154 protein-coding genes, 5 tRNA genes, 3 pseudogenes and 1 riboswitch are annotated in these 170224 nt (G+C 39.3%); of the genes and pseudogenes, 40 read left to right on the top strand and 122 right to left on the bottom strand.

What is annotated here, in order from left to right; translation table 11 throughout:
• The 25 genes from NFR27_RS08145 to hcp form a co-directional block, all read right to left on the bottom strand.
• Nucleotides 1-185 (bottom strand): GTP-binding protein (locus NFR27_RS08145; protein WP_251454974.1); only part of this gene is annotated, 185 nt, incomplete at its 3' end.
• Nucleotides 186-242: 57 nt separating this feature from the next.
• Nucleotides 243-2318 (bottom strand): elongation factor G, encoded by a 2076-nt coding sequence (gene fusA, locus NFR27_RS08140; RefSeq protein WP_251443003.1) that lies wholly within the window; start codon nt 2316-2318, stop codon nt 243-245.
• Nucleotides 2319-2341: 23 nt separating this feature from the next.
• On the bottom strand, nt 2342-2812 hold the full coding sequence (gene rpsG / locus NFR27_RS08135) for a 30S ribosomal protein S7 (RefSeq protein ID WP_006555649.1): 471 nt from the start codon (nt 2810-2812) through the stop codon (nt 2342-2344).
• 42 nt (nt 2813-2854) lie between these two features.
• Entirely contained in the window at nt 2855-3229 is a 375-nt protein-coding gene (gene rpsL, locus NFR27_RS08130) for a 30S ribosomal protein S12 (protein ID WP_115310803.1), read from the bottom strand.
• Between the two features lie 77 nt (nt 3230-3306).
• Nucleotides 3307-3552, bottom strand: coding sequence for a L7Ae/L30e/S12e/Gadd45 family ribosomal protein (locus NFR27_RS08125; RefSeq protein ID WP_251443006.1), 246 nt, complete (start codon nt 3550-3552; stop codon nt 3307-3309).
• Between the two features lie 409 nt (nt 3553-3961).
• Nucleotides 3962-8173, bottom strand: a complete 4212-nt coding sequence (rpoC, locus tag NFR27_RS08120) for a DNA-directed RNA polymerase subunit beta' (RefSeq protein WP_277612549.1) — start codon at nt 8171-8173, stop codon at nt 3962-3964.
• Nucleotides 8174-8206: 33 nt separating this feature from the next.
• Nucleotides 8207-12358: a DNA-directed RNA polymerase subunit beta gene (gene rpoB / locus NFR27_RS08115; protein ID WP_251443009.1), complete on the bottom strand. Its 4152-nt coding sequence runs from the start codon at nt 12356-12358 to the stop codon at nt 8207-8209.
• Nucleotides 12359-12789: 431 nt separating this feature from the next.
• Complete coding sequence (locus tag NFR27_RS08110) at nt 12790-14205, bottom strand: aspartate ammonia-lyase (protein ID WP_251443011.1); 1416 nt, start codon at nt 14203-14205, stop codon at nt 12790-12792.
• Between the two features lie 464 nt (nt 14206-14669).
• Nucleotides 14670-15041, bottom strand: a complete 372-nt coding sequence (rplL, locus tag NFR27_RS08105) for a 50S ribosomal protein L7/L12 (RefSeq protein ID WP_115310798.1) — start codon at nt 15039-15041, stop codon at nt 14670-14672.
• 52 nt (nt 15042-15093) lie between these two features.
• A complete protein-coding gene (gene rplJ, locus NFR27_RS08100; RefSeq protein ID WP_115310797.1) occupies nt 15094-15597 on the bottom strand; it encodes a 50S ribosomal protein L10 in 504 nt (167 codons plus the stop codon).
• A 179-nt stretch (nt 15598-15776) separates the two neighbouring features.
• Nucleotides 15777-16487, bottom strand: coding sequence for a 50S ribosomal protein L1 (gene rplA / locus NFR27_RS08095; RefSeq protein WP_251443012.1), 711 nt, complete (start codon nt 16485-16487; stop codon nt 15777-15779).
• 78 nt (nt 16488-16565) lie between these two features.
• Nucleotides 16566-16991, bottom strand: coding sequence for a 50S ribosomal protein L11 (rplK, locus tag NFR27_RS08090; RefSeq protein WP_006555621.1), 426 nt, complete (start codon nt 16989-16991; stop codon nt 16566-16568).
• Nucleotides 16992-17095: 104 nt separating this feature from the next.
• Nucleotides 17096-17632, bottom strand: a complete 537-nt coding sequence (gene nusG, locus NFR27_RS08085) for a transcription termination/antitermination protein NusG (protein WP_251443014.1) — start codon at nt 17630-17632, stop codon at nt 17096-17098.
• Nucleotides 17633-17643: 11 nt separating this feature from the next.
• On the bottom strand, nt 17644-17868 hold the full coding sequence (gene secE / locus NFR27_RS08080) for a preprotein translocase subunit SecE (protein WP_251443025.1): 225 nt from the start codon (nt 17866-17868) through the stop codon (nt 17644-17646).
• A 42-nt stretch (nt 17869-17910) separates the two neighbouring features.
• Complete coding sequence (rpmG, locus tag NFR27_RS08075; protein ID WP_115310793.1) at nt 17911-18060, bottom strand: 50S ribosomal protein L33; 150 nt, start codon at nt 18058-18060, stop codon at nt 17911-17913.
• Between the two features lie 292 nt (nt 18061-18352).
• A complete protein-coding gene (gene brxF, locus NFR27_RS08070; protein WP_251443031.1) occupies nt 18353-18817 on the bottom strand; it encodes a BREX-3 system P-loop-containing protein BrxF in 465 nt (154 codons plus the stop codon).
• A gap of 24 nt (nt 18818-18841) precedes the next feature.
• Entirely contained in the window at nt 18842-20134 is a 1293-nt protein-coding gene (locus NFR27_RS08065; RefSeq protein WP_251443042.1) for a hypothetical protein, read from the bottom strand.
• A 2-nt stretch (nt 20135-20136) separates the two neighbouring features.
• On the bottom strand, nt 20137-20796 hold the full coding sequence (gene hypB / locus NFR27_RS08060; RefSeq protein ID WP_251443045.1) for a hydrogenase nickel incorporation protein HypB: 660 nt from the start codon (nt 20794-20796) through the stop codon (nt 20137-20139).
• A gap of 12 nt (nt 20797-20808) precedes the next feature.
• Nucleotides 20809-21150, bottom strand: coding sequence for a hydrogenase maturation nickel metallochaperone HypA (gene hypA, locus NFR27_RS08055; protein ID WP_251443048.1), 342 nt, complete (start codon nt 21148-21150; stop codon nt 20809-20811).
• Nucleotides 21128-21976: a bifunctional 5,10-methylenetetrahydrofolate dehydrogenase/5,10-methenyltetrahydrofolate cyclohydrolase gene (locus NFR27_RS08050; RefSeq protein WP_251443054.1), complete on the bottom strand. Its 849-nt coding sequence runs from the start codon at nt 21974-21976 to the stop codon at nt 21128-21130. The genes hypA and NFR27_RS08050 overlap by 23 nt, the downstream gene beginning before the upstream one ends.
• 12 nt (nt 21977-21988) lie before the next feature.
• Nucleotides 21989-23902, bottom strand: a complete 1914-nt coding sequence (locus NFR27_RS08045) for a penicillin-binding protein (RefSeq protein ID WP_251443282.1) — start codon at nt 23900-23902, stop codon at nt 21989-21991.
• Nucleotides 23903-23959: 57 nt separating this feature from the next.
• Nucleotides 23960-25432 carry a CCA tRNA nucleotidyltransferase gene (locus NFR27_RS08040; protein WP_251443285.1) on the bottom strand — a complete coding sequence of 491 codons (1473 nt, stop codon included), beginning with the start codon at nt 25430-25432 and terminating at the stop codon, nt 23960-23962.
• Between the two features lie 158 nt (nt 25433-25590).
• Entirely contained in the window at nt 25591-26463 is an 873-nt protein-coding gene (gene sdaAA, locus NFR27_RS08035; RefSeq protein WP_251443057.1) for an L-serine ammonia-lyase, iron-sulfur-dependent, subunit alpha, read from the bottom strand.
• On the bottom strand, nt 26460-27140 hold the full coding sequence (sdaAB, locus tag NFR27_RS08030; RefSeq protein ID WP_251443060.1) for an L-serine ammonia-lyase, iron-sulfur-dependent subunit beta: 681 nt from the start codon (nt 27138-27140) through the stop codon (nt 26460-26462). Before sdaAB ends, sdaAA begins: the two co-directional genes overlap by 4 nt.
• Nucleotides 27141-27497: 357 nt before the next feature.
• Nucleotides 27498-29069, bottom strand: a complete 1572-nt coding sequence (hcp, locus tag NFR27_RS08025) for a hydroxylamine reductase (protein ID WP_251443063.1) — start codon at nt 29067-29069, stop codon at nt 27498-27500.
• A gap of 214 nt (nt 29070-29283) precedes the next feature.
• Between hcp and NFR27_RS08020 the strand changes: the two genes are divergently transcribed.
• On the top strand, nt 29284-30000 hold the full coding sequence (locus NFR27_RS08020; protein WP_251443066.1) for a Crp/Fnr family transcriptional regulator: 717 nt from the start codon (nt 29284-29286) through the stop codon (nt 29998-30000).
• Between the two features lie 74 nt (nt 30001-30074).
• On the opposite strand, the gene NFR27_RS08015 is transcribed toward NFR27_RS08020, so the two are convergent.
• From NFR27_RS08015 to NFR27_RS07940, 16 genes are all read right to left on the bottom strand, one after another.
• Nucleotides 30075-31634 carry an LPO_1073/Vpar_1526 family protein gene (locus NFR27_RS08015; protein WP_251443069.1) on the bottom strand — a complete coding sequence of 520 codons (1560 nt, stop codon included), beginning with the start codon at nt 31632-31634 and terminating at the stop codon, nt 30075-30077.
• Between the two features lie 141 nt (nt 31635-31775).
• A tRNA-Val gene (locus NFR27_RS08010) sits at nt 31776-31851 on the bottom strand.
• Nucleotides 31852-31855: 4 nt separating this feature from the next.
• A tRNA-Glu gene (locus NFR27_RS08005) sits at nt 31856-31930 on the bottom strand.
• 2 nt (nt 31931-31932) lie between these two features.
• Nucleotides 31933-32008: transfer RNA gene (locus NFR27_RS08000), tRNA-Asn, on the bottom strand.
• A gap of 260 nt (nt 32009-32268) precedes the next feature.
• Complete coding sequence (locus tag NFR27_RS07995) at nt 32269-33525, bottom strand: Glu/Leu/Phe/Val family dehydrogenase (protein WP_251443072.1); 1257 nt, start codon at nt 33523-33525, stop codon at nt 32269-32271.
• Between the two features lie 314 nt (nt 33526-33839).
• Entirely contained in the window at nt 33840-34595 is a 756-nt protein-coding gene (locus NFR27_RS07990; protein ID WP_251443094.1) for an exodeoxyribonuclease III, read from the bottom strand.
• A 62-nt stretch (nt 34596-34657) separates the two neighbouring features.
• Entirely contained in the window at nt 34658-34972 is a 315-nt protein-coding gene (locus tag NFR27_RS07985; RefSeq protein WP_251443097.1) for a hypothetical protein, read from the bottom strand.
• 32 nt (nt 34973-35004) lie between these two features.
• The gene (locus tag NFR27_RS07980; RefSeq protein WP_251454972.1) at nt 35005-35649 is read right to left on the bottom strand and encodes a DUF421 domain-containing protein; all 645 of its coding nucleotides are present in this window, start codon (nt 35647-35649) and stop codon (nt 35005-35007) included.
• A gap of 7 nt (nt 35650-35656) precedes the next feature.
• Nucleotides 35657-36112, bottom strand: coding sequence for a DUF3290 family protein (locus tag NFR27_RS07975; RefSeq protein ID WP_251443103.1), 456 nt, complete (start codon nt 36110-36112; stop codon nt 35657-35659).
• 16 nt (nt 36113-36128) lie between these two features.
• Nucleotides 36129-36698, bottom strand: coding sequence for a TIGR01440 family protein (locus tag NFR27_RS07970; protein WP_251443107.1), 570 nt, complete (start codon nt 36696-36698; stop codon nt 36129-36131).
• On the bottom strand, nt 36698-37648 hold the full coding sequence (locus NFR27_RS07965; RefSeq protein ID WP_251443136.1) for a cation diffusion facilitator family transporter: 951 nt from the start codon (nt 37646-37648) through the stop codon (nt 36698-36700). Before NFR27_RS07965 ends, NFR27_RS07970 begins: the two co-directional genes overlap by 1 nt.
• 24 nt (nt 37649-37672) lie before the next feature.
• Entirely contained in the window at nt 37673-39877 is a 2205-nt protein-coding gene (gene speC / locus NFR27_RS07960; protein ID WP_251443139.1) for an ornithine decarboxylase, read from the bottom strand.
• Between the two features lie 402 nt (nt 39878-40279).
• Complete coding sequence (locus tag NFR27_RS07955; RefSeq protein ID WP_251443142.1) at nt 40280-41083, bottom strand: MetQ/NlpA family ABC transporter substrate-binding protein; 804 nt, start codon at nt 41081-41083, stop codon at nt 40280-40282.
• Between the two features lie 207 nt (nt 41084-41290).
• Nucleotides 41291-42718 carry an amino acid permease gene (locus NFR27_RS07950; protein ID WP_251443159.1) on the bottom strand — a complete coding sequence of 476 codons (1428 nt, stop codon included), beginning with the start codon at nt 42716-42718 and terminating at the stop codon, nt 41291-41293.
• Between the two features lie 144 nt (nt 42719-42862).
• Nucleotides 42863-44083, bottom strand: a complete 1221-nt coding sequence (ilvA, locus tag NFR27_RS07945) for a threonine ammonia-lyase (RefSeq protein WP_251443161.1) — start codon at nt 44081-44083, stop codon at nt 42863-42865.
• 1 nt (nt 44084) lies between these two features.
• On the bottom strand, nt 44085-44900 hold the full coding sequence (locus NFR27_RS07940) for a nitroreductase family protein (RefSeq protein WP_251443163.1): 816 nt from the start codon (nt 44898-44900) through the stop codon (nt 44085-44087).
• A 203-nt stretch (nt 44901-45103) separates the two neighbouring features.
• Between NFR27_RS07940 and NFR27_RS07935 the strand changes: the two genes are divergently transcribed.
• Together NFR27_RS07935 and NFR27_RS07930 are read left to right on the top strand one after the other, a co-directional pair.
• Nucleotides 45104-45772: an ABC transporter ATP-binding protein gene (locus NFR27_RS07935; RefSeq protein ID WP_251443166.1), complete on the top strand. Its 669-nt coding sequence runs from the start codon at nt 45104-45106 to the stop codon at nt 45770-45772.
• 13 nt (nt 45773-45785) lie between these two features.
• Entirely contained in the window at nt 45786-46553 is a 768-nt protein-coding gene (locus NFR27_RS07930) for an ABC transporter permease (protein ID WP_251443169.1), read from the top strand.
• 172 nt (nt 46554-46725) lie between these two features.
• Here the strand turns inward: NFR27_RS07930 and NFR27_RS07925 are convergent, their stop codons facing one another.
• Nucleotides 46726-47376: a hypothetical protein gene (locus tag NFR27_RS07925; RefSeq protein WP_251443173.1), complete on the bottom strand. Its 651-nt coding sequence runs from the start codon at nt 47374-47376 to the stop codon at nt 46726-46728.
• 13 nt (nt 47377-47389) lie between these two features.
• A complete protein-coding gene (locus NFR27_RS07920; protein ID WP_251443175.1) occupies nt 47390-48037 on the bottom strand; it encodes a hypothetical protein in 648 nt (215 codons plus the stop codon).
• A gap of 228 nt (nt 48038-48265) precedes the next feature.
• On the opposite strand from NFR27_RS07920, the gene NFR27_RS07915 reads away from it, so the two are divergent.
• Nucleotides 48266-49003 carry an arginase family protein gene (locus tag NFR27_RS07915; protein ID WP_251443178.1) on the top strand — a complete coding sequence of 246 codons (738 nt, stop codon included), beginning with the start codon at nt 48266-48268 and terminating at the stop codon, nt 49001-49003.
• Between the two features lie 90 nt (nt 49004-49093).
• Here NFR27_RS07915 and NFR27_RS07910 read toward each other — a convergent pair whose 3' ends face one another.
• The 4 genes from NFR27_RS07910 to NFR27_RS07895 form a co-directional block, all read right to left on the bottom strand.
• Nucleotides 49094-50503 (bottom strand): cation:dicarboxylate symporter family transporter, encoded by a 1410-nt coding sequence (locus tag NFR27_RS07910; RefSeq protein WP_251443181.1) that lies wholly within the window; start codon nt 50501-50503, stop codon nt 49094-49096.
• Between the two features lie 163 nt (nt 50504-50666).
• Nucleotides 50667-51377, bottom strand: coding sequence for a LutC/YkgG family protein (locus NFR27_RS07905; protein ID WP_251443186.1), 711 nt, complete (start codon nt 51375-51377; stop codon nt 50667-50669).
• 12 nt (nt 51378-51389) lie between these two features.
• Nucleotides 51390-52829 (bottom strand): LutB/LldF family L-lactate oxidation iron-sulfur protein, encoded by a 1440-nt coding sequence (locus NFR27_RS07900; protein ID WP_251443205.1) that lies wholly within the window; start codon nt 52827-52829, stop codon nt 51390-51392.
• A 19-nt stretch (nt 52830-52848) separates the two neighbouring features.
• Nucleotides 52849-53586 carry a (Fe-S)-binding protein gene (locus tag NFR27_RS07895; RefSeq protein ID WP_251443209.1) on the bottom strand — a complete coding sequence of 246 codons (738 nt, stop codon included), beginning with the start codon at nt 53584-53586 and terminating at the stop codon, nt 52849-52851.
• Between the two features lie 408 nt (nt 53587-53994).
• Between NFR27_RS07895 and NFR27_RS07890 the strand changes: the two genes are divergently transcribed.
• From NFR27_RS07890 to NFR27_RS07880, 3 genes are all read left to right on the top strand, one after another.
• A complete protein-coding gene (locus NFR27_RS07890; protein WP_251443212.1) occupies nt 53995-55455 on the top strand; it encodes an S-layer homology domain-containing protein in 1461 nt (486 codons plus the stop codon).
• A 17-nt stretch (nt 55456-55472) separates the two neighbouring features.
• Nucleotides 55473-57170, top strand: coding sequence for an ArnT family glycosyltransferase (locus tag NFR27_RS07885; protein ID WP_251443226.1), 1698 nt, complete (start codon nt 55473-55475; stop codon nt 57168-57170).
• Between the two features lie 78 nt (nt 57171-57248).
• Nucleotides 57249-58700 (top strand): S-layer homology domain-containing protein, encoded by a 1452-nt coding sequence (locus tag NFR27_RS07880; protein ID WP_251443229.1) that lies wholly within the window; start codon nt 57249-57251, stop codon nt 58698-58700.
• 220 nt (nt 58701-58920) lie between these two features.
• Here the strand turns inward: NFR27_RS07880 and NFR27_RS10110 are convergent, their stop codons facing one another.
• The 14 genes from NFR27_RS10110 to NFR27_RS07815 all read right to left on the bottom strand — a co-directional run bounded on the left by NFR27_RS10110 (nt 58921) and on the right by NFR27_RS07815 (nt 71300).
• Nucleotides 58921-59055 carry a hypothetical protein gene (locus tag NFR27_RS10110; RefSeq protein WP_277612548.1) on the bottom strand — a complete coding sequence of 45 codons (135 nt, stop codon included), beginning with the start codon at nt 59053-59055 and terminating at the stop codon, nt 58921-58923.
• 285 nt (nt 59056-59340) lie between these two features.
• Nucleotides 59341-60522, bottom strand: coding sequence for an NAD(P)-dependent malic enzyme (locus NFR27_RS07875; RefSeq protein WP_251443232.1), 1182 nt, complete (start codon nt 60520-60522; stop codon nt 59341-59343).
• Between the two features lie 11 nt (nt 60523-60533).
• On the bottom strand, nt 60534-61316 hold the full coding sequence (gene speD / locus NFR27_RS07870; RefSeq protein WP_251443287.1) for an adenosylmethionine decarboxylase: 783 nt from the start codon (nt 61314-61316) through the stop codon (nt 60534-60536).
• Between the two features lie 108 nt (nt 61317-61424).
• Nucleotides 61425-61937, bottom strand: a complete 513-nt coding sequence (locus NFR27_RS07865) for a metallophosphoesterase family protein (RefSeq protein ID WP_308795446.1) — start codon at nt 61935-61937, stop codon at nt 61425-61427.
• Nucleotides 61938-61996: 59 nt separating this feature from the next.
• On the bottom strand, nt 61997-62584 hold the full coding sequence (locus NFR27_RS07860) for an XTP/dITP diphosphatase (protein WP_251443238.1): 588 nt from the start codon (nt 62582-62584) through the stop codon (nt 61997-61999).
• On the bottom strand, nt 62556-63317 hold the full coding sequence (rph, locus tag NFR27_RS07855; protein WP_251443241.1) for a ribonuclease PH: 762 nt from the start codon (nt 63315-63317) through the stop codon (nt 62556-62558). The genes NFR27_RS07860 and rph overlap by 29 nt, the downstream gene beginning before the upstream one ends.
• A gap of 154 nt (nt 63318-63471) precedes the next feature.
• A complete protein-coding gene (locus NFR27_RS07850; RefSeq protein WP_251443244.1) occupies nt 63472-64812 on the bottom strand; it encodes a histone deacetylase family protein in 1341 nt (446 codons plus the stop codon).
• Entirely contained in the window at nt 64802-66484 is a 1683-nt protein-coding gene (locus NFR27_RS07845) for a hydantoinase/oxoprolinase family protein (protein WP_251443246.1), read from the bottom strand. The genes NFR27_RS07850 and NFR27_RS07845 overlap by 11 nt, the downstream gene beginning before the upstream one ends.
• A gap of 102 nt (nt 66485-66586) precedes the next feature.
• A complete protein-coding gene (locus NFR27_RS07840; protein ID WP_251443248.1) occupies nt 66587-67240 on the bottom strand; it encodes a coenzyme F420-0:L-glutamate ligase in 654 nt (217 codons plus the stop codon).
• Between the two features lie 12 nt (nt 67241-67252).
• The gene (locus NFR27_RS07835) at nt 67253-67792 is read right to left on the bottom strand and encodes a hypothetical protein (RefSeq protein ID WP_251443250.1); all 540 of its coding nucleotides are present in this window, start codon (nt 67790-67792) and stop codon (nt 67253-67255) included.
• 17 nt (nt 67793-67809) lie between these two features.
• Nucleotides 67810-68628 carry a glutamate racemase gene (gene murI, locus NFR27_RS07830; protein WP_251443252.1) on the bottom strand — a complete coding sequence of 273 codons (819 nt, stop codon included), beginning with the start codon at nt 68626-68628 and terminating at the stop codon, nt 67810-67812.
• Complete coding sequence (locus NFR27_RS07825) at nt 68625-69044, bottom strand: acyl-CoA thioesterase (protein WP_251443254.1); 420 nt, start codon at nt 69042-69044, stop codon at nt 68625-68627. The genes murI and NFR27_RS07825 overlap by 4 nt, the downstream gene beginning before the upstream one ends.
• 194 nt (nt 69045-69238) lie before the next feature.
• Nucleotides 69239-70228, bottom strand: coding sequence for a molybdopterin-binding protein (locus NFR27_RS07820; protein WP_251454970.1), 990 nt, complete (start codon nt 70226-70228; stop codon nt 69239-69241).
• A gap of 376 nt (nt 70229-70604) precedes the next feature.
• A complete protein-coding gene (locus tag NFR27_RS07815) occupies nt 70605-71300 on the bottom strand; it encodes a GntR family transcriptional regulator (protein WP_251443259.1) in 696 nt (231 codons plus the stop codon).
• Nucleotides 71301-71585: 285 nt separating this feature from the next.
• Here NFR27_RS07815 and NFR27_RS07810 point away from each other — a divergent pair, with 285 nt between their 5' ends.
• Nucleotides 71586-72488, top strand: coding sequence for a diacylglycerol/lipid kinase family protein (locus NFR27_RS07810; RefSeq protein WP_251443262.1), 903 nt, complete (start codon nt 71586-71588; stop codon nt 72486-72488).
• Between the two features lie 186 nt (nt 72489-72674).
• Here NFR27_RS07810 and NFR27_RS07805 read toward each other — a convergent pair whose 3' ends face one another.
• From NFR27_RS07805 to NFR27_RS07795, 3 genes are all read right to left on the bottom strand, one after another.
• Nucleotides 72675-73097: a GNAT family N-acetyltransferase gene (locus NFR27_RS07805; RefSeq protein ID WP_251443264.1), complete on the bottom strand. Its 423-nt coding sequence runs from the start codon at nt 73095-73097 to the stop codon at nt 72675-72677.
• 130 nt (nt 73098-73227) lie between these two features.
• The gene (locus tag NFR27_RS07800) at nt 73228-74589 is read right to left on the bottom strand and encodes an MFS transporter (protein WP_251454968.1); all 1362 of its coding nucleotides are present in this window, start codon (nt 74587-74589) and stop codon (nt 73228-73230) included.
• A 196-nt stretch (nt 74590-74785) separates the two neighbouring features.
• Nucleotides 74786-75391 carry a beta-class carbonic anhydrase gene (locus NFR27_RS07795; RefSeq protein WP_251442433.1) on the bottom strand — a complete coding sequence of 202 codons (606 nt, stop codon included), beginning with the start codon at nt 75389-75391 and terminating at the stop codon, nt 74786-74788.
• A 266-nt stretch (nt 75392-75657) separates the two neighbouring features.
• Here NFR27_RS07795 and NFR27_RS07790 point away from each other — a divergent pair, with 266 nt between their 5' ends.
• Together NFR27_RS07790 and NFR27_RS07785 are read left to right on the top strand one after the other, a co-directional pair.
• Entirely contained in the window at nt 75658-76299 is a 642-nt protein-coding gene (locus NFR27_RS07790) for a DUF4163 domain-containing protein (protein ID WP_251442431.1), read from the top strand.
• A gap of 57 nt (nt 76300-76356) precedes the next feature.
• Nucleotides 76357-76430, top strand: a tRNA-Gly gene (locus NFR27_RS07785).
• A gap of 59 nt (nt 76431-76489) precedes the next feature.
• On the opposite strand, the gene NFR27_RS07780 is transcribed toward NFR27_RS07785, so the two are convergent.
• The 4 genes from NFR27_RS07780 to NFR27_RS07765 form a co-directional block, all read right to left on the bottom strand.
• Nucleotides 76490-77401 carry a DMT family transporter gene (locus NFR27_RS07780; protein ID WP_251442429.1) on the bottom strand — a complete coding sequence of 304 codons (912 nt, stop codon included), beginning with the start codon at nt 77399-77401 and terminating at the stop codon, nt 76490-76492.
• Between the two features lie 301 nt (nt 77402-77702).
• The gene (locus tag NFR27_RS07775) at nt 77703-78977 is read right to left on the bottom strand and encodes an MFS transporter (RefSeq protein ID WP_251442427.1); all 1275 of its coding nucleotides are present in this window, start codon (nt 78975-78977) and stop codon (nt 77703-77705) included.
• Nucleotides 78978-79255: 278 nt separating this feature from the next.
• Nucleotides 79256-80407, bottom strand: a complete 1152-nt coding sequence (gene fucO / locus NFR27_RS07770; RefSeq protein ID WP_251442425.1) for a lactaldehyde reductase — start codon at nt 80405-80407, stop codon at nt 79256-79258.
• Nucleotides 80408-80533: 126 nt separating this feature from the next.
• Entirely contained in the window at nt 80534-81436 is a 903-nt protein-coding gene (locus NFR27_RS07765) for a dihydrodipicolinate synthase family protein (protein WP_251442423.1), read from the bottom strand.
• A gap of 246 nt (nt 81437-81682) precedes the next feature.
• Here NFR27_RS07765 and NFR27_RS07760 point away from each other — a divergent pair, with 246 nt between their 5' ends.
• Nucleotides 81683-82471: an IclR family transcriptional regulator gene (locus NFR27_RS07760; RefSeq protein ID WP_277612547.1), complete on the top strand. Its 789-nt coding sequence runs from the start codon at nt 81683-81685 to the stop codon at nt 82469-82471.
• 230 nt (nt 82472-82701) lie between these two features.
• Here NFR27_RS07760 and alr read toward each other — a convergent pair whose 3' ends face one another.
• A complete protein-coding gene (alr, locus tag NFR27_RS07755; RefSeq protein ID WP_251442419.1) occupies nt 82702-83811 on the bottom strand; it encodes an alanine racemase in 1110 nt (369 codons plus the stop codon).
• 313 nt (nt 83812-84124) lie between these two features.
• On the opposite strand from alr, the gene NFR27_RS07750 reads away from it, so the two are divergent.
• The 7 genes from NFR27_RS07750 (at nt 84125) to mobA (ending at nt 91017) form a co-directional block, all read left to right on the top strand.
• On the top strand, nt 84125-85009 hold the full coding sequence (locus NFR27_RS07750; protein WP_251442418.1) for a phosphate ABC transporter substrate-binding protein: 885 nt from the start codon (nt 84125-84127) through the stop codon (nt 85007-85009).
• A gap of 3 nt (nt 85010-85012) precedes the next feature.
• Entirely contained in the window at nt 85013-85921 is a 909-nt protein-coding gene (pstC, locus tag NFR27_RS07745; RefSeq protein ID WP_251442415.1) for a phosphate ABC transporter permease subunit PstC, read from the top strand.
• Nucleotides 85908-86810, top strand: coding sequence for a phosphate ABC transporter permease PstA (gene pstA / locus NFR27_RS07740; RefSeq protein WP_251442412.1), 903 nt, complete (start codon nt 85908-85910; stop codon nt 86808-86810). The genes pstC and pstA overlap by 14 nt, the downstream gene beginning before the upstream one ends.
• Nucleotides 86810-87640: a phosphate ABC transporter ATP-binding protein PstB gene (gene pstB, locus NFR27_RS07735; protein WP_251442409.1), complete on the top strand. Its 831-nt coding sequence runs from the start codon at nt 86810-86812 to the stop codon at nt 87638-87640. Before pstA ends, pstB begins: the two co-directional genes overlap by 1 nt.
• 66 nt (nt 87641-87706) lie before the next feature.
• The gene (locus NFR27_RS07730) at nt 87707-88405 is read left to right on the top strand and encodes a response regulator (RefSeq protein ID WP_251442392.1); all 699 of its coding nucleotides are present in this window, start codon (nt 87707-87709) and stop codon (nt 88403-88405) included.
• Nucleotides 88402-90102 (top strand): sensor histidine kinase, encoded by a 1701-nt coding sequence (locus NFR27_RS07725; protein WP_251442389.1) that lies wholly within the window; start codon nt 88402-88404, stop codon nt 90100-90102. Before NFR27_RS07730 ends, NFR27_RS07725 begins: the two co-directional genes overlap by 4 nt.
• Before the next feature lie 261 nt (nt 90103-90363).
• On the top strand, nt 90364-91017 hold the full coding sequence (gene mobA, locus NFR27_RS07720) for a molybdenum cofactor guanylyltransferase (RefSeq protein ID WP_251442386.1): 654 nt from the start codon (nt 90364-90366) through the stop codon (nt 91015-91017).
• A gap of 175 nt (nt 91018-91192) precedes the next feature.
• Here mobA and NFR27_RS07715 read toward each other — a convergent pair whose 3' ends face one another.
• From NFR27_RS07715 to NFR27_RS07620, 20 genes are all read right to left on the bottom strand, one after another.
• Nucleotides 91193-91678: a hypothetical protein gene (locus tag NFR27_RS07715; protein WP_251442383.1), complete on the bottom strand. Its 486-nt coding sequence runs from the start codon at nt 91676-91678 to the stop codon at nt 91193-91195.
• Nucleotides 91679-91790: 112 nt separating this feature from the next.
• Nucleotides 91791-92237 (bottom strand): EutP/PduV family microcompartment system protein, encoded by a 447-nt coding sequence (locus NFR27_RS07710; RefSeq protein WP_251442381.1) that lies wholly within the window; start codon nt 92235-92237, stop codon nt 91791-91793.
• 228 nt (nt 92238-92465) lie between these two features.
• Nucleotides 92466-92828 (bottom strand): ethanolamine utilization microcompartment protein EutS, encoded by a 363-nt coding sequence (eutS, locus tag NFR27_RS07705; RefSeq protein ID WP_115310717.1) that lies wholly within the window; start codon nt 92826-92828, stop codon nt 92466-92468.
• Nucleotides 92829-93017: 189 nt separating this feature from the next.
• On the bottom strand, nt 93018-93743 hold the full coding sequence (locus NFR27_RS07700) for an MIP/aquaporin family protein (protein ID WP_251442378.1): 726 nt from the start codon (nt 93741-93743) through the stop codon (nt 93018-93020).
• Between the two features lie 10 nt (nt 93744-93753).
• Complete coding sequence (locus NFR27_RS07695) at nt 93754-94875, bottom strand: 1-propanol dehydrogenase PduQ (protein WP_251442376.1); 1122 nt, start codon at nt 94873-94875, stop codon at nt 93754-93756.
• 11 nt (nt 94876-94886) lie between these two features.
• A complete protein-coding gene (locus NFR27_RS07690; protein ID WP_251442373.1) occupies nt 94887-96302 on the bottom strand; it encodes an aldehyde dehydrogenase family protein in 1416 nt (471 codons plus the stop codon).
• Nucleotides 96292-97389 carry a cob(I)yrinic acid a,c-diamide adenosyltransferase gene (locus NFR27_RS07685; protein ID WP_251442357.1) on the bottom strand — a complete coding sequence of 366 codons (1098 nt, stop codon included), beginning with the start codon at nt 97387-97389 and terminating at the stop codon, nt 96292-96294. The genes NFR27_RS07690 and NFR27_RS07685 overlap by 11 nt, the downstream gene beginning before the upstream one ends.
• An 11-nt stretch (nt 97390-97400) precedes the next feature.
• Entirely contained in the window at nt 97401-97673 is a 273-nt protein-coding gene (locus NFR27_RS07680) for a EutN/CcmL family microcompartment protein (RefSeq protein WP_251442343.1), read from the bottom strand.
• Nucleotides 97660-98151, bottom strand: coding sequence for a PduM family microcompartment protein (gene pduM, locus NFR27_RS07675; protein WP_251442330.1), 492 nt, complete (start codon nt 98149-98151; stop codon nt 97660-97662). Before pduM ends, NFR27_RS07680 begins: the two co-directional genes overlap by 14 nt.
• A gap of 22 nt (nt 98152-98173) precedes the next feature.
• Nucleotides 98174-99016: an ethanolamine utilization protein EutJ gene (gene eutJ, locus NFR27_RS07670; protein WP_251442327.1), complete on the bottom strand. Its 843-nt coding sequence runs from the start codon at nt 99014-99016 to the stop codon at nt 98174-98176.
• 9 nt (nt 99017-99025) lie between these two features.
• The gene (pduL, locus tag NFR27_RS07665; RefSeq protein WP_251442324.1) at nt 99026-99646 is read right to left on the bottom strand and encodes a phosphate propanoyltransferase; all 621 of its coding nucleotides are present in this window, start codon (nt 99644-99646) and stop codon (nt 99026-99028) included.
• 21 nt (nt 99647-99667) lie between these two features.
• Nucleotides 99668-99937: a propanediol utilization microcompartment protein PduA gene (pduA, locus tag NFR27_RS07660; protein ID WP_251442310.1), complete on the bottom strand. Its 270-nt coding sequence runs from the start codon at nt 99935-99937 to the stop codon at nt 99668-99670.
• A gap of 48 nt (nt 99938-99985) precedes the next feature.
• Nucleotides 99986-100705 (bottom strand): BMC domain-containing protein, encoded by a 720-nt coding sequence (locus NFR27_RS10120; protein ID WP_338146968.1) that lies wholly within the window; start codon nt 100703-100705, stop codon nt 99986-99988.
• Nucleotides 100702-101079, bottom strand: coding sequence for a glycerol dehydratase reactivase beta/small subunit family protein (locus tag NFR27_RS07650; protein WP_251442308.1), 378 nt, complete (start codon nt 101077-101079; stop codon nt 100702-100704). The genes NFR27_RS10120 and NFR27_RS07650 overlap by 4 nt, the downstream gene beginning before the upstream one ends.
• A 2-nt stretch (nt 101080-101081) precedes the next feature.
• Nucleotides 101082-102908 carry a diol dehydratase reactivase subunit alpha gene (locus NFR27_RS07645; RefSeq protein ID WP_251442306.1) on the bottom strand — a complete coding sequence of 609 codons (1827 nt, stop codon included), beginning with the start codon at nt 102906-102908 and terminating at the stop codon, nt 101082-101084.
• A gap of 18 nt (nt 102909-102926) precedes the next feature.
• Nucleotides 102927-103445 (bottom strand): diol dehydratase small subunit, encoded by a 519-nt coding sequence (locus NFR27_RS07640; protein ID WP_251442304.1) that lies wholly within the window; start codon nt 103443-103445, stop codon nt 102927-102929.
• A gap of 10 nt (nt 103446-103455) precedes the next feature.
• Entirely contained in the window at nt 103456-104136 is a 681-nt protein-coding gene (locus NFR27_RS07635) for a propanediol/glycerol family dehydratase medium subunit (protein WP_162099465.1), read from the bottom strand.
• Nucleotides 104137-104148: 12 nt separating this feature from the next.
• Nucleotides 104149-105810, bottom strand: a complete 1662-nt coding sequence (locus NFR27_RS07630; RefSeq protein WP_251442302.1) for a propanediol/glycerol family dehydratase large subunit — start codon at nt 105808-105810, stop codon at nt 104149-104151.
• Nucleotides 105811-105837: 27 nt separating this feature from the next.
• Nucleotides 105838-106653: a propanediol utilization microcompartment protein PduB gene (gene pduB, locus NFR27_RS07625; protein ID WP_162099467.1), complete on the bottom strand. Its 816-nt coding sequence runs from the start codon at nt 106651-106653 to the stop codon at nt 105838-105840.
• Complete coding sequence (locus tag NFR27_RS07620) at nt 106653-106940, bottom strand: BMC domain-containing protein (RefSeq protein WP_251442299.1); 288 nt, start codon at nt 106938-106940, stop codon at nt 106653-106655. Before NFR27_RS07620 ends, pduB begins: the two co-directional genes overlap by 1 nt.
• Nucleotides 106941-107235: 295 nt before the next feature.
• Here NFR27_RS07620 and NFR27_RS07615 point away from each other — a divergent pair, with 295 nt between their 5' ends.
• The 3 genes from NFR27_RS07615 (at nt 107236) to NFR27_RS07605 (ending at nt 111222) form a co-directional block, all read left to right on the top strand.
• The gene (locus tag NFR27_RS07615) at nt 107236-108120 is read left to right on the top strand and encodes a PocR ligand-binding domain-containing protein (protein WP_251442296.1); all 885 of its coding nucleotides are present in this window, start codon (nt 107236-107238) and stop codon (nt 108118-108120) included.
• Between the two features lie 53 nt (nt 108121-108173).
• Nucleotides 108174-109409, top strand: a complete 1236-nt coding sequence (locus NFR27_RS07610) for a M20 family metallo-hydrolase (protein WP_251442287.1) — start codon at nt 108174-108176, stop codon at nt 109407-109409.
• Between the two features lie 571 nt (nt 109410-109980).
• On the top strand, nt 109981-111222 hold the full coding sequence (locus NFR27_RS07605) for a sodium/glutamate symporter (protein ID WP_251442285.1): 1242 nt from the start codon (nt 109981-109983) through the stop codon (nt 111220-111222).
• A 282-nt stretch (nt 111223-111504) separates the two neighbouring features.
• Here the strand turns inward: NFR27_RS07605 and NFR27_RS07600 are convergent, their stop codons facing one another.
• The 5 genes from NFR27_RS07600 to bioD form a co-directional block, all read right to left on the bottom strand.
• On the bottom strand, nt 111505-112443 hold the full coding sequence (locus NFR27_RS07600) for an AEC family transporter (protein ID WP_251454965.1): 939 nt from the start codon (nt 112441-112443) through the stop codon (nt 111505-111507).
• Between the two features lie 25 nt (nt 112444-112468).
• The gene (locus NFR27_RS07595; protein ID WP_251442267.1) at nt 112469-112858 is read right to left on the bottom strand and encodes a hypothetical protein; all 390 of its coding nucleotides are present in this window, start codon (nt 112856-112858) and stop codon (nt 112469-112471) included.
• Between the two features lie 265 nt (nt 112859-113123).
• Nucleotides 113124-113948 (bottom strand): class I SAM-dependent methyltransferase, encoded by an 825-nt coding sequence (locus NFR27_RS07590; protein WP_251442265.1) that lies wholly within the window; start codon nt 113946-113948, stop codon nt 113124-113126.
• Between the two features lie 230 nt (nt 113949-114178).
• Nucleotides 114179-115528: an adenosylmethionine--8-amino-7-oxononanoate transaminase gene (gene bioA, locus NFR27_RS07585; RefSeq protein WP_251442263.1), complete on the bottom strand. Its 1350-nt coding sequence runs from the start codon at nt 115526-115528 to the stop codon at nt 114179-114181.
• A gap of 178 nt (nt 115529-115706) precedes the next feature.
• Nucleotides 115707-116396, bottom strand: a complete 690-nt coding sequence (bioD, locus tag NFR27_RS07580) for a dethiobiotin synthase (RefSeq protein WP_251442251.1) — start codon at nt 116394-116396, stop codon at nt 115707-115709.
• 442 nt (nt 116397-116838) lie between these two features.
• Between bioD and NFR27_RS10105 the strand changes: the two are divergent.
• The 4 genes and pseudogenes from NFR27_RS10105 to NFR27_RS07560 all read left to right on the top strand — a co-directional run.
• Nucleotides 116839-117006 (top strand): annotated as a pseudogene (locus NFR27_RS10105) (DeoR family transcriptional regulator); the annotation flags it as partial.
• On the top strand, nt 116992-117585 hold the full coding sequence (locus NFR27_RS07570; protein ID WP_251454976.1) for a DeoR/GlpR family DNA-binding transcription regulator: 594 nt from the start codon (nt 116992-116994) through the stop codon (nt 117583-117585). The pseudogene NFR27_RS10105 and the gene NFR27_RS07570, both read left to right, overlap by 15 nt.
• The gene (pfkB, locus tag NFR27_RS07565; RefSeq protein ID WP_251442240.1) at nt 117582-118478 is read left to right on the top strand and encodes a 1-phosphofructokinase; all 897 of its coding nucleotides are present in this window, start codon (nt 117582-117584) and stop codon (nt 118476-118478) included. Before NFR27_RS07570 ends, pfkB begins: the two co-directional genes overlap by 4 nt.
• A 9-nt stretch (nt 118479-118487) precedes the next feature.
• On the top strand, nt 118488-120488 hold the full coding sequence (locus NFR27_RS07560) for a PTS fructose transporter subunit IIABC (protein WP_251442237.1): 2001 nt from the start codon (nt 118488-118490) through the stop codon (nt 120486-120488).
• Nucleotides 120489-120711: 223 nt separating this feature from the next.
• Here the strand turns inward: NFR27_RS07560 and NFR27_RS07555 are convergent, their stop codons facing one another.
• Nucleotides 120712-121260, bottom strand: a complete 549-nt coding sequence (locus NFR27_RS07555; RefSeq protein WP_251442234.1) for a GNAT family N-acetyltransferase — start codon at nt 121258-121260, stop codon at nt 120712-120714.
• 256 nt (nt 121261-121516) lie between these two features.
• Nucleotides 121517-121625: riboswitch (TPP riboswitch) on the top strand.
• A gap of 163 nt (nt 121626-121788) precedes the next feature.
• Here NFR27_RS07555 and thiW point away from each other — a divergent pair.
• The 3 genes from thiW (at nt 121789) to mscL (ending at nt 124340) form a co-directional block, all read left to right on the top strand.
• Nucleotides 121789-122310, top strand: coding sequence for an energy coupling factor transporter S component ThiW (gene thiW, locus NFR27_RS07550; RefSeq protein ID WP_251442230.1), 522 nt, complete (start codon nt 121789-121791; stop codon nt 122308-122310).
• A 66-nt stretch (nt 122311-122376) separates the two neighbouring features.
• A complete protein-coding gene (gene cytX, locus NFR27_RS07545) occupies nt 122377-123573 on the top strand; it encodes a putative hydroxymethylpyrimidine transporter CytX (RefSeq protein ID WP_251442218.1) in 1197 nt (398 codons plus the stop codon).
• A 308-nt stretch (nt 123574-123881) separates the two neighbouring features.
• Nucleotides 123882-124340, top strand: coding sequence for a large-conductance mechanosensitive channel protein MscL (mscL, locus tag NFR27_RS07540; protein ID WP_251442216.1), 459 nt, complete (start codon nt 123882-123884; stop codon nt 124338-124340).
• Nucleotides 124341-124628: 288 nt separating this feature from the next.
• On the opposite strand, the gene NFR27_RS07535 is transcribed toward mscL, so the two are convergent.
• From NFR27_RS07535 to NFR27_RS07470, 14 genes are all read right to left on the bottom strand, one after another.
• Nucleotides 124629-125954 carry an amidohydrolase gene (locus NFR27_RS07535; RefSeq protein WP_251442187.1) on the bottom strand — a complete coding sequence of 442 codons (1326 nt, stop codon included), beginning with the start codon at nt 125952-125954 and terminating at the stop codon, nt 124629-124631.
• Nucleotides 125955-126434 (bottom strand): hypothetical protein, encoded by a 480-nt coding sequence (locus NFR27_RS07530; protein WP_251442184.1) that lies wholly within the window; start codon nt 126432-126434, stop codon nt 125955-125957.
• Nucleotides 126434-127222 carry a DUF3100 domain-containing protein gene (locus NFR27_RS07525; RefSeq protein ID WP_251442181.1) on the bottom strand — a complete coding sequence of 263 codons (789 nt, stop codon included), beginning with the start codon at nt 127220-127222 and terminating at the stop codon, nt 126434-126436. The genes NFR27_RS07530 and NFR27_RS07525 overlap by 1 nt, the downstream gene beginning before the upstream one ends.
• Before the next feature lie 254 nt (nt 127223-127476).
• Entirely contained in the window at nt 127477-128595 is a 1119-nt protein-coding gene (hydE, locus tag NFR27_RS07520; protein ID WP_251442178.1) for a [FeFe] hydrogenase H-cluster radical SAM maturase HydE, read from the bottom strand.
• 92 nt (nt 128596-128687) lie between these two features.
• Nucleotides 128688-129440, bottom strand: a complete 753-nt coding sequence (locus NFR27_RS07515; protein WP_251442175.1) for a YaaA family protein — start codon at nt 129438-129440, stop codon at nt 128688-128690.
• Nucleotides 129418-130020 carry a hypothetical protein gene (locus NFR27_RS07510; RefSeq protein WP_251442172.1) on the bottom strand — a complete coding sequence of 201 codons (603 nt, stop codon included), beginning with the start codon at nt 130018-130020 and terminating at the stop codon, nt 129418-129420. The genes NFR27_RS07515 and NFR27_RS07510 overlap by 23 nt, the downstream gene beginning before the upstream one ends.
• Before the next feature lie 291 nt (nt 130021-130311).
• Entirely contained in the window at nt 130312-131583 is a 1272-nt protein-coding gene (locus tag NFR27_RS07505) for an Nramp family divalent metal transporter (RefSeq protein WP_251454959.1), read from the bottom strand.
• A 96-nt stretch (nt 131584-131679) separates the two neighbouring features.
• Entirely contained in the window at nt 131680-132534 is an 855-nt protein-coding gene (locus NFR27_RS07500; RefSeq protein ID WP_251442170.1) for a hypothetical protein, read from the bottom strand.
• 256 nt (nt 132535-132790) lie between these two features.
• Nucleotides 132791-133591 (bottom strand): tryptophan synthase subunit alpha, encoded by an 801-nt coding sequence (gene trpA / locus NFR27_RS07495; protein ID WP_251442167.1) that lies wholly within the window; start codon nt 133589-133591, stop codon nt 132791-132793.
• Nucleotides 133584-134780 (bottom strand): tryptophan synthase subunit beta, encoded by a 1197-nt coding sequence (trpB, locus tag NFR27_RS07490; RefSeq protein WP_251442155.1) that lies wholly within the window; start codon nt 134778-134780, stop codon nt 133584-133586. Before trpB ends, trpA begins: the two co-directional genes overlap by 8 nt.
• Nucleotides 134781-134873: 93 nt before the next feature.
• Nucleotides 134874-136307 (bottom strand): bifunctional indole-3-glycerol-phosphate synthase TrpC/phosphoribosylanthranilate isomerase TrpF, encoded by a 1434-nt coding sequence (gene trpCF / locus NFR27_RS07485; protein ID WP_251442152.1) that lies wholly within the window; start codon nt 136305-136307, stop codon nt 134874-134876.
• A gap of 12 nt (nt 136308-136319) precedes the next feature.
• The gene (gene trpD, locus NFR27_RS07480; RefSeq protein WP_251442466.1) at nt 136320-137336 is read right to left on the bottom strand and encodes an anthranilate phosphoribosyltransferase; all 1017 of its coding nucleotides are present in this window, start codon (nt 137334-137336) and stop codon (nt 136320-136322) included.
• A gap of 55 nt (nt 137337-137391) precedes the next feature.
• Nucleotides 137392-137958, bottom strand: coding sequence for an anthranilate synthase component II (locus tag NFR27_RS07475; protein ID WP_251442137.1), 567 nt, complete (start codon nt 137956-137958; stop codon nt 137392-137394).
• The gene (locus NFR27_RS07470) at nt 137939-139459 is read right to left on the bottom strand and encodes an anthranilate synthase component I family protein (RefSeq protein WP_251442134.1); all 1521 of its coding nucleotides are present in this window, start codon (nt 139457-139459) and stop codon (nt 137939-137941) included. Before NFR27_RS07470 ends, NFR27_RS07475 begins: the two co-directional genes overlap by 20 nt.
• Before the next feature lie 693 nt (nt 139460-140152).
• Between NFR27_RS07470 and NFR27_RS07465 the strand changes: the two are divergent.
• Nucleotides 140153-140829: pseudogene (locus NFR27_RS07465) on the top strand (lactate utilization protein).
• Between the two features lie 197 nt (nt 140830-141026).
• Here NFR27_RS07465 and NFR27_RS07460 read toward each other — a convergent pair.
• The 3 genes from NFR27_RS07460 to NFR27_RS07450 are packed head-to-tail and all read right to left on the bottom strand — an operon-like array spanning nt 141027 to nt 144581.
• Entirely contained in the window at nt 141027-141905 is an 879-nt protein-coding gene (locus NFR27_RS07460; protein ID WP_251442130.1) for a CoB--CoM heterodisulfide reductase iron-sulfur subunit B family protein, read from the bottom strand.
• Nucleotides 141905-142861: a succinate dehydrogenase/fumarate reductase iron-sulfur subunit gene (locus tag NFR27_RS07455; RefSeq protein WP_251442128.1), complete on the bottom strand. Its 957-nt coding sequence runs from the start codon at nt 142859-142861 to the stop codon at nt 141905-141907. Before NFR27_RS07455 ends, NFR27_RS07460 begins: the two co-directional genes overlap by 1 nt.
• Nucleotide 142862: 1 nt before the next feature.
• Entirely contained in the window at nt 142863-144581 is a 1719-nt protein-coding gene (locus NFR27_RS07450) for an FAD-binding protein (protein ID WP_251442126.1), read from the bottom strand.
• A gap of 603 nt (nt 144582-145184) precedes the next feature.
• On the opposite strand from NFR27_RS07450, the gene NFR27_RS07445 reads away from it, so the two are divergent.
• The 6 genes from NFR27_RS07445 to NFR27_RS07420 all read left to right on the top strand — a co-directional run bounded on the left by NFR27_RS07445 (nt 145185) and on the right by NFR27_RS07420 (nt 150806).
• Nucleotides 145185-145859, top strand: a complete 675-nt coding sequence (locus NFR27_RS07445; protein WP_115310675.1) for a response regulator transcription factor — start codon at nt 145185-145187, stop codon at nt 145857-145859.
• Nucleotides 145837-147288: a sensor histidine kinase gene (locus NFR27_RS07440; RefSeq protein ID WP_251454954.1), complete on the top strand. Its 1452-nt coding sequence runs from the start codon at nt 145837-145839 to the stop codon at nt 147286-147288. Before NFR27_RS07445 ends, NFR27_RS07440 begins: the two co-directional genes overlap by 23 nt.
• Nucleotides 147285-148010 (top strand): hypothetical protein, encoded by a 726-nt coding sequence (locus NFR27_RS07435; RefSeq protein ID WP_251454951.1) that lies wholly within the window; start codon nt 147285-147287, stop codon nt 148008-148010. Before NFR27_RS07440 ends, NFR27_RS07435 begins: the two co-directional genes overlap by 4 nt.
• Nucleotides 148011-148560: 550 nt before the next feature.
• Nucleotides 148561-149790, top strand: coding sequence for an LL-diaminopimelate aminotransferase (locus NFR27_RS07430; RefSeq protein ID WP_251442119.1), 1230 nt, complete (start codon nt 148561-148563; stop codon nt 149788-149790).
• Between the two features lie 31 nt (nt 149791-149821).
• Nucleotides 149822-150160, top strand: coding sequence for a 6-carboxytetrahydropterin synthase QueD (gene queD, locus NFR27_RS07425; protein ID WP_115310671.1), 339 nt, complete (start codon nt 149822-149824; stop codon nt 150158-150160).
• A complete protein-coding gene (locus tag NFR27_RS07420) occupies nt 150147-150806 on the top strand; it encodes a radical SAM protein (RefSeq protein WP_251442107.1) in 660 nt (219 codons plus the stop codon). The genes queD and NFR27_RS07420 overlap by 14 nt, the downstream gene beginning before the upstream one ends.
• Before the next feature lie 141 nt (nt 150807-150947).
• On the opposite strand, the gene NFR27_RS07415 is transcribed toward NFR27_RS07420, so the two are convergent.
• From NFR27_RS07415 to NFR27_RS07395, 5 genes and pseudogenes are all read right to left on the bottom strand, one after another.
• Nucleotides 150948-152438: an aldehyde dehydrogenase family protein gene (locus tag NFR27_RS07415; protein WP_251442105.1), complete on the bottom strand. Its 1491-nt coding sequence runs from the start codon at nt 152436-152438 to the stop codon at nt 150948-150950.
• A 523-nt stretch (nt 152439-152961) separates the two neighbouring features.
• Nucleotides 152962-153951 (bottom strand): peptide-methionine (S)-S-oxide reductase MsrA, encoded by a 990-nt coding sequence (msrA, locus tag NFR27_RS07410; RefSeq protein WP_251442102.1) that lies wholly within the window; start codon nt 153949-153951, stop codon nt 152962-152964.
• 164 nt (nt 153952-154115) lie between these two features.
• Complete coding sequence (locus NFR27_RS07405) at nt 154116-155318, bottom strand: MFS transporter (RefSeq protein WP_251442096.1); 1203 nt, start codon at nt 155316-155318, stop codon at nt 154116-154118.
• An 85-nt stretch (nt 155319-155403) separates the two neighbouring features.
• Complete coding sequence (locus NFR27_RS07400) at nt 155404-155859, bottom strand: MarR family winged helix-turn-helix transcriptional regulator (RefSeq protein ID WP_251442091.1); 456 nt, start codon at nt 155857-155859, stop codon at nt 155404-155406.
• Between the two features lie 269 nt (nt 155860-156128).
• Nucleotides 156129-156551 (bottom strand): annotated as a pseudogene (locus tag NFR27_RS07395) (RrF2 family transcriptional regulator); the annotation flags it as partial.
• 294 nt (nt 156552-156845) lie between these two features.
• Here NFR27_RS07395 and NFR27_RS07390 point away from each other — a divergent pair.
• Nucleotides 156846-158213, top strand: a complete 1368-nt coding sequence (locus tag NFR27_RS07390) for an NCS2 family permease (protein WP_251442085.1) — start codon at nt 156846-156848, stop codon at nt 158211-158213.
• Nucleotides 158214-158453: 240 nt separating this feature from the next.
• Here the strand turns inward: NFR27_RS07390 and NFR27_RS07385 are convergent, their stop codons facing one another.
• From NFR27_RS07385 to NFR27_RS07365, 5 genes are all read right to left on the bottom strand, one after another.
• The gene (locus tag NFR27_RS07385) at nt 158454-159626 is read right to left on the bottom strand and encodes a PTS transporter subunit EIIC (RefSeq protein ID WP_251442082.1); all 1173 of its coding nucleotides are present in this window, start codon (nt 159624-159626) and stop codon (nt 158454-158456) included.
• A 112-nt stretch (nt 159627-159738) separates the two neighbouring features.
• Nucleotides 159739-160989, bottom strand: coding sequence for a DNA (cytosine-5-)-methyltransferase (gene dcm, locus NFR27_RS07380; protein ID WP_251442079.1), 1251 nt, complete (start codon nt 160987-160989; stop codon nt 159739-159741).
• A gap of 49 nt (nt 160990-161038) precedes the next feature.
• A complete protein-coding gene (locus NFR27_RS07375) occupies nt 161039-162532 on the bottom strand; it encodes a Sau3AI family type II restriction endonuclease (protein WP_251442076.1) in 1494 nt (497 codons plus the stop codon).
• Between the two features lie 56 nt (nt 162533-162588).
• Nucleotides 162589-162768, bottom strand: coding sequence for a hypothetical protein (locus NFR27_RS07370; protein WP_251442073.1), 180 nt, complete (start codon nt 162766-162768; stop codon nt 162589-162591).
• 409 nt (nt 162769-163177) lie between these two features.
• Nucleotides 163178-163266: transfer RNA gene (locus tag NFR27_RS07365), tRNA-Ser, on the bottom strand.
• A gap of 190 nt (nt 163267-163456) precedes the next feature.
• Between NFR27_RS07365 and NFR27_RS07360 the strand changes: the two genes are divergently transcribed.
• From NFR27_RS07360 to NFR27_RS07345, 4 genes are all read left to right on the top strand, one after another.
• Nucleotides 163457-163738 (top strand): helix-turn-helix domain-containing protein, encoded by a 282-nt coding sequence (locus tag NFR27_RS07360; RefSeq protein WP_251442070.1) that lies wholly within the window; start codon nt 163457-163459, stop codon nt 163736-163738.
• Nucleotides 163739-163851: 113 nt separating this feature from the next.
• Entirely contained in the window at nt 163852-165198 is a 1347-nt protein-coding gene (locus tag NFR27_RS07355; RefSeq protein ID WP_251442066.1) for a hypothetical protein, read from the top strand.
• 172 nt (nt 165199-165370) lie between these two features.
• Nucleotides 165371-167158, top strand: coding sequence for an ABC transporter ATP-binding protein (locus NFR27_RS07350; RefSeq protein ID WP_251442063.1), 1788 nt, complete (start codon nt 165371-165373; stop codon nt 167156-167158).
• The gene (locus NFR27_RS07345; protein ID WP_251442060.1) at nt 167155-168924 is read left to right on the top strand and encodes an ABC transporter ATP-binding protein; all 1770 of its coding nucleotides are present in this window, start codon (nt 167155-167157) and stop codon (nt 168922-168924) included. The genes NFR27_RS07350 and NFR27_RS07345 overlap by 4 nt, the downstream gene beginning before the upstream one ends.
• The last annotated feature ends 1300 nt before the right edge of the window (nt 168925-170224 follow it).

Here is a 170224-nt window from a genome sequence, read left to right as displayed (position 1 = left end):
GTAATACCACGTTCACGTTCTTCTGGAGCTTTGTCGATCATGCTGTAATCTTGGAAATCTGCTTTCCCTTCTTCAGCTAATACTTTAGTGATTGCTGCAGTAAGAGTAGTTTTACCATGGTCAACGTGACCAATTGTACCGATGTTAACATGCGGTTTAGTACGTTCAAATTTTGCTTTTGCCATTTTGAATTGTCCTCCCGGATAATTAAAATTTAACTTATTGAGTTAACCCTCAAGGGATTAGCCATTTTTCTTTGCTTGAATTTCTTCAGCAATTTTCTTAGGTACTTCTTCGTAATGGTCTACTGTCATAGAGTAGTTACCACGACCTTGTGTTTTGGAACGAAGGTCAGTTGCATAACCAAACATTTCGCTCAATGGAACGAATGCTTTAATATGCTGGCTACCGTTACGAGCTTCCATACCTTCCATACGACCACGACGAGAGTTCAAGTCGCCGATTACGTCGCCCATGTATTCCTCTGGAACGTCTACTTCTACAGCCATGTATGGTTCAAGAAGTACTGGATCTGCTTTACGAGCACCTTCTTTGAAGCCCATAGAGCCAGCGATTTTAAACGCCATTTCAGAGGAGTCAACATCATGGTAAGAGCCGTCAAATACGACTACTTTGATGTCAACCATTGGATATCCAGCAATAACACCAGATTCCATAGCTTCTTTTACACCGTTTTCAACTGGTCCGATGTATTCACGAGGAATAGCACCACCAACGATTTTATTCTCGAATTCGAAGCCAGCACCTGGTTCTTGAGGAATTAATTCCAACCAGCAATCGCCATATTGACCACGACCACCGGACTGACGTACGAATTTACCTTGAGATTTAACGGATTTACGGATTGTTTCACGGTAAGCAACCTGAGGTTTACCAACATTACATTCAACTTTGAACTCACGGTTCATACGGTCAACGATAATGTCTAAGTGAAGTTCACCCATACCGGAAATGATTGTCTGGCCAGTTTCTTCATCCGTACGAACTTTGAAAGTTGGATCTTCTTCAGCCAAACGAGCTAAAGCAATACCCATTTTTTCTTGGTCAGCTTTTGTTTTTGGTTCAACTGCAACGGAGATAACTGGTTCAGGGAATTCCATAGATTCAAGAATTACCGGAGCTTTATCATCGCAAAGAGTATCACCAGTAGTTGTATCTTTCAAACCAACAGCAGCTGCGATATCACCAGAGTATACGCGTTCAATTTCTTGACGGCTGTTAGCATGCATCTGAAGGATACGACCAATACGTTCTTTCTTACCTTTTGTGGAGTTAAATACGTAAGAACCAGATTCTAAAGAACCGGAGTATACGCGGAAGAACGCTAATTTACCAACATAAGGGTCAGCCATAATTTTGAAGGCCAATGCGGAGAATGGTTCTTCATCAGATGCTGGGCGAGTTTCCTCTGCACCAGTGTCTGGGTTAACACCTTTAATTGCTGGAATATCTAGTGGAGATGGCATGTAGTCTACAACTGCATCTAGCAACATCTGCACACCTTTATTTTTGTAAGAAGAACCGCAAAGCACTGGGAACAATTTGTTATCACAAACTGCTTTACGAAGACCAGCTTTTAATTCTTCAATGCTGATTTCTTCGCCTTCCAAGTATTTCATCATGATTTCGTCATCAGTTTCAGCAATTGCATCAACTAACATTTCACGACGTTCTTTAGCAATTTCTTCATAGTCAGCAGGAATATCAGTGATTTCGAATTCTTTACCATCATCGCTGATGTAAATTTCCGCTTTCATAGTCATTAAATCGATAATGCCTTTGAAAGTATCTTCAGCACCAATTGGAACCTGAAGAGCCACACTGTTTGCACCTAAACGGTCCTTCATCATGTTTACTACATTGAAGAAGTCAGCGCCTACTGTATCCATCTTATTTACATAAGCGATACGAGGTACGCCATAAGTAGAAGCTTGACGCCATACAGTTTCAGATTGTGGTTCAACGCCACCTTTAGCACTGAATACTGCAACAGAACCATCAAGTACACGCAACGAACGTTCAACTTCTACAGTAAAGTCAACGTGACCAGGAGTATCAATGATATTAACGCGGTGATCTTTCCAGTGGCAAGTAGTTGCAGCAGACGTGATTGTAATACCACGTTCCTGTTCCTGTGCCATCCAGTCCATTGTCGCAGCGCCTTCATGAACTTCCCCAATCTTGTGAACTCGGCCTGTATAGTAAAGAATACGTTCCGTTGTGGTTGTTTTACCAGCATCGATGTGAGCCATGATACCGATATTACGAGTCTTCTCTAAAGAAAATTCTCTTGCCACGAATGTCAACTCCTCTTAACTAATTACCAACGATAATGAGCAAATGCTTTATTAGCTTCTGCCATTTTATGAGTATCATCTTTCTTTTTAATAGCTGCGCCAGTGTTATTGAACGCATCCATTAATTCACCAGCTAAACGTTCTTTCATGGTACGTTCGCCACGAAGACGAGCATAGTTTACCATCCAACGAATGCCTAATGTCTGACGACGATCAGCACGAACTTCAACTGGTACTTGGTAGTTAGCACCACCGATACGGCGAGCACGAACTTCCAATACAGGCATTACATTTTTTAAAGCCTGATCAAAAACTTCCATTGGGTCCTGACCCATTTTGGAACGAATAATTTCAAATGCATCATATACGATAGTTTCAGCAATACCTTTTTTACCATCGTACATCACTTTGTTAATGAAGCGTGTAACCAATTTGCTGTTGTACACCGGATCTGGAAGTACATCACGCTTCAACACAGGGCCTTTTCTTGGCATGTTATTTCCTCCTCTACGATGTGTGATTTCAATTGTTAGCTATTATTTTTTAGCTTTTTTAGCGCCGTATTTGGAACGACTCTGCATACGGTTCTGTACGCCAGCTGTATCCAATGCACCGCGAACAATGTGATAACGCACACCTGGTAAGTCTTTAACACGACCACCTCGAATAAGTACTACACTGTGTTCCTGTAAATTGTGACCAATGCCTGGGATGTAAGCAGTTACTTCAATAGCGTTTGTTAAACGAACACGGGCAACTTTACGAAGCGCGGAGTTCGGTTTCTTTGGAGTAGCTGTGTACACACGAGTACATACACCACGTTTCTGCGGACAGTTTTTCAACGCAGGAGCCGTAGATTTAGTAGTCACGGTTTCGCGACCTTTACGTACTAGCTGATTAATAGTTGGCATTAGGGCACCTCCTTTCCAAACAATTAGATTTATAATTGATCTGCTGCAACAAATTGTTACTACAGATATTACCAAGTTTAACGAAGCACACCGACAGCAGCGGCCTTCACTTTTATTTTACCAGCCTTACCAAGTTCCTCCATGGAGTGCTCCTGATTTACTGGCACTGCATATTTTTCACAAAGTTCAAGGATTGGTAACACCACACGGTCATCGCTGTTATTAGCAACAAACACCATCTGAACTTCGCCGCGCATAATCGCTTTCGACGTTTGCTTAGCTCCGATTGTCTTTTTCGCCGATGTCAAAACTTCGATTTCCATACCTTTACTCCTCATGATTTTCTCGCACTCGGGCACACTGTCCCCTGAGCACTATATCAGTTTAGCATTACACCCCCGCCTCTGTCAACATGTTTTATAGCGAATTTGCCGCATATTATCTAGCTTTTATATGTACACTCATCCGTGTGTTTCAAAATATTCTTATGTTGTATATTTTTATTAATTTTATGCAATATTCAGTCATTTTTCCTATATTTTATACATTCTTATACAATGATTGCAAAATATGCATGATTAACTTTCTCAAGAAATATAAAAGAGTGTCTCTCACAAAACTGAGAGACACTCTTTCTAAACATAACACTGAAACGCTTTAGCAATTCTGCCTGCGTCACGTTTTTATTCTTATATACACACCTTACACTGTATTAATAAGTTAACATCAAACTTATTCTTCCACAGTTGTAGTTGCTTCAACAGGTACTACGTCTTCCACTTGAGGTTCTTTTTTAATAACTTTAATTTTACGGTAACGACTCATACCAGTACCAGCAGGAATCAATTTACCAATAATAACGTTTTCTTTAAGACCTAACAATGGATCAATTTTACCTTTAATAGCAGCATCAGTAAGTACGCGAGTTGTTTCCTGGAAGGATGCAGCTGACAAGAAGCTATCAGTAGCTAACGCAGCCTTAGTAATACCGAGAAGAATTCGTTTACCTGTAGCTGGTTGTTTGCCATTTAAAACTAAACGACGGTTTTCTTCTTCGAAGGTATTAACATCAATAGGATCCCCTGGTAACAAGTCAGCATCGCCTACTTCTTCTACTTTTACTTTATGAAGCATTTGACGCACAATAACCTCAATATGTTTATCGTTAATTTCTACACCTTGAGATTTATATACTTTTTGTACTTCATATACAAGGTAGCGCTGTGTAGCTTCAGTTCCCATAACACGCATAATATCGTGAGGGTTGATAGAACCTTCCGTTAAACGGGCGCCTAATTTTACAAAATCGCCATCACGCACAATAATACGAGCGCCATATGGAATCAAGTAATCAAATTCTACCCCATCTTTATCAGTAACAAAGATAGTATTAGTACCTTTTTTATTATCATTAGGCACTACACGAACTGTACCTTCTACTTCGCTAATAATAGCATGACGTTTAGGACGACGTGCTTCAAATAATTCTTCAACACGTGGCAAACCTTGCGTAATATCGTCACCAGCGACACCACCCGTATGGAATGTACGCATTGTTAACTGTGTACCTGGTTCACCGATAGACTGTGCTGCAATAATACCAACAGCTTCCCCTACCTGTACTTGGTTACCAGTACCTAAGTCACGGCCATAACATTTCATACATACGCCATATGGAGAATGACAAGTCAATACAGAGCGAATCTTAACTGTTTCATAGTGTTTTACTACTTCATCAGCCAATTCTTCTGTAATTTCCCCATTAAGAGGCACAATAACTTCGCCAGTTTCTTTATTAACTAATTCTTCCGCTGCCGTACGACCAATAATACGATCCTTCAATGGTTCAATAATACCTTGACCTTCTACGATAGCTTCTACTTCGATACCATGAATATCATTGTTACGTACTTGCACTTCTTTTACATCACTATCAAGGATTGCTTCAATACCTTCTTCAGTAAGCGCACTGTGTGCAGGGAATACTTCACGACCTTCGCTATCTACAACAGCATTAACGGTATCTTTACCAAGCATATTTTGTACCATTGTTTCACGCAAGGTTTGACGAATGCCTTCATCCGTTTCACCAAGGCTAATTTTCTGTACAAGATTTGTGTGGTTAATATCGCTATCGCTACCTAAATGAGCGCCACGAAGATCAATGCCAGTAATTTTATGTTCTGCTAATACATCTAAGTCAGCTTGAGTCAATACAGTTTCAGCAGTTAACACAACTTCACCAGTCGCTGCATCCACTACATCCTTATCAAGGACGCGGCCAATTAATTTATCTTTCAATAAGGCAAGAGCCTGACGAGTCGAGCTTGCTAAACGTGCACGTTCACGCACTAAATCAATGCCCACTACATCACAGTCTTCCTCACGAACAATAACGTCTTGGGATACGTCAACAAGACGACGTGTTAAATACCCAGAGTCAGCTGTACGAAGAGCCGTATCGGCCAAACCTTTACGAGCACCATGGCTAGAAGTAAAGTAATCCAATACAGTAAGACCTTCTTTAAAGTTTGCCTTAATCGGTAAGTCAATGATTCGACCTGATGGGTCAGCCATTAAACCACGCATACCAGCTAACTGACGAATCTGCTGTTTATTACCACGGGCACCAGAAATCGCCATCATATAAACAGGGTTAAAGCCTTCTTGGTCTCGCATCATAGTATCCATCATGGCATCAGTTACATCTTCGGTAGCCTGTGTCCAAAGCTGGATAGTTTTACGATAACGTTCATCTTCAGACATATAACCACGACGATAGTTGCGTGATACTTTTTCTACATCTTCATCCGCTTTTTGTAAAATTTCAGCCTTTTCAGTTGGCACTTTAATGTCTGCAATAGCAATTGTCATACCAGCACGACGAGCGTAAGAGTAACCTAAGGATTTAACGCGGTCAAGAAGTTCTGCCGTTTTTTCATTACCAAATAATTGGAAACATTGGTCAACTAATTTACCTACCATCTTCTTGTCCATTACGCGACCTAAGGTGTAATGACCATCTTCTTGCAATTCATATTGACGAAGCTCAGGATAGAGCGCATTGTTAAAGATCAAACGGCCTGCTGTCGTTTCAACACGGCCATAGCCTTCTTGGCGGATATAAAGAATATCCTGCAAACCAATAATACCCGCATCATACGCTAACATAACTTCATCATAGTTAGCAAAGTATTTAGCTTTTTCTTTGGTATGTTGACGAACTACAGTTAAGTAGTAAGTCCCCAAAATCATATCCTGTGATGGAACCGCTACTGGCTTGCCATCTTTAGTAGACAAGATATTATGGGAAGATAACATGAGTGTACGAGCTTCAGACTGAGCTTCTACAGATAATGGCAAATGACACGCCATCTGGTCACCGTCAAAGTCAGCATTGAAAGCTGTACATACTAATGGATGCAACTTAATAGCGCGACCTTCCCAAAGGATTGGTTCAAACGCTTGAATCCCCAAACGGTGAAGTGTTGGCGCACGGTTCAAGAGCACTGGATGTTCTTTAATAACTTCTTCCAACGCTTCCCAAACGCCAGGACCAATACGTTCTACTTGACGTTTAGCTGCTTTAATATTGCTTGCTTGTTGACGTTCTACCAAACGTTTCATAACGAAAGGTTTGAACAATTCAAGCGCCATTTCTTTAGGCAAACCGCATTGGTGCATTTTAAGTTCTGGACCAACTACGATTACAGAACGGCCAGAGTAGTCAACACGTTTACCTAACAAGTTCTGACGGAAACGACCTTGTTTACCTTTAAGCATATCGGATAAAGATTTCAAAGGACGATTACCAGGACCAGTTACCGGACGACCACGACGACCATTGTCGATAAGAGCATCAACCGCTTCTTGTAACATACGTTTTTCATTGCGCACGATAATATCAGGCGCTCCTAAATCTAATAAACGTTTTAAACGATTATTACGGTTGATTACACGGCGATATAAATCATTCAAGTCAGATGTAGCAAAACGGCCACCATCAAGTTGAACCATAGGGCGTAATTCAGGTGGAATTACTGGCACTACATCCATAATCATCCATTCTGGTTTATTCCCAGATTGGCGGAATGCTTCAACAACTTCCAAACGACGCACGGCACGAACCTTACGTTGACCTGTGGAAGTTTCTAATTCACTGCGAAGTTCTACATTAAGACTTTCTAAGTCCAATTCACTTAGTAACGCTTTAATCGCTTCAGCACCCATATCAACGCATACAAATTCTACGTCTTCTAGAGCACCTAATTCATAACGTTCTTCACGAGTTAATTCTTCATATTCCTTTTCTTCTTCTGGAATTTCTGTATTAGCTTCTAATGCTTCGTTAGCTGCTAACTTACGTTTTGCTTCCGCAATAATAGCCAAACGTTCACGACGTTGTCCTACTGTTTCAATTTCAACTTGTTTACCATTGATTTTATAATCAGCTTCATTAAATTGAGCTTCATATTCACGGAACTCAGTTTCGGAAAGCAATTGACGTTTCATAAGAGGCGTGCTACCTGGATCTACAACGATATAGGCAGCAAAATAAAGTACGCGCTCTAAAGAACGTGGCGATACATCAAGGATGAGACCCATACGAGATGGGATCCCCTTGAAGTACCAAATATGAGACACTGGTGTAGCCAGTACGATATGGCCCATGCGTTCACGACGAACTTTAGAACGAGTCACTTCTACACCACATTTATCGCAGACTACGCCTTTATGGCGAATGCGTTTATATTTACCACAATGACATTCCCAGTCCTTGGTTGGTCCAAAAATACGCTCGCAAAACAAGCCATCACGTTCTGGCTTAAGCGTACGATAGTTAATAGTTTCTGGCTTCTTAACTTCTCCATAAGACCATTCTAAAATCTGGTCTGGCGAAGCTAAGCCAATTCGCATAGAGTCGAATTCATTAACGTCTAGCACAAGTATCGCTCCCTTCTTTTGGATACTCAAATATTAGTCTTCGTCTGTGTCGGACTCATCACCATAAGCAGCCATAGCGCTTAATACATCATCATCTTCTCCACTAGTTACTGGTTCGGATTCTTCAGTTGCTGGCAATTCCCCTTCCGTAGAGGTTGTATCTGAGCCTTCCATTACTTCTTTGATTTCATCTTCATTTGTATCTACATCATCATCGTCATCGAGTTCTTTAATTACTACTTCTTCTTGATCTTCATTCAAGATTTTCACATCAAGACCGATACTTTGAAGTTCTTTAAGCAATACTTTAAACGATTCTGGTACGCCTGGTTCAGGAATGTTTTCACCTTTAACGATTTTTTCGTATGCTTTAACACGACCAACAACATCGTCAGACTTAACGGTTAATAATTCCTGCAAGGTATACGCGGCGCCATAAGCTTCTAGTGCCCATACTTCCATTTCCCCGAAACGCTGACCACCAAATTGAGCTTTACCACCCAATGGCTGTTGTGTTACTAAGGAGTACGGACCTGTAGAACGAGCATGAATCTTATCATCTACAAGATGGTGAAGTTTCAACATGTACACATAACCAACGGTAACTTTATTATCCATTGGCTCGCCAGTACGGCCATCGTACAATACGGTTTTACCATCATCATCTTTACCAGCAATATGAAGCGTATTAAATACATCAGTTTCGTGTGCCCCATCAAATACTGGCGTAGCAATGTGAATACCTGCTACATCAGGTTTTGGCATGCCATATGTTTCATAGTCATAGCCATAAGCTTCTAAGCTTTTACGGATTTCTTCACGTTTTACACGAGACGTTTCGATAGCTTCGATAATATTAACGACTACAGAAAGTTCCTTCAATTCAGCTTGTAAAGCTTCTTCCATTTCTGGTGCTTCTTCTTCCTCATCGAAGTATTCAATTTCTGCATCACTATAACTCTTTTCAAGAGCACGCAATTCATCGTAACGCGCACGGCCACCCAATGAATTTAACTGTTTTTGTGCTTCTTCATGGATTAAGTCCAAAGCCTCTTCGCGACGAGCATCAATTTCACTGTCCACATCTAGATGGGAAACAGTTACATTTTCAGCTACTTTAGACTGCAAGGATTCCATTTCAGCATATAATTCTTTAATGCGATCAATATTATCCCAGTAGCGGCTATCTGCTTTTGCTTGATTCAATACATTTTGAATTTTAAGGTCAGTAGCCTTAATTTGCATACCAAGGCCTTGTACCGCCCAACCAAGATGAGTTTCTAATACCTGACCAATGTTCATACGAGATGGTACGCCCAATGGGTTTAATACAATTTGAACTGGTGTGCCATCTGGTAAGAACGGCATATCTTCTTGACGCATAACACGTGAAACGACACCCTTATTACCATGACGACCAGCCATTTTATCGCCTTCGTGGATTTTACGTTTTTGTGCAATATATACACGCACTAATTTATTAACACCTGGTTGTAATTCATCGCCATTTTCACGAGTAAATACTTTAACGTCGACGATTTTACCAGATTCACCATGAGGCACGCGCAAAGAAGTATCGCGTACTTCACGTTCTTTATCACCAAAGATAGCACGCAATAAGCGTTCTTCTGGAGTTAATTCAGTTTCACCTTTTGGTGTTACTTTACCAACAAGGATATCCCCTGGGTGAACTTCAGCACCAATACAAATAATGCCGTCTTCATCAAGATTGCGAAGATTGTCATCCCCTGTATTTGGCAATTCACGAGTAATTTCTTCAGCCCCTAATTTAGTATCACGAGCATCACATTCGTATTCTTCAATGTGGATAGATGTATAAATATCTTCTTTGCAAAGTTCCTCACTAAGCAAGATAGCATCTTCGTAGTTGTAACCTTCCCAAGGCATGAAGGCAACAAGTACGTTAAAGCCAAGCGCCAATTCGCCACCATCAGTTGCTGGACCATCAGCTAATACCTGACCTTTTACAACACGATCACCACGGAATACGATTGGTTTTTGGTTAAAGCAAGTGGATTGATTGGAACGTAAGAATTTGTTTAATTTATAAACATCTACACGACCATTATCACGCATAACGTGAATTTCATTACCCCAACAACGAGTAACAACACCTTCTTCTTTAGCCAATACACAAACGCCAGAGTCACAAGCGGCTTTATATTCCATACCAGTACCAACAAGTGGTGCCTGTGCACGAAGTAATGGCACGGCCTGACGCTGCATGTTCGCACCCATCAAAGCACGGTTCGCATCGTCATTTTCAAGGAATGGAATCATAGCTGTACCAATGGATACAACTTCTTTAGGGCTAACGTCCATGTAGTCAACTTTTTCAGGCGCTACTTCTAAGACTTCATGACCACGACGGCAAGCGATATGCGTATCTACGAAACAGCCTTCAGCATCAAGGATGGAGTTAGCCTGTGCAATCGTCATACCTTCTTCTTCGTCAGCTGTCATATATACAACTTGTTCAGAAACTTGCACTTTAATAATTTTGTTAGCCTCTTCGCCTGTACCATAGATTTTTTCTACACGGCGATATGGCGCTTCAATAAAGCCAAATTCATTTACTTTTGCATAGTTAGAAAGTGAAGAAATCAAACCGATATTTGGACCTTCTGGGGTTTCAATTGGACACATACGACCATAGTGGGAATGATGCACGTCACGCACTTCGAAACCAGCACGTTCACGAGACAAACCACCAGGCCCTAAGGCAGATAAACGACGTTTATGAGTCAATTCACCAAGTGGATTTGTTTGGTCCATAAACTGAGATAACTGCGAAGAACCAAAGAATTCTTTAATCGCTGCTACTACTGGACGAATATTAATCAATGCTTGTGGCGTAATCATAGCATTATCTTGAATTGTCATACGTTCACGCACAACCCGTTCCATACGAGTTAAACCAATGCGGAACTGATTCTGCAATAATTCACCAACGCAACGTAAACGACGATTGCCTAAGTGGTCAATATCATCTACGTGACCTACACCGTCCATAAGGTTTAACAAGTAGCTAATATTAGCAATCATGTCTTCACGAGTTACAGTACGATGTTCAAATGGTAAATTACAGTTGTTACAAATTACTTTGAAAGATGTGCCATCTGCATTTTTTACATAGAATTCAGCAAAACCTTCACCATTAAATACACCACTATCAGCGACGATATCTAGCTGTTCTTCGTTCATTACAGTGCCAGCATCAACGATAACTTCGCCCGTTTCCATATTTACAATTGGCTGTGCTAACGTCTGGCCAAGCATACGTTGGCGCCAACCTAATTTTTTATTTAATTTATAGCGACCTACACGAGCCAAGTCGTAACGACGAGGATCGAAGAATAAATTGTCAAATAAGTTGCGAGCACTTTCTACAGTAGGCGGTTCGCCTGGACGTAATTTTTTGTAGATTTCTACTAACGCTTCTTCAGCGGATTCAGTCGTATCTTTTTCTAACGTACGAACCAAACGTTCATCATACAAGCGATTACCATCTTCATCAACTTCACCATTCCAGAATAATTCTAAAATGGATTCATCTGTACTCCAACCAAGGGCACGGATTAAAACAGTTGCTGGTAATTTACGGTTACGGTCAATACGAACCGCCACCATTTCATTAGCATCTGTTTCAAGCTCAATCCAAGCACCACGGTTAGGAATTACTGTAGAACCATATAAACGGTTACCCATGGTATCAATTTCACGAGTGTAATATACCCCTGGGGAACGTACTAACTGAGATACGATAACACGTTCAGCACCATTAATAATAAATGTGCCTGTTTCCGTCATCAATGGGAAATCACCCATGAATACTTCTTGTTCTTTAATATCCTGATTTTCTGGATCATTATTAATCAAACGAACATTAACACGCAATGGTGCTGCATATGTAGCATCACGGTTTTTACATTCGTTAATATCATATTTTGGCTCTCCAAGGCTAAAACCTTCAAAAGAAAGCACTAAATTACCTGAATTGTCTTTAATCGGAGAAATATCGTCAAAAATATTTTGTAAACCGCTCTCCAAAAACCACTCGTAAGACTTGCGTTGCACGTCCAACAAATGTGGCATTTCTAGAACTTCGTCAATTTTAGCATACGTATAACGCGTTCTTTTACCTACCTGCTCAGGTTTGAACATACCAGCTTTCACCCCTCATTTCAATTGGCTTACCTTCTATTCTATAACGGTATGACACAAGACAAACATCCAGGTCTCAGTTTTCCTGTCAACACAATGACAAAATAAGCAAGGCTCTCAATTTTTTCTTTTGAACCTTGCTTCGCCATCGGCTGACACAACCTTGGAAGATTTACCCTTTATCAGTAACAATGTTATAGTCTTATTTATTCATACTCAGCAGTTCATTCTATGCGATGCACAGAACGAATGTGATATAAGCATCACTCTCTAATTGAGTACATTTGCAATTTAGTATTATAGCATTAATAGTTATCTTTGTCAAAATCTAATTTAAAAAAACAACAATTAAGCAAAACGTTTTATAGAGCAAAAAAGACCAAGGCTAGATAAAAATCTAACCTCAGTCTTTCATAAGGGGGCTATTTTAATTAGTTACCTTTTACTTTTAAAATATCAGCACCAGCAATACCTGGCTTAGTCATTTCTGCAGGTGATAAAATATGTTCCATTTCTTCTTTAGTTAACAAGCCTTTTTCAAGAATAATTTCTTTAATAGCTCGGCCCGTAGTGTATGCTTCTTTTGCTAAAGCGGAGGCATTTTCATAACCTACGTGAGGAAGTAATGCTGTTACGATACCAACACTACGTTCTAACCAATATTGACAACGTTCACGATCAGCTTCTAAATCGATTAATAATTTGTCAACAAATGTATTTACACCATTTTTCAAATAGCACATAGCATTGAACAAGTTGTACGCAATAACTGGTTCCATTACGTTTAACTCAAATTGACCATTTTCAACACCTAAAGTTACCGCTAAGTCGTTAGCAACTACTTGGTAACATACCTGGTTAAGTACTTCCGCAATAACTGGATTTACTTTACCTGGCATGATAGAAGAACCTGGTTGGCGAGGTGGTAATTTTAATTCCCCAATACCACAACGAGGACCTGATGCCATCAAACGGAAGTCGTTCGCCATTTTAATCAATACTAACGCAGTAACTTTCATACCACTGGAAATATCAGCAAACACGTCTGTATTATTAGTAGCATCAATTAGATTCTCTGCCGTATAGAATTCTTCACCTACTACAGTAGATAATTCATCAGCCACATCTTTAATGTAAGAAGGCTCTGCATTAAGACCGGTACCAACTGCAGTAGCTCCCATATTTACAATATGAGCACCTAACATGGAAGATTCAATACGTTTGATGCCTCGACGAATACCCGATGCATAAGAACCCATTTCTTGGCCTAAAGTAATTGGCACTGCATCTTGTAAATGAGTACGGCCCATTTTTAATACTTCTTTGTATTCTTCAGCTTTCTTTTCAAGTTCATCTACTAAACGTTGTAAGGCAGCCAATAATGGTTTGCTCTTCAAAATTGCGCACACTTTAATCGCTGTCGGGAACGCGTCATTAGTAGACTGCGCCATATTACAATGATTATTTGGAGAAATAATGTCATAGCTTCCTTTTGGATGACCTAAAATTTCAAGTGCACGGTTAGCCAATACTTCATTCATGTTCATGTTGAAAGAAGTACCTGCCCCACCTTGAATAGGATCTACTGGGAACTGATCAATAAAGCCACCAGCAATAATTTCATCAGCTGCTTTCACAATGGCATTACCAATAGTTGGATCCATACGTCCAGTTTTCATATTAGCCAATGCACATGCTTTTTTAACCATCGCTAAGGAACGAATAAAGTCATGGTCAATATTTTTCCCCGTAATGTTAAAGTTTTCTAGAGCACGCAAAGTTTGCACACCATAATACAATTCATCAGCAACTTCTAATTCACCTAAAAAATCATGTTCTTTACGCATACTGTACCTCATCCTTCATCTTAATCCAATACTATGATTCCTTTATAGCTACTCACAGTAATTGTGAGTAATTTCTGATTACCTGTTTATGATAGTCTCTATAAGATGTCCAGGATGGGCTAAGATCACTCCATCCATATCTATTGGACACGTTCATTATAACATGTATACAATGTACAACTAAAGTAAAAAGAGCTATAAGGCTATATCAAATAAGGATATGTAAGGTTTAGAACATGTCTTTTTCTATAGAACAACTTGAAAACGTACTAAACTTCAAGGGTTTTCTCGTATGACTTTAAGGAATAAATAAAGTTATCTAAAATAGTTTTATAGAATATCGAAAATAGTGTTCTCTAATATATTTCCATATCTTTTTAAAAATAACAATACAAAAAACCGCCCTCCTAAGAGAGCGGTTTCTATTAGCTTATTGTCTTAATAATTACGCCACAGGGCTTAAATTATTTAAGTTCAACAGTTGCGCCAGCTTCTTCCAATTTAGCTTTAAGAGCTTCAGCGTCAGCTTTAGGCATACCTTCTTTAACAGGTGCAGGAGCGCCGTCAACAACAGCTTTAGCTTCTTTCAAGCCAAGACCAGTTGCTTCACGAACAACTTTAATTACGTTGATTTTACCAGCGCCAGCATCTTTCAAGATTACGTCGAAGTCAGATTTTTCTTCGCCTGCGCCAGCAGCACCGCCAGCAGCAGCAACAGCTACAGGAGCAGCTGCAGTTACGTTAAATTTTTCTTCGATAGCTTTTACAAGATCATTTAATTCAAGGATAGTTGCTTGTTCTAATTCAGCAACGATGTTTTCAATGTTAAGTGCCATGATTTAGTTCCTCCACTAATTATATTTTGTAGTAATATGTAAAAATTACTGATTATGCTACAGTTTCGTCTTTTGCTTCCGAAACAGCTTTTACAGCGTAAGCCACGTTGCGGATTGGAGCCTGAAGTACGGAAAGAAGCATGGAAAGCATACCTTCGCGGTTAGGCAATTTAGCAAGCGCTTTAACTTCGTCAGCAGAAAGAAGTTTACCTTCTGCAAGACCAACTTTAACGTCGATTGCTTCCGTTTTAGTGTCTTTAATGAAGTCTTCGATGATACGAGCTGGTGCAACTGCATCAGTTTTGGAAATTGCCAACGCAGTTGGACCTTCCAAATGTTCAGCGAAACCTTCAATACCTAATTCATTAACAGCGATGCGAGTTAAAGTATTTTTGATTACTTTATATTCTACATCTTCCGCTAAGAATTTACGGCGTAAATCAGTTACCTGAGCTACTGTCAAGCCATGGTAACCAACGAGTACGGCCCCCTTTGCTTCAGAAAGATTTTCTTTCATCTGTGCAACGATTGCCTGTTTCTGTGTAGTGACAGCCATTAGAATACCTCCTTATAGATTTTGGTGATGCTCTATGTACTATCTTAGCGTAAAAACGACCTCATTACCAACGCAATGAGGTCGTAACCGTTCCATAATAGAATTCGGTGTCAGCCTCTGCGGGCGGATTTACATCCATTATACATACCTGCGGTCTACAGCTAAGAGAACATATATAATTATTGTTCCTTCGTAACAGTAGTCAATTTGAATACGTTAAGAGGAACACCAGGTCCCATTGTGGAACTCAAGGTTACAGATTTAATGTACTGACCTTTTGCTGCAGCTGGTTTTGCCTTGATAATAGTATCAACGATTGTGCGGTAATTGTCAAGCAATTTTGCATCATCGAAAGAAGCTTTACCGATTGCACAAGCAATAATACCTGCTTTATCAGTACGATACTCAATTTTACCAGCTTTAATTTCGTTAACAGCACGAGCTACGTCCATAGTTACAGTACCAACTTTAGGGTTTGGCATTAATCCTTTAGGACCTAAAATTTTACCTAAACGACCAACTTGGCCCATCATGTCAGGAGTTGCTACAGCAACGTCGAAGTCGCTCCAACCACCCTGAATTTTAGCTACTAACTCTTCGGAGCCAACGAAATCTGCGCCAGCTTCCTCAGCTTCTTTAATTTTATCGCCTTTCGCAAATACGAGTACGCGTTTAGTTTTACCAGTACCATGAGGTAAAACAACGGCACCACGAACTTGTTGATCAGCGTATTTAGGATCGACATTCAAGTTGAAAGAGATTTCAACAGTTTCGTCGAATTTAGCAGTCGCAGTTTTCTTAACAAGCTCAACAGCTTCTACTGGTTCGTAGAATTTGCCTGCTTCGATAAGTTTAGCTGCTTCAGCGTATTTCTTACCTACTTTTGCCATCTTAAAATCCTCCTTATGTGGTTTAACGGGAATTCCCTCCCACCGATATGTGCTCCATCAGCACATGTCGTACGCTAATTAATCAACGATTACAATGCCCATGCTGCGTGCAGTACCTTCTACCATACGCATACCTTGTTCTACAGTATTTGCATTCAAGTCAGGCATTTTAAGTTCTGCGATTTCACGAACTTTATCGCGACTAACCTTTGCTACTTTGTCACGATTAGGAACCCCAGATCCTTTTGGGATGCCAGCTGCTTTTAATAAAAGAACAGCTGCTGGTGGAGTTTTCGTAACAAACGTGAAGCTTCTATCTTCAAATACAGTAATAACAACTGGAATTGTTAAGCCAGCTTGTTGTGCTGTGCGTTCGTTAAATTCTTTAACGAATGCCATAATGTTAACACCTGCCTGACCAAGAGCTGGACCGATAGGTGGCGCTGGACTTGCCTTTCCTGCTTCACACTGAAGTTTTACAATTTTTGTAACTTTTTTAGCCATGGTGATTACACCTCCTTGCGCTCAAAATGTGGTGGTAACGGAATGACTTCCTCCCACTGGCGACCACCAAGCCGCCTAAAAAGTTTAGAGTTATATTGTATATATTAAAGATCTTTCTCTACTTGAGAAAAATCTACCTCTACCGATGTATCACGATTAAACACTTCCACATCAAGTTTTAATGTTTGTTTTTCGTGATTGATTTCAGTAATTGTACCTAATCTATCTTCAAAGGCACCAGAAGTAATGCGCACTGTTTCGCCTACTACGACATCGATTGTATGCTTTGGCGCTTGATCCAGCCCCTGTGATTTGAGGATATATTCAACCTCGGAATCAGACAACGGTACCGGTTTTGTAGCAGACCCAACAAAGCCTGTTACCCCCGGTGTGTTACGCACTACGTACCAGGAACGATCATTAACTTCCATCTCTACTAAAACGTAGCCAGGGAAGATTTTGCGCTTAACAACTTTCTTTACGCCATCCTTCTCGTCCACTTCATCTTCTACCGGCACAAGAATACGACCAATAGTCTCTTCAAGCCCCATAGATTGAACTTTCAGTTCCAGATTAGTTTTTACTTTATTTTCGTAGCCTGAGTAAGTATGAATAACATACCATTTCTTTTCTGCTTCCACGGAAAGGCCTCCTATCCGACAACACGCATCAACAACTGGAATAATTCGCCAAAGATAGCATCAACGATACCGATTAAGGCAGCGACGAATACTACAGTGAGAAATACTACAATTGTGTAATTGATGAGCTCTTTTCTTGTCGGCCAGACTACTTTTTTGAGTTCCGCTTTCATTTCACGGGCCATACGGCCTACGCCGCCACGACGTTGCGGTGTTGTAGAATTGGATCCTGCCATCATTTCACATCCTTAAATCATCGGGTAATTGGATGAAACGAATTATTTCGTTTCGCGATGTAACGTATGTTTACCGCAGAATTTGCAGTATTTCATCATTTCAATACGATCAGGATTATTTTTCTTATTCTTGTTCGTCTGATAGTTACGTTGTTTGCAATCAGTACATGCCATAGTCACTGCATTACGCATCCGGATACACCTCACTTCAAAATAAACTTGCCGTTAAAACATCATATGCTAATATAGCCTATCACAGTAGGCCAAGCCTGTCAAGTTTTAGGCAACTTAAAAAAGCCAGGCGACTACCTGACGATTCATTATACCAAACTATATCCACTATGTCTATACCTAAAAAATAAAATAAAAACAAAGGAACCATAGGCAATGAAATATTTCATACCTATAGTCCCTTATCGCCTTTGTATCTATAATTACAAGAAATCACAAATACCTAAGAACAATTACCAACCTATAGTCAGTTTTAATCAATAGTTATAATTCGTTCTGGTTTTTCTACTTTAAAAGAAAAATAAGTTGGATTATTATTATGCTCTAAAAATAGAGTTTCACCATCAAATTTACCACGCCATCCAACTACTAGAGGATACATCCGACTAATTGTCTTTAATAACTCAATAGGCTCTAAGTTTAAAATTGGGGCAAACAAAACATTTACACCATCTAACAAAATCACGTCTGACCCACAGGCCTTTAGCGCTTTACACATAACATCCTTCGCTAAATCAGGTCGTAAATCACGGGCCACTTCCAAAAACTCTTCTTCAATAAGTTCTTTTGCTTCGATGTACTTCCAACCATCTTGTTCAGCTAATTCACGAATTAACTTACTCTTCCCAGAGCCCGGACCGCCCACTACAAATAGAATGCGTTCTTCATCACTCTGTAGTGATTTCCATCGTTCTTTAATGTCCTGTGTTGTTACCATGTGTCATCCTCCTTTACCGAAAGCCTATTTACTCAATTCTTTGTTAGGTCTGTCTGACAGCATTACACTTTTTATAAAATTGTCGGTTTCACCTACCGTAAACAATAAATAGCTATATGCTGAATCTGGATTCTTATATGTATATACCATAAGTGGCTCACCATTAGCCCCTTTATCCGCTTCTATAGCACTAGGCATGCCATATAAATACAATAATAAATATTTACTATCCCCGATAGATATGCCTCGTCTTGTCAAAGCCGTACTTTTAGTTATCATAGCACGGGCTACAGTCTGCCGCTTATCAAAACCAATTAGCATATCATCATAGGCAATAAATTCATCGCCATATAAAAAGCCACGCTGTTGCCACTGTTCATTTTGATCAGCTACAAATGGTGCATTTACACGATACCCCATGAGGACAAAGTCATCATCTTTTAAATGATTGGCTTTATAATATTGTACTGTTACTGGGGGTAAATGAAGCTGTGTCCATACTTGCCCATCAATCATATCGATAGCTTTTACCTTATTGTCTTTTAAAGTAAATACCAAATATCGAGTAGCAGGAGCCCCCTGCATCACAGGATCCAACATTGCTGTGCTTACCTTGTTATCATTCGCCACAGCCTCAGCAAACTCCTGCTTGCTTTTTACAATATTTTTACTTTCATCATAAAAATATATCAACGAAACGGTGCCTTTTTTTAAATCACGCCACATAGCTTGTGGCGCCCCATAGGCAAACAACACGGAGCCACGACTTTTACCGATAGAAATTCCCCGTCCAGTCTCTAAATTTTCACCAGTAATATGTATGTTAGTTATCGTTCTTGGCTCATATTGATAGGTTAATCCTTCTTGACGAAGAAGACTCTCCCGTGCCCCTTCAGACCACGAAGGGCCAGTATACACTGTATAGCTTCCTGCTTCCCCTTCATAGGTAGTAAAATCTCCTGTTACATGGCCTACTGTTTTACCGCCTAAGGTTATGCCTAACGACTCCTTCGTCAATACAGGTTCCACCGCTCCCAAAGTTAAATCTTTAATACTAAAATCCTTTGCTGCCATAGGTTCTAACGTATCCGCCGTATAGCTTTTCCCCACAGCTGTTAAATCTACACCAGCCTCAACACTCTTTTGTTCTTCTAAACTTTCCGCTAAACGTACGGCCATCTTATTAACCGCCGCCCGCTCTGGCGCCCATGTATCACTAGGGTCCATACGCAACTCACTATCAGCAGCCCCTACAGACGTTGTTAACAAAAAAGCTCCCAGTGCTAGGGCCAATTGTTTTCGCTGTAACTTCATCATATTTAACCCTTTCGTGCCGCATCAATTTGCGCCCGCAACCAATTCAGCCAATCTGCAAGACCTGTTTTAGCCGTGCAACTAACTTCAAAAACATCAGCTATTGGATTTAGATTATGTATATCTGTTAATGCCTTTTCTTTGTCGAATGGAATATAGGGCAATAAATCCACTTTGTTCAATAAAACGGCTTTAGATTCTTTAAAAATGAGTGGATATTTTAAAGGTTTATCTTCCCCTTCGGTAACAGACAAGACTGTCACCTTCATAGCTTCACCAATAGCAAATTCCGCAGGACATACTAAATTACCAACGTTTTCAATAATAATCATATCCAAAGCATCTAAATCAAGATCACCTAGTGCATCTTCAATCATCTTCGCATCTAAATGACAACCACCAACTGTATTAATCTGCAATACGGGAATACCTAATTTGTGAATTCGCTCCGCATCTTTTGCAGTGTATAAATCCCCCTCTATGACAGCCAGAGAATACTCCTGCGATAACTCTTTTAAGGTTGCCTCTAATAGAGATGTTTTACCCGCGCCTGGGGAACCTAATAAATTAAATACAAATATATTTTTTTCTTTAAATATACGTTGCAAATCGGCTGCAATAGCATCGTTTTTTGCAAGCACATCGGTCATTACTGTAACTTCCATAATTCCCTTTCTTCAATCCATATCAATGGACGCAACCTGTAATTCACGGCCTGTTATCGTTTGAATGGCTAAACTTTCACAGTGCGGACATTTAAACACATAATCGGCTACACTAAATTCATAATCGCAGTCTAAGCATTTGCCGCGTAGCGGTATCATTTCAATCTGCAAAACTGCCTCAGCCGCAGCTGTATGTTTAGTTACTGCCGCAAAGCAAAATTGCAAAGCCTCTGGTTCCACCCCAGACATGACACCTAAACGTAATTGAATCGCATGAATAATCGTGCCATTATTAGCCGCCAAGGTCTGCAGTGCAATGTCTACAATTCCTTCAGCAATCGACATTTCGTGCATGGTATGCCTCATAAATATTTTCTAACAACATAGTCGTGGTCACCGAGCCAACCCCACCAGGAACTGGTGTAATAGCACTAACTACAGGCAAGGCTGATTCATAATCCACATCGCCCACCGTTTTACCATCTAAATCATTGATACCTACATCAATCACTACGGCTCCTTCTTTTAACATATCACCAGTAATGACATGAGCTCGTCCAACAGCAGCAATAACAATATCCGCTCGCTTCAAATGTGCTTCTAAATCAGCCGTCTTAGAATGGCAAAGTGTCACCGTTGCGTGTTTTTCTAATAGCAACAGCGCCACTGGTTTCCCCACCACTTGACTACGCCCTACCACCACAACTTCTTTACCGGCTAGGGGAATATTATAATGTTCTAAAATTGCCATACAAGCTCTTGGTGTGCAAGGCCAAAAACCACCTTTACCAGCGCTGGCTAAGCCGATATTTTTAGATGTTAAACCATCAATATCTTTTTCAGGCGATAAACGTTCAATTAAGGCGTCTCTATCTATTTGTGGAGGCATAGGCATAAGTGGCAATACACCATAAACAGCATCAGACTGATTCCAGCGGTCAATAACAGCGACTACTTCTTCAAAACTAGCCGTTGCTGGCAAGTGAGCTAAATCAACACCAAAGCCTGCATTTTTAGCTGTTTTTTCCATAAAATGAGCATACATTTGCGCTGCTTTATCATCACCTACTAATAAAATTCCCAAGGTCAATACTACGCCCTTAGCTTCTAAAGCAACTAAGCGCTCATTTAATACAGCCTTATGAGCATCCGCTACAGCCTTACCACGTAATTCCATCATGCCATTTCCTCCTTAACGTTTAAAATATACAGTTACTGCCTCACCTATAGGAACTTCAGCACCAGCTGGTTCATCTTGGCTAATCGCATAGCCAGTCCCATCAGGTACAAATTGCAAGCCTGCTTCATGGAGCCAATCCCTTACTTCACCAGTTGTCCAACCTGTAAAATCAGTCATTATAACCGTGCCATCATCTGTTTTGGATACCACTGGTTTTGTAGGTCTTTCCCCTGCAGCCACACCTTGTAAATCCTTTTCCTTCGTCACCGATGGAGACAATTGGAAGTATCGTACTAACTGGCTCATAATGTCTTTAAAAACAGGGGCTGCAATTTGCCCACCATAATACACTCCATTTGGGTCATCAATAACAATGAGCGCCACAAATCGAGGATCTTCGACAGGACCTACACCAATAAACGATGCAATATAACGGCCATCCAAATAGCCCCCATGTTCAGCATCAAGTTTCTGTGCAGTACCTGTTTTCCCCGCAAAATGGTAGCCATCTACCGATGCTTTATTACCGCCGCCTTCTGATACTTCTTTTTCAAGCATATCTAAAATTGTTTTCGCCACTGTTTCAGGAATAGGTTGTCCTACTTCTTTAATCTGTTCCGTTTCTACAGGGCTACCATCTGGATTGTTAATACTCTTAATAATATGAGGCATCATCATTTTACCACCATTGGCAATGGCACCAAAGGCTTGTACCATCTGTAATGGCGTTACTGCCACACTTTGTCCAAAGGCCATAGTCGCTAAATCTAATTGCGAAATATCTTTTTCAGGAATCAACTGACCTTCTGCTTCACCAGGCAATTCAATGCCCGTTCTTTTGCCAAAGCCATAACCCTTCAAGTATTCCATCATGACTTCTTTGCCCGTATTAATCCCCAATTGCGCCATGCCTGTATTAATGGAGTATTTCAAAATCTCTAGTAATTTTACATTGCCATACCCTTCGCCATTCCAGTTTTGAATGGTATGCCCACTTACATTAATACTACCAGTGTCATTGTATACCGTATCAACAGTCCATTTACCAGAAGCTAAAGCAGCCGAAGCCGTCAACGGCTTAAAAGTTGAACCTGGTTCATACATATCAATAACCGCCCGATTTTTGAAAGAGTTTTCATTGCCTTTTTCATAATGATTCGGATCATAAGTTGGTCGATTAGCCATAGCTAAAATCTCACCCGTTTTCGGGTCCATAATAATAATGCTAGCACCATTCGGCTTAGACTCTGCCATTACTTTATCAAGAGCTCGTTCTGCAATAAACTGCACCGTTATATCAATGGTTAAGGTAATACTCCGTTCTTTTTCTGGTAAAAACTTAGATAATACAGAACCAAAAATAGCATTACCATGCTGGTCAGTGGCAACTAATTCTTTAGTAATCCCACCACGGATAATATCATCTTTAGCCATTTCAAGACCATCAAGGCCTTTATCATCAGTTCCTACAAAGCCTAATACTTGCGCTAACAAATTACCATTAGGATAAAAGCGACGACTTTCCTCTACAAAGTTGAGCCCCTCTAACTCATTCTCCTTCATAACCTTAGCCAAGGCTTTCGATTTATCAGGGTCCATCATACGATCCAACCAAATAAAGGCTGTATCCTCTTTCAAACGTTTTACAATTTCCTCTTCCTTAATGCGCGTATATGGCACGATAAGAGCGGCAATCTCCTCAGGAGACTTTTTAATCATTTTAGGGTCCGCATATAATGAACGAGTGACCATACTCATAGCTAGGGGACTCCCATTGCGATCATAAATTGTCCCTCGTGGGGATTGTAATTTGCGACTTGTTTCTACTTGATCTAAATTCTTAGTGTCCAAGGTTGTCTTGTCAATAACTTGTAGCCAAATCAAACGGCCCACTAATACGATGATGGCCAAAAACACAAAGGCCATAAGTTTAGATATATTATCACGAAAGGCTATTTTTTCTTCACCTTTAATCATAAATCGTTATAACTCCTTATGTGCTTTCCGTGCCAATTTACGTTCAGCTGCTGCCAATAAAGCAGCTGGCTCATTCGCCACTTGACCACTGCGCACTTGAACTAATAATTCTTGCAAAATTGTACCTGTTTGATTACCTAACAAAGCAGGTAACTCAGGACCATACGCTAAATCACGAGTATGAATAGGCATGGATTCTGTAATATGAGCTAAACAGTCACCAAAAGCCAGTGTTCCCGCCGTACTACTATTAGGTCGACCACAGCCAATAACATCAGCAGCACAAACTTCGGCCATTTGAAGCACCGCTTCTTTTAGCTCACTACTTTTACGAAACGAGCCACTCTGCGCTTCTTTACGCATCCATTTCCAAGGATCCGCTTCTTCGTTATTCACAAAATAATGGAACCGCATATGGCTACTTACAAGCCACGCCACGCGATTAACTAAGGCTTTAGGATACTGCAAACGGCTTAAAATTATTTCTGCCATAGCCGCCCCAGCCTTGTCATGACCGCGATCAGTAATTCGCCCTTTATTAAAGCCCCGAATGCCCTCTTCGCCTTTAGCTACATCATGAAGCAAGGCCGCCCACCGCAAGGTTAAATCAGCCCTAGTGGCCTGCACCACCGCCAGCGTATGCACCCAACCGTCATAGGCATGAAATTCAGGCTGTTGCGGTAAGCCTACTAAATGGCGCAACTCAGGTAAAACAGGGACTTCTCGATAAACGCCTTCTTCTAACACGCGGCAAGTACAATCAGCTAATCCAGACTGGACCAAAACATCCAAACCTTTTGCCACCGCCGGCGTCACGAGTAAAGCATCTAATTCCTGTCTCACTCGTTCTAAAGACAAACCCTTTACCCGTTCAAAACTAGGCGCCATGCCCTCCAACAGTGAACGATGAGGTAAAAAATCTAATTTCCCTACAAAGCGACAAGCCCTAAATAAACGAAGAGCATCTTCCTGAAAACGTTCTTTAGCATCGCCAATGGTTCGCAACGTGCGTTTCTTTAAATCTTTTAAACCACCTACTAAGTCAATCACTTCTCCAGTGCGACTCATAGCTAACCCATTGACCGTGAAATCACGCCGTTTTACATCTTCAGCCAAAGAGTCTGCATAACTAACTTCTTCTGGTCTATGACTATCTGCCCCATATCGTTCAGTCCGATAGGTAGCTACCTCATAAGAACCTTCCGGCACCGTGACCACTACAACCCCAAAAGATTTACCGATAAGGCCCGTGGTGGTATAGCCGGCTTGTTTCATAATAGCCATAATCTCATCAGGCTTAGCCTGTGTAACAATATCATAATCATGAGGATCTTGATGAAGCAATAAATCACGAACAGCCCCGCCTATGACATAGGCCTCAAAGCCAGCGCTTGTCAAAGTATCTAAAATTTTTTCAGCACCAATCCAAATAGGCCCTGACGGTTTTAATATAGTCTTTGACCGTGTAAACCATTTCATCATTACTCACCTCTCTCATATCATTTTATTATAGCATAGACCCTTGCTAAATTCACCCTTTTCAATCTAGTAATTAAACACAAATTACCCTCATATCAATACCAATTCCTCATATAAAAAATGCATCTTCACAAGTTTCCTTGCAAAGATGCATTGATTTACATATCTTGTAACTGAGCAGCAATACGACGACCAGTCTCAGTAGTAGCTAAACCACCTTCACTAGTTTCACGAAGTGAACTTGGTAAGGCACGACCAATTCGATTCATCGCTTCAATAACCTCATCTACTGGAATCTGACTAATCAAACCAGCCATAGCCATTTCAGCAGCACTGAAGGCATGCACCGCATATACGCCATTTCGTTTTACACAAGGCACTTCTACGAGACCCGCCACCGGATCACATACAAGACCGAGTACATTTTTTAGGCATAAAGCAACAGCATTCATTACCTGCTTAGTAGTCCCTTCAAGCATAGCTACAATAGCACCAGCTGCCATTGCTGCCGCTGAACCAACTTCTGCCTGACAACCACCAACTGCACCAGCTACACAAGCTTGATTCGTAATAACATTGCCAATACCAGCGCCGGTAAAGAAACCACGCAAGAAGGCCGCATCGTCCATTTCAAATTCTTCACCTACTGCGCACATACAACCTGGCATAACACCACAAGAACCAGCTGTAGGACAAGCTACTACCCGGAACATTTTAGCATTCGCTTCATTAACCGCGATGGCATAGGTTAACGCTTTATAAGCAACAGGACTTAATAAGCGAGGTGTATGCTCTAATAAAACATGAGCTTGACCACCAGACATACCACTCATAGTACGTTTGCGGTCTTCTACACCATTCACTACTGAATCTTTAAAAATTTGTACACGACGAAGTGCTTCCCCTTCGATGGCTTCACGAGTTTCACCAGTCGATTCCATTTCAGCACGAATTACAATTTCCCAAACAGGCAACTCATGAGTTTCACTAAGGTGCATCAAATCTGCCAAGGTATCATATAAGTAACTCATTCTGTCACCGCCTTCTCTAATGGTTCAAAATACATAACCGAAGAAATATCTTTATTCTTCTGAATTTCATTCATTACACTTGCCTCTACTGGCGAGTCTGTATTGATCAACATAACCGCTTCACAGTGCTTACGTTTACGGAATACTTTCATAGTCGAAATATTAACATCAGCGCGACCTAATAAGCTAGTTACGGCAGCAATAACCCCAGGACAATCATGATGGAATGTCAAAATTGTGTAATCTTCACCTGAAATTTCTACGTCTAACGCGTTTACATTAGTCACTAAAATACGGCCGCCCCCTAAAGAACGCCCTACAATTGACATATGATAATCATTTTTACCATATAAATCAAAACGAACTTCGTTAGGATGGCCCCCTTCTTCGGAGGATTCAATAAATTGATATTGTAAATTCCCCTTAGCCGCTGCTTTGAAGGCATCACGAATACGTTCATCTTCCGCATCAAAGCCCAATAAACCACCAACCAAAGCACGATCTGTGCCATGCCCTTTATAAGTTTTAGCAAAGGATCCAAATAATGTTAAATCTACGCGCTCAATATGTTCCTTAAAAATATAACGCGCCATTTTGCCCAATCGCGCAGCTCCGGCGGTGTGCGAACTGGATGGACCAATCATCACTGGTCCGATAATCTCAAAAACACTGCTCATTATGTCCTCCTACAGGAAACGTTTTCACGCCGTCACAAGGCTTCTTCTTCTATAGTATATATCACAAAGCCACGGCTTACCTTGCTTTACATTATACCACAGATTGTTTTTATAGGATAGACATTTCTATACTTTTTATGCATATACAATTCATCAGTTTCTCAATTTCTTTTAAATTGCTTTATTATTAGCCACTCTAAGATGTTTATTATTGACATATAAGTTGATTTTTTCTATACAAAATACAAAAATAACCCCCTCTAACGAGGGAGTTACTTTGTTTATATTTGTTTTTGTTATCCTTTAGTAAACTAACGGACTACAATATCATGTATCGTATTGTAACAAAACCAATAATTAATTATTACCTAAAATAGCTTTCATATCAGCTTCTGGTGTAGTAATTGGATGTAATTGGAATTTTTCAACCAAAATACCCAATACATTGCTGGATAAGAATTTAGGTAAAGTAGGTCCAATATAGATGTTGCGGATACCTAAAGCTAATAAGGTTAACAAGATACATACCGCTTTTTGTTCGTACCAAGACAATACTAAAGTCAATGGAAGATCATTTACATCACATTCAAAAGCACCAGCTAAAGCTACGGCTACTTGGATAGCAGAGTAAGCATCATTACATTGGCCCATATCTAACATACGAGGAATGCCGCCGATTTCACCAATTTCAAGGTCGTTGAAACGATATTTACCACAAGCTAATGTAAGAACTACGGTATCTTTTGGTGTTTGTTTTACAAATTCAGTATAGTAGTTACGACCTACTTTAGCACCATCACAACCACCTACTAAGAAGAAGTGTTTAATAGCGCCCGCTTTAACAGCATCAATCACTTTATCAGCGATGCTAAGAACTGTACCATGACCGAAACCAGTTGTTACTTCATGACCACCATTAATACCAGTAAACTCTTGTGCTTCTGTATAACCGCCAAGTTCTAATGCTTTTTCAATAACAGCTGTGAAGTCTTTAGTGCCATCTTCATTAGCATCTACATGTTTAAGACCTGGGAAACCAACCATGTCTGTAGTGAAAATATTGTCTTCATACGTTTTACGAGGTGGCATTAAGCAGTTAGTAGTGAATAAGAACGCACCTGGTACGCCATCAAATTCGTTCTGTTGGTTTTGCCAAGCTGTACCAAAGTTACCTTTTAAGTGTGCATATTTTTTAAGTTCAGGATATGCATGGCAAGGTAACATTTCACCATGAGTATAAATATTAACGCCTTTACCTTCAGATTGTTCTAATAGCATTTTAAGATCATGTAAGTCATGACCAGTTACTACGATGAAAGGACCTGGTTCTACTGTCAAAGGCACTTTTGTAGGTACTGGTGTACCATAGCTTTCTGTATTAGCAGAATCAAGAAGGGCCATACATTTCAAGTTCACATGACCAAATTCCATCAATAATGCTAACCATTCATCAGCACTGTGATCTTTAGCAAATTCTACAAGACCTTTTACGAACCAAGCATCTACTTCAGCATCATCATAACCTAATACAGATGCATGCCAAGCATAAGCTGCCATACCGCGCATACCAAGGAGTAACGTAGAACGTAAGGAAATGATATCTTCTTCGCCCACCCAAAGAGCTTCCCAATCAAAATCTTGAGCACTTGCATCAATAGCAGTACGAGCGGCTTCTACACGATTAATGAACTCTTGTACACGTTCTTCGTCAAAGTTAACGTTTGTTACACACATGAACAAGCCTTGTTTTAATAATTGATATTCTTTAGCAGATGCGCCTTTTGCATCACAAGCACGTGCTAAACCAATCAAAGCGGATGTTAATTCATCCTGTTTGTTCGCTACTGGCGCTGTTTTACCACATACGCCTTGTACTGTACAACCACCTGGATTTGCAGACTGTTCACACTGGAAACAAAACATACTCATATTAGCCTCCTTCTTCGGGACTCACCCGATACGACACTTTCTTAGCACTCGTAAGAAAGTAAAAAAAATATAAATCACTTGCTATATCATCAAACCAAATGTCACCTGAAGCAAGTTGTTTATTTGTGACTATGTGTAAATTATAGTATACTGAAAAAGAAAAAACTGTAGCTATGGCAACATTTACAAAAATTTTATCTTAAAGGAGGCTTCTATGAGTATCGGATTATCTAATAACACCATTTCCCTATATTTAAACACCCTAAGTAGTAGCGCCTTATTTCGCAATATTGGAGAAGATCAATTACGTTTATTTCTAAGCTCGCCCGATCTGACTATTAAATCTTTTAAAAAAAATAGTTTTATCGCCATTGCTGGTGAACCTATGGAAGGCATGGGCCTATTACTATCAGGGCGCGCTCATTTAACTCGCGAAAATGTTCTCGGCCAACGCACCATTATGACAGAACTGACCCCTTCGGCTATGTTTGGCGAAGCTTTACTCTTCACCGATATGCCCAATTGGCCCGCTACTATCCAAACTACTAAAGATAGTGAAGTTTTATTTTTACCAAAATCAGCCTTTACTAATTCTTTCAACCATTGCGATACCTGTCAAAAACAAATACTAACAAATTTACTTCACGATATGTCGGAAAAAGCATTGGCCCTTACCCGCAAAGTTCACTACTTATCCTTAAAAGGTATGCGGGAGCGCATTTACGCCTACTTCGATGATTTATATCGTCGTCAAAAGCAAAACCCTATTACTTTGCCGCACAATCGCCAAGAAATGGCTGATGTACTCAATGTATCCCGTACTTCACTAAGCCGAGAATTAGGTCGTTTACAAGATGAAAGTATCATAGAATTTGAGGGCAAAAAAGTAAAACTCTTAGATTTAACAGCTATTAGCGAATATAGCTTTTAACCCTAATCCAATCTAAACTGAGCCACAAAAAAAGAGGACTTCTTTCTAACAGAAGTCCTCTTTTACATTAATATCTAAAACCAAGGTGATAAGTCAAACTCCTCACCAATTGTCACTTTTACATGTGCACGACCTAAGTAAAGCCCCAACAAGGTAAGGCTTGTATGGCTCAATGGCATAGCATCATAAATGTCTGCCACTTTAGGTAATACAGGCGAAATATTTTCCAATACTAGCTTACGATCCGCTTGTGTAAAGTTAACAGGCTTGCTCATAGCTAAGCCTAATACATGTTGTTGAATTTCAGGATTATCAATATGTGCCATTTTGAAATAACGTGGTGCCAAGCCTTCATCAACAACGGCTAATTTTAATAATGGAGAATTTATACTCTTCACTACATAACGACCATCTAATGCATGGCCTCGTAAAGCTCGTGATAATTCATCCTTATCAAAACCGGCATAAGCAAACACTAAAGGATAGGAGTGTACCATTATATCCCAGAACGTATTGCGCTCTGACTCTTGCGTTGAGCAACGCAAGTAATCCAACTGACGATACATAGATTCTTCGCGTGGCAATTCAGACAAAAATGGCTCAATATATTTATCTACATAATGCTGTAAATGCTCTAAGCTGTAGTTATTTGAATTACGAGAATATTGCAACAACAAGGCTAGCGCCATAATCTGGAAATGACCTAACTGTAAATGTGGCAAAATACGCAATGCATCAAACGCCACCAAATACGGCGTGCTAGATTTAGGTTCTTGCACTACATCAATAAACGCTTCAATAGCCGTTTCTTTCATCCAGCTAGTAGGGGTGGTAGCATATGCTTTTTGCATACAAAGCAATGCTTCTTGCACTACGATATTTTCCAATAAAGCCTGCAACTCACCACTTTCAGTAATGCCTAACCGTTCCAAAGCAGTCGTTGTAATATCTAATACTTGTTCTTTAGTACTTATATTAATCGCACCAAAGGAACTCATAAAATGACTCGTCCCTAAAGCAATTAAATCTGTTAAGCCTGGCTCCTTCATATCCTGGGCAGTCTCTAAATTAGTCGTTTCTTCTTTTGTCAAAGGTTCACGTACTATCGGAATAATACGAGTAGCATCATTAGCTGCTTCCGCCCCTTCAACACTGGCAGGCATAATCCGTTGAATACGCCGTGTTAACTCTAAATCCGCTTCACTGCTCGCACTTGGTTCTGTAGGGATTTTAAGCATAGGCTTAGTCATGTCTAAATCAGATACAATGTCATCCCCTAGACGACTATCCCCTTCAGTGATGCCAAAATCATTACTAAGGCTGGCAGCAGGAGTGTTCTCCATAGCCGTTTCAAATTCACTACCTACATGTTCTTTAGATAAAGGTACAAATGTAGTCGCCATATCTTGCTCGCCAGTTTGCGCTAGCGAATCATTCGCCTTCTGTTCTTCTCGATAATACTCCGCTCCATGATCGCGCCGTTTCCGCGCATAATAATCGGTATTTACAACCGAATCTGAACTTGTATCAAGCGTAGCTTCCGATGTATCACCATCACGAAATACTAAATAGCATACTAAAAAGAATACTAAAATCACACCTAATACAACTAAGTACGGTATATATGCAGACATCTTATTCCTCCTGCCAATCTATTTTACTTATCCATAATAGCTATATATTTATTCTTTTATGTTACCACATCTTAGCTCATTAGCCAATGAAGTTACATAATAAAATAAAAAAGCGAGCTCGCTATTGCGAACTCGCCAATGTGGTGGACGATGACAGGATCGAACTGCCGACATCCTGCTTGTAAGGCAGGCGCTCTCCCAGCTGAGCTAATCGTCCATATTGGTGACCCGTGGGGGAATCGAACCCCCGATACCGCCGTGAAAGGGCGGTGTCTTAACCGCTTGACCAACGGGCCACTGGCTCCCCGAGTAGGACTCGAACCTACGACCGATCGGTTAACAGCCGATTGCTCTACCGACTGAGCTATCGAGGAATGGTACAAGAGATATTCTATACTAAAATCAAATTAAATGCAAGTACTTTTTTATATATTTTTCACTTTTTCTCAAAAGAATCTCAATCTATAGAAAAATACACATAAAAAGCGGCTAGGCATCACTTTCCTAGCCGCTGTCGCGCACAGTATACTTCTAATTTTATTTCATTATAAGAGCCTCTATTCATTAGGCTGAAGATAGACAGTTATACTTAGCGTTATCATGTATGTACTGAGCTGTACATAATAAACAATTATTAACCGTTGAACCCACGAAGTTTGCTAGCATCAACTAAACGTTTTAAAGCTACCATGTAAGCTGCTAAACGAGGATATACTTTATATTCTTGTTGCATAGCCCACACTTCTTCAAAGCTCATTTTCATATTCTTTTCAAGACGAGTATTTACTTCTTCTTCGTCCCAATAGAAACCAGCTTTATTTTGAACCCATTCGTAATAGGAAGTAACTACGCCACCACCATTAGCTAATACGTCAGGGATAATATCAATGCCTTTTTCAAAGAAGTATAAGTCAGCTTCATTAGTTGTAGGGCCATTAGCACCTTCTAAGATAGCTTTAGCTTTAACTTCTTTCATGTTGCTGCCATTAATTTGGTTTTCTAAGGCAGCAAGATATAAAACATCTACTTCTAATAATAATAACTCTGGATTTGGAATGCGTTTCATGCCTGGTTCTTCATAACCTTCTAAGGAACGGCCATGGGCATTAGCATATTCGTAAGCTTTTTCAACGTCAATACCATTTTCATTGTAAATGGAACCATGAACGTCACCAATAGCTACTACTTTAGCCCCTTCACGATGCATCAATAAAGCACCAACACTACCTACGTTACCAAAACCTTGAACAGCAATTGTCACATCGGACATTTTTTTGCCATTCTTTTCAAGATAGCTCTTCAAAGTAAACATACAACCACGACCAGTTGCTTCATTACGGCCTAAGGAACCACCAACAGCTAATGGTTTACCAGTTACAACACCTGGAGACCATACGCCTTTAAGTGTGGAGAATTCATCAACAATCCAAGCCATAATTTGTGGGTTAGTATTTACGTCTGGAGCTGGCACGTCAGTATCTACACCAATAATTGGAGCGATTTTACGTACAAAGCCACGAGTTAAGCGTTCTAATTCACGTTGACTTAATTTCTTAGGATCAACTTTAATACCGCCTTTACCACCGCCATAAGGAAGGTGAGCAATGGAGTTTTTAATTGTCATCCAAGCAGCCAAAGCGCGAACTTCATTTTCATCAGAATCAGGATGGAAACGAATACCACCTTTAGCAGCACCCATAATCGTGCTGTGTTGAGTACGATAGCCACTAAATACTTCAACATGACCATCATCCATTTGAACTGGAATCGCTACTTGCAATTCACGTTCTGGATGACGAATTACTTCATAATCGTTGCGCTCTAAACCAAGTTTTTGAGCCGCTTCGTCAAGTGTGTTAAGCATGTTTTCGTAGGGATTATAATTTGCCATAATCGTTTCTCCTTATTGCGTATACACAATAAAATTAATAGTTTAAAACTAAACTAAATCTTTGTCCTGTTTACACTATAACACAGGCAAGGCTTATGCACCATTCATTTTTCATATTCTTCATTTTCTCCATTACTTATACGCATAACCTGACAATAGTAGCAAAATAAAAGAGTCTAGCTCATTTAATTGAGTTAGACTCTCTATATTGTCTGTTCATATGACAATTAAATATAGATATTTCTCTATAAAGTATCCCTATTTTACTTATTCTATAGAGTATAAGGCACTCTTTGTATCTTCACATCTTTTTATTACAGATTAATATCCAACTCTACAGGACAGTGATCGCTACCAAAGATGTCAGGATGAATACGAGCTTCAACTATTTTATCATCTAAACGAGCCGAGGTAATAAAATAATCAATTCTCCACCCCACATTTCGCTCACGGGCTTTCCCCATATAGGACCACCAGCTATAAGCATCAGTTACTTCAGGATACAATTTACGGAATGTATCTGTAAATCCAGCGCCTAATAATTCTGTCATTTTAGCTCGTTCTTCATCAGTAAACCCAGCATTTTTACGATTTGTCTTAGGATTTTTCAAATCGATTTCTTGATGTGCCACATTAAGATCACCACAAAGAATCACTGGTTTTTTAGCATCTAATTCCAATAAATACTGACGAAACGCATCTTCCCAAGTCATGCGATACCCTAAGCGCGCAAGTTCTCGCTGACTATTTGGCGTATAACAAGTAACCAAATAAAAATTTTCAAATTCTGCAGTAATCACACGACCTTCTTGGTCATGTTCTTCAATACCAATCCCATTAGTCACTTGAATTGGCTTATGGCGAGTGAAAATAGCGGTGCCACTATAGCCTTTTTTAACGGCACTATTCCAATACTGTTCATAACCTGGCAATTCTAATTCAATTTGATGAGGCTGTAATTTTGTTTCTTGTAAGCAAAACATATCCGCATCTAATGTTTCAAAGCTTTCCATAAAGCCTTTTGTCACCGCTGCACGCAAACCATTAACATTCCACGATATTAATTTCATGTAAAACTCCTTTTTAAATAGACTAATTACTTAGTAATAAGCGAACTTATTTACTATTGTGCTTACTTTTTATTTATACTTACTTTTACACTCTCCTGAGATTTTGTTGCATCATCAGAACCTGCTTTAGCTCCGTCACTAGTTTTAGCAATTTTAGCTGCTTCAGCCGCCGCTTCCTGCTCAGCTACCTCCGCTTCTTTGCGAGCAAAATAAGCTTCTAATTTAGCGCGTCTCGATTTACGCGTAAGCTCTAATATAAAGGATACTACTAATAGTACCATTGCAATCATATTAGTAGTGGTCAAGCCGTAAGAATAAATATGATAAAAAATATACAAAAATGCAATCACTAACAACGCACGCTGTAAACTTGCCATAAATAGCTCCTTTCAGCATCGCCCCTTACTTATTACCGTCCTTCTTTTGCATAAGGAGTAATGACTAACTCATCTTTAACTAATTCAGTCATGTATACATCAGATATAGCATAGCCTTGTGCCAATACTGTTTCGTCCAACCAAGAACGGTCCTTTTCTACTAAGGATAACACGTTTTCGTCCACTTGCCCATCAGCAATTAAGGGATAATGTACAGTATCTTCACCATATTTAACAACAGTTACTTGTCCATTTTGTTCTAATACGGCCCGTCGCACTTCACTGACATGGCGTATACCGGCACTGCGCAATTTCAAATGTAATTCCCCTGCACTCACACCATGTCGCATACAATCTTCTACTTGCACCTCACCACGTTCAACCACAATAACGGGATTACCATCAACGATTCGTTTCACATGATGATTATAAGCTGCTAAATAGCGCAAAGCCATAACTACGATAGTCCAACCAATAAGAACTAACAGGAATTGCAAAACACCAATGGCATCATTATAAATAACCCCACCAATAATGCCACCAAGTACATAGTTCTGCACTTGATCAATCGCTGAATTCGGTGCTAAATTGCCTTTCCCCATCAAATTAATTTGAAAAACTAAACACAAAATACCCAAAATTAATTTAATCATAATGAGGGTGTAACCAGTTATCATAATCATCTTACTCCTTCGCTATATCCACTACTTTTATTTGCGAGTCAATCATATGGACTTGCGTTAGTGAATAGGCCTCAAAATTCTTAGTAAATTGAGCTCGGTAAAAACGATTACCTACATTGATAATTACATCCTCATTCAAATGTAAGGTATTAACACGTATATCGTCTTTTGAAACGCCTAGCCGCTCTGAAACGGTAACTACAAAATTAGCCATACGGCTACTCTCTTCTGAGTTTCGTAGCGATGAATCATATTCGCTCCAGCGAATCCCTAAGACGAAAACTATAATTAAAGACAATAAAATTGTCAAATCACGATATCGACTATTCAAACGATGTCGAATAAATTGAATACTCACTAATAACAGTGCTACTAATAGTAAAAAAGACAATCCATATTGCATAAGTGCATTAAACTGCCCTTGTTGTGCAATATAGGCATAACTATAAAAATTCAAACGTTCTTCACCTCTACTACATTAAAGCCTCATCATATGCAGCCCGACTACCGCCAATATATTTTGGTCGAATGCGAGCTGCCGTTACATGGGCTCCCCCAATTTGTTTTACCCCCAAACGGACAGGCACTACTACGGGTTTTAAATGCATACCAATAAATGTATCCCCAATATCAAGGCCTGCATCGGCTTCAATCGCTTCAACAACAACAGGTGCTTCAAACTGATTATAAGCTGCCATGGATGCCGCCCCACCAGCATGTAATTGTGGGACTGCATTACAAATAGCCCAGCCACGATTTCTTGCTACAGACTTTTCAATCACTAACGCACGATTCAAATGCTCACAGCACTGTACGGCTAAGGCAATCTGTTTTGGCTCTAATACAGCAAGCAGAGCCGCTATAATTGTCGCCCCCACCTCTTCAGCCGAATCAGTGCCAATGCGCGAACCCCGCACCTCACTAGTAGAGCAGCCAACGACAACTACATCACCAGCTGTCAAATGACTAACTACAATTAATTCAGTTATTGCTGCCGTTACAGCCTCTTTAATGACTACTAACTCTTTATTTGGTATTTCCATTATACCCCTTCTTCCTCGTCATCATCTAATAAATAATCTTTTGCCATCCACCGCTTAGTAGTCGTAAAAGTAATCGTTACCCATTTTTCATCAGAGCGACCACCAATAGCATCGTCAATCTCATTACGAATCTCATCTAACGCTTCAATCCGCTGACAACTATAATTTTTTGGCAACAAAATATCAATTTCGATAATATTGTATTTGCCATAGGCTTGTACACTAGTTACATAGTCTTTGAAATGATACCGTGCCATAAAGTCGTCCATAATAACTTGTACGCGATTATGAATTTCTGTAGGTGCCACGCCCATAATCTGCTTTGTCGCAGGCACAAGAATTTTTATAGCACTTGGCATCATCTGGATAGATAAAGCAATTAAAACTAGAGGATCCACATAGCGAGCATAATAAGCCCACTCTGTCTGCTGTAAGGCCCAGGCAATAGCAAAACTAACTAAAATACCCGCTGCCAACACTGCATCAATAGACCAACTAATATTATCAAATTTCACTAAATTTGATTGCAAGCGTTTATTAATACGCTGTACATAAAAATAATAGGCCCCATCCACGATGGTAAAAAAAGCGGCATACAATACGATAGGCCCTGCTTCTACGGCATGACCTTCACTTAACAAACTCGTAACCCCAGTCATAAAGGCGTATAACACGAATAGTAAGGTAAAGCCCCCTTCTACCATAAGCACCAACGGTTCAAATTGCCAATAGCCAAATTGAAATCGCTTACTCGTTTCTCGAGAAACTAATTTTGACGTCATAATCATCATGATTTTTATAATGACTGCCATAAACGATACAATGCCATCTAATAAAACCGCTGCCGAACCTGTGATTACCCCCATAATCGTACCACTAACAGCCACAACAAACATAAGCCACGCGGATTGCCAAAGGAGTCGTTGCTCCACATCTTTCATTGTTAGCATACATAACTCCTTTCATAACTATTACTAAACACGATTACCCTCGCGTAAAACATAGGCATACGCTCTACGATAACCTGTTTCATCACGTTCAATATATACCCCTTGTAATTCAGGGGCAAATCCCGGCAATTCATTAATCCCTTCTTCTAGCGCCACAAAATAATCTCGCGCAGTTTGAGACCACATTTCCCCAGGCTGTACACAAATAACACCTGGTGGATATGGCAACGCCCCTTCTAAAGCAATACGCCCTACACAATCGGCAATCGGTACTAACTCACCCTCTCCTTTTACAAAGTCTATATTCGCCGCTTGTGGCGTTTTTATATAAGTAGGGAAGTATTCTTTTTCAAATAAGCGTTGCTGTAATTGACTAACATTGCGTTGTTTGTAAAAATCATGCATCTCTTGACACAATTGACGAATTGTATACCCCCGATATTTTTCTATATTCATTGCATATACCGTAGGCAATACGTCCTGCATAGGTGCATCCGCTTCAATCAATTGTTCAAAGCGCAATAATTTAGCAATCAGCGCATCCATCTTAGTATATGATTCCGCTGGGGTTAATAAAAATAAAATGGTATTTAAATCACATTTTTCAGGAACAACCTGATGTTCTCGCAAATAATTTGCCAAAATAGTGGCGGGAATACCAAACTCTTCATATTCACCCGTTTCCATATTAATGCCAGGCGTAATCAATTGGAATTTACAAGGATCAATAAAATATTGGCCTTCCCCATAGCCCCTAAAGGAATGCCATTTGGCCTCTGGTTCAAAGGCAAAGTAAGCTATATCATCTACCATAGCTGCCGTTTTGCCATCTTCCCAAGGCTGGCCATGTACAATAGGCGGTACTAAAGGACGTAAATATCGACAATTTCGTAATACTGTTTTACGTGCTTCAATCCCTACGGCCACACAATCATGCCATAATGCACGGCCTCCGTCACCACTATGAATCTTAGCATTTACATCTAATGCTGCAAATAAAGGATAAAATGGTGAGGTCGATGCATGCATCATAAAGGCATTATTAAAACGCTTCTGATTCACATAACGAGCCTGTCCACGAATATGAGCATCTTTTTTATGAATTTGTGATGTTTGTGAAAAACCAGCCAACTGCTTATGAACAGATTGGGTCACAATAATTCCTGGATCGTCTGGCCCTAATTCCAATAATAACGGTGAACAATCCTTCATCATAGGAATAAATTGTTCATAACCTACCCAAGCTGAATCAAATAAAATATAATCACACAAATGGCCAATCTTATCTACCACTTGTCGCGCATTATATATAGTCCCATCATACGTACCTAATTGAATGACAGCTAAGCGAATAGGTCGTTCTGCTTGCGCTTTCTGTGGATCACGTTCAGCAATACGCTCTCGTAATAATGCTTCCTCAAAACAAGCCTCAGGAATACCGCCAATAGAACCGAACGGATTGCGCGCAGTTTCTAAATATACAGGAACAGCACCAGCCTGCACTAAGGCTCCATGAGAAATAGATTTATGATTATTTCGATCATATAAAACAATGTCTCCCGGCGCCAACAACGCATTCAACACCACTTTATTAGAAGTAGAAGTGCCATTTAATACAAAATACGTTTTGTCCGCATTAAATACTTGCGCAGCATGTTCTTGCGCATCTAAGGCATATCCTTCATGAATTAATAAATCACCTAATTGCACATCGGCATTACACAAATCACTGCGGAAAATATTTTCCCCATAAAAATCATAAAACGCACGCCCCGCCGGATGTTTACGGAAAAATTGCCCCCCTTGATGACCTGGACAATTAAACTGTGAATTGCCTGTTTCCACATAACGGCGTAATGTTCTAAAAAATGGCGGTAATGACCGATGTTCATAATTTAAAACAGCTGTTTCCACACGCCGTGCATAAAACTCTCGCTCTGATGGCTCACTGTCTAAAATACCATAAGCATCACGCAGCACCGTATCTTCAGCTTGTGCCACTTGCTCCGGCGTTAAACCTTCCATACCAGTCCCTGTGCGAACCACAAATACAGGTATATCAAAGGCTTTGACAGGTGTATTAACTAATGTATCAATTTCACAATCGCCAATAAGTACGGCGCCCACATCCGTGAAATCTGTCTCAGCTGGTCTAATAACAGGGCGTTTAGTCAATACGCCCACAATAGCTTCTGCTTGTTCTGAAATTGCAACTTTTAAAAGGGACATATAAAACCTCCTTTATGAGTTTTATACCTGATAGTAAACGAAAATGCCTCATATATAGGGACATTACTTACAAATTTTAACTAGCTATCAATAAAACAACTCCCAAATACTTACTTTTTATTATACCGTATTTACTATTTAAGGGCTAATTCTAAAGAATAATTCTAAATTACATATTTATCATGACCTCTTATCCATCTTTACAACTATAGTGACTTGAAGAGATAGCAACTAAAATTTATAAGCCCCCTAAACCAGCTACCAATAAAGATAACTAACGCAAAACAAATATAAATTCAAATAAAAAAAAGAGCTGTAAGTCCCATTGTATCGAGTAAACTTACAACTCCTTATTATATTTAGACAAGTTTCTATTCCTAGAAAGCTCACAAATAACTAGAACTATTCAGCCGGAATAATTGTACCTTTAAATTTCTCATCAATAAATTGCTTAACAGCTGGGGAATGATAAATTTCAGCAATTTTCTTATACGTTGCATTATCTTTATCCGCTTCACGCGCCGCTAAATTCATAACCGCCAAAGGCTCATCTTTTGGTTCTAAGAATACACCTTGTTTAGCCACATCAATACCAGCACTCATAACATAGTTCATAGGAATGGCTGCCAATGTTACATCATCTAAACTACGTGGCAACTGAGCGGCTTCCAATTCTTTAATAACTAAATTCTTAGGATTAGAAGTAACATCTGCTAACGTCGCTTTAAAGCCTACGCCTTCCTTCAACGTAATAAGCCCTGCCTTAGCTAATAGGGCCAAGCCACGCCCCCCGTTAGTAGGATCATTAGGAATTGCTACTACTGCGCCATTTGGTACATCATTAGCATCTTTAATCGTATTACTATATAAACCCATCCGCATCAAAATTGTTTTGCCAATGGATACTAAATGCGTGTTATTCTGCTTATTGAAGTTTTCCATAAAAGGTACATGCTGATAACTATTCAGCTCTAAATCGCCATCAGCTAAAGCTTTGTTCGGTGTTACATAATCAGAAAATTCAACTAATTTAATATTAATGCCTTCTTTAGCTGCTTCCTTAGCCACCGCTTCTACGACTTCTGCATGTGGCCCCGCCGTCGCACCAATACGAATTTCTTTTGACCCACTATCACTACCACAACCAGCAATGCCTAAGGCCAATACGCCCACTAATACAGGGGCTAACAGTTTTTTTAATTTCATGTGTAATACCTCTCTCTCCTTATGACTACACAATACAAATACGGATTAGACACCTACCATAAGCTAAGTGACTAAGCCTTAAAATTTCGCTGATTCTAAAAATCCCCAAATGAAATCAACTTATGTATTATCCTACCATATAAAGAGGACATAAAACAACCTCATGAGCAAAAATTTATAGACTTCTGTCTCATGAGGTTACTATACTTATTTTCTATCCGCCAAAGCCCCTTCAGACCCTAAGCCATCTTCGTGAATAAATTCTTCGTGAACAACCGGCCGTTTATTCATCCCTAAACCATAATAAAATACAGTAATAATCGCAATAAATAGCCAACCTACTAACAACGATATCCGTGTATCTTCATTCCAAACCATCCCAATTGTTACTAATACTAAAAAGGCTAAGCAAAAATAATTGGAATATGGATATAACGGTGATTTAAAAGGATGTTGGGCTATAATTTCAGCCCCCCAACGCTGTCTAAATTTACGCTGTGCCCCCGCCAATACAAACCAAGACACCATAGCAGGAAATACACTCGCACTGTAAATATATAAGAATAATTTGGAGTCAGGAATTAAATAATTTAACACGACACCAAATAATAAAGATATCATAGATAAATAAATCCCATTACGAGGTACACCTGTATCCGATAATTTAGCAAAAATTTTAGGGGCTTGGCCATTTTTAGCCAATGTATATAACATACGACCGCAGCTATAAATGCCACTATTACAGCCAGACAACGCTGCTGTTAACACCACAAAATTGATAATACCAGCGGCACTAGCAATGCCTACCCGTTGAAAGGTCTGCACAAATGGACTTCCCACAAAACCTAATTCATTCCAAGGATAAATACAAAGAATAACGAAAATAGCGCCTACATAAAAAATTAGAATACGCCATACGATACTCTTTACAGCTTTTACTAGTGTATGTCTTGGATTTTGTGCCTCTCCAGCGGTAATACCAACTAATTCAACACCTTGAAAAGCTGCTGCCACTACACACATAGCCGCTAACATACCACCCCAACCATTAGGCATAAAGCCTCCATGCGCCCATAAATTGGAAAAACCAAGGGCCACACCATCATTACCAAAGCCAAATAAAATCATCATCATACCCACTACAAGCATGAAAACGATGGTGGCTACTTTAATCAGCGCGAACCAAAATTCAAACTCACCATAATACTTAACGGAGGCTATATTAGCAGCTACAATAATAGCCATGCCTACAAAGGCAGAAATCCAATGTGGCAGCTCAGGGAACCAATAACTCATATAAATCCCCACAGCAGTCACTTCAGCTAACCCTACAGAAATCCACATAAACCAATAACACCAAGCAGTAATAAATCCAACATAAGGTGAAATATAGCGATATCCATACGCCGCAAAGGATCCTGGCACCGGCTCCAAATATAGCATTTCCCCCATAATCCGCATGATTAAAAACATAACCACACCACTTAGGGCATAACATAATAAAACCGAAGGACCCGCTGTTTGAATCGTACTAGCCGATCCCATAAATAAACCAACCCCTATAGTACCTCCAAGGGCTATCATCTCAACATGACGGGGCTTCAAATTACGCTCTAAACTTTTTCCCGATTCCATAATTTACTCCTACTCTATTCAGTTAATACTCCTCAATATGTCATCTCCCTGTACACTATCCACTACTATGACTCATAATACACAGCCTAAGCCATTCTTACACTCATATTATAAATAGCTTCCACCTTAAACAAGCATTACCACTTACCGCAATACAGCCGGGAAGCCATGTTCTGCTAAGGTCGCTAACAAGTCATGTACATGTTTTTCATTCATAGTTTCAATCTCTAAGGCCACATGTACATAGCCCACCTCTATATCACGTTGACTACGGTCATGATAAATACTCAAAATATTGGCATTACTATCCGATACTAAGCCAGTAATAGTAGATAACACATGCGGTTTATCCTGTACTACAATATCAAAATACGCTCGGCGCCAAGATTTAACTAAGCCATTGTTAATAATGCGATCTATCATGTTTACGTCAATATTACCACCACTAACTAAAGCTACAACTTTTTTGCCTTCTAAATGACTAATTTTATTATTCACTAACGCCGCCACAGGACAAGCGCCAGCCCCTTCAACGGCTGTTTTAACACGTTCTAATAAAAATAAAATTGATTCTGCAATTTCCGCTTCACTAACAGTCACTACTTCATCTACATATTTTGAAACGATGTCAAAGGTTACTGTCCCTGGTGTACCTACAGCAATACCATCAGCTAAACTTTTTAAAGCCGGTACAGTCGTCACTTTTCCCTCAGCCACGGACTGTTTCATGGATGGCATATTTTGTGTCTGTACACCAACAATCCGAATATCTGGTTTAATCGCTTTAGCCGCCACGGCAATACCTGAAATCAAACCGCCGCCACCAATAGGTACTACAATAACATCCGTATCTGGTAATTCATCTAAAATTTCAAGACCAATTGTTCCTTGTCCAGCAATTACAACGGGGTCATCAAAAGGATGACAAAAAGTAAATCCTTTTTCTTTTTCTAAAGAGCATGCTTTTTCATATGCATCGGCATAAAAATCACCAGCTAATACAATATCAGCGCCATAACTATGAGTCGCTTCAATTTTCGCAATTGGTGCATTAGAAGGCATACAAATCGTTGCTCTGCAACCATATTCTTTAGCCGCCAAGGCCACGCCTTGAGCATGATTCCCTGCAGACGAAGCCACTATGCCCCGCGCCCGTTCAGCCTCTGTCAAAGAAGCCACTTTATTATAGGCCCCACGCAATTTAAAAGAACCAGTTCGCTGAAAATTCTCCATTTTCAAATGAACTTCACAACCACAACGCTCACTCAATGATGTCGACTGCATGATAGCCGTTCGTTGTGCCACTCCCCGTAAGCGCTGCTGCGCTTCTTTAACCATGTCCAGAGTAACTAATGGTGTTGACATGTTAATCCTCCTCATCAAAATAAACCGTCAATGGAGCTCTCTCTGGCATATAGCGATATTTATATTTAGAATACCCAACCATAATCGCCCCTGCTACCCTATACCCTTCAGGTAATCCTAATAATTCTAATAATGGTTCATATCCCGTTTGTGCACAAAATTCTACAAAACCAGACCAGCAACTTCCTAAACCCAATGAAGGTGCCATTAATTCTGCATAAGTAAGAGCAAAATGACCATTATCACGGCCCCGTTCTACTAATTCGTCCTTAGCTATGGCTAATACTAAAGCGGGTGCTTTATGTAAGATAAAGTCACGCCCTGTACGATTATAGCGTTTTGCATTATATGCATAAATTCGCATACGACTATTTTCTTTTCCCAGCTCGCTCATCCAGTTCATTACAGCCTCGCTAATCGCTTGCAAAGTAGCTTTATTTTGAATTACTCGATACGAAATTCCCTGACTATTAGAGCCTGTTGGTGCCATACGGGCTACATCAAGCAACTTCGTAAGTAATTCCTTAGGAACTGGTTTATCACTAAATGTACGAATGGAACGACGATACCGCAAAAAATGCGCAGCTTCCTCTGCACTAGGCACGGTATACGCACCCACTGATAACTGCTCCGAGCGAGGTGTAATTGAATAATCAATCGCCTCTGTAGGACAAACGGCTACACAATGGCCACAAGAAATACAACTACCACGACCTGCTGCAGGTCCTTCTTCCTTCATTACTAACAATCCAGTTGGACACTCGGTCACACACATATTACACTGTATACAGACATCTGTACGTACAGAAAAACTCATTATACCTGCCTCCATTCGTATTACTACGCCTAAATTATACTCCTAAAATACAATTTTGTATACCCTATACGAACACTCTTCTCGTCTTATAGAATATATAATCTATAAGCATTTCATACATTACTTTATAAAATACACTGTATAAATTTTCTCAAATCAATTACAATAAAGATAATGATATTATACCGTAAAGGAGCTTATGCATGGATATCCTAACTACTAAGCAATTAGCTTTTCAAAATACTATTTTCTATCCTGATTTGACCATCCCTCAAGGGAAAATGACCTTTTTGCAAGGTCCTAGTGGCTGCGGTAAAAGTACATTATTTCATTTATTTAATAGTACTGTCAACCCGTCCCAAGGTTCTATTTACTTCAAAGGCGACAATATCGATACTTTACATCCGTTGACACTGCGTCAACATATAGTATTAGTAAATCAAGAGGTGTTCTTATTCGACGGTACCATACAAGATAATTTTGAAACCTTTCATACCTACCGTAAGTCAACTTGTCCAACCAAGGCTGTTATGGATGAATATTTGCATATTGCAGTCGCCCCTTTTACTATTGAACAAAATGTAACTAATTTATCTGGTGGCGAACGCCAGCGTGTATTTAATGCAATTATGCTCTCCTTAGATGCGGAAATTTATATGTGGGACGAGCCTAGTTCTGCTCTAGATTCAGCGACAGCGGTAACCTTCTTTGAACGGCTTAAAGAACACATGATTACTCATACGAAAACCTGTTTAGTAATCTCCCACGATGATGGTTTATATCCCAAATTCAGTGATCATTTGATCGTTTTAAAAGATAAAGAAACGGCTAAAGAACTCGCCATAAAGAATCATACCCATCAAATACAATAGAAAGAGGTATATTATGTCAGAAGCAATTACTATGCAATTAAGTGGTTTTCTATCCATTTATTTACTCCTACTCATAGTTGTTGGCGTCTTCAAATACTGCCATATAGATCAAACTAAATTTCTCCTCTTAGGGACTATTCAAATGACAGTACAGCTGATTATTGCCGGCTATGTACTCTTATATATTTTTCAAAATCCATCGCCCCTATACATTCTTGCTTACTTATCTTTAATGATTGGTTTTGCTGTCTTTAGGACATTACGCAAAAATCCTTGGCTCAATCGGCGCTTCCAATATATAACAGCCGCCTCGATTATCATCACATGTCTAACAATTGTACTATTTATGTTAGTCGTAGTTATTCAAAAAAATATTCTCATTCCTCAATATATCATTCCTATTAGCGGTATGCTTGTGAGCGCCACTATGAATGGTGCTACTTTAGCCCTAAAAGCCTTTAAAGAAGCCTTAGATAGCAATAGACATCAAATTGAAGTGCTCCTCAACATAGGTGCTCACCCTGCTAAAATCTTACGTCCCTTTATTAATCAAGCCCTTGAAACTGCCTTTCTGCCAACAATTAACTCCATGGTCGGCATGGGAATTATCGCCTTGCCGGGTATGATGACAGGGCAAATTCTAGCTGGTGCTATGCCAAATGAAGCGGTACTATACCAAATTACTATTATGGTGGCTAATTGCACTACCGTTTGTTTATCTGCCTTCTTATTGCTCTACTTTGGAGCGCGTACTTTGTGGAATAAAAAATATCAGCTTTAAGTTAAGAGGTCTCACATACTTCATACATGGAAAAAGGATAGTGTGCCAGATACACCTGCGTTCTTACGAACAAGGGCGCTTACTGACACACTATCCTTTTATTTTATTACTACATTTATGCTGTATTTACTATACTGAAAAACGAATTGAGAAAAAAGAAAATTTATATTGCTTATTTACTATCATCTCTATCTGTAAAGATAATATTAGGAATCTCACGTTTCTTAGTATCTACATAGGCTTTTTGATAATAATCTTTAATATGTTGTTGTACTTCTTCTTTTAACGTAGAAATATCGCCATCTTTAATTCGATGTAACACAGTTTTCCCGCTTACTAAGGTATCATTATCTTTATTATAATTATACTCTAATCCATTTTCATCAACATATAACACTCCATCACGTTCTGTAAAAGTAGTATCTCTCATATCATGGGCTACATGTCTAAACTCATATGATGGCTCAACTTTAGGCAATAAACCTTGTCTATTCGGCCCATCAGGCGTGAAAAAAGTTATCCACCGATCACCGCGTTCATACTCATCTCTATTTAAGAACTTACTCCCTTTATAGTCATATTTATATTCTCTAAAATTAGATGTATACGTATGATCACTAGTCTTTTCAAACGTCACTACATAAATTCTATCCTGATTGTACTCATAATTAATCCCATCATTATTTGTTGTAACTGGGGTCTGAATATATCCCCATGAACCAGAAAAGTCTTGTGAGCTTCCTAAATTTCCACCACAGCCACTAAGAAGGAACATAATTACCAATCCTATAGCCATCATCATATAGGTAATATATCGTTTCATCTTAAATCCCCCCTTACGCTGCTTGTCGACGACGGAAAATAACATAACCAACACCAGCTAGTATAGCAATCACTACAATACCGCCAATAATTCCACCAAAACTACTTTCCTTTTTAAATTGGAATTTGATAGTATCACCAGCTGCATAGATTACCGTGTCATCATCTTTCAAAAGCCCCTTGCCAACACTTTCCTTGATGATAGTGCCTTCGACTTCAATAGTAGTTGCTCCAGACGCTTTACCCAAATTGAACGTATATACATCGGGATCATCACCATACGGATAAATAACATTAATCTTCGAATCCGAATCTCTACCAAACACTGCAGCACTCATTTGTGCTAATTCATCTTTATTAGCAAATTTAGCTTCTAATTTCCAAGTCTGCGCTTGTACCCCTGGTTTATCAGCATCTAATTCTTTACCATCAGGGCCAATCGCTTCTAATTTAATTTTGTTTATATCAATTTGTGGTTTATTTTTTGAATTTTGAGTCACAGCACTTAACAAATCACCTTTGCTAATAGGCATTGGCGCTTGAATCGTAGCATCCCATTCACCACTAAAATCTGAATCCACCTTAATTTCAGATGTCACTTGCGCACACCCTGCTGCCACAAAGGCAAATAAGGCTAAACAAAGTAACAATAATCGTTTCATACATTTCACTCCTTACTTAAAATAACCCCATTAAAACGAACAGAAAAATTCATTCTTTCTTCATTTGACCCTATTGTATCATTAATAAGAATTAGAAATCAATACGTAAAACGAGTACTCCTATATATGCCCCTTCTTTCAAACAAAGGGCTAATTCATAGAAATACTCGTTTTGCTTATACAGCCTTACTGCAAAGATATCACGTTGTGTATCATCTGAAGCAGATTATGAACGAAGCTCAAACTAAAGCAAGTTACGACCAACAGCCTTCAAAAGATATTTATGGCAAAAACCTTCTTTTAAAACAACAGCAAGCTGCTGAAGCTATTTTACATATAAAACAGCCCAGCCGAATTATTACCTTAGGCGGCGACTGCTCTATTTCACAAGTCCCTTTTGATTATCTACATGGGCAATATCCCCAAAACACGGCTATCTTATGGTTAGATGCACACCCAGATATTATGACCCCCAAAGAATTTGACCATGAACACGCCATGGTGCTTGGCAACTTATTGGGGCATGGTGCACCTGAATTCGCCCAAATGATACGGCATCCATTTACAGCCAATCAAATCCTCTATGTTGGCCTTGTTGAACACAGTTTATTAGACTTCGAAAAAGAGTTTTTACAACATCATCAATTATCCTATCTCACACCACAACAATTAACCTCTAGTGAACCCCTAGTCCACTGGCTCACCAAACATAATATAAAACAATTACTGGTTCATTTAGACTTAGATGTGTTAAGCCCAACAGATTTCCGTAGTCTCCTTTGCAATCAGCCCCATCAAGGCCCCGTCGATTATGCAGTCGGTGAAATGACCTTAGCACACATTGTGCACCTACTAATAAATGCTTCAAAAGTCGCCGACCTAGTAGGTCTCTCCATTGCAGAATATCTACCTTGGGACATAATTAACTTAAGAAACGAACTAAGTAAATTACCTATTTTTAAATAAAAATACTCCTCCACAAACAAAAAATACTCCATAACTCAAGCGACTTGTTCGTAAGAACTCGGAACTTGAGTATGGAGTATTTTTTAAACCTTATTTATTGGATACAGGGCGATCAACCGTACTTTCATCATTGAAAGCATCTTTATCAAAAGTCCCCATAAGTTTATCTACCACAATTGCATTTGTCATAGAACCACTTACATTAAGCATTGTACGGCCCATATCTACGATAGGGTCAATAGCTAATACTGGTGAAATCATGCCATAGAAAGCACCAAGACCAGTACCAGACAAGGATACCGATGCCGCCATAGTAGCCGTACCTGGAATCCCTGCAATACCTAAAGAACCAAGAGCAATAACAATTACGCTCATTACATACATAGTAATATCAGGCTGCACACCTGCTACATTAGCAATGTATACGATACAGAGTGCTGGGAAAATACCGGCACAGCCTTGCATACCAGCAGTAGTACCAAAGCTACCTACCGTATTAGCAGTAGTAGCATTAACACCTAAACGTTTAGTCAACGTATCAACCGTTAATGGTAATACGCCCATACTAGAACGAGATGTAAAGGCTAAGAACAATGGTGCTCTAGCTTTACGGAAATACATAATTGGGCTTACACCAAAGATTGTTAACAAAATAGCTTGTACAATCAACATGATGACAACGCCTACGTAAATTAAAACAATAAATAGGCCCATGTCAGCAATAGCTTGGAACCCTTTAGTTGCTAATGTGCTAGCTAATAAGGCCATCACACCGTAAGGCATTAAGCCGATAACAAAATCAGCGACCCAAGAGATAATCAAATGTAATTCATTAAAGAATTTAGTAAATAATTCTAAATCACTAGTACCAGTTTGTTTAATCAAGCGTGCAATACCACCGATGATAACGCCAAATACAACGACTGCAATTACACTTGTATTGGCCATAGCCGCCACTGGATTTTTAGGAATTAAAGCACGAATTGTATCTACTACAGGCTTAACTTCTTTCATCTTAGCAGGCCCATCATTAATAGCTGTCATACCTTCACCTAAGTGAGCTACAGAACCTAACACTAAGCCCACAATAGCAGCAATGGCAACCATAATAAGAGCAACACCGGCTGTGGAAGTAACTAATTTCTTTAAATCAGCACCTTGATTCATGTTTAAAATAATATGAATAATAGAAATAAATACCAATGGAACAACAAGCATTAAAATGAGATCAATGAAGCCCCCACCAATTAAGGAAAACCACTTTGTACTTTCCTTAATGTATACAACCTTCATAGGATCATCAGGGAACTGTGCAATAAACTGTACGGCAAAGCCCAATACAGCCCCTAATACAGTACCAATAATAACAAGCGTCCCAAAAGCAGTTTGACGACGTTGTAAGAAATAAATATAACCTAACAAAATCGCAAACAAGATGAGAATTCCCACGGTTACAGGGGAGCTAATCATCAAAAACTGTTGGAAAAATGGAATATCCACTTCATATCCTCCTATCTTATTCAATTGTGAATGTGACTTTGATATTATAGCATAAGTTATGCGAATTTCCTACTCGTTCAGTAGAAAATCTCAAAAAAATCCGACGACAAATACACTATTAGTGAGCTTGTCGCCGGATATAATTAACACTTAGACACTGCTATTAGTCAACCAAAATAAAGGTTACATTAATAGGTCCATGAACCCCTACAACACGAACTAATTCAATATCAGCTGTATTGGAAGGCCCTGAAATGTGCACGACATTAGAAGGGAATCCTTCAGGATTATCACGATATACTTTTGTTAATGCTGCCATAGATTGTGTCATACGAGGCACAATAGCGTCTGTGCGAATAACAGCAATATGACAAAGTGGTAATAAACCTACAGAACGACCACTTGTTTGATCGCTTGGTTGAATAACTGTTGCCGTTTCAGCAATACCAAGAATTGGGAAGGTAATACCAATTTCAGCTACTTTAGCTTCATCAATATTTGCTTCTCTACCTTTAGCACCATCCCATTCGAAGAAAGTCGCTTTACTGCTATCTACCTTAGCAAACGCTTCTTCTAATTGGTAATGTTTGGATTCTTCACAAGATGGGTAAATAACTTTACCGCCACCACGTTCTTCAATTTCTTTTAAAATTGTTTCCACCACATGTGCTTCATCAGTAGTTACATATTTAGTCCCTACTTTTTCACATTCGGCTTTGAACATATCTACCACTTGCTCATGGGAAAGGTCAGAATACATTGTTTCCTGAGGTCCTTTTTCATAAGGGTAAGGAGCTACAAATGTAGGAATCTCTTTACGACCCAACGCATGAGAAACACGGCTTAAAAATGTTTTACGATTTACATCATCCATTGTCCTATCTCCTTACTTACGTTTTTTGCTAGCTTCATATTCAGCATATACATCGCGGAACTTTTTGAGTTTCAATGTATTCATATCTTTCGCTTTTACCCAGCCACCAACAACTGGTAAGAGCTTAGTCCAATCTGCCATTTGACCATTTTTACTCATCAACTTCATGCCAATAGCACCAAGTTTTGTACCATAGTCAAATAAGAAGGAATTACTAAATACGGTTGCCACAGTTTTGAAAATCGCTTCTTCTGCTGCAGGACGAAGATGTGCCTTATCAGCAATATTCACACGATGTTTCAACAATAATTCATGGAGTGGAATTTTAACTGGACAATGTTCCCAACATTCACCACAAAGTGTAGATGCATATGGTAAATCGCCCGCTTTTTCATAGCCTACCAATAATGGAGTCAATACAGCCCCCATTGGACCTGGATAGATAGAGCCATAGGCATGACCTGTAATGTGACGATATACTGGGCAAATATTCATGCACGCACCACAACGGATACAACGAAGCATGGAGTTAAATTCGCCACCTAAAATATTGGAACGACCATTGTCAATAATTACAATATGTAATTCTTCAGGACCGTCTGCTTCACCGGCTTTAGCTGGGCCAGTAATCATGGAGAAATAGTTGGAAATTTTGGCCCCTACAGAGGAACGAATTAACAATTCCATCATAATATCTAAGCCAGCAAAGTCAGGCACGATACGTTCCATCCCCATAAGACAAATCATAGTCTTAGGCATAGAACTACTCATACGACCATTACCTTCGTTAGATACGATAGTAATTGAGCCTGTTTCAGCTACTGCAAAGTTACAGCCAGTAAAACCAATATCAGCTTTAAGGAAACGATCACGAATACGTTTACGTACGAAACGGGTCATTTCTTCTGGATCTTCTGTTCCTTCATAGCCTAATTTTTCGTGGAATGTTTCACGAATACGTTCACGAGCAAAGTGCAATGCTGGAACTACGATATGAGATGGTGGGTTCCAATCAGCTGTTTGTAAGATAAATTCAGCCAAGTCTGTTTCATTAACTTCTACACCAGCATTCATCAACGCTTCGTTTAAGCTAATTTCTTCAGACACCATGGTTTTACCTTTTACAACCATCTTAGCGTCTTTTTCACGAACCACTTGAAGCACATAATCATTAGCTTCTTTCGCATCGCGAGCAAAATGTACTTTTGCTCCTGCTTTTGTTGCATTTTCAGCAAATTGGTTCAAATAGTAATCTAAGTTGCTTAGCACATGGTCACGAAGTTCTGCCGCTTCATCACGGAATTCTTCCCATTCAGGCACTTGGTCAACCAAGGCTTTACGTTTCGCATAAAAAACATCCTGCGCTTTTTGGATGGCCTTTACCTTAAAGTCATTGGCAAGAACATCGGCAACGCGAGTTTTAAATGGACGTTGATCATATAAAATAGCCATTTTCAGTTCCTCCTAACGACTAGCGAGAATTCAATAATTCTGCAATGTGCATTACTTTAATACGGCGGTCAATTTCACCATCTTTGTAAAGGCGATCAAGCATACCTTCAATATTCATGAGGCAAGCTTGGTCACTACCAGCTACAACATTAGCACCAGAATTATAAATATTCATTGCTTTCTCGCGTGTCATAACAGCAGAAATTTCTGGCTGTTTTACTGTAAAGGTACCGCCGAAACCACAGCACCCTTCTGCACGATTCATTGGTAAGTATTCAAGCCCTTTGATATTTTCTAATAACTTCATAGGTTGCTCTTTAACACCCATCAAACGAGTTACGTGGCAGGATTTATGATACGTTACTTTATCATTAAAGGTAGCCCCTACATCAGTAACGCCTAATACACCTACAATAAATTCAGTGAACTCATAAATACGTTCACTTACTTTAGCCGCCCGTGCTAACCACTCTGGCTCATCAGCCAAAATGTGGCGATATTCATCACGAATCGCAAAGGCACAAGAACCGGACATGCTTACGATATACTCTGCATCTTCAAAGACTTCAATTGTATTCTTGATAGCCCCTTTCGCTGCATCATTATACCCAGAGTTAACAAACATTTGCCCGCAGCATACTTGCTTCTTAGGCACTGTTAAGTCACAGCCTAACCGTTCTAATACCTGTACGCCGGCCATCCCCACATGGGGATAAAACATGTCAATCAAACATTGTGAAAATAAATGAATTTTCATTTCCTCACATCCTCAACTTTCCTACGTACTTACACTTACTTTGATTACCCACACTTGCGCATACTTACTTTCAAAAATTCTTCATGCCAAAGAGATTTAAAACTGTATATTCGCACGGAAATCATCACTAATATTATATAGAATAAAAAAACTTATGTCCAAAGAATTGCGATATTAGCAACTACCTTAACCCATATGCACTACGCGCATACTTGACATATATATAAGTAAAATAAATTTATTACAACTTATTAAAAACAACAGTTTGATAAATACCCTTGAATATTAGGCTTATCTTTACCTTTAACGGCCTGCTACTTCGTGATATAATCAAAGTATTCAAACTGAATTTTTTCGATTACCTATGAAACAAAAAACAATCAAGAAGACTTAGAAAGGAGTTTCATAATGAAAACAAAATCTTTACGATTAGCGGTATTAGCTGCTACTTTATTAACAACTACTTCCTTCGTTAGTCTAGCCGCTGATGAAACAGCGACCGACAACACAACTACAACAGCAGTTACTACAACTACAACAAACACTACGGTAACAACTAAAGAACTCACTGAGGCGGATAAAGAAAAAGCCACCTTAGTTAACGAACTAAATAAAAAGGCAGCCGCTTATGAAGCCGAACAAGAAGCCAAAGGCTTTAAAGATGTAAAAAAACATTGGGCCGCTGTACAAATTAATACATTCTTAGAAGAAGGTATTCTTTCTGGGAATGGTGAAGGCTCCTTCCATCCTGATGAAGCCCTAAAAACTGCAGATGCAGCTTCCCTTTATAACAAATTAATTGCTACGCATCAAACAAAAGAAACGGCTACCACTAAAGAAGATTCCAAAAAATCTAAAAAAACGGAAACACCAGTAGTTAAAGAAATTACAGGAAACGAATTATTAGCACCATTTAGCAAAGCTGAAACGTTAACCCGTGAAGAATTTGCTCAAACAGCGGCTGAATACTTAGCCTACAAAGATGACTTGGCTAAAGCTGCTATCAAGAGCAAAACTAAGGCTAAAGAATATGCTCCTCATATCGTAGTAAAACCAGAAGATGTAACATTCCCAGACGAAAACAAAATCGATAGTGATTATAAGGATGCCGTTATTACCTTAGCTAGCCGTGGTATGATTGCTTCCGGCGGTGAAACAAATTACTTCCGCCCAACTGACGAAATCACACGTGCCGAAGCAGTTGCTATTTTATTCCGCATTGATAAGAATTTACCAATTACTGTAGCGCCAGCTAAAGCAAATACGGCTACAGAAGAAAAGAAAGCTGATAAACAAACCGTAAAGGAAACAAAAGGGGAATCAACCACTAAAAGTACAAGCCAAGCAAATCAATCAATTACGGCTAAACCAACTACGGAATTAGAAGATCAATCAGATCTAGAAAATAAAGTATTCAAAAAACTAAATTCCTTATATAAAACACCTGGTAATTTCCAGAACTTTGGCGTTATGTACTGGAAAAACAATGTTCTACATGTAGCATTCAAAAGTGATGAAGACCTTGCAAAATTTGAAGAAATACTCGCCAAAGATGAAAAAGATAACAGTGATGACAAGCTTGTATTAGCAAAACGCATTCATCTAGAGTCTACGGAATATAGCCAAGCAGAATACGATCGCATTGAAGCAAATTTCCGTACCTTCTATGCGAAAAAACAACCTGCTGGCACAATCCTAGCCGCTTATCCAAGTGTAGCTCACAATCAATTAGTTGTACGAATTGATAAAGGCTTTGATTACATGAATGACTCCATTCGCAATGCCTTTGGTAACAAAGTTCATGTTTTCTTAGTAACAACTGACACAACTAATACTACTAACGCAACAGCTGACTCAGCTACCCGTTAATATAAGGAGTTCTTTTCATGCTTGCAACACGATTACAGCGGCAAGACTTTCTCTACTTGGGAGCCATTGGACTATGGCTCCTATTAGCCTATGGTCTCTTTGTATGGAATTTCCCTATAACAGATACAGTGGAGTCTAATTATGCCTTAAGTGCCGTCAATATGCTGCAACATCACAGCTACTTATCTCCTATGATTTATGACCAATATTGGTATGATAAACCAATTTGGACCTATTGGATGCTCATGGCATCCTTCAGTACTTTTGGCGTGTCAGATTTCTCGGCACGCCTTCCCTTTGTTATATGTGCTGTATTAAATGGCCTAATGATGTACTATGGTGTGTATATCATTACCAAACAGCGCATTGTAGCCCTTTGGAGTGCTATAATACTTGGCACGTCTTTAGAGTTTTGGTACATTAGTCATGCGATTCTAACAGACGGATATTTATTTCTATTCACCCAAGGAATTGTTTATTTTGCCTATCTAGCCTTTGCAGCTATTGAAGACACACAACCTAACAATCAACAACAAAAAGAGGCTCAACATTTCATTATGTTAGCTTATGCCTTTGCTGGCTTAGCAGTCCTAACCAAAGGACCTGTAGGTATCGTTCTACCAGGCCTAATCCTGTTGGCCTATGTATTCTTATTTCAACGAACCAAGTTGGCCTTTAAATTATTAATCAATCCCTATGGTTGGCTTATTTTTGCCATAGTAGCACTACCTTGGTATCTACTCATGTATGCTTACCATGGCATGAGCTTTATTGAAGGTTTTCTTGGGCTTCACAATGTAGTTCGTGCCACTGTACCTGAACATCCAGAGCAAAATTGGTGGTTCCTCTATTTCGTCTTGTGGCCTGTATCCTTACTGCCTTGGACGGGACTTACTATCTATGAATTACGCTATGGCGAACGCACTCGCTGGCACAACTATCTGCTGGTATGGGGCCTTGGTGTCTTTATCTTTTATAATCTAATGGCAACTAAATATCTGACATATACCTTTCTTTGTCTCATTCCATTTATTATATTAACGGCCCAAGGATATCTAACAGCAAAACAGCGTAAAGCACATGCACTGACTTATCGAGCCTTCTGGTTATTATTATTCCCAGTGAGCTTCTTATTTCTAGCGGTCATAATTGCTTTATGGCTTTTAGGGTTACCACAAGCGCAAAATCCACTGAACCCAGCCAATGTAAACATAACTCAATTTATTACCACCCTCACTTTAGGGGGCATCTTAGCACTCCTTCCCTTAGGCTATGCATATTTCAAGGGAAGGCTACCAATTTCCATGAAAAGCACGGCCCTTAGTGCCAGTGTTCTCTATTTATTATTATTATGTTTACTACCACCCATTGTGGATGATGCCTCTACCTCTCACTTAGCGACTAAATTACCATTAACTAAGGAAACTAAAGTTTATTATTATCGCGATTATCGCACATCTTTAGTCTACTATAGCCAACATCCAGTAACACAAATTTTAAATCCTCATGAGGCAGAGTCTATCTGGAGCGAAGGGAAAAATGTAATGCCCGTTGCTACTGTTAACGAAACAACAATAGCAATCCAAGGTCTAACAGATTTTATCATTTGCGTACCACGTAAATATAAGGCAGATTTTTTACAAACAACCTTAGCTCACTATGTCACGGAATGGGGCCAAGTAGAAAACGTAGTTATTTTTAAACCAAAATTCTAATGCTATACATTAATTTAGACCTAAAAAGGCCTAAATCTTTACAATTTCATATTTTGTTTCATCATTTGGGAGGCTTTTATGTCCAAATTTTTCCAAGCAAAACCAGCCGCACTCCTTTGTGCACTTATGCTTACAAATACCACTGTTTGGGCCAACATTGTAACAGATACTGATATTGATGCTACAGAGGCCAGCTATGGTCCTGTACGCGTCGTTAAAGAGGCAAGTAACGAAACAACATTTAGCCCTTTAACCCTCGATTACTATACCAAGAGCAACACAGTACAAGCCCTTGGCAAAGCAACTAAGGCACAACAAGAATCAGCAGTTGAAACAACTGACATCAACAATACCAATAACACCAATAACACCAATAACAAAGATACAAAAAATAAAGTAACCGCCAAGGAAACAGGTTCCATCCAATTGCTACAAGATTTTACTCCGTCCACGGTTACCCCTAATACAGATAGTCCTATTTTTACTGGTACAGCTCAACCATCTGTATTTCAAGAAGCTCGAAAATATACCTTTGTCGATGTACCAGCTGACTATTGGGCGGCCACATCCATTGCCGTGATGACAAATCAACAGCTTATTTCAGGCTACAGTGACAACACCTTTCGTCCAGATAAACCAATCACACGTGAAGAAGTAGCCTCTTTATTTAGTAATCTAATCTCTGATGAATCCCCTGTTATGTTGGCAAGCTCTTTCAACGATATTACCTCTGACCGCTGGTCTGCTAATGCAATCGAACGAGTAGCACAGCTTAATATCATCAGTGGTTATGGTGATAAAACCTATCGGCCTGAACGTTTCATGTCACGCCAAGAATTTGCTGTAGTAGCGGATAATTACATTCATTATTTAGGTTATACTACAGAGGATCCTACAGCCCTTGATTCAATTCACTATAGCGATCAAAAATTCATTGCGCCTTGGGCTCAAGATGCTGTACGAGAACTAGCAAGCCTAGGCTTTTTACACTATCAATCTCGCCTTCTCTTCGGACCTGAAAAATACATTACTCGCGCCGAAGCGACAGAGATTATGTACCGTGTTACAAACAGTAGCTCCGCCGTTGCCTTACGTGAAAAAATCTTACATCAACAGATTGAAAATAAGATGCTGACTTTAGTGGAACGCACCTTTGGCAAAGAATATGTGTTCCGTACTCATGGGGCTATGTTCTGGCAGAACAATAAATTAATAGCCACTTTAAAATCTGAAAATGATGCTAAAAAATTAGGGGCGGCCCTCGCCTTTACTAAAGATAAAACATTAGTTAATAATGTCCAAGTCACTGTAGGGAGCTTAACAGAAATAGAACTTGGAAAATTACAAACTGAAGTAGCTTACTTCTATAATCAACAAGAACCAACTGGCTCTATTATTACCATTACACCAAACAAAAATGCATCAGGCTTAGTCTTAACAGTGGATGAATTAAAAGCAGATACTATCAAAGCCTTTGCTAAAAAATTTGGAAATAAAGTGGAAATTAGCTTGCCTGCTAACAATGGCTAAGAAAAATAAAATAATGACTACACCTATAATTAAATAAACAAAGAGCGCTTTCAGTTCATTCGCGACCAGGCTAGGAAAGATAGCAATGGCCGCTCCATAAACTGTAAGCGCTCTTTTTATACTCCTATAATTAATAAGTCATTATTTTATTTTTCTCCCCTCTATTGCTTAATACATACTAGCTAATTTTCTCCGTAAAGTAGTGATGAAGATAGCATAATTATTGTGGTTCTATTACGTGTTTCAAATCAAATTCGTTTACAAGTGTTTTATAGTAACCCTGTTTCAAAACGGATAACATATAGCGATTGATATCTTCAAAGGTTAATTCTGAATCACCGGCCCTCTTCCTCATAAAGAAGCTGTTGCCGCTACGGCTTCTATTCTAGTAATACACAGTCGCAAAGAAATACGCCACCTTAACAAAATTCTCCCTACTCTATAAACAATATAGTCACCTGCCCCTTGACCATAACTAAACTGGCACAAGCCTCGTATAACAATCCCCCCGCTTAAAAACTGGCGTAGTACCGCTAAACCACATCTATAGTATGAAAAAAATTCCGTTATCTTATTATAGCGACCATTGTTGCAAAGCAACTCTGTGAGCGAATAAGATAACGGAACTTTCTATTTAACACTATTTAATTGGTTTGCGGGCTACACCAGTTTTTACAGCCACTTCTGCTACTGCTTTTGCCACTGCCAATGGAACGCGTTCATCAAACGTATTAGCCACTACATAATCTTCACGAAGATCTTCATCAGCCACCAATTCAGCTAATGCATCAGCGGCTGCCAATTTCATTTCGTCGTTAATTTTAGATGCCTGAACATCAATAGCACCACGGAATAAACCAGGGAATACATTTACGTTATTAATCTGGTTTGGTGCATCACTACGGCCAGTACCCATTACACGTACGCCACAAGCTTTAGCATCATCATACATAGCTTCTGGGTTTGGATTTGCCATAGCAAATACGATAGCATCTTCAGCTAAGTTTTTCAAAATATCTTCTGTAAACACACCGGCTGCAGATACACCAAGTAATACATCAGCACCTTTAGCCACTTCAGCTAATGTACCAGTCTTTTCTTCTTGACCAAGTAATTTAATTAATTCAGCTTGTAAAGAATCAAGACGTTTATAGTTTTTATTAAGTACGCCAGAGCTTACCATTAAAGTAATGTTACGAGCACCAGCTAAATAAAGTAAACGAGCAATGTTTGCCCCAGCAGCGCCAGCACCATTAACAACGATTTTAACTTTACTCAAGTCTTTTTTCACAAAGCGAAGGGCTGCTTTAACCCCAGCTAAACAAGCAATTGCTGTACCATGTTGATCATCATGGAATACAGGAATTTCTAATTCTTCTTTTAAGCGATTTTCAATTTCATAGCATTTAGGAGAAGAAATATCTTCCAAGTTAATGCCTGCAAAGTTTTTCTGCAATAATTTAACAGTATGAACTAACTCATCGGCATCTTTTGTATCTACTACGATAGGCACACAGTCTACATTACCAAAACGTTTGAAAAGTAGTGATTTACCTTCCATTACAGGCATAGCTGCTGCTGCGCCAATATCACCAAGACCAAGTACACGAGTACCGTCAGACACAACGGCTACCATGTTACCACGACAAGTTAAATCAAAAGATAATTCTTCCTTTTCTTTAATGCGTAAGCATGGTTCAGCTACCCCTGGGGTATACGCAACCGATAAATCATGCGCATCCTTTAAAGGATATTTTGTACCAGTAGTTAAAAAGCCACCTAATTCCAATTTCTTTTGCACTGCTTCTTCGCGTACGTCCATGTTTCTGCCTCCTATTGTTTCAAGGTTGGTAGATTTCTACCATAAAAAATTTCAGCCATTTCCTGCTTCAACAACTGATTAATGTGTTTCCGTTCCTTTGGCGTTAAATCTTCCTCCGTAATGCCGAAAAGATAATTATTAATATCATATTCTTTCAGCATCATCTTCGTGTGGAAAATATTTTCCTGATATACGTTAACATCAATCATGTTGTACAGGTTCTTAGTTTTAGCATCAATATAATTTTGAATGGAGTTAATGCGATGATCAATATAGAGCTTTTTCCCTTGCATGTCACGTGTAAAACCACGCACACGGTAATCAAGGCTAATAATATCGGAATCAAAACTACTAATTAAATAGTTTAATGCTTTAAGCGGTGAAATTTGCCCACAAGTAGATACATCAATATCAGCCCGGAATGTACTAATCCCACGATATGGATGACTTTCAGGATATGTATGAACTGTCAAATGGCTTTTATCTAAATGACAAACTACATCTTCTTTCTGAACTTCTTCTTCTGAGATTAAAATCGTAACACTCGCCCCTTGAGGATCATAATCTTGCTTTGCAATGTTAAGGACATTGGCCCCAATAATATGAGACACTTCAGTCAAAATATCCGTTAGCCGTTGTGCATTATACACTTCATCAATGTATTCGATATACTGTCGCTTCTCAGCGTCTGTACGAGTATAACAAATATCATAAATGTTAAAACTCAAGGTTTTTGTTAAGTTATTAAAACCGTATAATTTCATTTTTTTAATCGGTTTTACGGATGTCTCCATAATGTTCTTTACACCTTCCTCATTCAAAATTCGCATAAATACATTATATCGAAAGCATACGTCATATTCAACACTTTCGATATTTTATTTTCGCATACATGACCCTATTTAGTACGGTTTTAACCAAGGTTTTTCCTTTAAGTAATAGAACTGCCCTTGAAAATGACCATTTTCATAAGTCGCTACGGCAAAGGTTCCTCCTGATTTATCCCTAGGTAAGGCTGGACTACCAGGATTAATAAATAAACAACCTTGATGTTCATACATAGCATGGTGATGACTATGACCAGCCACACAGAGCGTAGCGCCCATACTAATCCCTAAAGATACTACTTCTTGAATTCGATTATAAGGCAAAAACTGATCCCCATGTGTCATATACACATAACTATCTTGAAATGGGATCAACTGCTCTCTAGGCTCCAAAGGTTGTTGTCGATCATTATTTCCTCGCACCGCTAATACGGGAACTGTTGTCTGCGTTGCCATATATCGGGCATCATCCCCATAATCACCAGCATGAAGCCATAAATCCAATCCCCAGTCAGCAGTATCTGCTAATATGCTATCAATCACCTCTAAGTACCCATGGGTATCGCTTATAATTCCTATACGATGCACTGTACTCATATACGCTCTCTTACTATTAAATTACTTCTATTAATCACTATACTCTTTTACTAATCTATTTTTAATCTATGTAATAGCTCTTTTAAAGCCAAGCCACGATGACTTATAGCATTCTTCTCCTCCATACTTATCTGGGCCATAGTTTTTTGAAACTGCGGCACATAAAAGTAAGGATCATAGCCAAAACCACCGTCGCCTAACGGCGTATCTTGAATCAAACCTTCACAATAGCCAGTAGCGGTTATTTCCTGCCCATCAGGATACGCTAATACTAATTCACACACATATCGAGCCGTTCGCTTTTCAAAAGGCACTGCTTGCAATTCTTCAATCAGTTTAGCATTATTTGCTTCATCATCACAAGCTTCACCAGCATAACGAGCCGAATATACACCGGGTGCACCAGCTAGGGCATCAACTGCTAACCCACTATCATCAGCCAAACAAGGAAGATTGGTAGCCTTCATATAATACTGTGCTTTGATGCGTGCATTTTCTAAAAATGTCGTTCCTGTTTCTTCTGGCTCTGGCACGGTAACTATATCAGCAAGGCTAACTGCCTCAATCCCTAAAGGTTCTAGTGCTGCTTTAAACTCTCTTATTTTTCCTTTATTGTGCGTCGCTACTACTATTTTCATACGTCGCTCCTATATACTTAGCCGCTTCACCAAGGGCTTCTTTTTGTGCTTTCATCAAGTCATCCGTAGCTTGTTCTGCTAAATCTAATAATTCATTTAGTTCATCACGACTAAATGTGCCATGCTCACCAGTACCCTGCACTTCAATAAGCGCGCCCGAACCGGTACGAACTACATTCATATCTACAACAGCTTTACTATCTTCTTCATAACATAAATCTGTAATAGGCCCTTCAATTCCAATGCCAACGGAAATAGCAGCACAATAATCACGCACTGGATATACACCTTCACCAGTAAATAGTGTATTTACAGCATCTACCAAGGCTACGAACGAACCAGTAATAGCAGCGGTACGAGTCCCTCCATCAGCTTGTAATACATCACAATCCAAAGTAATGGTATTTTCACCTAATGCATCTAAATCTACTACCGCCCGCAAAGCACGACCAATAAGACGTTGAATCTCAACAGTTCGACCTGTCTGCTTACCTTTTGCGGCTTCTCGACTATTACGAGTTTGTGTAGCCCGTGGTAGCAAAGAGTATTCAGCAGTTACCCAACCACGACCTTCACCTTTCATAAAGCGTGGTACCTTAGGCTCTACTGATGCATTACACAACACTTTAGTGTTGCCACATTCAATTAATACCGACCCTTCTGCATAAGCGGTAAAATGACGTGTAATTTTTATAGGCCGTACTGCCTGCGGATTTCTTCCATCAATTCTCATAGTTGTCACTCCTAAAATCTATCTTCCCTCCTATTATATCATATAGATACCTAGTTTTCTCAATATGGAAACCAGTTTTCCACCCCACCAGTATGAGCTTATATATTTCAATTCTAAATACTTAATCAGAAACACGATTATTAGCATTTCACGTTTATAACTCTTCCTGTATATCTTTCATAGAATCAACTACTACATAACGCTGTGCCGTTCCTGTTTTTTTGGCAGCCCAAGTTGCTTCATAAGCATCACGTCGACAAGCTTCATCAGCTTGCCAAGGAATAAATGTAGCAAAAACATGTTGCGAACCAAATGGACCACCATCACTACGAGAGTCAATACTATGCCACCCAACTTTATCAGGATAAAGTCGTATTGTTTCTTTGCGATATTCAGAAATTCCTGTTTCATCATAATAAATTTGATGTTGGTCATGCCAATAATCGCCAAGACCTAATAAAGCATCTACTTGCATTTCATGACGACACTGCCATTGTTGCTGCCACTGTTTAATAATGCCATCAATACGCTGAGTCACATCACCACGCTGACGATTACTATAAGCATCAAAAGCCGGCTCAATCACCTGGCTATAATCAAGACCCGCCATCGATAGTACAATGCCCGTATTTACATATGGCAAGGCTTCTTGTACAGAATAGCCACCTTCTAGTACGGCAATATCAGCTTGTAATAAATCGGTCAATCTTGCATACCCTTTCGCCGTTACTAACATATTGGCCAAAGGGTCACTAAAATGATTATCCTGTCCGGCTGAATTAATAATAATATCAGGCTGAAAATCCGCTAGCATAGGCAATACAAGCTCTTGCAATACTTTGAGCATTCCTTCATCGCCCGTACCAGGTGGCAATGGAATATTGACAGTACTGCCTACCGCTTGTGGGCCACCATATTCATACATAAACCCCGTACCAGGGTATAAAGTCCGTCCATCTTGGTGAAAGGATATAAATAGGGTATCTGGGTCATGATAAAAAACATCTTGCGTCCCATCACCATGATGCACATCCGTATCTACTATAGCTACTCGTTTCACCTCATAATGACGACGTAAATAGGCAATCATAATAGCTTCTACATTGACAGTACAAAAACCACGAATCCCATGCACCATTGTCATTGCATGATGTCCTGGTGGCCGCACTAATGAAAAAGCCCGCTTTACTTCGCCCCGCATAACAGCTTCCGCCGCAGCAATGGCGCCACCTACTGATACTCTATGTGCTTCCGTTACCCACTTCTGCAAAGAAGGCGCTCCCACATGAACTCGTTCAATATCTTGCCAAGAAGCTAATAATGGATTGTATTCACGAATGGCGGGATGTTCAAGTAAACCTTCTTCTAATAATTGATCGCGCGTATATAATAAACGCTCTTGTCGCTCTGGATGGGTTGCTGAAATTTTCCAATCAAAGGCAGGAAAAAAGACTAATCCTAAATTAGCCTCTGTTGGCTTATTCTTATTTAACATACAAGCTCACCCCCGGTTCTAACTGTGCTTTTACAGTAATTAAACGATGCATGGATTGCCAACCTTCAATAATAGGCACGTCTTCAACGGCTACAATATGGCCTTCAGCAGCATTACTAAGGCCTAAACGCGCCCCTGCTTCAGCCAAGTAACGTAAAGCTAACTGTTCAACTTCCTCCGCAGTGTGAATGGTGCTATTCGTTTCATGAATGCCTAGTTCTGGCACTACTAACACACGCTTAGCCGTGTCCAAATGAACGGTTACCATTAAAGTTTCTTTCGCTACAGCAGCGCCTACCGCATTGGCAACAGGTGCATTCGTAGGAATTTCAAGCGGTAACTTTAACCTCTCAGCCACAAAAGGCGCCAATGAAGCAGCCGTACCTCCTACTGCCACTAATTGTGTCTCCTTAAATAATGACGGTTCCACAATATCACGGACTACATAAATAGGCAGTTTATTTTCTCGACTAACCGCTAAATCAATACCGGCAACAATAATCGCAACCGCTTTTTCCACTATGGCCTGTGCCAAGGCTATAACAAGAGCCTCTTCCGACACATGTGATGCTTCACTTTCAGCCCACTCTGTAGCTAAATCACTAAGGCCAGATTCAGCCTTTGCTACATCACCATATGTTGCTTTACCTAATACAATTAAAGCATCGCCTAACGTAGGAACGGTACCACCAAGAGCCATAGAAGGCCCTACTCGCTCTGGTCCTACTTGTAACTGCCCCTTCTCATCAAGTGTTACTGCTGATTCACCGCCAATTCCTACTGAACTAACAGCAAAGGAGCGTACTGCACTAGGGTATGACTGAATCATAGCACCACCTCGTGCCATTAAAGGCTTACCGTCCTGCCATAGAGATATGTCCGTTGTTGTACCACCCATATCTAACGCAATAGTCATTGCTTTAGGCATCGCTTGTAAAGCAGCCATCCCTAACACACTAGCAGCGGGCCCTGTAAACGCTGTTTCCACTGGACAGTCCTGCATATGTGCTAAAGGCAATGACCCTCCATCAGCTTTTAAAATATATATAGGCGCTGTCAACCCATATCGTTGTAAAGCTCCACGAACAGCTTCTGCAAAATTCTGAAAGGTTCCCTGTACAGCACTATTAAAATACGCACTAATTGTACGTCTTGGAAAATTTAAAGATCCACTCAACTGAGCCCCAGCGGATACACTTTCATAGCCCGTTTCATGTAAAGCAGCTGCTAATTTTTGTTCTAAACTCGGATTGCGAACTGCAAACTTAGCTGATACAGCAGCCCGTTTATATCGCTTTGCACCGCTTACTGTTTCTAACTCTTTCGACTTCAAAGGCGCTACTAAAGAACCTCTATGATCGGTATAACCATCAAGTACAATCGGTTCAACAGGAAGGAGCGAACGAATATCCATGCCTGGTCCTGGTACAATATATAAATCTACAGGCTCCACCTGATTCATAACTAGCGCATTCGTCACAATCGTAGTTGATAAGGTAATTCTCGTTACTCTACTTGGTTCAATTGCCTGTGCCACACCAGCTAGAGCCGCTTCAATCCCCTCTAGCAGATTGGGTTTTGTTGTACGACACTTATGACTTTGCACAATATGGCCTTTATCAATGACAACAGCATCTGTAAAAGTACCACCCACATCAAGTCCTAATAACATAGTCTGCTCCTTTCATATCTTAATCGTAGTTTAGTCATAGAGTATTAAATACTCTTGCCTAAACGTTCCCCAAAAACAAAAGAGGCCCTTAGGCCTCCTTGATTATTGCCGTTCCGAAATGGAGGCAAAGTTCTTAATAATAACGATTGGCGTCATTTGGTCATCATTGCCAAATGGATTGTCAATCAATATACGGGCAATGCGTTTTGGATCCATACCACGACTATGCCCCAACACAGCAGCTCGTTTTAAATCATTTACATCAGCTACAACTGCACCATAACTACCAGTGCGCTGTACAATACGCTCTGCCACTTTATCCGCATCTTTTGGTCCATATACAATATGTTTATCAAACGGCGGCATAGTTCCCGTTACATCATCTGTTAACGCAGCAGCTCGTGAAATCTGATAGAATACACCATCTTTGCGGAAAGCTTTAGCAATAGCCCCTAAAATAAAGGCCCCAAACACCTTCCATTTGCCATCGAGTTCCATAGCTGACTGCATACCATAAACAGAACTCATGGACCCTTCGGCTGGTACAAAACGACATAATAAACGGGCCTGCCAAGTAGGACGCAATTCTTCTGGTCGAGTAATACGGCCTTGAGTAATAGCCACTACAGACTCCGCTACACACACAATATCCTCTGGTCCTATATTATCACCAGCATAGTGCATAATTGCTTCTACAATATCATCTCGATGGGTCAGTATACGAGTATGAACCGGTACTAATTCTAAATTTGCCATGGTTACCTCCTCCTACTGCCGCATAGCTTGCTGTAATTCTTCAGCCGTTAAAATTAAACGATTTTTTGAAATGTGCCAATCACTACGGCCCACCACCTGATATACAATATCAATGTTCATATCTGGGAAGCCCACTAAATCTTTGCGAATATTTCCAGTTTTAGCTGTTAAAATTAAACGCAAACGAACCGTGCCACCCTTACGAGGCTCAATAATAACCGATTTCCAATATCCATCATGACGCTCGTCTGCTAAATCTGTCGTCCAAGAATGAATTTGTACTGCATCAAATTGCTCTTGTGGCAATAAATGGCGCGGATATAAATCCATAATAGTCCCATTTTGACGACCTTTATTTACAAACGGAATGTCAGATACTAAAGTTACCTGATTAAAGCTGATATCTTCCACTTCAAACGGAGTCCGTTTCTTAGGTAGCATAACAATATGCTCGTCTCCTTGCTTCCAGGCAAAAATGCGAAATGCTACAAATAGCACCGCCACAATAAATATAATCGTTACGATTATGTTAACAAATGTGTAAAAATACATCTCTGTGTGCCACTCCCTTATAAAGTAATATGCCGAAGATTAAACTCTTCTGGCGGAATTAACAATGAAATCATTCGCTTCGCTAATGGCAAATCCTTAGTAAAACAAATATCTAGCGTACCTACGCGTTCCTGCGAATTCGCTAATTGCTGTGCCAACAATACATCTTTTACTTCTTGAGCCGTTTCATAGGACGGATCAATAAACTTCATATCCGGTCCAGCTAAGCCTTGCATAAGCTCTGTTAAAAATGGGAAATGCGTACAGCCTAACACCACCGTATCAGCGCCACTCGCCATAATCGGTGTCAAATAAGCATTCGTCGACGCATGAATCACTTCATCTCGTAAATGCCCCTGCTCAATTAAATGGGCCAAATCTGGACAAGGTTGCTCCCAAACAGCAACCGAAGAATCTAGTTCATTAGCTTCTTCTTTATGTTTATGACTATCTATGGTTGCTTTAGTCGCCATAATCGCAATAGAATGAGCCTGACTCATATCAATAGCGGTTCGTACACCTTTACTAACCCCAATTACTGGAAAATCAAATGTCCCTTGTAGCTCTTCCAACGCAACAACGGAAAAGGTATTACAAGCAACCACTGCCATTTTCACAGGAACTGTTGCCAAAAAGTGACCGATATTCATAGCAATCTGACTTATTTCATTTTTAGGCCGATTACCTACCGGATTATTAGCGCTATCACCTACATAAATAAAATCTTCCTGGGGAAACATCTTTCGTAAAACAGATAATACAGTCAAACCACCTACACCAGAATCAAATACACCAATTGGTAATTTTGCTTTCGCAACTGAATCTAGTCTATTCATACGCTCTGTCTCTCCTTCATGGTACGCATCATAGGCTCATAGTAAGTATCGCTTAAACGAACGACCTTACCTGTAATTTTATCAGTAAATACATTCTGCGTTTCACCAGTAGCAATCAAAGCCCCATCAGAATCACGTACAATGCGATAAGTAAATACACATTGTGCCCGTGAAATCTTCGCTACTGTAACTTCTACTGTTAATATGTCATCAAAACGAGCTGGCTCCTTGTATTCACAAGCTACCTTTGTAATGGGAAATACAATGCCATCATTCATCATATCCCACAAAGTAATTCCACAAGCTCTAAAAAATTCCACACGGCCTAACTCAAACCATCGTAAATGATTGGTGTGATGTGCTACTGACATCATATCAGTTTCGTAAAATCGTACCTGCAACGATGTGGTAAACATTCTTCGCTCTCACCTCTCATTTCTATAAAATAATTCACCCTTCATTGTACGCTACCTATGAAACACTGTCAAACACAGAACCCTGTAAGATATAAATTCTTGACTAGCTATCAATACTGCATAGCTAGTCATTTAATCAGTCCCTATGCTAATGCTTATTCATAGTATAACGCTATTATAATACGCTAAAAAAACTACTGTAAACCACCATGCCCTAAAGCAATACAATCAGCCTTTGTAATCGGCTCATCAGCTGCTAAACGTGGCAATAATACATCAAATGCAGTAGGTTTACTAAAAAGAACACCCCCTGGCAAACCGATTAACGGTATCCCGTCAGCCATATATGCAATGCAAACCATGGAACCCGGCAATACTGGAAGCCCATAAGTTACCACTTGAGCCGCACTGCGTGCAATAGCACCTGGTGTCAAATCATCTGGATCAACACTCATGCCACCAGTACAAAAAACAATATCCGCCCCCACTGCTTTAACCTTAGCAATGGCCGCTACAATTTGTTCCGTATCATCCGTTACAATTTCATGCGCCACAATAGACATACCAAAAGGAGCAGTCCGCTCTTCTATAATAGGACGAAACGCATCTTGTATGCGCCCACTCGCTACTTCAGAGCCAGTTGTTACAAGTCCTATACGCTTACGTACAAAGGGTTTTATTTTCATAAGTGGTAGCCCTTGCCAAATAGCCTGTGCTTGTTCTAATTGTACCGACTCTAACCAGAGAGGAATACAACGCATACCGGCCACCTTATCGCCTTTTTTTACAGCTTGATGTGTTAACTTAGTAACAATTGTAAGTTCACCAATACTATTAATCGCATTTAAACGGTTCACATCAATGCTTAGCATGCCATCCCATGCAGCTATAGCTTCAATTTTCCCTTCACGAATCTCTGAAGCATATAAACTGTCATTAGCACACAATTCATATAAGCCTAAGGCTACATCTTCTTCATGGAGCTTATGAGCTAAGGCTACCTCATCACCTGGTTCAGCTACAAAAATATGCTCTTTACCTAATTTAAGCAAAGCCTCTATATCTTCAGCAGCGATTACATGACCACGGCGGAAGGGCGTATCTTTCACTTCACCAATAACAATTCGTGCAATATCATGACATAGTACATGACCCACTGCTTCTGTTACAGGAACTTTTTTCATGTAGTCCTCCTACTTATTTTAGTTACACAAATTCGCCTACTGGGAATAGACATCTCACTGTGCCCTAACAACTTAACACTATTTTATATTAAAACGCACAAAAGCCTCGGCATATGCCGAGGCTTTTGTGCTTGAGAAAAAAGAGAGAGAGAACATTTGAATCACATTCAAATGTTTAGGGGCTTTGGGGGGTGCCCCGAGATATGACTCTGTGGTCACATCCTGAAATGATTATAGCAAACTGTAAGGAAAATGTAAACAGTTCTTATGCAAAATTTGCATTTTTTAATGCAAATTTTCTCCATTATGTCTTTTCAGCACACACTTTACATATAATCACTTCATTACGCCTTCTATCTCTTGTCACATCAGCCTCTTATACACCAAATTTCTTAGCGCGTAAATCAGCATGCGCTTTCTTAAAGACAAATGCATTACGAATATGATTACGCATCGCCTGTTCAGCAGCTTCACCATCATGATTACGAATAGCCGCCATAATTTCATCATGCTCTTGATTACAAGAATCCGTACGTGCCTGATCCATAGTACTAATATACATATCGCGATTTACCATTTCACGGAACTCGCCTAAATAATCCATAACCCGTTCATTCTGGGAGAAGAAGGAAATCAATGTATGGAAGCGACTATTAATTTGAACGCGCTCTTCTGCATCTGTGGTAGCTGCACCAGCATCACACAAACTCTGAAGCTCTTCAATCTGTTCATCAGTACAAACTTCTGCACATAGTCTGGCCCCTAAACCTTCCATTACTTCACGGCATTGGTACATCCCGATAATCTCTTCTGGCGTATAGCCTTTAACAGTAACACCTTTCCAAGGTTTAATAACAACTAAATTATCCTTAGCTAACTTGCGAAATGCTTCACGCACTGGCGTAGCACTTACATTCAACTGCTCAGCAATTTTAACTTCATTCAATTTAACTTGTGGTTTCAAAGCACCTGTCAAAATGGCTTGCTTTAATGTTACATACACTTGCTCACTCAATGGTAAACGACCAATAGAGTCAATTGCATTAAGATGATATTCTTCTTGCTTACCCATAGTGGACCTCAACTTTCACTGATAGAAGGATACTAACCCTAAAATAGGAATAATACTAATTTTAGGTATAAAATAAAAGTATGCATATCTTACATGTCACTCTTTCTAATGACAGCTAATTTTTAGTATACTATAATATATATGGTATTATATACTATAATTTACACAAGTGTATTAGAAAGCAAACCTTACGTAAACTTATAAAATTCTACAGACTATTTTACCTTAATTATATAAATAATTGATAGAATCAGTCAACTAAAATACAAACGGGAGAATATATACATGAGTCGCTGTTTAATTATAATCAATCCCGTCTCGGGCGGAGGTCGTGCAACCCAATATGCCATGGAATTACAATGGCAATTAAGCACACTCTTTGAACATATGGAAGTTAAATTCACCACTAAAGCTGGTGACGCTACCCGCTTTGCGAAAGAAGCCACCCAAAATCACTATGATTCGGTATTTTGTATGGGCGGTGATGGTACCATCAATGAAACAGTTAATGGCATTGCCCAGGGTGGAGGCACCGCCAAATTCGGTTTTGTCCCTGTAGGCACTGTTAATGACATGTCTAGGGCCTTGGGCATTCCTTTAGAGCCGTTAGCAGCCATACGGGCCTTAAAACACAGCAAAATACGCCATGTGGATATAGGGCGTTGCAACGATCAATATTTTTGCAATAATATTGCTGCTGGCGTTATTCCCAAGGTAGTGGAAGAAGTTACACCAAAAGAAAAACAATTATTAGGTCCCTTAGCGTATTTTGTAAAAGGTGGCCAAGCGCTTTTCACAACCAAAGACTATAGTTTTCATATCAAAACAGAAGATCACGATATCAAAACACGATCCCCATTAGTGATTGCCCTGTTAACAAATGTTGTGTCCAGCTTTGAAAAATTTATGCCATTAGCTTCGGTAGATGACGGTTACATGCGAGTTATTATCTTTAAAGAATATTTTATTATGGATGTCCTTCGCATTTTGCCGCTTATCTTACGCGGTTCTATTTACACCTCTAAATATGTAACCATTCTAAAAGTTCGTAAAGCAAAAATCACTTTATTAGATGATATTGCCTTGCCTACTAACATGGACGGCAATAAGGGGCCTCTTATGCCTGTTGACTTAGAAGTCTTACCAGGCTTCTTACAAGTATATGTACCTGACAAAAAGAAAAAATAAACAGCTACAAATAGCAGCTCCTTGTTTATTACTAAATAAAAAGACTATAACTTACAGCCATAGGCTGTAAGTTATAGTCTTTTTTTCGTAAGCATTTAACTATATATAATTAATACTATTATATAGTTATAGCTCAACACTCTATGCAATAAGACCATTGGCCTTATTAATTCCAATTTTTTAATTTTATTCTTTTACCATCCACACATGAGGACAGCCTTCTTCGTCAAACACATCTCCTTCAGCTACATAGCCTAAAGACTCATAAAATCCTTTAGCTCGAACTTGCGCCGCTAATTTCTTACGCTCACCACCCATAACGCGAATAAAATCCTCAGCTGCTAATAATATGTTAGCCCCTAATTGTTTCCCTCGCTGTGACTTAAGCACCGCCACACGGCCAATAATAAATACGGAGGATCCTTCTGTTTCACGGAAAAAACGGCAAGTACAAACTGGTTCCCCTGCTACAAAGCCAACTAAATGTGCAGCCTCCGCATCAATGGCATCAAACTCTTCTTCAAACCCCTGTTCCTCTACAAACACGACCTGACGGATAGTACGCGCTTCCTCAGGTAATTCTGAATATATCTTTACAGACCAATCCATGTGTCTCTACTCCTTACTCCAACAACCTAAACAAACTTATCAATTTAACATTTATTATACCATGCTAACTCCAAAGACTGCACTACATTTCATTACAATTACCAATGTATAGTCTCCTTAACGGAATAGCTTATTTATTCCGTATCATAGACGGAATAACGCCAACCAAACAGAAAAACATAAACACAAGCAATGCATATTGAATATTTTGCAATAAAAGATCGGCACCTAAAATTTCAGTAGTCCCTTCTGCTGGACGTGACAAGATGGATGCCACAACAGCCATACTCAATACCTGTCCTAATAAACGAACTGTACTAATCACCGAACTAGCCATGCCAAAATAGGCAGGTGGCACGGAGCTCATAATCGCATTATTATTTGGCGCCGAAAACATAGCAAAGCCGATGCCAATAACAATTAAACCTAAGATGACAACATATATGGAAGCCAGATTCATAGCTTGCCACAATATGAGAAGCCCTACCGCAATAGCACCCATACCACCAGATGCTAACATTGCTGATCCATATCGATCAGACAATTCACCCATCTTAGGCGATAACAAAGCCATAATAATTGACTGGACTAGTAAAAACCACCCCGCCATTTCAGAATCATAGCCCAATACCATCTGTAAGTACAACGACATTAAAAACGCAATAGCAAAGGTAGCACTATAATTTAGCATCGATGCTAGATTAGAAAAAGCAAAGGTTTTATTTTCTAAAAATATTCGCACTGGCAATAAGGGCTTTGCTACCTTAGCCTCATGAATTACAAATAAAATAGAACTTATTAACCCTATTGCAAATACATATTTCCCCCATGAAGTATTTACAATCTCTGACAAGCCATATAAACCCGTAATCAATGAAAAGGCATATAAAAGAACACTTACAACGCCAAGATGTCCTTGTTCAGGATTTACCCAATCCTCTTTTAAAAACAATATAGTCATAATAGCCGCTATCATGCCAAGGATTGCTAAAAAATAAAAAATACTTTGCCAGCCAAAACGATAATTCAAAAAGCCCCCTATAACCGGCCCAATGGCTAACCCTACATAAACAACAGAAACATTCATGCCCATCGCCCAACCACGTCGTTCAGGTGGAAATACAAGGGCAATAATAGCAGTCCCTGTTGAAAAGAGCATCGCCGCCGCTATCCCCTGTACAGCTCGCAATATCAATAGCCATTGAATCGTATTAGCAAAATGAATTAAAAAAGATGCAATCGTAAAAAAGACAATCCCCCACAAAAACACCGTTTTCTTGCCTAACCGATTTCCTAGTTGCCCCATAGGGACTGTAAAAATGGCACAAGTCATAAGAAACACTTCTACAATCCAACTCAACTCTGAAGTGCCTACCTGAAATTCACGGCCAATATCTGGCATAGATAAATTAAGCGAACTTCCACAAAAAGGTGTTAAAAATGATGCGATCATAACGGTAATTAATATTTTATTTTCTTTTGATATAGACAAAATCAAACCTCCATTTTATACACTTTATAAACTTTCATACAACGTATGATAATGTACAATCCATATACATCTCCTCATCAAAAGTTTTCTTCCTTTTTAGTATACTCTGTATAACAACTATATGACAAAATACTTTTTACACACCCTTACAAAAAAGAGTAGTAGCTAATTAGCTACTACTCTATAAAACTCTCACTTAACAGCAAGTACAAACGGGCATAGAATCGAGTTCTTCATTTGGCTTATTCCCATCAACCACAACGGTCAATTTACTTGTATAGGGATTTAACATTAACCCATGAACTTTAACATCATTAGGAATTAAAGGGTTCTGACGAAGCTGAGCAACAGCCTTTACCACATTCTGCTCGGAATGGCAAAAATGATTAGCCCAGCGCTCCATTTCACAACGAATCATAGTAATGGCTTCGGGAGAAATACCACGCTCAATCATGCGTTTAGATAATTCATCAGGGCAAGTTTTTTCCATCCCACAATCTTCATGACCGACAATAAAAATTTCCTTAGCACCTAGTTCATAAATACTAACAACTAAGCTACGAACCACATCACTAAATACATCAGTAATACAATTGCCAGCTACGCGAATTACATTTGCATCGCCCCGGTCAATCCCCATAGTCCGTTCAAGCAAGTCGACTAATCTAGTATCCATACAGGTCAATATAGCAATGTGTCGCTGCGGCGCTTTATTAGCGGGCATCCCTTCAGCACCATACGTTTTAGTAATGTCAGCCACATATTCTTCATTCGCTTTTAAAATTTCTTCCAACAGAGTCATAAAGAGCCTCCTCATACTGCATCTAAAAATTAATTATCTTTAAACATTTATCAATTTTTTATATAAAAACATCTACCTATACACACTATGTTAAATAATATTTATTGCAACCCTATCATAATTACTAATCACTGCTTTTATTTTACAAACTCTATTATAGTACAACAGCGAAATAATTGACAATTTATATTTTTAGATAAACGAGTTACAATATACATATATTTACAGTTGTAAATACTATTGCATTTAATAGGAGGAGGCCCCTTATGAAAAAACTTCTTGCCATTGCCTTTGCCCTTTGTTGCTTCACCACTACCCAAGGGCAAGTTATTGAAAAAACACAAACAGACACAAACTTAAAACTAAGTTATCCTCTAATTTATGTAGAGAACCAAAAAGCGCAAGAAACTATGAATCAATTAATTGCCACCTATGTAGGTCGCATGCAAAATATGTATTATAATGAAAAAATGTATCAAGTAGTCATGAGCTACAAAGTTACTTACGAAGATGAACAGCTTCTGTCCCTTATCATCGAGCAAGGCTGGTACAATGGGCAAGCCGCCCATGGATATTACACCCACCAGGGATTGGTGTTCAATAAAGAAACTGGTGAACGCATTCCAGCCTATAATTATGTAAAGCTAAAAAGTAATCAGCAATTAAAAAATTTTGTAGGATCTAGCTTGTTGCCAGTCTACCGTCAGGATATGAAAGAACAACTCTACCCACAACAATTATTTGGCTTATCAGACATCGAAGTACATAATGATAATTATGTCTTACTCGGTAATGGTACCATTGGCATGTTATACCAACCTTATGAATTATCAGCCTACGCCTACGGTGTTACTACTGTTCTTTTCACACCTGAAAAAATAGAATATATCAACCGTTTAAATTCATAAAGCTTCACCTATTTACAAATAGTCCTAAACTTGATAAAATGAACGAGTACTAATATTGCGGCCGTAGTTCATCGGTAGAACGACGGCTTCCCAAGCCGTAGAGGTGGGTTCGACTCCCATCGGCCGCTCCATACAATATAAATTAAAGCGAGTAGAAATTATCTACTCGCTTTTTTGTATTCTTTTAATTCTATTGTCTTACCACATGATGACGAATCCAATGTTTACGTTTACGCTGTAACAAAGCATATTTACTACGATATACAATATTTTTAAATACAATAGCAATCATAATAAAAATAGCGCCAATATATTCTTGCGGACCTAATACTTCTTGTAAGAAAATATAAGCTAAAACAGCCGCAAAAACTGGTTCCATTGAATAAATAAGCCCAATTTTAGAAGGAGCGATATAGCGTTGTGCAATCATTTGCATTAAGAAACAAAATGCACTACACACAATAGCTAAAATTAACACAGCCCCCCATTGCTCTTTAGTTTGTGGCAACCGTGGGGTTTCAACCAGAAATGAACTAACCGTACTCAACACAGCAATAGCGCCAAACTGAATAATACTGATTAATATACCATCTTTACCTTTTGCTAAATGCCCTAAAATAATAATATAACTAGCATAACCCAATGTGCCCCACAAGCAATATAAGGCACCCACATCTAAAGCAAAGCCTGCTTTAACAGTAAATAGAATTAGACCAAAAAAAGCTAAAGCAATACTTAGCATAGTCAACTTAGGCGGCCATTTCTTATGCCATAGCCCTTCAATAATAGGTACTAAAACAACTGTCGTTGTACCTAAAAAGGCCGCTGCAGAAGCAGTAGTCAACTTAACGCCAGTTACCGTACCAAATAATGAAATCCAAACAAGCGCCCCTAGCCCTACACCTTTATAAAAAGTCGACCAAGTACACGTCTTAAATAATTTAAAAAATACAATTCCCACACATACAAATGCAATGCCACAGCGCAATGCAATTAAATTAAATGGTTCTACACCGCCAAGCGCAATCTTCATTAACAAATACGACGAACTCCACGCAAATGTTACAAATAACATTAACCCTTCAGCCTGTTTAACCGACATGGTAAGCCTTTCCTCCCACACATCAAGAATAATATACTCGAACTAGTATATACCCCTTAAATCATAAAGTAAATAGGGAAATGGACAACTTTTTAAGAATTTACAAAAAGCCAAAAACAGCCGATATAGAACATTCAATTAGAATGTGGATCGGCTGCTTTTTCACTATTCTCTCTATAGGAATTTACACTAAAAACTATAGGAATTTAAACTTAATATTATTATAGTTAAATCACATTAAGTTTAAATCATATTAAGTTAAATTATATTAAATTATATTAAATTAATAATACTAAACTAATTAATGGGCTGATGCTACATTGTCAGCTGGTACAAATTTGCCTTTTTCATTGCGAATTTCCATTTCTTCCTTCTGTGCTTTTAAGGCTGGATCATTAGGAGTTCCTATTAATCGACCATATAAGAAATGGTAACAAAGAAATGCCACAAGAGCAATGCCAGCCGTTAACAAGAACATGTTAGTAAAACCAATGAACTCTTTAATACCACCTAGTACATAAGGTCCAAAGCCTAACCCAATATCTAAAGCAATAAAATATGTAGACGTAGCAATCCCAATGCGATGAAATGGCACCATTTTAACAACAACAGCTTGTCCATTAGACATATAGGTACCATATCCCAGGCCAACAAAAAGTGCTGAAACTAGAATCATCCAACTAGCACTAGCAAAAGCTAACAACAAAATGCCAATAGCTAATGAAATAAAGCAAGGATACAATACATAATTTTCCCCCTTGCGATCAAATATAAGACCCAAAGACGGACGAGTCAATGTAATAATAACCGCATATACTACAAAGAACCACGTACCAGCTTGTACCATATCAATTTCTCGTGTATACGAAGCCATAAAGCCTAAGATGCCAGAATAAGCAAACCCAACTAATATAGAAATTAAAGTTATCGAATTAACACGAGGTTCTAAATAATCTGAAATACGACGTCCTGATTCTTCTTTAATTAATGCTTCACTAAGTGTAGGCTCTTCATATTTCATTAAAAAAGCCCCAATTACACAAAGAATTACTAAAAATACACAAAGTGCAATAATCGTATCAAAACTAGTTACCGATAACAAGAAAATACCTAAAAATGGACCAATTGCCGCTGCTAAACTGGTGCTCAAACCATAATAATTAATACCCTCACCACGTCGAGCTTTAGGAATAACATTAGCTACAATCGTACTCGTAGCTGTAGATGTAATCCCATAAGCGAAGCCATTAATAAAACGAATCGTGTCCAAAACAATTAAATTGGGAATATAAAAATATAATGCTGTAGAAATCAAATAAATGCCCAATCCGACATATAATACTTTACGACCACCTAAGGTACTTACAAACCGGCCTGCAAATATGCGAGCCACCACCGTACCAATAATATAAATCCCCACAGCTAAACCTGCTTGACTGGATGTTGCATGTAACGTATCTTTCGCCACTACAGCAATGATTACGATTAATAAATAATAAATCAAAAATACCAATAAATTAATGACTGTGTCTAACACAAACGGCAACGTCCACAGCTTTTCATTTCTAGCCTCCATAACACTTAACATCTCCTTATATAAATTATTAATATCTTGGCTACAGTGGCTAATTATATAACTACAACCTCTTTCTGTAAAATTGCAAAAGATGAACTTAATTATTAATTTTTATGATATACATTTACATATCTATATCATTCATCACATTAATCTATAATAGGCCAACCATTTATAAAAAATAGCTGTAACAAATATGTGAAAGTTACTCCATCATTTAAGTTACAGCTATTAGTCTAAATATATAATTATTTTGCTTTTAAAAGTGACCTATTATTCTATAAAATAGAGCGATAGATTTCTTCGATCTCAGCTTGTGACACATCTCTAGGATTGCCTGGTGTACATACATCAGCAAATGCTGATTCTGCTAAAAATTGTAAATCTTTTTCCAATACCCCTGCTTCTTTCAAGCTCTTAGGTATTTCTACATCATCCGCTAACTTTTGAACTGCATCAATTGCAGCCGCGCGATATTCATCTTGACTCATAGACTCTACACCAGTTACTCCCATCGCTTTTGCTAGATCACGATATTTTTCACCAGTCGCTGGTGCATTAAATTTTAATACCGCAGTCAACATCATCGCACAGGCTTTACCATGAGGAATATCATATAACGCACTCAATGGATGAGCCATAGAATGAACAATACCAAGACCTACATTCGAAAATCCCATGCCTGCAATATACTGACCAAGGGCCATCTCTTCTCGAGCTTTTGGATCACCAGCTACAGCACTTCGTAATGAACGTCCAATAATTTCTATCGCTTTCAAATGAAGCATATCAGTCATTTCCCATGCACCACGAGTCAAAAAGCCTTCTACAGCATGAACCAATGCATCCATCCCCGTAGCGGCACATAAACCTTTAGGCATACCTAATGACATATCTGGATCTACAATAGCTACAATTGGAATATCGTGAGGATCAGCACATACAAATTTACGTCGTTTTTCTTCATCAGTAATAACATAATTAATCGTTACTTCAGCTGCAGTACCTGAAGTAGTAGTTACAGCAATAATTGGCAAACATTTATTTTTAGTATCTGCTACACCTTCCAAACTACGCACATCAGCAAACTCTGGATTAGTCATAATAATAGCAATCGCTTTACTTGTATCAATCGTACTGCCACCGCCAATAGCAACAATACAATCCGCTTCTGCCTTTTTACAAGCTTCTACACCATCTTGAACATTTTTAATAGTCGGATTTGCTTTTAATTCATCAAAAATCTCATATGGTACACCCGCTTCATCAAGCAATGCAGTTACTTTGGTAGCTACACCGAATTTGATTAAATCTTTATCAGTTGTGACTAACACTTTTTTCAAATTATTAGCTTTTAATTCGTCCACAATCTTTTGGATAGCACCAAAACCAAAATAAGATGTTTCATTTAGAATCATACGATTAACCATGTTGTACTGCCTCCAATTCATTAAATATTTCTTACCGCTAATGTAAAATTGACTATATATTAAGCCAATTACTCTTACTAAATAAATTCCACAAGGCTATATTTTTATCCTGCCATACCCAGCAATTTATTTAATTTTATGACGCCATAAAGCCTCAGCAATTGGAGATAATGCTTCTTTTTCAACATCAGTTAGAGGTTTAATTGGTACTCGACAAGTTTCCTTCATTGGACCGCCTAATTCATTAATAGCCCATTTCATAACAGGATTAAATGGAACATGCACTTCATAGAAAGCAAAATAGGCATCAATTTGACGCTGCAACTCTTTTAAAGCGTTTAAATCTTCTGTATCTAAAGCCTTAATTACATTCACACACATCTCTGGATCAATATTCGATAATGCACCGATGCAACCATCACCACCAGAAATCACCGATGGTATACAATTATTATCATAACCTGTATAAATTTTAAAATCAGGATATTTCGGCTTTAAAAATTGAATATATCGTTGTGTATGACGAAGTACAGAATGAGTATCTTTAACACCCACTAGATTATCATGCTTTTCACGCAACCGAAGCAAAGTTTCTGCAGACACATCATAGCCAGTACGATCACCATAATTATATAAGTATACAGGGCCATTAATTGCTCCTAACACTTCATCGTAATAGGCAAATACATCCTCATTATTACAAGCACTATAATAAGGGCCTACAATAATAACCGCATCAGCCCCTGCCTTCAACACCTCATTTGACAACTGGATTGTTTCTGCCTTCACCATGCGTCCCGTGCCGGCAATCACTTCCCAACGCCCTTTACCATATTCAATAGCATCTAAAATAAGTTCTTTAACTTCTTCATAAGAAAATGCATAAAATTCACCCGCACTACCACCAGCTAATACACCATTAATGCCAGCAGCAATTAATTTATCATAAAATGCATGCATATCCTCATAATTCACAGACTCATCAGAATTTAAAGATGTTAAAATAGGCGAAATATACTTAGCTTTCATGAAAAACACCTCCTAAAATAATCTAAAATATTGAATGCAATCACTTTAATAATTTATATCTTTATCTTATGTTTACAATTCGTAAAAGTCAATATATTACGTATATACGTAATGCCAATTCAGCATATTAATGGATAAATGCAAACACCAATTGCGAAAATTAGATTATAGTACGTATATACAAACTCAATATGTTAAAATACAGTTACAATATATCCCCAAACGAAAGGAGTTATTATAATTTAAATGGATAATTCAATTCCCCAAATAATATCTACCCCTCAACATAAACCAACCTTACGAGTAATCAAAATATTAGAAGTTATAGCTGGCAGTAATAGCCTTACTATGTCACAAATAGCTACGCAATTAGGTTACCCTAAAAGTACACTAACACCTATTTTAAAAACTTTAGTAGATAATAACTATTTACAATGCAATGAAGACTCACTCATCTATACCATTGGCAAAGAAATCTTTGTCATTGGCAGCACCTATCAACACAGTGGCGATATTTTAACGCTTATTAAAGACCAGATGGAAACCATGTCTTCTCTCTGTAAAGAAACTATTCACCTAGGCATTTTAGAAGGTAACCAAATAATGTATTTACAAAAAGTAACTAGCCCTAAACCAATTCAACTAATTTCATCCATAGGTAAACGTCTTCCTGCCTATGCAACGGCGCTAGGAAAAGCACTCTTATTCGACCATAGTCGCAAAGATTTGAATGAACTATTTGTAGATCCACTGCCACTATTAACCGAACGGACTCTGCCTACATTGGATGCTTTATATGAAGACATTCACAAAGATGAACATGGTGAATTCACCTATGAAGAAGAGGAAATCACAAAATATGCCCGTTGTATTGCCATACCTCTACGCATGAATCATAAAATTGTAGCAGCCTTAAGCATTAGCTTCCTCATTTTCGATGCTACCCCAGAGCATATAGAAAATATCAAAAATATCCTTCGTCGATTCGGTACTATTATAGAAAAATTAATGGATACTAAAAATTTTCAATATTAACTTTATGTTTTAACATTTACTAAATGAAGTCCATATATTTTTTATATTGTTCAACTTTTCAAATACACTTAGAATAACGCTACACCCAATTAAATGCTAGAATTTTACCATCAACAATAAACTATCTTGCCCAAGAATTCAAAATTTTCGCATAACTTAAAAAGCCGATACATCCATTTCTAACTGGATGTATCGGCTTTTATATCAATATATTTCTCTTCAATTACCAACTACACATAAATTCTTGGCACTCGTTCTGAAAAATCACAGAATATTTCATATGGAATAGTACCCACCAAAGTGGCAATCTCCAATACAGTTATACTTTCGTCCCCCTGTGTACCAATCAATACCACTGCATCACCAGGATGTACTGGCACCCCTTCAGGCATGGCTACCATCAACTGATCCATGCAAACACGCCCTACAATTGGACAACGATGTCCATGAATTAAGACAGCACCCCGATTGGATAAACTCCTTGGATAACCATCAGCATAGCCTACAGGAATTGTAGCAATCGTAGTTAAACGGTCTGTCGTATAAGTACCACCATAGCCAATCCGTTCACCGGCTTTTAAATGTTGCACATGAACAACTTTACTATGTAAACTAAGCGCCGGACGTAGACCTAAACGATTTGGCACATCTAAGGATGGCATAATCCCATATTGAATAATACCAGGGCGAGCATCTGTAAACAGACTATCTTTCACAGCCAATAAGCCAGCACTATTGGCCATAGAAAAGCGGAAAGGATCTGAACGATGAGCACGAATCATTTCTACCATATGCCGGAATAACTCGGTCTGTTTATGGGCACTGGTTTTATCTGCCGCATCAGCACTCGCCATATGTGAAAAGAAACCATCTACTCGAAGATGAGGATACGACTCTACTTCCTGCATAAAATCAAGCGCTCTATCTGGATGCACACCTATACGGTGCATCCCTGTATCAACGGCAATACAACATTCAATAATCGTTTCATGACGAGCTGCACAAGCTTCTAAAGCCTCCAAATCAGTAGATTCACAAATAGCAGGCCGTGAATTGCCTTCTATAATTAAATCAAAAGACTGTGGCAGCGTAATCCCTAATAAATAAATAGGAACCGTAATCCCTGCTGCCCGTAATGGCAAAGCTTCTTCTGGAAATGCTACCGCTAATGATTCGTAACCTTCTTCTACCGCAATTCGGCCAACCATAACACTGCCATGACCATATCCATTGGCTTTAATAACAGCCGTACTAGTACTCCATTCTGGCAAACTATCTTTAATACGACGTAAATTTTCACGGATAATCGCCGTATCAATTTCTAAGTGAGTAGGTCTCATAAGTCACCTCAATAAAAATTACTACCACTTATTGTATACCTCACCGTAATTCTTTTCAAGCATGGGCCTAAATAATCAAACTAGATCCCTCATATAATACACTGTATTATCAAGACAATCGGCTCTTGTTATTAATATAATAAAACCTATTTATATAGGCCTTAATTAGGCCTTAATTTGAGAGTATTCCCACTAATTATTAAATTTACAAAACTTTTACAAAGCTTCCGACATAAACTTTACAAACCTTATGTATACTGTGTATACAAACTAAATTTGTAAATACGTCCATCGATTAGGAGGCAATTCAATCATGAAATTCAAAAGTAAAGCTCTTACAGCAATGGTTATGGCAAGTGTGTTAGCTTTAGGTTTAGCAGGTTGCGGTAACAGCGGTTCGGCTCCAGCTGATTCACAACAAGCTTTAAAAGGTACAATCACTTCTTCTGGTTCTTCAGCCTTACTCCCTCTTGCTAAAGATGCAGCGGCTGAATTTAAAAAGAAACATCCTGATGTATCCATCGTATTAAATGGTGGTGGTTCTGGCACAGGTCTTAAACAAGTATCTGATGGCACTGTAAACATTGGTAACTCCGACGTGCCAGCAGAAAGCAAATTACCAAAAGAAAAAGCAGCTGAACTTGTAGACCACAAAGTAGCTATCGTAACTGTAGCTGCTGTAGCAAACAAAGATGTTGCTAAAGCAGTGCCAAACTTATCTAAAGAACAATTAATCGATATCTTCACTGGCAAAGTAACTAACTGGAAAGATGTAGGCGGTCCTGATCAAAACGTAGTTCTTGTAACTCGTCCATCTACTTCTGGTACACGCGCACTCTTCTCTGAATTTGCCCTTGATAAAAACCAAGAAGCATCTAACAAATCCTTAGAAACAGATGATTCTGGTGCACTTATCCAAAGCATTTCCAACACACCAGGTGCTATCGGTTATGTAGCCTTACCTTATCTATTAAATAACTCAAGCGTAGCTGCTATCTCCATCGATGGTGTAGCACCAACTCTTGAAAATAGTTACAACGGTTCTTACAAAGTATGGGGCTTTGAACACATGTACACTAAAGGGGAACCTAATGCATTACAAAAAGCATACTTAGATTTCATCATGTCTGATGAATACGGTAAAGTGTTAGAATCCAAAGGTTACGGTGTAGCCTCTAAAGTGAAAACGGAGAAATAATAGATGAACATTGAAAGCACGCTTCGCGCCGATCGAATTTGGCGTTACGTAATCAAAGGTACAGGTCTCTTCTTGTTAGTCGTAACCGCAGCTATCGGGATCTTCTTGCTCTATCGCGGTACCGGGACCTTTACGATCTACGGGCACAGTCTTTCAGAATTCCTATTTTCTACGCAGTGGCAACCCGCCGACACGCTCGACGGGGGTGGCCACGTTGGAGCCGGCATTTACATTGTCGGCTCTCTTATTACCTGTGCCCTTGCATTATTGATGGCAACTCCAATCAGTATTGCACTCGCCATTTATATGGCAGAAATCACACCTAGCCTAGGCCGTAAATTCTGGCAACCAGTGATTGAAATTTTTGTAGGAATTCCTTCAATCATCTATGGTTGGTTAGGCCTTACTATTCTTGTTCCTTTCATTCAAAAATACACCGATGCGCATAGTGGTTTTTCTGTATTAGCTGCTTCCATCGTTTTAGCACTCATGATTTTTCCAACGATTACATCTGTAACGATGAATGCTATTAACAGTGTTCCCAAAACCTACCGCCAAGGGGCCTATGGCCTAGGCGCTACGCGTTGGGAAGTAATTTACAAAATCGTTTTGCCAGTAGCTAAGCATGGTATCTTAGCAGGCGTTGTCTTAGGCCTAGCACGTGCCTTTGGTGAAGCTTTAGCGGTTGCTATGGTTATTGGTAAGATGAAAGCCTTTCCAACCTCACTCCTTGACCCTACGGTTAACTTAACGAGTGCTATTGCTGCTGATATGGGCGGTACTATGGAAGGCAGTGAATATAATATGGCCTTATGGACTATGGCCCTTTTACTCTTTATTATTTCCTTACTCTTTATTCTTCTAATCCGTTACATTACATCTAAAGGAGGCGCCCTCAGTGAGAGCAAGTAAAGCCATCCCCGCTCCTCGTCAGCGGGCCTTATCCACCGATAGACTTATCACCCTAGTCCTCCACGGCTTAGCCGGTGCTGTCTTACTCTTATTACTCGCCTTTGTAGGTCACATTGCGTGGAACGCCCTAAGCGATTTCAAACTGGAACTGTTAGCCTTTTCGCCAACGGGGATCGGCAATCAATTGTTCAACACAGTCTACCTAGTATTTTTAGCCCTTCTTATCAGCGTACCACTCGGTATCGGTGGTGGCATCTATATGGCAGAATATGCTACTGAAGGTAAAGCACAACGGATTATGCGTATATCCATTGAAACCTTATCCTCCTTACCTTCCATCGTACTTGGTTTGTTTGGTTACCTCGTATTTATCATCATGACCAACTCACAATGGAATCTATTTGCTGGTGCTTTAACAGTATCTATCTTAACCTTACCGCTTATCGCTACCATTACAGAAGACGCCTTGCGTGCCTTACCACCATCTTATGCAAAAGGTAGTTATGGCTTAGGCGCTACCAAATGGCAAACGATTAGTCGTGTATTACTACCAGCCGCTTTCCCAGCCATTATTACAGGGATTATCTTAGCCGCTGGTCGTGTATTCGGTGAAGCTGCGGCACTTATGTTTACAGCAGGTATGAGTACTGATATTAATTGGGCAAGTACAGATATTACCTCACCTACCAACGCTTTTAACCCATTCCGTTCTGGTGAAACCTTAGCCTTACAAATTTGGGCCTCCCGTAGTGAATCGCTTGCATCTAATGCCGAAGCTATGGCCAACTTGAGCGCCCTCTTATTATTAGCCCTTGTATTCACATTTAGTATCGGTGCTCGTGCCTTAAGCCGTCACCTTAATCGTAAAAACTTAGGAGAGAATAAATAATGGAAATTTCTGAAGTTGTAATGCCTAACCCACAAGTACTTGTTAATACACAAGCAAAAGCTATCGCTAACGAAGCTCGTGGCAACGCTTTCACTGTAGAAAATTTAGACTTTTTCTATGGTTCCTTCCATGCCTTAAAAAATATCAACATGGATATTAAAAAGAATGAAATTACAGCCTTAATCGGTCCTTCCGGTTGCGGTAAATCTACATTCTTACGTATTTTAAACCGCATGAATGACTTAGAAGGGAATGTAACAGTAAAAGGTAAAATCTTACTCGAAGGAGAAGATATTTACGCCGATATGGAACCTATCGTGCTACGCCACCGTGTAGGCATGGTATTCCAACAACCAAATCCATTCCCTCAAAGCTTATATGACAATGTAGCTTTTGGCCCTCGTTTGCAAGGTATCACTAAAGCTAGTGAACTCGATGAAATCGTGGAAAAAAGCTTGACCCAAGCCTCCTTATGGAATGAAGTAAAAGACCGTTTGCACAAAAGTGCCCTTAGCCTATCTGGCGGTCAGCAACAACGTCTTTGTATTGCCCGCACGTTGGCTACTCGCCCTGACGTTATCCTCATGGACGAACCAACTAGTGCCCTAGATCCTATCTCTACAGCTAAGATTGAAGAACTAGCTTTAGAGCTCAAAGAAGACTATACTATCGTTATTGTAACGCATAATATGCAACAAGCAGCCCGTATTTCTGATAAAACTGCTTTCTTCTTGATGGGAGATTTGATAGAATATAATAAAACGAAGACAATATTTACCGAACCAACTCAGCCAAAAACGGCAGACTACATTAATGGTCGCTTCGGTTAATGACTCGCCCCGGAACGAACTCAATGCAGTTCGTTCCTTTTTTTCTACATCAATAAGGAGATTACTATGAAACAAACCCAGCCTTTAATCTATTGTGTAGAAGATGAAGATAGCATCCGCGGTCTTATCTCCTATGTACTAAGTGGGCAGGGCTTTGAGGTCGGCACCTTCGAGTCGAGCAGTCCTTTCTGGGCAGCCTTAGAAGAACGCCGACCTCAACTTGTCTTACTGGATATTATGCTAGAAGGAGAAGATGGGCTCTCTATCTTGCATAAACTTCGCGAACGCCCTGATACAACAGACTTACCTATTATTATGATTACTGCCAAAACATCAGAAATTGATGTGGTTCAAGGCCTTGATGGTGGTGCCGATGATTATATTTCAAAACCCTTCGGTGTTGTTGAATTAGTATCTCGAATTAAAGCTTTACTACGGCGCACTCGCCCTACAGCCCCACCAAAAAAATCAATTCTCACCTGTGGCAACTTAGTCCTCGACAAAGATAGCCGCATTGTCACCTATGAAGATCAACCGATTACTTTAACCCTAAAAGAATATGAACTTCTTTTATACTTTATGGAAAATACAGGGATTGCCCTTTCTCGTGAACGCATAATGGAAGTGGTGTGGGGCTTCTCCTATGAAGGGGAATCTCGAACCGTAGATATGCACGTCGTTACCCTACGCCAACATTTGGGTACCGCAGGTCGTCACCTTAAAACAGTGCGCGGTATTGGCTACCGCTGGGAGGCCACCATATGAGACAGAAATTTTTCCGGGCTCTCTTTGGTTTAGGTATGTTAAGTCTAGTCGTAAGTACCGTTATTTTAAGCTACCTATTCTATAATAACTGGAAAGATGATTTTCGTACTGTCCTTTACACAGAAGGCAAAATTATCGCCTCTACCGGTACTTTGACGCCAGAGAGATTAGCTGCCATTACTAAATCCACCAATAATACTTTGCGCATTACTTGGATTTCCTATGAAGGCAAAGTCCTCTATGATTCTTCTCACGATGCAGAAACCATGGATAATCATCTCCAGCGCCCTGAAATAGCACAGGCTATTCTCAAAGGCGAAGGTAGTGATATTCGTGATTCTGCAACATTACATTCCATTAGCTACTATGAAGCCTTACGTTTACCAGACAACTCCATTCTACGAGTATCACGTAATGGCTCTACTGTATATAAAGTAATTATCGATGCGGCCCCTGGCCTCTTAGCTCTCTTCGTGCTCATGTCGGGTGGCTGTTATCTATTAGCACGTCGTTGGACGGCAGATGCCATCTATCCAATTGAAGAAATTGTAAAAGCTTGGACTTCACATAGTGATACCAAACTAGTTATCGATGAAGCCTATACTGAAATTACACCGCTACTCTCTCGTCTATCCTTCCAAAAGAATGAGCTAGAGGCCATGATCGTTCGTTTACAAGCAGAGAAAAACACCCTTCGTTCCATCATGGAAGAAATGGCGGAAGGCTTATTACTAGCAGAACTTGATGGTACCATTATTACTTATAACGAACATTTAAAAGAATTTTTAAATTATAAAACGGAATTACATGGTGAATCCTTATTGCTCCTGACGGATGACGTAGACTGGCGTAAACATGTAATCAATGCGATGCGCAAACATCAAGGCGGTGAATACTTACTTCACAAGGATAACCAACATTTCCGTATCGTCTTCCATATCACAGAAGATGATCGTTACAAAGGCCGTCTCTTAATCATCATTTCAGATATTACCCAAAGCTACTTAGAGCAACAACGACGTCATGAATTCACGTCTAATGTATCTCATGAATTAAAAACGCCACTAACTACTATTAGTGGTTACTCTGAAATTTTAGCCAAGGGTATGTATCCAAATAAAGACGATGCTACCGTTCTAGGAGGCCACATTCATACGGCAGCCCTTCATATGCAAGAGTTAATTGATACTATCTTAAAACTCTCCCGTATTGAAGATGGAGGCTCCGAAGTTTTATTTGAAAAAACGTCCCTTCGTTCAGTTATCAATTCAGCTTGGCAACAACTAGCTACAAAGCGCCAAGGGAAGAATATTACCTTAGCTATGACTGGGGAAAGCCCCGCTTTTCTCATGTCTCCTAAATTAGTAGAAGAGGTTTTCATTAATCTCTTTGACAACGCTATCAAATTTAGCAAAACTATAGATAATCACATAGTTGTTGATATGGAATTAAAAGAAGGGTTTACTATCGTCACTATTACAGATGAAGGCATTGGTATCCCTAAGGATAAACAAAGCCGTATATTCGAACGCTTCTACCAAGCTGATCCAAGTCGTAATAGCAAGCGCGAAGGCAGTGGTTTAGGTCTTGCTTTAGTAAAACATATCATGGAAATTCATAGTGGCTCTGTCGCTGTAAAAAGTGAACCTGGTCAAGGCACAACCTTTACACTACGTTTTAAAACATCCGACAAGTAATTACCAACTTAGCCACCAATCTGAGAGATACAGCCTCCACTAAGCAACATAATGACTAATAGTTCCTTATGGGCTTACTATTAAAAGTGATTTTCAACTTTATATTTCGAGTATACCTTATTCTCATATAACCCCCTTACCTGTGTACTATTATGCAAAATTTATACCATAACTCATAATTTCATCATGATTTTTCTTTATTTTAATTATGCGTTTATGGTATCATTAAATTAGACACACAATATAAAGGGGGTTATTATTATGTATGAAAAATTATCAAGTTTACAACCGGTTATCTTAGCAGGCCACAACAGTTCTCGCATGGGGTACAATAAAGTATTTGCCAAATTTGGCGATCAAACTCTAATCGAAACTATCTACACAATGCTTGCTTTTTCCTTTGAAAAGGATCCCATTATTGTTACCGATAATAAGACCCTCTTCGATCGCTTCGAACCTTTAAAAGACGCTAATGTAGTGGAAGATAACTATCCTGGTCACAATACCCTAGGCGCTGTAGCTACCGCCTTTGAGCACTGTAATGCAGAAAATATCTTTGTTATTGGCGTAGATATGCCATTCTTGTCTTTAGTGGTGTTAGATCGCATGGTAGAAAGCCAAGGAGTAGCACAAGTAGTTGTGCCAATGCTTAATGGTAAGGATATTTGCTTACACGCTATTTATAATCGCCAGCTCTTACCAATCATGAAAGAAAAAATCGAAGCTGGTGAAAAACTTCTACACTCTTTCTACAAAGAAGTGCCGCTACTTCAATTACCATTAAAAGAAAACACCTTAGAAGCGGATATCTTCATCGACATTAATACGCCTGAAGATTTAGAATATGCACAAGAATATTTCCACAAGATTCCTCATATCGATACAGAAAAAGTTCTTGTCCATAAACCAGAATAGGTATATAGCAATATAGTAATATACTAGATATACAACAATATAACAAATATAACAAAGCCCTTCTCAAAGATTAATTCGCACGAATCAAATCCACGAGAAGGGCGTTTTATGTATCAAAAAAGGCACTCGCCTATACGGCCAGTGCCTGAATATACAAAGTTAAATAGTAAGGTGATTATTTAGCATCATCCATTACATCGTAGAGCATTTTAAAAATCTCAGGGTCACAAGGATATTCTTCACCATTTACCCCTCGAATTACCCAATCACCAGGGTTTGTTTTTACAACACCATTCAAGGTTAATAAATAACGTTCCCCCGTTTCACAAATAGCGGTCAATTCATTTGGCTTATGTCGAATAGCCATAGCCTTTTGTGCGTATAAGGTTTCATCATAATAAATTTCATGCGCTTCTGCCGCACAATGAGCTTCTAAAATTGTATTAATCAAAATTGGTTCACTAATAGAACCAACAGTCTCTTTACAAAGAGCAATCACCTGCTGATTAAAGCTAGGATCAAAATGTAAAGCTAGCGGTGTTTCACCTGTATCGTTTACATCTTTATAAATAAAAATTTCATCATCTTTAATGTGGAGCCAACGATAATCTAACTTGTAGGCACCAGCTAATACACTTGCTAAGTTTTGCTTAAAATTCATTCGTTACCACCATCATATCCACTACTAATAGTTACGCTTAATAAAAATATAGGTCTTATCTATCCATCCCATACAAACTACAATAAATAATACAGCTCATTCTATACTTTTCTTACGCTTCTTTATCCTGCGCAATATAGTCACGTAAACGCTGTACTGATTCAGTATCATGTACGGAAATCTCAAAAATTGTTTTTACGCCAGCAGCTTCCAAATTCTTGCGAGCTCTAGTTACGTCGCCCCCTAAATCTACTTTCGTTACAACTCCAATAACCTCACGATTAAAAGAGGCTGCAAAATTAGGAGGAAAGATGCTTTCCGATTCGTTAGCTTCATTCAAAAACAATACTATATCCGCATCATAGGCACTTAATAAAATAGCCCGATAATAGATTGGATTTTCAATAAACTCGCCTGGCGTATCAATAATCGACCCAATTCGACCAATCGATTGTGTTTTTAAGGCTTCAGGACTACCATACATCAATGTATTAGCTAGTGTTGTTTTACCAACCTCCGTACGTCCTACCATAATTACAGTCTTTAGCGCCTGTTCCATATAATCACCTCACAATCTAAGTCGATATGGTATCACTTAAATCACCTATTTATTATACTACAGAATTACTATGAATACCTATTGCAAAGTACACATAATACAACATTTATAAGCATTACACTAATAATCAGTCGATATAATCCACACTAAATTATACGTATCTATACAGATTTATACTATCCATATTAGATTATATTATCCATACTACACCATACAATCAACATTAAACTAGGTACGCGTAATTTTTGTAGGGAAAAAACCTAAAATTTTATCTAACCCATCAATAACACCCTTCATAGCAGACTCTACGCTCGATACATCCCCAGTAATTAACAAGGCGCCTGAAAAGCGATCCACAAATCCCAATTCAATGCCTGCTGCTTTAGTAGCAATATCTGCAGCAATGATAGTCCCTTCACCAGGAGTAATTGTTAAAATACCAATAGCACTACGCTGCTTTTCTTCCAATCCCATTTTACGGAATAATTCAGGTTTTGGATTGGCAATGATATGTGCAATCGTAACCTGTTTACCAGGTACAAACTCTTGGATAATACGTTGTTTGTTTTCAACTGCTTCTAAAAAATCCATACATATATCCTTTCTACCAATATGTGTCCCTATTAATATCTCATTATGATGACTTGTAATTATCTTAAATGATGGCCTGTAATATAAATTAGCAAACGCTACTTTTGGGAGGTTTTATATTACAGACCCATCACAAATATATAGTCTTAGACTTAGATTAATTTAGCAAATTATCTAGTCTATTACTAACTATTTAGGTGCAATCGCTAAGAATAAACCTACAGCTGCACTAGCACCGATAATTGGCCCAATGATTGGCACCCACGCATACGCCCAATTTGTCGCACCACGATTTGGTACTGGCAAAATAGTATAGGCTAAACGAGGCCCGAAATCACGAGCTGGATTTAACGCAAACCCTGTAGTTGAACCGAACGATAAACCAATAGAAGCTACTAAAACACCTACGATAAACGGGAATAAACCATCCCCCATTTTGCCTAAGCATAAAATAGCGAGCATAAACATAAAGGTTGCAATAATTTCAGAAATTACGTTTAGCACACGATTATCACTAGTTGGTGCTGTAGCAAAAATCCCTACCACATTACCTTCGTCCTCTTTCGTCTGTTTAAAATGAGGATAATAATGTAGCATAACCAAAGCCGAACCCATAAAGGCACCTGCAATTTGAGCTAAACTAACTGGTAATACATGGTCCCATGGGAACATGCCACCAGCAGCTAATGCTATTGTCAAAGCAGGATTCAAATGAGCAGGGCCACCTAGGGCAATCCCAATATACACCGCAAAGGCAACCCCAAAGGCCCAACCAAACATAATCGTCATCCAATTCGGGTTAAAAGCCTTTGCCAATGTATTTTTCAGTAAAACAGAAGCATTTGTACCACTGCCAAATGCCATTAATACAGCCGTACCAATAAATTCACTAATCAGGATTTGTGTTGTGTCCATACGCGGCTCCTTACATAATCATCAATAATAGATTTTCCAAATCATCTTGCGAAGCGGCATATGGATTCGTTTGATAGGTCATATCTTGTAATGCTTTAGCCGCCATAGCTGATACTTTCTGTCTTGCTTCTTGGGCCGAAACTGAAGCAGCTGCCGTAATATTGAGCGGGCACTCCAAAGAACGGGCCAAATTTAAAATTGCTTTTACTAATGCCACTAAAGCATCCCGCGAATCTTCATCAGCCTCTGCAAAGCCGAGCTTCTTTGCTAGCTGGACATATTTTTTATACGCAGTTTCATCGTGAAAAGCATTAAACATAACCACGCGTGCTACTAACATTGTATTTGCTAATCCATGAGGAATATGGAATTGACCACCTAATTGATGCGCCAAAGCGTGAGTAATCCCTAACCCCGCTTGATTAAAAGCTAGCCCAGCCATGCAAGAGGCTTCATGCATAGCCATCCGATTGGCTTCTGTAGCAGCTGGTGCAAAGCACTTAGGCAAGTATGTAAATACTAATGCCAATGCTTTTTCTGCTAACGCATCGGTAAAATGATTGGCTCCTTTAGCCACGAGGGCTTCAATGGCATGAACTAATACATCCATACCACTATAGGCCGTTACCTTTGGTGGTGCTGTTTTCACAAATAAAGGTGTTAGAATTGCTTCTTGTGGCAATAAACTATCATCTACAATGGGATACTTTGTCTGTGATTGCGGGTCTGTAATCACTGCAAAGGAGGTCACTTCAGAGCCAGTACCACTGGTTGTAGGTACTACTGTAAAATGACGAACCCCTTGATAGCCCATTTTGCGAACAAAATATAATATCGCTTTCGTTAAATCAATAGCGGAACCACCACCAATGGCCACTACCACGGATGGTTGCTGCTGTTGTACTAACTCTACCCCTTTTACCACATGCCCAATAGGCGGGTCAGGAACTACGTCAGTATATACACTTACCGCATTATGAGGACGCATCAAATTTAATACTTCTTCTAAATTAGCCGTCCCTTCTAAAAACGGATCACATACAACTAGAATTTTTTCTTGCTTAAAATGACTTAAACGCAATAAGGCATCTTCACCTGCATAGATTTGCGTAGGAAAGGTCCATTTATTCATGAGACTACCTCCTAGCGGATTTGGAAGCCTGTAGTTAAGCAGCAACGACGGCGACGCGCAAAATGACGAGCCGAAGTAGTCGCTTCCCCAGTTGGTGTAGCAATCGTAAAGGTTGTAGTGCCTTCTCCGTTATAGCCAAGACCAGCATAAGATGGGCCATTCTTAACAAAAATAGATGTTTTCATAGCCCGTGCCATTTTATTAAGGCGCTCCATATTTAAGGAATGCATAGTAGCTGTATGATGCAAGCCTGCTTCTAAGAATAACGCTGTAGCTAACCCTTCTTCAAAGCTATCTACTGTTATGATTGGTAAAATTGGCATAAGCATTTCAATCGTAGCGAATGGATGATGTTTATCCGTTTTCATAATAATCAAACGAGGATCACCATCTACTTCAATACCAGCATCACGTAAGATAACACCTGCATTACGACCTACATATTTACGGCTTGGTGTCTCATTTTTTTGTAGTGTAATATCAAGTAACTTCTGAATCTCTTCTTCCTTCTCAATGAGGATCGCTCCTGCCAGTTTCATTTCACTAATTAACTGATCAACGATAGAACGAATAGCTACTACACTTTTTTCAGCAATGCAGAGAATATTATTATCAAAGCTAGCCCCCATTACAATATCTTGAGCTGCTTTACGAATATCTGCTGTTTCATCAACAAAAGCTGGTGGATTACCAGCACCAGCGCCAATAACCTTCTTGCCACTGCATAAAGCTTGATGTACTACCCCAGGGCCACCTGTTACTACTAATAACGGAATATCTGGATGTACCATCATTTCTTGAGCTGCTTCAATAGAAGGTTCTGCAATGGTAACAATTAAGTTATTAATACCAATAGCATCGGCTACAATACGATTCAATTGGCTTACCAACCAACGGGATAATTGCTTAGCCCCAGGATGTACACTAAAGAAAATAGCATTGCCCGCTGCCAACATACCAATAGCATTACAAATCAAAGTTTCACTTGGGTTGGTACTTGGTGTAACAGCGCCAATAACGCCATAAGGAGATAATTCATATAAAGTCATACCATTATCGCCTGTTTCACATTCTGTCTTTAAATCCTCTACACCTGGCGTTTTATCAATTGTTAAGTTTAATTTAATAATTTTATCGGCCACCCGTCCCATGCCAGTTTCTTCATAGGTCATTTGAGCCAATTTATTCACTAGCGGACGCATCCCTTGGCGAATTGCTTCAATCGCTTTGCTACGCGTTGCTAAGGTACATTCTTCAAATTGAATTTGCGCTTGTTTAGCAGCTGCTACAGCTGCATTTACAGTTGTAAAAACACCTGGTTCGTCAGGTAACGCCCCTTCACTAACAGCAGCGCCTGTATCGGTGCCGTTCATCATGCTCATTACCATTGAGCGAATCATGCGTTCTAATTCTTGTCTATTTTCCATAATTAGCCTCCATGTAATCCATGGCATACTTTCCAATAGCAATATCTTCAGCCACTGTCCCGCCACTAATGCCGAGACCGCCTATAATTCGCCCTGCCACTGTCAAGGGAAACCCGCCACCAAATGTTACTAAGGGGCGTGTAACCATAGATTCTATTTGATATAACTCAGCACCTGGCTGAGTTACTTCATTTAGTTGTTCAGTCTTACATTTAAGTGCTACTGCTGTATACGCTTTGCCTTCGGCAATATCAGTACTTACTAACAAAGCATCTACCATGCGATACGTCAACACGGGATTACCATGACGATCCACAATGGCAATCACTACAGGTACGCCTATAGCTTCACTTTTTGCAGTGGCACCTTCCAATAATTGTTGTGCCATACGCCGCAGCACTTGTGCTTCCTCATTACTATCTAACGCACTAGCCTGCCCAAAGGTCGCTGGCACTACATCTGTCTTACCTATCTCTGTTGAGCTAAGTTGTATTGAATCACCTTTACTGACATCTTCAGCCGGTAATTGTTCTATTTTTGCTACTACTTTTGTTACAATTTCATCTACGTGAAAGATAAAGTCTTCCATACGAGCTAAGGTATAAATACAATCAGATAGGCGATTTACAAAAGCCAACGCTGTTGGTCTTACTGGTTCACCTTGTCGCATCCCATTGAGCATGCGCTCTGCTCTACGACATACTGTACGAGCTACATGCAATTCTGCAGCAGCTAAATTATTACCTTGATATATAAAACTTCTAAGCGGTGGCAAGGCTTGCGTATAGCGATCAATGATTGCTTCTAGCTCTTTTATATCCGCCTCGCTAACGAGGGTGCTATATTGTTGTAATTTAGCTTGATCCACTGTCGCTACTTCTGCACAAAGCTGAAAAAGCAAGCCTTGTAACCGATGTAAGATAGTTTTCGTTTCTGGATACCGAACCAGCTTTTCACACACACTTAAGTGCGCATTTAACTCGTCAAGCGTACCATATGTATTCACTCGTTCTGAGTTCTTTGCTACACGAGTGCCGTCAAAGAGTCCTGTCGTACCTTTGTCGCCAGTTTTTGTGTAAATTGCCATGGCTGGCCTCCTCACTTATCAAAACTATCAATAATACCAACAATAGCGCAATCTACAGCACTATTATTATTTTGTCCATCGCCAAACACATGACGTGCTGACGAACCACGTGTTAATAACACATATTCACCAATCCCCGCGCTCACCGTGTCGGCCGCCACTTCATAGGAAGGTAACGGTTCTTGGTTGCCATCTACGTATTGTACAATCATAAGCTTTAAGCCTACTAAGGAATCATGCTTTTGTGTTGATACAATACTACCTATTACTCTACCAGTCTGCATATCGTTTCGTCCCTTCTACACATTCCAGCTGGCGGGACCGCAATTCGTCAAACCCTAAGGCGGTGAATCGTTGTCCACAAAATTTAAGAATAACGGACTTCGTCTTGCAGGTACGAATCGCTGACGCACTAATTATCCGCTCCTTAAAACTATATACTGTCCGTCCTTGTTTATCCATAAAACGAAGTGGCCAAGCTAACACCATATGTGGATTCCATTGTTGATTTACAGCCATAGTCGTGACTAATGTAATTTCACAACCATAGGCAATCGCTTGATCTAACCAAGTTAACCAAGGACCTGGCTGGCGTTGTACTAATGCCTCCAAATGGGCCTGGGTTACACCTGTCACTTCGATACGCTGATGACGAAGCAGAATAGTTTCAACAAGCTGGCTTTCGTCAGCCAAGTCTACTGTGCCTTGGCTTTCCATTCGCGCCTGCAAGCGTTTGAGTACTACTGCAATAAGTTCGTCCATAATTACCTCTGTTTCAGAGCCTCTACGAACTGCCTAAGGCAATTCCTAAAGGTGTTACAAATTCCGGATATAGAGGCTTAATCACCTCACGTCCCAGCACCTTTTTAAAAGTATCGGCAAATTCAGTGAAGTTCGTAGCACCACCGACTACATGTACAGGACCATTCTTACGATATTTACCAGTTACCAAAGCATTGGCGGAAATAATAGCCATTTTTTCAACCACTGGCCGTACCAAGGGATACACTTCTCGTTCTCGTGAAGCATCACGCTTTAATACCTCTGCTTCATCTTGAGAAAGTCCATAACTCCCACTTAACACCAATGTCATATGAGAGCCCCCAGTTGGTTCATCAACGGTATAGCTAACTTTACTCCGTTTAATGATGGTAATACCAGTCGTGCCACCACCTACATCAACCACAGCCCCATTAACTAAGCCAAGCACATTAGCTGCAGCCGTTGGTTCATCGTATATAGCGGATACTTCAAAATCAGCACCTTCTAATACATGGCCTACTACATCTTTATTTTTACCTAATGTGCCTGGTGGTACGGCTGCCGCTGCTCTAGTCAAAGTACAACCTAGTGCCTCTTCCGCTTTAGCTTTTAACTGTCTTGTAATCGTAACAGCCCCTATATAATCTACTACTAATCCATCACGTACTGCTTTTGCATATTCCAAAGCGCCATATACAGGCAGCCCCTGTGCATCTACTACGGCAATTACGATAGAAGATGTTCCAAGATCAATACCTACACGTAATGTATGGGCTTCTTTTTCTGAAATTGTCCGTGTAGCGCCTTCTAACACACATTGGTTAAACGCTGCCAATAATTCATTCACTTCGTCTATGCTTCGCATACTTGCCACCTACCTTATAATTGTTGCTGTCGTGTCATTTCCTACTTGAGCTGCATTCGCCTCATCTGTATCCAAGTGCATTTCAGTCACATAGTTAGGGGATACGCGAATAATCACATCTTCAAACACCGTTGTTCGTTGATCAGTTCGCACCCGCACAGCTACTGATTCACCATTGGTAACGCCTAATTTAGGCGCATCCTCTGCATTCACATGAATATGTCGTTTCGCCACAATACAGCAAGGTAAGGTCAATTGCGCATGCTCTGTTTTAAGCGTAATCGGCACTGCTGTTTCCAAATGTCCCGATAATACGATTGGTGGATTCACACCTAAGGTACGAGCATCGGTCATAGAAATTTCAACTTGTGACTCTTTGCGCAAAGGCCCTAAGAGGCGAACCTTAGTGATTTCATTCTTAGGTCCCACTAAGGTTACTACCTGCTCTGAGGCAAACTCGCCAGGCTGTTTCAAATCCTTTTTTCGCTCCAATGTTACATGAGGAAATAAATGATCATAATCAGCTTGACTCAAATGGATATGTCGATTAGATATACCAATAGGAATCACTGGCGTTTGTGCTTCTTGGATAACTTGACGAATGAGCGCTTTTAAAGCATCTCTATCCATAATTACATCCTTTATACGTTATTATTTAACTAAAATGCCTTCTACATCGCCATGAGGACGAGGGATTACATGAGTGGATACCACTTCACCCACTTTGCTAGCTGCTGCACAACCAGCATCAACAGCTGCTTTAACAGCCCCAACATCACCACGAACCATAACAGTTACTAAACCAGAACCGATTTTTTCATAGCCAGTCAACGTTACATTTGCTGCTTTTACCATTGCGTCAGCCGCTTCAATAGCGCCTACTAATCCTTTTGTTTCTACCATGCCTAATGCATTATTCATTGTAAATCCTCCTTTAAAACATCTTTACTATTTGTATATACCGAAGGCTTATGCCTTTGGCTTCGTTGTTTTAGCGCGACTAGGTCTTTTTTTCGGTGCCCCTTTAGGTGTTGTACTACTAGTAGCTTTAGCCGTACTACTTGCCTTACTAGCAGTGCCTGATGCCGTTGCACTTGATTTAGTCGCCGTACTAGATTTGCTTGTAGCCGTAGTTGACTTAGCTTCTGCTTTAGCCGTACTACCTGGCTTAAACACCTCTAGCAATGCACTCTTTGTTTCATCTAGTTCGGTAGCAGCTTCTACCTTCGCTGTAGCTGGCATATCTGTTTTAGCTGCCTTAGCCTCATCAACCACCTTTGGCTTATCAGCCGTTGCCTTTGGCTTCTCAACTGTTGCCTTTGGTTTTTTAACAGCAGTCTTTGAAACATCAGTGTTTGCCTTTGTGTCATCAGCTGTAGTTTCTTCAGCAAACCCTTGTAATACAGCATTACCGCCACTTGCTAACAACCAAGCATCCAAACCTTCTGCCGGTCTTGGAATTACTTTTTGAGCAATTAAATGACCAAATTGCTCTGCTTGTGCTGCCCCAGCTTGAACGGCAGCCTGTACCGCGCCTACATCGCCGCGAACCTTCACGGTCATCCAACCGCTGCCTTTCGCTTTTTCGATATCAATAATAACCACATTAGCTGACTTTACCATGGCATCCGCTACATGAATCGCCGTTGCTAAACCAGCTACTTCTACAAGTCCTAATGCGTCTTTCAAAATGCCACCTCCAATCTGGGGTCGGACTTAAAGGGATTTCCCTTTACTAAGCGAGCTGCATTGGCCCCCAACGCCCGCATGGCTTGCCGCTCATTTTTATACGATTGCAACCGATACATAAACTGTTCCGGTGGCAAGTTTTTATAACTCAATACTAAGGTATCCGCTGTGCAACCTAAGCCTACTGACAAAGCAGATACATGTGATGCTTCATCAGCCATAGTAAGCACTTCGCTACTAGTAGCTCGTTCTTCTAAAGTATAGGGAATCCCTTCTTCTTCAATGCCATATAAGACATCTTGAAATTGATCCATCCCTACACCACGGTGGTAATAAATCATAATGGTTGGCTTTGCCGTAATGACAAGTTCCATATTTATCGCCTCCGTTCCTTTGCATAGGCTAAGATAAGTCCTGTAGCTACTGCGTTACGAGCTCCTTCTGTGCCCCGTACATTACCTCGTCCAGCCACTAAATTGTAATGAGATAAGGCATCTGTTACTAGTTGTGGTACTTCAAAGTCTAATGCAGAACCACCTACAATAACTACAAATGGAATATCTCGTACATTGTGCGTTGGACTTACAGCACGAAGAGCACGTAAGGAATTAGTTACAAATACACGTTCTTTAGCAGTCTGTCGCACAATCTTTATTTTTTCCATGGACATGTCGCCTTCAATCGGTACAAGTCCTTCGTCTGTTACAATAACAGTCTTAGCAAATAACGACGCTGGTAATGGATCCGTAAAGAACTGCACATTGCCATCTTCATGACGAATGTGGTACACACTAATTACCTTTGCTAACGGGAATTTCTTAATACTTTCTGCTAAATGAATATCTTCTAAGCCAAGCTCCGAGTTAATTAACATGGTTACCATATTACCAGCACCGGCTAAATGAATCGCTTTTACCTTGCCATCAGGTCCCATAATAGAAGCATCAGTTGAACCAGCACCTAAGTCAAGAATCGCCAGCGGTGTTTCTGTGCCTGGTGTTGTTAGTGCACCCAGAATAGCCGACTCCGCTTCTTGGCCACCAATTTCAACAGGAATGCGCAATTCTCGCTCTACTTCTTTAGCAATAATCTCCATCTGTAAATGATCTGATTTTACCATCGAAGCAATGCCTACTGCTTGTTCCATGGAGAACTCTCCAGCGAGCCCCCCTTTTACATTAATAGGTACTGACGTATCTACGGCTAATAAGTCTTCAATAAACACTTCATTTGGTGATTTATTCGTCAAATTAGCCATAGTTTGACGTACTTTTTCAAGCATACCGCCTACATTGGTGCCAGCTTCGCCACATACATTTTCAATTTTCGATACTTGTCCAAGGGTGGCCATAATCTGTTCCGCCCCTGCCGATATATCCACTGATACAGTGCGACCATCACCACTAACAACCACCGAGCCAGCGGGAATTACCCGCTCTTTTACATCCCCAGCTGGAGTTTTAATTACTACGGCTGACCGATTACCAATGAGAGCTCTTGCTATAGGTACAATATTCTTGGTCTCTTCAGCAGACAGTTTAAACACGGTAGCAATGCCATAAGGATTAGACAATTGGGAAATAACTTTACCTGGCTCAACTACTTCTACAGCTGCTAACATACCAAGTGGTACTTTATCTACAAAGGCTACTTCATCAATAATAGGAATAGGTTGTTGTAAACGATTAGCTACGAGCACGCCATCATCGGCTTGTAATATAGCACCTGTAATGCGATACCCTTTAACTACATAGGCGTTAATCAATTCAGCGACCAGTTGAAAATCTATTTCTTTCGGTACTACTACGATGTAGTCCTCAGTCATAGGTTTATCTAGCAGTTGTAAAATATGAGCCGTCTGACCCACACCAATACCAAGGCCACCAGGGGTTTTTGGATTATGACCGATCATCGTTGATTCGGTAATAATAGTCTCCGTAATTGTTTCCATCGCCACATCGCCAATAACCGGGGTAGCTTCATTGATACGTATTAAATCGATGTCCTGCAAGGACAAGCCCGTTTTTGCGACTAATTGTCGAAGGGAAGCAAATAAACCTTGAATATTATCCTTCGTCCCCTTAATGCCAGTCGTATCAGCAATGGCCGACCCTAGGAAACGAACTTCACCAGACTCGTGAATTTCCGCTAAGGCTGATTCAGTTGTAGAATTTCCTATATCAATACCAACGACTCGCTTCATATGCTTAACTCCTAACTCTTAGTTATCACCTTTTAATTTTTTACGGCGTTCATAATTTTCAGCTGCTTCACGAACGAAATCAGCACAAATCACAGCGCCATATTCTCTTTCTAATTCATCAGCCATCGCCAATAATTCTTGTTTAGAAGAACGATAAGGGCGAAGTGCATTGTACATTTCAAGTAAGCGTTTATCCCCTACTTTTGTCATTTCAGCAGCACGGGAGAAGTTGAATTCGATTTGGTCACGACCGCCTGCTTTAGCAATTTGACCTTGTGCCTTCAAAATCTCTGGGCTAATACGCATATCATCCATAGATACTTGACCATTCATAACACTATCTAAAGTAATGTCATCAAGGCTCTTATTACCAATGCGAATCCATTCAGGATGTTTTTTAGCAATTGGATAGTCAGCTACGGTAGCCACACGTTCACTGGAAGATGTGTGCGTTGTGCTAGCTGTAGTTGGTGCTGGCGTTCCTTTTTGCATATCTTCTAAAATCTTACGAATCATAGATTCCATTTCTGTACTCATAGTGGCCTCCTTATAGGCTCACGCGGCATTCATCAGCCGGTTTACCTTTAACTACCCGTTTTGTTTCTTTAATGTGTAATAGGGCTGACAAGGCTTGATATTTAGGCCGTGCCATCTGGTCATTTAAGGTCGCTACTGGTGTTGGGGATTCCCCTTTAGCATATTTAGCCGCATTTTTACCAATGGCGCGATATACTTCTTCCGTAAGTAATGGAGCTTGTGGGAATAATTCTAAGTTGGAAAGAGGCTGTAAATCGCGTTGGTGAATTACTGTCGTTCCTTTAGACTGAATACCGATACAAATACCGGAACCAGATAATTTATCCCCTTCAACAGCTACAGCCGCCACGTCAGAAGAACGATATACACGTACAACTCGTGCTTTTAAACCTTCTTCTTCAATACCAGCTACTAATTGACGGATTACATTGCGATGAGGTACCCCTACAATCGTAGTCCGTTGGCTACGACCAAAGGCAGGACCTACTGCGATAACTACTTCATCAGGGGCTGTATGAGATTCAGCTGGACCACCTGTTTGAATCCAAGTATCATCAGTATCTTCTTCTTTAGGACGCGAAGCAGGTGCTGCGGAGGAGCCAGAGAATGTTACAGGCTCGCTAGCAGTGCCCATTTCTTTAAGCACTTCCATGATGAGTGCGCGTAAAACTTGCTCATTAACTTCAGCCATGTGGATTCCTCCTTATATATCTCGTGGATTAATTGCATTTGGAATATTTTTGATGGTTTCCCAATCTTCGCCTTCCAAACGATAACCAGTACCTACGCCAGCATAATCATTTGGATTATTAATAGCGGAGTTTACATTAAATTTATCGTCGAAAATAGCAGCCGTTTGTAAATAGTCACCAGCAACTTTTTGTTTTAACAAGTTAAGTACACTTTGAGCAATATCATTAAAACCACGTTTAGCGAGGCCTTTAACAAAGTCAATACCAGTTACGCCACGAGCCATAATATCAGCAGCCCCTTTAATGTCCGCTACTTTATCACGTTCAGGCATATCTTTGGAACCATGTGCATAGGTTGCTGCTTCTACTTCTTCATCAGTAATAGCTGGCAAACCTAATTCAGCAAATAAGCCTTGAAGAGCACGCGCCGCTTTATTACGAACTGCTACCACTTCTTCTTCACGCACTGGTTTCAAACCACCGTTAACTTTGAGGTCACGTTGAATAATCGTCCAGTCATCATAATCTTCTGCATCCCAGTTAGAGCCAGCAAACATGTTGTCATAGTTTGGCGTAGAGCTATAACCAGAGCAAATGAAGTCTGTACCAGGGCAGAACTGCATAAGTGTACGTGCTGTACGACGTAAGTCGGAATGACTGAATGTTTGGTCATTACTAGAAGCACATTCAAGATCGAGCATAGCAGCAATTAAGTTTTCTGCAATAACAGCACGAATACCAGATGGTACAGCTGCTGGAATACCGATACAACTTACAGAACCATTTTGGATACCTTGTACGCCAGCCCCTTTAGTAATATAGAGACAACGTGTTTCAAGGTATAACATGGATTTACCTTCCGCTTGGCCCATCTGTACTTCTGAACCAGTACCAGAGGTGAAACGCATTTTTAAACCACGAGAAGCATAAGCAGATGCTAAGAATGCTTTAGACCATGGTGTATCATCACCATCAGTAAATACATCTTCCGTACCATATACGGAAATAGTTTCTGCATAAGCTGTGAAACCACGCATACCAAGTTCCAATTCAGTCGCTTCTTCCAAGGAGCATTGAGTCAATACGCCTGGGCGACCTGCTTGGGAACCAACAAGAATACTAATAGCGTTTAATGGTGCATAACGAGCAACAGCTACTGTAGTTTCTTCTTCCGCAAAACCACGGAAAGCTCCTTCAGCCGCATCCGCTGCGATTTGTACAGGATTATCGTTTACATTAGTTACATGAGCTTGGTTAGCCATAGTGCGACGAGCACGCATTTTTTGCATACATTGCATCATTTCAACAACATTGAAATGACTTACTACTTCTACCATTTTCGCTGGTGTCATAGATTTTGCTAAACTAGCAATTTCACTGCGTGGCACAGTTGGTGTCAAAATCATATTAGCGATTTGACGAGAATCCATAGCCATAACTTCTTCAGCTCGTTCTAAGCGAACTGCATAGTTAGCAATAAATGTATCAATTAAGTCGAAATCTTCACGACGCTTGCCGTCAAGTTCAACAATTTTACCATTTTCAATGCGGATACTAGGCTTTGGATCTTGTGGGGATTCCATAGCTATAAAGCCTTCTTCTACCCACTCTTTTACATATCCATCCTGATTAACAGGGCGCTGACTTAATACTTCAAAACGTTTTGATCTCATATTTCAAGCTTCCTTTCTGTATAAGGTTTAGATATAAGAAGGGGCATCATTTTTAGGTTCGCTACCTAAGGTACCTAATAATTCTTTACCGATTTCACGAGCAGTAATAACCGCTTGACGAACAGCACCGGAATCACCAGAAATTTGTAAAATTACTTCGTTGGAGAAGCTTGTGCCATTAGCTGGGGATGCATAGCCAATTACATCAACATTAGCAGCTTTAACAGCAGCATCAGCCATAACTACACCAATAGCAGCTGGAGCGCCTACAATAAGACCAAAAGCTTTGCCTTCTGGTGCGCCAAAAGCGGTGTTAATCGCATGACTAGCACGAGCTGTATATTGTAATTCAATATGACCTGCTTCATTGCCATATACGTCGCCAAATGTGCGTTCCACTTCTTTAAGTGTTACTTCTACAGCACGTTTTACATCAGAAACATCATCGCCACCAAAGATAATCAAAGAACCATGACCAGCGCCACCTTTAGTGTCACGAGCTAATTCAATACTTACGATTTCTGTGTTGGTTGCTTTTACCGCTTCGTCAGCTGCCATAATGTGTGGACCGGCACCAGTACGAGCACCTACAACACCAATTGAACGATATTTTTTTGTCAATTTCATTGCATCAAGCACTTGCTGATCAACATTTGCTATTACTAAACCAATTGTGTCACCGAATTTAGCTGTGCCAATAAATTCTGTTAAACTGCAACTATTCGCCATAACTTGTTCCGCTCCTTTGCTTTCACTTTGCTTGTCTGCTGTTGCTGATAAAGTATCAGCTTTGCTTAATACACGCTTTAGAATTTCGTCTACCATTTTGTCCGTATTACTCATTACGCATCACCTTTTTCCTTTAAGAGTAAGCGTTCCACTTCACTATGAGGGCGTGGAATTACATGGGTAGATACGACTTGGCCAACTCGTTCTGCTGCCGCAGCACCTGCATCTACAGAGGCTTTAACAGCACCAACATCGCCACGTACCATAACTGTTACCAAACCAGACCCAATTTTTTCAGTGCCAATTAATGTTACATTAGCGGCTTTTACCATGGCATCAGCTGCTTCAACGGCCCCTACAAGGCCTTTTGTTTCAACCATGCCTAATGCTTCTTGCGACATACAATTCATCTCCTATCTTTGGCGCAATCCTATTTTTTTACCACAATTAGTGCGGTTCTGTGTAAATTTAGTATACAAAATAACAGTATTTCATTTTTTAACACATTTTTGTTAAATTACATTATTTCATTCTGCTTTTAACAATTTTTTGTTATAATAAGTATTATCAAAAGTCATAAAATTATAGTAAGTTCTGTATTAATCATGATTTTTTATCATTTCAAGTATTACTACTTTTTAATCTTTTTTTATTTTCTTTGTACGCCCATACAACAGAAAAAAGGGGGTGGCAACGGTGCCAACCAGTAATTTTAAGACTGAATCAACCATGATTAATGAAATCATGCGCGATTTTACTAACATCACAGATTTAGCAGCTGTATATGTAGATTTACGAGGCCGCGTATTGTCCAACAAATATAATTTCAGTAAGTTCTGTAAATACATTCGCAGCCATCCAACCTTATCTAAACTGTGTGCTTATTGCGATGCTTATGGAGGCCTAGAAGCCTCTAAAGGACGCTGTCCGTCTGCTTATCGCTGTCATGCAGGAATTATTGATATTTCTGTACCCATTATTCATAATGGCCATTTATTAGGTTATATTGTAGCTGGTCAGACCATTGCTACAGATTCACAAATGCCCTTAATCACGGCTCGTAGTGAATGGCAAAACGATAGTACCTTAAAAAGTTACTATCGCCAATTACCAAACTATTCATCAGAAGAAATCACCAGCGCTACAAAGGTTCTAAACCTTATGGCTGGTCATCATTTCCCTGATATACTCAACATGAGTCTGGATTTACCAGAGTTACAAAGTACAAATTGCAGTAGTTGTCAGCAAATGAAAACTACCTATCGTCCAGAAATTAAACGAGCCTTAACTTATATCGATAAAAATCTCTGCCATAATCCATCCTTACGGGATATTGCTAATCATGTATACTTAAGTGAGTCCTATCTGTCTAAAATTTTTAAACAAGACGTGGGCTTATCCTTAGTACAATACATTAATGAACGCAAATTAGAGCAAGCTAAACTCATGCTTCGTGGTTCAGATTCTTCCATTGAATCCATCGCTCGTAATCTAGGCTATAATCGCCCTAGTTATTTCTGCAAAGTATTCAAAGAAGCCACTTCTGAAACACCACATTCATATCGTAGAAAATATAAATAAAAAATCCGTTAAGTTTACAACGCCGTAAACTTAACAGATTTAAAGGAGCCCTCATGATTCAACAAGACCGCTTACAACATCATCTGCAGCAAATGCTTACCCTAAGTACAATCGAAGGTGTACCAGGAATTAATCGAGTTGCCTTTACCGATCAAGACTGGGCTGGTCGTGACTACTTAATTAACTGTTTAAAAGAACTTGGCCTCACCTTACATTATGATGACTTTGGCAATGTAATAGGTCGTTACGAAGGCTTGGATTCCCATGCCCCTGCTATTATGATGGGCTCTCACACTGACAGTGTGCCACAAGGCGGCCACTTTGATGGTCTCGCTGGTATCATCGCGGCTATTGAAGTAGTTACCGCCCTAAAAGAAAACGAAATCCGCCTGCAATCACCTATTGATATTGCCCTCTTTATGTGTGAAGAATCAAGTCGTTTTGGTTCCGCCACCTTAGGCAGTCAAGCTATGCGTGGCCAATTAAGCAAACAACGGCTCATGCAATTAACCGGTAAAGATGGTCTTAGCCTGTATGAAGTCTTACAGCAACGAGGCTTTGACCCTGAAAAAGTGCCGCATCAATCCTATACAACACCACTCAAAGCCTTCCTAGAGCTTCATATTGAACAAGGGCTTGTATTAGAAGCTACCAAACATCAAATTGGTATTGTAACTGGCATTGCTGCACCAACCCGCTACAAAGTTCATATACACGGCACAGCTGGTCATAGTGGTGCTACCCCTATGGATCATCGCTATGATGGACTCTGTGCAGCTGCGGAAATTATCTTAGCTACGGAAACTATTGCTAAAACAAACACAACGATTCCTGTAGTGGCTACCATTGGCGTAATTGAAGCAACACCAGGTGTAATGAATGTAATTCCTGGAGAAGTCACCTTAGGACTTGATATTCGTAGTATTTCAGACACCGCCAAAGAAGATGCTACTACTGCCATCTTACAAGCCATTGAGTCTATTAGCAAAACTCGTCAAATCCCTATTGATACTGAATTGATTGCTAATGAAAAACCACTAATGATGAGCGAAACTATGATTAATGCTATGGAAAATGTAGCCAAAAAACATAATTATAATTATATGACCTTACCAAGTGGTGCCGGTCATGATGCTATGAACTGGGGCGATTATACAGAAGTTGGTATGATTTTTATACCTTGTGAAAAAGGCATTAGCCACAATCCAGCCGAAGCAATCGACATAAATGATTTAATAGCAGGCGCACAATATATGCTTGATTTGCTGCAACATTTAGATACTTTATAGACTATGTAGATACCTCATAAAAAAAGAATATTTACTTTTATACTGCACTTATATACCTGTCGGCTATAAATGCAGTATTTTTTATAACATAGCCTAACAAAACGTCTTTATCTACATAACATTCGTCTGTCAAATAATCTTTTTTAATGAAAGTTTTCTGAATTTTATCGTATAAACAGTCGCATTTATTGTAATGAATACACAAATTATAGAATATATCACCATTTTTATTCAAAATCCTAAAACACTATAATTACAGGTACAATAAGGCTATAGAGGTGTACATGATTTTTGTATACATAGAAAATTTTCGTAAAACTATTGTATTTTTAAGCAACCACATAGTATAATTAAGTCAGTCGTAAAATTACGTGCAAGAAAGTACCCTTCTATATGAAATCTACTTTCCCAAGTTAAATTATATTTGATCTCATATTACGCAAGTTGAAATCATTTTCTTTGTTAGCCACGCCTATAGCTAACTTCATTCTTAGAGCGTATATGAGAGGCCCCGAAATTTAACCTAACATATGGAAGGGGTAATTCACATTGCTTAAAGGAGGCGTTGTTTATGGGCGCAGAAATCTTGACAGTCAAAATTAGCAGTACGCAAGCTGTCGCACTCGCATTTGTAACGTATTTCATTGGGGTTTGGATTAAAAGCAAAGTATCTTTATTTCAAAAACTCAGCTTACCAGCCGCAGTAATCGGTGGTCTACCCCTAGCTTTTATCCTATCAGGTTTACGTGTAAATGGTATTCTTCAAGTTGATTTTGATAATACCCTCTCTACCGTAGCATTGTTAGTATTTTTTACTACCATTGGTATGATGGCCAGTCTAAAGTTAATTAAATATGGTGGTTTAGCACTAATTCTTTATTTAGTCATTTCCTCCGTACTTGGCTTCTTCCAAAACTTACTTGGCATGTCTATTGCTGGTGCTATGGGTATTGACCCTCATTATGGAATTCTTGCTGGTGCCGTTTCACTCATAGGCGGGCTTGGTACTTCTGCCGCTTTTGGTCCTTATTTTGAATCTACTTATGGCATCCAAGGCGCTACCACAGTAGCTATTACAGCTGCCACCTTTGGTATGGTAGTGGCCCTCGTGCTTGGTGGCCCATTCGGTGAATTCTTAATCAAACGCTATAATATTAAAACACCAGGTGCTCATAAGTCAGAAAATGGCGAATCAGCTGCCACTACACAATTAGAACCACATGTATTTGATATGTCCATTCTTGAAGAAGAAGAAACTACAGATGTAAATGGCGTTTTAAAAGCTGCAGCTTTCGTTTTCGTTGGCGTAGGTCTAGGTGCTGTACTTAGTGATTATTTAAATACATTCATTACGTTACCAGCCTATATCGGTGCTATGCTCATTGCTGCCGTTATCCGTAATATTGGCGACTTTACTGGTGCCTATCGTGTACAAGGGGGCGGCCTCAACGTAGTATCCGAAGTTGCTCTTACCGTATACGTTACTATGGCTATTAATAGCTTGAAACTATATGAACTTGTTAACCTTGCTCTTCCATTAGTGGTTATCTTAATTGCACAAACACTCTTAATGATTGCTTTTGCTTGGCTCGGTTACTTCTTACTCTTCGGCAAAAATTACGATAGTGTAATGCTTGGTGTCGGTGGTATCGGCTTTGCTATGGGTGCTACAGCTAACGGCTTAGCTAACATGCAATCCTTAGCAGAAAAATATGGCCCTTCCCCTCGTGCATGGCTCATCGTATCCCTCGTTGGTGCCTTCCTCATTGACTTTGTCAATGCCATTATTATTACCTGGATGGCCAATTGGTAAGCATCTCGAGGTTTATACAGCAGGTCAGATCAGACCTGTTTACTGAGTAAACTCTAATAACTCAATATTTCTATTAAAAACAATTAAGCCCCTACAACAGTGCTAACAAGATTAAGTTCTTACGAACAATAATCTACAGCACCATCGTAGGGGCTTCTTTCTATTCATTTATTTGTATTATACATCCATTTACACATTCAGTTTACAACATCTAGCTTACGCATCCAACAAGCCTGCTTATAACCGACTCACTATAAACACACCGAGCTAAAGCATATAACGCTATTTCACTAACATTATAACAACAGGTAAGGTAACAGCGGATAACACGGTGGTTGCCACGACTAACTGCGTGGCATATTCTGTTTCTGTCTTTAAAACGCCCGCAATCAGTGCGGTCGTCACGCCACTAGGTACAGCGGCAGAAATAACAAGCACTTGCATAACAAGAGCAGACACAGGCTCTACCAACACATCATAGGCTGCAATGGTCGCCCAAGCCACAAGGGGACCTATTAACAATCGCACGGCACTGCCCCACATAACTTCCCGATTAAAGAAGTTAAATGGCGTCCGAGCTAATTGAACGCCTAAGGTAAATAAAGCGACCATCACGAGGGCATTACTTACATTCATAAGAACCGGCCAAAAGAAAGTGTCTTTAATAGGGATAGCGCCAAAATTACAAAGCAACGCACCAGCTACCGCGTAAATAATAGGCATTTTAAATACAAGCAAAAATGCATCATAGCGGCTCATTTTACCTTGTCCAGCAAAATAAAAACCAAAGCTATTAGTCACTATATTTTGCCAAACAAATACTACAATCTGAATGGCAATAGCCGCTTGGAGCCAAATGGGTTGCCCATTCTGCAAGAAAGGATCATTGGAGTAAATAAAAACAATAAGTGGTACACCAATATTGCCGCAGTTATTAAATAACACTGCATTTCTAAAAATGCCGCACTTTTCTTTTTGCAAACGGAGGCCCTTTTCAAACAACAGACTAGCCAGCCAAGTAGCAATAAAACCAATGATTGTAAGCCACACTACTTTTGCACTTTCGGCGGTCACTGTATAACTATAGGTATTCGTAAACAAAAAAGCTGGAGCCACCACATAAAAATTAATCTTACTAAGTGTATCTAAATCCAGGTGAAACTTTCTATCCATAAAATAGCCAATTAGTACAAGCATGAGAATTGGCATAACAGTTGTCAAAAAGATATGCAATATCATCGGATTCTTAGGCACCCCATACTAATTTATAGATATCTTCGCCCATCGTACCTTCAGTCACAGCTTGCGGTTTCGTATCATAGGTGTATTCTACATCATTATAAGGAATCCCATTATTATGGAAATAGCGAATTTCCAAAGTCTGAATAGTGCGGGCCGATTTTTTTATTTCCATTTTTTCAAAATAATAGTCGCCCCCTGGTTGTACCACGCGAATCCAAAGCTGCGCTACATCGTCTTCCTTATCTACACTACTATTATCAATCGACAAAGTATTATCATGGCTATCTGCCCCAACATAATACCAATAATCTTGTGCCTGTACTGAACTCATCAAGCCAGCACTCAAAGCGCCCACTAAGCCTAATACAGCTAATGTTTTTGATATATATTTCATAAACTCGCCTTCTTTCTACTAATATTAACAATCAAAACATATGCACTTAGCTACTTATTAGTAACACTATGCACCCAAATATCAAATCATCGAAATTCGTCTAACTACCATTATACCCGCTTAGTCATAGTTTGCAAGTCTCAATAGTTAGACAAAGACTAAAAGCGGTTTGAAATGAGGACTCATTCCAAACCGCTTTTTATGCAATGTATTCTATCTCAAAACATATTATCATTTACTTCATAGACTATACTAATATGTTTGCTTACTTCACAGACCAAGAAATCCATGCCACTTTATCTTCTGACGTATTACGAATTCGTCCATCAGCTTGACGATATGGTGCTAATAGTGGCAAAATCTGTTCTTTCATGGCTTCTACCGTACCCCATTCTTCACTATGAAGACGCATTGTAAAATAGCGTAATGCCTCTTCTTCTGTAAAGAATTCTTCTTCTGGGGTTGTAATATATTCTACCTTAACATTTTCCCCTACGGAATTAGCCATATTCAAAACACCATCAATATTAGCTTGCCAATCAAAATCATCCACTCCATAGAAATGCTCTGTTAAGGCATCTACAATTGTATCTTGCCGTCCTGCAAAAGCAACTAACAAGCACTTATCACGACTAGTACGGCTCATAGCTTCAATATTTTGTGGGTCAAACATAACTGGGCAGAAGAAACTATATGCCAAATCAAAGGTTTTATCCCAACCTAACGTCAAACGTGTAACTTCACTCCAAGGAGCAACATATAAATCAAGATCTAACTCTTCCTTTTCAGCTAACTGACGCCCCCCTTCAATCATGCCGTTAGACAAGTCAATGCCTGTTGCTTTATAGCCTAGTTTAGCCAAACCTAATGCATAATCACCAACGCCACAACCAATATCTAAGGTGCTACCACCAGTAGCAGGTAATAAATTATGCTTTTTCAAAAAGCTAATAAAATAGTCAACTTGTGCTGTTCGTTCTATTTTTTCATGTAACTCTACAAAAAACTCTGACCGACTATTCCAAGCATCACGCTCTACTTGCCATTCTTCATTATTTGTATTTACATTTGTTACCGTTGTATTACTCATAAAAGTCCTCCATATAACGCTCTCTACGAGATGCGTCAAGTATAGATATATAGTTTAAATGATAAATTTTATCATATTTAATATTTTCTATATATAGATTACTCTTATTTTATCATAATAGCAAATGCAAATTATTAATAATGATTATATTAAGTTGAAAGTTATTCGCAATTATCGAACTAAAATAAACTACTATCTAATGTCCATACTAACAAACGATATACTAACCATCAGCCTAATACTTCATCAAAGGATGCAACGGTCCGACGAATTGCCTCTTCTAAAGTTTCCTCACTAATTGTCAATGCAGGATTAAAGTATAAAATATCCCCTAAAGGACGCAATAATAGACCTCTATCCAAGGCTTTTTTGTAAATCTCATAGCCTGTCCGAGCCTTACTTGGCAAAGGCTCTTTCGTCTTAGGATCTTTAACTAATTCTATGGCATTTATAAGACCAATGTGACGAATTTCTCCTACATTTGGATGATTTCCCAAAGCCTCTTGTAACGCCGCATGTAAAAACACAGCTTTCTGTTGTGCTTCTTCCATAACACCATCATGTTGCAAAATATCAATCGTTGCTAACGCAGCAGCACAACCTAATGGGTTACCACTATAAGTATGACTATGCATAAACGCTTTATATTCAAAATAATCTGCATAAAAAGCATCATAAATAGCATCTGTTACAGCCATAATCGACATCGGCATATAGCCCCCAGTCAATGCTTTGGAGATTGTCATAATATCAGGTGTAATACCAGCATGATCACAAGCAAATAATTTACCCGTACGACCAAAGCCTGTAGCAATTTCATCAGCAATAAGTAGTACCCCATATTCATCACAAAGAGCTCGAAGTTTTTGTAAATAAGCAGGCGGATATATTCGCATACCAGCACAGCCTTGTACAATAGGTTCTACAATAACAGCCGCTAATTCATGACTGTGCTTAGCAAAATTTTCTTCCATATGAACAAAACATTCACAATCACAAGTTTCTCGTGTTTTAGCATAAGGGCAACGATAGCAATCTGGCGCTTCTGTATGAATCGTTTCCATCAACATAGGTTGGTACATTTTTGCAAACAAATCCATACTGCCTACCGCCAAAGCACCCATAGTTTCACCATGATAGCTTTCACTTAAGCACATAAACTTCTGCCGTTCGGGATGACCCGTTTGGTATTGATACTGAAATGCTACTTTGAGAGCGCACTCAACAGCACCGGAACCATTATCATTAAAATGTAATTTATTTAGCCCTTTAGGCAAAATTTCTACTAATTTTTCAGCTAATGTAATAGCTGGTTTATGACTTAAATTAGCAAAAATTACATGCTCCAACGTATCTAATTGCGACTTAATGGCTTCATTAATCTTAGGATTGCAATGACCTAATAAATTACACCACCAGGAACTGATAATATCTATATATTCTTTCCCATCAACATCATATAAATACGAACCTTTACCATGATTGATTACAATAGGTGGCAATGTTTCATAATCTTTCATTTGCGAACAAGGATGCCAAATATGCGCTAAATCTTTTTCAACCCACACCTGTGATTTCATGTGTATCACCTCTATGAATACTCGTAAATACCTCTAACTACCTAATCTAACTACCTCTATTTTGCTTTATATCTTATATCTTTACTTTATACTTTATACCATACCTTATGCCTTACACTTTATGCCTTGTACTTTATGTTTTATATGTCTTCCCCGTAACAGATTTTCCTCGCATACCTTATACTTCCTCATATAAAGCAGCTAAGGTATCAGGGCTAACAGCTAAATCACTAGCCCCTTCTGGCACACAGGCTATAACAGGTACTCCAGTCAAAGTTTCAATCATAACTTTATTATCCTGTTCCATGGGACTATCTGTATAATAGTTCAAAATAACACCCTTTACAGGAATATTACGAGCTCGTAAATATTCAATAGTAAGCACCGTTGCATTAATCGTTCCTAAACCAGCATGAGCCACCAATAAAGTTGGCAAATGGAACCACTGAATCACATCTTCTAGGAAAATCTGGTCTGTTTCATCATAACGAAGAGGGCACATAATGCCACCACTGCCTTCCATCGTCACATAATCATACCGTTTCTTAGCCGCTTCAAACGCCGTAGTAATAACACTCTGTTCTACTGGATGTCCCTCCCATTGAGCCGCTAAATGAGGTGACACTGCATGATCATATAAATAAGACAATAATGTTTCATCAGGAGCTTCTAGGTGCGCTACTTTTTTTACATAGCCAGCATCACTAGCTGCAATAGACGGTGCACCACTAACAGCCGCTTTATAATAACCAGCCTCATAGCCACCTTCACGCAATGCTTTAACTAGCAAACCGGTAATATAGGTCTTACCCACATCTGTGCCTGTCCCGACAACAAATAAACCCCTGCTCTTTACATCTTGTGCCATAACGAATCCCTTCCTACCTGACGCTACCTAAATACCAATATACCAAATCGCTTATATATACGCCTTACATAACAACCTCTTTTGTTATCCAGATATCTATGCAAGGTTTACAAAGTAATTTCAATGTTATTTAACCATGTAGGCTTACTATTGTCAACTCCAATCATTTAGGTATGGTTTACTATATTGCTAACACATCTAATACGTCAAGCTAATATATACTATGCAAAATAAGCATTATAATAACTATTTTATCGTTATTGATTACTTTTGAGCAAATAAAAGGTTTTATCATTGACTTAATGAGCGTTTATGATTATATTGTAAATAAGCTGTAAAATATACTAAATATATTAAACTATCTCTATACATGTATTTATATAATATTTGCACATATTTATAATATATGTATTCGTAATGTATCTAATGTTAGGAGCTACTCATGTTATCTGAAGAACGCCAATCTTTAATTCTCGATAGACTTCGTATGAAACGAGCTGTTACCGTTCAAGAATTAGTGCAAGACTTAGATTCTTCGGCGGCGACTATTTGACGCGATTTAACCGAACTACACAACAAAGGCCTTTTACAAAAAGTGCACGGTGGCGCTGTTAGTTGCGATGTAGATTATTTCACTACAGAACCAGATATTAACACTAAGGCTAGCTTATTTACCGAAGAAAAAGAAGCGATAGCCCGTGAAGCAGCTAGTCTCATTGAAGACCATGATTTTATTTTCATCGATGCTGGCACTACTACGGAGCATATACTCCCTTATGTAAAAGCACAAAATGTTACATTTGTAACTAATGGCACTTCTCATGCCGCCTTCTTAGCGGCTCGTCACTGCCGTGTTATTTTACTAGGTGGTCAAGTAAAAGCTGTCACTGGGGCTATTATCGGTGACACTGCCTTACAGCAATTAGAAGTTTTTAATTTCACCAAAGGCTTCTTTGGTGCCAACGGCGTTAGTATTAAAGGAGGGTTTAGCACTCCCGATCCAGCAGAAGCAGCCATTAAAGCTAAAGCTATGCAACGTTGCCACCACGCCTATGTATTATGTGATTCTTCTAAATTTGATACAGTTTCGCCTATTACCTTTGCAACCCTAGAAAGCGCCACAATTATTACTACCCGTGTAAAAGGGGCTTACGCCTCCTATACAACTGTAAGAGAGGTATTGCCATGATCTATACAGTAACATTTAATCCCTCTTTGGATTATGTTATGCGCTTACATACGTTTCAACCAAATGGTGTCAATCGAACCTATGAAGATTTCATTGTTGCTGGTGGCAAAGGCATTAATGTATCGATAGTGCTACGCCATCTAGGCCACGACAATACAGCCCTTGGCTTTGTTGCCGGTTTCACAGGCGATGAAATCATTCGCCAACTTAATCAAGAGGGCTGTAATGAAGCCTTTATCCGATTACCTCAGGGCAATTCTCGTATTAATGTAAAATTAAAAAGCCAAGGAGAAACGGAAATAAACGCCCAAGGCCCTACAATTACTGAACAGGATATAGAAAAACTATATACTCAATTAGATAGCTTGGTAGCTGGTGACATTCTTGTTTTATCTGGCAGTATACCAAAAGGACTACCTACTACTATGTATCGGCAGATTATGGAACGTCTTCAAGGGCGTAACATCCAAATTATCGTTGACGCCGCCCAAGATTTACTACTGAATGTATTAGCCTATAAGCCCTTTCTAATCAAGCCAAATCATCATGAACTAGAAAGTGTATTTCAGACAACCTTTGAAACGGAAGATCATATCATCGAAGCCGCTCGCCAATTACAAGCTAAAGGAGCGCGTAATGTATTAGTATCTCGTGCAGGTGAAGGCGCTATACTTCTCGATGAGCAAGGTCAAGTACGCACCAAACAAGTACCTACAGGGACCTTAGTTAACTCAGTAGGCTCTGGTGATTCCATGGTAGCAGGCTTCTTAGCAGGCTATTTAGAATCACAAGGAGATTATGATAAAGCCCTGGCTATGGGGGTTGCCGCTGGCTCTGCCTCAGCGTTTCAAGAATGGTTAGCCAGTCGAGCTGACATAGAAGCATTACTGTAGGAGGACATTATGAAAATTACGGACTTATTAAAAAAACAATCCATTCAACTGCAAGCTTCACCTACCACTAAGGAAGAAGCGATTCGACAATTAGCCGACTTAATGGCCGCCAGCGGCAATATAACCGATAAAGAACAATATATTAAAGATGTCTTTACCCGTGAAGAATCAGGTTCAACTGGTCTTGGTATGGGGCTGGCCACACCTCATGCTAAAAGTTCTGGAGTGGCTACCCCAGGACTAGCCGCCATGACAGTACCAGCTGGAATGGACTTTGAAAGCCTCGATGGCGAACCATCACGCTTATTTTTCATGATTGCTGCCCCTGAAGGCGAGGCTGACACACATGTACAAGTACTCGCTAATTTGGCTACACTCATCATGGATCCTGATTTTAAAGAGGCTTTGATAAAAGCACAAACGATTGAAGGCTTTCTTGCTTTAATTGATATTAAAGAGGCCGACCAATTCAAACCTAACATGACAGAAACGGAAGCATTAGCTATGGTAGAACAAAATGTAACACCTGTAACTACCGCTGCCCCTATGGCAACAGAGGATACTAAAGCCGGTACCTCCACAGAAACAGCAACATCATCAAAAGAAAATACCGCTACTACTAATCACTACCAAGTATTAGCCGTTACAGCCTGTCCTACTGGCATCGCTCATACAGCTATGGCTGCTGAAGCACTAAGTCGTACAGCTGCCGACATGGGCATTTCTATTAAAGTAGAACAAAACGGTGCTAGTGGCGTTAAAGATGCGTTAACTGCTGATGATATTGCCAATGCTACTTGTATCATTGTAGCGGCTGACAAAAGTGTCCCTATGGCTCGTTTCAATGGCAAGCCCTTAATCCAAGTTAAAGTAGCTGATGGTATTAATAAAGCTAAGGAACTTCTTACAGAAGCAACGACTGGCACACCGCCACTTTATCAAGCTAACCAAGAGGATATCAACAGCCAAGCCGTAACAGCAAATGATAGCATAGGTCGTCAAATTTATAAGCACTTAATGAATGGCGTTTCTCACATGCTACCGTTCGTTATTGGAGGTGGTATTCTCATTGCCTTAGCTTTCTTATTTGATGATTTTAACCCTGCTGACCCAAGTAAATTTGGGTCCGGCACAGAGCTCGCGGCCTTCTTTATGAAAATTGGCGGTGCTTCTTTCAGCTTTATGCTACCAGTGCTCGCTGGTTTTATCGGCATGAGTATTGCTGACCGTCCAGGTCTAGCCGTCGGCTTTGTCGGTGGCTACCTAGCCAATGCAGGTGGTTCTGGTTTCTTAGGGGCCTTGTTAGCAGGCTTTGTAGCGGGCTATTTAATGCTCCTCTTGAAAAAAGCCTTTGCAGGCTTACCTCATACCTTAGAAGGTATCAAACCAGTATTACTATATCCTGTTCTGGGCGTACTTCTTATGGGCATTATAATTACCTTTATCATTAATCCACCTGTAGGGGCCTTAAACGAAAGTCTTATGAACGCCTTAAAAAGCATGAACACAAGCAGTCGTATTGTCATCGGTCTCATCTTTGCGGGTATGATGGCCGTTGATATGGGTGGGCCTGTTAATAAAGCGGCCTATGTAATTGGCACGGGCTTATTAGCTACTGGTGAATATGGCGTTATGGCCGCAGTTATGGCCGGTGGTATGGTGCCTCCATTAGCCATTGCCCTATGCACTACCTTCTTCCCTAATCGCTTTACCCCAGCAGAACGCAAATCAGGCATTACTAACTATGTTATGGGCTTCTCCTTTATCACAGAAGGAGCGATTCCATTTGCTGCAGCAGATCCAATTCGTGTCATTCCGTCTTGTATTGTCGGCGCTGCTGCTGCAGGTGCCTTATCTATGGCCTTCGAATGTACTTTACGAGCACCGCATGGGGGTATCTTTGTAGTACCAACTATTGGAAACCCGCTCATGTATTTAGGAGCTATCCTTATCGGTTCTGTTATAACAGCGCTATTATTAGCTATTCTTAAAAAACCGCTAAAAAACTAAATGCATAGTATAATGTTTATTTTTAAATAAATACTTCCTATAAAATCTTTCTTTTAAAATTTTATCCTGCAAAAAAGCCCTTATTCAGCAACTAACATGCTATATAGCATAGTAGTAACAACTGAATAAGGGCTTTTCCTTTTTATTATTAAATTACCATACATTAACTATTTGAGGTACAATCCCAACATCTACAATTAGACATAATATCTAAGATTAAACACTACTTAGATTGACCAAACTCAGCTTGTAAAGAAGCCACGGAACGACGCAACATCCAATCGATGTCAACTTTATCGCCTACAGGAAATTGATGCTCACTAAAACGTTCAAATTTATATTTTTCATAAAAACGTTGCGCTTTATAATTTTGGTCCCAAACGCCTAACCATACCCATTCACAATCGGTTTCACAAGCTACTTGTAACGCTTTTTCAAACAAAAGGCGACCTAGCCCTTGCCCCTGAAATGCCTTTAATACATAAATTCGTTGTATTTCAAAACCATTAGGTAGTTCCTGTTCCGTTTGAGCAGCGCCTTGATTAAGCTTTAAATATCCCACTACTACACCATCGACTAAGGCAAAATAATGTTGTGATTCACTATCCATAACTTCAGCTGCTAAGGTTTCAGGATTAAAAGCCGTATTAAAATAGTCCTCTAATTCGGCCTCTGTATTATGATGACCAAAAGTTTCTCTAAATGTTTCTATAGCTATACGTTGTAATTCTGAAATATCATCAAGTGTTATCTTTCTCAAGGTAAGACTCATGCCCCTCACTCCTTTAGTCTATAAATACTTAATAATTTTTAAAAGAAAAAGCATACTCTACATATCTTCTAAGACCTAATGATATGTACAATATGCTTACGCACACTACCCGGTGGCAGTTACTATTTTAATGATTGTATTATAATAACATAACTAACAACTACTGTAAAGAATATCTACAACCTCTAAGCTAAGCAATTTAAAATATTCACAGATAGGAGTTGCATAATCTAAGTGAGCTGTGCTATAATCACGGTATAAATTTCAGGGGAGCTTATATTTGTAGGCTGAGAGGAAGTCATCTAACTTCGACCCTTATACCTGATACGGATAATGCCGTCGTAGGAAGATGTTATAGACGACACAAACTCTTGCAGAGGTACCGTATTTGGTGCCTCTGTTTTTTTATACAGTCTAATTATAGACCAGCTGGCGGGGGAGCGCCCGACAGTTGTCATTACAGCGATGGGAAGCCGTGTTCCGGCGTGAGAGGAGACCATTCAGTCTCGACCGCAATAGGTGTTTGTAATGAATCCATCTTTAAGTAATGTAAAAAAAGTAACCATTGCCAGTTTATTAGTAGCCGTTGCCGTAGTGGGCAGTACCTTTTCCTTTCCCGTAGGAATTAGTAAATGTGCGCCTATACAACATATGGTAAATATTCTTTGTGCTGTTTTCCTAGGCCGCTATGCAGGCGTAAGTGTTGCCTTTTGCGCAAGTAGCTTACGTTTACTTCTTGGTTTGGGTAGTATCTTAGCCTATCCAGGCAGCATGTGGGGCGCCCTCTTAGCTGGGATTGTTTATCATCGTACGGGAAGTCTAATACTCACCTTAATTGCTGAAGTCTTCGGCACTGGTATTTTAGGTGGCTTATCGGCATATCCGCTAGCCATTTTAGTGCTTGGCAAAACGGCGGGGCAAATTGCCTTTTATACCTATGTGGTTCCTTTTTTAATTTCTACCATAGGTGGCTCCCTATTGGCAGGAATTTTACTGTTCACATTACGCCGCACAGGAGCTTTACGTAACTTACAACAACATACCTTATAATTGGCAGTAAACAGTTAGTTAACTCATATAAACCTGCCAAGCATAAGCCGTTGGAAAGGGTATTCTATGAGTACAACAACAATTCCTAAAACTAAGCTTTTATCCCACAGTTTATTATGGTTTGGCGCCGCCTTGTCAATCGCTGAGATTTTTACAGGCACCTTATTCGCGCCACTGGGATTTACGCAAGGACTTTGGGCTATTATCTTAGGCCATCTCATCGGTGGCTCCCTCTTCTTCTTAGCCGGTCTTATAGGCGCCCAAACAGGCGCTAGTGCCATGGAAACAGTACGCTTTGCCTTTGGGCGACAAGGCGCTTCAGGCTTCGCGTTAGCCAATGTGTTACAACTCATCGGCTGGACTACCGTTATGATTATAACCGGAGCCGCTGCAACTGATGCCATTTATCCCTTAGGAACCACCCTATGGTCACTTATCATTGGTGGCCTTATCATTCTTTGGCTACTACTAGGCTTTACAAATTTGACCCGCCTTAACTTAATAGCAGTGACACTCCTATTTATACTAACAGTTTGGCTTAGCTTCATCATCTTTAATCCACAAGCCAGCATAGCTCAAATAGTGCCTATAACCGATAATCAAGCCCTTTCTTTTGGCGCAGCAGTTGAATTAGCTACCGCCATGCCCCTTTCTTGGCTACCTTTAGTATCAGACTATACGCGCCACGCGGAAAAGCCTCTAGGCGCCACTATTGTAAGCACGCTAACCTATACAGTAGTTAGTATTTGGATGTATGTAATTGGCCTTAGTTCTGCCATATATGCAGGAGAAACAGATATTGCAGCCGTTATGCTCAAAACAGGGCTTGGCTTATGGCCATTACTCATTATAATTTTTGCAACAGTTACTACGACCTATCTTGATGCCTTTTCCGCCGGTGTAAGCGCCGTCAGCATTTGGCCTCAACTATCTGAAAAAAAGACCGCCATTAGTCTAACAATTATAGGTATATTGCTAGCTATTTTTATACCTATGACAGAGTATGAAAACTTCTTATTTCTCATTGGTTCAGTATTCACGCCCATGATTGCGATTCTCTTTACCCAATACTTTCTCCTTAAGCAGGATGCATCTGGGCGTAAATTTTACCTACCCAACCTAGCCTTATGGCTATTTGGTTTTATTCTATATCGCAATGTATTGACCTATGAAACACCAATGGGCACAACCTTTCCCGTTATGCTTATTATTGCCGCCCTTACCTATGTAACAGGCCGTTTCGTATCATCGAAACGTAGTTAATATTCATTGTAAATTATAATAAGACTATGTCATGAAACATATTTAATAAATCAAGCCGTCATAAAGCACTTATATTATGACGGCTTAATCTATTCGCTACACCTACAAAAATGCCTGTAAAACGGCTTTCACTACTATTTTATACGGCATAACATTCATATCGAAATTTATAAATTTTCTTGTGTACAGTCCCTACAAGTTATGCTATACTATTTTCAGAAATTATAGATATAATACCATACAGTTAACAAAGCCACATATAAAACTAACTATATGTGATGTAAGGGTATCATTAGGAGGAATGAAACATGAGCGATTTTATTAAAGGTTTTAAAGAATTTGCCTTACGAGGCAATGTCATTGACTTAGCAGTCGGTGTTGTTATTGGTGCCGCTTTTGGCAAAATTGTATCGTCTTTAGTTAGCGATATTATTATGCCTCCAATTGGTTTGGTTCTTGGTGGCGTTGATTTCACTGATTTCTTTATTAGCTTAAACGGGCAACAGGCAGCTACTTTAGCAGAAGCCAAAGCAGCTGGTATTCCAGTTATTGCCTATGGTAGTTTCTTAAATGCATTAATCCAATTCTTAATCGTAGCATTTGCGATTTACCTTGTAATTAAACAAGTTAACCGTCTATTCCCTAAAAAAGAAGAAGTTGTTGAAGATCCAACACTTTGTCCGTTCTGTAAACAGGAAGTAGCGGAAGATGCTACTCGTTGTCCACATTGTACATCTGAAATTACACCAGAAGTAAAAGCTTCATAAGAAAACCTATATTAAAGAGGCAGAAAGTGCTTAATATACACTTTCTGCCTCTTTTTTTATACAACACACTATTATAAATACCATTGCTACTAAAACCGTCAATTAAAATCAATATTATTTTATGTATATTTTATTATAGATGAGTTTATGTAATATAACATTTAATATCTAAAATCTCTGAACACGCAAAAAAGGGGCTATAACGGAGATAGTAAATATATCTACTATCTTTTGTTATAGTCCCTTTTTATCATCTCTGATTTATAGATTTTTTATTATAACTTTTTATTATTCTTTATTTTCACTAATACTATCCATAAGTGCAATGTATTCTTCCTTAGTAAATACAGGTTCATAATTTGCTTTTACTGCTTGAGCACCTTCTGCTTCACCATATAACAAATCAACAATTGTCATAGCCAAAGCTTGAGCCGTTTTTGTAAAAGCTACCTCTGGCACAGAGATTTTATAATCAGCGCCATGTAAAACACCTTCAATACAACCTACCCATGGATGAATTACAGGAATAATATGTGCCACATCGCCCATATCAGTACTGCCAGCCATATGAGGCCCTTGTATTACATTCGCTTCACCAAATAGAGGTATGGAGTTCTCTTTTAAGAATTGATTCATAGTCGTATCATTACGCATAGGCATATACCCAGGTAAGTCATTGATTTCACAGGTAGCTCCTACCGCATCAGCCCCTGCTTTAAGAGCTCGATTTACCTTCTTATTAGCCTCTATCATGCCTGCCACATTAGACGCCCGCACATAGCTTTCCATCGACACACTATCAGGCACTACATTCACTAGACTACCACCACTATTAATAATTGGATGGAAGCGGAAATAATCGCTTTCCTTAAAGGTATCACGAATGGCATTAACACCCATCACACCTAACATAGCTGCTTGCAGTGCATTAACCCCTTCATGAGGTGCGGCTGCCGCATGAGCTGCTTTGCCATGATAGGTAATTAATTTACCAATAAACCCATTAGAAGTAGAGCCAAGCCCCATTTCACCAGTTGGCGTAGTTGCTGTTTCTACATGCATTTGCATGGCCATATCAATATCATCAAAAGCGCCTTCATAAATCAGCTGTTGCTTACCACCTAAATAACGTATTTTTCCTGCTTCACGCAAAGTATTTCGATAATCTATCTCTACATACTCTTCAGCAGGTACTGCAAATACAACAACTTCGCCATTCAATTCCTCTAATACACCTTCGGCCTGCAAGCCAATCGCAACGGCTAACATATTAGCAATTTGCACATTATGCCCACAGCAATGAGCCGCTCCAGTCATCACATCAGCACGCGGATGTTTAGGACAAATAATAGCATCTAATTCGCCAATCATCGCTACGCGATACGCATCACTCTTCCCTTTCAAACGACCTTTTACACCTGTTAAGGCATGGCCCGTTGTAAAAGGAATATTAAGTTCTGTAAATAATTTTTGTACTAGCGCTGTCGTTTTCGCTTCTTTATATCCTAATTCAGGTGCCGCCATGATAGTCTCTGCCACATCCATTAATTTAGGCATCGCCGCTTCAATGGCACGACATACCCGATCTTTCACTTCTGCTTTAGTTAAACCCATTTAGATAACTCCCTCCCAATGCAATACAACTTGTGCTACTAAAACAGCACAAATGAATGTTCCTGCCGCTACTGCCAAGGCTACTGGAATAATACGCCAGGACAATTGTTTAAAAGCACCTAAATCTTTACCTAAGGACAAACCAGCATACGCTAATACAGGAGTTGTTGTTGCTAAAAAAGTAACCTCAGCCGCTTGCTTAGTAATCCATTCACTCCCAGGCACACCAGGGATTGATAATACAACGCCTAAAATAGAAACCCAGAATACCATCGGTAATTTATTAAAACCTGGAATATAGGATATAACAGCACCAGTAAACGCAATAGCCGCTAATACAAAGCAACCTACCATACTAGGCCCGAATGCATGTTTTCCATCTAACACATTGCCTATAGCTGTAATCACTGCTGCAATGATAACAACAATTAAAAATTGGATAATTTTTTCTTGAACTGTCATTGTCTTTTCCCCGCTCATTAGCGCACCTCCTTCGTGTCATGACCTAATGCACGTGAGCAAATCGTATACAAACGTTCCATAACTGGCAAGGAGATAAATAAACTAAAATACACCCCTACCACAGTGGTCAATAAATTGGCAGCGCCTGCCATGGCCATAATTTCACGTTCAAATTCAGGGTGGACCGCTACGATTGAGCCTGTAGCCGCCGCCATCATACTAGCACTACCGATACCAGCGCCCATAGCTAAAGCCAATGGGTGGAACCACTGTAATTGCGCTACCATACCAGCTAATACGGAAATCCACATTGCACCAAATAAAGTACCGCAAATATACATCCCCATTACACCTCGACCTTCTGGAGAATGGAAGCCATAGCGATCGATAATAATTGCCACATTCGCTTCACGGTCAATGGAATAACATGCGCCTACTGCTTCACGGCGCATACCTACTAACAAGGCAATTGGTAAACCGAAAATAATAGTACCAAAGAAATGACCAATTTCTTGTAAAATCAAAGCCCAGCCTGAGTTTAAAATAATATGTAAATTAGGTCCAATCCCCAAGCCAACCTTTGTCATAAGCAACATAATTGAAATATTAAGATAATCAGAGGCCGCTATCATTTGTTCCTCTGTCACAATTTTCAATTTAGGAATTGATACAACAAGACCAATTACCAAAGAATAGAGTAAAGGCAAAAATACAATAATACCAAATTTCTGAATGCCTATCCACTCCGCCACCAAAGTAATAAGCAAGCACAGCAGATGAATCTTCCAATTTTTCAATAGCTCCATCGTTTTGTCCTCCCACAATATATAAATGTATACTCAAAAATATACATTTGATTATACGCTAAGTCATTATAAATGCCAATACTAATAACATACCAATTTGTAATACCTCTTAATAAATTTGTAATATTTTTAATAAGTCTATCATTTTTATCCTCTATCCCCCTATTATCTATACGTTGTAACAAAAAACAGGCAATTACTAAATTAGTAATTACCTGTTTCATACAATTTATTAACTATACAAACTAATCGGCTTAATATAAACCAGTTCGTTTGCCATAGTGTTTAGAATCACCATTTTGTTTCCAGCCCACCATATCACCTATGGACATAACGCGACGGGTTAAGCAATCCTTACATTTATCCGCATTATCATCTACACAAGGCTTATTATCATACAATAAATATTTAGCCCGATGCTCTGGAATAGTAATAATCGGCATTAAAATATTAGCCCCTGCGGCTAAGCCTTTCTCACGCCCCAATGGATCAAGCGCTTGTAAAGCGGTAGTGGCTGCTATATTTACATCCTTTAAGAATAGACGAGTTAAGGCAATCATTTTTAGTCCTAATTGAATGCGCCGTAATTTGCCAGCCTTATCATCTAGACCCATAGCCAAGGCTTCTTGTCCTAATGGCGTATCATGATGCACTACATAAGGCCCCATGCCAATCATATCAATATCCATATCACGATAGAATAAGATATCATTCACTAAATCCTCTTCCGTCTGATGAGGCAACCCAATCATAACCCCAGTGCCTACTTGGAAACCTACTTTGCGCAAGCTTTTTAAACAAGCTACTCGTTTTTCAAAGGAATGAAGCTCATCATTCGGATGAATCTTACTATATAATTCAGGATTACTTGTTTCAATCCGTAACAAATAACGGCTAGCCCCAGCTTCTACCATACGGCGATAAGCTTCCTCCGACTGCTCCCCTACACACATAGTAATGCCCAAAGAGCCATCACCGATAGCCTTAATATCACGAATTAATTCAACCACATAATCAACAAAGGCTTCATCACTGCGCTCACCGGACTGTAACGTAATAGAACCATATTCATGATCATACGCCCACTGCGCCATTTTTATAATATCTTCGCGATTCATATCAAAACGTTCTGTTTTGTCATTTTCGCGGCGAATTCCACAATATTCACAGTTTTTTATGCAGCGATTTGAAAATTCAATCAAACCACGATAATACGCCACTTTATCTACATAACGAGCTTTTACTTCATAGGCTTTTTTATAAATAGCCTGTAAGTCAGCTTCATCAGTAACACTCATCAAGAAACGTAATTCTTCCACGGTCAGAGTGTCAGAACCCACTAAGTCTTTCTTCAAAATATCTTGTACTGTCATAGTCACTCTTACTGTTCTCTCTTTACTATATTAACTAACTTTAATTATATGTCATCCTCTTCACCGCCGCACAACTCTCACTTACTTACTAATTAAGAGTTACGATGATACGCCACCACTAATGGCTCGGTTAACGTAGTTGGTAATTCTGTATAACGTGTGAATTCACCAATTTGTAACGGCAAATCAAGCCAAGACATCGCTCCATGCGCTAGCATATAATGAGCTAATTGCCCGCGCATTTGTTTAGAGGAGGTACTTAACTGCTTCCAAACGCCTTGTTTGAACTCTAAAAATTCTACTGTAACCATTCGTGGATGATCCACTAATTTGTAGTATTCCTTAGAAGCTAAATTCAATAACCAATCTTCTGCAGCCAAGGCCTTTGTCACTACAGGCGTCCAATACTCATACAAAGATGTATAGCCACCTAATGGGCCATCTGCGGGGGCGCCGTTAGGAAAAATTCGATCTACTAAATCAAGTCGATACGCTTTAATCGGACTCAAAGGACTTATAAGACCATATAAAGCAGACAAAATATATACATGGTCAGCACCAAACTGCTGTGCCGCTTCAGATAAGCTAGACCAAGCCAGATTTTTAAAAGCTAAACCATTATAACTTTCAATCGCTGTACCAGTGGGTAGCGTTTCATAGTCTTTATAAAACACTACCAAAGGCTCTGCTTTAGGTTCAGCGAGCTTTAATGCTTTACCTAATTCGGACGCATTTAATGTTTGAAGATGAGAAATAATTGCTGCAGTCATCTCACTTTGAAATAGTGGCGCCCTTGGTTCACCTTGCAAAGTCTTAGTCTTACTAGGAGACAGGAGTATTTTCATCGATTTCAATTCCTTGCTGCCCATCACCAGCTTCACTTAATTCAAGAGCCAAACGTTCTTGTACTGCTTCACTCCAAATTACAAGAGGTAATGCAACAATAAACTTAGCCTTCATCTCTTCACATAAAGATATAACTTCACTTAAATAAGGAGATCCTTCATCAATGCCATCAATAAGCAATACTACATGACGATTTTTCAAGCCCGCTCCACTGTAGGTAATCTGCTCCCCATCATAGAAAATATCTTCGATAAAAATTTTGTCATGCATGAATTCATCCATGCGCCGTAAAATTAAACGGTCTAACAAAGCACTTACTGGTGTTGCCACAGGTTCCGCGGTTGCTAAGCCTTCTGGCTGTACCCGCACGAACACGGTCTTTTTATTATGCCCTTTGCGGTATTCTAATAAAGCACGCTCCGTAGCACCAAAGAATAAAAAGTTTTGTGCTGGATCTAAGGTATCGCTTTGAAATAAATCTATAATCGCACCTGATTCGGCTGCATTCAATTGTGATTGCAGCTGAACCGACACATCTTCAACAATCTCTTCATAGTCAGAACGAAGAACATCTGCCATAGTTATTACCTCCTATTTACAAATGAAATCATGACACTGAAAGAATTAATTATACAATCGCTAAAAGCGCTTATATTTTCTCATTAATTACATAATTATAGCATATTTTCAAGCTCCATGACTATACGTCTAGGAAAAGGCCAACGCCTACTCCTACAACACAAAAGAGTTGGGAGATACTTATTAAGTGCATACTCCCAACTCTAACTAGTCTAAGCTAATATACTAATTATAAAATTTTTTCACTAATAGCTTACGCTTCAAACATTTATATTTCAAATAACAAGAAAATTATGCTTCAAATAACAGGAAAATATTCATGCCTGTTACTACAATACCAATAACCCACAACATAACAGCTGTAGATGGTTTGTTCTTATAAACACCCATAACTTTAGCTGAGCCAGTCAAATATAATTGCAAGAAAATGGTAAATGGCAACTGTAGACTCAAGAACATTTGTGAAATAAGCAACGCTTTAAAGGAATCTTGAATAAACAAAATAAGCACTAAAGCAGGAATATACGTCAACGCTAAGCCAATACGACTATGAAAATCTTTCATATCGTAAGATTCACCAAACATACCGGCAAAAATACTGGCTCCTGCCATCCCCGCTGTAGCGGAAGAAGCAAATCCAGCAAACAATAAAGCAAGTGCAAAAATAATCCCTGCCGACGGACCAATAAGGGGTACCAACAACTCTTGTGCCTGTTCTAACTCTTCTACTATAATTCCCTGCTGGAAAAACGTAGCCGCAGCCAAAATAATCATAGCCGAATTAATAGCCCAGCCAATGCCCATAGAAAAAATAGTATCTAAAAACTCATAACGCAAACGTTTTTGCATTACTTTTGGATCTTCTTTGTTAAACTCACGGCTCTGAATAATTTCAGAATGCAAGAATAAATTATGAGGCATAATAACAGCCCCTAAAATACTCAAAATAACCAACATAGATTCATTAGGTAACGTAGGATTCACCCAAGCTAAGCCAGACGCAGCCCAATCTACATCCACCATAGATAATTCAGCTAAATACGCCAATGCAATGAGCGAAACGAAACCGGCAATTACCTTTTCGAGCTTACTATACGAATTGGTTAACAACATAAGGGTACAAATAATAGCCGTCAGAATCGAGCCAATAAATAAAGGAATTCCAAAGAGCATCTTAAGTGCTATGGCCGCCCCTATAAATTCTGCTAACGCCGTAGCAGCAGCCGCTAACCCAGCGGTACTTAACAAAATTCGCGACAACCAGCGTGGCAATGCTTCATAGGCACATTCCGACAAACACCGACCGGTAACAATTCCTAAATGAGCCACATTATGTTGCAAAAGAATTAACATAATTGTAGACAAGGTAACAACCCACAACAAATCATAGCCAAACATGGCCCCAGCAGCTAAATTGGCTGCCCAGTTACCGGGATCAATAAAACCTACTGTTACAATAATACCTGGTCCAATATAACGAAATACTTCAGATACTTGCATTCGTTGTTGATGGACTGTATTTAATTTTTCTTTAACACGACGCAAAAACATACACTTCACCATTCCCTATCTATTGTTTCATTACTAAACGGTCATTCTAATGCCCCCTAGTAACCCAAACTCACAACTAAAATGGTTACTATTATATGTTACATTAGCCTATGCCTTAGTTTCTTCTATTGCAGTAGCTGTATTAGTTTCTCCTGATACAGCTGTTTTATTGGCTTCCTGTTCAGCCTCAACTGCTTTAGCTATATTCTTATCAGACTCAGATTGATTTTGAGCCCCAACTTCTGTATCTGTTTTCTTTTGAGCTTCCGCATCCTTATCGGCTTTCTTTTGTGCCTCCGCTATTTCTTTAGCCTCTTCTGCTTCTATGCGTGCTCGATTTTTAGCAAATTGAGCACGTGATTTTTCTGCTTCTTTATCTGCTTCTTCAATAGCTCGACGACCTACTTTATCAAATAAAGCATCCGGTGCGGCCACATCACTACCGCCAATAACAACGCCTACACGGGTGCGGAAATCATTTTTCCCACCTTTGCCAAAGCGAATACGCACATCACCGCCGGTCTGGATACGACTGCGGTCAACTTCAAAAGACTTCATGCGTTCCGCAATTTCTTCCTTCGTCAAAGCTGGCGTTTCACCATTAGCAGCAGCACTTTCATCACGCTTACCTTCTCTAATTTCTTGATCACGATTATATTGCATTAAATCATCACGGAATTCACTATACAAACGAATGGCAATATTTTTATCCGTGTCATTCATCTGTTCCCGTTTCTCTACAATATCAGCCACAAGAGGCGTTAATTCATAACGAGTATATACTTGCCCATTTAAGTTCAAGCCTTTAGTATCAGTAATAGCCCCATGCTTTACCAAAGTCTGTATTCCTTGGTACGCCCAATCAGTAGGCTTTACATCAGCTAAACGATTATCGGCTTGACTAGCACTCATGGTGCAAACCGTGCATACAGTGGCTACTAATAACACTCTTTTCCAATTCATGGTTAGTCTCCTTATTAACTTAATTCATCCATATTATATCATGTTTTTTCATTTATCGCTATCACTGAAAGTCATTATCAAATAGCCGCATCATTTAAAACTCGCCCTAACGTTTCAATCATAGCTTTCAAACGAGTAATCTCCCTATTAGAAACTATACCGAATGGACCTAAACATTTCATGAAAAAACGCCTAACAAGTAGGTAAAAAGCCTACTCATTAGACATTTCTCACAGTTCTCTATTCAATATCTCTATTAAACTTCACTAACAGCGGCTTTCATAGCTTTTACATAAGCCTCTAAAGCTGTATCTGCTTGATTACCATGGGCTTCAATAATTTTTACAATCGCCGAACCTACAATAGCCCCATCCCCTATGGTAGCCATATTTTTAGCTTGTTCAGGTTCTGCAATACCAAAACCAATGGCTACAGGAATGGCTGTATATTTTTTAATAGTAGTCACTAAACTAGCCACATCGGTAGTAATATTTTTACGGACCCCTGTAACACCTAAAGACGAAACGCAATAAATAAAGCCTTTTGCCTCCTTCGTAATTTGTTCAATTCGTTGCTCCGATGTAGGGGCAATTAAAGAAATCAAAGTCACATCATAGGCATTGGCAACAGACTCAATTTCACCTTTTTCTTCGTACGGTAAATCTGGCACAATAATGCCACGAATATTTAGCTCCTTACAACGTGCAAAAAATCGCTCTGCCCCATATACATAGACAGGATTTAAATAGGTCATAAAAACCAAAGGAATTGTCACTGTCTTACGCACAGTGGCGACCATATCAAAAATGGCATCGGTCAACGCCCCTTGGGCTAAGGCTCGTTCCGAAGCCCGCTGAATAACTTCCCCTTCAGCAACAGGGTCAGAAAAAGGAATGCCAATCTCTATTAAGTCCGCCCCAGCTGCTGCCATTATTTGGATATAGCGCGCAGTAGCCTCTAAACTCGGATCACCAGCTGTTAAAAAGCCAATAAACGCTTTGCCCTTAGCAAACGCTGTAGATATGTCAAAATTGTCTGTATACATTGTCTTATTCATGAATATCGTGCCCCCTATATTTAGCCATAGCGGCTACATCTTTGTCACCACGACCAGATAAACAAATAATGATAGATTCATCACGTCCCATTGTCGGCGCCACTTTCATAGCATGTGCCAAGGCATGAGCACTTTCAATCGCCGGTATAATACCTTCTGTTCGTGAAACGTATTCAAAAGCAGTAACAGCTTCTTCATCAGTAATCGGCACATAAGTAGCTCTGCCTATATCATGCAAATGGGAGTGTTCTGGTCCAATGCCTGGATAATCAAGGCCTGCTGAGATAGAATACACTGGCGCAATCTGTCCATATTCATTCTGTACAAAATAAGAGCGCATACCGTGGAAAATACCAGGTGTACCTTTTGCTAACGTAGCTGCATGCTCTTTAGTTTCAATGCCTAAACCAGCCGCTTCACAACCTACCAATTGAACCGTTTCATCAGCAATAAAATGATGAAACATACCTATTGCATTACTACCACCGCCTACACAAGCCATAACCATGCTAGGCAGTTTACCTTCAGCTTGCAAAATCTGTTCTCTTGCTTCTTTACTAATAATACTTTGAAAATCACGGACAATCATAGGAAACGGGTGTGGCCCTACAGCTGACCCCATTGCATAATAAGTATCCTCTACACGACGAGTCCATTCGCGTAAGGTTTCACTTACCGCATCTTTTAAGGTCATAGTGCCCGAAGTAACAGGATATACCTTAGCACCTAACAGTTCCATACGATACACATTAAGTGCTTGTCGCTCCGTATCTTCTTTACCCATAAAAATTTCACATTCCATACCAAGGAGCGCCGCTGCAGTTGCAGCCGCTACCCCATGTTGTCCTGCCCCTGTTTCAGCAATAATCCGCTTTTTCCCCATTCGTTGTGCCAATAAAACTTGACCAAGAACATTATTAATCTTATGAGAACCTGTATGATTTAAGTCTTCTCGTTTTAAATAAATCTTAGCACCCCCTAAGTCATCACTCATATGCTTTGCATAATATAAAAGTGAGGGCCGCCCCGTATAATTTACTTGTAACGCTTCTAATTCAGCAATAAAAGCTGGATCATTTTTATATTGTTCATAAGCAGCTTCCACTTCAAGAACTGCATTCATTAATATTTCGGGAATGTATTGACCACCATGTTCACCATAGCGCCCTTTTCGATTAAATTCTGTCATAGTCTTACCTCTTTCACACAATTCACCTTGCTATATAATTGTCATATATATCTCTGTTATATCTTTTTATCTGTCAGCTTCAGTTATATCTATTTATCTATCAGCTTCGGTTACGTCGGATACCGTTTGCAAAAATTGCTCTATCTTTATCTTATCTTTTACACGATTTGTTTCGACCCCACTACTAATATCTACCCCATAAGGCTGTACTTGACGAATAGCACGGGCAATATTATGTGTGCCTAAACCACCAGCTAAAAAATAAGGTCGTTTACAATCTTCTAAAAGTGTCCAATCAAAAGTTTCACCAGTGCCACCGCTATAGCCTTGCTTATATGTATCAAAGAGCAGTAAATCCGCTTGTGAACTTTCACAAGCCATTAAATCTGCCTTAGACTGCAAAGACACGGCCCGCCAAATAGGGATGGATAAATGGTGCTGCAAAGCCCTCACAGTTGTTTCAGCCTGTGCTCCACATACTTGCACTACATCCAAAGGAACTATCTTTACGATTTCCATAATTTGCGCTACAGACTCTTCCACAAAAACGCCTACTTTTTGAATCCCTGGCGTTAAACAATCCGCCAATGCCTTAGCTTGCTTCGCTGTTACTTGACGTGAACTCTTAGCAAACACAAAGCCTACATACTGTGGTTTTATCGCCAATTCATTAATAATTGCTATGTCTTCGAGTCGTTTTAAACCACAAATTTTAGTCATCACAGGTTTAGTTCTACCATATAAATCAGACAAGGCCGCTTTTTTATTAGGAGCTCGCATGAAATGCTCCCCAATGAGGGCCGCTTGTATATGATGTTCGCGTAATTGCTGAATATGACTGGCACATTCCAAACCGCTTTCAGACACAAATATTACCTCTGGTGGTACTAAATGGCGCAATTCTAAACTATGCTTAATATGGACTGTAAAATCTCGCAAATCTCGATTATTAACACCAATAATACGTGCTCCTATGGCTAAGGCTCGCTCTATTTCTTCAGCACTATGAGTTTCTACTAAGCAAGATAAGCCTAAGCTATCAGCTAAATTATAAAAACGTTGTAATTCTTCATCTGTTAAAATCGCACAGATTAACAAAATGGCCTGTGCCCCATATACTTTTGCCCCATAAATCTGATATTCATCAATAAAAAAATCTTTTTGCAACAAGGGCAATGTAACTTGTTCTCGAATCCGCATTAAATAAGAAACATGCCCCTTAAAGAACTCTGGCTCTGTCAATATAGAAATAGCCGCAGCCCCTGCTTCTTCATATTCTTTGGCAATCTGTTCAAAAGGAAAGGAGGGCGCAATTACTCCTTTAGAAGGTGATGCCTTTTTTATTTCACAAATAAAATTCATGTCGCTCGCCCGTAAAGCTTTTTCAAAGGGATACGAAAAAGGTCCTCTACTCAACTCTGAATCAGCTAGTGACGTAGCGAGTACCTTTAATTCCTCTAAAGCCCTCTCACTTTTTTCTTTAGTAATGCGCCTACGTGTTGCTTCCACAATTGTATCAAGAATCATACGTCACCTCTCTTATCCTACCGCCTCATTAGTAGCTTCTACTAAAGCCTCCAAAACGGCCAAAGCTTTACCTTCATCAATTAAACGTGCTGCTTTTGTAATACCTTCTGCAATAGAGGTGTTTGGTTCTGCTAAATGGAAACTTACACCAGCATTCAAAAGCACTGCATCTCGCCGCGGACCAAGTTCACCGCTCAACACAGCCCGTGTAATGGCTGCATTAGTAGGACCATCGCCACCTACTAAATCCGCGGGCTTTGCGTACTCTAGACCATAATCAGCCGGATCTAAAATATACGAAATTAATTTGCCCTCTTTAATCTCACAAATATAGGTCTTATCACAAGCTGTAATTTCATCTAACCCATCAAAGCCATGAACTACAGCGCCACGCTGAACACCTAAATTAGCTAACACTTGCGCTAATGGTTCTACTAGACTTTTATCATAAACTCCCATTAACTGTTTAGTGGCTCCCGCAGGATTTGTTAAAGGCCCCAACACATTAAATACAGTGCGAATACCCAAAGCTTTACGAACTGGGGCAGCATATTTCATAGAACTATGGTACAAAGGGGCAAACATAAAACACATGCCCACCTTGTTCAGTATAGTCTGATTGCTATTACTAGGCACGGCTAATTGAACACCTAATGCTTCTAAACAGTCGGCTGCGCCACATTTACTGGATACGCTGCGATTGCCATGCTTAGCTACGGGTACTCCGCCTGCGGCAATAACAAAACCTGCCGTAGTGGAAATGTTAAAAGTATTTGCCTTATCTCCACCAGTTCCTACAATTTCAAACACCTCTTGCTCATGAACTACTGGCACCGCCTTTTCACGCATGCCTTGAGCAAAGCCAGTAATTTCATCAATACTTTCGCCTTTTAAACGCATAGCCCCAAGCAAAGCCCCCATTTGTGCTTCATTTGCTCGCCCTTCCATAATTTCACGCATAGCTCGCAAAGCCATTTGATAGGTCAAATCACGACCTTCTATTACCGTTTCGATTGCTTCTTGTATCATGTTTTCACTCTTCTTTCTCATTCTCTTTTTTATCAACGTATTACCCGTATCTCATTTATAGGGCTAAAAAATTCTCTATTAATTGTGCCCCACAAGGGGTCAAAATTGATTCTGGATGAAACTGTACTCCAAAAATAGGATATTGACGATGTTCTAACGCCATAATTTCACCATCCGCTGTCTCAGCTGTTATTACTAAGTCATTCGGTAACGTATCCCCTATTACTGCTAACGAATGATAACGTGCTACCTGAAAGGTAGTCGGTATATCTTCGAATAAGACAGATTTCGTCAATTGCGTAACCTCACTGGCCTTACCATGAAGTATCTCTTTAGCATAGCCAATCGTACCGCCATAGGCTTCAGCAATTGCTTGATGCCCTAAACATACGCCCAACAAAGGAATGTTGCCTTTTATTTCTGAAATCAATGTTTCATAAATGCCCGCCTCACTAGGTCGCCCAGGTCCTGGGGACAATACAATATGACTTGGCTGTAATGCTAGCACCTCAGGCACCGTTAGTTCATCACTACGAACTACTTTTACCTTCGCACTCATAGAACCTATTAATTGGTACAAATTAAAGGAAAAACTATCATAATTATCTATCAGTAATACCATAGGCTGTCACCATTGCTCCTTTTTGAATTGCTTCAATCATTGCCTGAGCTTTATTGCGAGTTTCTTCATATTCACGCTCCGCAATACTATCTTGCACAATCCCTGCACCAGCTCGCACAAGAACCTGTCCTTCTTTAGCTACGGCCATGCGAATCCCAATGCAAGTATCCATATTACCTGAAAAATCAATATAGCCGATAGCCCCTGCATAAATACCGCGTGGTGATTTTTCAAGGTCTTGCAAAATTTGAACCGCCCGTATCTTCGGCGCCCCGGATAAAGTGCCTGCTGGTAAAGTAGCACTTAAAGCATCTAACGCATCCTTTCCGTCTCGCAAAGTACCTGTAACAGAGGAACAAATATGCATAACATGAGAAAACCGCTGAACATCTCGCAATGATTCAACTTGTACCGTACCAAATTGACATACACGGCCTAAATCATTACGCCCTAAATCAACTAACATATTGTGCTCTGCCAATTCCTTCTCATCGTTCAATAACTGCTGCTCATATGCTATATCTTCTGCTTCTGTCCGCCCTCGTGGCATTGTACCAGCTATGGGAAAAGTGGCTACCTGACCTTGGCGAACTTTCACTAATGTCTCTGGCGAAGCACCAGTAAGTTCTAATTGAGGGCTACTAAAATAGAACATATAAGGCGAAGGATTTGTAGTTCGCAACACGCGATAGGCATTTAACAGACTGCCTTGAAACTTTGCTGACTGTCCATTAGAAAGAACGCCTTGAAAAATATCCCCTTCCTTAATATATGTTTTCACAGTCTCTACAGCTGTTATAAATTCAGCTTCTGTAAACTCACCCTTAAATTCAGTAAGAAGTTGCCCTGAAGCTAATTCAGCCTCTTCGCCAGCTACCACTAATTTAACCAAACTTTCCAATTCTAATTGCCCTTTATAATAATTGGTCTCCAGTTCATCCGTCCGAATATTGACGATTACAAATATCTTATTGCGGTAATGATCAAAAGCAATTACTTTGTCAAAGAGCATTAAATCTACATCATTAAAACTCGGTTTAACACTCTCATCTACCTTAGCTAATCGCTCCCTTTGTCTCTGAAATCCTTCTTGCAGCGTAGGTTCTGCATAGCTCATATATTCATAGCCAAAGTAGCCAACTAAACCACCTGTAAAAGTAGGTAGCCCTGCTAGCTGAGGACTTTTATACTCGTTTAAAATATGGCGAATCACTTCATTTGGCGCTGTTGTAGTAAACTGTTGTGTCGTCACCCCTTTGATTGTCATCACAGATTCTTTGCACGTAATTTCTAATAGCGGATCAAAGCCTAAAAACGAATAACGCCCCCAATTCTCTTTATTATCAGCACTTTCTAATAGAAATGCTGTTTTACTAACTTTCTTTAACGCTTTTAAAACAGAAATAGGTGTTCGTACATCAGCAAATATTTCTTTGTAAATTGGCACTATAGGAAATTCTGATTGATATCTTTTTAATTCTTCTAATGATATAGAACTCATACTTACTCTCCTTTGGGTATAAAAAAACGCCCTTGGCAAATACATGCCAAGGGCGGGTCTTATAAACTCGCGGTACCACCTTGTTTGAATAGCTATAATAATTACAGTATACCCTACTAGTAACTAATTACATACATATCCCTCTCATTCGCAGGGTACTAACATACCCCTCATTGTTAACGCCAATGTCGCGTCGCTACATACTAAATCAGACATAAAATCCGCATTGCTTTTACTTATACCTAGCTATCTAGCTAAAAGCAAAGTGTCCAATCGTTCCTAGCGCCCTCAACGGTCCATTTAATAAGCTGCGTTCTGTGAAATCTCAGCCACCTTCACTCTCTGTAAGTGCACGTCCTATTTTTATCTCCGTCTCTACGGTTTAAGAGCACCTTATTTAATTATAAAACTTAGCAAATGTCTCTCACTCTTTTTTATCAGCTAAGTATTCTCTATCTTCTCAAATAATCAACCTTATTAGTCTTTAGTTTACATTCAACGACATACAAATTCCACAAGTTTGTCCTTTTGAAGTAATACTCTGTCCACTAAGGTTGTATATTATAATAAACAGATTTTTCTCATCTGTCAAGATAAAATTTACGCCTAGGAACAATAAATTCATCGTGGTACAATACAAATATACACTATATATACTATATATACCATTTCATAACCATTAAGGAGAATCCCATGGCTAATACAAATACTACCATTGATGCAGTAACTAATCCTACACCAAATGAAATGACAATTGATATTAACAAAACTATTAAAAATTTGGAACGCAATAATTTTGTAGTTCATTATTTTGAAAATCGCCAAGAGGCTATTGCCTATTTAAAATCACGAATTCAAAATAAACGAGTGGCCTTAGGCGATTCTAGAACCTTACAAACTATACAGGTCTATGAAGCCTTAGAAGGACAGAATAAAGAGATAACTGACATCCAACGCCCCTTAGACGGTGAAAACTTTCGCCAAACTGCGTTACGCACTATGCAACGAGACGTATTCCTCACCTCAGTTAATGCCCTAGCCCAAACAGGGGAAATGGTAAATATTGATGGAACTGGCAATCGTGTAGCCTGCTCCCTTTTTGGTTCAGAAGAAGTATTCTTTGTTGTAGGCATCAATAAAATCACGCCTGACCTAAGCTCAGCCATTTATCGTGCACGGAATATTGCCGCGCCACAAAATGTAGTAAAAAACAAAAAATCTACTAAAAACCCTTGCGCCATTCGTCAAGATAAATGTTATGATTGTGCTTCACCTGATCGAATTTGCAATGCCTTAACAATCTACTATAAAAAATGCGTAATATGGATATTATGGAGATTATTATCATCAATGAAGACTTAGGTTTCTAATCCCCTTGCCTTAAACTGTATGTAAAAATACAAAGCCTTTAACTAGTAACACATTTTATCCATCTTTTAGTAACACATTTTGCCCATCTTTTAAATATTATATATAAATTTAATAAAAATAAATCCCCTGTTCATCTTAATGAACAGGGGATTTTTATAGGTACAAGCTATCTAACGAGAACCTGTATTACCTAATATTATGCACCTACGAAACGATTCAAAGCTGCAGTGCTAGTCATATGGCGTTTAGTCATACCAAGTTCAGCAGGGCTAATACCTAATGCTAAACCGATTAACTGACTCATATGAATAATAGGCATATCTTTGTCGTTTGGAACATATTGTTTTGCTTCTTTCTGGAACATATCAAGCTGCATTTGACAAAGTGGGCAAGGTGTTACTACACAGTCAGCCCCTTCTTTAGCTGCATCAGCATTGATGGAACCAGTCATTTGCATTACGGAATCATGAGCTGGATATACAGCATGGAAACCACAGCAATCAAGCTTACGAGAGAAGTCGATTGGTGTAGCACCAATAGCTTTGATTACGTCAGCTAAACTAGTTGGGATTTGGAAATCTTCAAAACCAGTTTCTTCAGCTGGACGAAGAATATGGCAACCATAATATTCAGCCACACGAAGGCCACTTAAAGGTTTAACAACTTTAGCTTTTAGGTTGTTCAAACCATAATCACGAATTAATACCCATAAGAAATGAGTTACATCGCTAGTACCTTTATATTTTAAGCCCGCTTGACCTAAAATATTGTTAACGCGAGCGCGTTGAGTTTCATCGCGATCAAGTTCGTTTTTAGCTTCACGAAGCATCAACGTACAAGTGTTACAAACTGTCATTAACTGAACGCCTTGTGCTTCAGCTAAAGCAATATTACGAGCATTCGTAGCAAGAACGCCTAATGGGTCGATATCTTGAACATGGGATGCACCACAGCAAGTCCAACCTTCTAATTCTTCAATTTGAATGCCTAATTTCTTAGCAACCGCAACAGTGGCGATAAAATCTTCTTTGGCGGCACCTTCAAGTACACAACCAGGGAAAAATGCGTATTTCATTATCTTTCTGCCTCCTCTGCTGCTTTAACAATGGTGCGCACATCCTTAATACCTTGAACTGGTTTGTGTGGAACTACAAGTTCAAGAGGATTAATCTTACCATGTGCCCAGAGACGCATAGCGTAGAGACCTTGTTTAGCGGAGTCTACAAGACCATCTGTTTTAAGACTCATTGTTACTTCGTTCAAGCGGCCTGTTTTAATAAGGTCTTCACGGAATGCGATAGCATGGCGAGTACCTTTATTAGTCAAGCCAGCTTTAGTAGCTACTGCACGAAGTTCAGAGATATCTTTAGCTGGTTTTAAATGTTTTGGACAACGGGAGATACAGTTCATGCAATGAACGCATTTCCAAAGACCATTTTCAAAAGCAGGATTTACGTGAGCCATTGGTGCAACATCACGGGAATCTTGAACAAAGCGATTTGCTTTTGTATATACATATGGATCCAAGAAGTCTTCACGATTTGCAGTCAATTTATTACATTCGGAAGCACAGCAACCGCAAAGGATACATTCTGTGTTAGTAACAAATTTTTTGAAATCTTCTGGAGTTTGACGAGAACCCATATCACGATTAAATTCAGGTTTCATGAAAATCCATGGAGCCACTGTTTTAAGACGGTTAACTTTAGCTTCCCAGTCAACAGCAAGGTCACGGATTACATCGAAGTTACCGATTGGAGCAATTTCAATCGTATCACTACCAAAACGTTCAGTAATATCGTCAATTTTGCTTTCACAACCAAGCATAGCTTGACCATTAACTTTGATGGAGCAAGCGCCACAAACCGCACTACGGCAAGCAGCGATGAATGTTAAGCTTGGATCGATAGTATCTTTAATTTTTTGAAGGCCCCAAAGGATTGTACGATCTGGTTCATAGTCAAAGGAATAGGTCTGTACATAGGAGCGACCTTCATTATAACGATGGATATTATAAGTAATCTGTCTCATCTTAGTACGTCCTTTCTTTTGGTTCGAAGCGGGTAATTACAACTTCACTTTGACCTACTTCGTATTCGCCATCTTCTTTAAGTTTAATTACAGTATGATTCAAGAAGTTAGCATCATCACGTTTCGTGTAATCTTCACGAAGGTGACTACCACGACTTTCTTTACGACGAAGAGCGCCTAAAGTAACAGCTTTTGCTACTGTTAACAAGCTACCAACTTCAATGTAATTTACGAAAGCCATATTGAACGTACGGTTAGTATCGCCTACGTAGCAAGTTTTATATTCTTCAATCAAGCGATTTAAAGTTTCTAATTCTTTTTCCATTTTAGCTTCTTCGCGGAAAATACCTACGTTATTCCACATGGAAAGAGCCATTTCATCACGAATTTCAGCAATAGGACGACCAGTTGTACGACTAGTTACTTCGCGGAATTTTTGTTCCCAGCTATTAGCTGCATCATTAAGAGCTTTAGTAGCGTCTTTAGCTGCATTATTTTTTACATAATCTACAGCGCCTTCACCAGCTACTTTACCGAATACAACAGCGTCAGCCAAGGAGTTACCACCAAGACGGTTAGCACCATGTACGGATACACAAGCAGCTTCACCAGCAGCAAATAAACCTGGTACACAAGTACCGCAAGTTTTGTAATCGTTAACATCAATACCGCCCATGGAATAGTGACAAGTTGGACGAATTGGAATTGGTTGAACTAATGGGTCAGCATGTTCGAATGTGATAGCCAAGTCACGAATACCATGAAGTTTTTCAAGAATAACTTCTTTTGGTAAGTGACGAACGTCAGCTACTACATAGGCATCAAGACCAGTACCAAAGCCACGGCCTTCAGCGATTTCAGTTTCGATAGCTTTTGCTACAACGTCACGAGGTGCTAATTCCATTTTACTAGGCGCATAGTCCTTCATAAAACGTTCCCCTTTATTATTTAAGAGGTAACCACCTTCACCACGAACAGCTTCGGACATTAAGATACCGCTCTTACCAAGACCAGTTGGATGGAACTGAACCATTTCAGGGTCTTTCAAAGCTACACCAGCGCGGAAGCAAGCTGCCATGCCGTCACCAGTAGAAAGGTAAGGATTAGAAGTACGTGTCCAGTACATACGACCAGCACCGCCAGTAGCGATTACTAATGCAGTAGTAGCGATTTTTTCTACACGGCCTTCTTTCATATTCCAAGCAACAACGCCACCTACAGAGCCGTCGTCAGTTTTTACGATGTCTAATAAGTACCAATCTTGAAGGAAATGTACATTTTCCTTTAAGCATTGTTCATACAAGGTATGCAAAATTACATGACCAGTTTTATCGGCACTATAGCATGTACGAGGATATGCTTGACCACCGAAATTACGTTGTGCAATTTTGTTTTCACTAGTACGGGAGAATGGCACACCAAAGTAATCAAGTTCTTTGATTAATTCAGGACAACGACTGATAAAGAATTCAACAGCGTCCTGGTCAGCAAGATAGTCACTACCTTTTACAGTATCAAAGATATGATCTTCAATAGTGTCTTCTTTTGCTACATTGTTTAATACGCCATTAATACCGCCTTGAGCCATAGCCGTTGCTGAACGACTAGGGAAAATTTTGGTAATAAGAGCAACGCGCAAACCTTCTTGATGAGCTGCTTCTAAAGCTGCTCGTTGGCCAGCTCCGCCGCTGCCTATTACTAGAACATCAAACTGTTCCATAATAACCTCCTAAACTTGTACCTACTTCCTACAGTCTTATTAACGGTATGCGATACCTGTTGCATACCAATCCTATAGCTTGTTACTTAATTATAGCGGTTTTTAAAGGTTTTTGTCCAAACTCAATTACTCATACTTGAAAACATACTTCACAAATGATAATTTATATCAATTAGTTAATTCCCTTCAATTTAGGGTATAATTAATGCATATACAACTGTCATTTCCCAGTAAATCAACGTTTATTTTATATGTATTCTATTCTTTTATATTTCAGAATAGAAAAAAGTAATAACTAAACGAAAACCATTATCATCGTTTTTTTCTGTTTTTTTCTGTTTTTCCTTTAAACGTCCAAAAAACGTCTAATCTATGCATAAAACACAAAGGTGCACAATTTAGTTATCATAAATTTAATGCCCAAAGGATATCTCTTCATAATGAGTTCATTCCCTTACGTTATACTGGGCGCATAAAATTGCTATTAATTAATTGTTATAATTAATTACGAAGAGCATCAAATATATTTGTGTTTGATTATAGTCTGTTACCTTCCATATTGGGTGTGAAACAGGCTTATTTCTGTAAGACAGGAGTGATTATATGAAAGTTTTACTAGTTGAAGACGAAGAAATGTTAAATAATATTATCGCCAAACGCCTCCGCGTAGAGTCCATGACAGTAGACTGCTGTTTTGACGGTGAGACCGCATTAGACCATATCAATACATCCAGCTATGATGTTGTTGTAATGGACGTAATGATCCCTAAAATGGATGGTTTCACAGTAGTACAACATTTGCGCCAAGAAGGTAATAAAACACCCGTTTTATTCTTAACAGCGAAAGATGCCCTTCAAGATAAAATCAAAGGTTTTAATCATGGTGGAGATGACTATTTAGTAAAACCTTTTGAATTTGAAGAGTTAATTGCTCGTATCTACGCCTTATCTCGTCGTAGCTACAACCATGCTCACAATGATTTAGAAGCTGGTCCTTTGACAATCAATAGCCAAAGTCGTACCGCTACTTTACATGGCCATGAGTTAGTATTAACAGCCAAAGAATTCGACCTATTATATTATTTAGCAAGTAATGTAAACATCGTATTATCCCGTCAACAAATCCTTGACCATGTATGGGAATATGATTATGAAAGTTATTCTAACTTAATAGATGTATATATTAAAGACTTGCGTAAGAAACTTGACGTAGCCGACGAAGCCAAATTAATTCATACCGTACGAGGTGTTGGCTATGTGTTCAAAGTGGAAGAATAAGGAATCAAATTTGCAGGGAATGGGACACTGGTTTCGTTCCCTCTTTGTCCGCAACGAAAACGGACTCTTAGGCAATCCTTTTAACCGATTGCCCATTACTTTAAAAATCACTGGTTGGTACTCTATCTTTTTGCTCCTTATGTTACTCATGCTATCCGTCTTCATTCTACAATTTACACAATTGTGGGAAGACTCTGAAATGCGTAGTACCTTGCAATCACGAGTTATCAACACAGCCGATAATTTGATGCGTTTTAGACCCTTCCAAGATGGTGTTTTTACGGTACTCTATATGGACAACGGGGTGGCTATTAAAGGGGCTATTCCTGATGGCTTTCCACCAGAAAGTATGCTCTCCCCCCATCACATTACAGAAATAACTGTAAAAAATGCGACCTTCTACTATTATGATGCCCCAGTAGCTGATCCAGCCTTTCACGGTTGGGTTCGTGGTGTGTTACCTGCTACTACAGCAAGCCGTGCTGCCAATATTATGCTCTGGTCACTTATTTTAGGTGGTGTCATCTTCTTAGTAATTGGAACTAGTGGTGGTTACTGGATTATAAAACGAGGCTTACGGCCTATTCGTAATATGACCCAAACAGCGGCTACTATCGGACAAAAACGCGACTTATCACAACGTATTGAACAATTAGTCGATAGTCATGATGAAATTTCAGCCCTATCGCAAACTTTTAATAGCATGCTGGATAGTTTAGAAAACTCCTCACTGCGAGAAAAGCAATTCAGTTCGGATGTATCTCATGAATTGCGAACACCAATTGCTGTTATTCAAGCAGAAAGTGATTTTGGCAGAGCCTATATCAATACTATAGACGAAGCTAAAGAAAGTTTTGAACATATTTTCCAGCAAAGCCGTTTTATGACAGCTATGGTTACGCAATTACTTGATATTGCACGCCTTGATAATATGGCTAACATAAAAAAAGATCCTCTTGATTTAAGTCAAATGATGCAAGAAGTCGTTGATAGCTATCAACGTATCTGTAAGGAAAAACAGATAACCTTACAGGCAAACCTTGAACCAAATCTATCCATAACCGGTAATCTTCCATTTTTAAAACGTGCCGTTGGCAACTTAGTCGATAACGCAATTAAATTCACCAATGATACTATTACAATTGCCTTAGAAAAAGCCGATGAAGCCATTCGCATTATCGTCACTGATAATGGCGCTGGCATCAGCCAAGAAGATTTAGCAAAGATTTGGAATCGCTTATATCAAGTCGATCAGGCTCGTACTAAAAAAGCAGACCAAGGTCTTGGACTGGGACTCTATTTTGTACAAAACATCATAAAGTTACATCATGCCAAAGCCTATGCTGTAAGTGAACCTCATGTGTCAACTAGCTTTATTTTGGAATTTCCTACAACGACCGCTGAGGCCTCTGGAAAGGATTTACCATGAAACATTTAATACAACCCTCTTCTTCTGTTGAAACCACTGATACAGAGCCACCGACGCGACGAATTCGTCGCATACTCTCTATCTTCATTGCAGTCAGTATTATCGGTGCCATCATCTATGGGATTCACGACTACCTAAAGGCAGAAGAACAGGAAAAAGTAGTAGCTGCCCGTTCTGAAATGATAAAAGCACAAGCTCTCGCCAACAATTTAACATTACTCAGCGAAGAACGTATCAAAGAACTAACAGCTATTAATACAGGCGTTTCTTTAAATGAACTCTCCTTTAAAGAAATTGCCCTCATAGCATTTGATGATTTACCAGTCCCTCCGCAAGTCCGCAAAGGTCATGCTCGTCAAAGTAGCACTGATAAAGAGTTGATGAATGATCCTGATAAAATGGTGATTCCTGGCGAAGAAGAAGGTAATGTAGCGTCCTTACCACCACTCAAAATGCCTATTAAAAACGAAGCTACCCATAAATCATCTATAGGAAATCAAGGCCCATTAGTAGACCCAGTACCGGAAGGAACTGTCACCAAAGAAGCAGCTCCTACTACCACAACTAACAAAGCTATGCCGGCTAATGATTTTAGTCGTACACCCCCACAGGAATTTCAAACACATCCTTTCTATCAAATTAAGGCTACACGCTCTGGTTTAACCTATGAATTAATTATTGACGGGGTTAATGGACATATAATTAAATCTATAGTACACTAATATCCTAGGATAATTGACAAGCTATATATATCAAGCGGTTTACTGCCCATTTCGTCCATTAAATAAAATACGAATTTTTCACAAAAAAACTCGATAAATCGCCAAAATGTTCATTTTCCATTCATTTTGGTGGCTTATGATTATATTATCAAATGAATGGTAATTCCGATACCCCATTCGGATTGCCTGTATCATTGATTACAGGGAACTATATCGAATCTGAACCCTCCCTGTTCGGCCGATATAGGTAATCAATATTTCATTTGATTAACACTAACACTCCCCTTACAAGAAAAACAGGAATCCCTCCCCGGATTCCTGTTTTTCTTTATTTTACTATCTTTATTGCCATAAAGGTCCTAAATATAGTAAAATAAAACAATAAATTTAATATTTTCTATATTATATAGTATTTATATAGTGTGCTAGCTTTAGCAATACGCTAGAACTTAGGACAAAGGCTCTATAATTCTATAATATAGTAATAATTATGTACTTACACCAATATGTACTTACACCAATATGTACTTATACTAAAAGGAGGTCTCCTATGGCTCTAATTAATGAAAACTATGCCAATCTACAAAGTTCCTATTTATTTGCTAATATTGCACGTAAAGTGGCGGACTTTCAAAAAGCCAATCCTAAGGCTGACATCATTCGCCTTGGCATTGGCGATGTAACCCAACCACTAGCACCAGCTGTTATCGAAGCTATGCATAAAGCCGTAGACGAAATGAGCCATGCGGAAACCTTCCGTGGTTATGGCCCTGAACAAGGCTATGAGTTCCTACGCCAAGCTGTAGTCGATCACGATTACAAACCCCTTGGCATCGATTTAGCAATTGATGAAGTATTTATTTCTGATGGAGCCAAATCTGATGTGGGCAATATCCAAGAATTATTTAGTGCTAATAATACGGTGGCCATTACTGATCCAGTATATCCCGTATACTTGGACAGTAATGTAATGAGTGGTCGTTCTGGAAAATTTGTAGATGGTCACTTTGAAAATATCGTATATTTACCAACCAATGCAGAAAATAATTTCTCCCCAGACTTTCCTGCCAAACGAGTTGATATCGTTTACCTTTGCTGCCCAAATAATCCAACAGGCACCGTATTAAGTCGTAAACGCCTTAAAGAATGGGTGGATTGGTGCAAAGCTAACGATGCGGTGCTCATGTTCGACTCCGCCTATGAAGCTTTTATTAGTAGTGAAGACACCGTCCATAGTATCTATGAAATTGAAGGCGCTCGTGATGTAGCTATCGAATTCCGCTCCTTCTCTAAAACAGCGGGTTTCACCGGTACTCGCTGTGCCTATACGGTAGTACCAAAAAGCTTAACTATCAACACAGCAGATGGTAATAAACAAGCCTTAAATGAACTTTGGAATCGTCGTCAATGCACAAAATTCAATGGTGTGCCTTATATCATTCAGCGCGCTGCCGAAGCAGTCTATTCAAAAGCAGGTTATAAACAAACACGGGAAGCCATTGCTTACTACAAAGAAAATGCTCGTATCATCCGTGAAGGCCTTGAAGCCATTGGTCTCACCGTATTTGGTGGCGTTGACGCCCCTTATATTTGGCTCAAAGTGCCAACAGGTATGACTAGCTGGGAGTTCTTCGATTTGCTACTAGAAAAAGTGCATATTGTAAGCACCCCTGGTGCAGGTTTTGGGCCTTGTGGCGAAGGCTATTTACGCCTCACTGCCTTTGGTAGTCGTGAAAATACCTTGCGTGCCATCGAGCGTATTAAAACCTTAGAAATATAAATTTGAAGTATACATATAAAGAGAGGATTACATGTTTACTGTTGTAAAAAAGTTAGAAATTAGTGCATCACATCAATTAAAATTAACCTATAAAAGTAAGTGTCAAAATTTACATGGCCATAACTGGATTGTACACATCTATGCACGCAGTGCTGAACTTGATGAAAACGGCATGGTTATTGATTTTGGTCACATAAAAGAAGCTATTCATGGTCGCCTTGATCATAAACATGTCAATGATATTATGGGCGATATTAATCCAACAGCTGAAAACATGGCTAAATGGATTGCTGACGAATTAGGTGAAAAATGTTTCAAAGTCGTAGTGCAAGAATCTGAAGGGAACGTGGCTATCTATGAACGTGATTGAGCTCTTTAGCTCTATCGAAGGGGAAGGAACTCGTCAAGGTTTTCCCTGTTCCTTTCTCCGCCTTCATGACTGCAATCTCCGCTGTGTATATTGTGATACACTCTACAGCTATGGTGATGATGCAGTCTTTGAAACTCATACCGTAGCAGACATGGCCGATGCTTTAGACGCCTTAGGCAATCGCTATATTACAATTACTGGTGGCGAGCCACTCCTTCAAGCTAAAGAAGTGGAAGAGTTAATTGATCTTCTAAGCACGCGAACAACTCCTTATGGCCCCTACGAGTTCAATATTGAAACCAATGGTAGTATTTTACCGCCTTTTCAACGAGCTAATGTATTTTACACCTTCGATTATAAATGCCCTGACTCAGCGGCGGAAGAACATATGCAGCCAACGCTCTGTGAAGCCCTCTCAGAAAAAGACGTACTCAAATTTGTAGTCAGCTCCTATAGTGATCTACAAAAAATGAAAGAAATCATTACGACTAAACAACCGAAAGGACACATCTTCGTCTCCCCTGTATTCGGTAAAATTGACCCTAAAGAAATTGTGGAGTATCTCCTCACCAATCACTTACAACAAGTACGTTTACAATTACAAATTCATAAATTTATATGGGATCCTGATGCTAAAGGGGTATAACAAAAAACCGTGGCGACCTCAGTTCACACTGAAGTCGCCACGGTTTTTATTTTAACTACTTTATAGTCTACTAATCTGTACTATTTATAATGTTACTAATTTTACTATTACAAACTTATACGATTATATAACAGTACGCTCTTATTCAACATCTAAGTTATACAAACCAGATGGTGTTTCACCAATATTCACAAGAATGCTCTTCTTCTGGCTGTAATGTTCTAAGATAACTTTGTGAGTTTCACGGCCAATACCAGACTGTTTATAGCCACCAAATGGAGCACCAGCTGGAATGCTATTATAGCAGTTAACCCACATACGACCTGTTTCAATAGCACGAGCTACACGAACTGCACGATTGATATCGCGAGTCCATACACCACCGCCAAGACCATAAATGCTGTCATTAGCCATCTTAATTACTTCGTCTTCGCTATGGAATTTAATAACTACTGCAACTGGTCCGAAGATTTCTTCACGAGCTACGCGCATATCATTAGTAGCATCTACAATTAGCGTTGGACGAACGAAACAACCTTTGCCAAATTCACCATCAGTAACTCGTACACCACCGGCTGCAATGCGAGCACCTTCTTGTTTTGCAATCTCTACATATTCAAGAATTTTTTCAGTTTGTGCTTCATAGATTTGAGCCCCTAATTCAGTGCTATCATCCCAAGGCATACCTACTTTAACTTTGTCAAATAACTTAGTTAAATCAGCAACGAATTTGTCATAAATTGTATCTTGTACGAAGATACGGGACCCAGCACAACATACTTGACCTTGGTTAAACAAGATACCAAGCATAGCACCATCTAAAGCCATATCCCATTTTGCATCTTCAAAGAAGATATTAGCAGATTTACCACCTAATTCAAGAGTAGCTGGAATCAAGCGTTCAGAAGCTGCTTTATATACATTAAGACCTACTTCAGTAGAACCAGTGAAGGCCAATTTGTTGAAACCAGGATGATCAAGAATATACTGACCAGAACGGGAACCTTTACCAGTAATAATATTTACAACACCTGGTGGTAAGATTTCTTGGAAAATGTTAGCAAATTCTAACAAGCTAAGTGATGTATGGTTGGATGGTTTAATAACGATTGTACAACCAGCTGCTAATGCAGGCGCAATTTTCCAAGCTGCCATCAAGAATGGGAAGTTCCAAGGAATAACCTGACCAACAACACCAATTGGCTCATTTAAAATAAGAGACAATGTGTTTTCATCAAGCATTGTAGCAGCTCCTTCTTCGGCACGAATCGCACCAGCGAAGTAGCGGAAATGATCGATTGCAAACGGCACGTCTACAGCACGAGTTTCGCGAATTGGCTTACCATTATCATAGGATTCTACCATTGCGAAATGTTCAGCATGTGCTTCTAAGGCATCCGCAATTTTAAGCAAATACTCAGAACGTTCCTGAGGGCTTGTTTTTTTCCAAGTTTCAAATGCTTTAGTAGCTGCTACTACAGCTGCATCTACGTCTTCTTTAGTTGCTTCAGCTGCTTTGGCCAATAACTGACCATCAGCTGGGCTATGTACTTCATATGTGCCACCATCACTAGCTGGCACCCACTTGTTATTAATAAATAAACCGTATTGTTCTCTTAAATTTAAAGACATATTCATTCCTCCTTGTAATAAAACAAGCCTTGGTAAACAATGACTTGTTTAGGTTCTGTAATTATCCATTATCATACTTACGATATGCTAATCAATATGTCACACAAATTAGAAAGCCATACATATCATTTCTATAATATCTATTTTTTTCTATATATTAAGTATACACCCTAAATAGATATTTTTCAATATAGGATGTACAAGTATTTTGTATTCATTGTAAAGATATACATCTTAAATTATCACTTTTATAGTATTTTTGATTATATACAAAAAAACAACGCTTTCCATGTATTCATGTTAAGCGTTGCTTCTTCGATTTCATATTATCTCGCTTATCTTAGTCCCTTGCATATATAGCTTATAAATAATGCGTATATAGCTTGTAAATAAATAGCCGTAACTAACTAGTAACTAATTAAGTAAGTAACTAACAATAACTAATTAAGTAAGTAACTAATAATAACTAATTAAGTAAGTAGCTAATGGCAACTAATATTGCCCGTAACTAAAACAAGATCTTTTATTTATTATTTTCTGCTTCTTCCGCTTCTAGCATAGGTAGCCAAGCGCCGTAGCCTTCTGCCACCATATCGTCCGCTTTAATAAAGCGCAAAGATTTACTATTAATACAATAGCGCAAGCCACCTAATTCTGCCTTGCCATCTGTAAATACATGACCCAAATGGGAGTCGCCATGAGCACTACGCACTTCAACACGAGGACGGCCTATAATAGAATCATCGTCTTTATAGTCAACGGCATTCGCCACGATTGGTCGTGAAAAAGCAGGCCAACCACAGCCGGAGTTATATTTATGAGCAGACATAAACAATGGCTCACCACTGACAATATCTACATAAATACCTCGTTCAAAGTGGTCATCATATTCCCCTGTGAACGGTGCTTCGGTAGCACTCTCTTGCGTAATAGCATAAGCATCATCGCCAATACGTGCTTTCAAAGCATCTGCATCTTCTTTCACATAAGCTGGCAAGCCTACAAGTGGTTCATCCGCTTTGTGCAAAGATACGTGGCAATAGCCATCAGGATTTTTATCTAAATAATCTTGATGATATGTTTCCGCATCAAAGAATTGCTCTAAAGGCTTTACTTCAATGGCAAATTTACCTTCTGGGTCTACATGTTTAAACAAACGCTCTACTTTTGCCTTATCCGCTTCATCAGTATAATACACGCCTGTGCGGTATTGAACGCCTACATCGCCACCTTGTTTATTAACAGAATAAGGATCTACAATGCGCAATAAATGAAGTAAAATCTCTTCTAACGTAATGATGTGGCGATCATATTCTAACTTAACAGTTTCTGCATGACCAGTGTCTTCCTTGCAAACCTGCTCATAAGTAGGCGCTTCTGTTTTACCATTCGCATAGCCTACTTCAGTTGCCACAATCCCTTTAACTCGTTTAAAGTAACCTTCTACACCCCAGAAGCAGCCACCAGCCACATAAATGGTACGTTTATCACCATATACAGTTTGTACATTCATATAACAAACCCTCTCTTTCATAGAACTCTCTCTCAATGTATTAATATAAGCTACTTTACCAATATTTTATACTGAAAAATAACCTACCATTAATATTCATTAGATATACATAGATATATCTCTATATATTATATCATACTACATATATAGGATAAAATATAATTTTAAAAAGCATCAGCAGATTTTACACGCCGTTGATATACTTGATAAGCTACAAACATTAGCAACGTCCCTGTTACTAAAAATACATATTGAATCCCCAATAAAGTAGTAACACCACTAGCAAATAAAGGACCTACCATCGAACCGAACTGATTAGCAGTCGTGGTCATCCCAAACACACGCCCCCTAAAAGCTGGTTCTGTATAATGAGCTACAGCTGCACTCAATAGAGGATTAACGCCCACAATAAAACAGCCCACTAAAATTTGTAAACTCCCAAACCAGGTAATTCCTAATGGCATACTTTGTAAGAATAAAAATAAGCCCGTACCACAAAGAGCATAACAAACGGCTTTAAAATAACCTTTGCGCTGACCAAAAGCAGCCCACAAATTAGTAGTTACCGCCCCAGCTAAGCCACCAATACTTAAAATCATCCCTGATAATAAGGCCGCTCCTTCCATAGTGCCCTGTAACTGACCTACATAAAGAGCTAGAATTGGTTGCAACATTAAAATAGCTGACTGCATAATAAAGAACAACCACAACAAATCCGTTAACACTTTGCGCTGTTTCACAAACTGCCAATCTTCACGGAACGAACTCGTTGTAACAGTAGCCTCTTCGGTCACTTTTGGTTCTTTTACAAAGAAAAATACCACAGCACTGGCAATAAATAAAACAATCCCAGCAATAAAGAATACGGGACGCATGCCAACAGCCGCTTCAATCAAACCCCCTAAGGATGGTCCAATTACGTTACCAACAATCAAACCCGTCTGAAAAATCCCTAAGGCCGTTCCTGTTTTTTCTTTAGCCACACTGAGGGATACCATCGTCATCGCTGCCGGCATAAAACCATTAGCAAAGCCCATAAGTGCTCTAGTAGCTAATAACTGCCAAGCATCTTGTACAAAGCCAGTTAAAATATAGGCAATGCCGATAAAAATGCCGGCCCTGATTGCCATTATTTTTTTCCCGCGAGTATCCGCCATGCGCCCCCAAATAGGCGCCATAACACCAGCTACAAAAAAAGTAATTGAAAATACAACCCCAGACCATAGAGCGACCCGATCGTGTTCTACCCCTAATTCTAATAAATAAACTGGTAAAAAAGGGACCAGCATGGTGTAGCATATAGATAAACCTGTCATACAGACTGTTAAAATCCAAACATTTCGCATACCACCATTAGATTCTGCCATACGATTCCTTCTTTCTTCTAAAAGTACGCAAAAGCCCCTTGAAGTATATCCAAGGAGCTTACAACGCTACAACTTACAACATGTCTTATTCTTTTTGTTCACGCCCAGTAAGTTGGGCAATCATCTTATACAATAACCGATACATAGTTTCAAACTCGTCCTGCGTTAACTCCACTATGTTAGCCATAGCTTGAGGCACATGGGCTACTCGTTTTTGTAAGGCACGACCTTCCTCAGTAATTGAGATAATAACAGTCCGCTCATCTTCTTTAGAACGAGTACGTGTTAAAAAGCCCTTTGCTTCCATTTTACGCAATAAAGGGGTTAAAGTACCGGAATCTAAATATAAGTATTCACCAAGGGATTTAACGTTCAAATGACTATGTTCCCACAGAACCATCATGACAATATACTGCGTATATGTCAAATTTAATGGCTCTAGTAATGGCTGATAGGCTCGAACAATCTCCTTAGCACAGGCATATAAAGGAAAGCATAATTGATTCCTTAACGCCAATTCATCTATATTTTTTTCTATCAAAGTTATCTCCTCGTCTCAATTAATTAGCTTACAATATAATTCTATACAACTATACTAGCACTGTCAAGTTAATATCCCTTGTAATTAATGAACTAGAAAAGAAAAACGCCCTTCAAGTTTCACTCAAAGGCGCGTCTAACCATAAAGTTTTATACAGATGCATGAGCTGCTACATCAGCCGTTGTAGTATCGTCTTCACCCGTTTCAGAAGCATCCTTATCAGCCATGGCCTGTGTAGCAACGGCCACTTCAACCTCATCAGCTTCATCATCTGTAGGAACGTCGAATTTCTTATCTAACACATCTTGCAATGTTAATTTTTCCATATACTCTTTAAACTGTGCTTGCATATGCTCCCATAAAGGCAAGGTCATACAGGTCTTGCTACGGGGACATTGATTGACTTCATCTTCCAAACAAGCAACTAAAGCGATGGAATCTTCAGCAGCCCGCAAAATATCATACACTGTATAATCTTTAGGTTCCATAGATAAACGGTATCCACCATATTTACCACGAACACTCTTAACATATCCAGCGGCACTTAGACGTGCTACAATACCTTCTAAATATTTATCAGAAATACGCTGACGTTCCGCAATTTCACGGATTGAAACGTTTTTCTTCTTACCATTTTCTGCTAGGTCAACTAATACGCGTAAAGCATAACGACCCTTAGTTGATATTTTCATCTCTCATATACCTCTTTCACAGTAGGAATTACTAAATTCATTATAACACAGTATTTTCCCCTATCATAGAGGGGAATTAAAAACTTCCTGAATCTAGTAGATTTTATACAGTTACCTTGCAAAAAAACAGTCCTTAATGAAGAATTTATAGGATCTCACTATATTTTAATTAGCACTACATATTAATAGTTATTTTTAATAAATTTAAATAATATAATTAACTCTCCACAATTCCTATAGACCATGATACAATAGGGATGAAATTATTTCTATACCATCTATTAGGAGGTTATTATGTTAGAAAAATTGTTTGCCCTCAAAGAGCGCAACACAACGGTGAAAGGTGAGATTATCGCCGGCTTAACTACCTTTATCACCATGGCGTACATCCTATTTCTAGCGCCTAATCTACTTAGCATTGCTGGCATGGACAAAGATGCAGTTCTCATCGCTACAGCCTTAGGTGGCGGCCTAGTTACCATAGCTATGGGGGTTCTCGTTAACTATCCAATCTGTTTGGCCCCAGGCGTTGGACTACTCGCCTTTTATACCTTTACCGTTGTACTAGGTATGGGCATTGCTTGGCAAACAGCCTTAGGTGCCGTATTTATTTCAGGTCTAGTCTTCTTGTTCTTAACACTGACTACTGTGCGCCAACATATCGTAGAAGGCATTCCTGCCGCCATGAAAATCGCGATTACTGTCGGTATCGGCCTATTCATTACCATCATCGGTTTAAAATTATCTGGTCTTATGACCGTAACACTATCCTTGTCACCAGATAGTCTTGCCCAAGTTGTGGCTACGCAAGGTCATTCCACACCAGGTTCCTCTGAAACAATCCTAACCTTAGGCAATCTTATGGATCCACAAGTAGCATTAGCTCTTTTTGGTCTTATTTTTACCGCCCTCTTAATGGCGCGCAATGTACAAGGGGCTTTCATTATCGGCGCTGTAGTGACTAGTATTTTAGCCTATGTAACAGGGAATGCTCAGCTCCCTGAAAACTTCTCTATTATGGCCATTCCAGATTTCAGCAAAGCAGCTTTCTTTGAACTCGACATTGCCAGTGCCATGCATCTTGGCCTAGTAACTATTATCTTCTCTTTCACCTTTGTAGAATTATTCGACTCCATGGGGACCCTAATTGGTACTGCTACTAAAGCGGGTATTGCCAATCCAAAAGAAGGTAAATTCCCTGGTCTTGGCAAAGCCATGACGGTTGATGCTGTAGGCGTTAGCTTTGGGGCCTTACTCGGGGCTAGTACCATTACAGCATTCGTAGAAAGTGCGGCTGGCGTAGGTGCAGGTGGTCGTACAGGCTTAACAGCGGTTACCTGTGGCGTGCTATTCCTCTTAGCCTTGCTCTTTGCACCACTTATTACCCTCGTACCAAACTGTGCGACAGCTCCAATTTTAATCTTAGTCGGGGCCCTTATGATGGAACCAATTCGCGACATCGATTTCTCCGATTGGACCGAAGCCTTCCCATCCTTCATGGTTATCGCCTTAATGCCTTTCACCTACAGCATTGCTAATGGTGTAGCGGCAGGCTTAATCATGTACCCACTTCTTAAAATTATCGCTGGTCGTACTAAAGAAGTACACTGGATTATGTACCCACTAGCAATCATCGTATTAATTCGCTACATTTGGTACTAATTTAATAATAATCTAAACTATTAACAAAAAAGGTTGTAATAACTATGCACGTACATAGAAGTTACAACCTTTTTTTTATTCAGCTTTATTTTATTCATCAGAGGCGGTCCGTCGCAGTATCGCCGCCCGCCCTCTAGTGATAGGGTTTCAACACTGGATACTCAGTTCCACCCATCTAGCAACTTTACTATAGCAAAACCTATATCAAATGTAAAGCCATCACCCAATATTCGACTGTACTTACTTACTATCTGATATATCTACAATGTCCTTAAAACCAACTATCAAAGTCAACACAAAGCTTAATCCAAAAGCGAGACCCAAGGCTATTACATACCAAAGAAATGAAGGCCCCATAAAGACTGGCAAGGTCGTAACAGCGGGAATGGCAAAAGATGCAGCGCTCACCTTGAAAAAGCCTGCCACGGCACCCCCAAGACCACCAGCTACACAGGCACAGACCATAGGCCGTTTCAAACGAAGTGTGACACCAAATACAGCGGGTTCCGTAACCCCTAATAATGCAATAATCCCTGCAGAAAAAGCCTCTGACTTAAATAATGTATTACGTGTCCTCACCGCTACCGCTAATGCAGCGCCCGCTTGGGCAAACATAGCAGAACTAAACAAAGGCATTAAGGTATCAAAGCCGTATACCGCTACATTATTAATTGCAATAGGGAAAAATCCCCACTGCAAACCAAGCATCCCTAAAAACGGCTGTACCGTCCCTACGACTAGCCCGGCTAATAAAGGACTTAAACTATAAATTAATTCATAACCAGTACCCAATAAAGCCCCTAACCAAGTGCCAATGGGTCCTAATACAACAAGTGTAAATGGAGTCATTACAATAATACATAAAGGTGGCGTAAATAGTCCCCGTACCGCTTCAGGAAATAACCCTTCCCCTAATCGTTGAACGTACTGCATGCAGTACACCGCTAATAAAATAGGAATCACGGATGAAGGATACATCACTTGTCCTACTGGCAAGCCGAATAAATCGGGACCTCCCCAATTTGACTGCCCTGTCATACCTTTGACTAACGCTTCTGCTGATTCCATACCACCTGCCGCAGGTGCTTTCATAAGCTGCGTAACATCAGGATATACTAATACACAGGCAAGTAACATAGCTGTAAAGGGATCTACTTGAAAACGCTTAGCCGCTGTATATGCTAAAAATACGGGTATAAAATAGAAAAAAGCATCACTCATAGCATTTAAAATCGCATATGTACTCGTTTCAGGCAATACAAACTGATTCACCATGAGCAGAATAAAAAGGCCTTTTAAAATACCAGTAGATACTAATAACGCTATGATAGGCAAAAATAAAGATGACAATAAGTCAATCGTCCCATTGGCAGCTAATTTAATACGACGGTAAACAGAATATGTGGATGACATAAAAGCTCCTTGAATATATGAAAAATTATATAATTACATTATTAGTATTGCGTACGACCGCTATATAAGTATAACAAAAGGGATACCCTCAGACAATGAGGGTATCCCTTTCTTATTCTACCTCTTGTTCAATAATATTGCGTATCACTGGCTCTAATCGAGATACAATTCCCGTAACCAAAGCATTTCCCATCATAAAATATCTCTTTCTATTTGGCATCGTATCCGTCCAATTAGGTGGAAACATTTGAATTAACTCACATTCCACTGGTGTCAAAATACGATAAGCGTGTAAGCTTTCATCAAATACTATATGAGAGGATCTATTTAAAGTGCCTTCGCTAGTAAGCATTGTTCGAGCTGGTTCATCCATTTTTTCAGGAAAAGCCATCCCACCTTCACTATAAATATACTTATGCCCATTACTAGATGTACGTTCAATCTTCTTTGGTCCTTTTAAATATTGCCATTTTTCTAACTTATCTTCAGAGACTTTATATACTAACAAATCTTCATTATACACTTGTGCCTTTTTTAAAATATTAGACAATGGATAGACAACTTCCATTCTAGCTAACGGCTTTCCATGTATAACATGTCCATTAACCATTATGCCTGTCTCTAAGAATTTTCCGTCCTTGTACCCATTAGAAGTTTCTAAAATAGACTCATATATATTCAAGTCAATATCTTTAGAGATTTCTATGTCCACGACAGGGAAAACTTGATTAAAAATGTTATTTTCTTTTAAATCAAGAACGTTATTTAAAAATTCCTGCGAATACTGTAAATCACGCTTGTGCGCCCAAATGAATACACGGCGCCGTTTCTGAGGCATTCCATACTCGCCTGCATTTAATACGCGCCATTGCACTATATAGCCGAGTTCATCAAACGTTTTTAGCATAATTGCAAAATCTCGACCACGACGACTGGCTGGTGATTTTAAAAGACGATCTACATTCTCTAATAAAACAAATGGGGGCTGTTTTGCCACTAATACATCTTTAATGTCCCAAAATAAAACCCCTTTTTTCCCTTCAATCCCTTGCTCGTTAGATAAAGAGCGTGCTACTGAATAATCTTGACACGGGAATCCACCTACTACTAACGAATGATCTGGAATTTTTCTTTTATCCACTTCATGAATATCAAGATTAGAGTGATTTGCTTCACCAAATCGTGTTACATAACAATTAAAAGCATGTTGTTCCTTAGTAGATGGTTCAAACTGATTAGCCCATACAAATTCCCAAGGACCATTTTCAACAGCTCGCTCTTGCATATCAACCTCTTCGATATGATTCAGCCCTACACGAAATCCTCCAACACCAGCAAACAACTCTGCTACAGTTAGCCTCATTAACTATAATCTCCTTTATAATAAACAAATTATTTCATTAAATAATTTGTTATATATCTTCAATAATCTTTGCAATATAATCATTATTCAACCAGAAACATTGGCAAGTCATTTTATCTCCATTTGGCAAGTCATCCATATCCCTATCATTTCCCATACCATAACGTTTACCGTTAATTACATAAGCACTCTTTTGTGCATGTGGTCGTAAATGAAATATTGTATGTTCTGATTTACTAGGTAAATCATTTTTAATAATTTCTTTACCGGATTTATCTTTAGTTATAGTAAAATTAACTCCAGTTAAAAACTTTTTCTTATATGACTCCCATTCAACTCTACCAATTTCTTCTAATTCTATAATTGGCATATTCCAAAATTTAGCACCTTTTAGAATATATTCACCAGTGTTTGTCTCTTTAAAGACAACAAACAAGAACTTAGTTTCTTGGAAAAAATTATATTCAGCAGACTCCTCAAAGTCTTGCTTAACAAACTCTTTAATCTTTATTTTTGGAAACGACATACTTTCTTTTGGCTTACCATTCTTCTGAACTCTAATTGTTTTAATCTTAATATCTGCTTTTGCAAATTCTTCAGCTTGATCAGTCTGAACCCCAAGCATTCGATTAACTAATAATGTATTAATATGTTTTGGCCGATTACCTTGCGTATATGTAAAACCGAACATGGAATATAATGCGTCTTCAGTGTTACCTACATACTTTTCAATCCGTTCAATAACTTGAGTTTCTAAATCTGCCTTCTGTAAATCAGCTGGTGTAAAAATAGCATCAAAACTCATTTTACGTTTTTTAACATACTGATTTAATACATATGTCATATACGACTGTTTCAAAGAAAATGCACGCCGTTTTGCCGGAATACTATCATTATAATACTGTGGTTGCAAACTACGTTCAGCAGTCGCCCCTTTTGTACAAGCTCCCAAATACTGCGTATCACCTTCGGACAATTCATGGGCTTTACCTGCTATAATCTTCTCAGTAATTCGTTTATAATCATTACGAATAATCTCTAAATCATTCTTACAAATTTCACTATATAAATTGTATAAGTTAACGTACTGAATTCGTTGCTTAGTCCGTGCTTCACCACGAATTCTTTCATACCAAACCATTAAAATATGACTAATTTTTTGTTTTAAATGAGAAGTTTCAAAATCATCCGATATAGGTTCATTATTCGGAATCATTGTAATAACCAAACGTTCGCCCGCTTTATATTGGTTATTTTTATTTATCTCATAAGGTGTAACCTTTAATTCTACGCCGGCTTCAACAAAATCAGCGTCTGAAATACTATTGGGTGAATAAAAATAATAGTGTTCTTCTAATAAATTGCCAAGACCACCTTTACTACGCGGATTATCATAATATTTTACTTTTTCTTCTAATTCTTCACCTCTAAAGATTTTTTGGAGTACATTCTGAAAAGTAATTCCTTCTAATTCTTCTGAATATCTCAAAATGTCTGCCGGATTTGTTTTATCATAAGGTAACTTAGTCACTGTTATCACCATACTTCTCGCAAAAATTGAACGTATGGCTTATTATAACATAAAGTCACCAGTTTTAATTATTCCTTTACTACAAGGTTTTCATTTAATAAGGAAATATTATCCCCTCTCATATACCGAGCATATAATAACGCCAATTCTTCCTGATTATTAACGTCTAGCTCTATACTGAATAAAGCTTTACAGAAAGCCTCATAATCAGAATCCATCATAGTTAATACTTCAGATTTATATTTCATAACATATCCCTCCTTATCTAAAAGTCTACAATATCTATAAGAAAAGATCAAGCCTTATATTTCTATAATCTTTCGAATCTTTTATGCTAATAGGGTTCACTAAAATATTATTCTAAGTAATTGACCTTATCGATAAATCCTTTAATTATTTTAAAATTTATTAAGAATAGTCCTCTACAGCTATGTAACAAATAAGGTAAGAGGAAGGGGAAAAACAATCCAAACATTACAAGCTTATAACCAAAAAAATGTTAACAAATTGTTAACAAAGCATTACTTATTATTGCACAAAATAGCCTTAAACGAGAATAACATGCGGACATAAAAAGACCCCTATATCCTAGTCAATAACTAGCTTTATAGGGGTTTTGACTTTTATTGAATATTATCAAGTAAAAGCCGTATTAGATGGCGGAGAGGGTGGGATTCGAACCCACGGCCCCTTGCGGAGTCACTGGTTTTCAAGACCAGCTCCTTAAACCACTCGGACACCTCTCCATATTTAATTATTACCCTACTATATTACCTTGTTTTGACCAACAAATCAAGTCCTTAAGCTTTAAAATACAAAAGAAAACTATTTAGTCGCAAATACACCACATTTAGGCGCCTTCCTTCTAATCGTTTTATGACATAATTTATATATGTAATTAATACGCCATAATACAATCATTGCGAGGTGACCTAAGTGGACAAAGATATAGATATAAAAAAGCGGGCTGTAATTAAACAAATCGGCGCACGCATTGCCTACTATCGAACCTTGCGCGGTTTAACGCAAGACGAGCTAGCCAGTAAAGCCTCTATCAGTCCTGGAGCTCTTGGTCGCATTGAACGAGGCAAATACAACGACAATGTATCCATTGCAATGCTAGTCCATATTGCTACAGGATTACAAATCGAAGTAGGTATGCTGTTAAACCTCAGCGAAAAAGATCAACAAATATGTTTAGAGTCTATACAGACATGATTCTGTACAGGCTCTTTTTTATTAGCTTTTCTTTATTCTGCAAGTGGCCTACGGTATAATATATATTAAATTATCTTATTTTTCTCCCCCATTTCACCAACAAAGGAGTTCCTATGAAACACACATTGCTCAAACGAATCATAACTGCTACCCTCATTGGTAGCACGTTCACCATATACACAACACCAACTATGTACGCAGCCGATCCAGTCAGTGCCTATGTAGCTAGCAAAGTATTGCCTGACATGCCCACGATTAACCCTATTAAAGCAGCAGGCAAACTGTTAGGTCTTGTCAGCGATTCTGATAATGATATCAAAAAAGGCAAAAAAGTAAATAAAAACTATAAATTCAAAGCTACTAAAGTAGTTAATGGTACGCAAACCTTTAAAAAGAGTCTTACTAATACCAAACACAATGAAAATGTAATACTCGTGCAAAAAACAGGTCACGCCAAATTAAAAGGGGCTACCCTTTCTAAAACAGGTAATGCGGATAACGAAGGCATTGCTCTTTGGCGTGGCCAAAATGCAGCCCTCTTAGTAGCCCCTTATAGCCAAGCGACTATAACCAATAGCACATTACGTACCAATGGACAAGGATCTGCCGCCTTAGTCGGCAGTGGTCAAGATGTTAAAATACAAGCCACGGGCATCACGTTGCGAACTGATGGACGCGTTTCACCAGGCTTATCTTTAGCTTATGGTGCCGTAGCCACCATAAAACAAAGTGCCATTACTACGTATGGCGATCGTAGCCCCGCTTTACTCATCGGCAGTAAAGCTAAGAGCGAATTAATAGCCGCCACACTCCAACTCACTACCAACGGTTTCAATAGTCCTCTCATTTCAACAACAGGAACTATGAAATTAACGGGCCTAACTGGCGAAGCGCGCCACAGTGCCTTAGGTGTATTAGAAGGAGCTACCAAAGTGAACCTAACGCAAGCAAGCCTGACTGGTGCTGACGGTTTCAACTTATATTTCAGTGACCTTAATACCGCTGATGACGGCACAACTCAATTAACAATTCAAAACAGTACCCTTACCAATACGGGACGAACACCATTTTTCACAGTATCTAACACAAAGGGCCAAATTAAGCTACAACAAGTAGACTTACACGCACCACATAGTGACACCATATTAGAGGCTAAAGCCAATGAATGGGGTCGTAATGGTAAAAACGGCGGTCAAGTTAAACTCACTGCCAACAAACAAAGTCTCAATGGGCATATCAAAGCAGACAATGTTAGCACTGTAGAGATTAAATTAAATCAAGGCTCTACTCTAACCGGGGCAATTAATCCTAATCACACAGCCAAGAAGGCCAGCCTCTTTCTCAGCAAAGACTCTATTTGGAATGTTACGGCCGATTCCTATTTAACCGACCTGCACAATGAGGACACTACTAACAGCAATATCCACGCCAATGGATATACTGTAAAAATAATCAAATAATCTTATTTAATTATATTTTATACTTCTATATATCTATATTCTTGTTTTTTCTATATTTTTTTGCCTCTGTATTACACTTTTTCATATCTAACATACGTTTCTTATGGTTTCTTATTACCTAGCAATATGCTATAATGCCCTTGAACATTACTGGGGAAAGGAAAATATATATATGAAATTTATACATACATATTTAAGCCCTGTAAAATGGGCTTTTTTTGCAGCCTGTATATTATCACTTATACATGTAGTCAGCGCACTCATCGTGCCAACATTAACAGCTGACATTATCAACCAAGGGGTATTGCATGGCGATTTAGACACAATCAGCGCTCTTAGTATATCTATGCTGGGAGCCTCCTTACTAACTGTCGTTGCTTCTATTAGTGCCGTTTACATGAGCTCACATATTGCTGCTAGTGTCAGCCTTCGTCTACGCCAACAGTTAGTGCAAGCCTTACAAGACTTTTCACTCACAGACTTTTCAAAATATGGAACGGGTACCTTACTAATGCGTGCCACTCGTGATGTAGAAAAAATTCAATCTGTTTTGGCGGAAGGCATTAACATGATTCTGCCTATGCCACTCATGATTCTCGTTGGTCTAGGCTTAACTTTTTACAAAAGTTTCGAATTAGGTCTTGTGATTTTAAGCTTGATGGTAATCATGGTGGCCATTATGGCCTTCTTACAGCAAAAAGCACTGCCTATTGTAAAATCAGTCCAACAACAATTAGACTATATTACCGATCTAGTTCGTGACCATATGATCGGGATGGCCGTTATTCGAGCGTTTAACCGTAGCAATGACGAACAATCACGTGAAAAATCTGCATTTAGCAATATTGCGCGCTCATCAGCCCGCCTATCACGCACCTATGCGATTGGTTTACCAAGTATTCTTATTATCTTTAATATGAGTACGGTCGTTATTCTTTGGCTCGGTGGTTACCAAATTAGTGCTGGTAATATTCAAATCGGTGATATTATGGCTATCATCGAATATGCAACGCTCATTTTGCTCAACCTATTAATGGCGGTCTTTGTTCTATTAGACGTGCCTGAAGCAATTATTTGTTATCAACGGGTGCAAGAGTTATTCACCCATCCACTCACGCCATATACTAAAACAGAGCAAGAACCTAGTATTCATGAGAGTTCGGCTTCTAATTTAAATTCACCAGTTTTAGAGTTTCGCAATGTTACGTTCCGCTACGACAATGCAGAAGAAGCGGCGTTACACAACATTTCATTCACCTTACAAGCTGGTGAAACCTTAGCTATTATGGGTGATATTGGCTCTGGCAAAAGTACCATTGCTAAATTAATCCTGGGACTCTATCCAATTGAATCTGGCGATATTTTATTCCAAGGGCAATCTATTTTTGAGCAGCCTATACATACTGTGCGAGCTCAAATCGGCTATGTACCACAAAAAGCCTATTTATTTACTGGCTCTATTGCTATGAACTTAGAATACGGCATTCATGGTACCAAGCCATCTGAAAATTCCCCTAATACTACGTCGACCTTATCATTAGCTGATATGGAACGAGCTTGTAAACTAGCAGGGGCTCACGAATTTATCAGCCGTTTTAATGATGGCTATGAACATCAATTATCACAAGGGGGCACCAATTTATCTGGTGGTCAACGCCAACGACTAGCTATGGCAAGAGCACTCATTCGTCAACCAAACTTACTTATCTTTGACGATAGTTTCTCTGCCTTAGACGGTATTACTGAGCAACAAGTTCGCAAAGCTGTGGCTCATGAAATTGCAGACTTCCCACAACGAGCCTTTATTTCCATCGAGCAAAAAGTAAGTGCCGCTCGCAAAGCGAATAAAATTCTCGTTATTAATCAAGGCTGTGCGGTCGGTCTAGGAACTCATGATGAGCTCGTAGAAAACTGCCCAATTTATCAACAAATTGTGGCCTCTCAGGAGGTGGCCCTATGACATTATTCAGACGTTTTCTCTATGAATCAAAATCACAATGGGGCTGGCTGATTGCAATTATTTTTGCCCTTATTTTGGCCGCTTGTTTTGAAATTATTGCCCCTAAACTACTGGGCCAAATCGTAGATGCGATTGTTCAAGGCTTGCGTAGTAATCAAGATATTTCTTATATTATCGACAATACTACCGATACCATTCTCATGCTAATCATTCTATATAGTGGTCATTCTATATTTACCTATGTAGGCGAATATATTATTGCTGGTGTAGCGGAAAACATGGTATTAAATTTGCGTAATCGAGTGAGCGAATATCTCTATCGATTACCTATGTCCTATTTCAACAATCATAATCGTGGCGATTTATTAAGCCGAATTACTAGCGATTTAGACTCCATTAGTGAAACCCTTCGAGAAGGTATTCCTGGGTTAATTTCATCATTCATTGGCATCATCGGCGCCCTTGCTATGATGCTTTGGATTAGCCCCTTACTGGCTAGCATTATCATCGGTATTATCGTTTTAGGTATCATTGGCTTAGTGATTACCTCAAAAAAAGCTCGCACCATCTATCTTCATAATCAAGAAGCGCTGGGTGCTGTTAATAGTGGTGTTGAAGAACTAATATCAGGCAAACAAATTGTACAAGCCTTCAATTTAGAAACAGTCACTTCCGATAATCTAAACCAACTAAACCGTAACTTATTTACACACGAAAGACGCTCTGGTTTTATGGGGCAAATTATTATGCCTCTAGTAAACTTTATCAACCAGATAGGCTATGTATTAGTCGCTATTCAAGGTGGCTTACTTGTATTGCGTGGTCAAATATCACTAGGTGATATTCAAGCCTTTTTCCTCTATGTAACACAAGTTTCCGATCCAATCTCACGTAGCTCCTACATCTTAACCAAATTTCAAGAAACCCAAGCTGCGTTAGGACGAATTTATGAAATTCTTGATCAAACACCAGAAGAAGATTCTGGTGCCAACACTTCATTTGAAACGACAACCCAATCAGATGCACTGAAAGGGACTATCGAGTTTCAAAATGTAAGCTTTGGCTATAGTCCTGACAAGTTATTAATGAATGAGGTCAACTTTACAATTCCTGGCGGTCATGTTGTCGCTATTGTAGGTCCTACTGGGGCAGGTAAAACAACGATTGTTAACTTGCTTATGCGCTTCTACGAAATTAATGGTGGTTCAATCACAATTGATGGTGTAGATATTCGGGACCTCAGCCGTAAAACGCTCCACCAGTTAGTAGGAATGGTTCTACAAGACACTTGGATTTTTACAGGAACCATTGCGGATAATATTGCATACGGCAAACCAGAAGCAACACGTGAGGAAATCGTTGCTGTTGCGAAACTTGCCATGGCTGACCATTTTATCCGCACCTTGCCACAAGGTTATGATACGGTACTGAAAAATGGAGCCGATGACCTATCGCAAGGCCAACGACAATTATTAACAATTGCCCGTGCCTTTTTAGCAAACCCTCGTATTCTCATACTCGACGAGGCTACGGCTAACGTAGATACACGCACCGAAGTAGAGGTGCAAAAAGCCATGCAACAATTATTACGTGGCCGAACAGGCATCGTTATTGCCCATCGCCTATCAACTATTCGTGATGCTGATTTATTACTTGTAGTTAACCAAGGTCAAATTGTAGAACAAGGTACACACCAAGAACTGTTGGCTAAAGGTGGCTACTATACAACGTTATATGAAAACTATGCTAAAGGTATGAGTGTGTAGCGCTAATATGCGTGATTCTAAAATATAAAATACAAAATACATAAACCCCAATATATACATCATATGCTTAACCTTTATATATAACAGTCTATAAAAAATATCCTCTTGCCTATCAAATTCTAGCTCTCTGCTAAAATTGATGGCTTGAGGATATTTTTATATTTACTATCTAGTATGTTCCAACTTAAGTTGATCTATATTCTCTATTTTATCTTGTTAACGGATTTTTCCTTCTTATTTATCATTCCGTTATTATTTACTTCTCTTTTCTTTTTTATGTTTTTATGTTTTTATGTTTTTATATTTTTTATGTTTTTTATATTTCTTTGTATTTTTTTGTATTTCTTTGCTTGTATTTGTATTTATTTGATTTTATTGGTGTTTCTTTATATCTCTTTGCTATTTCTTTACCGACTTTTTGCGGTTTCTTTGACTGTTTCTTTGCCCTTTTTCTTGCACGCTTGCTTATCGCTAGCATAAAAAGCACTCAAAGTAATGATTTCCTTTAATATCCTCGGTATATGCAATTCTCACAACAAATTATAGCTTTATCCCATTCCTTTACTTCCGGAACCGAACTAGGCTTTAAACACCTATCTATAACAGCATTAATATCATAACATTCACTATCTTCAATTGTTGAATTAAAATATGGACAGTACCACTCTTTTATTTCACCCATTTTCAAAACACCCCTATTTATTATATATTCTAGCAAAGTTATTTTTATATTAATTTGATATTAATTGTCCATCTGATACAAATAATACTGTAGTTTTATTTTTATACGCAACCTTATTTCTTAGATATTCTTTCTTAAAATCAGCCCTCTATACCAAATAACTTACCAAACTCTCGCGTCCAAAAAAAAGGATCAACCATCAAATGGGTATAAGACTAACACCGGTGGAATACTTCAATCCACGCTCCCCGAAAGAGGAGCGACACGCATTCTTTCTTTAAGCGACACGCATTCTTTCTTTAAGCGGTACCCACTCTGTTTACTTCAATCCGCGCTCCCCGAAAGAGGAGCGACCAGCAGGCGGAGGCAAACCAGATAAATGGGACAACACTTCAATCCACACTCCCCAAAAGAGGAGCGACTGTAGCCAGTGCAGAGGCCAAATTAAGAGCGGACACTTCAATCCACGCCCCCCGAATAAGGAGCGACTAGCGTATCAACAATTGGCGTTAAGAGAAACGAAACTTCAATCCACGCCCCCCGAATAAGGAGCGACTAGCACAAGGATTTATATTGCCCGTGCCACAAGTAACTTCAATCCACGCCCCCCGAATAAGG

The sequence above is a fragment of the Veillonella intestinalis genome, assembly GCF_943192895.1.
GTDB classification, from domain to species: Bacteria; Bacillota; Negativicutes; order Veillonellales; family Veillonellaceae; genus Veillonella_A; species Veillonella_A intestinalis.
Note: the sequence above shows the minus strand (reverse complement) of the source record. Positions and strands in the feature narration are given on the sequence as shown.

What these genes read in the sequence shown, in the direction of transcription:
- rpsG (WP_006555649.1), bottom strand. Translation starts at nt 2,812, where the DNA reads ATGCCAAGAAAAGGCCCTGTGTTGAAGCGTGATGTACTTCCAGATCCG.
- rpsL (WP_115310803.1), bottom strand. Translation starts at nt 3,229, where the DNA reads ATGCCAACTATTAATCAGCTAGTACGTAAAGGTCGCGAAACCGTGACT.
- NFR27_RS08125 (WP_251443006.1), bottom strand. Translation starts at nt 3,552, where the DNA reads ATGGAAATCGAAGTTTTGACATCGGCGAAAAAGACAATCGGAGCTAAG.
- rpoB (WP_251443009.1), bottom strand. Translation starts at nt 12,358, where the DNA reads ATGTTCAAACCTGAGCAGGTAGGTAAAAGAACGCGTTATACGTATGCT.
- NFR27_RS08110 (WP_251443011.1), bottom strand. Translation starts at nt 14,205, where the DNA reads ATGCGTAAAGAACATGATTTTTTAGGTGAATTAGAAGTTGCTGATGAA.
- rplL (WP_115310798.1), bottom strand. Translation starts at nt 15,041, where the DNA reads ATGGCACTTAACATTGAAAACATCGTTGCTGAATTAGAACAAGCAACT.
- rplJ (WP_115310797.1), bottom strand. Translation starts at nt 15,597, where the DNA reads ATGGCTGTCACTACACAGAAACAGGCAATCGTTGCACAGATGAAAGAA.
- rplA (WP_251443012.1), bottom strand. Translation starts at nt 16,487, where the DNA reads ATGGCAAAAGTAGGTAAGAAATACGCTGAAGCAGCTAAACTTATCGAA.
- rplK (WP_006555621.1), bottom strand. Translation starts at nt 16,991, where the DNA reads ATGGCTAAAAAAGTTACAAAAATTGTAAAACTTCAGTGTGAAGCAGGA.
- secE (WP_251443025.1), bottom strand. Translation starts at nt 17,868, where the DNA reads ATGGCAGGATCCAATTCTACAACACCGCAACGTCGTGGCGGCGTAGGC.
- rpmG (WP_115310793.1), bottom strand. Translation starts at nt 18,060, where the DNA reads ATGCGTAATGCAGTGACTATGGCATGTACTGATTGCAAACAACGTAAC.
- brxF (WP_251443031.1), bottom strand. Translation starts at nt 18,817, where the DNA reads ATGGTAACAACACAGGACATTAAAGAACGATGGAAATCACTACAGAGT.
- NFR27_RS08065 (WP_251443042.1), bottom strand. Translation starts at nt 20,134, where the DNA reads ATGATGAAGTTACAGCGAAAACAATTGGCCCTAGCACTGGGAGCTTTT.
- hypB (WP_251443045.1), bottom strand. Translation starts at nt 20,796, where the DNA reads ATGGAAGTTACAGTAATGACCGATGTGCTTGCAAAAAACGATGCTATT.
- hypA (WP_251443048.1), bottom strand. Translation starts at nt 21,150, where the DNA reads ATGCACGAAATGTCGATTGCTGAAGGAATTGTAGACATTGCACTGCAG.
- NFR27_RS08050 (WP_251443054.1), bottom strand. Translation starts at nt 21,976, where the DNA reads ATGATGGAATTACGTGGTAAGGCTGTAGCGGATGCTCATAAGGCTGTA.
- NFR27_RS08045 (WP_251443282.1), bottom strand. Translation starts at nt 23,902, where the DNA reads ATGGCCTTTGTGTTTTTGGCCATCATCGTATTAGTGGGCCGTTTGATT.
- NFR27_RS08040 (WP_251443285.1), bottom strand. Translation starts at nt 25,432, where the DNA reads ATGAAATGGTTTACACGGTCAAAGACTATATTAAAACCGTCAGGGCCT.
- sdaAA (WP_251443057.1), bottom strand. Translation starts at nt 26,463, where the DNA reads ATGAGTTACTTATATGATACCTTGGCAGATTTGATGCACCTTAGTGAA.
- sdaAB (WP_251443060.1), bottom strand. Translation starts at nt 27,140, where the DNA reads ATGAGCAGTGTTTTTGAGATTATCGGACCAGTGATGATTGGTCCATCC.
- hcp (WP_251443063.1), bottom strand. Translation starts at nt 29,069, where the DNA reads ATGAGTATGTTTTGTTTCCAGTGTGAACAGTCTGCAAATCCAGGTGGT.
- NFR27_RS08020 (WP_251443066.1), top strand. Translation starts at nt 29,284, where the DNA reads ATGAGTATCGGATTATCTAATAACACCATTTCCCTATATTTAAACACC.
- NFR27_RS08015 (WP_251443069.1), bottom strand. Translation starts at nt 31,634, where the DNA reads ATGTCTGCATATATACCGTACTTAGTTGTATTAGGTGTGATTTTAGTA.
- NFR27_RS07995 (WP_251443072.1), bottom strand. Translation starts at nt 33,525, where the DNA reads ATGGCAAATTATAATCCCTACGAAAACATGCTTAACACACTTGACGAA.
- NFR27_RS07990 (WP_251443094.1), bottom strand. Translation starts at nt 34,595, where the DNA reads ATGAAATTAATATCGTGGAATGTTAATGGTTTGCGTGCAGCGGTGACA.
- NFR27_RS07985 (WP_251443097.1), bottom strand. Translation starts at nt 34,972, where the DNA reads ATGGCAAGTTTACAGCGTGCGTTGTTAGTGATTGCATTTTTGTATATT.
- NFR27_RS07980 (WP_251454972.1), bottom strand. Translation starts at nt 35,649, where the DNA reads ATGATAACTGGTTACACCCTCATTATGATTAAATTAATTTTGGGTATT.
- NFR27_RS07970 (WP_251443107.1), bottom strand. Translation starts at nt 36,698, where the DNA reads ATGGAAATACCAAATAAAGAGTTAGTAGTCATTAAAGAGGCTGTAACG.
- NFR27_RS07965 (WP_251443136.1), bottom strand. Translation starts at nt 37,648, where the DNA reads ATGCTAACAATGAAAGATGTGGAGCAACGACTCCTTTGGCAATCCGCG.
- speC (WP_251443139.1), bottom strand. Translation starts at nt 39,877, where the DNA reads ATGTCCCTTTTAAAAGTTGCAATTTCAGAACAAGCAGAAGCTATTGTG.
- NFR27_RS07955 (WP_251443142.1), bottom strand. Translation starts at nt 41,083, where the DNA reads ATGAAATTAAAAAAACTGTTAGCCCCTGTATTAGTGGGCGTATTGGCC.
- NFR27_RS07950 (WP_251443159.1), bottom strand. Translation starts at nt 42,718, where the DNA reads ATGGAATCGGGAAAAAGTTTAGAGCGTAATTTGAAGCCCCGTCATGTT.
- ilvA (WP_251443161.1), bottom strand. Translation starts at nt 44,083, where the DNA reads ATGTCAACACCATTAGTTACTCTGGACATGGTTAAAGAAGCGCAGCAG.
- NFR27_RS07940 (WP_251443163.1), bottom strand. Translation starts at nt 44,900, where the DNA reads ATGAGTTTTTCTGTACGTACAGATGTCTGTATACAGTGTAATATGTGT.
- NFR27_RS07935 (WP_251443166.1), top strand. Translation starts at nt 45,104, where the DNA reads ATGGATATCCTAACTACTAAGCAATTAGCTTTTCAAAATACTATTTTC.
- NFR27_RS07930 (WP_251443169.1), top strand. Translation starts at nt 45,786, where the DNA reads ATGTCAGAAGCAATTACTATGCAATTAAGTGGTTTTCTATCCATTTAT.
- NFR27_RS07925 (WP_251443173.1), bottom strand. Translation starts at nt 47,376, where the DNA reads ATGAAACGATATATTACCTATATGATGATGGCTATAGGATTGGTAATT.
- NFR27_RS07920 (WP_251443175.1), bottom strand. Translation starts at nt 48,037, where the DNA reads ATGAAACGATTATTGTTACTTTGTTTAGCCTTATTTGCCTTTGTGGCA.
- NFR27_RS07915 (WP_251443178.1), top strand. Translation starts at nt 48,266, where the DNA reads ATGAACGAAGCTCAAACTAAAGCAAGTTACGACCAACAGCCTTCAAAA.
- NFR27_RS07905 (WP_251443186.1), bottom strand. Translation starts at nt 51,377, where the DNA reads ATGGATGATGTAAATCGTAAAACATTTTTAAGCCGTGTTTCTCATGCG.
- NFR27_RS07900 (WP_251443205.1), bottom strand. Translation starts at nt 52,829, where the DNA reads ATGGCTATTTTATATGATCAACGTCCATTTAAAACTCGCGTTGCCGAT.
- NFR27_RS07895 (WP_251443209.1), bottom strand. Translation starts at nt 53,586, where the DNA reads ATGAAAATTCATTTATTTTCACAATGTTTGATTGACATGTTTTATCCC.
- NFR27_RS07890 (WP_251443212.1), top strand. Translation starts at nt 53,995, where the DNA reads ATGAAAACAAAATCTTTACGATTAGCGGTATTAGCTGCTACTTTATTA.
- NFR27_RS07885 (WP_251443226.1), top strand. Translation starts at nt 55,473, where the DNA reads ATGCTTGCAACACGATTACAGCGGCAAGACTTTCTCTACTTGGGAGCC.
- NFR27_RS07880 (WP_251443229.1), top strand. Translation starts at nt 57,249, where the DNA reads ATGTCCAAATTTTTCCAAGCAAAACCAGCCGCACTCCTTTGTGCACTT.
- NFR27_RS10110 (WP_277612548.1), bottom strand. Translation starts at nt 59,055, where the DNA reads ATGAGGAAGAGGGCCGGTGATTCAGAATTAACCTTTGAAGATATCAAT.
- NFR27_RS07875 (WP_251443232.1), bottom strand. Translation starts at nt 60,522, where the DNA reads ATGGACGTACGCGAAGAAGCAGTGCAAAAGAAATTGGAATTAGGTGGC.
- speD (WP_251443287.1), bottom strand. Translation starts at nt 61,316, where the DNA reads ATGGAGACATCCGTAAAACCGATTAAAAAAATGAAATTATACGGTTTT.
- NFR27_RS07860 (WP_251443238.1), bottom strand. Translation starts at nt 62,584, where the DNA reads ATGAAAATAGTAGTAGCGACGCACAATAAAGGAAAAATAAGAGAGTTT.
- rph (WP_251443241.1), bottom strand. Translation starts at nt 63,317, where the DNA reads ATGAGAATTGATGGAAGAAATCCGCAGGCAGTACGGCCTATAAAAATT.
- NFR27_RS07850 (WP_251443244.1), bottom strand. Translation starts at nt 64,812, where the DNA reads ATGTTAAATAAGAATAAGCCAACAGAGGCTAATTTAGGATTAGTCTTT.
- NFR27_RS07845 (WP_251443246.1), bottom strand. Translation starts at nt 66,484, where the DNA reads ATGTTATTAGGACTTGATGTGGGTGGTACTTTTACAGATGCTGTTGTC.
- NFR27_RS07840 (WP_251443248.1), bottom strand. Translation starts at nt 67,240, where the DNA reads ATGGCAAATTTAGAATTAGTACCGGTTCATACTCGTATACTGACCCAT.
- NFR27_RS07835 (WP_251443250.1), bottom strand. Translation starts at nt 67,792, where the DNA reads ATGTATTTTTACACATTTGTTAACATAATCGTAACGATTATATTTATT.
- murI (WP_251443252.1), bottom strand. Translation starts at nt 68,628, where the DNA reads ATGAATAGACTAGATTCAGTTGCGAAAGCAAAATTACCAATTGGTGTA.
- NFR27_RS07825 (WP_251443254.1), bottom strand. Translation starts at nt 69,044, where the DNA reads ATGTTTACCACATCGTTGCAGGTACGATTTTACGAAACTGATATGATG.
- NFR27_RS07820 (WP_251454970.1), bottom strand. Translation starts at nt 70,228, where the DNA reads ATGAAAAAAGTTCCTGTAACAGAAGCAGTGGGTCATGTACTATGTCAT.
- NFR27_RS07815 (WP_251443259.1), bottom strand. Translation starts at nt 71,300, where the DNA reads ATGGGTAAGCAAGAAGAATATCATCTTAATGCAATTGACTCTATTGGT.
- NFR27_RS07810 (WP_251443262.1), top strand. Translation starts at nt 71,586, where the DNA reads ATGAGTCGCTGTTTAATTATAATCAATCCCGTCTCGGGCGGAGGTCGT.
- NFR27_RS07805 (WP_251443264.1), bottom strand. Translation starts at nt 73,097, where the DNA reads ATGGATTGGTCTGTAAAGATATATTCAGAATTACCTGAGGAAGCGCGT.
- NFR27_RS07795 (WP_251442433.1), bottom strand. Translation starts at nt 75,391, where the DNA reads ATGACTCTGTTGGAAGAAATTTTAAAAGCGAATGAAGAATATGTGGCT.
- NFR27_RS07790 (WP_251442431.1), top strand. Translation starts at nt 75,658, where the DNA reads ATGAAAAAACTTCTTGCCATTGCCTTTGCCCTTTGTTGCTTCACCACT.
- NFR27_RS07780 (WP_251442429.1), bottom strand. Translation starts at nt 77,401, where the DNA reads ATGTCGGTTAAACAGGCTGAAGGGTTAATGTTATTTGTAACATTTGCG.
- NFR27_RS07775 (WP_251442427.1), bottom strand. Translation starts at nt 78,977, where the DNA reads ATGGAGGCTAGAAATGAAAAGCTGTGGACGTTGCCGTTTGTGTTAGAC.
- fucO (WP_251442425.1), bottom strand. Translation starts at nt 80,407, where the DNA reads ATGGTTAATCGTATGATTCTAAATGAAACATCTTATTTTGGTTTTGGT.
- NFR27_RS07765 (WP_251442423.1), bottom strand. Translation starts at nt 81,436, where the DNA reads ATGAAAGCTAAGTATATTTCGCCTATTTTAACATCTTTAAATTCTGAT.
- NFR27_RS07760 (WP_277612547.1), top strand. Translation starts at nt 81,683, where the DNA reads ATGGATAATTCAATTCCCCAAATAATATCTACCCCTCAACATAAACCA.
- alr (WP_251442419.1), bottom strand. Translation starts at nt 83,811, where the DNA reads ATGAGACCTACTCACTTAGAAATTGATACGGCGATTATCCGTGAAAAT.
- NFR27_RS07750 (WP_251442418.1), top strand. Translation starts at nt 84,125, where the DNA reads ATGAAATTCAAAAGTAAAGCTCTTACAGCAATGGTTATGGCAAGTGTG.
- pstC (WP_251442415.1), top strand. Translation starts at nt 85,013, where the DNA reads ATGAACATTGAAAGCACGCTTCGCGCCGATCGAATTTGGCGTTACGTA.
- pstB (WP_251442409.1), top strand. Translation starts at nt 86,810, where the DNA reads ATGGAAATTTCTGAAGTTGTAATGCCTAACCCACAAGTACTTGTTAAT.
- NFR27_RS07730 (WP_251442392.1), top strand. Translation starts at nt 87,707, where the DNA reads ATGAAACAAACCCAGCCTTTAATCTATTGTGTAGAAGATGAAGATAGC.
- NFR27_RS07725 (WP_251442389.1), top strand. Translation starts at nt 88,402, where the DNA reads ATGAGACAGAAATTTTTCCGGGCTCTCTTTGGTTTAGGTATGTTAAGT.
- mobA (WP_251442386.1), top strand. Translation starts at nt 90,364, where the DNA reads ATGTATGAAAAATTATCAAGTTTACAACCGGTTATCTTAGCAGGCCAC.
- NFR27_RS07715 (WP_251442383.1), bottom strand. Translation starts at nt 91,678, where the DNA reads ATGAATTTTAAGCAAAACTTAGCAAGTGTATTAGCTGGTGCCTACAAG.
- NFR27_RS07710 (WP_251442381.1), bottom strand. Translation starts at nt 92,237, where the DNA reads ATGGAACAGGCGCTAAAGACTGTAATTATGGTAGGACGTACGGAGGTT.
- eutS (WP_115310717.1), bottom strand. Translation starts at nt 92,828, where the DNA reads ATGGATTTTTTAGAAGCAGTTGAAAACAAACAACGTATTATCCAAGAG.
- NFR27_RS07700 (WP_251442378.1), bottom strand. Translation starts at nt 93,743, where the DNA reads ATGGACACAACACAAATCCTGATTAGTGAATTTATTGGTACGGCTGTA.
- NFR27_RS07695 (WP_251442376.1), bottom strand. Translation starts at nt 94,875, where the DNA reads ATGAATAAATGGACCTTTCCTACGCAAATCTATGCAGGTGAAGATGCC.
- NFR27_RS07690 (WP_251442373.1), bottom strand. Translation starts at nt 96,302, where the DNA reads ATGGAAAATAGACAAGAATTAGAACGCATGATTCGCTCAATGGTAATG.
- NFR27_RS07685 (WP_251442357.1), bottom strand. Translation starts at nt 97,389, where the DNA reads ATGGCAATTTACACAAAAACTGGCGACAAAGGTACGACAGGACTCTTT.
- NFR27_RS07680 (WP_251442343.1), bottom strand. Translation starts at nt 97,673, where the DNA reads ATGCAGACTGGTAGAGTAATAGGTAGTATTGTATCAACACAAAAGCAT.
- pduM (WP_251442330.1), bottom strand. Translation starts at nt 98,151, where the DNA reads ATGGACGAACTTATTGCAGTAGTACTCAAACGCTTGCAGGCGCGAATG.
- eutJ (WP_251442327.1), bottom strand. Translation starts at nt 99,016, where the DNA reads ATGCGAAGCATAGACGAAGTGAATGAATTATTGGCAGCGTTTAACCAA.
- pduL (WP_251442324.1), bottom strand. Translation starts at nt 99,646, where the DNA reads ATGGATAGAGATGCTTTAAAAGCGCTCATTCGTCAAGTTATCCAAGAA.
- pduA (WP_251442310.1), bottom strand. Translation starts at nt 99,937, where the DNA reads ATGAATAATGCATTAGGCATGGTAGAAACAAAAGGATTAGTAGGCGCT.
- NFR27_RS07650 (WP_251442308.1), bottom strand. Translation starts at nt 101,079, where the DNA reads ATGGAACTTGTCATTACGGCAAAGCCAACCATTATGATTTATTACCAC.
- NFR27_RS07645 (WP_251442306.1), bottom strand. Translation starts at nt 102,908, where the DNA reads ATGAAGCGAGTCGTTGGTATTGATATAGGAAATTCTACAACTGAATCA.
- NFR27_RS07640 (WP_251442304.1), bottom strand. Translation starts at nt 103,445, where the DNA reads ATGAGTACAGAAATGGAATCTATGATTCGTAAGATTTTAGAAGATATG.
- NFR27_RS07635 (WP_162099465.1), bottom strand. Translation starts at nt 104,136, where the DNA reads ATGGCTGAAGTTAATGAGCAAGTTTTACGCGCACTCATCATGGAAGTG.
- NFR27_RS07630 (WP_251442302.1), bottom strand. Translation starts at nt 105,810, where the DNA reads ATGAGATCAAAACGTTTTGAAGTATTAAGTCAGCGCCCTGTTAATCAG.
- pduB (WP_162099467.1), bottom strand. Translation starts at nt 106,653, where the DNA reads ATGAGTAATACGGACAAAATGGTAGACGAAATTCTAAAGCGTGTATTA.
- NFR27_RS07620 (WP_251442299.1), bottom strand. Translation starts at nt 106,940, where the DNA reads ATGTCGCAAGAAGCATTAGGCATGGTTGAAACAAAAGGCCTTGTAGGG.
- NFR27_RS07610 (WP_251442287.1), top strand. Translation starts at nt 108,174, where the DNA reads ATGATTCAACAAGACCGCTTACAACATCATCTGCAGCAAATGCTTACC.
- NFR27_RS07605 (WP_251442285.1), top strand. Translation starts at nt 109,981, where the DNA reads ATGGGCGCAGAAATCTTGACAGTCAAAATTAGCAGTACGCAAGCTGTC.
- NFR27_RS07595 (WP_251442267.1), bottom strand. Translation starts at nt 112,858, where the DNA reads ATGAAATATATATCAAAAACATTAGCTGTATTAGGCTTAGTGGGCGCT.
- NFR27_RS07590 (WP_251442265.1), bottom strand. Translation starts at nt 113,948, where the DNA reads ATGAGTAATACAACGGTAACAAATGTAAATACAAATAATGAAGAATGG.
- bioA (WP_251442263.1), bottom strand. Translation starts at nt 115,528, where the DNA reads ATGAAATCACAGGTGTGGGTTGAAAAAGATTTAGCGCATATTTGGCAT.
- bioD (WP_251442251.1), bottom strand. Translation starts at nt 116,396, where the DNA reads ATGGCACAAGATGTAAAGAGCAGGGGTTTATTTGTTGTCGGGACAGGC.
- pfkB (WP_251442240.1), top strand. Translation starts at nt 117,582, where the DNA reads ATGATCTATACAGTAACATTTAATCCCTCTTTGGATTATGTTATGCGC.
- NFR27_RS07560 (WP_251442237.1), top strand. Translation starts at nt 118,488, where the DNA reads ATGAAAATTACGGACTTATTAAAAAAACAATCCATTCAACTGCAAGCT.
- NFR27_RS07555 (WP_251442234.1), bottom strand. Translation starts at nt 121,260, where the DNA reads ATGAGTCTTACCTTGAGAAAGATAACACTTGATGATATTTCAGAATTA.
- thiW (WP_251442230.1), top strand. Translation starts at nt 121,789, where the DNA reads ATGAATCCATCTTTAAGTAATGTAAAAAAAGTAACCATTGCCAGTTTA.
- cytX (WP_251442218.1), top strand. Translation starts at nt 122,377, where the DNA reads ATGAGTACAACAACAATTCCTAAAACTAAGCTTTTATCCCACAGTTTA.
- mscL (WP_251442216.1), top strand. Translation starts at nt 123,882, where the DNA reads ATGAGCGATTTTATTAAAGGTTTTAAAGAATTTGCCTTACGAGGCAAT.
- NFR27_RS07535 (WP_251442187.1), bottom strand. Translation starts at nt 125,954, where the DNA reads ATGGGTTTAACTAAAGCAGAAGTGAAAGATCGGGTATGTCGTGCCATT.
- NFR27_RS07530 (WP_251442184.1), bottom strand. Translation starts at nt 126,434, where the DNA reads ATGAGCGGGGAAAAGACAATGACAGTTCAAGAAAAAATTATCCAATTT.
- NFR27_RS07525 (WP_251442181.1), bottom strand. Translation starts at nt 127,222, where the DNA reads ATGGAGCTATTGAAAAATTGGAAGATTCATCTGCTGTGCTTGCTTATT.
- hydE (WP_251442178.1), bottom strand. Translation starts at nt 128,595, where the DNA reads ATGACAGTACAAGATATTTTGAAGAAAGACTTAGTGGGTTCTGACACT.
- NFR27_RS07515 (WP_251442175.1), bottom strand. Translation starts at nt 129,440, where the DNA reads ATGAAAATACTCCTGTCTCCTAGTAAGACTAAGACTTTGCAAGGTGAA.
- NFR27_RS07510 (WP_251442172.1), bottom strand. Translation starts at nt 130,020, where the DNA reads ATGGCAGATGTTCTTCGTTCTGACTATGAAGAGATTGTTGAAGATGTG.
- NFR27_RS07505 (WP_251454959.1), bottom strand. Translation starts at nt 131,583, where the DNA reads ATGGTGAAGTGTATGTTTTTGCGTCGTGTTAAAGAAAAATTAAATACA.
- NFR27_RS07500 (WP_251442170.1), bottom strand. Translation starts at nt 132,534, where the DNA reads ATGAATTGGAAAAGAGTGTTATTAGTAGCCACTGTATGCACGGTTTGC.
- trpA (WP_251442167.1), bottom strand. Translation starts at nt 133,591, where the DNA reads ATGAATAAGACAATGTATACAGACAATTTTGACATATCTACAGCGTTT.
- trpB (WP_251442155.1), bottom strand. Translation starts at nt 134,780, where the DNA reads ATGACAGAATTTAATCGAAAAGGGCGCTATGGTGAACATGGTGGTCAA.
- trpCF (WP_251442152.1), bottom strand. Translation starts at nt 136,307, where the DNA reads ATGATTCTTGATACAATTGTGGAAGCAACACGTAGGCGCATTACTAAA.
- trpD (WP_251442466.1), bottom strand. Translation starts at nt 137,336, where the DNA reads ATGATACAAGAAGCAATCGAAACGGTAATAGAAGGTCGTGATTTGACC.
- NFR27_RS07475 (WP_251442137.1), bottom strand. Translation starts at nt 137,958, where the DNA reads ATGGTATTACTGATAGATAATTATGATAGTTTTTCCTTTAATTTGTAC.
- NFR27_RS07470 (WP_251442134.1), bottom strand. Translation starts at nt 139,459, where the DNA reads ATGAGTTCTATATCATTAGAAGAATTAAAAAGATATCAATCAGAATTT.
- NFR27_RS07460 (WP_251442130.1), bottom strand. Translation starts at nt 141,905, where the DNA reads ATGAAATACGCATTTTTCCCTGGTTGTGTACTTGAAGGTGCCGCCAAA.
- NFR27_RS07455 (WP_251442128.1), bottom strand. Translation starts at nt 142,861, where the DNA reads ATGAGACAGATTACTTATAATATCCATCGTTATAATGAAGGTCGCTCC.
- NFR27_RS07450 (WP_251442126.1), bottom strand. Translation starts at nt 144,581, where the DNA reads ATGGAACAGTTTGATGTTCTAGTAATAGGCAGCGGCGGAGCTGGCCAA.
- NFR27_RS07445 (WP_115310675.1), top strand. Translation starts at nt 145,185, where the DNA reads ATGAAAGTTTTACTAGTTGAAGACGAAGAAATGTTAAATAATATTATC.
- NFR27_RS07440 (WP_251454954.1), top strand. Translation starts at nt 145,837, where the DNA reads ATGTGTTCAAAGTGGAAGAATAAGGAATCAAATTTGCAGGGAATGGGA.
- NFR27_RS07435 (WP_251454951.1), top strand. Translation starts at nt 147,285, where the DNA reads ATGAAACATTTAATACAACCCTCTTCTTCTGTTGAAACCACTGATACA.
- NFR27_RS07430 (WP_251442119.1), top strand. Translation starts at nt 148,561, where the DNA reads ATGGCTCTAATTAATGAAAACTATGCCAATCTACAAAGTTCCTATTTA.
- queD (WP_115310671.1), top strand. Translation starts at nt 149,822, where the DNA reads ATGTTTACTGTTGTAAAAAAGTTAGAAATTAGTGCATCACATCAATTA.
- NFR27_RS07420 (WP_251442107.1), top strand. Translation starts at nt 150,147, where the DNA reads ATGAACGTGATTGAGCTCTTTAGCTCTATCGAAGGGGAAGGAACTCGT.
- NFR27_RS07415 (WP_251442105.1), bottom strand. Translation starts at nt 152,438, where the DNA reads ATGTCTTTAAATTTAAGAGAACAATACGGTTTATTTATTAATAACAAG.
- msrA (WP_251442102.1), bottom strand. Translation starts at nt 153,951, where the DNA reads ATGAATGTACAAACTGTATATGGTGATAAACGTACCATTTATGTGGCT.
- NFR27_RS07405 (WP_251442096.1), bottom strand. Translation starts at nt 155,318, where the DNA reads ATGGCAGAATCTAATGGTGGTATGCGAAATGTTTGGATTTTAACAGTC.
- NFR27_RS07390 (WP_251442085.1), top strand. Translation starts at nt 156,846, where the DNA reads ATGTTAGAAAAATTGTTTGCCCTCAAAGAGCGCAACACAACGGTGAAA.
- NFR27_RS07385 (WP_251442082.1), bottom strand. Translation starts at nt 159,626, where the DNA reads ATGTCATCCACATATTCTGTTTACCGTCGTATTAAATTAGCTGCCAAT.
- dcm (WP_251442079.1), bottom strand. Translation starts at nt 160,989, where the DNA reads ATGAGGCTAACTGTAGCAGAGTTGTTTGCTGGTGTTGGAGGATTTCGT.
- NFR27_RS07375 (WP_251442076.1), bottom strand. Translation starts at nt 162,532, where the DNA reads ATGGTGATAACAGTGACTAAGTTACCTTATGATAAAACAAATCCGGCA.
- NFR27_RS07370 (WP_251442073.1), bottom strand. Translation starts at nt 162,768, where the DNA reads ATGAAATATAAATCTGAAGTATTAACTATGATGGATTCTGATTATGAG.
- NFR27_RS07355 (WP_251442066.1), top strand. Translation starts at nt 163,852, where the DNA reads ATGAAACACACATTGCTCAAACGAATCATAACTGCTACCCTCATTGGT.
- NFR27_RS07350 (WP_251442063.1), top strand. Translation starts at nt 165,371, where the DNA reads ATGAAATTTATACATACATATTTAAGCCCTGTAAAATGGGCTTTTTTT.
- NFR27_RS07345 (WP_251442060.1), top strand. Translation starts at nt 167,155, where the DNA reads ATGACATTATTCAGACGTTTTCTCTATGAATCAAAATCACAATGGGGC.